Below are 226,828 nucleotides of genomic sequence, written 5' to 3' on the forward strand. Positions count from 1 at the left end.
GGAGACACTCGACAAGCTTGTCCGCTGCATTTCGGGTTCGGTAGCCCTCTCAGCGTACGAACTCGAATCGATCCCGCTCCCGGACGCACAGACACTCGCTCTATGGGAGAAACTCGACGCATCCACACTCAAGCAAGAAGTCGAACGAACGTATCTCCTGTCAGACTGACGCCATGAGACCAGTCATCTCGGCAACGGAAGCCGAACGCCGACTACTGATCATCTTTCCGCGCGGCGCCTTCGACACCGTTATGTCGAGTCGTCTGGCCGGCGCAGCGGTCGCTGCCCTCATCTACGTCGATGCCATCTGGACGGAAGACGCGGCGACAACATTCTGGGGACGCCCATCAATGGTGACTTGGATGTCTGAAGCTATGCGAGCACGTATGGACGATAGTTCTCGCGTCGCCTGGCGGACCGCTGCCGCGAAGAACAGCGAGAAGGTTGTAGCCCTGATGGAGTCGTGGAGCGTGTCTCCCACAACAAGCTACGCAGACAATTCTCGTGAGACGCTACGAGACGAGACTTTCCGTCGATGGCTAGAAATCGGCGCCGTTCGTCAGCGCTCGGGCGTTCCGAAGACCTCCAGCAAAGGGCGCTGGGCCCTAGAGCCGCACTTCGCGGACCTTTTTGATCCCGCGCTCAAAGATGTCGCTACTCGCGCCGCCGCATGGAGAGAATCCCATTTGTCTCCTTCCGCAAAGATCCGAGTTCAGTTCGCACTCGAAGGCGACGAGGCGAAACACGCTGTTACGGTCGCCTTGCCAAGCCGATCGGACACGCGTCGTCTCGAAGCAGGACGTGCGTCGCTCATCCTCAAGGGCGTCATGGAGGATTGGGCACCCTCGCGACTCCGTAAGCCATATGTCATCACGATCAGCGAGCCTGGAAACAAGGTCTTCATCCCGGATCAAGCACTTCTCGCGACGCTAGGGCTGTCGATTGACACCTCCGACCTTCTTCCCGATGCAATCATTGCCGACGTGGACGACGACGTCTTGTTCTGGTTCATCGAGGTTGCCAACTCTGACGGTGTAATCGATGAAGGTCGCCAAGCCAAGCTGCTCTCTTGGGCCCAGCAGCAGTCCATCGATCCCGCACAATGCCGGTTCTTGACGGCCTTTCTGTCCCGCGGCGACACAGCAGCACGCAAACGTTTGAAGGACTTGGCGCCCAACTCATTCGCGTTCTTCGCGGCGGAGCCAGGGCACGAGCTCGCCTGGTACCCGCTGTAGAAGGACTGGATGCTTTGACGTTCAGTAACTGAGTGAATCGGAGACAGAATGCCTTTCGTTCGGACAAACGCTGACAGCAGTGTTCCTGCAACCCCGGCCGACCTCTACCGCGATGACCTGAATCCTGGCCCGGGTGCCGTGCCGGGCCTATGGGCGCATCAGTCCGAAATGCTCAAGACCTTCGCAGACCACGATGGCAAGCCGGACGTGGCATTGGAACTTCCTACGGGCACGGGCAAGACGCTCACCGGCCTACTCATCGCCGAGTGGACGCGTCGCAAGCGTCGGGCCAGAGTGATCTATGCCGTCCCGACCAAGCAGCTCGCGCGTCAGGTCGTCGCAGCCGCCGGCCCAGAGGACATCGAAACGGCCCTCCTGATCGGGAGGAGCCGCGACTGGCCGAGCGGTGCGCAAGCAGCATACGAGTCGGCAAGCGCGATCGCTGTCACTACGTACAGCAGCATCTTCAACACGAACCCTCGGCTGGCGGACGCCGACCTGATCCTGTTCGACGACGCGCATGCCGGCGAACAGTACGTGGGTGAGGCGTACGGCGTCAGCATCAGCCGATGGGCGAAGCCAGCTGAGTACCACGCGGTTCTCGACGCGGTCGCGCCCGCCCTCGACGGCGTGTTTCTCGAGCGCCTGCGCGCCGCCGAACCCGACCCCAACATCGCTGCGGACGTGCGGATGGTTGTTCCGCTCCGGCAGCCTGGCATGGTTGCGGGCCTCGCGGACGCGCTTACCACGTGCACCGAATCTCAGAGTTACCAGTTCGCTATGGTCCGGGCCGGACTCAGCTCGTGCCTGGTGTACGTCGCTTATTCGGGCATCCTGGTGCGTCCGTATATTCCGCCGACACATCAGAACGCGTTGTTCTCCCGGGCAAGACAGCGGGTCTACCTGTCCGCGACGCTCGGCGAGGGCGGCGAACTCGAGCGAGCTTTCGGTCGCAGCGGTATTCATCGCCTCGGACAACCGACGACTCCGCCCCGGTACGGACGGCGCTTCTTCGTGTTCCCAGAGTTCGTCGAGGACTCTGATCCCGCTGATCTGGCCCGCGACATCGTAGGCAAGGCGGGCAAGGCGCTCGTCCTTGCACCAAAGAAGGACATCGCGATGCAGGATGCAGCGTCGCTGGCGCAGCCCGGCTGGCCCGTCATGGGAGTCGACGATGTGGCCGACGGAATGGGACCGTTCGCGGTACTCAAGAACGGCGTGTGTGGACTAGCCGCGCGGTACGACGGACTCGATCTTCCCGGCGACAGTTGCCGACTTGTCGCGCTTGACGGCGTACCGAACCAGGACAATCTTCAGGAGCGCTTTCTCCAAAACCGAGCTCGCGCCAGCGTGGCTCTCGCGTCCCGAGTGCGGACTCGTGTTATCCAGGGTGCCGGACGGTGCACGCGCGGCCCACGCGACACCGCAATCGTGCTGGTGCTCGGCGGCGAGTTGTCAAGGTATCTCACACGACCCGAAGTTACGCAGGCCCTGGACCCAGAGCTTCAAGCCGAGCTGCGGTTCGGGCGCGAGAACTCTCAGGCGCTTGGTGCGCCGGACGTCATGGAGAACGTCCGCGCATTCCTTGAGCAGGAAACGGACGACACGTGGCGATCAGGAGCCGAACCCGTCCTGACTGACTACCGCAAGGAAATGTCTCAGCATATGCCGGACGGCACCACCGCTCTCGCGGCGTGCAGTTCGCATGAGATTCAGGCCTGGGCGGCCGCGACTGCTGAGGGATGGGCGGATGCCGCGCTCCATGCCCACGAGGCTGCCCGCTTGGTGGGAGCTGGTGGCCGAGCAACCGCTGGCTACCGCGCCTTCTGGCTGTACCTCGAAGCAGTCTGGTCGGATCAAGCCGCGGATCAGTCGGGAGATCAAGCCGGACGAGCAGCGGCATTGGCACTCGTTCGTCAAGCTGAGCAGGTGCTCGGACTCGGTTCTTGGGTCCGGCAGATGGCGCCGTTCCCCGCGGCCGAGCGCTCACCCCTCGGCGCGGTGGACGCGTTGGCGGTGTCCGAGATCGCTGGCCGCCTCACGAGCGGAGTGAACCAGGCATCGGTTCTTCGGCGCCTTGGCGCTATCCACGCTGGGCTCGCCGAACGGGACCCCGGTAAGTACGAGCCCGCCCTCACGGACCTCGGAAAGATGCTCGGAGCTGCCGCGTTCAAGCCGAAGCCCAAGGGGCGCTGTGACTCGGTCTGGCCTTGGGGGAACGAACTTTGGCTTGCAGTCGAAGCGAAGAGCGACCACGAACCGACGGGTGTCGTGCCTCACAAGGACATTCGCCAGGCGAACGACCAGCTTCGCCTTCTTGCCGCAGATGCAGCCATCCCCGCGGCTCCGGTAGGGAGCGCGACCATCGTCGTCTCGCCGAAGCCGGGGATCCATGAGGACGGTATCGCGGGCGCGGAGAGCCATGTGCACTTTGCCGCACCGCAGACGATCGCAGAGCTCGCGCATGACGTCGACTCGGCGTGGAGCGAACTGCTTGCAAAGTCGTCGGGCCGGTCCGAGGCACAACACAGAGAACTAGTCGCCGACACATTCAACAGCCGCGGAATTCTTCCATCCCAGGTGCACGAGAGGCTGACGCGGGACCCAATAAACGCTTGGGCGGAATAGAAAGATGCTTGTGCTTGACACGGCGACGCTCCCTGTCATAATCAGGGGCACACAAGGGGACACCACGCATGCGCTTCTCAGAAGCATTCAACATCGAGCGAGCTGACGAGGACGACTGGTTCGACCCTCACCTGACCATCGACACGAAACTCTTCATTGATCCGCTGCTCTTGCTCGATATTGGCGGTGAGTGGGCAGGCGCTCACGATGAGCTCATCGCGCACTTCGTGCATTGCTATGGTCTTGTCGCGAAAGCGACGAGCTCGGGATCGCTCTCAGCCGTCGCCGCTCGTCGGCTTCTAACTTTCCCGGAACCCGCTGAGATCGGTCTGGGCTATACCGCCCAGGGCACTTCGGGCGCTGGCGCGGGGGCACAGTTCGCAAATCGGATGGCGGACGGGATTGCCGTTGCGATCCGAGCTGGCCTGGCCAATCCGGAACACATCGAAGAGATCGGCATCCTCAACGCGGGCATCGGCGCGGACCGGATCTCCGACGCCGTCGCGAACGTACTGAAACCGCGTTTGATCAGCTACACGCAGGAAGTCGCAGCAAGGCACGGCGTCCCACTCGAGGACCAGAAGGTCAGGCATGCGCGGGTGAATCTTGCTGCCGGTCGGTGGGTCGATGAGGTCGTCGCTCTCCCCAAGAACCCGTCCACGGGCAAACCCATCATCTTGGTGCCCCAGATGCTGCTCAACGAGCTACCTATTTTGAACGCTGACGACTGGTTCGACTCGGACCTGAACACGGACGTCCGCCTCCAGATGAACCTCACGGTCGGCGCCGCCGTCCGCAAGGCCGACATCGTCCGTTGGGCGCGCACCCATCCCGACCGCGTGCGCACCTGGGCACGAGAGCAAACGTCCCGCGAAGACCTCGCCGGATACGACTTCGAATCCGATCCGATCGGCGTCGTTCAGTGGGACCGGGAGCCCGCCCGTTGGGCGTCCGAACATCCCATCGAGGTTCCTCAAGTCGTCACGGTCGTAGACCTCGTGGCGCTTGTGGGGAAGACCATCGAGCAGTTCCAGCACTTCATCGAGGAACAGCGCGGCTGGAAGCTGCTCCACAACGACGATGGCAGCTACAAGCCTGAGGAAGCCGCACAGCTCGCCTACCTCGGCATGGCACAGTCGTATCTGCGGCTATACGGCGTCGAACTTGACCGGGAAGTGGAACTCGGCCGCGGGCCCGTCGACTTCAAAGCGACTTCGGGCGCGTCCGCGCGTCTGCTTGTCGAGATGAAGAAGGAGCACAACGGAAAGTTCTGGAATGGCATCGAAGCCCAACTCCCGAGCTACCTGCGGTCCGATGGATCGAAGTATGGCTGGTACGTCGCGCTCCGGTTCCGGAGCAACAGGCCCTCGGATATTCGCCTTAGGACACTGCCGGCCGTGGTCAGCCGTGTCGCCAGAGAAACCGGAACCAATCTTCGCTTCACAGTCGTCGACGCTCGCCCAAAGGAATCCGCTTCCAACATCGATCCGGCGGACATCGACAAGATGATCGAAGGTCTTGAGCCGTCGTGAATCTCTCGCATCCATCCAACCGAGACTTTATAGCTGTTAGACAGCTGCACTCCTCCTCCGTCCTGGCGGATGTAGATCCACACCCGCTTCGATGAGGGCTTCACGCACTCTGCCATAACTTGCTCCAAGTTGGACGGCAATGGTATCGATCGTTTCGCCGTCTTGATACAACCGGGCCGCGTTACGACGTTGGCTGGCAGTCAGTGGCTGCCGTCGCATCTTCACGCCCTGGCCGTGCAGCAACTTCAGGATGCTGTACTTCGACAGCTGGTAGTCGCGGCAGAGCTGAGGGGTACCAACGCCCGAGACGTACTTAGCAACGATCTCCGCAACGAGCTCAGGAGTGAGGCGACGTCGCACCGACCACGACTTTGGCGCTGGTTCTGACGGAAGGTCCTTCGCAGCAACCGCCAATGCCGCCAGGCTCTGCAGCTGTAACTGGGGTGGCGGAAGGCTTCTTGATTTATTTGAGTGGGTGTCCACACCGCCCACCATATCCGCAGCCCCGCGATCCCTACTCCCGACTGGGATCGCAGCGGTTCACGCCTCGTCGAAATGGCCGCGTGACAACAATTTGACAACACCTGAATTGCTCGCAGCCCCATCCAACGCCGACGAAACCGCGTCAAGGTCGTCGTCGAACAGATCGGCGTAGGTGTCCAGAGTCATCGCCGCGGACACGTGGCCGAGCATCCGCTGCACTGCCTGGACGTTCGCTCCGGCAGAGATCGCGAGGGATGCTGCCGTGTGCCGGAGATCATGAGGCGTGACGCGCGGGAACGCGCGCGGCGGCTCCGCTCCCGTCTCGATCGCCGCGGTGATGGATACCGCCGTCGAGGCCTGCGCGCGAGCCACGGCGCTGTTGAACCAGCCGGTGGTCGACTTGGGTCGACGAACGTGGGTCCTCCCGTCGCCGAAGACGAGCTGGTCGCGCGTCTTGCTGCTGACCATCCGCTACATGGCATCGGCGAAGAACGCCGGGTATGGAACCTGCCGCTTCTCGTGCGTCTTGGGTGTGCCGACCTCGATGAAGCTTCCGACCTCAACGGCATTCTCCTTCACGGACACACGCCGCCGCTTGAGATCGATGTGCTTGACCCGCAACCCCGTCGCCTCACCCCAGCGGAGCCCGGTGTACGCGAGGAACACGACCAACTCGGGATGGCTGGATGCTTCTGCCAACGTGGCGACCGGGGCGTGATCGAAATATGCGCGCGGCTTCGATGTTTCTCGCGGCAGTTTCACCCCTCGAGCGGGGTTCGTCGAGATGCGCCGATCGCGCATCGCGACGTCGAGGATTCCCGCGAGGACCTCGTGAACCCGCCTCACCGTTGTCGGGCTGTGCGTTGTCGAGAGGCCCGAGATCCACGCCTGGACCTCGGAGTGGCGGATCCGGCCGACCTGTCGAGACTTCCACTTCGGCTGAACGTGGATGCGCCGCGCGGAGTCAATGCTGCGGAACGTGGAGGGTTTGAGGTCAGCGAGACGCGACACGATCCACTCCTCCCCGAGGACCCCGATCGTGATGCGTGCGTCTGCCGGGTCGACGAACGTTCCACTGTTCTTCGAGATCTCGACTTCGAACAAACGCAGTTGCGCATCACGCTTCGTTCGGAACCCGCGCTGTGTGCCCTGACCTCCGTCGGGCTTGCGGTAGCTGATTCGATAGACCCGCTTGCCGGAGGCCGTCGAGTAGGGATGGACGCTGCCCATAGTCCCCTCGTCCTCTCCGCGACGACACCATCATCAGCGAACTCACTTTCGTTCACAAGACGACCGCGAGGGACTCGTTGAGACGCGGCCCGTGGGGTCGCACGATCGTCTCTTTCTTCTCCAAGGTTTTGGGGGCAAGCCGGAACACGAAGCGGCAAAATCGGTGGCGCGGGCGCAGTGCACGGAGGGAGCGGTCCCGGACTGAGCGCAGCGAAGGAGGATAAGGAGCGGACGCCGGGAACGGAGCCGGCGGAGCGGATTCAGACTCGAGGTGTCCGGCTCGCTCCAGGCGTCGGGGATGATGCGCGTTTGCTCATCGCTTGGCGCCTGAGGCCTGACCACGACGAGAGCATCGCCCAGGAGACGTCCGTCTTACGAAGGCGTCGATCAGCCCATCATGCTCGTCCAAGAGCGACCGCTCTGCGCGATGGAGTTTGTCGAGCTGCTTCGAGATGTCACGGAGACGTGTGAGCCCGTCGCGCTGAGTTCCCCACACCACCGCGAGCTCCTGCTGAGCGGCCGCCTCGTTTTGCAGTCGTCGGAGTTCCGCGGTACGTTCGCGGACCGCCGTGGCCGCCTTTTCGTTGGCTTCTCGTTGGCGGGCGTAGGCGGCGTTGCGGCGCGATTCTTCCTTCGAAAGCCTGCTCCGAGCCATGCAAGCAAGTTGCCGCGAGATCGTTTCTATAGCAACGATCGCGAGCGAGTCCACTTAAAGTACCTGCGTGCATTGCATTCGAGATCGTCTGCTCGTCGAGATGGAGCGTCGGTGGGTTGCGAAGTCTGGATTCCGCGTTCGTTGATGGGGCCCATCTGCGCGATCGTTGCGAGCGGGTATTCGGGCATGCACACACGACGCAGGGCTCGACCGCATCACGTGGACACACTGGCCCGCTACCGGATCGGTATCCGTGCCCTGATGGCAGGAACGTCCCGCCTAGATCGTGTCCGAGAACATGGCTGGATGACGCAGCCCGAGCACCATGGCGTTCTTTATAAAGACGGAAGCCTTCGCGGTCGTGGCCAGATGCACGATGACGAGATGTACGGCGACTGGGAGTGGTTCCGTTTGGACGGCACGATCATGCGCAGCGGTTCGTTCGATCGCGGCCGACAGATCGGAAACTGGACCACTTACGATGGCGCCGGCGCTCCGTATAGGAGACCCGTTCGGCGACTAGCCAGCTACCTCCGCCCGAAGGAGGACCGACTTGCGGGCAGCGTGCCCTGACAGGGGGCCCGCAATCGCAGCGCTCCTCGTCGAGTGGAGGACGCCGGATGGTGCGACGCGCCTGAGCAAATTCTTCATCTAGCGGCCACCCTCACTGAGTATCGCGAACGCGCGTGACATCCCCTCATCGCCCGTTGCCCGGAAGAGGACCCCGCTGGGCGACAACTTGCCTCAGGGTCCGTGCGCCGTTCGGGAATCGCCGATTGAGTCCCCAGCGGTTCGGAGGCGGGCGGGCTCGCTCTACTTGCTGTCGAGACGTCCGTCGGGTTCCAGACCCTTGAGCACGGCGTGCGTGCGGTACGCCTCGGGTTCGCTCATCCCGGAAATGAAGTCGAGGAGAGCGCGGTACGCGCGCTGTTTGCGGTCGTATGTGCCGCCCTGCCGCAGCGCAATTGTTAGATACTTCTGAAGCGCATAGGGAAGGCGCCGCATGTCACGGCTCGGGGGCGCGCCCCTCTTCCAATCCAAGGCGACTTGTTCCGTGGTCTCCTTGAACTCGTTGAAGATCTCGCGCAGGACGCGCCGCTGCCCCGTCTGAATGTTTGTCAGGCGCGGCTCATCGATGACGTGGTACCAGATCAGCTGCTTGAGTGCCTTGTTGACCTCGTTGGCGATATCGTCGCGTTTCAGAGCGTCGCCCTCAACGGTGGTCCGACCGATGAAAAGCTCCAGCAGGTACCCGCGCATGTTCGCCAGCGCTTTGAAGTCGCGGGTGGTTCCGGTGAAGCGAGTCGCTGGGAACTGCACGGTCGTTGCGAGCAGTTCTGCCTGCGCCTCCTCCGAGACAGGCCCCCGATGGTGCTCGACGTACCTGAGGAACTCGATGAATGCCTCGCGCGGCTCAAACTCAGGCTCGCCGTTCTCCTTCTCGATGAGGCCCGTCGCCATGTACTGGTCGAGCGGGATGTGCCCGGTCCGGTGGAAATCTTCGATGTCGTGGACGGCGTACGCGATGTCGTCTGCCCAGTCCATCGACTCTGCTTCGAAGGAGAGCTTCTGGCTGCCCCGGGTCACCACGCCGAACGCCTCGGCGTCGATGTCGTAGGCGCCCCACTTCTCCGACTTCTCCGGATTGTCGCCCCTTAGCCACGGGTACTTGGTGGCCGCCCGCAGACTCAGCACGGTCAGGTCAAGTCCCCGAGGCAGGTCATCGTCGGCTTCAGTGTGCCCCGTCTCGGCCAGCGCTGTGAGGATTCGGAACGACTGCGCGTTCCCCTCGAAGCCATCTTCGAGGTCGCACTCCCTGCATCGCGTCTTCTTGCGATCCTCGAGCGGTCTCGGGTTCGCCCGGTGCTTGTCGCACGTGACGAGTGCGTGGAGCTCTTCCTCTCCGGCGTGCCCGAACGGCGGATGACCGAGATCGTGAGCGAGGCACGCTGTCGATATCGCCCATTCGTCCGCTCCCGCGGGCATCAGGCCCTCGCTCTCGAGGAATCGGAAAATCGAGCGGCCGACTTGCTCAACCTTCAGACTGTGCGTCAGCCGGTTGTGCAGAAGCGTTTCCGGCGCACCAATAGCGACCTGGGTGACCGCGCCCAGGCGCCGAAACGACTCCGAGTAGAGAACCCTGTCGTGATCACGTTGCGTGGCGAGGCGTCCGGTACGGTCGGTCGCGTCGCGTCCGGAGAGCCGCTCATCGGCTCCGATTTCCTGCGCGGTCAAGCAACCACGATGCGGACGACCGAGAAGGTCGACCACACCGCGCGACCCATCTCAACGAGAATGTTGAGGAAGTCGCGCGCGCGCTCGAAGGTGTAATGCAGGTTGGCCTGGATATACCGGATCAGGCGGCTCGCGGCGACTTCATGCGTCGCCGGATTCCCCCCGACGGCCTCGAATGCGCCTTCGATGTTGAATTGCTTTGCCGCTTCAATCGTCGACCCTTGAGTTCCCAAGAACTGCTCCCTGTTTTGCGCCACACTTCAACAGCCCGCTTGCGCGGACGAGATGGTGCCCCTCGTGCTGACCGTTCGCCACTTTGCCCGTGTGACTGTTCACGCGATTGCTCGTATGAACGTTCGTCACACTATCTCACCCTACGGCGCACCTCGGACACCCCTCCATTTTGCGTCCGCGTGTCTACCGTCCTGGGCCGATGTGGGTGAGCGCACCCAGCGTCGGCGCCGGGCGTGGCGCGTGGCGAAGCAGGCGACGGTAGCCCTCGTCGCGAACTGCGGGGGGAAACAGCACGTAGTCCGTCACCATCGCACCCGTGCCCAGCCATTCGCGCGCGAGCGCCAGGTCGATCTGAATGGCGGCGCGAACGGTCCGTTCCACCGCCATCGGCGCCTCGCCGCCCAGACCACCACGCGGCGCAACGAGCAGGCCGTGCTGCGCGTGGGGCCGGACATAGATGCTCGGAACGGCATAACGCAGATCGATGAGCCGCACGGTATCGGCAAGCCAGTAGCCCGGGATCGCGGTGGGCTCAGTCGGGCCGATGTCGACAACCACGATGTAGGCGCTTGCCGCGGACGTAAGCAATCGAGGGCGCAGGTATGCGAAGTTGCCCCCGTCGGTCATCACGTACTCATGGCAAGCGAACCACAAGGCCACCCAGGCGTTGTCGACGAGGTCTACCCACCGCGTCCGGATACCGTAATGCTGCAGGAGCGGCTCCACGCTGGCTCGGCGAACACCACGGTAAAGAGCAGCGCTGGCGCCGCCGACGTGGCGCTCCTTGCACAGGTGACCTTCGCTGAACTTGTACCCCGACGGAGTACACGTGCACGGCCCTCCCCAGAGCTGATCGATGTAATCGCGCAACTGCCGGTCGTGAGTGGCAACGCCCTTTGGACCGACCACGTCCGTACGGTTGCGAAGCCCCGACGGGGCCAACCGCCCGCGGTAGAGGCCAGCTTGTCCCCGGAAGAACACTGTCGGGCTCGGGCTGGTGGACTTGAGCCATCCGATGACCTGTATCAGCGCAGTGGGGTCCGTGACCGAATACACCGGGAACGGGGCCTCGACGTCGGCATCCTCGACGTCTCGCATCGTCGGCCTCAAAGAGCATTCCCCCCAACAGTCGTGGATCTAATATTCAACTATGGGGGTGGAGCGGTACCGGTGCTACGTGCACATGCCGTGCGTGTCGCTCATGGAGCCCGCGGAAATAGCTTCTGGAACCATTCGCCATGTTGAGTTCGCGGAGTTCGCGCGACTAGATGAGGACTGGGCGCAGAAAAGAGATTATGAGCTTTCACCACGTACCTTTTGGGTGAAGGACCTTCTGCCGGAGGAGACCGAGCCAGGGCGTTGGGGCCCGTCGCCCACCGAGCCGGTGAGCTCGACCGCACGACTGATTCACTACGCTCTCCTCAGCGTCTCCCGCGTCCTGCTCCCCGTTCCCGACTTGTCCATGACCTACGTCGCCGGAGTTGACGACAAGCCCGAGTACCTTCGCCGTGCCGTCGGGCCGTATGGACGCACATGGCTCACTTCCCGCGCCGATTGGGCCCACATAAGCGGGCCTGACATCGCGCGTACGGTGCAGATCATCGATGCATGGCAGAAGTCAGGGGTGAACGCTGCCTCGCCGGAGCTCGCGACGTTGCGTGCAGTCTCAGCGGCATCGGCCGGGGGAATGGGCGAGGACGCAATGATGGGACTGCTCCTCATCGCGCTCGAAGGCGCCGTCGGCACGAGCCCAGCGAACGGGGGCTCCGTCGAGCAGTTCACCAGAGGACTGCGCCCATACGCGCAACCGGAAGAGGTGCCAGACTTCGAGTCCTACGTCGCCTCCCTCTACGCCCACCGCAGCGACCTCGTGCACGGGCGCGCACTCGCTGAGGTCCACTCCCCCGACCTTCGGTGGACAGTCGACGTGCTGGCCCGGATAGCCGAAGCGAAGACGCTTCCTCCCGAGCTGCGGATAGAAGGCACGGCGTGACCGACCTGCTGGCTCTGGACCTGCTGCGATGCGACGAGTTCGAGATCTTCTTGACCCCCGACATCACTGCAGAGGCGGACCGCTTCTACATCAGCGACGTGATGTTCACGCGCATCCCGTTCGCGGACTGGGCGATCCTGGAGAACTCGCGATACCTCGATCCGCTCGAAGGACTGTGGGCCGAGCGGACCCCTCCCCACTTCATCGTGTTCTCCGATCCTGCGGCGACACAGGATTCAGATTCCATCAGGAGACGCACCCGGGACCGCGAAGCGCAGATACGCACGCTCACGCTGGCCCTCCGCTTGTTGGCCCGTCTGGACCCTCCGGCGGCAGATCCGACGGATTACATCGCGTACCGTCGAAACGGTGAAGTGCTCACGATCACTACGTCCTTGGCTGGACGAGCCGGTTACGAGTGGCCGCCGAGACTCGTAGCTGACCACGTGCAGTGGCTCTGGACCAAGGCCTACGAAACCCTGCAGTTCCTGTACCGGTACCGTCGGTGCGAGGGGCTGGAACGCGCTCTTAACCTCTTCTACCGTGCTGGTGGCCTCGGCGTCAGGGACAGCGACAGGGAGATCTTGCTTCATGCAGCTCTCGAGGCAGTGTGCGGCACGAGCGTCCCTCGCCTGGCCGAGGTGAGGTGGAACGATCCTGAGGTAGCGGAGGCAGCCCGCACTCGTAGGGCGCGTCGAAACGCGCTTGCGCATGGTGAGCTCATCGGCTCGGCAGCCTCGCGCGGCCCCCTTCGCCGACTCACGAGTTGGGTCATCATCGAGAGCATCCACCAGGTCCTGAAAGATCCCAGCGGCAAGGGCGCGACGGGCGCCGCTCTCCTCGACAACCTCAAGACGTCGGACGTGTTCGGTGCGGAACGTCTCTACGAGATCTCTGTTGACAGGGCGGAGCTACTGTTCGGTGGGTTGAAAGGGGTTCCAATCAACTCAAATCACCCGACACCGATCTTCTTCGTGTGAAGTACGGGGAGGACGATGGTCGCGAGTGGGCAGAGCGAGCCGAGCAGCGACACCTCTTCGCGTGGGTGAACCACGACACGGAGTTCAGCATTGCGCGGCCCCTGTCCAGCAGCGACGCGCTGGGGCGAAGGACTGAGGGCCTGCCGACGGCAACGCCAGAACCGGGTCCCGCGATCACATACCTCTGGGTGATGCACGCGGGATCCGGGCGCGGCTGGCTCTGGGACGGCGAGGTCTGGCAAGACATCGAACACGCGACACGCGGAGCTGAATGAAGCGCTAATGCGCGAATCGTGTGCCATACTGAAGCAAGGCCCGCACGAGACGGGCGTGCTGACGTCGAGATGGGATACGCCATATGGTCCTGAGTTCACCCGCCGAGGCCCTCGGCGACCACGCGACCCTTGCCCGTGAGCTGATCGTTGAGCTGGTGCAGGATCGTCACGAGCGCAGCGCGGATGCCCACGACGCGGCGAACACGCGCTACGGGATCCTCTTCGGCAGTCAGTGGCGCGATCTTCTTCGCGATTCATATGACGCGTTCAAGGAGCGTGGGTTTGGCTCGTACAAGCTCACTCCCGGCGGATACTCGCTGCCGGTCGTGAACGACGCTCTGGTGTTCGTCACGCGGATGCCGGAGGATGCCGAAGCCATTGAGGGGTTCGCGTCGAGCAAGACGCGTGCGGGCAGCTTCTTCGTGCAGCCGACACTGGATCTGTTCGGGGACAGCTTCATCGAGGGCGGGGACGAGCCTCGCAACGCCGAAGAGCGCGAGCGGTTCGAGAAGCTAGCGAAAGCAGCCGGCGCGGTGATGCCGGTTGTGCTGGTGATGGTCCACTCCTCGCCACGGCAGCTGACCTCCATCGACTGGGCGATCGCGGAGTATCGAGCAGGTCTCGTGCACTTGCACGGCAAGGACACCATCTGGTCACACGAGTTCGCCGGCGAGGGTGTCGCGGTCGACGTCGAGTCGTTCGACAGTGGCGTGCCGGAAGCGCCCGTCGTCGCGCTTCAGGCTCGCGGAGCGACCTCAGATGAGTGAAGTTCCACCCACGCTGTTCGATCTACCGGGTGCGCGTACATCCGGACGGTTCGAGCCTGCGCGTCTGACTCAGGCGCGCGTTCGGCGCGGCCTCAGCAAGTCGGAGCTCGCGACCGCGGTGCAGGTCTCAGCGGCTGCAATCGGTCAGTACGAAGCAGACGTGAACGCACCGCGCCCGGAAGTGATCGATCGCCTCGCGCGCGTTCTCGAGGTCCAGTCCGAGTTCTTCAACGTGGGGCGCCCGATGGCCCGGATGGACACGCTGAACGCACACTTCCGAAGCCTCAGGTCGGCGAGGGTCAGTGACCGGCAGCGGGCGCTGGCCACCACGACGCTCGTCTGGGAGCTCACGTTTGCCCTCGAGCGCTACATCAAACTGCCCGATCCGGACCTGCCGAGACTGGCGGCAGGGACGTCGCCGGCCGACGCCGCGCAGGCCCTCCGCGCGCACTGGGATCTTCCCGACGGCCCGGTCAAGCATCTGGTGGCTACCGCTGAGGCCCATGGCGTCGTGGTGGTGGTTCGCCCTCTCAGCGAGGTGCAGTCGGTCGACGCGTTTTCCGCAGTCATCGTCGAGCGGCCCATCATCATTACGACGCCGCGGCGAACCGCGAACGTGTTCCGGCATCGGTTCTCAATCGCGCACGAGATCGGACATTTGCTCATGCATGCCGACTCTGCGGAGCAAAGCGCAGCGATCGAACGCGAAGCGAACGAGTTCGCCGCGGCGTTCCTAACGCCGGCTGCGGCGATGGACGCTGTGCTCCCGCAGCGCATAAACGTCGCGTCGCTTGACAGGATCGGCCGTACCTGGGGCGTGTCATCGAAGTCGCTCGTTCGTCGAATGGTCGAGCGTGGCCGCGTCACGGAATCCTCAGCACGGCGGGCGTATCAGCGTCTCGCGGTGGACTATGACCCGGAGGCCGACCCGACCAGTGCGTACCCAGGCGAAGTGCCGACGTTGCTCCAGAAAGCTGCGGAGCTGGCGACCGAACACGGCACGAACGCGCCTGCAATCGCCGAGCTGCTCAGACTGCCCGTCGCCCAAGTTCGAGACCTTCTCGGCGAACCGGACAGGAGACCTGTGCTCCGAGTCCTCGACGGGGGCCTGAGCCAGTCGGCCTAGCGTCGCAGTTGGACATCCGCCGCGCACACGTGGCATCTGAACTAGGGAGAGCGAAGAGTTCAGCGCCGGCGTCCGCGCGGCTTTGAGAGAACGAGGGCGGCTTCTTGAGGATCCCTGGACGGTCGCCGTGACAACAATCTGGCAACATGTGAACCGGAACCAACCGGATTGAACCAGAGTGAACCCGGTCAGAAACCGCGTAATCACGCGGATTTTCTTAGCGCGGGGTCACTCCGAAAGTGCCTTGCGTGGGTTCGAGCACCACGGGGCCACCAGAATCTGCATGCCGTGGTCTCTCTTCCCGAGCGCGATCGCGGTGCATTCGGGGTCATTGACGTTCCGGAGGCAGTTCCCGCGTTTGGAGGCCGGGGTCCCTAACCTTGGCCGGGTGCTCCGTACATTCCACCGCCAGGCAGAGGCGGGCAGGTCGCCGCACTCGTTTGCGCCGCGACCTCAGCCCGGACCGCGACATCGTCTCCCTTCTTCGCGACCGTGTAGACGATCCCTTCTTGCGAGCCGACAGCGGGAATGTAGCCCACGATCGCCGAATCGATCGACCCCGATTCCGTCACCGGGCTGAAGGACGTGGTGATCAGGTCAGCGGTGGGATTCTCGATCAGCCAGTTGGCGACATTGGCCACGTTTGTGGCAGGGACCACCCAGTAGCCTTTCAACTCCTCGTAGGGACCGCACGGCCACCCGGTGTACGAGCTGAAGCTGGCGGATGGGGTGTCTGTGCGAACGGCGCCTTCCGGGAGGTTGGCCGCGTCGAGCCACGCCTGCGCTTGAGTCAACGCCGCCCCATCCTCGGTCGTCGGTGCGGCGGGCTGCGATGATTCGGCGGGAGCCGGCGCCGCGTTGTTAGTTCCGTCCCCGGCTGCGTTCGCGCCAGAGGCACAACCGGCCAGCGCAAGAGTGGCGATCAGAACGGACCCGGAAACCACGAGAGATCGACGCTGCATAGCCAGCACCCTAGTGCCACGCAATGCGTCGAACCGCAGCGTGCGGCATCGTGATGCTCGACTCGGCGTCGACGCGCAGAGATGTCCCTGATGCCGCGATCTGTCGATCTCCGCGTTTCTGCGCCGCATCCGCGACATACGCTGAAGGTTCGTTCGCAACGAAGGAGCCGGGGTGTCGAAATCCGCTGCGTGGCGACCCATCATCGCCGCCCTCTCAAACGACCATGCTCGACGCGTGTTCGCCGAGCTGGCCTCGTCGGGAAGCGCCACGGACTCGCTTGCGGCTCTGTCGCCGTCTCGCGCGCGACACGTGGTGACGCTGTTGCAGACGGCGCGCATGGTGCACGTTTCCAGCGACGGTTCGCTCTCGCTGAACACGGAGATCTATCGCGAGCTGCTCAGCGCGTCGGCTCCGACGCCACGCCCGAAAGGCATCCAACGATTTCTAACGGACGACGGGCGTATCGATTCCTACCCGTCGAACCTGACCGGGCGAGGGCACCTGCTCGCACACATCGCCGAAGAAGTCTTCGGCCGGGACGAGGTCCTCACAGAACACGAGGTGAACGAACGACTATCGCGGTTCACCGACGACGTCGCGGTTTTGCGCCGGTATCTCGTCGACTACGGCGAACTCGAACGAACGCGGTCCGGCTCGGAGTACGCCCGACCCTCGGCATCCGAGCCGCCCTAGGCGTGTCGGTCACCCGATTCGATCGGGTCGTCTTCGCCCTCGCTTGCCCATTACATCGCGCCGAGTGTTACCGCCACCCGCCCCTGCTAGGCATCGAACCTAGCCCCGATCACCACCTCTCTGCGAACCACGCGAGGAGCTAACGGTACGATCCGTCATATCCCAGACGCGGCGAATGCGGGATTGCCGACTGCCGGACGTGCAACGTAAATCGCCGGCTTGCCGCCCTTCGGGAGGACTGTTGAGACTCCGTGCTTCATTTCTACGATGGGGCGTAGCCGCTTTCGGTTGCTTCGTCGCAGCGCGCCTGATCATCGCGGTCGTTGGGGCCAACGCCCTCAATGCGGGTGACGCAATTCTTGCCGGTCTTCTCCTGGGCGCTTTATCGATCGTGGGGACGCTCTGGTGGTTTGGGAGGCGCCGGCGCAGCGGCCTGCATGATCTCAGCGAGAAGTTTCCCGGCGCAGCGGTTGTACCGATTGAGATCAGGGTCGAGTTCGCACACCTCTTCCGAAGCGCAGGAGAAGTGACCCCTGCGTTTCACGCACCTCGGAACATGAAGGCCGTACTGCGTCCCGACCGTCTAGCGATCTGGACCGAGGCAAGGCGACCGCGCCTTGCCTTGTCGACGGAAGGGACAATCCGCTATGAGATCGGAGAGTTCTCCACCGTCCTGGTGCGCACGCGATGTATCTACGCCCACGTTCAGACGGCGGATGGCCGAACGGCCCGGCTGCCGCTCTTGGCAATGGACCCGACGAAGTTCTGGTGGCCCACGCTCCTATCCGAGGAGCAAATGACCTCCCTCTGCTCGGAATTGAATGACGGGCCCGTCCGGTAACACCGCGCGCACGCTGGGTCCGCCATCCCACCCGCGCCCTCCACAACCAGCCTTCGCCCACCTTCTCGAAATGGGGCCAGGCCTCGCCCCGGTTGCGGGCATGGGGCCAGTCACTGAGTTCAGATCCGATCGGGCGAATCACGACGAAAGAAACCTGGTCTTAGCACTCGACTTACTGTTTAAGTGCACGAGCCGCATCTTCAACGAACGACTTCGAAGTACCAATAGCGCTCTGCCACCCCGCGCGAACAAGCTCTGCCTCGAATCGTGCGCCATCACCGAGTTCGAGGCGCAGTAGAGGCGCGAGTACCGCAGACGGCGCGAGGCTAGCGCTCCAAGCATTCTTGATGCTTACCAGATCCCAAGACTCGGCTTTCGTCGATTTACCCCGGCGAATTTCCCAAACCTCGATGCTTTGCTGCCGCTTCACAATAGCTCCCCTCCCGATCTCCACGGGCGCCGAGTCTCGAAACGAAGGCAAAATCGCAGCCTTGCTGAACAACCACAGTGGATCCTCTTGCGACTCGGAACGCGCGATCTGATTTGCAGCACTCTTGAGTCCCGCGAAGCGCAGATTAGCTCCCACCAGAATCGCGATGGGGGATAACACTATCGTTGCGCCCCAGAAGATAAAATTTCCCATCCCTTCTGGTCCGAATAGAAGTGCACCTCCCGCAGTCACCCACATCAGGATCAGACATCCTCCCATCGCCCAAGGCAGTGCCCTCGTGGCTGGGACGACAATCATAAATTTGTCTTTAGACATTCAGTTACCTCGAATACGTGGTCGATTTGATATCGACATAAGAATGTCCGCTCCCACCATATATGCGTCTGCGTGGAGAACGATACGTTCGATCATCGCGGCGGCGACGGCTTGGTCGCCGAAGACCCCACCCCACCTGGAGAATGGCAGGTTGCTGGTGAGTATCAGCGAGGCGTGTTCATAGCGAGATGAAACTGCCATCATCCTTTGCACACCGCGCGAAGAATACGTAGCATTTCCCGTTCCCGTCATATACTGGCGAAGAAAATGGCAACGCTGGGGACGAGAAGAAGGAAACACCCGCAGCCGAAAACGATAAGGCCTTTTGAGCTCACGGCGGCTTTATCCCGACCTTCCTGATCAGCCCGGCGTTCGATTGCTGCCGCCCATTCGTTCCCTTTGAGAACGCTCAGGAGGCCTAGCGTGAGTTGGCTCGTCGCTAGCACAGCAGACCCAATAGCAATGGCGATGACCGGTTGAGTCGCGGCGTTTGGATCGGTGGGCGCGGCGTTGGCGGACCTCACAGCCGCTTGGAAGAAAAACACGCCCGCCATGAGCACAGCGACGACGCCAGCAGCACGAATTTGCCTCGAGCTCGAGTTTCGCGCTGCTCCCCGTCTGAAGGGGATTCCGGGTGCTCCATCTAAAAGTGTTCCGATCACGACTGCGATGCGGGCGGCGAAGGTGAATAGCAGGATTGCTGCGGTCAGAAGGACGGTCCCGATGAGCACATACGTGGTCGCGATCAGATCGTTGGCACCCATATCAGTCTCACCAGTTCCATTCGTAAGAAAGCCACGCGCTGCAACCAGCACGTGAGCCCGCCGACTCCGTCGAGTTCAGCTCGGGCATCCCACCGATTTCCTCCCGAGACGATCGTCGCCGCGGATCATGTGCGCGAAAACCGGGCCAGGCTTCATTCTTAAAGACGCGGAACCACGATTGCCGCGACTCCCAGACCTATTCCGATGACGAGAAGCGCAGCCGACGTGAGTATCGTTACCCGGCGAGCTGCCTCACCCGCGCCGTCTCTCAAGTAGACAGTGCCGCCGGATCTCGTTAATCGGCGTTCGAAAAACGCCTGAATTCCCCCTCGGAAGATGATCAACGCGACACTAGAAACAAGGGCGGTGGCGGAGGCAACAGAAGCGAGAAGCCAGAACACGCTCATCCCCCCGAAAGTTGGCTGAGGCCGACGACGCCATAGAAAAGCATCAGCGCACCAATCATCACACTTCCGAACCCAGCTAAACCCACCCAGTACGGCTTCTGCAGTCGAAGAAGACGCTCCGCTCCCCGTCGTCCGACGATCGCATGCTCAATTGCCGCTGTCGCCGCATGGAGACGCCGCCGGAACACCATCACAAGAATGCCCAACACGACGGCGATTGAGCCCACGACAAGGTTGGGGATGATGGTGCTCTCGTCAATGTGATTCATTCCCGTCACCCGTCCCTATCCCGAGCCTGCACCGCAACCCGTCCCCGCGCCGCACGAGAGTCCGCTCTCCCGTGCCTGAGTTCGCCCGCCGGTACGTAGGCAAGTTTCTCACCAAGAGTTCGGCGCGGGAACGCGACCTCACCAAGCGACGCCTGGCCGGCGTTCGGGGCGAGTCAGGATGGAACGTAGTCCTCACACGCCGGCCTTGTCTCGCGTCCCTCGCACTGCGACTCGATGAAACCCGCTTTGTCTATCTCGTGCGTGACATCATCCACGAGCATTGCAGCCCACCAAAGCTCTTCAGATCGATGGTTGAACGCTCCCGCGTAAAGATCTTCAACACCAGAACAGGCGTCATAGATCGGATCGACGATGCGGTCGTACTCCGCCTTCGCGTCCTCCACGAGTACCCGCTCCCGGTCTGATAACTCACCGTCTGCGTAAAGCGGGTCCTTCAGTTCCGTGTAGAGAGGATGCTCCTCTAAATGCGCGGCGTAGCTGAGCGATGCCTCCGCGAACGCCGCATCGCAGGACGGAGTGATGCTCAGCGGACGAGGATCCAGATCCGGAACCCGAAAGAACGAGCAGGAGGTCAGCACCGCACTCAAGATGACCAACGACATTCCGAGTGCCAGGGTTCGCCCTGAGGCGCCGAGCCTGCTTCGCATCACGCCGCGCCTCATTCCTCCGCCAATCGTTCGTTCTTGCTGGCTACCGACTTGCGCCGGATCGTGCGCGTTCCGAAGTTCGCAGATCTCTCCCCCGGCCGCAAGCACCGCCATCAGTAGCGACAGCCTGACCCGGCTGTCCGGACGCGTCTCCCGTGTCGATCATGCCGCCCGGTCAGAATTCGAGCGGCGCTAGCGCCCCCTTGGCATCAACAGTCAGCACCCACATATCTCCCCGGTCGGTCGAGTCACATCCACCGGCAGCATATGGCGGCGAGCGGTGCCCCTCGGCGAACGACCACGCGATGGTGCTCTGCGGGCGGGGATGCGGATCAGCGCGCGGCGCGCGGCGTCTCTGGCGGCACGGCATCCAACAACTGCACGGTGTACGGATCGCGGGGCGCGCGGAAGACGTCGGCGGCCGGCGCCGCCTCCACGATCCGACCCCCTCGCAGCACGACGACGTCGTGGCTCATCTGCTGCACGATCGCCAGGTCATGCGCGATGAACAGGTACGTGAGCTGCTGCTCGTCCTGCAGACGCCGCAGCAAACGCAGCACCCGCGCTTGCACCGAGACGTCGAGGGACGCCGTGGCCTCGTCGAGAATGATGAGTTCCGGCTCGAGAGCCAATGCCCGAGCGATCGATACCCGCTGGCGTTGGCCCCCGGAGAGTTCATGCGGGAATCGGCCGACGAAGTCGGCCGGCAGATCGACCAACTCCAGCAGTTCGCCGACGCGACGCCCGCGCGACGCGGCACTCGCTCCGCCGAGGCGATGCACGCGCAGAGGTTCGGCGATGGCGTCACCGACGCTCCGACGCGGGTCGAGTGACGCGAACGGGTCCTGAAAGACCATCGCGATCCGGCGGCGGTCGCGTCTGCGCGCGCGCAGCAGGTCGGACCCGCCGAGTGTCGCAGACCCACTGTGCGGCGGCACAAGCCCCGTCAACGCGTTGGCGATCGTGGATTTCCCCGAACCCGATTCACCCACCAACGCCAACGTCGTCCCCCGGCGGACGGTGAACGACACATCGTCGACCGCACGGACCGTGCGGCGCCCCGTGGGCGTGCTCGTCGTGAAGCGCACGTCGAGCGCATCCACTTCCAGCAACGGCGGAGCGTCATGCCGGGGTTCCGGACCGGCACCCGCGATGATCCGAGGCCGCGCTTCGAGAAGCTCGCGGGTGTACGCGTGATCCGGCGCGGCATAGAGAGCACCGATCGAGCGTTGCTCGACCGCCCGCCCGTCGCGCAGGACCAGCACGTCGTCGGCGACTTGGCCGATGACGCCGAGGTCGTGGCTGATCCACACGACCGCCGTGCCGCGGTCCCGCTGGAGATCTCGGACCAGGGAGAGGATCTGCGCCTGCGTCGTCACATCGAGAGCCGTCGTCGGTTCGTCCGCGACCAGCAGATCGGGGTCGCAGGAGAGCGCGATCGCGATCATCGCGCGCTGGCGCTGCCCGCCCGAGAGCTGGTGCGGGTACGAGTCCACCCGCTCGTCCGGGTTCGGGAGACCGACCGCCTCGAGCAATTCGACCGCGCGCATCCGCGCCGCATGCCGACCGAGGCGACGATGAGTCTCGAGCGACTCGGAGATCTGGCGCCCGATCGTCAGGTACGGGTTCAGCGACGTGGACGGGTCCTGGAAGACGAAGCCGACCCGGCCGCCGTGCACCCGGCGCAACTGTGTCGCCGACGCACTCACCAGATCCAGCGGCGCCGTCCCCGGGTCGTCGACGCCGGGGCCGAGAAGGCTGCTGCCGGTGGCACGCGCACCCGGAACGTCGAGAAGGCCCGTCGCGGCCAGCACCGTCATCGTCTTACCCGAACCGGACTCGCCGACAATACCCAGCGTCTGTTCGCGCTCGACGGCGAAATCCACGCCGTGCACGATCTCGCGCGGCCCGACGGCAACCTTCAGGTCCCGGATGCTGAGGAGAGTCATCTGGTCCTCTTCGCTTCGATGAGGGTCCGCTGACGCGGATCGAGCACGTCCCGCAACCCGTCGCCCACGAGATTGAACGCGAGAGCGGTGACGAAGATCGCCGCCCCGGGGAAGACGCTCATCCACCATGCCTGCGTCAGAAACCCCTGCGCGGTGAAGAGCATGCCACCCCACGACGGCGACGGCGGCTGGATACCGAGGCCGAGGAAGGACAACGCCGCCTCGGACAGGATCGCGAAAGCGAGCGACAGCGACGTCTGCACCACGATCGGGCCCGCGATGTTCGGCAGCACGTGACGGTAGAGGATCCACGCAGCGGGGGTCCCCATCGTCTGCGAGACCTGGACGAAGGGCGACGTGCGCACCGAGAGGGCGCTGGCGCGCGAGACGCGGGCGAAGATCGGCGTGTAGACCACTCCGATCGCGATCATGGTCGTCAGCTGACCGGGTCGGAAGATCGCGACGATCGCGAGCGCCAGCAGAAGCACCGGGAACGCGAACATGACATCGACGACGCGCATGATGGCGGCATCCGTCCATCCGCCGCGGTAGCCGGCAACAGCCCCCAACCCCACCCCCACGACGAGCGCGAAGAGCACCGCGACCGCCGCGATGGACAGCGACGTCGAGCCGGCGGCGAGCACGCGAGAGAAGACATCTCGCCCGAGTTCGTCGGTACCGAACCAGTGCGCGCCGCTGGGCGGTGCGAGAGCGCCCGCGACGTCGATCTCGTTGATCCCGTAGGGCGCGATCCACGGCGCGAGAACGGAAGCGACGACGATGAGTGCCAGCACCGAGCCGCTGACGACGGAGATCGGGTTGGACAGGAACAAGCGCCCGGTGGACATCCGGGAACGCGGGCGCTCCACGGTGGGGAGGGCGATCGGGTCGACGGTCATAGCTACCTCACGAAACCCGGATCCTCGGGTCGGCGACCGCGTAGAGCGCATCGACAATGAGGTTCACGACGATGAACATGACGGCGACCAGGAGGACCGCGCCCTGGATGAGCGGGTAGTCGCGCGCGGCGACCGCCTCGTAGACGAGGCGACCGAGCCCCGGCCAGGCGAAGACGACCTCGACCACGACCACGCCACCGAGGATCGTCGCCAGCTGAATACCCGCGATCGTGAGGACGGGAACCAGAGCCCCGCGAACGATGTGGCGGAACGTGACCACGCGGGGCGAAAGCCCTTTGGACACCGCGGTGCGCACGTATCCCGACGAGGCGACATCGATGACGGCTGCGCGAATGTAACGGGTCATGATCGCCCCGGCCACCAGTCCGACCGTCAGCCCCGGGAGCGTCACCTGTCGCAGCCATCGGGCGGGGTCCTCAGTGAGCGGCGCATAACCGCTGGCCGGAAGCCAGCCGAGGGTCACCGAGAACAGAGAGATCAGCAGCATCCCGAGCCAGAAGTCCGGGATGGAGACACCGAACTGACTGGTCAGCCGCACCACCAGGTCGCTCACGCGCCCCTCTCGCAACGCCGACCAGATCCCCGCGGGAATCGCGATCACCAGGGCGATCAGGAGTCCGACCACCGCGAGCGACACCGTCGCGGGAAGACGTTCGAGCAGGGTCGTGGTGACCGGCTGGCCGTTGCGGAAGCTGACGCCCAGATCTCCGGTGACGGCGCTCCCGAGATAACCGAAGAACTGCTCCCAGAGCGGACGGTCGAGTCCGGATGCTGCACGCAGCGCCTCGTACGCCTCCGGCGTGTAGCGGGTGCCCAATGCGAGCCGGACCGGATCACCCGGGACGAGCTGGATGAGGGCGAAGACGACCACCAGCACCCCCAACAGGACGATCGCCGACGAGAGCAGACGAACGCCGAGAAACCGCGCGATGCGTGCGGGCTGAATCCTCATGCGTGGTCTGCTCTCGTCAACGATGGTCAGTCGGCCAGGGTGGTCTCACGGAACCGGATCGCTCGGTCCGCGCGCGTCTCGTAGCCGGTCACGCTCGGGGACCAGGCCTGAATGACGGACGGGTTGTAGAGGTAGATGTAGCTGGCCTCGTCGGCGATGATCGTCGCCGCCTGCCCGTAGAGATCCTTGCGGGTGGCCTGATCGGTCTCCACGCGAGCGGAGTCCAGCAGCTCGTCCACCTCGGGGTTCGAGTACTTCTGCGCGTTGCTCGTTCCGTCGGTGTGGTGCTGCGAGTAGTAGAAGTCGTCGGGATCGATGTTGCCGAGCCATCCCATCATGAGCATGTCGAAATTGCCGCTGTTCTGCTCGTCGAGCCACGTCGAGAAATCGGGCTGGCGGATCTCGACCGAGATTCCCAGGGGCTCGAGGTTCGCGGCGATGATCTGCGCGGCCGTTACCGTCTCGGGGTAGTCGCTCGTGGCGAGCATGTCGAGGGTTCCCCCGGTGAAGCCGGCTTCGTCGAGGAGCGCCTTCGCCTTGTCGAGGTCGGTCGAGTACCCGTCGTAGGACGTGTACCAGACGCTCTGTTCGGGGATCGCCAGCTGGTTCTCCGCGGCGGTGCCGTAGCTGACGGCCTGAAGGATGGCATCCCGATCGATGGCGTAGGCGATCGCTTGACGCACTCGCACGTCGTTCCACGGCGCCTTCGCCTCGTTGAGCGCCAGGTACCAGTAGTCGCTGGATGGCGTCACCCCGAGGTTCAACGCATCGTCGCTCTCGAGGTCGGTGACCTGCTGTGCCGGCACGACATCGGTCCAGTCGATGTCGCCCGCTTTCAGCGCCGCGATCGCCGTCGCGGGCTCGGAGATGAAGCGGTACTCGACCCCGCCGAGTGCCGGCGCGCCACCCCAGTAGTCGGGATTCGCCGTCAACGTGATGTGATCGCCGGAGGTGTACTCCGACACGGAGAAGGGGCCGGTGCCGACGGGAGCTGTGGTGATGTCGCCGGACTCGACGTTGGCCTGCTCCACGATCGCCATCCCCTTGAACCCGCCGAGGTTCGACAGCAGGTTGGGCGTGGGCTGTGCGACGGTGATGACGACCGTGCTGTCGTCGGGCGCGGCCACGTCGGTGACGGAGCTGAACTTCCAGGCATTGGAGAGCTGCTCGTCGATGATGCGGTCGTAGGAGTAGACGACGTCCTCACTGGTGAAGGCGGATCCGTCGTGGAAGGTCACGCCGCTGCGGAGAGTGAAGGTCCAGGTGAGCTGATCGTCGCTCACCTCCCAACTCTCGGCGAGCGCGGGCTGCATCTCGAGGTTCTCGTCGGGCTCGACGAGCGTGTCGAAGACGTTCTCGAGCACCTCGAACGAGAAGTAGGAGCTGGTCTTCTGCGGGTCGAGCTGGTCGGGCTCCCCGCCGATGGCGGCCACGAGAGTCCGGTCGCCGGAGGCACCGGTCGAGTCGCCGATGTCGACACCCTCTCCCGCGGAGCAGCCGGCGAGGGCGAGGGAGACGACGAGAATCGCCGCTCCGAATGCGGTGCGCTGGGACATGGTGTGCCTCTCGTGGGGTGAACAGATCATCATTTAGATGATGATTCGATCAGTATGTGCGAGCATGGGAGGCGAGACAAGCCCACGGTCATCTCGAAACAGAATCTTCACAAACGCCCGCCGCGACTCCGGTGAGCTGCCGGGCGGCACCGCAGAGGAGCAGCATGACCTTCACCGTCCTGGCCCGCGACCGCAACTCCGGTCTTCTCGGGGCAGCCACCGCGAGTAGATCGCTCGCCGCCGGCAACGCCGTGCTCGCGATCCGCCCCGGAGTCGGAGCGGTGGCCAGCCAGGCGTGGACCAATCGCTCGCTCCGTGGTCTGCTGCTCGACGAACTCGCCGCCGGGACGAGCGCACCGGATGCCGTCGAACGCATCCCCGCGTGGGATGAGCGCGCCGAGCTCCGCCAGGTCGCGGCGCTTCCCGCGACCGGACCGGGAGCGGCGCGGTCGGGCCGAGACGTCACCGAATGGGCGGGCCACATCGTGGGCACCGACATCGTCGTGGCCGGAAACTTCCTGTCGGGGCCGGATGTGCTGCCGGCGATGATCGCCCGCCTGGCGCAGATTCCGGAGATCGACGCCGCCGATCCCGAGCGAGCAGTCCTGTTCGCCCGCGAACTCGTCGCGGCTCTCACATCCGGGGAACGCGCCGGCGGAGATGCCCGCGGACGACAGAGCGCCGCGGTGCTCGTGGCCGCCGTCGACCACACGGACGACCTGAGCGTCGATCTGCGCGTCGACGATCATCTCGACCCGCTGCCCGAGCTGACCCGACTGGTCGCCCTTCGCGGCCTCGATCTCTCGGAGCGGATCAGCGCTCGAACGGAGTGACGGCGCCCACCACGACCGTGACACCGTCGTAGCCGTTCGCCCACCAGTGGGCCTCCGAGCATCCGTACGTCACGGTGTCGCCCGCGTTCAGCTCCACACGCCGATCGCCCTGCGCAACGATCAGCACGCCGCTTTCCACCGTCACCGTCTCGGTGCCGATGTGACGGAACGGATGCGGCTCATTGCTGAAGCCCGGCGGAAGAGTGGAGCGGATGAGCTGCAGCATCGACTCACCCCGCGGGGTCAGCAGCTCTCGCGTCGCCTGGGCCGAGAGCGGGATGTCGGCGGCGGGCGGCATGACATGGCGTTTGGCTGCCGTCACGACCGCGAGCTCACCCACGGGTTCGTCCAGCAGCTGCCCGGCCGGAACGCCGAGGGCAGCAGCGAGCCGATGAATGGACTGCAGCGAGGGATTTCCCATGCCGCGCTCGAGCTGGCTCACGAGTCCGAAGCTCACGCCCGCCTTCTCCGAGAGCGCCTGCACGCTCAGACCGAGGCGACGGCGTGCCTCGCGGACCGCCGCGCCGAGGGTCTCGACGGCGCGCGCCTCGTCGGGGTCGGTGTGTCGGGCCATATCCGCAACGATATCCACGCCATCCGGGGATGCGTGGCAATTCGCGTGACATCACGACGGTCCGGCGCGGGTGCGCGCGAAGCCCACCGCATCCCTCCCCCGCGCGCTACTGCTTCGGGGCCGGGCCCGTCGTGCGGCGCACGATCAACTCGACCGGGAGCATCTCGATCGAGGCGGGCATCGGCTTCTCGGATGCGGAGCTCATCTCCTGAATCTTCTCGATCAGCAGCTCGCAGGCGCGCACACCCATGTCGACCGCGGGCTGGCGAACCGTGGTGAGGCCCACCGCATCCGCCACTGCTCCATCGTCGAATCCAGTTATCGACATGTCGCCCGGCACATCGATCCCCGCTTCCCGCAGGCGCCGCAGGGCTCCCAGGGCCTGGTCGTCGTTGGCCGCGGCGATGCACGTGAACCGCAGCCCGCTCGCGAGCGCTTCGTCGACGAGCCGGTAGCCGGCGTCAGCGGTGAATTCTCCCCGGAGAACGAGCGCCTTCGGCAGCTTCTCCCGCACGCCGACGACCCGCTGCGACGACGACACCAGCGATTCCGGCCCGGCGATGACGAGCGCCCTCCGGTGCCCCAGAGACGCGAGGTGCTCGCCGATGAGCCGCCCGCCGTGCAGGTTGTCGGCGGTGACCGTCGGGATGGTGGTCGTGTCGGGCAGCTCCTCGTCGGCGATGACGACCGGGTAGTCGGCCGAGAGCGCGACGATCTCGCGGTCGAGCTGCTGGTTGTAGGCGAGGTGCACGATGCCGTCGACCGTGCCCTCGCGCACGAGATCCAGGTGACGGCGCGGAGCGTTCAGCGACACGCTGCAGATGATGACGCCGAGCCCGGCCGCCTCGGCCGCCCGCTCGACCCCCTTCGCGACGTGCGCGAAGTAGGAGATCGTGAGGTCGGGAACGACGAGGGCGATGAGTCCGCCGCGACCGTTCTTCAGCCGCCGCGCGGCCGACACCGGAACGTAGTCGTAGCGCTGGATCACGGCGTTCACCCGCTCTGCCGTGCGCGGGCTGACGGGTCGGTTGCCGGACAGAACGTGAGACACCGTCGTCACACTCACCCCGGCGATGCGCGCGATCTGCTGCATCGTCGGTCGGCGTTTTCGTTGCGCGTCCATCTCGCCCCCACTGGCTGATCGTGCAATCCGTTTGCACACCGAGTCTATCCGGCGGGATCGACGATCCTCCGGCTCTTGCGGGCGCGTGGTGTTTCCCCCGCATTTCACCGGGTGGAAGTTACTGTTTCGCGGCGCATGCGCCCGCATCCCGGTCCATATGATCGGTCGCGTGACCCTCTTGTCATCAAGTGCAAATCGTTTGGCATACCGGGAAGTGCGATGAAAGATCTGGATTTGGCCCGCGCGGCACAGCGCGTATCGGTGCCGGTCGTTGCGGTGATCGTGGCCTTGATCATCGGTGCGGCGCTGATCGCCGTGTCCGGTGCCTCCCCCGTCGAGGCGATCGGCGCGATCGGGCAGGCGGCCTTCACCTGCGCGCCGCAGTTCTGCAACTTCGCGACCGTGCTGACCACGGCGGCGCCGCTGATCATGACCGCCCTCGGCGCCGTGATGGTGCTTCGCGCGGGGCTGTTCAGCATCGGCCAGGAGGGCCAGTACGCGATGGGCGGCCTCGTCGCCGTCGCGATCGGCTACATGGTTCCGCTGCCCGGCGTCATCCACCCCATCGTGGCGCTGCTCGGCGGCGCGATCGCCGGCGCTCTCGTGGGCATCGTTCCGGCACTGTTCCGGGTCTACCTCGGCGCGAACGAACTGATCGTCAGCATCATCGTCAACTCGATGATCGCGCTGCTGCTGTCGTTCCTCGTGAACTACCCGATGCGCGAGGCCGGAGCGAGCACCTCGTTCACCCCGCAGATCGATGAGACCGCACGACTCGCGATCTTCGACCCGGCCACGAAGCTGGGCATGAACATCGTCATCGCGCTCGTCTTCGTCGTGCTCACCTACATCTACATGAGCCGCACGACCTGGGGCTATGAACAGCGGATGGCGGGCGAGGCGCCCGTGTTCGCGAGGTACTCCGGGATGCGAACGCGCACGGCCGTGATCCGCGCCGCAGCGCTGGGCGGCGCGCTCGCCGGCATCGGCGGCGGCATCCAGGTGCTCGGCATGAACTACCGCGTCATCGACGGGTTCATGGACGGCACCGGCTTCAACGGCCTCACCGCGGCGATCCTCGGTGGAACGACCGTCATCGGGTCCGGCATCGCGGCGATCGTCTTCGCCTCGATCTCGATCGGCGCGATCAACGGCCTGCAGATCCTGATGGGCATCCCGCGCGAGATCGGTTCGGTGATCCTCGCCTTCATGATCGTGCTCGTCGCCGTGCAGACTCCACTCGCGCACCGGCTCGAGCTGTGGCTGAGCAAACGACGCGGCGCGAAGGAGATCGAGCGACGGGCGGCGGAGAAACCACCGATCGACGAGCCGGATGACGGCGCGGAGACACCGCCGGTGTCCGCATCCACCGCCCCCGAATCGACCTCGGATGGAGCTCGCTGATGGACTTCCTCTCCTCCTTCCTCACGCCCGAGATGTTCTCGAACGGCGTGCGCCTCACGACGCCGATCCTCTTCGGGGCGATCGCGTCCGCCCTCAGCTCGCGCGCGGGCGTGCTGAACCTCGCGATCGAGGCGAAGATGCTCGTCGGCGCCTTCGTCGGCCTGATCGCGCTATCGATGTCGGGATCGTCGATCGTCGCGGTGATCGCCGCAGCCTTCGCCGGCGGCCTTACCGGCGCCATGATGGCGGGCGCCCACCGCATCGGCGTAGACCTCATCATCTTCGCGATCGGGCTGAACATGCTCTTCCTCGAGCTGTCGGTGTTCCTCATGCGCGTGCTCTTCGGCGGCACCGGCGTATGGAAGCCCGACGTGTCCACGCTGCCGAACATCCAGATCCCGATCCTCTCCGACATCCCGGTCATCAGCACGATGTTCAGCGGCTACAACGGGCTGGTCTACCTCGCGTTCCTGCTCGCGATCGTCTACGGACTGCTCTTCAAGTTCCGCTCGGGCCGGCACCTGCTCGCCGTCGGCGAGTCGCCCGCGGCCGCCCTGAGCGCGGGCGTCTCGGTGACGAAGGTGCAGACCTGGAGCCTCGTCGGCGCGGGCGCGATCGCGGCGCTCGGCGGCGCGTTCCTGACGGTCGGCGAGCTCGGCCTGTTCGCCCGCGACATGACCGAAGGGGCGGGCTGGATCGCGATCACGGCCGCTCTGCTCGCCATGAATCGACCGATCTTCATCGTTCCTGCGGCTCTCCTCTTCGGATTCTCGGATGCGGTCGCCATCCGCCTGCAGAGCACGACCGACCTGCCCAACGCCGTGGTCCAAGGCATCCCGATGATCGCCACGCTCGCGGTGCTCGGCATCGTCGGCTACCGCGGGGTGCGTCGCGCGCAGAGCTACCGTGCCTCGCGCACCACCCGAAAGCTCCGCGTCAAGACGGCGTGAGCGCCCCGATCCTGTTCCATCCCCGCACGAGTCCATCCCGCACCACACCACCCGAGGAGTTCGGAATGAAGCACAGCAGAAAAATCGTCACGATCGCGGCAGGCGCCGCGGCACTCGCCCTCACCCTGACCGCGTGCAGCGGATCGTCCTCCGGCGGAGCCACGACCGACAGCGGATCGGGCGACTACCTCGCCACCCTCGTCGGCGGCGTCGCGGGAGACCTCTCGTACACCGACTCGGCGATCTCCGGCCTGCAGCTGGCGGCCGACGAGCTCGGCGTGAAGACGAACCACATCGAAGCCCCGGATCCCGCACAGGGCGAGACGCTGCTGCGCTCGGCGATCCAGACCTCCCCCGACCTGCTGCTGAGCATCACGCTGCCGCTCGACACGGTCATCTCCATCGCCGAGCAGTACCCCGACCAGCTGATCGGCATGCCCGACCAGTCGAACGAGGACAAGGACATCCCCGACAACCTCGAGCTCTACGCCATCAACACCCACGAGGGCAGCTTCCTCGCGGGTCTCGTTGCCGGCACGATGTCGACCTCGAAGAAGGTCGGTCAGGTCGTCGGCGGCGACTCGCCCGCGCTGAACCAGTTCGCTTACGCCTACGAGCAGGGCGTCAAGGCCGCGTGCGACGACTGCACCGTACAGACGAGCTACCTCAACTTCGTGTTCGACGACCCGGCGCTCGGCAAGGCGACCGCGCTCGACATGATCAGCGACGGCGTCGACGTCATCTACCAGGTCGCGGGCGGCACCGGCACCGGCGTCATCGAGGCCGCGGAAGAGCAGGGCGTCTACGCGATCGGCGTCGACAGCAACCAGGATGACGTCGCCCCCGGCACCGTCATCACGTCGATGATGAAGCACGTCGATGCGAGCGTGCTCGAGATGATCAAGGCCGCGCAGGCGGGCGAGTTCACCTCCGGCGTCAAGCTCGTGGGCCTCTCCGAGGGCGCGACCGGACTGTCGTGGGACGAGGGTTCCACCACCTTCGCCGACGCGCACCCCGAGCTGGCCGACCAGATCGCCGCGGCCGAAGCGATCGTCGCGGAGTACCGTGCGACGATCCTCGACGGTTCGTACGAGGTCTGCGACGCACTGAACGCGCCCGACTCCGAGGCGTGCGCCTCGATCAGCTGATCGCACACCGGGGTGGTCGGCGCCGCGCGTCGATCACCCCGGTGACCATGTCGAACCGAGGGAGAGAGTGCAGACATGAGTGAGTTCCTGAGACTCGAAGGATTGCGGAAGTACTTCGCATCGTCGGGGGTGCTGGCCGTCGCCGACGTCTCGCTGTCCGTCAACGCGGGCGAGGTCGTCGCGCTCGTCGGTGAGAACGGTACGGGCAAGACAACGCTCATGAACCTGCTCTTCGGAGCCTTCCCTCTGGATGCGGGCCGCATCCTCATCGACGGCGAGGAGGTGCAGATCCGCGGCGCGCAGGATGCGATCTCGCGCGGAATCGGCATGGTGCAGCAGCACTTCGCCCTCGTGCCGAGCTTCACCGTCGCCCAGAACGTGCTCCTCGGCCGGGAGCTCACGAAAGGCGGCCGCGTCGATGACAAGGCCGCCGAAGAGTCGGTGCGCGAACTCGGGCGGCGTCTCGGCTTCCCGATCGAACCGACCGACGTGGTCGCGACACTTCCGATCGGTCTGCAGCAGCGCGTCGAGATCCTGAAGGCTCTCGCGGGCGACACTCGTCTGCTGATCCTGGACGAACCGACCGCGGTACTCACTCCGGCAGAGGCGCAGGAGCTCATCGTCGCCGTCCGCCACCTCGCCCGCTCCGGCACCGCGGTCGTCTTCATCAGCCACAAGCTCCCCGAGGTCATGGCCGTCGCCGACCGGGTCGTCGTCATGCGCCGCGGTCACGTCGTCGGCGACATGGCCGTCGCCGATGCCACGCCCGCCAAGATCGCGCGGCTCATGGTGGGCCGCGAGGTTCTCCTGCGTGCCGAGATCGCCGAGGTGGTGGCCGGTGACGCCGTGCTGGTCGCCGACAGCCTCGTCGCCCACCAGGTGAGCGCCGGCGACTCCGGTCTCGCCGGGGTGAGTCTGGACGTACGCGAACGGGAGATCGTCGGCATCGCCGGCGTGAGCGGCAACGGGCAGGGAAACCTCGTCGACGCGATCGCCGGCCTTCGGAAGGTCGATTCCGGTGCCGTCACGATCGCCGGCAAAACGGTGACAAACCGCGGGCCGAGGTTCGCGCGCGCCGCGGGCCTCGCCCACATCGCCGAGGACCGCATGCACGTCGGACTCAACCGCGAGGCGACGCTGTCGGAGAACGCTGTCTCGGTGGCCTACCGCTCGGAACGCTTCTCGCGCTTCGGGTTTCTCCGCGGCCGGGCGATCTACGAGTTCGCCCGCGAGGTCATCGAGGACTACATCGTGCGAGGCGGCGCGCCACGGCGGGTGATCGGCAGCCTCTCCGGCGGCAATCTGCAGAAGATCGTGATCGGCCGCGAGCTCGACGGGAACCCGGCACTGATCATCGCGAATCAACCGACCCGCGGCTTGGACGTCGGAAGTATCGAGTTCGTGCACCAGGCGTTGCTGGATGCGCGACGGCGCGGCGCCGGAGTGCTGCTCGTGTCGGCCGAGCTCGACGAGATCATGACGCTCGCCGACCGGATCTTCGTCATCTACGACGGGGCGATCACCGGACCGTTCGCTCGCGGCGAGCTCAGCAACGTCGAGATCGGCGCGCTCATGGCCGGCCAGAGCACGGGAGACGCCCACGACGGCGGCGACCTGCTCGACGCCACCGAGGCGGTCGCCCCGTGACGACGACCATCGTCGCCGACCACGTGGTCGTCGGGGGCACGACAGCGGACGTTCTCGAGCCCGGAGTCGTCGTCGTCGACGCCGGCGTGATCGTTTCGGTCGAGCGCGTCACCGGTGCACGTCCCCGTGGACCCGAGGTCGTCGACCTCGGCGCGAGTGTTCTCCTGCCCGGGCTCGTGAACGCGCATGCCCACGCTCCGATGATGCTGTTGCGCGGGGTCTCGGAAGGGCACTCTCTGCTCACCTGGGAAGGATGGCTCGGCGCGATCCGCGCGAAGGAGCTGCATCTGACTCCCGACATGCTCACCGCATCCGCGCTCGTCGGCTGCGCCGAGATGATCGGCTCGGGAACGACGTCGTTCGCCGACCAGTACCTGTTCGCGGAGTCGTACGTCGAGGCGATCGAATCCACCGGAGTGCGCGCCACCGTGGCCTACGGCATCGTCGACATGGGCGACGATGAGCGCCGCGACCGGTCGCTCGTCGCGGCGGAGGCGTTCGTCGCCGAACCCGGCACCGACCTGGTCGACCGTTGGATCGGCCCGCACGCCTTCTTCGTCGACAACCGGATCGACACGGTACGCGCCGAGTTCGCGCTCGGGCGCCGGTACGGCGTCGGGCTGCACGCGCACTACGCGACCTCCACCGAGGAAGACGACGTCTGCGAGCAGCAGTTCGACCGTTCCGCGCTCGGGATGCTGCGGGAACTCGGCATCGCCGACGTGCCTGTGCTCCTCGCCCACGCGAACGACGTCCGGCGGGACGACCTCGATCTGCTCGCGGGCACGAAGGCGAGCCTCGTCATCGCCGCGAGCGTCGCCATGATCAGCGGGGCGCACGCCGCGCCGGTGCGGGCTGCGCTCGACGCGGGGGTGAACGTCGTGATCGGCACCGACAACGTCTGCGGAAACAACAACGCCGACATGTTCGAAGAGCTGCGCACGCTCGGCAAACTCGCCGCCTTCGCCGAACAGCGCCCTAACCCGATCACACCGATCGAACTGCTCGGGATGGCCACCTGGCGCGCGCGCGATGCGATGGGCGGAGCGGCCGGAGACGGCACGATCACCCCCGGCGCGATCGCCGACCTGATCGCGCTGCCCGTCGCGGCGCTGCATCGCGGACCCGTCGGCGCTCAATCCGTGCACTCGGCGCTCGTCTACGGCGCATCCGGCTTCGACACGACCCACGTCATGACGGCGGGGCGCTGGCTCAAGCGTGACGGCGAGCTGGTGACGATCGACCTGCCTGCGGCGCTCGCCCAGCGGCAGATCGACTTCGACACCCTCATGGCCCGCGTCGTCGCGGCGGCCTGACCCACCCCGAGCATCGCGTCGGGCGAGCCCCGGCGAATACCCCCAGAAGAGGAGCAACACCATGCCCGTTCCCCACGCACAGGACCCCTGGACCCGCGTCACCTCCGTTCGCGGCTACGCCGCCGACGAGCTCATCTCCACGCTGCAGAAGTCGATCCGTCGCGGCGACGCGCGCCTGGCGATGCTCGTCGGCCGCGAGATGTACGAGACGAGCGCCGAGCTCGAGGCCGTCATGTGGTCGCGCCTGTCGGTGATCTCCGCCGAAGACGTCGGCGACGGCAGCTACCAGGAACCGGTCGTCATCAACGCCCTGTTCCAGATGCACGAGCGCATGGAACGCGCCGCCGGCGACCGCTGGCTGTTCGCGGTGCACGCGATCCGTTTCCTCGCCGACCGGGTCAAGGACCGCACCTCCGACGAGTGGGCCAACCTCGTGCTGCACCTCATCGACGCCGAGGAGCACCCGTTCGAGATCCCCGAGTACGCGCTCGACGTGCACACGCGCCGCGGCCAGGAAGCGGGGCGCGACGTGGACGGATTCTGGGCCGACGGATCGAAGCTCGAGAACGAACGCGTCGGACGGGACACCCGCATCCGGGACGAGATCATCCGCATCCGCGCGGCCGGCACCTGGCGCGGCTGAACCACACCCCGGGTGGGCTGATGCCGACGAGCGTCAGTCCCACCCGGGGATGAGCGTCTCGACGCGAATCCGCTCCAGAAGCTCTCGGGGGCCGAAGGCGGCCTCGAGGGCGTTGATGGTCGACGCCCTCAGCTGCGCGTGCGTCCAGCCGAACTCCCGCACGACAGCGCGCATCTCCCCCGTCACGCTCGTCTCGCTGAGCATGCGGTTGTCGGGGTGCAACGACACCCGGATGCCCGCCGCCGCCAGCAGCGCCACGGGATGCTGCGCGAGGCTCGCCACCACCGACCCCTCGGAGTTCGAGGTCGGGCACACCTCCAGCACGATGCCCGCGTCGCGGATGCGCGTCGCGACCGGGCCGAGCGCGAGCGACGCGGGGTCTGCACCATCCGCCCGCCACGCGGCGACCGCGGTGTGCACGTCGCGTGCCTCGCCCGCGACGGCGATGTCTTCGACCAGCCGCGCGCCGTGCCCGATCCGCTCCGCCGCGCACGTCGCGATGGCGTCCGCGATACTCGCGGCGCCGTCTGCCTCGCCCGCATGAACGGTGCGCCGGATGCCGCGCGCCGCGGCGCGCTGGAACGCATCCGCGTGATCGCGGGCGGGGTGTCCTTCCTCGTGGCCGGCGAGATCGATGCCCACGACGCCGAGATCGGCGCCGGCTGCGGCCGCGTCGACCACCTCATCGCCGACCGCACCGGTGCGCATGATCGACAGGATCTGACGCACCTCGACGGAGTGGCCGAGCGCGCGCACGTCGCGCATTCCGAGTTCGAGGCCGTCCCAGACCGCCGCGACGGCCTCATCCATACGGAGGCCCGCCGCGCGGTGCTTTTCCGGCGCCCACCGGGTCTCGGCATAGACGACGCCATCGGCGGCGAGCGTGTGCACGTACTCGCGGGCGACGCGGCGCAGCTGCGCGCTCGTCTGCATGACCGACGTGCTGAGCCCGAACAGATCCTCCCAATCGCGACCCGGCTCGACCGTGCCGAAGTTGCGCAGCCAGAACTGGAGCTCGCCCGGCTCCGTGCGCGGCAGGGGCACGCCCGCGTCGGTCGCGAGCTCGATCAGGGTCTCCGGCCGCAGGGAGCCGTCGAGATGGTCGTGCAGGGCGATCTTCGGGAGCGTGACCAGCGGATCGTTCGCGTCGATCCAGGTCGTCGGGTGGCTCATCTGTGCTCCGATCCCGGGGATACCGGTCCGATATGCGAACGGCGGATCGCGTGGCCCGCGAGGTCTGCGGCGACCGCGGTGAGCGACTGACCGGCCACGGCGGGAAGGAGATGGCCCTGCACCGCGTCGAGGCCTGACCACCGGTCGATGGACGCCCCGCCGCCGAGGGCGCCGCAGAACGCGCCGACGAACGCCGGCAGAGAGTCGGCCTTGCGCGAGATCGTCAGCGACAGCGGAATGCCCTGCGCCGCCGCGCCGCCCGCGAGCATCGTGATCGCCACGGCGAGCGGAAGCGTCTCCGCGGCCGTTCCCGCGTGCGAGTAGAGCCTCGGACTCAACGCGTCGATGAGCGCGGGGATCGCATCGAACCCGCCCGTGACCTCGCGCGCGATCTCCTGCGCGGTCGCCAGCCCCGCCGCGAGCCAGCTTCCCGACGCGATCTGCCGCCGCGCGACATCCACCGCGGTCTCGAAGGCAGAACCCGTGACGGCCATCGCCACGACGACCGCCGCGAACGCCGCCGCATCCGCCCCGTCTCCTGCGTGCGTGATGCGGGCATAGCTCCGTGCCGCATCTGCCGCGGCCACCGCATCCCCCGCGTACGCGATCCCAAAGGATATTCCGGCCGGAACCGCCGCGTCATCGTCGGCCGCCGGGTTGTCGTTCCCGGTGCGCGGCGGGGTGAGGCCCCAGGCCGCGTTGCGCTCAGCGCTTCTCGCGGCCACCCCGAGCCACGCATCCTCGCCCGCGTGGAACGCGAGCCACTGCGCGAACAGCTCCGTGTCGCGACCGTCCGGGTCCGCATCCTGGACGGCGAGGAGACTCCGCGCCGCGGCCACCGCCTCTTCCGTGTCGTCGGTCGGCGAGACCCCGCGCGCGTTGTCGAGCGTCGGGGTGAACGGCAGCAGCGGCCGGCTCACCCGCTGCAGGTCGAGGTCGGCGCTGCCGGCCCACAGGCGGCCCCGCACCCACGGCGTGCGAACGCTCCGGTGCACGTCGGCGGGGGCGCCCAGCGCGTCGCCGATCGCGAGCCCGAACAGGGTGTCCGTGGCGCGCGCGTGGACCATCGCTTCATCGAGCATGCGCTGCCTCCGCGAGCCGGTCGGCCAGGTCGAACAGGTCGGCGCCGCGCGTCGCCGTGATGCACACGCCGGCGACGCGGCGGACTCGAGCGGGCCATTCCTCGGGAACCGCGGCCATGCCGTGGATCGCCCCGCAGATCGCTCCGGCCATCGCCGCGATCGTGTCGGAGTCGCGACCCATGTTCACGCCCGCGAGCACCGTGCGTCGCAGATGGCCCTCGTGGGCGGCGATCAGCCCGAAGGTGAACGCGACCGCTTCGGGCGCCGCATCCGCCCACGGGTAATGCCGGAGCGGCAAGGCCGCTGACAGAGCCTGCTCGGCGCGCTCCGCGTCCGGTGCCGCCGCTACCAGGTCGAGCGCACGCGCGATGGTCCTTGCCGTCCACGAGTCGGCGGGGATCGCCGCGACACCGGCAGCGAGCGCCGCGTCCCACGATGCGCCGCCCGCACCCGCGGCGACGGATGCGGCGACCGCCTGCGCGGCGAGCACCCCGTCACCCGAGTGGCTCACGGTGGCGTCGACCGCGGCGAGCCGCGCCGCTTCCGCCGGGTCACCGGGGCACAGCAGCCCGAGCGGGGCGATGCGCATCGCGGCGCCGTCGCTCCACCGCTCGTAGCTGCGTATCCCGCTGTCGGGCGGACGAAGACCCGCCGACAGACCCGCGAGCGCGACGATCTCCGAGAAGCCCGCACCAGAGAACCCGCCGTCCTGCACGGCGAGGGCATCGAGCCACAGGTCGGCGACATCACCGGAGGTCATCGAGCGTCCGTGCGCGAGCGCCGCCATCGCCGTCAGCACCGCGTACTCGGTGTCGTCGGTGCCCGCAGCGTCGGCCGTGAGGAACGTGTCGACGAAGCCGAAGGTCTCGGCGATCTGCTCCCGGCTCATCCCCTCGGTCGGCGCGCCCAGTGCATCGCCCGCGGCGAGCGCGAGCAGGCACGCGCGGGTGCGGTCGGCGTAGGTCATCGGGCGGGCTCCGAGATCGATCGGTCGTGACGTTGGTGCGAGCATACGACAAATCGTTTTGGGTCGACATAATGAACCATGCGAACTCGATCCGTGATCTTCGACACCGACCTCGGCACGGACGTGGACGACGCCCTCGCGCTGGCCGTGCTCTTCGGAGAACCGTCGGTCGACCTCCGCGCCGTGACCACCGTCTACGGCGACACCCTGCTGCGGGCCCGCCTCGCATCTCGCTACGCACGGCTGGCCGGTCGCGAGGTGCGGGCGTACGCCGGCACCGGCCCCACGCTCTCGGGACGAGAGGTGTGGTGGGCCGGTCACGAGGGCACGCTGCACGAGCGTCTCGAAGAAGAACCCGTAGCGCCGGGCGATGCCGTCGACGTTCTGATCGAGACCGTGCTCGCGAACCCCGGCGAGATCGACGTCGTCGCGGTCGGCCCCCTCACCAACATCGCCGCCGCGATCGAACGGCACGGCGACTTCGCCGGAGCGGTGCGGCACCTCTGGCTCATGGGCGGCGGATTCGCCAGCGATGAGCCGGAGCACAACTTCCGCAGCGACGTCACCGCCACGCAGCGGGTACTCGGCGCCCGCATCCCGACGACGATCGCGACGCTCGATGCCACCCGGCGGGTGCAGCTGCGCGCCGAACAGATAGACGAGATCGCCGGTAGCGGGCCGCTCGGCACCGCGCTGCAGCGCGACATCCACCAGTGGTGGGCGTTCTGGAACGAGACGTGGAACGTACCGCACGACCCGGTGACGGTGCTCGCGCTCACCCGGCCCGAGTTGTTCACGCTGTCCGCGCCGGGGAACGTGACGGTGTCCGCATCCGGCGTCTCGACCTTCGTCCCGGATGCGGCCGGCACCACCCGGTGGATCGTCGAGCTCGAGGAGGGCGCCGTGGCCCGCGCGATCGTTGACGGCGTGGTCGCGGCGCAGGGCTGAGCGGCGCGGGGCCCGGCGCCTACCGCTCCGCGGGCGCGGCGGGCAGAGCGTCGACCGCGGCGACGACCGCATCCGGTGTCGGCGGGGCGAGGGCGAGAATGCCCGCGAGGTAGGCGAAGAAGCGGTCGCCGTCGATGCGGGTCGGCGCGGTCGCGTTGGGGGTACTGGACCGCCAGTCGAAGACGGTGGCGCCACGCGTCGAGTGCCCGGCGGTCTCGACCGTGACCTCGAAGGGTGCCGACTCGAGCACGATGTCTTCGTCGAGCGAGAGGGCGACCGACAGCGAGTCGGGGTGCGTCGACCCGTTGATCCCCGCGCGGATGTCGAAGTCGAACGTCGCCTGATTGGCCCGCACGAAGAAGCGGGAAAGCGGCGTGCCGAGAGCGGCGATCTCGTCGACGCGCGCCTGGTCGAACACCGCATCGCGGAGGGTCACCGGATCCCAGGTGAGGAAACGAAGGTCACCGAACCCGGCACGCGCGGTGATCTCTGCCGCTTCCGGGTCGACGTAGATGTTGAACTCCGCAGCCGGGGTGATGTTGCCTCGGCCGTTGATCGATCCGCCCATGACGGTGAGCCGGTCGATGCGCGCGGCGAACCCGGAGTCCAGTCGCACCGCGAGCGCGATGTTCGTGAGAGGCCCGATCGCGACGATCCGCAGCCGGCCCTCGTACTCGTGGGAGAGGCGGATGAGCGCCTGCGCCGCGTGCTCGGACGACGTGGCCTGGCCGTCCTCCGGGCGACGGATGCCGCCGACACCATCGCCGTGCACGTCGACCGCGTCGACCCAGTCGCGAAGGAGCGGGCGGTCAGCGCCCAGATGCACGGGCACCTCTCCGGCACGCCCCGCGAGGGCGATCGTCAGGAGTGCGTTGTGCACCTGCTGGGCGAACCCGACGTTACCCGCGACCATGGTCACGGCCTTCAGATCGGCGCGCGGATCGAGCAGGGCGACCAGCAGAGCGAAGCAGTCGTCGGCGGCGGTGTCGGTGTCGACAACGAGAGGAATCATCGGGCGAGACTATCCGAGCGCGCCGTGGGGCGAAGGCGTTCGGCGCACCGTGGAGCGGCCCCGTGCGGCAGATTTTACGCGCACGTAACCGGAGAGGCTGGCGCGGATGTTGCAAATGCATTTGCATGGCATACATGTCACGCGTTCTGCTCGTCGGAGAGTCCTGGTTCGTGCACTCGATCCATCAGAAGGGCTTCGACACGTTCACGTCGTCCGAGTACGAAGAAGGCGGCGCTGAGTTCGTCGCGGCGCTCGAAGAGCGGGGCCACGACGTCACCCGCATCCCCTCGCACCGGATCGAGTTCGACCTGCCGGCGAGCGCCGCAGAGCTGGCCGCCCTCGCCGATGTCATCGTCATCTCCGACGTCGGGGCGAACACGTTCCAGTTGCCGCCCGCCGTCTTCTCACACTCTCGTCCCGTCGACGACGCCATCGGCGCGCTCGCGGAGTTCACCGCCGCGGGCGGCGGCCTCGTGATGATCGGCGGCTACCTGAGCTTCTCCGGGATCGACGCGAAGGCACGGTGGGGACGAACCGCGCTGGCCGACGTGCTGCCGGTTCGAATCCTCGACCGCGACGACCGGATCGAGCTTCCCTCGGGCGTCGACCCGCTCGTCTCGCAGCCGCATCCGATCGTCGATCCGCTGGACCCGTGCTGGCCGGCGCTCCTCGGGCTGAACGAACTCGTTGCGAAGCCGGATGCAGACGTGCTCGCGACCGTGGCGGAGCATCCGCTCCTCGTCGTCGGCACCCATGGGGCGGGCCGCACCGCGGCGTTCAGCTCCGACCTGGCCCCGCACTGGGCCACGCCCGCGTTTCTCGCCTGGCCCGGCTACGGCGAGTTGTTCGACCGGCTCGTCCGGTGGCTCTCACAGGAGGAACTCGCATGAGCACTGCACACATCGCCGCCCTGCCCGGGCAGATCGCCCCGAAAGTGATCATGCCCGGCGACCCCTATCGTGCGCGGCGCATCGCCGAAACGCGCCTAGACGACCCGACGCTCGTCACCGATGTTCGCGGCATTCTCGGGTACACGGGTACTTACCGCGGCGAGCCGCTCACGGTGATGGCGTCGGGCATGGGATCGCCGTCGATGACGATCTACGCGACCGAGCTCGCCCGGTTCTACGGCGTGCGCGACATCGTGCGCGTCGGCACGGCCGGCGGCATCCATCCCTCGGTCGAGGTGCGCGACATCGTCATCGCCACGGCCGCGCACACCGACTCGGCGATGAGCGCCTCCCGCATCCCGGGAATCGTGTTCAGCCACGTGCCCGACTTCACGCTCGCGAGCGCCGCGGTCGGTGCATCGGAGAGCGTCGAGGCGACCGTCCACACGGGGGCCGTGTTCACCTCCGATCACTTCTACGCCACCCCGGAAGGGATGTTCGACCGCCTGGCCGCCCACGGCGCTCTCGCGGTCGAGATGGAGGCCGCGGGACTCTACGCGGTCGGCGCCGCCGAGCACGTGCGAACCCTGACCGTACTGACGGTCACCGACGTGCCGGCGACCGGGGTCTCGCTCTCGTCGCACGAACGCGAGACGTCGTTCGATGCCGCGCTCGAGCTGGCGTTGGCGGCCCTGCGCTGATTCTCGCGGCGGGCGGCGGGGCATCGCCGGGTGTTGCGGCCGGCGGGCACGCCACCCGGTGTCGCGGCGCGGGGCTTCCCCCGTAGACGCACCGGTGTCGCGACGCTACGGTGAAGCCACTGCCGCCGCTCCCTCTTCCGGCGGTGAGGAGCGCTGTGCGATCCAGACACCCGGTCATTCTCGCCCTCGGCGCCGCGGCCGCCATCCTGGTCGTGCTGATTGCCGCTGACGCCATCCGCCGAGTGACCGAGGGCGAAGCCGAGAAGGCGACGGATGCAGCGTTCTACGCGCCGCCCTCGCCCATGCCGACGGCGGCCCCCGGCACGGTGATCCGCAGCGAGCCCATCGCGAGCGCACCCGCGGGGACCACCGCGTGGCGGCTGCTGTACCACTCGCAGGATCTCGCGGGCGCGGACATCCCCGTATCAGGCGTGCTGATCGTGCCCGACGGCGCGGCTCCCCCAGGCGGCCGGACGATCGTGTCGTGGGCGCATCCCACGACGGGAGCGGCACCGCCGTGCGCTCCCTCGCTCGCCGTCGACCCGTTCCAGCTGGTCGAGGGCCTGCACGAACTCCTCGCCGCCGGCTACGCGATCGTGGCGACCGACTACCCGGGGCTCGGTGTCGCGATCGACTCGTCGTACCTCCTCGGCGTCCCTGCTGCCCACAGCGTCCTCGACGCGGCGCGGGCCGCTCGCTCCATCGACGAGGCGCACGTCGGAGACCGGCTACTGCTGTGGGGGCATTCGCAGGGCGGCCAGGCAGCCCTCTTCGCGGCCGAGCGTGCGGCCGCGTACGCCCCCGAACTGACGCTCGAGGGTGTCGCCGTGGCTGCGCCGGCAGCAGACCTCGCCGCCCTCATGACCGATGACATCGTCAACCTGTCGGGAACCACGATCGCGTCTTTCGCCATCCCCGCGTACGAAGCGGCGTACGCCGACCGCTATCCGGGGGGCGAGATCACCGCCATCCTGACACCCGCCGGCGCGAAGGCGACCCCCGAGATGGCCGCCCTCTGCCTCACGCAGGCGAAGGAGATCCACGCCATCGCCGATCCGCTCGTGGGCGCCTACGTCTCATCGGACCCGGCGACGACCGAACCGTGGCAGACCCTGCTGCACGAGAACAGTGCCGGTGGGCAACCCCTTACGGTGCCCGTCTTCGTCGGGCAGGGACTCGCCGACACGCTCGTCATCCCGTCCGCGACCGAGGGGTACGTGCGACTGCTCTGCGCGCAGCAGACCGACGTGACCTTTCACACCTTCCCCGATGTCACGCACGCTCTGGCGGCCTACGCGTCGCTGCCCGCAGTTCTCGAGTGGTTCGCGGAGGTCGAGGCCGGGCAACGCCCGAACAACTGCTGACCCTGCGGCATGCACCATCCACCCGCATCCGAGCCTGGTGTCTGCACCCGTATCCGCGCGCATCGGTCCCGGGGTGTCCGCATCCGCATCTGTCCGTGGTGTCCGCATCCGCGCGTAGCGTCGTCGATCCGCCGAACGGGGATGGTCTACCCGGCCCGCCGAGACGAGGACCATCCGCCCAGACGAGGGGATCTGAAGCCGAATCATCCTCATCTGGGCTGAACACCCTCATCTCGGCAGGGCTCCCCCGCCGCCTCACACCATCCGAGGAGCGGATGCGGCCAAGCTCCGCTCCGCCCCACCGAAACGAGGACCATCTGCCGAGACGAGGGGATCTGAAACCAAATCACCCTCACCTGGGCTGAACACCCTCATCTCGGCAGGCTCCCCGCCGCCTCACACCTGCCACGCCACACCACCCGGGGGGGCGGATGCGGCACAAACCCCGCGCGATGCACCTTGCCGCTGGGCAGGTCTCACCCACCCCGCCCAGCTCCACCCCGTCGAGACGAGGATCATCCGCCGAGCCGAGGGGATTTGGAGCCGAATCATCCTCATCTGGGCTGATCGCCCTCACCTCGGCAGGCTCTACGCCGCCTCATACCCGCCACGTCACACCATCCGGGGGGGGGCGGATGCGGCACAACCCCGCACCCCACGCCCGGCCCGCACCCCCGAACCCCTACCCGATCAGGTCGCGCCAGTTCGCGGGCACGCGCCCGGCGGGCCCAGGGGTCGTCTGACCGCGCGGGTGGCTGCGCGGCGGAGCGAGCTCGGGGCCGTCTTCCACGTAGCTCGCGGCGGAGAAGCTCCAGAACCAGTCCTCCCCCGGCTCGTAACTCTGGATCACGTCGTGTCCGGTCGCCTGCGCGTGCGCGGTGGAGTGCTTGTCGACCGAGTCGTCGCAGCATCCGATGTGCCCGCAGAAGGCGCAACGCCGGAGGTGCAGCCACCAACTGCCCGTGGCGTCGCATTCGACGCATCCCGGACCGGACGGGGGAACATCGGGGCGGATGCTGTCAGCGATGGTGGTCATTTCTTCGCCTTTCGCGTCATGACGGTGCCGGCCAAGACGGTGCAGGTGAGCACGAATGCCACGAACACCACGAGCACGACGTTCTCGGAGATCACGGTGAGCGCAGCCCCGACCACAAGCACCGGGAGCGCCAGCCCGCAGTAGGCGATCAGGAAGATGAAGGCGAGGGTCTCGCCGCGCCGCGCGGGGTCCGACAGTCCTGCCGCGGTCGCGATCGATGATTTGAAGAGCACGCCGACGCCGAGGCCGGCGACGATTCCGCCGAGGATGAAGACGGCGAGCTGAGGGGCGAGCGCGCCGGTCGCGACGGCGACGAGTCCGATGCCGCAGCTGAGGGTCGCCACGATGAGCTGACGGCGCAGCGCCACTCTCGCGAGCAGCACCTGCCCGGCGGCCGCCGCCCCGAACACGCCGAACGTGGTCGCGCCGGCGACGAGGTGGTCGGTCACCCCGAACGTGGAGCCGAGGATGGTCGGTGCGAGCGAGGTGAACAATCCCAGTAGGGCGAACGCGGCGAAGGCCCCGAACCCGGCGGCGACGAATGCGCCCCGCGACGCGGGCGGCACGGCGAGTCGCTGCGGCCGGTAGTGCACCGTCGCGGGTGGTGTCACCGTCTCCGGCACGGCGGTCACCGCGATCCCCGCGATGACGAGAACGATCAGGAACACCACGTGCGGGAGCACGAGCGGATCGGGCAGGAACTCGGCGAACAGTCCGCCGGCCAGCGGACCGATCGCGAGCCCGCCGAGATTCGCGGCACCGGCGACGGATGCGGCCAGGATGGTGTTCTCGTCCGGGCGCGCCGCCGCCCGCAGCTCACCGAGGTGCGCCGTGGCCGTCGCGGTGAGGACACCCACGCTGACGCCGTTCACGAGACGCGCGACGATCAACCCCTCGGGCGTGCTCCACACCAGGAACAGGACAGCCGACAGAACGGAGATCAGCACCGCGATGAGCAGCATCCGTCTCCGCCCCGCCCAGTCGCTGATGTGCCCGACGAAGAACAGGCTGAACACGACGCCCACCGCGTAGGCCGCGAAGATGACGGTGATCATCCAGACGGGGAACCCGTCGCGCTCCTGATAGAGCGGATAGAGCGGCGTCGGCACCGTCGAGTAGGCCATGACCAGCAGGAAGGTCCCCGCGACCACCCAGAATCCGGCACCGTGCGAGATGCCCGAACGACCCACCGCCGAGGTCGCCGTCATCGATCGTCGCCGCCGAGGTCGGCGAGGCCGTCCAGGAACGGCGCCGCCGGCACGAAGTAGGTCGAGCCGGTGAGCGGGGTGGAGAAGTCGAGCAAACGATCATGAAGGCCCGGCGGGTCGCCGATGAACATGCGCTCGAGCATCTTCTCGATGACCCACAGGTGCCGCGAGTATCCGATGAAGTGCGTGCCGAACGTGCCGCTGCCGGGACTGCCGAAGGGCATGTTGTCGCGAAGGATGTCGTGCTCCACCCCGTCGACCACGATCGTCGACAGCGTCTTGTGCGATTTCTGTCCGGAGTCGGCATCATCGAGCTCGATATTGTCGGCCTTCGTGCGGCCCATGATCGCTTCCTGCTGCTCGGTTGTGAGCGCATGCCATTTGTCGATCGGATGCGTGTACTTCTGCACGACGACGTAGCTTCCGCCCGCGTAGGCCGGGTCCTCGTCGCCCACGAGCGTGTCGTCGGGGAGGGCCGGGCCGACCGGGTTCGCCGTGCCGTCGACGAATCCGAGCAGATCGCGGATGTCGAAGTAGCGGAACCCGACGGTCTCATCGACGACGTCGACGCTGCTGGCGAGGAGGTCGAGGAGTTGGCGTTCGAGTTCGAAGCAGAGGTCGCGTCGGTCCGATCGGATGTGGAACAGGAGGTCGCCGGGGGTCGAGATCGCCGTGTGATGAGCGCCGACGACGGGCGGGAACGGATGGAGCTCAGTGGGCAGCGGGCTCTCCGTCAGGGCGGGCCACACCGCGGCGCCGATGCCGACCGTGCACGCCAGAGCGGCGGTCAGATCGCGGAAGGCGACGTTCTTGACGACCTCGCCCAGCGCGCCGAGCGTCTGACGAACCGTATCGATCGCTTCGGCGCCCTCACGAACCGTGAGCACGAGGAAGACCGCCGAGCCGGTGAGCGGCGCATCCACGCTCTGCGGCTCGATGGGCACGCGTGCACCGGATGCGGAAGTCATGACGCCCCCGGAGCGAGCGCCGCAGCGGTTCGGGCGGGGCCGCTCCTCCCGAGAAGCGTCGGGCAGAGCGAACGCGAGCGCAACGTCATGGTGTCCTCCGATGTCTGGGAGCGTTCACAAATCTAGAGCGGCGGCCGGTCGGTGGGGTTCGACGGGTGTCGAGGATGGTGCGGGCGGGGCATGACGACGAGGTGATCGACGGTCGGCACACCCACGCTCAGCGCTCGTGCGCGGTCCAGCAAATCGCCGTCGTATTCGGTGGTGCGCGCCTCGTGCTGACTCAGGTGCTCGCGCCAGCTTCCCACCGTGAACGCCTCGACCAGTCGGTCGTCGCGCGCGGGGTCGCGGTAGAGCCGCCAGGCGCGCGCGCCGGTACGCAGGCGAGCCTGCTCGACCCACGCCATCGTCCGCACGAACTCCGCGCGGTCCGTCGGCGCCACCGTGTAGTGCACGAGCACCAGGACGGCGTCATCCTCGTCGCTGAGGTGCTCGATCGTCTCGCCGGGGATAGGGACGATCTCCCGACCGATGCCCTGCGTCTCGGGGAGCCGCCAGATCACCTGCGACACGGCGAGGAGCACGGTCAGGCCGCCGGCGACGACCATCACGGCCTCGCTCCCCCAGCGATCCGCGAGCACGCCCAACACGACGGCACTCACGGCGGTCGGTCCGTAGAAGGCGAGCTGGTAGATGGAGAGACCGCGAGTGCGCACCCACACCGGGAGGAACGCCTGGATCGTGCCGTTGACGGTCGCGACGACCGCGATCCAGGCAGCACCCGTCACGAGCAGAACGGGAATCGTGACCCAGAGCGTCGGCCAGACGACGACGAGGATGAGCCCCGCGCCGTATGCCGCACTCCCCCACATCACCGTTCCGTTGACGCCGAGCCGCGTGCGCGCCTTCCCGAGAACCGTCGCACCGAGCAGCGAACCGACGCCGAGCGCGCCCAGCAGCAGACCGTAGCCGGCGGCCGACAGCCCCAGGGTGCCGGCAGCGACGACGGGCAGCAGTGCCCAGAGCGCGTTCGCGGGGAGCAGGAACAAGCAGAACCGCACCAGGATCTTCCGGACGATCGCGGAATGACGAACGTAACGGAGTCCCGCGCGGCTCGCATCGAGGAACGGTTCGGCTCGCACCGGCGGCGGGCGGTAGCCGCGCCAGGCGACCAGCACGATCAGAAAGAACACGAACGACAGGGCGTTGAGTGCGAACACGGCCGCCAATCCGACCTGGGCAGCGACGAGACCGGCGAGTGCGGGACCCACGGCTCTAGCCAGGTTGATCCCGGTCGACGAGAGTGCCGCCGCATCCGCGATCATCGGCTTCGGCACGATGTCGGGAACGAGCGCCTCGTACGCCGGCAGTTGGATGGCCGACACCACCCCGAGCGCCAGTGTGGCGGCGAGCAGCGACCCGGGGGTGAGCGCGTCTTGCCAGGTGAGCACGACCAGCACCGCGACCACTCCCACCTGCACGAGCTGCGTCGCGATCAGCACCCGGCGCCGGTTCAACAGCTCACCGAGAACGCCCGCTGGGATCGCCAGCAGAATGACCGGGGCAGCTGCCGCCGTCTGGACCAGCGCGACCAGGGCCGGCGAGCTGTCACCCTCGATGAGGAACCACTGCGCACCGACGGACTGCATCCACCCGCCGATGTTGCTGACGAGAGATGCGAGCCACAGGATGCGGAAGATGCGCACCGTGAACGGCGCGAACGCGGTCGCCCGCGAACGCGTCACGCTCGAATCCTGCGCGGCCGGATCGTGCGTGGCCGGTACGGGGACGGTCATTGGCATCGCCTCCGCGCGCAACGTTAGTGCGGCAGGGGCGACCGCGGGACGGACGAACGTCGAGACCGGCACGTTGTGGCCCCGCGCCGGTTGTCTCGACTCGTGTCGGACACGGATCTCGCCGGACGCACCTAGTGTTCCCGGCACACCTCGGCACGGACGCGTGCCGCACGGTCGCCCTCGAAAGGACCCGCGATGACCGATTCGCCTTCCCCGACCCCCGACGACCTCGTCGGAACCGCGGACGAACGCCGCGCGCAGCTCGCCGCGCTCACCGTCCCTCTGCCGGCAGATTGGTTGCACCGGCAGCTCATCGCCGCGCTCAACGCGTGGGCCGGCGACGAGACGACGCTCGACATCGGCATCGAGGCCCGCACCGACTACTGATCCGTGATGCGAGGATGAGGCGTGCCTCACGTCGCCGCGCTCTTCCGCTACCCGATCAAGGGCTTCACGCCCGAGCCCCGTGACGAGCTCGTCGTGCAGGCCGACGGCCGGATCGAGGGCGACCGGGTGCTGGCGTTCCGATTCGCGGATGCGGCCGAGCCGCAGGAGCGCGACGGCGACGATTACTGGCCGAAGAGCCACGGGCTCTCGCTGATGGAGTTTCCGACGCTCGCGCGTCTCCGGATGGCATTCGACGACGCGACCGGCACGGTTCGCCTGTCGGATGGCGAGCGCACCCTGATCGAGGCGGGCCTGGATGATGCGGGCCGCCGCGCTCTCGAAGAGGTGACGGCCACGTTCCTCGCGGGCACGAGCGATTCGCGGCGGCTCGAAGGCTCCGGAAAGCTGCCGCTCCGACTCGTCGGCGATGGACGCACGTCGCGGTTCCAGGATCGGCCCCGAGGCTACGTCTCGTTGCACGGCGCCGCATCCGTCGCCGCGGTCGACGCGGCGGTCGACGCACCCGTCGATGACCGCCGCTTCCGCTCGAACATCGTCATCTCCGGAACGGAGGCCTGGGCGGAACTGCGCTGGGCCGGGCGCGTGCAGGTCGGCGATGTGGTGTTCGAGGTGCAGCGGCCGATCGGCCGGTGCGCCGCGATCATGGCGAACCCCGACTCGGGCGAACGCGACGCGCGGCTTCTGCGCGTGCTCACGAGCACGTTCGCGCAGGCGGAGCCGACTCTGGGCATTCTGCTGCTGCCCGCGGGCGGGTCGGCGGGCAGCATCCGGGTCGGCGACGAGGTCGCGATCGTCGCCTCCTGACGACACGGGCGTCCGCCCGCCCGATTTCCGGGCCAGGATGGACCCATGGGCACCCCTAAACGAGGACTCGCGGATCCCGACCGGCGCGCGGCGGCGCTCATGCTCGCCGCGACCGTGCTGGCGATCGTGTGGGCGAACTCTCCCTGGGGAGACGGCTACGAGCACCTGTGGTCCATGCCGGTCACGATCGGCATCGGCGACATGCAGCTGCACTCGACGCTGCATTCGCTGGTCAACGACGGCTTGATGACGCTCTTCTTCTTCCTGGTCGGACTCGAGGTGAAACGCGAGCTCACGATCGGGGAGCTCACCGACCGCACCCGCGCACTCGTGCCCATCACCGCGGCGATCGCCGGGCTCATCGTGCCCGCGGCGATCTTCGCGCTCATCACCGCTTCCTCCGGCAACGCCCAGGCGTGGGGTGTCGTGATCTCCACCGACACGGCGTTCCTCATCGGCGCGCTCGCCATCATTGGGCCGAAGTTCCCGGCGCGCCTTCGCACGTTCCTGCTGACCCTCGCGGTCGTCGATGACATCGGCGCGCTCCTCGCCATCGGCCTCTTCTACAGCAGCGGCATCGACCCGACGCCGTTCATCGTGGCGATCCTGCTCATGGCCGCGATCGCGGCCGTCCGCTTCCTGCCGTTCGGCCGAGGCTTCTCCTACGGCGTTCTCGGCATCGCGCTCTGGGTCGCGACCCTGCTGTCGGGAATCCACCCGACCCTCGCCGGCGTGGCGATCGCCCTCCTCATCCCCGTCTTCCCGCCGCGGCGCGCCGACGTCGAGCGCACCGCCGAGCTCTCCCGCGCCTTCCGCGAATCACCCAACACGGTCTACGCCGCGGCGGTGTCACGCAGCCTTCGCGAGTCGCTGTCCATCAACGAACGGATCGACGCCGCCTGGCGCCCCTACATCTCGTTCGGCGTGCTGCCGATCTTCGCGCTCGCGAATGCCGGCGTGCACCTCGACCCGGCGACACTCGCGACCGCGATCTCGAGCCCCGTCACCTGGGGCGTCATCATCGCCCTCGTCGCCGGCAAGTTCATCGGGATCACCGGCGCGACCTGGGCCCTCCGAGCGGCCGGCAAGGGCCAACTCGCCCCGGGGCTCGGGATGCAGCGGATCGCCGGCGGCGCCGCCCTCTCGGGCATCGGTTTCACGATCGCTCTCTTCCTCGTGCCCATCGCGATCCCGGATGAGGAGACTCAGGACCTGGCGCGTGTCGGCATCCTGGTCGCCTCGGTGCTCGCGTTCGGCCTGGGCTGGGCGATCATCGCCATCGGCGACCGCATCCGCCCCCCGATGGCCGTCGGGGCCACCCTGAATCGCCCGGTCGATCCGACCCGCGACCACATCAAGGGGCCCGTGGATGCGGAGTTCACGATCGTCGAGTACGGCGACTTCGAATGCCCGTACTGCGGGCGCGCGACAGGGTCGATCGACGAGGTCTTCGCGTACTTCGGCACGCGGCTGAGGTGGGTCTGGCGGCACCTTCCGCTCGATCAGCCGCACCCGCACGCCCAGCAGGCGGCGCAGGCCTACGAAGCCGCCTCCCGCCAGGGGCGCTTCATCGACATGTCGAGGAAGCTCTTCGCGCACCAGCTCGACCTGGAGACGGACGACCTGTTCCGTTACGCGGAGGAGATCGGACTCGACATGGACCGGTTCGCCGAGGACTTCCGCTCACCCCAGACGCTGCGCCGCATCCAGGATGACCGGCTGGACGCCGAACTGATGGATCTGCATTCGACGCCGACGTTCTTCATCGGCAGCCACCGTCACCGCGGGCCCTGGGACTCCGCGAACCTCATCCGCGCCCTGGAGGCGTCCGCCCCGTCGCCCTCCCCCGCGCCCCGCTGAGCGCGCGGCGTCAGAGGGTGGAGGGGCGCAACTCGGCGCCCGCGTGCGCGATCTCGGCGAGCGCTTTCTCGCTCGAGTCGGGATGCACGCCGGCGATGAGATCCGTGAAGACCCGCACGTGCCGGCCGGCGGCGATCGCATCGAGAGCCGACGCGCGAACGCAGTAGTCCGTGGCGATGCCGACCACGTCGATGTCGAGGATGCCGTGCTCGGCGAGGATCTGGGTCGCGGTCCGCCCGTCGTCCGATGTTCCCTCGAACAGCGAGTACGCGGGCTTGCCCTGCCCCTTCTTCAGGTGGTGCGTCACCCGCGAGGTGTCGAAGACCTCGTCGTACTCCGCGCCGAAGGTGCCCCCGACGCAGTGCACGGGCCAGGTGTCGACGAAGTCGGGTTCGGCCGCGAAGTGCCCGCCGTTGTCGTTCTCGCCGTCGTGCCAGTCGCGCGAGGCCACGATGATCGCGTAGTCGGCCGCGTGATCGCTCACGTACTGTGAGATGCGCTCGGCCACGGCGTCGCCACCGGTCACCCCGAGGGCTCCGCGTTCGGTGAAATCGTTCTGGACGTCGACGATGAACAGCGCTTTGCTCATGGTTCGAGCGTACGCCGGTACTCCGCCCGGGTCACCGTCGCCCCCGACGAATCGGCGTCCGCGTCAGCGCCCACGCTCTGCGGCCCGCCGGGACCGCGGTATCCGTCGACCTCGGGGCCCGCTCGCCACAGTTTCGAGGGCCACCAGATGGCACGACCGATGTCGTAGGCGAGCGCGGGTACGAGCAGCGAGCGCACGATGAACGTGTCGAGCAGCACACCGAACGCCACAATGAATGCGAGCTGCGCGAGGAACAGGATCGGGATGACGCCGAGCGCGGCGAACGTCGCCGCCAGCACGAGACCCGCCGACGTGATGACTCCGCCCGTCGAGACCAGACCGCGCCGGATGCCGATCCGCGTGCCGTGTCGCAGCGACTCCTCGCGCACCCGCGACATCAGGAAGATGTTGTAGTCGATGCCGAGCGCCACGAGGAACACGAAGCCGTAGAGCGGCACCGCAGGGTCAGCGCCGGGGAAACCGAACACGTTGTTGAAGACGAGCGCACTCACTCCCATCGCGGTACCGAAAGAGACCACGGTGCTGACGATGAGCAGCACCGGCGCCAGCACGGACCGCAGCAGCAGCATGAGAATGACCAGCACCACCGCGAGGATCGTCGGGATGATGACCGTGCGGTCACGGATCGACGTGTCGTTCGTGTCGAGGTCGATGGCAGTCTGCCCACCGACCAGCGCGGTGCCTGCGCCGAGGTCCGCGTCGAGCGTCGCCCGGAGGTCCCGGATGCTGTCTTCGGCCGCCAGCGAATCCGCGGCGTCCGTCAACGTCGCAGTCAGCAACACGTCGCCGTTCGAGACGGTCGGCGTCGGGGTGGGCGTTCCCGGCGGGCCCGCGGCGGCGAGCACGAGAGCACCATCCGTCACGGTCACGGCCGCTTGGCCGCTCGGCGCATCGACGGAAGCGACCGACACACTGTCGATGCCGTCCGCATCCGTCAGCACGGTCGCCGCATCGGCGACGTCCGCCTCCTTGACCAGCACGTAGACCGGGCTCCCGGACCCGGCGGGGAAGTGGGCAGCGAGCACGTCCTGTCCGTCACGCGCCTCCGACGCCCCGAGCACCAGGTCGCTCGAGGGAACGCCGTCGGCCTTGAGCTGCGTGATCCCGGCGGTGCCGACGAGCAGCACGATCGTGCTGATGATCCACACCGGTCGGGCGTGGCGCGCGACGAAGCGCGCCACGCGCGGCCAGAGTCCGCGCACGGGCCGGTCCGCATCATCGGAGACCTCCGCGGCCGGCGCCTTCGGGATGAAGGGCCAGAATGCCGCGCGCCCGACGAGGGCGAGAAGCGCCGGCAGGAATGTCAGCGCCGAGAGCATCGCGAAGGCGATGCCGATGGCGGCGATCGGGCCGAGCGCGCGGTTGCTCGCGAGGTCCGACAGGAGCAGGCAGAGCAGACCCGCGATCACGGTGCCACCGGAGGCGAGGATCGGCTCGAAAGCGCCGCGCCACGAGCGCACGGTCGCCTCCCATCGCCGCGCACCGGCCGCGATCGCCTCCCGATATCGGGCCACGTAGAGCAGCGCGTAGTCCGTCGCGGCACCGATCACGAGGATGAACAGGATGCCCTGCACCTGTCCGTTCAGCACGAAGATCTCGGCCTTCGCGAGCCACCACACCGTCAGAAGCGCGACGCAGAGCGCGAACAGCGAGGTCATCAGCACGAGCACCGGCAGAAGCGGCGACCGGTAGACGATGATCAGAATCACGAAGACCGCTCCGAGCGCCACCAGGAGCAGGAGCCCGTCGATCCCGAGGAACCCCTCGGTCAGGTCCGCGGTGAAGCCCGCGGGACCCGTCACCCACCCCTCGAGCCCGGCCGGCAGGTCGCTCCGCAGAATCTCCCGGATCGACTCCACGATCTCCCGTACTTCGCCGGAGCTGTCCACCGGCACGAAAATCTGCGCGGCGTTGCCGTCGTCGGAGGCGATCGGCGGGGACACACCATCGAGCACTCCGCCGAGGCTCGCGATGTCGTCGGCCACGGTCTGCAGGTCGGCGAGCTGCGCGTCATCGAGCGCCGCACCGCCCTCGATGACCACGACCGCCGGGATGCTGTCATCACCGAGGAAGTCGGTGAGCCGCTCGTTCACCTGCGTGGCCGCCGCGCTCTGCGGCAGGAACGAGGACTGGTCGTTCGTGGAGACCTCGTCGACCTTGCCGAAGTACGGGCCGCCGATCGAGCCGCCCGCGACCCAGATCAGCACGAGCAGCACCGGGATGCCGAGACGCAACCAGCGCGAGGGAGCGGAACCGCTCGGAGAAGACGAAGCCATGTAGCTAGATTATCTAGCTATCTCCGTTTCCGCATCCCGAAGTTGATCACCCGGGCGATTCCCCCGCCAGCATCATCACGAGCGGTACGACAAAAGACAGCACACCGAGCGCGAAGAAGCCGGCCGCGAGCCACCAGGCGAGTCTCGCGAGGGGCCAGTGCGCGGTGAGGCGAACGCGGTTCGATCCGCGGCGGTAGAACAGCTCGACGGTGTCGCCCGGTCCCACGTGCGCGTCGTCGTGGGGCGAGAGCACCGCCACGCCCACTCCCCCGTCGTGGGTGAACCAGCGCGCGATCCGACCGTGATCGGACGGTTCCAGCACCGCGGACGCCGAGAGCCACGTACCGTCGGCGAGAGTCAGGATGAGGGCGACGAGCGCGAGCAGAACGCCCGCGGCCAGGCCGATCCACGTGAACGTCTCGAACAGGATCTCGAGAGTGCTTCCCATTCGTCCGCCCCTCGCAGCCTCCCCTGCAGTATCCCTTACCGCTCCGGTCCGCCTCAAACTCCCGGGCACCGAGGCGCGTCGGGGAAAACAGAAGAGGCCCGGAAAACCGGGCCTCTTCGTGTGGAGCCACCTAAGGGAATCGAACCCTTGACCTATTCATTACGAGTGAATCGCTCTGCCGACTGAGCTAAGGTGGCGCGACGCGCGAGCGCGGCGCACGATGATCGATCCTACATGTTCACGAGCGTCCCAGCGAACCGGCGACCACCGCGCTCATTCGCAGCGCAGGCCGTCCGTCGGCACGGTGCCGTCGGTGAAGTACTTCTCCACCGCGTCGTCGACACACGCGTTGCCCTTGTTGTAGCCGGTGTGCCCCTCACCGACGCGGGTGATGAGCACGCCCGACGACAGCTGGTCGGCGAGTGCCACCGACCACTCGTAGGGCGTCGCCGGGTCGCCGGTCGTTCCGACCACCACGATCGGGGCCGCACCGTCGGCGGTCAGCGCGGTGCGCGTGCCGGTGGCTTCTGCCGGCCACGAGGCGCAGCCGTCGGTCGTGCCCCAGTACGGTGCGACCGTCGGCGCCTTCTCGGCGAGCAGCGCCTCCGCAGCCGCCTGGTGGTCGGCGTTGTCGGCCGGGTAGTCCATGCAGTTGTAGGCCGTGAACGCCTCGGTGGAGTTGTCGGAGTAGGTTCCCCCGGAGCGGGCGTAGTAGAAGTCGGCGAGCTGGAACGCCGGACCGGCCTGACCCTGCAGCGCGCTGCTGAGCGCCGTGGTCAAGTAGGGCCAGCTGTCCTGCGAGTAGAGGGCAGCGATGATCGCGGTGAGCAACGAGTCGGCACCGAGCTGGCGGCCGTCGTCGTTGGCGAGCGGAGTGCGATCCACGCTCGCGAGGAGCGTGCCGAGGTCGGCCATGGCGTCATCGACCGTTCCGGCGAACGGGCAGTCGCTGCCGCCCAGGCAGTCGGCCATGTAGCTGCGCAGCGCCGATTCGAACCCGACGCCCTGCGTGGTCGAGACCTCGAGCGAGCTGGCCTGCGGGTCGAGCGCACCGTCGAGCACGAGGCGGCCGACGCGGTCGGGGTACAGGTCGGCATAGGTCGCACCGAGGAACGTTCCGTACGAGTAGCCGAGGTAGTTGAGCTTCTCGTCGCCGAGCACCCCGCGCAGCAGGTCCATGTCGCGCGCCGACTGCACCGTCGTGATGAACGGGAGGATGCCATCGCTGTTCTCGTCGCACGCCGCCGCGAACTGGGCGCTGCGCTGGGTCAGCTCATCCGTCCACTGCGCGCTCCCCCGGGTTCCCGCGGGGATGTCGAAGAGGTACGCGTCCATGTCGCGCGCGTCGTAGCACTTCACCGCGGTCGACCGCCCGACCCCGCGCGGGTCGAACCCGATGATGTCGTAGTCGGCCTGCAGCGCCTCGCCGACGGCGAAGTCGATCGACCCCTGGATCAGGTCGACACCGCTCGCGCCCGGGCCGCCCGGGTTGGTGAGCAGGGATCCCTGGGGCTCGCCGTCCGTGGCCCGCTGGCGCACGACGGAGAGCTCGATGTCACCCGCGTCGGGCTCGTTCCAGTCGAGGGGTGCGCGCACCGTCGTGCAGTCGAAGGTGCCCCCGCAGTCCTCCCAGGCGAGATCCTGGCTGTAGAACGGGATCAGCGCTTCCTCGACGCCCGACACGTCGGGCTCCGCGCTCGTGCTCGGCCGCGTCGGGGAGTCCGGGATGAACGAGCACCCCGCGAGGGCGACGGATGCGGCGGCGACCACCGCGATGAACACACCGCGGATCGTGCGGGAGGTGCGGGTCATGAGGAGGTCCTTCCGGTGGCGACGGCGACGAGCAGGCTTTCGATGGCGAGGGCGGGCGCGGCGTTGCGTTCGACGTTGCGCCGAGTGAGGGCGATCTCATCGAGCACGAGCAGGGTGCGCGCGGGCGACCACGCGGCGGCGAGCGCGCGGAGGTCGTCGTCGAGCTCGGTGTTGATGAGGTCGTCCGCGCGGCCGTACTGGAGCATGATGACGTCGCGGAACATCGACTGCAGATCGGTGAGCACCCGGTCGATCCCGTCGCGGAGGCTGCGCGTCGCGCGGCGTTTCTGCTCATCGGCGAGGGCGTTCACTTGCGCACGGACCGCGGGGGGAACCGCGGCGCCCGGGGCGACCCCCACCATCCGGAGAAGATCGGAGCGCTCGGCTTCGTCGCGCAGGGCGGTGATGGCCTTGGCATCGTCGCCGGCGGCCTGCACGATCCGGGTCGCCGCCTCCACGGCGTCGCCGACGCCCCGGACGGCCAGCACGGCACGCAGCGTGTCGTCGCGCCGGGCGCGGGCGTCGGCATCCGTGGCCAGCCGCTGCGCCATCCCGATGTGGCGCTGCGCGTGCCGCGCGGACTGCGCAGCGATCGCCGGGTCGACTCCCGTCCGGGCAGCGATCAGGCGGGCGACGTCGTCGACCTCGGGCTCCTTCAGGCGCACGGTGCGCACGCGGGAACGGATCGTCGGCAGCAGGTCGGCGTCGCTCGGCGCGCAGAGCACCCACACGGTGCGCTCGGGAGGTTCTTCGAGCGCTTTCAGCAGCACGTTGGAGGTGCGTTCGGCCATACGATCGGCGTCTTCGACGACGATCACCCGGTAGCGCCCGAGCGACGGCGAGAAGTACGCCCGTTCGACGAGTTTGCGGGCCTCTTCGATGCGGATGATGACCTGCTCGGTGCGCAGAGCCGTCAGGTCGGGATGCGACCGGGCGAGCACCTGACGCATCGCCGGCTCGTCGCCGGGCTCCGCGATCAGCGACGCGGCGAACGCGTAGGCGAGCGTCGACCGACCCGACCCGGGCGGCCCCGTGATCAGCCAGGCGTGCGTCATCTGCGACGGATCATCGGCCGCGGCGCGCAGCATCCGCACGGCGTCGTCCTGCCCCCACACGTCTTCCCAGGGGAAGGTGGCGGGCGCAGTTTCCATACGGTTCACCCTAACGGCGACCCCCGACGGCGAACGCCGCTCAAGCGAGGTGTGGAGCGATCCGCTGACGGATGACGTCGGCGATCTCGGCCGGCGGGAGTGCCGCGTCGACGATCAGGAATCGATCGGGCTCCTCGGCGGCGAGCGCGAGAAAAGCCGCGCGCACGCGCTCGTGGAAGTCCGCCTTCTCCGCCTCGAGACGATCGAAGGGCTTGTCTGCCGCGTCGAGTCGGCGACGTGCCGCATCCGGGGCGAGATCGAGCAGGACGGTCAGTTCGGGCAGCGCATCTCCGGTCGCCCACAGCGACAACGAACGGATCTCGGCGGGGTCGAGCACGCGCCCGGCACCCTGGTACGCGACCGACGAGTCGAGATATCGGTCCTGGATGACGACCTCGCCGCGCGCGAGCGCCGGGCGCACCAGGGTCTCGATGTGGTGCGCGCGGTCGGCGGCGTAGAGCAGTGCTTCCGCGCGAGACGCGATCTCGCCCCGGTGGTGCAGGACGATGTCACGGATGAGGACGCCCACCTCGGTTCCGCCGGGTTCGCGGGTGCGGGTCACCGTGCGCCCCGCATCCGTGAGCCACTGCTCGAGGAGGGCGGCCTGGGTGGTCTTGCCCGAGCCGTCTCCGCCCTCGAACGTCACCCAGAGGCCGGGCGCGCTGCTCACTTCTTCGCGGCGGGCTTGCGGGTCGTGGTCTTCTTCGCCGCCGTGCGCTTGGGCGCCGGGCCCTTCGCACGCTTGTCGGCGAGCAACTGCTTCGCGCGCTCGAAGTCGACGTCCTCGACGGTCTCCCCGCGCGGGATCGTCGCGTTCGTCTCACCGTCGGTGACGTAGGCGCCGAACCGGCCGTCCTTGATCTTGATCGGCTTTCCGCTGACCGGATCGGCGTCGAACTCCTTGAGCGCACTCGATGCGCGCCGCGCGCCGTACTTGGGCTGCGCGTAGATCTCGAGCGCCTGCTCGAGGGTCACGTCGAAGATCTGCTGCTCGCTGTCGAGCGAGCGCGAGTCAGTGCCCTTCTTCAGGTACGGACCATACCGGCCGTTCTGCGCGGTGATCTCTTCTTCCGTCGCCGGGTCGACCCCGACCACGCGCGGCAGGTCGAGGAGCCGGAGCGCGGTTTCGAGGTCGACGGTGTCGACCGACATGCTCTTGAACAGCGACGCCGTACGGGGCTTCGGGGCGACTTCCTTCTTGGCACCGCGCTTCTTCGGGGCCTCGACGACCTCGCCGGTCGATTCGTCGACCGCATCCGGATCGGTCGGTTCGACCTCTTGGACGTACGGACCGAAGCGGCCGTCCTTGACGACGACGAGCTTGCCGTTGCCGGGGTTCTCCCCCAGCACGCGGTCACCCGCCACGGGAGCATCGATGAGCTCCTGCGCCTTCTCGGGCGTCAGTTCGTCGGGCGCCAGCTCTTCCGGCACGTTCACGATGCGCGGCTTCGCCTCGGGGTCATCGGATTCGGTGACCTCGAGGTACGGGCCGTACTTGCCGAACCGGAGCGTCGCCGTGTCGGTGATGCGCGTCGAGTTGAGCTCGCGCGCATCGATGTCGCCGAGGTTCTCGACGATGTGACGAAGACCGACGTGGTTCTCGGACCCGAAGTAGAAGTCGCGGAGCCACTGCTCCCGACGCTGCTCACCCCGGGCGATCGCGTCGAGGTCGTCTTCGAGCGCGGCCGTGAAGTCGTAGTCGACGAGGTCGGCGAAGTGCTCTTCGAGAAGACGCACCACGCTGAAGGCCAGCCAGCTCGGCACGAGCGCCTGGCCGCGCTTGCTCACGTAGCCGCGGTCGAGGATCACGTCGATGATGCTGGCGAACGTCGAGGGGCGGCCGATGCCGCGCTCTTCGAGCGCCTTCACGAGGCTCGCTTCGGTGTAGCGCGGCTTCGGGGAGGTGCTGTGGCCCTTCGGCTCGACGTCCTTCGCGGCGAGCGTGTCGCCGACCGCCATCGCGGGAAGCGACTGGTCGTCGGCCTTGTCGGCGTCGGCGCGCTTCTCGTCGCGACCCTCTTCGTACGCCTCGAGGAAGCCCTTGAAGGTGTACACGGTGCCGGATGCGGTGAACTCGACGGCCTTGCCGTCGGCGGTGAGCGCCAGGGTGACGGTCGTCGTCTCGTACTTGGCGTCCGACATCTGGCTGGCGACCGTGCGCTTCCAGATGAGGTCGTAGACGCGCTGCTCGTCGCGGTCGAGCTCGGACGAGATCGATGCCGGGGTGCGGAAGTGCTCTCCCGACGGACGAATCGCCTCGTGCGCTTCCTGCGCGTTCTTGCTCTTGCTGGCGTGCGTGCGGGGGTTCGCGGGCACGGCGCGGTCGCCGTACAGCGACACGGCCTGCTCGCGCGCCGCTGTGATGGCCTGCTTCGACAGCGACGTCGAGTCGGTGCGCATATAAGTGATGTACCCCTTCTCGTAGAGACGCTGGGCGACACTCATCGTGTGCTTGGCGCTCATCGAGAGCTTGCGCCCCGCCTCCTGCTGGAGGGTGGAGGTCGTGAAGGGGGCTTTGGGGCTGCGGGTACCGGGCTTGGATTCGACGCTGGCGACCGTGAACTCACCGGTCGTCTCGATCGCGGCGGCGAGAGCGCGCGCCTCGGTCTCGGACAGCACGATGACGGCCTTCTTCAGCGTGCCGCGGTCATCGAAGTCGGTGCCGCGGGCGAGCGGTGCGCCATCGATACGCGCCAGCCGCGCGGTGAACGCGGATTCGCCCTTGGCGGCGAGAGCCTCGATGTCCCAGTAACTGGCGGAGACGAACGCCATCCGCTCGCGTTCACGTTCGACGACCATGCGGGTCGCGGCGGACTGCACGCGGCCGGCACTCAGCGCCGTGCCTTCGCGACCGCTGCCGACCTTGCGCCACAGCACCGGCGAGACGTCCCACCCGTAGAGGCGGTCGAGCACGCGACGGGTCTCCTGCGCGTCGACGAGGGCGAGGTCGAGTTCGCGGGTGTTCTCGGCGGCGGCACGGATGGCATCCGCGGTGATCTCGTGGAAGACCATGCGCTTGACGGGGACCTTGGGCTTCAGGACCTCGAGCAGGTGCCACGCGATCGCTTCGCCTTCGCGGTCTTCATCGGTGGCGAGCAGGACCTCGTCGGCATCCTTGAGCGCCCGCTTGAGTTCGGTGACCGTCTTCGTCTTGCGGTCGTTGACCACGTAGAAGGGATCGAAGCCGTTGTCGACGTCGATCGAGTACTTGCCGTACGCGGTCTTCTTCTCCGCCGGGATGTCTTTCTTGCTCGCCAGATCACGGATGTGGCCGACAGAGCTCAACACCTCGTACGCATCACCCAGGTAGCCCTGGATGGAGGTCATCTTCGTCGGCGACTCGACGATCACGAGCTTCTTGCCCTGACCGGTCTTCGCCTTCGCGCCCTGTGCCAACAGTGGTCCTTTCGTCGATGCACACCATACACACCCGCAAGATCGGGGCGGCTGGGAGGCATCAGCGGCCGACGACGATCGTCTGGCCGGGTGGCGGCCCCGCTCGCGCGGCTGCCGAGGCGGGAAACGGCCCGAAAGCGGCCGAGACCCGGATGGTCGCGATGAGACCCACCACTTCGCAGGATACGACCTCTGCGGCGGCTCGGGTCGCGATCTCGTCGGCGCGGGCGCACGGAGATCCCGAAACAGCGCCGGATGCGGCGTCCGCCGCGGCGAGCGCCGCCGCATCCGCCGTGCCCGAAAGGCGCTGCGCATGAACCGCCGCCGCTCCCGCCGCGGCGAGGCCGAGCGTCAGCGTGACGATGACCGCGACGACCCCGGTCGACGCGGCGGATCCGGCCATCAGCCGCCGCCGCCCAGGGCGCACGAGGATGCGGTGAACCGCAGCTCGACGACCGGAATCCCGGCGGGCGCGGTCGCGGTCACGCACACCAGGTCGTCCGCGTACTCCACGACGCCCTGCGCCCCCGGAGCAGAGCCCGCGACGAGAGCGAGCGCACGGCCCTCGTCGTCGCCGCGGGCGATCAGGCGTGCCGCATCCGCCGTCGCGTCCTGCAGCCGAACCTGCCGCGACGCCGACGACAGCGCGCCGATGCACAGCACGAGCAGCAGCACGATCGCCGGCAGGGCGACCGCGAACTCGGCGCTCACCGAGCCGCGGTCGCCGAGCCGGCGGCTCATTCGACCGTGAGCGCGCGGCGGATTCATTCGACCGTGAGCGCGCGGCGGATGAGATCCTCCAGGATGCCGCGCACCTCGTCCGAGCGCATGATCACGACCAGCAAACCCGCGAACGCGACGGCCGCAAGTATTGCGCGATTGCGGCGTAATGCGTTTTGAGGTGCATGCATCCCAATAGGATCGAGCTTCATGTGGTGGAAACACGTCGTCTTCTGGGCGAAGGTCGCAGCCGCCATCTGGGTAGGCCTCGTGGGCCTGCTCGAGGTTCTCACCCGCTATGAGGTGGTCGAGCCAAACGACAACCTCCAGCCCACAGTCTGGGTGATCTCCCTCATCATCCTCGGCGTCGGCAGCGTCGGCGAGTTGATCGGGGAGGCCGTCAAGAATCGATTCGCGGAGAAGAAGGGCCGCTACGACGCCGCCTTGATGTCGATGGTCATCGAACTCTGCCGCGACGGAACGCTGCGCTTTGAGGACCTCGGAGGCTCGGTCTACCGCCGAGCACGCTGGCGGCGCACGGTGACGCACGAGGACGGGACGAAAAGTCAGCGTCTAAAGCGAGTTCACCGCTTCCGCCCTTCCGCCTACCCGCCGCCTTCGGGAATCACCTGGACGGCCCGCACCGGCGCTGTTGGCGAGTGCTGGGAGAAACATCGTCACATATATAAGGACTGGCACGCGGTTGCCTCCAAGTACCCCGACCCGCTCACAGCAACTGAGTATGCGCGGGTGTCCAAGTCCACGAAGAACGGCTTCACCCTTGAGGAGTTCAACTCGATCGCGCGGAAGTACTCAGAGCTCCTTGCGGTTCCCATCTACGACCCGTTGAACGACGAGAAGCAACTAGGCGTGCTGTCTGTTGACAGGCTCTTTGATTCGGAACAGAGCTTCGCGCCAGTCCTGGGCAAAGAACCAAAACAGCGCCTGGTCTTCGCCGCGTCGGCGACCATCGGTAGTATTCTCAAACCACAAGCGAAGAACGATTGAGGGTGGCAATAATGCACGAGCTCTCGCCAGAAGAACGATACTTCCGCACACTTCAGAAGCTTGATCCTAGCGACGAGATGAGTCGCATCGTCGAGCACGCCAAAGAGGATCTCCGCTCGCGCGACAACGTCGTGCGTGGCCTGACCCGCGTGAAGGGCTTCACGGCTGAATGAAGTCGTCGGCCGCGGCTGACGTTTTCCACAGAACGCCCCACCTCCGCATCGGAGGCGGGGCGTTCTGCATGATGGAGCGATGGACGACGACGTGTTGGCGGATGCGACGCCGAATTGCGTCGCCTGCCTCACACGCCTCGAGCCGGACGGCTACCTCGAAGTCTGGCGCTGTCCCTCGTGTGGCCTCACGCGGATCTAGTCAATGCCGGACGTCAGTCATCGAGCACCTGGCGGATCTGGCGCTCGGTCGCGGTGAGATCGCCGTCGTAGTCCAGCGACGTGCGGGTAGCCATGGCTGCCTGCTTCTGCGACGGTGTCATCCGACGCTCGATCTCGGCTTCGATCTGTTCGAGGCGGCGGCGGAGGTGGGCTTCTCGGTTGGTGGTCATGATGCTGCGTTCTCCTTCATCTGTTGCTTGCGGGCGCGCGCTGCCGCGCAACGCTCTAGGTACTCGGCGAGTAGCCGATCGCCCTCGTCCTGCTGGTCTTCGGTCCACACGTCGTCGATCGCGAGTAGGTCCCGGATACGGGCGGCGAGGGCTTCGAGCTCGGTCTCTTCGCGGAGGAGATCCCACTGTCGGATGCGCTCTCGCTGCTGCACCCGCTGCGGGTAGGTGTAATCCAGCCAGACGAGCGAGGCCACAAGGAACTCGGGTTCGGAGGCGAACTGCGCGCCCGAGGGCCGCTCGGGATGCTGCTCAACCCCGCACGACCAGCAATTGTTCGCGGTCACTTTTTTGTCGGTCACGGTCGGTGGCCTTTCTGTTGGGTTAGCGGTCGTCGTCGTCATAGATGGGGGCGACGCGAGTCCCGTCGGCGAGTTGCACGAACGCGACGCCGGCACGACGCCGCGTGCGGGTCTTCTTCGACTGCGGTGGCTCGTCACCCTCGGTCGGTGTGTCGGCCGCGAGGACGGGGCGCACAGCGCGTGGCGGCGCGGGTTCCCGCGTACGGCGTACGGGCGCTTCGCGCTGTGCTCGCTCAGCGGCACCCTTCGCCGCGCGCTTCGATCGCTTTCGAGCGATCCGCTCGGCCGCGACGCTCACGACGTACAGCACGCGGCGGTCCGCTTCGCGCCTGGGGAGCGTCGCCGATTCGGCGTACCGGCGACGCTCCTCGCGGAGATACTCGGCGCCCCACGTCTGCCGCTCGGTCGGCGTAATCGCGTCCCACGTGCGCTCTGCTTTCGCCGTCGCCTTGTCCCACGCCGGCCACGGCTGCGGGGGCGCATCCGTGTCGTGGCCGAGCGCGCGAAGCGCCTCCCGCATCTCATCGAGTACCGGGTCGAAGATCGGCTCGTCGTTCGTGCGACGTGCCCTAGGCATCGTCGCCGCCCTTGAGATTGAGGCCGAGGAGCCGAGCGCGCTGCGCCTCGACGGAGGCAAGGAACCGGTAGAGCGCCGTGCGCTCGCCCTGCGACTGAGCGAGCGACAGGTCGAGGTTCGCCTTCCGCACGAGCGCGTCGAGCCGGTCCTCGACCTCCGTCCGAAGATGCTCGGCTTCCTGCTCTCCAAGGCGGGCATATGCGACACGGGCGAGCTCCTCCGCTTCGATCTGGGACACGCTGAGCCGCTCGGCGATGTCACCCCACGACAAGCCCTCTCGGCGCATGACCACCGCGCGGAGGGCTCGTTCAACGGCGCGATCGGCCTCCACCTCTGCGGCGGCGGACGCCCTTTCGAGTTCCTTCGACTTCTTACCCACGGTGGTCGCTGCCCTCGGCGGCCTCGGCGGCCGCCTTCTCCTCGGCCGCGGCCTTCTCCTCGGCCTCGCGTGCGGCGGCGGCCTCGGCGGCGGCGGCCTTGCGGGCCTTCTCCGCAGCGTCGAGCGACTCGAGGGTGCGGACGGCCCACCCAACGCTCTTCACGAGTGCCTCCGCGCCCTCCTGGGCCCACACGATCGGCGACCCTCCATCGTCGAAGTCGTCGGCGGGGGTCTTCGGGGGCGACGGCATCGTCGGGATGAAGTCGCCGCCGGCTCGCACGGCGGGCAGCGCAGCGAGGACCGTCAACGATGCGTCGAGGCGCGGAGTTGCGCGCCGGGCGATGTTCAGCGCCGAAGCGAACTCGAGCACGGCAGCATCCGCCTCAGCGCGTGCTGCCGACTCGAGAGCGGGCGAGTGGTGGGCCAGGATCGCCAAGTAGTCGTAACGCGCTTGGTCGAGCCTGGCGACCGCAGTCTGCCGCTCGAGCTCGGTGTCCTCAGCGCGGTCGCGGGCGGCTTCCTTCTTCTTCCGGACCCCCTTCGCGTCGATCGGCTTGTTCATCGTGCCGGCATGCAGGGCCGCTGCGCGTGACTCGTCGTCGAGGCGATCCACGGCGGTGTTTGCCGCATCTCGCTCACGGGTCGCCTGCACGTAGCCGGCGTGGGCCTCGGCGAGCTCGACGGCGGCCTTATCGATCGCCTTTACGCCGGTATCGCTCAGGATCGAGAGTCGAACCGGGCGGCCGTGTGCGTCACTGTAGAAGATCTGCTGCATTTTCATGGTGGTCGTTCTCCCTATTCGGTGGTGGGGTCGGCGATCGACGCGACGTCGATCCCGTCGGCGACGGTGTATCGCCAGGTCGTCGTTTCCTTGAGGCTGAGGCCGACCGTCGCGACCTCCTCGTCGACCGTGAGCAGGCCGAGGAGGTGGAGCGCTTGCAACTGCCGGTCGACGGTGCTGCGCGGTTTGTCGACGCGCTTCACGACGTCGCGGAGCGGACTCCACGGGTTCGCCGCGACGTCCTCCAGCACCTCGAGTCGAAGGGGCGGCATCGAGTCGCGGGCGACGCGGATCGCGAGGGCGAGTGCGTCTTCGCGGGTGCGGCCAATTGCGACGGCACCGCGGAAGATCTGCGCGAGTTGCTTCGCGAAGCGGGTCGGCATCTCCGGTGCGTGCGAGTCGACGACGTTGCCCCGATAGTCGAGGTCGACTGCGGTGCGAGCAAGGGTAACGAGATCGGCCGCGGCGAGGATGCGCGCAGCTTCGTCGTCGTCAGGGCCGCTCGCATTGATATCAGCACCCTCGAGCACGCCGGCAACCACAGCGGAAAGCTCGGCACGCATCGCCTCTTCACTCCCCGTGTTGCCAATCGCCTTCCGTCCGGCGGCGATGCGACCGACCGAGGAGTCCATGCGGACGATGACGAACCGGTCACCGAATGCGGAGATCGTGTCGGCGTGCGCGCGGTCCCACGCGGTCGTGATGGCGCCGATTACGACAAGTCGGCCTTTCCACTCGAGCGAACGACCGCCGTCCGTGCCGACGTTGCGGACCCAATGCCCGTCGTGGACTTCGCGGAATGCCGCGAAGACTTGTCCGCGCGCAGTGCGATCACCGGACAGCATCGAGGTTCCGTCTTTGATCACGAGGATTCCGCTCTCGCCGATCTGCCGAAGGAGACCACCGGTTGCGTCAGTGCTGCGCTCGCCTTTCGAGGTTGCAGATAGGAGAGCCCCTTCAGAAGCGACGGACGAGAGCACGAGTGCTCCGGCTCCGGCCAGCGACTGCACCGTCTCCGTCTTCGCATTGCCTGACCCCGACACGAGCCAAAGCCACGCCGGGTCGCCGTCCATGCGCTCGATGACAGCCGTTGCGAGCACCGCGTCTAGCGCGCCGAGGTCATAGTCGATGCCGAGCCAACCGCGGAACGCATCATGACAGGCCGCGAGCGAGACCGGCTGAGGCCGCTCGGGTCCAACGAGTCGCGCGGCCTGTCGTTTGCGGAGCTCTCGGCGCTGCGCCTTCGATAGGGCGAAGGTGACCGGCGGAAGACCGAGACGACGGATCGAGCCCGCGAGCGCCTTGTCGAAGTGCGAGAGGTACTCGGAGCCCCATCCTTCCGCGTAGGTGGCGCGGGCGGTGTCGAGAGCCTTACCGACGCCGGGGTGCCCCTGCACTCCGAGGGTGACGAGGCGCGTCACCCCGGTGAGGAGATCGTCGTGCGACATGCCCTCGGAGCGGAAGTTCTTCGTCGCCTTCTTGACGGCCTTGGAGGCCTTGCCGCCACCGAGACGAGCACGGAACGCGCTCTCGTCGGCGTTAGAAGCGCGATCGGCGGGTGCGGGGCGGCGTGCGTCGCCCGAGGTGAGCCACTCGGGCGCGGGGGCGAGCTCCTCGACCGACGTCGGAGGGGCAGAGTAAAGCACGGCGTATGAGTTGCCCGTGCGGCGGTCAATGCCACTGTCCACCTCGAATAGATTCGCGGTGCCGTTGGGCAGGTCCACGCCCACGGGAGCGACGTAGAAGGCGTGCGAGCCGCCGCGGGGGGTGTCCTGCATCCACGTCGGCGGGAGCGGGTACCCGAGGCGCTGGAGCGCGGCGTGGCCGTCCTTCCCGGCATCGACGTCGAGGTCAGCGATCGCGAGGCCGGAGGGACCGGCCGCCACGGCGAAGAGGGCGTCGGGGTGGCGCTCGGCCCACCCGCGGATCGTCGCCTCGTCTGTCGTCGCCTTCGTCTCCCAGCTCTTCACGATCGCCCGCTTCTTGGCGTTCACGGGCAGAACGTGCCAGCCGAGGCGGGCCGCGGCGAGAGCGCGATCGAGGGCGGTCATGCAGTGCCGCCGCTGCGCTTCATGGCTTCGCTGACCATCTCGGCGACGGCCATGCGGGCGAGGATGATCGCCTGCCGACGGCGGCCTCCGCTCGGCCATTGCCGTTCCGGCCACCGGCGATCAACTTCGTCGAGCCACGGTTCGAGCTCGGCGGCCGACGGCTCAGGCGGGCGCTTCTTGCGAGGCGGGAGTCCGGCGGCTTCGCGCTCGGCGTCGCGCTTGGCGTGGACAGCGAGGGCGCCTTTCCGTGCGCGCTCGCTTCGTTCGGCAGGCGTCATATTGGCGGCGGCACGAAGGCCGCCGAGCGCGTTCGCGGCGCGCGACAGTCCGGAAGGATGCCGGTCCTCGGGTAGCGCCGCGTCGAGGTCGGCGCCCTCGTCGCCCGTCATCGCGCACTCGCGAAGAGTGAGGCGACGCGCGCGGCGCGCATCGGATCGGGCGCAGGCATGGCGTCGACGAGCGCGGCAATCGCGTTGTCAGGATCGGAGAAGACGTCGTCGAGCGAGTCGGTGGACATCGAGAGAGAAGTGGTGTGAGCCACGGGCGGGCCTATCGGGTCGAACCTCGAGCACCCCTTTCCCGATATCGGGCCGAGTGTCGGATCGACCGGCGATGACCTCCGCCCCGTTCGGGGTGGGCTGCTGCCGTCTCCCCGGAAGCCGGTTGAAGGGCTTCCGGTTTGTGAGGGAGTGGCGCCGGTCAAAGACCGATACGCGTCACCTCACGCTCCACGTCTACCATCACGATGCCGGCGCGTTCTGCTGAAGCATTCCGACACTGTCGCCGATCGCTCGACTGTAGATCTGACGAGCGTACCTCTTCTACTAAGCGGACCGCAAGCTGGATTCAGTACCTGACCAGGCGTTCTCACCTATTGGTCGATAGATCGCTCCGGCCCAGTGCATGAGGCTAACCAGATTTGTTGGAGGGGGTGTGCGTGGAGGACGGTTCGTGAACCTCTCTTCTAGGGGTAGGGGGGTTACCAACAAATCTGGTGAGCGTTTGAGCCGCTATCGTCCGATTCGCGGGGACTTAGCACCGGGGGGCGTGGCCTATCCCGTGAGCCGGGGCCGGATAGTGACCTCGAACGCGTACTCGAGCTACCCCGCCGCCTCGTCGCCAGGGCTGCCCGCCACTATCCGGGACACGCGGCACGAACAACAGCGCCCGCCGTCGCGCGCAGAGCGGACCCGGGGCCGAGAACTGTCGGCTGACGCGGCTATCTTGAGGGAATGGACGCGAATGAACTTGTGAAGCGCTGCGGAATCTGCGACTCGCCCGTGCACGAAAGGCTCGAGCGAGGGGAGAAGACGATCACGGACGCTCGCCCGCCGCTCGAAGTAGTGCGTGTCTGCCAGAACTTGGAATGCCCGAGCAACACGGGCGACGCCGCGCTCGTCGACGCGGTCTAAGCGCCGCCCGCCGACGTGATCGTGATCGTCTTCGCGAACTTTTCGGCGGGCATGTTGCGCCGGTTCCCCTGACCAACGCTGTGCACGCGGATCTCGAAGAGGTCGCCGAGCACGGTCCGCTTCTCGCCGAGGGTGAGCGCCTGCCACGCGGCGAGAACATCGCCGGAGCCGACGATCCCCTCGAGCGTCGAGCGGTCGGCGCCCGCGGCTAGCTCACGCCTCATTCCGTCCCGCTTCGACACGATGCGCCCGCGGCGCTGCATGTACTCCGCTCGGTCGATGACGCCCTCGTCCCGATCCTGGCCGAGCTCCGCGAGGGCCGCGTCGAGCTTCGCGAGTTCGACTATCAAGGCTCCGGCGTCCGCCCGCTCACGGGGCTCGAGAAGCGCGCCGCGGTGCTTCGCGATGTACTCCACCGCGTAGCGCTCGACGTAGGCGTCGAGCGGGTCGCCGCGTCGCATGAAGTGGGCCATGGAGCCGCACCGGTAGGAGTGCACGCCCTTCTCACCGCCGCCCGCGTGAATGGGGCGGTCGCAGACGCCGCACAGCGCGAGCCCGCTCAAGAGCCACCGCCGCGTCGGGCCGGGCGACGTGCGTCGGTCGGGGTGTGCGAGCTTCGCCTTCGCCGCCTCCCACTGCGCGACGGTAACGATCGCTGGCCACTTCCCGACCTCGCACGACTCACGGGTGATCGCGGCCTGATCGTAGGGTCGCTGCTCGCCGTCCTCCGGCGGGAGCGGCAACAGAGCGGCGTAGTAGGGCGAGAGGAGTATGCGGCGGAGCGTCGTCGCCGTGAACGGCACACCCGCTACCACGACGCCGCCGCGTTTGTAGGGCGCCGTCCGCTTCCCGGCCTCGTTCAGGTCGCGCGCGATCGAGCCGAGGGGCACGCCGGCGAGGAACATCTCGAAGATCCGCCGCACGTCGTCGGCGCGGTCCGGGTCGCGTTCGTACGCTTCGCCACTCTCGCCCGCCTTCACGCGATCGGCGCGGACCTTCGTCGGCACCCACATATAGCCGTACGGCACCCGCCCCGACGTCGGTACGCCGTCGCGCCGCCGTGCCTTGTTCGCGAACACGCGCCGCTCGGCCTTCGTCTCGCTCTCCGCGCGGGCGACGCTCGTGAGTACGTTCGCCATGAGTCGCCCGTTCACTGTCGTAAGGTCGACCTCGCCGTCGCTCGTGACCACGGCCACCTTCGCGGCGGTCAGCGCTTCCAGCGCGGAGAGCGATCGGGCGAGGCGGTCCAGCTTCCGCACCACGAGGACGTCGAAGCGGCCCGCGTGAGCATCGCTGAGCATCTGCGCGAACGCGGTCCCTTCGCCTCGGACCTTGTACCCGCTGACGTTGTTGTCGCGGTAGGTGTCTACGAGTTCGAAGCCACGCGCGGCGACGACGTGCTCGCACGCGATGATCTGCTCCGCGATGCGCTCGTCCTCTTGCACCGATTGGCGGGCGTAGATCGCCGCACGAACGGCCGCGGGCTTCGTCTTCGGGGTCATACGCTCAGTCTGCTCTAATCCGCCGACACTGGCCATCGTGGCGATCGCATACTCCGCGGTTGCGGCGCCGGTGTCGTCGGCGAAGAGGCGGCGGGCACAGAGCGACGTGAGAACCGGCGGATGCGGGCGACCGACCCCGGGGGACGCGGGCCGCTCGAGAGGCGCGCGGTGAGGGCGAAGCGTGGTGCGGTGACGGATGACGGACATGATGTCTCCTTCTATAGAGGGGCACGATGGTGGGCACGATGGTGGGCACGGTGGTGGGCACGGTCTGTGCGGGCGAGGGGTGGGCACGGTCTGTGTGGGCACGGTCGCTCACACCCCCAGCGAGGTCGACGACAGGATCGCCATGAGCATCGGCGCCACGCCGAGCACGATGAACGCCGGCAGGACGCAGACGCCGAGCGGCACGAGCAGGGCGGACGAGAGCCGGGCCGCCCGCATCCGCCCCTCGGTGCGGGCACGCTGACGCGCCATCGCCGCCGAGGCGCGGAGCAACTCCGCCGCCGGAACACCCGCCGACCGCGAGAGCTCGAGAATCCGATCGATCTCGGCATCGCCGTCCTCGTGCGAAGCGGATGTCGACGCGGGGGCGGCAGGCTCGGTGACCGTCGCGTTCCGGCGGCCCGGCGCGCTCCGGCGACTCGGCGCGTTGCGGCGGCTCGGCGCGTTCCGACGGCCGGGCGCGCTCCAGCGGCCAGGCGCGCCGCGGGCACCCGAGCTGGATGGAGGCTGCGAGGTTCCCTGGGGCTGCGCAGTCTTCGGAGTTCCTGGTGTCTTCGGGGTTTTCCGTGTCTTCGGGGTTCTCGGTGCGCCGAGGGGGTGGCCGCGCGCACCGATGCGGCCCGAAGCGAGGAGATCTGCCGAAGCGAGGACGGATGCGGGGTTTCCGGCCCTCGCCCGAGCAGATCTCCTCGCTTCGGGCGCCGCAGCGTCCGCCCCCGCTGCGTCCCGCCCACGCGCGTCGTCCGCGAGCCGACGCGCGCGCTCGATCGAGACGCCTCCGCTGAGGGCGATCGCGATCAGTTCTGCGCCGAGCCCCGCCACCTGCGGGGGCGGGCCCGCTCCTCGGACCAGCCGACGCGTCCACACGTGGGCGGCGCCCATGAGCAGGAGGCCCAGCGCGAGGCAGGCGATCCCGCCCGGGCTCGTCGTCAGCACCCCGAGCGTGTCGACCCCGAGCGCGACGCCCAGCACGACCGCGACGAGCGGCAGCCAGGTCATCAGCCGTGCGGTCGAGGCAGGTTCGGCGAGCGCGACCTGCACCTCGTCACGGCATTCATCGGCCTCTCGGAGCGCACGGGCGATGGCACGGAGCCCGGCGGCGAGCGGAGCGCCCACTTCCGTCGCGACCCGCCACGCAGCGGCGATCGGCGCCCAACGCTCGCCTTGCGCGGCGATCGCGCCGGCCAGGTCGGAACCGGAAGCGTGACGGGCGGAGATGGCCGCGGCATCCGCTTCGCCGGACTCGGCAAGGAAGCGCCATGCACCCGCGGGAGCGACGCCGGCCTGCAGCAGGACGGCAAGCCGCAACGCGATCTCCGGCGTGCGATCAGCCGGTGCGGGAGCACGGCGGAGAGTCAGACGGGCCACGGCGCCTCCTCGATGACCAGCCGCTCGTTCCGGATGCCGGGGCGCCCGACTCCGGCGACCCGGCGCACTCCGTCGGCGCCGCGCTCGAGATGCACGACCCACCCGATCGCGCTCGCCACCTGCCGCGCGAGCGCCCGGTCATCGAGTCCGGCGAGGGCGCCGAGCGCTTCCAGCCGCGCCGGCACGTCGCGGAGACCGTTGGCATGCAGCGTCCCCGCCCCGCCGTCGTGACCCGTATTGAGTGCGGAGAGGAGTTCGCGGACCTCCGCGCCCCGGCACTCCCCGACCACGAGCCGGTCGGGCCGCATCCGGAGCGCCTCGCGGACGAGCTGCGCGAGCCCGATCCCGCCCGCCCCCTCGAGGTTCGGCTGGCGCGCCTCGAGCCGGACGTGGTGCGGATGATCGATGCGGAGCTCGGCGACATCCTCGATCGTCACGATGCGCTCCCCCGCGGGCGCCGTTGCCAGGAGTGCGCCCAGCAGAGTCGTCTTGCCGGTTCCGGCCGCACCCGTCACCAGCAGGTTCTCGCGCGCGGCGACGAAGCCCTCGAGCATCGCGCGCCCGGCGTCCCCGAACACCCCGCGCGCTTCGAGCCCCGCGAGGTCGACGATGTCGGCACGCGGCACGCGGATGGAGATCGTCGTGCCGTCGGCGCACACGGGCGGCAGCACGGCATGCACGCGGATGCCGCCATCGAGGCGCACATCCACGCACGGCGTCGCGTCATCGATGTGCCGACCGCCGAGCGCGATGAGGGAAACCGCCAGTTCACGCACCTCCTCCTCGCCGGCCCGCCACTGTGCCACGCGCTCGGCGCCGGCGCCGCGGTCGACGAAGAGTCCGCGCGCCCCGTTGACGAAGATGTCGGTGACCGCCGGATCATCGGCGTGCGCGCGCAACGCCTCCGGCAGGCGTGCCCTCGCCGGCGGGATCCGCGGCGCGTGCGGCGCGGAAGCGTCCGCGCGAGCAACCGCCGAAGTCGCTGCTGCGCCCAACGCGGCCGCGGGGCGCACCACGAACGGCTCCGCACGCGGCATACCGAATGCATCCGCGCGCGGCGCCCCGAATGCATCCGCACGCGGCGCCCCGAATGCATCCGCACGCGACGCGCCCGCCGCATCCGATCGCACCCCGGCCGGCACACCGCGCGCCACCGCTCGAGACACCGAGGCGTCGGGCAGGCTTGGCGTCTCCGCGCGGGGACTCACGACGAACGGCGGGGGCATGGCACGACGCTAGGTCGCGAGCGACGGCGGCACCCCGCCCAGACCCCCGTCCGTGGACAGCTCGCCGAATATCGCCGCTGTGGAGATGCGGTCGGCCCCTCCGTCACGCGAGGGCGCACCCTCGCACAAAAAAGAAGGCGGCATCCTCATGGGGGGTGAGGATGCCGCCGTGCGCGACCCTCCGAATGGGGGGCACTGAGAGATCGCGCACACCCGAATAGATCGCGGGCGACCATGAGCATACGCGCGCCCGATGGGACGCGCCAACAGCAATCGGCGCGTGTCCCCTGCCGCATCCGTCACCAACTAACGGGGGTGGCGCGTCCCTCGCCGCGGGTCGCAGGATGGGACCCGGCGCGTAGGTCGCGCCACCCTCACGGCGCCCGGTGGCGCGGTACGCAAAGGAGCGCACATGAGTAGCCAGATCGACCACCTGTTCTCCGAGGACCGCCGGTTCGCTCCGGATGCGGCCTTCGCCGCCGATGCCGTCGGCACGGCCGCGCTCTACGCCGAGGCGGCCGCCGACCCGGAGGCGTTCTGGGCCGCGCGAGCGCGCGAGTACGTGCACTGGCACCGCCCGTTCACCGAGGTGCTGGACTGGTCGAATCCGCCGTTCGCGACCTGGTTCGCCGACGGCGAGCTTAACGTCGCGTACAACTGCCTCGACCGTCACGTCGAGGCAGGCCACGGCGACCGCGTTGCACTTCTCTGGGAGGGCGAGCCCGGCGATCAGCGACGGGTGACCTACGCGGAACTCACCGACGAGGTCAAGCGGCTCGCGAACCTGCTCACCGAACTCGGCATCGGACAGGGCGACCGCGTGGCGATCTACCTGCCGATGATTCCCGAGGCGGTGGCGTCGATGCTGGCCGTCGCCCGCGTCGGCGCGGTGCACTCGGTCGTCTTCGGCGGATTCTCGGCCGACAGCCTGCGCGCCCGCATCGACGATGCCGGAGCGAAGCTCGTGATCACGGCCGACGGCGGGTATCGGAAAGGCAAGGTCTCGGCGCTGAAGCCGGCCGTCGACCTCGCCCTCGCCGATCGGAACGGCGCCGGCCCCCAGGAGACGGTGGAGCACGTCCTCGTCGTCCGACGCGGCGGCAACGATGTCGACTGGGTCGACGGTCGCGACCTGTGGTGGCACGAGGCGGTGGCCACCGCATCCGCCGACCACGTCGCGCACGCGTTTCCGGCGGAGAACCCGCTGTTCATCCTCTACACCTCGGGCACGACCGGTAAGCCGAAGGGCATCCTGCACACGTCCGGCGGCTACCTCACCCAGGCGGCGTTCACGAACAGCGTGGTGCACGACATCCACCCCGAGTCGGACGTGTACTGGTGCACGGCGGACGTCGGATGGATCACGGGCCACACCTACGTGACGTACGGGCCGCTCGCGAACGGCGCGACGCAGGTGATCTACGAGGGAACGCCCGATTCACCGCATCCGGGACGCTGGTGGGAGATCGTGGAGAAGTACGGCGTGACGGTCCTCTATACGGCCCCCACCGCCATCCGCTCGTTCATGAAGATCGGGCGCCAGGTGCCGCAGGAGTTCGACCTATCGAGCCTGCGTCTGCTCGGGTCGGTCGGCGAGCCGATCAACCCCGAGGCCTGGGTCTGGTACCGGTCGGTCATCGGCGCGGGAACCGCACCGATCGTCGACACGTGGTGGCAGACCGAAACGGGCGCCATCATGATCTCGGCGCTGCCCGGCGTCACCGAGACGAAGCCCGGGTCGGCGCAGGTGCCGCTGCCCGGGATCTCGGTGGACGTCGTCGACGACACCGGCACGGAGGTCGGCAACGGCAACGGCGGTCTGCTCGTGGTGACGCGTCCGTGGCCGAGCATGCTGCGCGGGATCTGGGGCGACCCCGACCGGTTCGTCGAGACCTACTGGGAGAAGTTCGCGGCTCGCGGCTTCTACTTCGCGGGCGACGGTGCGCGCCTGGACGACGACGGCGACGTCTGGCTGCTCGGTCGCGTCGACGACGTGATGAACGTCTCGGGGCACCGACTCTCGACCGCCGAGATCGAATCGGCCCTCGTCGGGAACGAGGCCGTCGCCGAGGCGGCCGTCGTCGGCGCCTCGGATGAGACCACCGGCCAGGCGGTCGTCGCTTTTGTATGTATTAAGAACTCGCACGCTGTGAATCCCGATGAACTCGAGGCGTTGATAGTCGAATTACGCGCGTGGGTCGCGCAACAGATCGGCGCGATCGCTCGTCCTCGCGACATCTATATCGTGACCGAACTTCCGAAGACGCGATCCGGAAAGATCATGCGTCGCCTCCTTCGTGACGTTGCGGAGGGGCGCGAGGTCGGCGACACGACGACGTTGGCAGACACGATGGTCATGAGCACGATCAAGGGTCAAGTGAAGAGCAAGTAATCGCGGCGACGTGCGACACGCACTCCCCTCCGTGTCGCACGGCGAGTTCGTCATGGACGCCCTCGCGCAGATCGGTATGGTCCTCCCCGACGCCGACACCGGCAAGCTCGGCGACGCGGCCTCCGCGTGGTCGGAGTTCAGCTCGTCGATCACGAGCGCCAAGGGCGAGCTCAACGGCACCCTCACCAACCTGGCCGGCATGGACATCCCCCAGGCCGGACTGACGGGATGACGTCCCAGCAGCTCGCCGAGCACTTCCAGCCGAAGACACCGACCGACGAGATCCGCGACCTCGTTCAAGGGTCGTACGAGAGGGGCGAAGAGCGCCCCGACCCGGCGCAGCCCGACTACCGTCCCACGACGTTCCAAGCGGACCACATCATTCCTCTTCGAAGGATCGTCGACCTCCGGGGTTTCCGGGACCTCACCTACGAGCAGATGCTCGACATCGTGAACCTCTCCGCGAACTTCTGGGGCATGGGTCCGCGGACCAACGCGTCGACGGGCTCCAAGCCGCTCGAAGCATGGCCAGGGCACCCCGCCTTTGCTCCCATCACGCCGGAGACGCGCGCCATGCTGCGCAGGATCAGCAATGAGGCTCTCGACGCGGTGACCGATGCCATCGACGACTTCCTCGACGGTGCGTGATCGCTCATCGGGCGACGGTGAGCACCTAATGTGGAACGACGAGACGACAGGAGGTACGACGTGCTGGAGACCGTGACGACCGACATCGACGGAGCTCGCGTGAGCGGGAGCGCCATGGGCGAGTTGTCCGCACAAGTCGGCGGCATCATCGAAGCCCTCCGGCCATACCGCGCCGAGTTCCGCGATGGGCTGAGCGTGCAGCTCGGATGGGGGCCCTTCATCCTCCGCCAGGATTCAGAGGACGCCTACACGGTGGTCGCCCCACGATACGAGGATCATGCGGACGGGGAGATCACCGACGACCTGACGCTCGCGCTGTGGACGCTCGTGGGGCAGACTCTCGTCCTGTCGATGGCGGAGATCGATGAGCCGACCCCGACGAACTTCGACCAGGACGTGATCATCGCCAACCGGGCGATCGACGCCGAGCGCTGGACCCTGTCACGCAGCGCGCCTCGCCCGCACGACAGCGGGTGGTACATGGACGTCTACCCCACTCCGCCCGGCGAGGCACTGCCGCCCGGGGAGATGACCCGCTATCCCGCCGCGCAGCTCCTGCAGCTGAAGAAGCACGTGGTTCGCGCGCTCTTCCTCCCGCCCGGCGTCGCCGCCGTGGTCAATGACCAGGGCATGGAAGCGGTCTTCCGCGAGGCCGACTTCTCGATCCTGGCTCAGGGGCCGTTGTGAACGGCGACCACGGATGACGAGTGCGAATCGCGTCACGATCGACCATCGCGTGACCGGAGTGAACATCCGCGCGACCGTTCGTGACGACATGGTGGCGTCCGCCGTCGCTGCGCTCGACCTGTTCGAGCGCGACACGGTGATCGGTGGTGCGTCCATCGACCTGGGGTGGGCGCCCATCAGACTGCGCGAGGTCGAGGACGGTCTCATCGCCGTCGCACCGAACTTCCGGTCGATGTTCCCGCGCCGTCGCGTGAGCGAGGACCTCACGGACGCACTCTGGATTCGGGCGATGCAGGACGACTTCCACGAGCGCAGCGGTCTCCCGCTCGGGCCTCCGACGAACTTCGACAACTCGATCTACCAGATCGAGGGGGCATGGCAGGCCGACACCGTCTGTATCCGATGTGAGGAACTCGACGGCTCCCCCTTCTCGGGATGGCTCGTCGACGTAGCCGTCCCGCCGCAGCCGGCGTCGGACGTGGACGCGGGCGACATCGCGAAGGCGTACACCGTGTTCCTTGAGAGGCCGGCACTCCTCGCGACCCTCAACCTTCCGCCGGGATTCGTCGTCGTCGCTGACAAGAGCGTCGTCCTCGCCGTGCACGACGAGTCCGGTCGAGTCGCCTACGACGGCCTTTCGCCGATCCCACCCTTCCCTGACCGCCCGACGCGAGGATCTAACGTGACCGACCCACACCCGAACGACCGACTCTCCGCGGTAGCCGAGGAGCTCTTCGCTCAGCTCGCTCCCGACGCCGAGCTCCGCACCATCCCTCTCGAGGACGGCGCGGGCGTGTGCGTCGTCCACACCGTTCGCGGTGGCGGGAAGATCTACGTCGCGCCCGACGAGAGCGTGCTCTTCGTGGGCTCGGCGATGGACTTCGATGCCGGCCTCGCCGCATTCCGCGCCGGCACCCGCACCCCGCCGGAGAAGTCCCTCCGCCCGAAGTCCTGACACGTCACCCCTCTGCGTGCGGGATGGAAAGGCAATGAGCGATGCACAGACCTCTGGGAGCACCCGTCCATGACTGACGCGCAGCCCCGCTGGGCGACCGCGAAGGACCTCAGGGCGTTCTCCGATGAGACATCGCCGCGGATCGTCGAGCTGCTCGAGACACTGCAGCCTGTTCTTCCCGCACCTGAACGACGGGGTGCCAAGACAGCTGCGAGGTCGTTCTCGTTCACGAGGGAAGTCAAGCTCACCGAACTCACGTCGATCGTCGCCTATCTGGCTGCGTACGGTGAGTTCGACCACCTGAAAAGCATTGCGATGACGGTAGCGCCGACCCCTTTCACAGGCAACGAGACCGTGTACGAGCCGGTCAGGCGTATCGTTCACGCCGCCTACTACTTCGCAGCCCGACGCGCTGACTCCTCGACCACAGGGACTCTCCAGCCGTATCTCTTCGTCCCGGCGGACTTCACCCGATCCCCGACCTACCTCGCAGGATGGTCGCTACGGCGGTTGCTGGACATGCCCGTCGAAGAAGCAGCGACGTACAGCAAGCACCCGGTGCGCTACCACGCCGAAATGATCGTGCTGGATCTTCTCGACCTCGCCTCGATCTCGGTCTGCGGCGGGTCGTCCACATGGACACCGGAACGAATCGATGCACAGGTCGACAAGACCATCGCGGGCCTCTTCGCCGTTCGCGGGTACGCTCCCCCTGCACCCTGAGTCACCTCCGTCCGGTCGATCTCTGAAGGAGAAACCATGCCTCTCACCGTGGATCCCACCATCGACAACGCCGGCGGAGCATACGCCCCGCCGAACTTCCCGTCGGCTCTCGCGGATGCCGGATACTGCGGTCGGTCGTTCAACCAGGGGCTCATCCGCTTTCACGACGCGACGAGCGGCCCGGAGTTCACCGACATGGTCCGGGAGGCGTTCCCTGAGATCGTCGACCCCGACGCCGGCGTCGTCGCGTTCGACTGGATGGGACGCCAGCTGGTGAGCCTCCGCACCCGCGCCGAAGGCGGCACCTGGGGCGAACTGCTCATCCACATCGCCGACCTCGGCACCGGAACCCTCTACGAGGCCGCCACCCCGGCCGAGTTCGGCGCGGCGCTCCAGAACGGAGCGATCGAGGAAGCACTCGACGCGCAGACCTTCACCGAATGGCGCACGGCGAACGGAGTCCCCACGGCCACGCTGGGGTTCGACGAGTGCATCGAATACGACGTCCCCGTTTTCCTCGGCGGCGACGACACCACCCAGAACATGGGCGTCACCGACACGAGCGTCCTCTGGGCCGTCGTCGGCCAGGTGCGCGCGCAGTCACGGGACCTCCCCGAAGGCTCCCAGGTCGCGGTCACGCCTCCTTCGGAAGGGTAGGGGGATTCCGATGACCGACGACACATCGAAGACGATCCAGAGCGAGATCGCTCGCACCTTCATAGCCGCCATCGAGGGCGAATGGGAGCGTGGCGTCATCTCGTACGTCGAGGTCGGTGGGACTGGAACCGCCGAGAACTGGGTGTCTCGTTCGGGCGGATCAACTGAGCGGATCCGGCTTCTCAATTCGACACTTGATGCGTTCTCGAACCTTCGAGAGATCATGTACCAGCCGACACGCGGCGCCTGGTTCTCCGCCCGGGTCGAGGTCGCACCATCGGGTGGTTTCGAATTCACCTTCAACTACGACAACCGGGTCTTCATCCCGTTGGACGACGATGGGGACTTTCTCGAACCGGTCGCGCCCCAGGACGACCTCCTGAAGGACGACTCCTACGTCCGCGACCTCAAGCAGTTCCCTCGCGACGAGCAGTTCATCCCGGAGTGGTACCCGAGAGAGAACGCACCCGCACCGATCGCCGACCCCGTCGAGTACTTCGCCGACGCGCTCAACCGAACCGTCACCCCGTTGCGCCTCGAGAAGCGTCTTGCGGATGCCTCCCCGGTCTGGGCGTCGATGATCTCTGAGATTCACACCGCCGTTCCTCAGCAGATCGCGACACTCACCGACGAGTTCTCCGCGGAGCTCATCGACCCCGGCCTGTCCTGGGCGAAGGCGATCTGGATCCTGAATGGACCCCTGCAGACCATCACGGGCGAGCCGGTCGACCGGCACATGTGGCAGAAGTCCCTCCCGAACCTCCTAGACCTCTACCGAGCGGTCAAGTCACTCCCGATCGATGCTCGGGAAGGACTCGTCCTCGAACTCGAGACCTTCCCCGACTACACCACCGTGCCCGCCACCGCGCCCGACACAACCGTCCGGACGCTGTGGGACACCAACACCTTCGGAAAGACCGAACACACGGAGCTGCTCAGCATTCTCACCCAGGTGGTCAACGAGACCGCCAGCGCCGTGGCGACTAATGACGCCCTCAACCGCTTCGACGTCACGGTCCCGCCGCCCGGCGTCGTCGGAGACAGCCGTGGTTGGTGAGCCCGAAGCGTTACGCCGAATCTCCGACCTCGCACCCCAGCTTCGACTTCGTTCACGCCCCGGGCCACCAGTGGCGTGAATCCGTCGGATAACCGCAGCAACCGCAACAACCGACGCCCGTGAGAGCCCGAGGTCCCCGCCCATGACATCGACACCGACCCCATCGCGAGCGTTCAGCACCCCGGTGAAGCACGGCGATGTCGCGGCCATCCAAGCGCTCGCGTCCGAAGGCGTCCCACTCGACGACCTCGTCGACGCGCTCCCCCGTCATCAGTGCACCCCGCTCACCCTCGCCGCAGAGGTGAAGAAGATCGAGAGCGTCACGGCGCTTCTCGACGCCGGTGCCGGTATCGACGCGGCAGACCCGATGGGGCGCACTCCCCTCGAGGCTGCCCTGTTCGCGGGCGGTAACCGCGATCGCCCGCTCACCATCGCCATCGTCGAGGAACTCGTCGCGCGTGGGGCGACTGTGACAGATCGAGCGCTCGATCGTGTGCGGAACACCTACGACGCCTACGGCTCGCCGGCATACCCCGCGTCGCTGATCGAGAAGCTCGAGCAAGCGACCCAGAAAGGATCGGCACAATGACGGGCACACTCGAGCACGTTCGCTCGTTCTTCCCTGACGGAACCATCTCGCAGCCCATCGGGGAAGTCGACCGATGACCGACATCAAACCACCCAAGTGGGAGTCCGCAAAAGATCTCAAGGCGTTCTCCGACAAAACGTCCCCTCGCGTCGTCGAGCTCCTCGACACGTCAGACATCCCCGTTCCCCGACCCGTCCATCAACGGGCAAAGAGTACGGCGAAGTCCTTCTCCTTCACTCGTGAAGTGAAGCTCGGCGAACTCGTCGAGGTCGTGTCGTTCCTGGCAGCCTATGGTCGGTACCACCGCCTCGACGCGCTTGCCCGAACCGTCGCCCGCACGCCACACACCGGGAACTCGACGCTCTACGAGCCCATCCGGAACATCGTCCATACGGCGACCTACTTCGCGAAGCGGCGCCACGACGCTTCGACGATGGAGGCGCTCGATCCCCATCTGTTCGTTCCCGCCGACTTCACACGCCCTGCCGGATACCTCACCGGAGAACACCTGCAGAACTGGCTGGACCTGCCGGCCGAGAAGGCTGAGGAAGCCAGGGCACTCCCCGCTTCGTATCACGCGGGAATGATCGCCGACGACCTTCTGACCCTCGCCTCGATCTCGGTCTGCGGCGGCTCGTCCGTATGGACCCCCGATCGGATCGACGCGCAGGTCGACAGAATCATCGCGGGCGTCTTCGCCGTCCGCGGCTACGCTCCCCCGACATCCTGAGTCCCCGTTCGGTCCCGACAGCAAGAGAGAAGCGATGCTCGACGACAACCTCATGACACGTCAGTCCGATATCGCACGCCTCTTCTTCGGGAAGGCTGACGGCGATTGGGACCGGGCGATCGCTTGGTACTGCACAGTCGGCTCGACCGGCCGCACGCGGAATCTCGTCTATCGCAGCGACGGTTCCGTTGATCAGATCAGGCGTTTGGCTGGTGTTCTCAGTGGCCCGTTCACATCCCTTCGTGAGGCGATGTATCAACCCGGCCGAGGAACATGGCTCTCGGCGCATGTAGAAATCGCGCCGTCTGGCAGCTTCGAATTCGTCTTCAACTACGACGCTCGCGTCTACCTCAATGTGGGGGGCGGGGACTTCTTCACGCCGGTTCCGCCGAGCCATGACGCGCTCACCGACGACGAGTACGCGCTCGACCTCGAGCGCTTCCCTCGGGACGAAAAATTCATCCCCGACTGGTACCTGCGCCAGGTCACGCCTCCGCGGATAGGCAACTCGACCGGGTACTTCGCCAACGCCCTCAACCGGACCGTGACGCCAATGCCCTTCGAGGCCCATCTCTCCGAATCCTCCCCCGCGTGGGCGTCGCTCATCGCCGACATCCACGCCGCCGTACCCCAGCAGATCGCCACCCTCACCGACGAGTTCTCCGCCGAACTCGTCGACCCCGACCTCACCGAAGCAAAAGCACTCTGGATCCTCGACGGTCCCTTACAGACGATCACCAACGGGCCGCTCGACCGCCACGTCTTCAATCGGTCCCTCCCGAACCTCCTCCACCTCTACCAAACCCTCAAATCGCTCCCCATCGAGAAGCAACGAGAACTCGAGATCGACGAGCTCCCCGACTACTCGACGGTTCCCGACACCGCGCCCGGCGCCACCGTCCGCGACCTCTACAGCAGCAACAGCTTCGTCAAGACCGGTAACCCCGACGAGGATGACCAACTCGACCGGCTCCTCCAAGCGGTCAACGAAACCGTGGGAACCATCGCCACTCACGACGCTCTCCAGCGCTTCACCGTGACGCCTCCCCGGCCGTCGACGGAGCGGCCGACCGATGACCGGACACGACTCCACGATGTGGGCGACCAAGGCCGAGCTCAAGGCGTTCTCCGCCGAGGTCTCGCCCCGCATCACCGAGCTGCTGGAAACGTCGGCCCTTCCCCTGCCCGCCGCCGTTCACAAACGAGCCGTCAGAGCAGCGAAGTCGTTCTCATTCACCCGAGAGGTGAAACTCGCTGAACTCGATGAGGTCGTCGCGTTTCTCGCGACGTACGGCCAGTTCGATCGCCTCAACGAAATCGCGCTTGCGGTGGCCCCCACGCCCCACACCGGGAACGCGGCGATCTACGAACCCGTCCGGGAGATCATTCACACCGCCGCCTACTTTGCCGACCGACGTGTTGACGCGACGACGCTGCGAGCTCTGGATCCGTCCGTATTCGTCCCAGCCGACTTCACACGACCACCCGGCTATCTGCGCGGCGGCCAGCTCCGGGGCATGCTCGAAATGCCGGCAGATGAAGCCGTGAAGTACGACGTCCTTCCAGCCTCGTACCACGCCGGACGCATCGCCACTGACCTCCTCGTTCTTGCCTCGATCTCCGTCTGCGGCGGCTCCAGCACCTGGACACCGGAGCGCATCGACGCGCAGGTCAAGAAGAACATCGCCGGCGTTCACGCCGTCCCCGGCTACGCTCCCCCGACATCCTGAGCCCCCGTTCGATCCCGACAGCATGAGAGAAACGATGCTCAACGACAACCTCATGACACGTCAGTCCGAAATCACACGCCTCTCCGGTGGCGCGCGGACGATGGATATCTTCATGATGTCGTCCGCCCCTTCCTCGCGGACCTTTCCACCATCGTGCGGACTCTGGCCCTCGAGTGGGACGCCCTCAACAGCACCATCAGCAGCACGGCGATCGCCAAGGCGACCCGGAAGCTCATCCCTGTCTCCTGGCCGCGGCTGGGCGCGGTCACCTGGCTCCGCGACGGCACGCATTCCATCCCCGATACGGTGGCGGGTGCCTCGATCGATCGCGTGGACGGCGGCACTCTGCTGACGGTGAACGGGCCTCACGGTCCCTCGCTTCGCGTGGATGATGTACTGGCGGTGTACAAGAAGCTGATCGACGGCGGGCACATCCGCCCGCTCGTGACGGGCTGAGTGCAGGTGGACGACGAGGGGAACACAACGTGAGCGCGGATGACGAAGAACGACTGACAGCGGTCGGGCACCGCTACTTCGCGCAACTCGCGCCCGACGCAGAACTCCGCACGATCCCTCTGGACAACGACGCTGGCGTCTGCGTCGTACACGCCGTGCGGGGCGGCGGCAAGATCTACGTCGCGCCGGATGAGAGCGTTCTCTTCGTCGCCTCGACGATGGATTTCGAAACCGGTCTCGCCGCGTTCCTCGCCGGAACCCGCACCCCACCGGAGAAGTTCGTCCTCCGGACGCCCTGAACACCGAACCCCTCGACATCCCGAGAGAAGGACGTACCTGATGCGAGACACCTCGTCGCGACCGTTCCTCGGTCCCGTCTCCGTCGGCGATGTACAGGGAATCCGGGACGTCGCATCGCAGGGGGTCGAGATCAACGGCGCCATGAACATCGGCAAACCTCGACACGACTACTCCCCACTCACTCTCGCGATCGAACGTGGCGACCTCGAGAGTGTGCGGACTCTCATCGACGTCGGCGCCGACCCCAACGCCGTCGACCCCATGGGCCGCACCCCGCTCCGGGCCGCCCTGACGACGGTCAAGCTCGGCACCGGTCCCTCCGTCGAGGCGATCTGTCTCGCCCTGATCGACGGTGGAGCGCACGTGACCCCCGACGTCGTCGAACGCGCCCACGACTCCTTCAACTGGATGGGCGAATCGATGTACTCAGCGGCGTTCCTCGCCAGGCTCACGGAGCTCGGCGCGTCGGGCACCACCTCGGACAACGACGACGGATGACGCGGTGCCCGACACCGTGAAAATCCCCGAAACGATCGACCGCTCCTGCACGACGAAACCGGCCATTCCCTTACCGACTGAGAACTCATCGTGACCGACCCCCTCCCGAACGACCCTCTCAAGACGCTGCTGCCTGGAGAACCTGCACCGCCGGAGGTCATCGAGCGCTACAGGGGGGTCGTGCCCGAGGAGCTGGTCAATGTGTGGGAGACCCACGGGTTTGGCACCACAGTCGGCGGATTCGTGCGGTTCGTGGACCCCAGGTCCCTGACGGACATCGTCGAGGAGACGTTCGAGCGGAGTGCCGGAGCTGTGCCTCTCTTCTCGACCGCGCTCGGCGACATCGGCGTGCTCCGTGACGGCGCCGTCGAGTTGCTGAAGTACCGCCGCGGACGGGTAGACATCCTCACCGTCCGCCCGGCCCGGCTCCTCACGTATCTCGGCAGCCCGATGCGCCGAGAACACGCCGACTATCTCGACTGGAACCCGTACCCGCAGGCGGTCGAGAGACTCGGAATCCCATTGGCGGACGAGTGCTTCGGCTTCACCCCTCTGCTCGTCCTCGGAGGCCCGGAGGACGCCGACCATCTGACGACCGTGTCGTTGAGAGAGCACATCCTCTTCGTCACGCAGGTCGCCGGCCCGCTCTACTGACGGCGACCCCGCCTCGACGGGCCGCTGAGATTCTGGTCGATAGTATTGCGCCCATGCCAACGGGGGGATTCCGATGACGACGCCGACAGCCATCGCGCCGAACGGGAGGTACGGACCGCCGGCACCGCTGGCCGACAAGCCTCGACTCCTCGAGGAGCTTCGCGCCGCCCGGACTCCTCAGGAGTACCTCGCCGCTTCGCTCGAGTTGTTCAAGATCGGTGACTTCACATCGACGTCGATCCTCTTCGACCTGGTCGCCGAGGTGCGCGACCCCGGGTTCACCGCCTCGGCCCTGCGCGTCCTCCAGTCGGCCTGCACTCATGACGATCTTCGCCGCCCCGAAGACCGAGAGGAGCTCGACGGATCCCCGTTCTCGGGATGGCTCGTCGACGTGGCCGTCCCGCCACAGCCCGCGTCGGATGTGGACTCGGCACACATCGCCAAGGCCTACACGGTGTTCCTCGAGCGGCCGGCCCTCCTCGCGACCGTCAACCTGCCGCCGGGGTTCGTCGTCGTGGCGGACAGGAACACCGTGCTCGCCGTGCACGACGACTCCGGTCGAATCGTCTACGACGGCCCGTTCGCCGAATCCACCCTTCCCTGACCACGCCGAGGAGGGGATTCCTAGGCTGTCGACGACGCGACGTTTTCTACGGTCTCCGCGTCAGTGGGTTCGGGCGGGCTCCCGATGCTGATCCCGCGACCGTCTCGTGAGTGTTCGGCGGACGCGAGAGGATGAATCCTATGACGGTGGAAGCGACGAACCGGTGGGGGCTCCTCTTCCAGGCGTTCTGGGGAGCGCGCGAGGAAGACTCCGTCACGGTCGCTCGCCGGCTGATCGACACCCTCGCGGCTCTCGACGGGTTCCGAGACGCGATCGGTGGGCGCTGGGTCGACGCTTCCGGCCACGATGTGGAACGCACGACTCAGGCGGCCGAGGATCTCGTCGCCCGGAGCGTTCCGAGCTCGATCGACGGGAGGACCTTCGCAGAGCAGGGATTCAGTGTCGTACTCGTTCTCGTACCCGCCGGGGAATCGTCATTCGAGTCGCGTTCGACCCTCCGTCTCACGATCGCTGCGGGATCGGCCGTCACACCCCGGCGGAATTTTCACAACACGGTCTTCGTCGACGGCACATCGCTCTTTCCCGAACAGGAGACGTTCCCGCTCTGGCCCGCTGCCTTCGCCGGCCTCGTGGGGGCGTGGCAACCTGAGCACGCCGCGCTGCTGTCGAAGGAACAGCGCCGAGTGAACGACCAGCTCGTGCCCCACGTCGATGAGCCGTGGATCGGCGCGATCACCTACCTGAGCGATCGGGCGGGCTCGTTCCCGGTTCCGTCGGTCCCGGCCCGGGTGGACATCCTCCCGGACGGAGCAATGCTGTCGCTCGAACCCGACTCACCCGACGACGCGGTAGCGGGTTCTTCCGTTCTAGCAGTCCTGGAGGCGGCGTCGTCCGACGACTGGAAGGCGCGGATCCCCCTCGACTCCGGCGAAGCCGACCGATGACCGTGCACCACACACGGCCACGCTCCACCGGCGCCGTCATCCGCCTCTGTCGTCCGCCCTCAACCGTTCAGGCTGCGATGGAGCGGCCGGAGGAGGCTCCTGCGGGGGCCGGCTACACCGTGGGGAACTTCGGGTCGACCAGGCGGCCGAGCGTCTGGATGTAGTCGGCGGCCGACCGTGGGTGGTGCACGGGAACACCGTTCATGAGCGCGCCCACGACGATGGTCTCGAGGAGCTGACGAACACCGGTCTCATCGAGGAACGAATCGAGGATAATCGCGATGTCGCCGGGGCGGGCCGGCGACGACCTCGGCCCCCACAACCGCACGAAGCCGCGCTCGTTCTCGTCTCGGACTCGCGCCTGCACGGCCGAACCGTCGCGGAGGGCGAGGGTGAGACCGCGCGAGCCGTTGCCAGCCTTCTGCGAGAATCGAGCGCCCCAGCCGATGATCGGGATGCGTGCGCTGGCCCGCGCGCGAGCAGTGGAGTCGTACTCGATGACCCCGACCACCTCGTTCCAGGCGATCGGACCCACGAGGCTGAAGGACACGCCCTCACCCGACACCCGCGCGAGCAGACCCTCACCGACGGCCAGTCTGCGCATCCCCCGCCCCACATTCAGGATCGTTGGGAGCGTCACGAACACCATGACCAACCCGAAGACGCCGAGGAGGATGAGGAGCCGAGTGAACGCTCCTCCGAAGATCAGGAGTAGGAGGCAGAGCAGGAGGCTCACGCCGCCGACGATGGCGAGCACGGTCGCCATTCGACGGTTGCGCGCCAGCACGGCGTCGGCTGCGGCACGGTCGTAGACGGCGTCGTAGTGGTTCCCGCCCTCGAATACGCGAGCCCAGTGCTGAAGCTCGGCGGGGACTCCCGGGACGTTCACGACGTGGGTCCCGTCGGAGCAGACGTGCCGGGAGCCACGGGACCTGGACCGGGGGCGACGGGCGGGGCGGCTCGTTCATCGAATCCCTGCGCAATCGCGGCCTTCAGCGCGTCGTAGGAGGCACCCTCGAAGGCGATCGGCTCCGCGAAGGCGACATCCTGGTTGTTCGTCTCCTCAAGGAGCATGTCCTTGGCGAAGCCGACACGGTCGGCATCGGCGGTCCAGAACTCGAGGTCCACGTCGACGAAGCACGGCTGTGTCGGAAGAGGCGTGAAGGTGGAGGGGTCCCCGGTCTTCAACCGCAGGACCATGTCGTCGAAGAGTCGGCGTCCGCTAAACATCCCGCGGCGGTGACGTCGACGGAGTCGCGTTCCCGTGCCCACCATGCTCCACACCCGTCCCCACCGGATTGCCGCGAACACGCATGCCGCCGCCACGAGCACGAGGAGGATCGGGGAGACCAGGAGCCCGATGCGCTGGCCTGCGACAAAGCGGACCGATCCGGTCGCCTCGACGGCCTGATCCTGCAGCTCACCGAAGTTGATGGCCCGGTAGACGAAGGCGACCAACGCGGCAACGGCGATGACGATCATGATGATGGTGCGCGGCCAGGACCGCCCGTTCCGAAACCGATCGGGATGACGGGCGAACTCGGTATTGAATGCGGCCATGACACACGCTTTCCCTCGGCGGTCCGGGACCTGCTCATCCCGACGAATTCTACGGGAGCAGCGGGAGTTCACGCGGCAACGGGATCATGCGCCGGCTCCCGCGATGTGGCGGAAGGGCGTGAGGTCGGCGACACCGCCGTGATGTCGGTGATCTCCGCGCAGGTGAGGTAGCCGCCTCCGCGGGTCCGGCATCCGCGCGGCCGGTCCGGCATCTGCATCCCCCACGAAACCATGTCCCAGTTTTTGCCGCATTGACCTGCTCCAAGCGGCAAAAACTGGGACACGGTCGGCAAAAAGTGGGACATGCTGCTGACGGCGCTCAGGCGAAGGTGAAGACGACCTCGACCTCGACGGGGCTGTCGAGCGGCAGCACGGGAACACCGACGGCCGAGCGGGCGTGACGGCCCGATTCCCCGAAGACCTCGGCCAGAAGCTCGCTCGCGCCGTTGATGACGCCGGGCTGGCCGGTGAACGTGGGCACCGAGGCCACGAAGCCGGTCACTTTGAGAACGCCGGTCAGCCGTTCGACGCCTCCGACGGCGGATGCGGCGGCCGCGATCGCGTTCAGCGCGCTCTGCCGCGCGTAGCCATAGGCATCGGATGCGGCAACGAGCCCGTCGCCCTCGCCGACCTTGCCGGTCGCGGGGAGGGCGCCGGCGATGAACGGCAACTGGCCCGCCGTGTAGACGAGGTCGGCATGGACCTTCGCCGGCACGTAGGCGGCGACGGGCGGCACGACGCCCGGCAGCTCGAACCCGAGGGCGGCGAGGCGCTCGACGACGCCGCTCACGCGCCGGCTCCGTCGAAGCGACGGGATGCTTCTGCCGCGGCCGACAGTCCGGCGTTCGCCGACGAGTCCGCGCCGACGGGACGCTTGAGGTATGCGACAAGCCCGCCCTCGGGCCCGGTCACGATCTGCACGAGCTCCCAGCCCTGCTTGCCCCAGTTGTTGAGGATCGCGGCGGTGTTATGGATCAGAAGGGGCGTGGTGAGGTACTCCCACGTGGTCATCGCGACTCCCGGAATGTGCGCATCGGGGGCGGTGATCCGCCCGTTCGGATGCCAGGCGTACCGGGCGCCATCGGGTCATCCCTCAGCATCCTGGCTTACGATCACCCTATGCCCGATACCAAACGCACGGCCACCGGTGTGCTCGGCGGCCTCGCCGGACTCGTCGGATTGAGCGCGGTAGCCGCAGTTCTCATTACCGCGACGGTGACTCCCGCCATCGCCATCTCGGGCGCGGCGGCCTCGAGTGCCATCACGTTGTTCGACAACATGCCCGGCTACCTCGAGCTCACCGAGGGCATGGAGCCCTCCACGATTCTCTACAAGGACAACGAGGGCAACGACCAGGTTCTCGCCACCTTCTACGAGCAGAACCGTTCGCCGGTCACGTTCGACCAGGTCGCGCCGGTCATGTACGACGCGATCCTCTCCAGCGAAGACCCGCGCTACTACGAGCACGGCGGCGTCGACCTGATCGGCACGAGCCGCGCGCTCCTGTCCAACCTCGAGGGCGGCGGCAGCACCCAGGGCGGATCCTCGATCAGCCAGCAGTACGTGAAGAACATCCTGATCCAGAAGTGCGAATGGGATGCGGCAGACGACGCGGCGAAGCAGGCGTGCTTCACGGCGGCGACCAACTCGAGCGGAACCGAGGGCATCGAGCGCAAGCTCCAGGAGATGCGCTACGCGATCCAGCTGGAGCAGGAGTACTCGAAGAACGACATCCTGCTCGGGTACCTCAACATCGCGAACTTCGGTTCGGTCAACTACGGCGTCGACGCCGCAGCCCGGTACTACTTCAACGTGCCGGCCAGCCAGCTGAGCATCGGCCAGGCGGCGATCCTCGCGGGCGTCGTGCAGAACCCGAACACCTACCGCATCGACCAGCCGAACAATGAAGTCAACGGCGCTGCCGACGGGTACTCGCTCACGAAGAAGCGCCAGGAGTACGTGCTCGGCCGCATGCTCGAAGACGGCAAGATCACGCAGGAGCAGCACGACGCCGCGGTCGCGGAGCCGATCACACCGCAGATCACGAACCCGACCCAGGGATGCGGCGCGAGCGTTGCGCCGTACTTCTGCCAGTACGTCGTCTCCGTGGTGCGCAACGACCCCGCGTTCGGCGAAACGGCCGACGACCGCCAGGCGGCCCTCCGCCGCGGCGGACTCCGCGTGCACACCACGCTGAGCCTCGACCTGCAGAACGTCGCCACGACGGCGATGCGGGACCAGACGCCGACGTCGGTCGACGGCATGGACTTCGGCGCCGCCACGGTCAACGTCGAGACGAACTCCGGTCGCGTTCTCGCGATCGCCCAGAACACCGACTTCAACGAGTCCCCGAACCCCGGCCCCGGCCAGACCTCTCTCGTTTACGCCGGCGATAAGCAGTTCGGCGGCTCCAGTGGCTTCAACGCCGGCTCGACCTTCAAGCTCTTCACCCTGGTCGACTGGCTCGAGCAGGGCCACTCCGTCAACGAGGTACTGAACGGCCGCAACCGTGTCTTCCCCCGCATGACCAACTCGTGCGCGGGCGACTGGGTCAACGTCAGCAATACGAAGATCGGCAACTTCGGTGGCGTCGGCGGCTACACGGGAACACCGATGCAGTTCACCGCCGCCTCGCTGAACTCCGGCTTCCTCGCGATGGCCGAGAAACTCGACCTCTGCGATATCGGCAACGTCGCGACGAAGATGGGCGTAACGCTCGGCGACGGCACACCCGTACCGATGACACGGGCCGGTGAGGTCATCGGATCGGACAACGTCTCGCCTCTCGCCATCGCCGGCGCCTACGCGACGATCGCCAACAACGGCGTGTACTGCCAGCCCCAGGCGATCGACCTCGTCACCGACTCGAACGGCAACGAGCTGCCCAAGCCGCAGCGCACCTGCTCGCAGGTCATCGCCCCCGAGGTGGCGGCGACCGCGGCATACGCCCTCCGCGGTGTGATGAACGGCGGCACGGGCGGCGCTGCCAACACGAACGACGGCACGCAGCTCATCGGCAAGACCGGAACCCACGAGCAGCTGCAGACGTGGATGGTCGAGTCGAGCACCGCGGTGACGACCGCCGCGTGGGTCGGCACCGTGCAGGGCACCGCCAACATCCAGGCGCGCGGACTGCAGAACATCCGCTACTCGCTCGCCCGCACGATCCAGCGCACGGCGAACGACATCTACGGCGGCGGCGCGTTCCCGGCCCCCGCAGCGAACCTGACGAAGACCGTCACGACGCCGATTCCGAACGTCGTCGGCCAGACGATCGCGGCCGCGCAGGCTGCGCTCGAGGATGCCGGCTTCACGGTCTCGGTCGGCCCGGCGGTGGATTCCGATCAGGCCACCGACATCGTGGCCGCGCAGAACCCCAGCGGCTCGACCGCCGGCGGTTCGACGATCACGATCAACCCCAGCAACGGCCAGGGCGGAACGGTGCCGAGTGTCAGCGGTACCGTCCAGAACGCTCAGCAGCAGCTCACGTCGGCCGGATTCGGCAACGTCGCGCTCGGCACGTGCACCGTCGATCCGCAACTGACCGGTAACGACACCCGCGCGACGGCCACCAACCCCGCCGGGGGAACCGCGGCCAACCGCAACACGCAGATCGCTATCGAGTACGCCGCCGCACGGTGCTGACGACGACCGCTCCCCGCACTGCCCTCACTGCCATCACGGCGGTGGGGGCGGTCGGGCTCGGCGCCGCGATCTGGGGCGTCGGAGTGGAGCGCTACCTGTTCACGGTGCGCGAGCACGATCTGTTCGTTCTGCCGGCGGGCTCCCGCCCGCTGCGGGTGCTGCACATCTCGGACGCCCATATGGCCCCGTGGCAGCACCGCAAGCAGCGCTGGATCGCGTCGCTCGCCGCACTCGAGCCGGACCTCATCGTGAACACGGGCGACAACCTGGGTCACGCCGACGGGCTCGCGGGGCTTCGCCGCGCGTTCGACGGGTTCCGCGGCATCCCGGGCGTCTTCGTGCACGGCTCCAACGACGCGTATGCGCCCGCCCCTCGCAATCCGCTGCGGTACTTCACCGGCCCGTCGAAGAACAAGCCGGAAGCAGAGGCACTCGACGTCGACGCGCTCGATCGCTATCTGAGCGACGAACTCGGGTGGGTCGGCATCGACAACACCACGACGAGCCTCGACGTCGACGGCCTTCGTATCGACGCGTTCGGGGTCGATGACGCGCACCGCCACTGGGACGACATCGCCGGGCTCGCGCCGCAACGCGCGGCGCAGCAGCAGGTCGGGGGCGCAGCACTCACGATCGGGGTATCGCACGCGCCGTACCGACGGGTGCTCAACGCCTTCACCGATTTCGGGGCCGACCTGATCTTCGCGGGACACACGCACGGCGGCCAGGTCCGCATCCCGTTGTCGTCCAAGGCGCTCGTCGCGAACTGCGACATCCCGCTCGATCAGGCCCGGGGCTTCAGCACCTGGGCGCACGACGACCGCCGTGTGCCGCTGAACGTCAGCGCCGGAATCGGGCACTCGATCTTCGCCCCCGTGCGGTTCGCCTGCCGCCCCGAAGCGACGCTCCTCATCCTCCGCCCGATCGCCTGATCCGGGCGCACGACGGTCGTCGCGTCCTCTCCTCCACAGGTTGACGATCGGCCCTGATCGTCCACATCTGCCTCGATCCGCCGGCGAGGGATGGGGCTCTCCCCGCACGCTCGGAGCATGAAACGTGTGCTCACCACCCTCCTCGCCACCCTCGCCGTCGCCGCGGCGCTCATCGTCGCCGGCATCGTCTCCACCGCCCCCGCACGCGCCGCCTCTCCGGGCAGCGGCTTCGGCGAGTGGGCCTCGTCCACACGCTACGGCTGGCACGGTTCGATGCTGGTGGGCGGCGTGCACACGTACTGCATCTTCCCCGGTCGTCCACTGCCGACCGGAGCCACCGAGGACCGCGGCATCAGCGGCGACGCGGCCGGGCTCGATCCCCGCCGCCTCACGGCCATCAACATGCTCGTGTCCACCTACGGGCAGACCGACGATCCGGTGCAGGCGGCCAGCGTCGGGTGGGCGGTGAAGGCGATCGCGAACTGGAACGAGACACTGCACACGTTCGGGTACGCCGGCGAGAGCCTCGAGGGGGCCATCGACTGGGTGTTCCGCCACATCGCTCCGGAGCACAATGTCGCCGTGCAGAACCTCGCCGCGGCCTATTACGCCGAGGGGATGGCGATGGCCGCCGGTCCGGCGTCCGCATCCGGATCGCTGCAATTCGCCACCGACGCCGCTGACCCGCGGCACGGAACCGTCACGGTCATCGCCGATGTTCCCGACGCTCGCGGCACCCTGACGCTCGAGAACGCCGTGTTCACCGAGTCCGGCCAGCCCACGCTCGAGCGAGCGGCGGTCGGCGCGACGTACCCGATCACGGCCACGCCGCCGAACGGCGAGACGACGTTCACCGTGCGCGGCAGCGGCACCTTCCGCGCAGGGTTCGCCCCGCTCGTGCACCACTTCACGACAGCCGGCGGGCAAGACACCGCGGGTCCCGTCGGGCCGCTCGACTTTCCGGTCGCCGGTGAAGACTCCACCCCGCGCGTCACAACGTTCGCGCCCGTCATCTCGACGCAGGTCGCCTCGCGGTACGTGCCCGGCGGAACCTACATCGACGACGTCACGTTCGGTGTGGTCCGCGGCACCTGGGGACGCACGGGCGACGGAAACTACGTGCCGGTGCGCGCCACCGCGACGCTCTACCGCACGGAGGACGAGCCCGTACTCGCTCCCGAGGCGCCCGCCGACGCCGAGCCGGTCGCGACGCTCGAGCTGACGACCGACCCGGTCATCGGACCGACCGCGCCCTACCGCGTCGAGACCGCCGAGCCATTACCCGGCCCGGGCTTCTACACCGCGGTCTGGGAGATCGCGGCAGAGGGTCAGCATCCGGATGCGGTCGCCGCCCTCGAGGCGGACTACGCCTGGCGCGAGCAGTTCGGTGAGCAGAGCCAGATCACCATGGTGACCGCGGTCTCCTCGAAGGCCGATCCGATCGTCTCGGTCGGCGACATCATGGGCGACGAGGTGATCGTCGAGGGGGTCGTGCCCCGAGACGGCCTTGACCTGTCGGCCACCGTTTATCGCGTGCCGGACGGGGTCGACCCCGTCGACGCCTGCACTCCCGAGAACCTGCTCTGGGCGAACCCCGACGACCCCGTGCACGTGGCATCCGCCGGGAGCGTCCGCATCCCGGGGCCCGTCGTCCCCGACTTCGGCACCTACGTCTGGCGGGAACGAGCGACCGACGCGCAAGGACGGCTCGTGCACGAGGGCGCGTGCGGTGTGGAGAGCGAGACCACCCGGGCTCCGCTTCCAACCGTCACCACGCAGGCCACCGCGACCGTCGGGTGGGGCGGAGAGGCGACGGATGCCGCGACCGTGTCGGGCCCGGTGCCCCGCACGGGCGTGACGACGCTCACCTTCGAGGTGTTCCACGCGGCCGAGGGCGCGGCCCCCGCGGATGCCTGCACACCGGAACGACGCGTCGCCGACACCAGCGCGACGCCGGTCGCCGTGACGACGGAGGGCACCTTCTCGTCGCCGGTCGTGCGGCTGCAGAACGTCGGTACCCACTACTGGATCGAAACCCTCTGGCACACCCCCGAGGGCGGCGAGGCCCGGCAGATCGCACGAGGCGCCTGCGGCCTCGAGAACGAGACGACCGTCGTCGAGCAGCCCGCGCTCACCACGCGAGCGGTCGAGCGCGCAGCGACCGGCGAGCCGTTCTCCGATACCGCGACGGTCACGGGTCTCGGCGACGGAGTCGATGCCGAGCTGGTCTTCTCGATCTTCCACACCGCCGCCGGAGACGAGCCCGTCTGCACGCCCGAGACCCTCGAAGCCGTCACCGACGCCGTGCCCGTCACGGGCAGCGGCGAGTACACCTCGCCGACTCTCACCTCGTCGGAGGCGGGAGCGAAGCACTGGGTCGCCGAGCTGAGGACGCGACCCACCGACGGCAGCACCCCCGTCACACTCGCCGCCGGCGTGTGCGGCGAGGAGTTCGAAACGACCTACGTCGACGTGCTCGCCGCGACCGGAGCGGACGGAGGCAGCAGCTCGCCGATCCGCACGATCGGGGGCATCGGAGCCGTCGTCCTGGCCGCGGGCTGCGCCCTCGCGGCTCTCGCACGGCGACGGACGGTGACCGCGCGACGGTGACCGGGCCGATTCGGCCCTGCGGCTCCGCTGGGGTAGACTCGAACGGTTGCCACGGGGTGTGGCGCAGCTTGGTAGCGCGCTTCGTTCGGGACGAAGAGGCCGCAGGTTCAAATCCTGTCACCCCGACGCGAGGAGGCTCCGCCGCAAGGCGGAGCCTTTCGTATCATCTGGTCCTGTCCGGCATCGCCGACCCTCCTGGAGCCTCCCATGCCCGCGACCCCGAGGCTCATCGCCTTCGATCTCGACGACACGCTCGCTCCCTCCAAGAGCGCCGTAGACCCGCGGATCGCCCGCATCCTCCTCGACCTCGCCGAGCGCGTCGAGGTCGCGATCATCTCCGGCGGCCAGCTCTCCCAGTTTCGCGCCCAGGTCGTCGAACAACTCCCCGAGACCACCCCCGAGGTCCTCTCTCACCTGCACCTCCTGCCCACCTGCGGCACCCAGTACTACCGCATCGACGCCGACGGCATCCAGACCATCTACGCCCACGCCCTCACCGACGACGAGAAGACCCGCGCCCTCACCGCCGTCGAAGAAGAAGCCCGCCGTCTCGGGCTCTGGGCCGATGAAACCTGGGGCGACATCCTCGAAGACCGCGGATCGCAGATCACCTTCTCCGCCCTCGGACAAACCGCACCCCTCGACGCGAAAACCGCCTGGGACCCCACCGGCGAGAAGAAGAACACCCTCCGCGAAGCCGTCGCCGCCCGCATCCCCGACCTCGAAGTCCGCTCCGGCGGATCCACCTCCGTCGACATCACCCACCGCGGCATCGACAAGGCCTACGGCATGCGCCAACTCGCCGAACAAACCGGCATCCCCCTCGACGACATGCTCTTCGTCGGCGACCGCCTCGACCCCGACGGCAACGACTACCCCGTCCTCGCCATGGGCGTCACCTGCCACGCCGTCGACGGATGGCACGACACCGCCAAATACCTCGAACAACTCCTCCCCACACTCCCCCACCGCTAACCCCCGGCGTGCCGCGGACCCCAGGCCCTCGTGCCTCCACCGCAGGCCTTCGTCCCTCCACCGCAGGCTTCGCCGCTGACCCGGGGGCCTTCGCCGCTGACCCGGGCTCACCCTTTTCGCTCACGTGTCGCATTCGGTCGGTCCCGACCACGGATTGCGTCACGTGAACATCCTGGGGATGGGTTCACATGGCGCAATCAGTCGGCGAAGAGCGCCAATTGCGACACGTGAGCCGCGGTTCGACGCACGGGCGCGGGCGGGCGCAGGCGCGACAAGCGGGGGCGGGGCGGGCGCGCACAGGCGGGGCGGGGCGGGGCGGGGCGGGGGCGCAGGCGCAGGCGCGACGAGCGGGGGCGGAAGCACAGGCGCCACGCGCGGACACGCACGCGCGGCGCGCGCGGGGCGAACGGGGCGATCAGCCCAGGCGGCCGCCGGACTCCGTCAGGTAGCACTGAGCGCACATCGACTCGTACGTGACCCGCTCCGCGGTCAACTCGTCGATCGCGACCTGGTCGCCGTCGAACACGAAGCGCCCGCCGACGAGCCGAGCGTTGAAGATCGCCTTGCGTCCGCAGCGGCAGATCGTCTTCAGCTCCTCCAGGCTGTGCGCGAGTTCCATGAGCCGCCGAGAGCCGGGAAAGGCCTGCGTCAGGAAGTCGGTGCGGATGCCGTAGGCGAGCACCGGGACGCCATCCATCACCGCGATGCGCAGCAGGTCATCGGCCTGTTCGCGCGTGAGGAACTGTGCCTCGTCGATCAGCAGGCACGAGACGTCCGTCGAGAGGCCATCATCGGATGCCGACCCGCGCACCCGGGTGCGATGTTCGCCGAACAGGGCTCTGAGGTCCGCATCCGGGCCGATCAGGAAGTCGACCTCGCGCGTCACCCCGAGGCGGCTCGAGATGTGGTCGGCTTCTTTCGTATCGATCTCCGGCTTCGCCAGCAGCACGCGCTGCCCGCGCTCCTCGTAGTTGTACGCCGCCTGCAGAAGAGCGGTCGACTTGCCGGAGTTCATCGCTCCGTACCGGAAATACAGCTTCGCCACCTGTGGATTCTACGGGGGCGCCTGTTCCCGTAGACGCCGATCCCCGCGATAGTGGGAGGGAAGCCCGCATCCCGCCCCCTCAAGGAGAAGACCTCGTGTCGAAGTACATGCTCATCATGCGCAACAGCGGTTCGATCGAGAACCCCGAAGACGTCGACTTCGAAGCGGTCATCAACGCGATGGGCGCCTACAACGAAGCGATGATCACGGCCGGAATCCTGGTCGGCGGAGACGGATTGACGGATGCGGCGCAGGGCTCCGTCGTCGAATTCACCGACGGTGCGCCCCGCGTCACCGACGGCCCGTACGGCGACGCCCCGGCACTCTTCAACGGGTTCTGGACCATCGAGGTCGCCTCCCGTGAAGACGCCGTCGCATGGGCCGTGCGCGCGCCGCTCGGAGCCGGCAACAAGATCGAGATCCGCCGCCTCACCGACGAAACGGACTTCGCGGACTACTCCGACAACGAGTTCGTGCAGAAGGAGAAGGAGTGGCGCGGAGAGCAGACCGACCACACCTCCCCCGAATAGGCGCGACCCGCCCCGACCGGGCGGCCGTCAGGGGTTGATCTGGAGCGCCTCTGCGGTCCGAGCCGTGGATGCGGCGGCCGCGGCGGGATCGGGATTCAGCGTCGCACCGTAGCTCGGGATCAGGTCGGCGAGGGCCGGCTCCCACGCCGCGATGCGGTCGGGGAAGCAGTCCTTGAGCAGACCGAGCATGATCGAGACAGCCGTCGACGCACCCGGCGATGCGCCGAGAAGGCCTGCGATCGAGCCGTCGGCGCTGGAGACGACCTCGGTGCCGAACTGCAGCTTGCCACCCTTCATCACCTGCGCGCGCTGTCCGGCGTCGAGCAACTCCCAGTCCTCCGCCGTGGCGGTCGGCATGAACTGGCGAAGGCTGTCGACCTTCTTCGCGTGCGTCTTGATGAGCTCGCTGACAAGGTATTTGACGAGATCGAGGTTCGTCGCACCGACCTTCAGCATGCTGCCGAGGTTCGAGGGCCGCACCTGCGTGATGATGTCCCACCACTTGCCGGTCTTCAAGAACTTCGGGCTGAACGTCGCGAACGGACCGAACAGCAGCGAGGTCTCACCGTCGACGACACGGGTGTCGAGGTGCGGCACCGACATCGGCGGGGCACCGACCGATGCCTGCGAGTACACCTTCGCCTTGTGCTGAGCGACGATCTTCGGGTCGCTGGTCTTCAGCCACTGCCCCCCGATGGGGAAGACGCCGTATCCCTTGATCTCCGGGATTCCCGACTTCTGCAGGAGCTTGATCGCCCAGCCGCCGGCGCCGATGAAGACGAAGCGCGCGTTGATCTGACCGGGGGTGCCACCGACGACGTTGCGGAAGTCGACCCGCCAGGTGCCGTCCTTCATCTGCTTCAGGTTCTTCACCTCGCGGTTGGTCACGACATCCGCGCCGTTCTCGCGCAGCGTGTCGATGAGCTGGTGCGTCAGCGCACCGAAGTCGACGTCCGTGCCGCTCGGCACGCGCGTCGCCGCGAACGGCTCGCCCTTCCGTCGCTTCTGCATGAGCAGCGGCGCCCACTGGTTGATCACCCGCGAGTCTTCGCTGTACTCGATTCCCGCGAACAGCGGCTGCACACGGAGCGCCTCGTAGCGACGCTTCAGGTACGCGACATCCTTCTCGCCCTGCACGAACGTCATGTGGGGAGTGGCGTTGATGAAGGTCTTCGGGCCATCCAGCACGCCGCGCTCGATGAGGCTCGTCCAGAACTGCCGGCTCTGCTGGAACTGCTCGTTGATCGTGACGGCCTTCGCCGCATCCACCGACCCGTCGGGCCCCGCGGGCATGTAGTTCAGCTCGCACAGCGCCGCGTGGCCGGTGCCCGCGTTGTTCCACGCGTTCGAGCTCTCTTCGGCCACACCGCCGAGTCGCTCGTAGACGGCGATCTTCCAGTCGGGCTGGAGCTGCTGGAGAAATGTCCCGAGGGTGGCGCTCATGATGCCACCACCGATCAGGAGGACGTCGACGGTTCCTGTCACCCGTCAAGTGTAGTTCGCGCGCCGGTGACCTCGGCACGCCGAACGACCCCCTCCCCGGCAAGGAAGGCGGTTCTTACTGAGCGCGAAACCCGGCGGCTCTGCCCGCGGGTCAGACCTCGGCGCCGATGCGAGCGGCGACCAGTTCCGCGATCTGCACGGCGTTCAACGCGGCACCCTTACGCAGGTTGTCGTTGCTGATGAAGAGGGCGAGCCCACGCCCCTCGGGTGCGGACTGATCGGCACGGATGCGGCCCACGAAGCTCGGGTCCTTGCCCGCGGCCTGCAGCGGCGTCGGTACTTCTTCGAGCGCGACGCCGGGTGCGTGAGCGAGGATCTCGCGGGCACGCTCCGGCGAAAGCGGGGCAGCGAACTCGGCGTTGATGCTCAGCGAGTGACCCGTGAACACCGGCACCCGCACGCAGGTGCCCGCCACGCGGAGATCGGGGAGCTCGAGGATCTTGCGGCTCTCGTTGCGAAGCTTCTTCTCCTCGTCGGTCTCGTTGTCACCGTCGTCGACGAGGTTGCCGGCGAACGGGATGACGTCGAAGGCGATCGGCGCGATGTACTTCTCCGGCTGCGGGAAGTCGATTGCCGAACCGTCGCGCACGAGACGCAGCGTGTCGCCCTGGGCGAGCACACCCTCGACCTGGCCGAGAAGCTCCTGCGCCCCCGCCAGACCGGAGCCCGAAACGGCCTGGTACGTGCTGACGATGAGACGCTCGAGCCCCGCTTCGGCGTGCAGCGCCTTGAGGACGGGCATCGCCGCCATGGTCGTGCAGTTCGGGTTCGCGATGATGCCCTTGTGCGCGTCGGCGATCGCGTGCGGGTTGACTTCGCTGACGACGAGCGGCACGTCCGGATCCATCCGCCATGCACTCGAGTTGTCGATCACGACCGCACCGGCCGCGGCGAAGCGGGGGGCGTGCGCGCGGGAACCCGTCGCTCCCGCCGAGAAGAGCGCGATGTCGATGCCGGCCGGGTCGGCCGTCGCGACGTCTTCGGCGATGACCGTGACGCCCGCGAACTCGAGCGCGGTACCTGCGGAACGCGCGGTCGAGAACAGCCGCAGTTCGCGGATCGGGAATGCCCGCTCGGTGAGAATCTCGAGCATGACCGTGCCGACCTGGCCAGTGGCGCCCACGACGGCGACGGAGAGTCCGGAATCAGAGATGCGGGTCATGAGTGTCCTCGATGCTGTAGTGCGCAGGGTTGCCAAATTCTAACGTGTCCCGCGGCGCGGGTGCCGGCCCACCCCCTTATGCCCGAGCCACCCCTCTAAGACCCGCACAGAAGCGGGTGGGTCGGGAAGAAGGGGGTGGGTCGGCGAAGAGGGCGTGGACGGTCAGCGACCGGTGCCGGCGTGGACGACGGCGTCGGAATCGCCGTCGAGACCGTAGGCCGTGTGCACGATCCGGGCGGCTTCGGCGATGTCGTCGGCACGAAGCACGACCGAGATGCGGATCTCGGAGGTCGAGATCATCTCGATGTTGATGCCGGCCGTGCTGAGCGCCTCGAACAGCGTCGCCGACACTCCGGAGTGCGTGCGCATGCCCGCGCCCACGACCGACAGCTTGCCGATCTGGTCGTCGTGCACGAGAGCCGCGAAGCCCACCTCGGCCTGCTCGGCGGCGAGGGCCTTCAGCGCCGTCCCGGAATCGGAGGTCGGCAGGGTGAACGAGATGTCGGTACGGCCGGTCGTGGCCGCCGAGACGTTCTGCACGATCATGTCGACGTTCGCGCCGGACTTCGCCACGATCTTGAAGATCTCCGCGGCTTTCCCGGGAACGTCCGGCACACCGGTGACGGTGATCTTCGCCTGGCTGAGGTCGGTCGCGACTCCCGCGACGATCGGCTCTTCCACTGGGTCTCCCTCGGGGTTCTGCGCGGCAAGCTTTACCTGGTCGAGCACGTAGGTGCCCTCGCTCGAACTGAACGTCGAGCGCGCGTGGATCGTGACACCGTGACGCCGCGCGTACTCGACCGCGCGGATGTAGAGCACCTTCGCGCCGTTCGCGGCGAGCTCGAGCATCTCCTCGGTCGAGACGACGCTGAGTTTGCGGGCCTTGGGCACGACGCGCGGGTCGGCGGTGAAGATGCCGTCGACGTCGCTGTAGATCTCGCAGACGTCGGCGTTCAGCGCGGCGGCGAGGGCGACGGCGGTCGTGTCGGATCCGCCGCGGCCGAGAGTCGTAATGTCGCGAGTGTCGCGATTGAATCCCTGGAACCCGGCGACGATCACGATCGCGCCTTCGTCGAGCGCTTCGCGCAGTCGCACGGGGGTGACGTCGACGATCCGCGCGGCGCCGTGCGTGGCATCCGTGATCATTCCGGCCTGGCTACCGGTGAACGAGCGCGCCTCGAAACCCATGGAGTGGATGGCCATCGCGAGCAGCGCCATCGAGATGCGCTCCCCCGACGACAGCAGCATGTCGAGCTCTCGGGGCGCGGGGATCGGCGCCACCTGGTTCGCGAGGTCGAGCAGCTCGTCGGTCGTGTCGCCCATGGCGCTCACCGCGACAACGACGTCGTGCCCGGCACGCCGGGTGTCGACGATGCGCTTCGCGACTCGCTTGATGCTTTCCGCGTCGGCGACCGACGACCCGCCGTACTTCTGCACGATCAACGCCACGTGGAACTCCCGGGATCACGACGCTCGGATGCTGCGCCCAACGCCCCATCTTAGGCAAGCTCTCATTCCGAGCCGGCCATGTGTCAGACGGTGCGGCGGCCTTCGAACGCCCGGCCGAGCGTCACTTCGTCGGCGTACTCGAGGTCGCCGCCGACCGGCAACCCGGACGCGAGCCGCGTGACATGGATCTCGAGCGTGGTGAGGAGGCGGCTGAGGTAGGTCGCGGTCGCCTCTCCCTCGAGGTTCGGGTTCGTCGCGAGGATGACCTCTTGCACCGTGCCGTCGGCGAGGCGCTGCATGAGCTGGGCGATGCGGAGATCGTCAGGACCGACGCCGGCGATCGGGCTGATCGACCCGCCGAGCACGTGGTAGAGCCCCTTGAACTCGCGCGTGCGCTCGATCGCCGCGACGTCCTTCGCGTCTTCGACGACGCAGATCAGGGTCTCGTTGCGCCGCGGGTCGCGGCAGATGGAACAGCGGTCCTGCTCCGAGACGTTTCCGCACACTTCGCAGAAGCGCACCTTGTCGCGCACCTCGCCGAGCAGCTTCGACAGGTGCAGCACGTCGAAGTTCGGGGTCTGCAGGATGTGGAACGCGATGCGCTGCGCGGACTTCGGCCCGATGCCGGGCAGGCGCCCGAACTCGTCGATCAGATCCTGGACGATGCCGTCGTACATCAGGCGAACCTCGTCGGGCGTTCGTAGGTCTCTTCACGCACGAACCGCGCGCCCAGTACCTGCCGGACGACCGCTTCGCCGTAGCGCTGCACGCCGGTCGGTGCGGCGGCGCGCACCGGCGGCGCAATCACGGGCGGCACCGGTGCATCGATCGGGAAGGTCTCTTCGTCGGCCGGGTCATCGGGTTCGTCGGGTTCGATTGAGGGGGCGACCTCGGCCGGGGGCAGCACGACGCCGTCGCGGGCGGGCGTTACCGCGGCGCCCGCAGCGACGGATGCGGCATCTTCGGGCTCGTCGTCGACCGGGAACTGCGCCGGCGCCTCACGGATGACCTCGGGGCGGGGAGCGGCGATCGTCGTCCGCGGAGAGGACGCCGCGGCCCGCGATGCGGACCCGGCCGGCGCGGAAGGCTCGACGGGGGCATCCGTCGGGATGGAGGCGACTGCCCACTCGGTGACGGGGGCGGACGAGCGTGGCGCGGCCGCGGGCGATGTGCGCGGGGCGCTCGCCTGCGGCGCCGCATCCGCCGCACGGTTCGGCTCGCGCCCTCCGGTCGGCGGCACGTCGGGGGCCGCCGGGGGCGCACCCGGCCCGTCGCCGCCGGGCTCGTCGGAGTCGTGACGGGCGATGTACTTCACGCGGATACCGAGCACACCCTGGATGGCCTGACGAAGGTCTTCGCTCGGGCCGGACCCCGCGGTGCGCTTCTTGAACGCCGCCACGTCGCCCTGGCTCTGGAAAGTCAGCGTAAGGATGTCGCCGTCGAGAGCGGCCACCCGAGCCACCGTCGCGATGAGCCACGACGAACGGCTGATCGTCTCGAGGCGCGCGAGCACCTCGGGCCACGCGTCGCGCATCCGCTGCGTCGTGATCGGACCCGCGGGGATGTCGGCGGATGCGGGGGCCTCCGCCGGCGTCGCGGGCGCCTCGGCGGCGGCCGCGGGAGCGGTGGAATTCTCGGGCACGCGCTCCGCGGGAGCAGCCGCTGCGGGAGACGGAGGCGGAGCCGACGCGGCCGGAGGGGCAACCGAAGCCGGCGCAACCGCCGCCGGGGCAGCCGCAACAGGAGCGGCCGGAGCCGGAACCGCACGGGTCGGCACGGCGGGAGCCGCCACTGCCAGGGGTTCGGCGGCCGGCGCCGTGTGCGCGAGCACACGCGCGACCATGAGTTCGAGCTGCAATCGCGGCGACGTCGCCCCGGTCATCTCGTCGAGGGCAGCGATGACGATGTCGGCGGTGCGAGACAGCCGGATGGTACCGACCATCGTCGCCTGACGCGCCATGCGCTCGAGATCGTCGGCGGGGATGCCGCGCAGCACGGCCGACGCGCCCTGGCCGGTCGCGGCGATCACGATCAGATCGCGCAACCGTTCCAGGAGGTCTTCGACGAACCGACGCGGATCCTGCCCGGTCTGAACGACCCGGTCGACGGCGGCGAAGGCGGCTCCGGCGTCTTTCGCGCCGAACGCCTCGACGACCTCATCCAGGAGCTCGGCGTGGGTGTAGCCGAGGAGGGCGACCGCGCGTTCGTAGCTGACGGCAGAATTCTCCGACCCGGCGATCAGCTGGTCGAGCAGAGACAGGGTGTCGCGCGGCGACCCGCCGCCGGCACGCACGACGAGCGGGAGGACACCGGGCTCGACCGTGACGCCCTCGGTCTCGCACATCGTCTGGACGTACTCCAGCATCGCCGCGGGCGGCACGAGCCGGAACGGGTAATGGTGGGTGCGCGAGCGGATCGTGCCGATGACCTTCTCGGGCTCGGTCGTGGCGAAGATGAACTTCACGTGCGCGGGCGGCTCTTCGACGAGCTTGAGCAGGGCGTTGAACCCCTGCGGCGTCACCATGTGCGCCTCGTCGAGGATGAAGATCTTGAACCGGTCGCGGGCGGGAGCGAAGATCGCGCGTTCGCGCAGGTCGCGGGCGTCGTCGACACCGTTGTGGCTGGCGGCATCGATCTCGACCACGTCGAGCGAGCCCCCGCCGCCGCGACCGAGCTCGACGCAGCTGTCGCAGGTGCCGCACGGGGTGTCGGTCGGTCCGGCCGCGCAGTTGAGGCAGCGGGCGAGGATGCGGGCCGAGGTCGTCTTGCCGCATCCGCGCGGACCGGAGAACAGGTACGCGTGGCCGATGCGGTCACCGCGAAGGGCCGTCATGAGCGGATCGGTGACCTGCGTCTGACCGATCATCTCGCCGAAGGACTCGGGCCGGTAGCGGCGATAAAGGGCGGTGGTCACCCCCACAGCCTAAGCCGTGCCCCCGACATCGGGACGGCCCGATGGGCGGCGCTCCGCACGGGCGCCGCCCCCCGGATCACGCGTCGACCGAGGCTTCCGGATCGACGACGGCGTTCGGTGTGGTGATGATCGGCATCGACGAGGTGAGACTCGGCACGGAGGCAGACAGCAGCGTGCCGTCCTCGCGACGGACGTCCGCGAACATGCGGAGGGTCGGTCGTCCGGCCCGCACGGGCCCCTGCGTCGCGAGCGGCACGACGATCTCATCGCCGCCGTCGACCGTGTACGGCACGCCCCTCACCGAGAACGACACCGGTTCGCCGCCGGTGTCGGCGCGGACGATCATCTCGTCGCGGCGGAGCGTGATGTTCAGGCGGGTGTCGTGCCAGGCCAGCGGATACGACAGTTCCGGCCACGACTCGGGCAGGCGCGGGTCGAAGGTCAGCTCGCCGAAGTGGTCGCGCATGCCGCCGAACCCGCTGACGAGCGACGTCCAGACACCTCCGGCCGAGGCTACGTGCACGCCGTCGGCGGCGTTGTGGTGCAGGTCCGCGAGGTCGACGTAGATCGAGTCGAGGAAGTACTCCAACGCCAGATCCTGATACCCGACCTCGGCCGCGAGGATCGACTGCACGACGCCCGACAGGGTCGAATCTCCCGTCGTCAGCGGGTCGTAGTACTGGAAGTCGGCGAGTTTCTCCTCGTCGCTGAAGTGGTTTCCCTGCAGGAACAGCGCGAGCACCACGTCGGCCTGCTTGAGCACCTGGTAGCGGTAGATGACGAGGGGGTGGAAGTGCAGGAGCAGCGGACGCTGCGCAGCGGGGGTGTGCTCCAGGTCCCAGACCTCGCGCTCCAGGAATACCGCGTCCTGGGGATGGATGCCGAGCGCCGGGCTGAACGGGATGTGCATCGCGTCGGCGGCACGCTCCCAGACGTCCGGCTCGTCGGGGTCGAGCCCCAGCCGGTCGACCATGTGCCGGTACGCCTCGGGCGCGTCGAACTCCATCTCGCGCACCGTTCGCGCGGCGAAGCGCAGGTTGAACCGGGCCATGACGTTCGTGAACAGGTTGTCGTTGACGACCGTCGTGTACTCGTCGGGGCCCGTGACGCCGTGGATGTGGAACGAGTCCTCGCCATCCATCTCATCGCGCCAGAATCCGAGGGTCGTCCACAGCCGCGCCGTCTCGACCGCGATGTCCACGGCCTCGCGGTAGAGGAACTCGACGTCGCCCGTGGCGCGCACGTACTTCGCCAGCGCGAAGCTCACGTCGGCGTTGATGTGGTACTGCGCGGTGCCGGCCGCGTAGTACGCGGACGCCTCCTCGCCGTTGATCGTCCGCCACGGGAACAGTGCCCCGACCTCGTTGAGCTGGAAGGCGCGCTTGCGTGCCGCGGGCAGCATGTGCACCCGCATCCGGAGCGCGTTGCGAGCCCACTGCGGCGTCGTGTACGCGAGGAACGGGAGCACGTAGATCTCGGTGTCCCAGAAGTAGTGGCCGCTGTACCCCGAGCCCGACAGGCCCTTCGCCGGAACGCCCTGGCCGTCGGCGCGGGCCGTGGCCTGCGCGAGCTGGAACAGGCACCAGCGCGTCGCCTGCTGCAGGTCGTCGTGGCCGGCGATCCGCACGTCCGAGCGCTCCCAGAACCCGTCGAGCCAGAAGCGCTGCTTCTCGAACTGCACCGAGACACCCTCGCTGCGGGCGCGGTCGAGCGTGCGCCGGCAGCGGTCGACCAGCTCCTCCGCGGGCACGCCGCGCGAGGTGTGGTAGCTGACCAGCTTGGTGATGCGGATCGGGACACCGGCCTTGGCCTGCACCCGGAACACGTTCTTCGCGATGTCGGGCTGCACGAGAGTGCGCGCGGTGTACTCGTTGTCGGTGACGATGAGGTGATCGGCGGCGACGGCGAGCGTCATTCCGGATTCGGTCACCTCGTAGCTGAGCACCGACCGCTCGCCGTCCTGCCAGTGCTCGCGCGGCTGCAGCACGCGCTCGTTGAGCTTCTCAGTCTTGCGCGGGTCGAACCCGGCCTTCGTCGCCCCGCGGGGGCGACCGCCGTAGACGTCCTCGCCGTCCTGCCGGTTGATGAGCTGGCAGCTCACCGTGACGGGAGCGTCGGCGTTCTCGACCGTGACCTCGAGGTTCATGATCGCGAGGTGCTTCTCCTCGAACGACACCATCCGCTCGTAGTTGATCCGCACCTCTTTGCCCGACGGGGTGCGCCACAGCAGATCGCGGCGCAGCACTCCGTCGCGCATGTCGAGCGTGCGCTCGTACTGCAGGAGGTCGGCGACATCGAACGAGAGGGGCTCGTCATCGACGTAGACGCGCATGACCTTCGCGTCGGGTGCGTTGATGATGGTCTGGCCGACCTCCGCGAAGCCGTAGGCCTGCTCCGCGTGACGGATCGGGAACGTCTCGTGGAACCCGTTGATGAAGGTGCCCTGCTCGTGCGCGAACCGGCCCTCCGGGTGATTTCCGCGCAGACCCAGGTAGCCGTTCGCCACCGTGAAGAGGGTCTCGGTGACGCCCGTGTTGTCGACGTCGAACGATCGTTCGATGAGTCGCCAAGGGTCGACCGGGAAACGGTCTCGATCCATCATGGGGGCGCCTTCCGCAGGGATGTCGGGCGGGGAGTTCGGGGCGACGCTCGCGCGACGGTTCAGTCTACGAACGCGGACAGGTCGTCGACGACAACGTCGGCACCGGCGGCACGGAGCGCGTCCGCGCCGACGCCGCGGTCCACGCCCACGACGAGCGAGAAACCGCCCGCGGATGCGGAACGCGCACCGCTCGTGGCGTCTTCGACCGCGGCGCTCCGGGCCGGGTCGACGCCCAGCATCCGCGCGCCTTCGACGAACACGTCCGGGGCGGGCTTGGAGGCGAGGCCGTCGCGTTCGGCGATGACCCCGTCCATGACGACGTCGAATCGGTCGCGGATGCCGGCGGCGGTCAGCACTTCCTCGGCGTTCTTCGAACTCGACACCACCGCCACGGGCACGCCCTTCGCGATGAGGGCGTCGAGGAGCGCGAGCGAGCCGGGGTAGGGGGCGATCCCCTCCGCGCGAAGCACGCGAGCGAAGACCTCGTTCTTGCGGTTGCCGATGCCGCAGATCGTGTCGAGGGCGGGCGAGTCGGACGGGTCGCCCCACGGCACCTCGACATCGCGCGAGCGCAGCAGGCTCGCCACGCCGTCGTAGCGCTTCTTGCCGTCGAGGTACTCGAAGTAGTCGCTCTCGGAGTAGGGCGGGGTGATCTCCCACGCCGCGAACAGCTCTTCGAACATCGTCTGCCACGCGTGCATGTGCACCTCTGCCGTCGGCGTCAGTACGCCGTCGAGATCGAAGAGCACGCCGTCGAAGCGGGCGAGATCGGGCAGGTCTGTCACGACGTCTCCAAAGGATCGGGTGCCAGAAAGCGTACTGGCCGCAGGTTACGCGGCGGTATCGGGCCGCCACGCGATGGCGAGGCGGCCCGGAGACGCACCGTTATCGACCGTGTCGCCTCAAAGGGATTCGACCACGGCGAGCGTCTGCCGCGCGATCTCGAGCTCTTCGTTCGTCGGAACGATGAGCACCGTCACGGCAGAGTCGTCGGTGGAGATGACCCGGATGCCGCGGGCGCGGGTCTCGTTGCGTTCCGCGTCGATCTGCACGCCGAGGAAGCCGAGGGTCGCGAGCGCACCCGCGCGCACCAGCGGCGAGTTCTCGCCGACGCCCGCCGTGAAGGAGATGACATCGACACCGCCGAGCTGGGCGATGTAGGCGCCCGCATACGCGCGCAGCCGGTGCAGGTACACGTCGAACGCGGCGACCGCCTCCGGCTCGCCCGCCTCGACGCGATCCTCAACGTCGCGCATGTCGGCGGCACCCGTGAGCCCGAGGATGCCGCTCTTCTTGTTGAGTAGTTCGTCGAGCTCGTTGATGGAGAGTCCTCCGCGGCGGGCGAGATGGAAGATCACGGCCGGGTCGAGATCGCCCGATCGCGTTCCCATCACGAGTCCCTCGAGAGGGGTGAGCCCCATCGAGGTCTCGACCGAACGGCCGCCGTCGACGGCGGTGACGGATGCCCCGTTGCCGAGGTGGAAGATCAGCTGCTTCAGCTCGCCGAGCGGACGCTCGAGGAACGCGGCCGCGGCCTCGCTCACGAACTTGTGCGAGGTGCCGTGGAAGCCGTAGCGGCGGATGCGGTGCGCCTCGGCGAGTTCCTTGTCGATCGCGTAGGTGTAGGCCGCGGGCGAGAGGGACTGGTGGAATGCCGTGTCGAACACGGCGACGTGCGGCAGATCGCCGAACGCGTCCTTCGCGGCCCGGATCCCTTGGAGGGCGCCCGGGTTGTGGAGCGGAGCGAGGACGGCGAGCTCGTCGATGTTGATCTCGACGAGCGGGGTGACGAGCGTGGGTTCGAAGAATCGGGCGCCGCCGTGCACGACCCGGTGTCCCACCGCGATGGGGGCGTTCTCCTGCAGCGAGGGACCGTACTCCGCGAAAGCGGACAGCATCTCGCGGAACCCTGCGGTGTGATCCGGGATGGGCAGCTCACGCGTGTACTCGGCGTTGGTCGCCGTGCTCTCGGGGGCCGTGAGCGCGACCTTATGGATCACGCGGCCGTTCTCCTCGCCGATCCGCTCGACGAGCCCGCTCGCGAGCACGCGCTCGGTGTCGAGCTCCAGGAGCTGGTACTTGAACGAGGACGACCCGCTGTTGACGACCAGTACGACACTCACGCGAGAACTCCTTCGATGTCGGCGACGACGTCACCCTGAGCTTGGATCGCGGTGATCGTGATCGTGTTGACGATGTCGCCCACGAGAGCACCCCGCGAAAGGTCGTTGATGGGTTTGTTGAGGCCCTGCAGCACCGGGCCGATGGCGACCGCGCCGGCAGAGCGCTGCACAGCCTTATACGTGTTGTTGCCGGTGTTCAGATCGGGGAAGACGAACACCGTCGCGCGCCCGGCGACCGCGGAACCCGGCATCTTTTTCGAGGCGACCGCTGCATCCGTCGCCGCGTCGTACTGGATGGGCCCTTCGACCGGCAGCTCGGGAGCGCGCTCGCGCACGAGGCGGGTCGCTTCGCGCACCTTCTCGACGTCGGCACCCGATCCGGATTCGCCCGTCGAGTACGACAGCATCGCGACCCGCGGGTCGATGCCGAAGCGACCGGCGGTCGCCGCCGACGAGATCGCGATGTCGGCGAGCTGAGCCGACGTCGGGTCGGGGATCACGGCGCAGTCGCCGTAGACGAGCACCCGGTCGGCGAGCGCCATCAGGAACACGCTCGAGACGACGGAGACGCCGGGCTGCGTCTTGATGATCTCGAACGCGGGACGGATGGTGTGCGCCGTCGTGTTCGCAGCGCCCGAGACCATGCCGTCGGCGAGGCCCAGGTGCACCATCAGCGTGCCGAAGTAGGAAGGGTCGCTGATCGTGTCGGCGGCGCGCTCGAGCGTCATACCCTTGTGGGCGCGCAGACGCGTGTATTCCTCGGCGAACCGGGCACCGAGCACCGCGTCGAAGGGGCTGATGACCTCGGCACCCGAGAGGTCCAGGCCGAGCTCGAGCGCGCGGCCGCGCACCTCGATCTCCTCGCCCAGGATCACGAGGTCCGCGATGCCCCGGGCGAGCACGGTGGCCGCCGCGCGGAGGATCCGGTCGTCGTCGCCCTCGGGCAGCACGATGCGGCGGCGGTCGGAGCGCGCGCGCTCGACCAGGCCGTACTCGAACATCAGCGGCGTCACGACGGAGGGGCGCGCGAGCCCGAGGCGGCGGGTGAGCTCTGCGGCGTCCACGTGCTTCTCGAACAGCGTCAGCGCCGTGTCGTACCCGCGCGGCGAATCGGCCGCGAGCCGGCCGCGGGTGTTCATGATGCGGACGGCCGTGTCGTAGGTCGAGCGATCGGTGGTGATGATCGGCAGGTTCGAGCCGAGTCCGTCGATCAGCCGGTCGATGTCCTCGGGCAGCGGGAACGGCCCGTTCAGCACGACACCGGCAAGCGAGGGGAAGGTGCCCGACGAGTGGGCGAGCAGCGTCGCGAGCAGCACTTCGGTGCGGTCGGCCGGGATGATCACGACCGCGCTCTCATCCAGGCGCGGCAGGACGTTCACCATCGACATGCCGGCCACGACCACCCCGAGCACCTCGCGGGTGAGTAGCTCGGGATCGCCCTTCAGCAGGACCCCCTCGACCGAGAGCATGACGCTGCGGACCGACGGCGCCACGAGAAATCGGTCCTCCGGGAGCGCCCACACCGGCACATCGGTCGCGCCGCTGTGCGCGAGAGCGTCGCGGATGGCGGAGATGGCCCCCTCTGCGGAGTCCGGGTCCACACGGTTCGCGACGATCGCGAGGAGTTCGGCGCGCGCCGCGCGGAGTTCCGCGAGCGCGAGGGTCGCGATCTGGCCCATCTCTGCGGGCGTCCGCGGCTCGCTGGCCCCGAGCTGTTCGCTCTGGCCCTGCTGCGCGCGCCCACCGAGCACCAGCACGACCGGTGCGCCGAGGTTCGCCGCGACGCGAGCGTTGTAGCCGAGCTCGGCCGGGCTGCCGACATCCGTGTAGTCGCTGCCGAGGATCACCACGGCGTCGCACTTCGCCTCGACGGTCTTGAACCGTTCGACGATGCGGGCGAGCGCCGCATCCGGATCGGCGTGCATGTCGTCGTACGTGACGCCGATGCATTCGTCGTACGTGAGGTCGACACCGTCGTGGCCGAGAAGCATCTCGAGCACGTAGTCGGGCTCGTCGGTCGACCGCGCCACGGGGCGGAACACCCCGACCCGTGGGGTCGCTCGACTCATCTCCTCGAGAACGCCGAGAGCGATAGTGGATTTACCCGAATGACCTTCGGCGGACGTGATGAGGATGCTGTGCGCCACGCTTCCACCCTAGGTCGCCGTTGCTATGACCGACCAGGGAGCGCGGACGTGAATAACTGCCGCGCCCCCGGCACGGGCCGACCCGCGGCTCAGGTCTGGCGACGGATGACGCGCAGCAGCCAGGCGATGATCGCGATGATCACGATCACCAGGCCCACCCAGAGCAGGAACTTCACCGCTTCCACGAAGACTCCGAGGAGCAGGAGGACGATGCCGATGATGAGAAGGATGAGAGCGAGTGCAGGCATGTGACCATCGTCGCGAGCGACCGACACCGCCGTCGAGCGCTTGACACCGGACCGATTCGCTGGCACCCGGACCGCGGGGACGAGCGCTGCTCACTGTCCGGGAAAAGAAAAGACTCTCCGCGAACCCGGCAGAGCCCGGTTACCCTTGCTACGTTTCCGTCCTGGGGGATTTGGCCTGGATGCCGCCTCGCGGAGAGCTGATCCCAGTCTAAGCCCCGCCGCGGTTCTCGGCGAATCCTCGGGCCAGGCCCCCGTGGCCGGGGCTTACGATCGGAGGGTTCGCCGACCTGGAAGGCCTGGCATGACCGACACCCGCACGGTTCCGGACCCGCACGCTGACGTGACGGCCTCCGCGGAGTCCTTCGCTCGCATCACGAGAGCCATCGGCCGAAGCGTCGCAACCGTGATCGACGGCAAGCCCGCCGCGGTGCGCGCCGCTCTCGTCGCTCTTCTTGCGGAGGGGCATCTGCTGATCGAGGACGTACCGGGGGTCGGCAAGACGATGCTGGCCCGTGCGCTCGCGGCGACGATCGACGGCACCGTCCGCCGCATCCAGTTCACCCCCGATCTGCTGCCGGGAGACGTGACCGGCATCTCGGTGTTCGATCCGGTCGAGCGGGAGTTCGAGTTCAAAGCGGGCGCGGTGTTCGCGCACGTCGTGATCGCCGACGAGATCAATCGTTCCTCGCCGAAGACGCAGTCGGCGCTGCTCGAAGCGATGGAAGAGCGCCAGGTCACGGTCGATGGCCGCACGCACCACCTGCCCGACCCGTTCCTCGTCGTCGCGACGCAGAACCCGCTCGACATGGAGGGCACGTACGCCCTCCCCGAAGCGCAGCGGGACCGGTTCATGATGCGCATCTCCATGGGGTATCCGGATGCGGCCGCCGAGGTGCTGATGCTGCGCCAGCGCGAGCAGACCAACCCTCTCGAGGCCATCACCCCCGTCGTCACCGCCCGCGGGGTGCAGGATCTCATCGCCTGGGCGCGCCGCATCCACGTGTCGCCCGCGGTCGAGGAATACGCGGTCGCTCTCGCACACGCCACCCGTGTGCACCCCGACCTGCGATTGGGCGCGAGCCCGCGCGCGACGCTGCAGCTCGTGCGCGCCGCGAAGGTGTGGGCCGCGCTCGACGGCCGCGCGTTCGTCATCCCCGACGACGTCGCCGCGCTGATCGGCCCGGTGTTCGCGCACCGCCTGATCCCGCACCGGTCCAGCGGCGCCCGCGGCGACTCTCGGGGCGTGCCCGCGGTGCTCGATCAGATCGTCGGCTCGGTGCGGGTCCCGCTCGCCGCGCGGACCTGACCTCGATGTGGCGCAGCTGGCCCCTGACCCTGCGCGGGACGAGTGCGCTCGTACTGGCGCTCGCGTGCGGGTTGCTCGCCCCACAGCTCGGGCTCGTCGAACTCGTCTGGCTGGGCGTCCTGCTGGTCGCCCTCGTCGCCGGGTCGCTCGTCGCCGTCCTCGCATCGCGGAGCCGAGCCGATGTCGCCCGCACGTTCGACCCCGCATCGCCCGTCGTCGGCACGGAGGTCCGCGTGAGGGTGCAGGTGGCGCTGCGCGGCGGGGCGCCGTCGCTCGGCGGACGTTGGCGCGATGAGCTTCCGAGCGGCGTCGACGGCCCCGCGACCGGCGCCTTCCCCGCGTTGGCGTCGGGCCTCAGCCGCGGCGATCGATCCGCCGCGTTCGACTACACGGCCGTCGTGCAGCGCCGCGGGATCCACTGGCTCGGGCCGCTGTGGCTGTCGACGGCAGACCCGTTCGGCATCGCGCGCCGCACGGTGTCGCTCGGAGAACCGACCCGCCTGGTCGTGACGCCGGCCGTCATCGATCTGCCCACCCTGCCCGGGTTGGTGGGGCGCGCCGGCGGCGCCGTTGCCTCGCCCGTGAACCGCCTCGGACAGGGAGCCGACGATGTCGTCGCGCGGCCGTACGCCCCGGGCGACTCGATGCGTCGCATCCACTGGCGCGCCTCCGCACATCGTGACCAATTGATGGTGCGGCAGGAGGAGCAAGAGACCTCCCCGGAAGCGACCATCGTGCTGGACCGGGCGTCGTCGCGGTGGTCGCCGGTGGCGATGGAGCATCCGGGAACCGATCCGACCTTCGAGCGTGCCGTGACGCTCTGCGCCTCTGCCCTCGTGAGGCTCGTGCACGACGGCTACGCGGTCGATGTGATCGAGCCGGACGGAATGCCGCTCTGCCGGCGCGTCGAGTCCGCGGACTCGATCGCTCTCGACGACGCCCTGCTCGCACTCGCCACGGTGACGGCGCGCACCGACGACCGCCTGCCCGCCATCGTCGACCTGTTCGCGGGCGCGACGACCGGGCCGCTCGTGCTCGTGAGCGGAAGACTCATGGCGGCGGATGCGGCACCGCTCGCCGCCGTCGCGCACCACAGCTCGTTCCCGCTGCTGCTCGCCACCGCCCCTGAACCCGGCGCTTTCACGGCCGCGCACGGGTGGGCGGCCGCCGAGCTCGGCGAGGATCTCGCGCAGTCGTGGCGGGGCGCGGGCAGGGGCGGTCATGTCCCGGCCTGAGCGGGCGCGCCGGGGCGGCACCGTCACCCTCGCTCTGGGCGTCCTCGTGGCTCTCTTCGCGACCACCCTTCCGGTGCTTCGCGTCGTCTCCCCGGGAACCTGGACGGTGGGGGCCTTCGCGCTCGCGGCCGCGATCCTCGCGATCGGTGCGCTACTGCGCCGCATCCGCACCCCGGCGATCGGGGTGACGATCGTGCAGCTTGTTATCTGGGTCGTCGCCCTGACCGCCGGGTTCTTCCGGGCCGGCGCGTGGTTCTTCGTCGTGCCGTCGCCGAACACGATCCGTGCAGTCGGCGATGCGATCGCGGCCACCGGGCAGGAGATCTCGGTCGGGGTCGCCCCGCTCGTTCCCTCGCCGTCCATGGAGTTCTTCATGGTGGCGGCCGTGAGCCTTCTGGCCATCGTCCTCGATCACGTGGTCATCACGACCCGGATGCCGCTGCTCGCCGCCGTCGCCCTCGTCTCGGTCGCGCTCGTACCCGCGATCGCCGTGCCCGCTCCCATGGACGTCGGCGCCTTCGCCCTGCTCGGGCTCAGCATCCTGTTCCTCCTCCGCACCGAGACGCGCACCCGCGTGCCCGCGGCGACGCGCGCACCTCGGTCGCCGGGCGCCTCGGTCGCCGCGGCCGTGATCGGGGTGGCGGCGGTCATGGTCGCCGTCGTGGTCACCCCTCTGCTGCCCGCGCCAGCGGACCGCTCCGGCGTGTGGGGCTCGGGAGGGGCGTCGGGAATCGACCCGACCCTCAGCCTCGGCGAGGACCTCCGGCGGCCGAATCCCGTCGAGGTGCTGCGCGTGCGCACCTCTGACGCCGTTGCTCCGTACCTCCGCGCCGTGACCCTTTCGACGTTCGCCGGCGACGTGTGGGAGCCCGATGACCCCGCGTCCGAGCCCCTCGCCGGGGGCGACGGCTTCGGTCCGCTCGTCGCCGCGTCCGACATCCTCCGCGACGAGGACGAGGTCCGCGTCGACGTCTCGCAGTTGAACACGCCTTACCTGCCAGTGCCGTTCCCGGCGACCTCCATCGAGGGCCTCACCGGCGAGTGGGGTGTCGTGGCGGAGAACCGCACCGTCATCGGACTCGGAACAGACTCCTCCGGGCAGGACTACGCCGTCTCGACCGAGGCGCCGCGCCCCACGCTGCCGCAGATCCGCGCCGCGGCCTCGCGCGGGTCGGACGTCCCGGCCGCGTACTCCGACATCCCGACCGAGACGCCGTCACTCGTCACGGACCTTGCCCGGCAGGTGACGGAGGGGACCTCGACGGACTACGACGCGGTCGCCGCGCTGCAGACCTGGTTCCGTTCGTCGGAGTTCTCGTACTCGCTCGATGCTCCCGTCGAAGACGGTTTCGACGGGGAGGGCGTTGAAGCGCTCGAGCAGTTCCTGATCACCCGCGAGGGGTACTGCGTGCACTACGCATCGGCCTTCGCGGTGATGGCGCGTTCCCTCGGGATGCCGACCCGCATCGTGATCGGGTATCTGCCGGGGCGGGCGACTTCCGACACGGTCGACGACGAGACGGTCTACTCGGTCACGAGCGACCTGCTGCATGCCTGGCCGGAGGTGTACTTCGAGGGAATCGGGTGGGTCGCATTCGAGCCGACGAACAGCCTGGGAGCGCCACCGGTGTTCGCGAGCGGCGGCACCTCGTCGACCGATCCACTCAACACGCCCGCCCCGACGTCCGCGCCGTCGCCCACCGCATCCGCCGCGCCGACGACCCGACCCGACACCCCCGACACCCCCGCCGCGGGCGCCTCGGGCACCGGGTTCTCGCTCGGAGCACTCTGGCCGGGCACGGGCATCGTCGTTCTGGCGATCGCTCTCCTCCTTCTGCCGGCACTCGCGCGCGCGCTGCGCCGCACCCGTCAGCGTGTCGCCGCGCGCGCAGGCGACGCGGTGGCCGCGTGGAGCGCCGTGCAGAGCGCGGCCATCGACCTCGGGATCCCCGTGCCCCCGAGCGAATCGCCGCGCGCGTTCGGCGCACGCCTGGTCGGCAGTCATGGAGCGGATGCGGATGCGGTCCACACGCTCGTCGCTGCGGTCGAGCAGGCGAGCTACGCGCCCGCGGATGCGGTGCCCGCCGGCGGCGCCGACCGCCCACGTGGGGATGGCGCCGATGACCCGACCGGCGGGGGCGCCGACCGCTCACCCGCGGGTGGCGACAGGCTCCCGCCTGCCCGCCGCGGCGGGCTCCCTCCTGCCGGCCCACCCTCGCGCCGCGGCGGGCCGCTCGCCGCGGCCCTCGCCGCGGTCACGGCCGGTCTGCGCGCGCACGCGTCGCCGCTCCGGCGCGGCCTCGCGGTGATCGCGCCCCGTTCGCTCGTGGTCCGTCCCGGCAGCGCGTCCGCCGGTGGCGCGTCGCCGACGCCCACCCGCTAGGGAGCCGGCCTCGCCCTCTCGCTCACGTGTCGCGATCTGCCGCTCGCGGTGCCCGATTGCGACACTTGAGCGCAGATCGCGGCCGTTCACGTGTCGCGATCCGTCGCCGAGGGAGGCCGATTGCGACACGTGAGCGCCCGGGCCTCGCAGCGCGCGTGGCGAGGGCGCCGCGGGGCCCGGGCGCGGCGACGGCGCCGCGAGGAGCGGGGGCGGGGGCGGGGCAGACGAAAAGCCCCGGCCGGAACGGCCGAGGCTTTCGTGGGTGGCGGTGACGGAGGGATTCGAACCCTCGGTTGCTTGCACAACACACGCTTTCCAAGCGTGCCTCTTCGGCCACTTGAGTACGTCACCAGTGCGACCCATCCTACAGGGTGCTCCGGCGACCCGAATGCGCCGCCGCATCCGTCGCACGCGGCCGCTCGTCGGGCTTTCGTCAGCATCCGCTCGCCGGCCGTATGGGTTCCGTCAGCGCCGGCGACGACGTCGACACACCGGCGTAGGCCTGAGGACATGACCCTCACCTCGATCCTCCCGACGCTCCGCGATTCGATCCCCGCTCCCCTGGACGACAGCGTCTGGCCCGTGCACACCCGCGCGACCACCGACGATGTCGTGGTGGCGGGCGTGTCCGTTCGTCGCATCGCGGAGATCTGCGCGACCCCGTGCGTCTACACCGGCGCGGCCGTGCTCCCGCACAGCGGCGGCCACGCCTCGCCGACCGACTCGACGACCATCGTCATCGCGCGGGTGACGGGCGTGAGCGGTGCGGGCATCGTGCTCGACGCGACCTTCCACGGCCACGCACCGCTCTGGCGCGAAGCACGCCTTCTCGGCCGGGTGTCGCACGCGTACGAGCTGCGGATGCCGATCGCCGGGGCCGACAGCCCGTCACCCCTCGGGCTCGTGCGACTCCCCGACGATGTTCGCGCCGGGGACCTGCTCGCGGTTCCCTGCCCGGGCTGCTTCAGCGTCGGCGACGTGCGCCCGGCGCGGAACCGGTGACCGTGATGCTCTTCTTCACGATCGCACGCTCACGCCGCTGCGCGCTGATGACGGCAACCGCGGAGGGCTCACCGACGAACGCGGAGCGCGACCCGGCGCCCTTCCCGGCCAGCACGACGAGCGCGACCCCGGGCGAGTGAGACGACGAGCGAGACCTGAAGACCGCTGACCCAGCCGACGGCGGCAGCGAGCACGAACCGAGCCGCCACCCAGCGCGAACCGCCCGGCGGCCCCCGGTGAGCCGCGCGCCGACCGCTCAGCTATGCCGGTACGAACCGCCTCCGGCGCGCCCTCGCCCCGCAGGACGTACCGTAGACAGAGGGGTACTCCCCCGGAGTCCGGGACCCGACCCGAGCTCCACCCGCGCCCGCCGCGAGAACAGGACACCCGTGAAAATCGTCGCCTCCGCCGACTGGCGAGATGCCATCCCGTTCGAGACCCCTCTGGTCGCCGACACCGTTGCACCCGGAGAGGCCACCCGCTGCGCGACGTGCGGCGTCCTGTCCGAGCCGCTCCCCCGCGACGAGCTCTGGGCCGTGAAGCATCGCCATCCGAACAACCACGCCGGATTCGTTCGGTTCTACTGCGCCGAGCACGTCCCCGAGATCAGCCAGCCGGAGTCCGCGCCGGTCGCCGCGACCAAGCGGGCGAGCACCCCCCGCGCCCCGCGCAGTGCGAGCCCGCGTGCTGCGGCTGCGCGCCGCGTCGAGGCTGCACCGGAGCGCCCTCGCGCCGTCTGCCCCGACTGCTTCATGGAGGTCTCCGCGACGGGCCTGTGCGGCAACTGCGGCGCTCAGGTCACCTGAGGCTCACCAGCCCATCGACCCAGGGACACCCTTGAAGGGGCCGACGATGTCGGACGTGATCCAGCCGCCGTAGAAGCCGCCCGGCTGGGCCATCACGAGTTCGCCGTCGATCGTGCAGCTGTCCATCATCCCGGGATAGAGCGCGACGCGCTCGGCGAGCTCGGCGAATCCGGGCAACGGATGCGGATAGTTCCACGCCGCGCGCTGCCGCAGAGCGACCCCGCCGGCGACGTCGAGGTACCGAGCAGACCCCTTGAATTCGCAGAACGACGCTCCCACACCATCTCTCAGCGCTCCGTCCGCGAACGCGCTGACCGGAAGGTAGTACACCGGGGGATGACTCGTCTCGAGCACCCGCACGACGTCGGAGGTGTCGACGATCACCGCACCGCCGAGGCGGACGACGACGCGCCGGTCGACCGCTTCGAGGCGGGGCGGACGCGGATAGCTCCAGACGGATTCCTGGCCGGGCTGGACGGGATCTGGCTTCGGATGGCGCATACGCCGACCGTACGTCCGTTTTCCTCGCTCGGCACGGCGCCGGCGAAGGTTGCGGACCGCTCTAGCACTGACGGGCGATCCGGTGATACAGTAATGACGTCCCGCACGTAACGGACACACTGCTTCGAAGCTCGATCCTCGTTGTGGAGTCATCGATACGAACCATGCGCCACCTGTTCACATCGGTCGGCGCCCCAACTGTTTTAGCGCTTCTGGCGCGTCTTCCGACGTCACAACGTCTTCTCGAAAGCCTTTCTTCTTGCCGTTCAGTACCACCTCCCTCCTGATGACCTACTCGCTCGAGTGGCGCCAGGCGGACGACGATGTCTTCGTCGCCACTTCGCACGGCGAATACGCCGGTTTCGTCACCACGACCTCGCTCGGTTTCGTTGCGAGTGGCCCGCGTGGCGAAGACCTCGGTTCGCACTCCGGCGACGACGAAGCGCGCAGCGCCGTCGACGCCCACCACACTCGTGCCGCACACGTCCCCTCGGACATGCAGCACCTCGCCCGTCCGCACCGCACACGTCGGCGCGGCACCACCGGTCGCATTCGCGGCCCGAAAAGTAGAAGGAAAGACACGATGGCCACTGGCACCGTGAAATGGTTCAACTCCGAGAAGGGTTACGGCTTCATCGCCCCCGACGACGGCTCCGCCGACCTGTTCGCGCACTACAGCGCGATCACGGGCAACGGCTTCAAGGAGCTCCGCGAGGAGCAGAAGGTCGAATTCGACGCCGAGCGTGGCCCCAAGGGCATGCAGGCAGCGAACATCCGTCCGCTCTGAATTTTCCTCAGCCGGGGCGGGCAACCGCCCCGGCTGACGACTCCCTGAGAGATCGATCGTATTCCGTTTCACGGATGCGTATCCGCGTACGCTGAACCGCAAGCACGAGGCATCCGCCTCACACTTCACGGCTGTAGCGGTCGACGATCGACAAGGTGTCGTTATTTCCTCCACCACCCTCGAGCCGCGGCTCGGACCCGTTCGCCAGACCTATTCCGGAACAGCGGAATTCCCCCCGATCACCCGCGCGTACACGGACGTCTCGCAGGTCGTTCGAGAGAGTGGTCTTCTCAACCGCGCACGTGGCTTCTACGCCATCGTCGGTGCCGTCATCGCCGTCGGTTTCGGCGGCGCGATCACCGGTTTCATCCTGCTCGGCGACAGCTGGTTCCAGCTCCTCATCGCCGCAGCCCTCGGCATCCTCTTCACCCAGGTCGCCTTCCTCGGCCACGAAGCCGCGCACCGCCAGATCCTGGCGTCCGGCCCCGCCAACGACCGCCTCGCCCGCATCCTCGCGACCGGCGTCGTCGGCATGAGCTACTCGTGGTGGACCACGAAGCACACGCGTCACCACGCGAACCCGAACCGGGTCGACAAAGATCCCGACATCGAGATCGACACGATCTCATTCCTCGAAGAGGATGCAGCGAAGGCCCGCGGCATCCAGCGCCTCATCACCCGCAAGCAGGGCTGGTTCTTCTTCCCCTTGCTGCTTCTCGAAGGCGCGAACCTCCACTTCATCTCGGTGCGCCACCTGTTCGGCCGCGAGCCGGTCAAGGGACGATTCATCGAGATCGCTCTCCTGTTCACACGGTTCGCCGTCGTGCTGACGCCGATCTTCTTCTTCCTGCCGCTCGGCATGGCGTTCGCCTTCCTCGGCGTTCAACTGGCGGTGTTCGGCCTCTACATGGGCGCATCGTTCGCGCCGAACCACAAGGGCATGCCGGTCATCGCTCGCGATGCCAAGCTCGACTTCTTCAGCAAGCAGGTGCGCACCTCCCGCAACATCCGCGGCGGATGGTGGGCGACCTGGTTGATGGGTGGCCTCAACTACCAGATCGAGCACCACCTCTTCCCGAACATGCCGCGCCCGCACCTCGCCCGCGCCCGCGCGATTGTGATCGAGCACTGCGCCACGCTCAACGTGCCGTACGCCGAGACGTCGCTGTGGCGCTCGTACGCGATCGTCATCGACTATCTGAACCGCGTGGGACTGGCTGCCCGCGACCCGTTCGACTGCCCGATGGCTGCGAGCTACCGCCGCGTCTGACACGGCGAAGGCCCCGGTGCGAGCGTCTGGCGACGCGGGTGCACCGGGGCCTTTTCCTTTGCCCGAAACCCGGCAGGATTGCCGGACTTCGGGCATCGTCGCCGCGTCAGTAGACGCGCAGCGCGCCCGGATCGATGCGCGCGGTGAACCGCTGCACGTCGCCGACCTCTTCGCCGTCGATCTCGAATGAGTGGGGCTGAGGAAGCTCGACCTCGATACGGACGGCCTGCCCGTGACGGGCGGCTTCCGTGCTCGTCGCCGTCTTCTGCTTGTCGAAGAGCCGCATGATGCCGTTGTCCCACACCGCGGCACGAAGCGTGTCCATCCATTCGACGGCACCCTCGGCGCTCACGATCAGCACGTCGAGGACGCCGTCGTCGAGCTCCGCATCCGGGAACAGGGTGAGACCGCCCTGCAGCGTGCCGCAGTTGCCGATCAGCACCGTGTGCGCCTGCACTTCGCGGGGTTCGCGATCGTCGACGGTCACCTTCACCGACACCATCTCGGACGCCGTCAGGGCCTGGCCCATCGCGGCGACGTACGCGAGCCATCCGGCCTTCGCCTTCGCCTCGTCGTCGGTCGCGGCGAGCATCTGCGCGTCGAGCCCGAATCCGACCATGACGACGAATGCCTGGGGCTCGCCGCCGTCGAGTTCGATCCATCCCATGTCGAGCTTTTTCGGCTCGGACGTGAGGATGCGGCGCAGCGCCGTGCGTGGATTCCCGAGCGGCACGCCCAGGTTTCGGGCGAGAAGATTGCCGGTGCCCTGCGGCACGATGCCGAAGGCCGCATCCGACCCGCCGAGCGCCTCGGCGACGGCACGCACCGTTCCGTCACCGCCGGCCGCGATGACGACATCGCACCCCGCATCCAGCGCCGCGCGCGCCGGCCCCTGTCCGGGATCCTCGACGGTCGTCTCGAACCATTCCGCCGTGGCGCCGTCCGCCTCCGCGTCCCACGCTGCTTCGAGTTGCTCTCGCGAGATCTTGCTCGGGTTGAAGACGATGCCGGCGCGCAGAGGAGTCATGCGCTTACTCTCTCACCCGCGTGGCACCGGCGAACTCGGGCTTGCACCGCGGCACGCCGACCGGTATTCCGCGGCCTCGGCCAGCGACAATTCACCCGCTCGCGATCGCGGCGGACTCATGCTCGCTATCCGACCCGGTCAGGTACATACTTAGAGGTATGACCACTGCACCGTACAACGCGATCTCGAGCTACTCACGCGTGAAGATCCTCCAGTCGCTGCAGGTTCGCGGGCAACGAACGATCGCCGATCTGTGCGCGGCGACGGACCTGCACCCGAACACGGTGCGCGAACACCTGCAGCGTCTCATCAACGGCGGGTACGTCATCACCGAGACCGAGCACCGCACCACGCGTGGCCGGCCGCGCACGCTCTACAGCGCCGCCACCGGAGCCCACCGTGTCAGTCCCATCGCTCAGCGCAAGGCGCGCGAGGCCGCCCAGCGCGGAGACCTCATGCGGCGTGTGATGCCGTGGACCGATGACGCGGATGCGGACCTTCCGACCAGCGCCGTGCACCAGATCGACGCCCTCGTGGAGGACCTCGTTGAAGCAGGCTTCGACCCGGCCGTGGACGAACGCACCCTGACGGTCGACATCAGCCCCTGCCCCCACGCGAGCGCCGAGCCCACCCACCGCGAGACCCTGTGCGCCGTGCACCTCGGACTCATGAACTCGGTCCTCGCCCAGGCGGACGGCCCGCTCCGCGTCGACGCGATGGCCGCATCCTGCGACCCGAAGCAGTGCATCGTGCGCCTGATGCTCGCCGAGCGCGCCGCCACATCCACCCGCCTGCCCGTCGCCGTCTGACCCACCGCGCTCCGGATCCCCCGCAGGCTCAGGTCCGGATGCGGTCAGCCCGCGTGTAGACGTTCATCGACGGCGGTCGAAGGAATCCGACGAGCGTGAGACCGGACGCATCCGCGAGCTCGACCGCGAGCGAGGACGGCGCAGAGACGGCGGTGAGGATCGGGATCCCCGCCATGACCGCCTTCTGCACGAGCTCGAAGCTCGTGCGCCCCGACACCTGGAGCACGGCGCCCCGGAGCGGCAAGCGATCGTGAAGCGCCGCCCAGCCGATGACCTTGTCGACCGCGTTGTGGCGACCGACGTCTTCCCGAACCACGAGAAGCTCGCCCGTCGCCGCATCGAACAGCGCGGCGGCGTGGAGGCCGCCGGTCTTCGCGAACACCGCCTGCTCCGCGCGGAGCCGGTCGGGGAAGGTCGCGACCAGGGCCGCATCCACGGTGGAATCGTCGCCGGCGACGTCGTAGCGCGACACCGTCTCGATCGCCTCGATCGATGCCTTCCCGCACACACCGCACGAGCTGGTCGTGAAGAAGTTCCGCGTCGCTTCCGGGGCGGGAGGTGCGACGCCCGGGGCGAGTGTCACATCGAGCACGTTGTACGTGTTCTCGACGCCGCCCGTTCCCGGCCCGCCGCAGTGGATCGCGTTCGAGAACTCGTCACCGCGACCGATGATCGCCTCCGAGACGAGAAAGCCCGCGGCGAGCTCGACGTCGTGTCCGGGGGTGCGCATCGTCACAGCGAGCGGGCGACCGCCGACCCGGATCTCGAGGGGCTCTTCTGCCGCGAGCACGTCGGCTCGCTTGTGCGGTTCTTGCCCGAGGGTGATCCGAACCACGGGCCGCCGGGTCGTGATGCGCCCCACGTCAGCCGCCGATGGCGTTCATGCCGCGCGCGGGCTGCAGGAACGACGGGTCGTCGATCGCGTGGCCGGCGAGCTTGCCGTGCACGCAGGAGCGCAGCATCCGGTCGACGTCCGCATCCGTACCGTCCGCGCGAAGGATCGGCACGAGGTCGTACTCCGTCTCGGAGAAGAGGCAGTTGCGCAGCTGGCCGTCGGCGGTGAGGCGCAGTCGGTCGCAGTCACCGCAGAACGGCGCCGTCACCGAGGCGATCACACCGACGGTGTGGGGGCCCCCGTCGATCGTCCACCGTTCGGCGGGTGCGCCGCCGCGACCGGGCACGGGCGTGAGGGTCCAGCGCGCGGCGAGCGCGCCGACGATCTCTTCCCGCGTGACCATCGCGGAACGATCCCAGGTGTGTCCGGCGTCGAGGGGCATCTGTTCGATGAAACGCATCTGCGCCCCGTGCTCCATCGCGAAGGCCACGAGATCGGCGAGTTCGTCGTCGTTCACGCCGCGCATCGCGACGGCGTTCAGCTTGAGCGGGCGGAGACCGGATGCGGAAGCCGCCGCGATCGCTTCGAGCACGTCGTCGAGGCGGTCCCGGCGGGTGAGCGCTGCGAACTTCTCCCGGTCGAGGGTGTCGATCGAGATGTTCACCCGCTTCAGACCCGCGTCGATGAGCGCGGGCAGGACGTCGGGAAGACGGATGCCGTTGGTGGTCATCGCGATCTGCACCGGGCCGTCGGGGGATTCGATGGCGGCGAGCTCGCGGACGACATCGACGATGTCGCGGCGCAGGAGCGGCTCCCCGCCGGTCAGGCGGAACGTCGTGATCCCGGCGGCGGCGGCAACGCGGGCGACCCGGACGATCTCATCCAGCGTCAAAATGCTCTGACGCGCCAGCCATTCGTTGCCCTGCTCGGGCATGCAATAGGTGCAGCGCAGCGAGCAGCGGTCGGTCAAGGAGATGCGCAGGTCGCGGTGGACCCGGCCGAACGTGTCGGCGAGCGGACCGCCTTCGCCGGGAGCGGTCATCGTGCCCCGGGCGTCGAGCGCCGCGCTCGGACGACGGCGCGCGATCGCGACCGGAACGACGCTCACGCGCCCGCCCGCCCGATGATCTCCGTCGTCATGTCTCGAGGGTACGCGGCGCAGGACCCGACGTGGGTCGAGACGGCAGATCTCCGCTTCCAGTGGTCTTACCTCTGTGTCATACTGAGGGCGACCCGTACCGGCGGCGCCGCCTCGAGATCGGCTCCGCTCTCGTCGGCACGGCCGAGAAGGAGATGTCGATGGAATTTCTGGATCCGCTCGCGCTTGCGCGCTGGCAGTTCGGGCTCACCACGCTCTACCACTACCTGTTCGTTCCCCTCACTCTCGGCATGGGTCTGGTCGTCGCGATCTTCCAGTCGGCGTGGGTGCGCACGGGGCACACGAAGTGGCTGCAGCTGACGCGTCTGTTCGGCAAGATCTTCCTCATCAACTTCGCCATGGGTGTGGTGACGGGCATCGTGCAGGAGTTCCAGTTCGGCATGAACTGGTCGTCGTACTCGCGCTTCGTCGGTGACGTCTTCGGGGCTCCCCTCGCCTTCGAGGGACTCCTCGCCTTCTTCTTCGAGGCGACGTTCATCGGGTTGTGGATCTTCGGCTGGGATCGGCTCTCGAAACGGCTGCACCTCGCGACCATCTGGATGGCGTGGATCGGCGCCGTCATGTCGGCCTACTTCATCCTCGCCGCGAACTCGTTCATGCAGAACCCGGTCGGGTACCAGATGTCTGGCGACGGCCGCCGCGCCGAACTCATCGACATCGGCGCCGTGCTGACCAACCGCGTCGCTCTGGCGACCTTCCCGCACACCATGTTCGCCGCCTTCATGTTCGCCGCGGCGGTCGTTATCGCGGTCGCCGCCTGGCACCTCTCGCGTCACCGCAACCAGGAGACGATGCGTCCGGCGCTGCGGTTCGGCATGTGGATGATGCTCATCTCCTTCGCCGGTGTCGCGATCGCCGGAGACGCCCTCGGTCTCCAGATGGTGGCGACGCAGCCGATGAAGATGGCGGCGGCGGAAGCGTTGTACAACACCGCCTGCGGGCCGGATGCCTCGTTCTCCCTCTTCTCCCTCGGCACGCCCGACGGGACGAGCGAGATCTGGTCACTGCGCGTGCCTTATCTGCTCTCGTTCCTGTCGACCCACACGTTCGACGGATGCGTCGAGGGCATCAACAACCTGAACGCCGATTACACCCAGAACTGGCCGATGTTCGCCGACCAGCTTGGCGGCGAACTTCCGTTCGCGCCCGTCATCTGGGTCACGTACTGGTCGTTCCGCTGGATGATGGCGTTCGGCGCGGCCGCCGCGCTCGTCTCCGTGGTCGGCCTGTGGCTCACCCGCACGAAGGCGAAGCGCGCGGTGCCCCAGTGGGCATGGCGGGTCGCGATCTGGTCGGCGCCCCTCCCCATGCTCGGCAGCCTGGTCGGCTGGGTCTTCACCGAGATGGGCCGGCAGCCCTGGATCGTGTTCGGGCTCATGCTCACCGAGGACGGCGTCTCCCCCAGCGTCCCCGGATGGACGGTCCTGATATCGCTCGTCGCGTTCACGTTGACCTACGCCGTGCTCGCGGTCGTCGAGTTCGGCCTCATCCGCAAGGCCGCGCAGGCGGGGCCGGAGCCCATCCCCGAGCCGGGTGAGGGCGCGGATGCGGACTCCGACGGCCACTACACCCCGACCACGGTCTACTAGGAGCGCGGCATGGATCTCGCATACGTCTGGTTCTTCATCGTCGGCATCCTGTTCGTGGGGTACTTCGTGCTCGACGGGTTCGACTTCGGCGTCGGCATGTCGCTGCCCTTCCTCGGTAAGGACGACATCGGTCGCCGGCAGATCATCAACACGATCGGCCCGGTCTGGGACCTCAACGAGACCTGGGTCATCGTGGCCGGCGCATGCCTATTCGCGGCCTTCCCGGAGTGGTACGCCACGCTCTTCAGCGGGTTCTACCTCGCGCTCCTGCTGATCCTGCTCGCGCTCATCGTCCGCGGTGTCTCATTCGAGTACCGCCACCAGCGCGACAGCCTGAAGTGGAAGCGCGGCTTCGACACGATGATCGTGGTCGGCTCCGCGGTCCCCGCGTTCCTCTGGGGCGTCGCCGTGGCGAACATCGTGCAGGGCGTGCCGCTGGATGCCGCTCACGAGTTCACCGGCTCCCTGCTGACACTGCTGAACCCGTACGGCCTGCTCGGCGGCCTGACGACTCTGCTGCTCTTCTTCACCCACGGCGTGTATTTCGTCGCGCTGAAGACCGATGGCGCTGTGCGCTCGGACGCGCGTCGACTCGCGGGCCGGTCGGGGCTGCTCACGGTCGTCGTCGCCGCCGTGTTCCTGCTCTGGACCGTGCTGAACGCGACGAACGCGGGCGCACCGGCGCTCATGCTCGTGGTCGTCTGCGCGGGCCTCGCCGCCGTGCTGCTGATCGGCTCGCTGATCGCCAACCGGATCGACCGCGAGGGTTGGGCGTTCGCGTTCGGCGCCGCAACGGTGGCGTTCGCCGTGCTCACCCTGTGGTTCGCGCTCTTCCCGAACGTGATGCCCTCCACGGGAGACCCGGCGGGCACGCTCACGATCGAGAACGCGTCGAGCACCGACTACACGCTCACGATCATGACCTGGGCGGCGGTGATCTTCCTTCCGCTCGTGCTGCTGTACCAGGGCTGGACGTACTGGATCTTCCGCAAGCGCGTCACGCGGTCGCGCATCGAGAAGGCAGCAGCAGTCGCGCACTGATCGGGGTGCGGCGCCCGCCCGCGCCGCACCCCCGCAGTTCGTCCCCGCATGATGAGGCAGGATCGTAGAGTGACCACGGATGCTGCTCCCGCCGCCCCGCGCGTGAGCAATCGGCCGGTCGATCCGCGCCTGCTGCGGTACAGCACCGCGTCGCGCGGGTTCCTGCTGGTCACCGCGGCCATCGTTCTCGCCCAGACCGGCGTGATCCTCGGGTTCGCCTGGCTTCTGACCGTGGCCCTCGTCGGTGCGATCGCCGGCGAGCCGGTCGCGGATCTCATCCCCGCCCTCGCCGGCGCGGCCGCACTCGCCCTCCTCCGCGGCCTGCTCATCGCGGCGTCCGAACGCACGTCGGCGATCGGCGCGGCGCGGGCGTCGCTGCAGCTCCGCGACCGGTTGGTGCGGGCCGTCGAGGCCCTCGGCCCGGGATGGCTGGCGGCGCGCAACACTTCGTCGCTCGCCGTCACCGCCGGCCACGGCTTGGAAGCCCTCGACGCCTACTTCGGGCGGTACCTGCCGCAGCTGGTCGCCACCGCGATCACGATGCCGATCCTCATCCTCGCGATCCTGGTCGCCGACCCGATCTCGGGGATCACGGTGATCGTCACCGTCCCGCTCATCCCCGTCTTCATGGTGCTGATCGGTCTGGCGACGCGCGCGGTGCAGAACCGGCAGTATGCGACGCTCCATCGACTCGCGGCACGGTTCTCCGACACGGTCGCGGGCCTCGGCACGCTGAAGATCTTCGGCCGTCAGCACCGGGCCGCCGAGGGCATCGAGACCGTCACCCGCGACTACAAGCGCGAGACCATGTCGGTGCTGCGGGTGTCGTTCATGTCGGGCTTCGCGCTGGAGTTCCTCGCCTCGATCTCGGTGGCGATCCTCGCGGTGACGATCGGCTTCCGCCTCCTCGGCGGCGAGATGCCGCTGCTCGTCGGACTCTTCGTGCTCCTGCTCGCGCCCGAGGCGTATCTGCCGCTCCGTCAGGTCGGCGTGCAGTTCCACGCCGCGGCCGAGGGCGTGGCGGCGACCGACGAGATCTTCCAGGTGCTGGATACCGCGCAGGGCGTCCCGGCACCGACGGCCCCGGAAGCGCGGGCCGACGCCGTGCCGGCCGGGCCGCTGGTGTCGGCGCGTGGCCTGGTCGTGCGCCGCGGCCAGCGCGTCATCGGACCGCTCGACCTCGACGTCTCCGCGGGCGAGATCGTGCTGCTCGAGGGGCCGAGCGGCGCGGGCAAGTCCAGCATCCTGTCCGCACTCCTCGGATTCGTGCCCGCCGAGGGAATCATCCACGCCGGCGCGACGTCGGCGCGTGAGGTGCTGGCGTGGGCGGGCCAGCGCCCGGGCCTGCTCTCCGGCACGATCGCGGAGAACGTCGCGCTCGGCGATCCGGCACCGGATGCGGAGCGCGTCGCCCGATGCCTCGCAGACGCGGGCGTCGATGTGCCCGCATCCGTCGTTCTGGGCGCCGCCGGGGCGGGAATCTCGGGCGGGCAGGCGCAGCGGGTCGCGATCGCGCGCGCGCTGTACCGCCTGCGGAGCGGACGTGCACGGGTTCTCGCTCTCGATGAGCCGTCGAGTGCCCTCGACGGCGCGACCGAGGCTCGGCTGTGGCAGACGCTTCGACGGGTGGCCGATACCGAGCAGGCGGGCGTGCTGCTGATCTCGCACCGCCGGTCCGCCCGCGACATCGCCGACCGCATCACCTCCTTGCCCGCGCTCGAGGGTGCGAGCGGAGGACGCGCATGAGAACCGCCGAGGTGCTGCGCTCCGCCCAACCCCCGATCCGTCGTTTCTGGGGGCCGCTGGCCGCCGGTTTCGGCACCGCGGTCAGCGCGATCGCCCTGTTGGCCGCGAGCGCCTGGCTGATCACACGATCGGCCGAACAGCCCGCGGTCATGTACATCACGGCCGTCGTCGTCGCGGTACGCGCGTTTGCGCTCGGTCGCGGCGTCTTCCGCTACCTCGAACGTCTCACCGGGCATGACGCGACGCTCGGTCAGCTCGCCGGGGTGCGCGCGGCGCTGGTGCGCCGGATCGTGCCGCTCGCCCCGGACGGCCTGGGCGGTGCGCGGCGCGGTGCGTTGCTCTCGCGGCTGGTCGACGACGTCGACGAGCTGCAGAACCTGCCGCTGCGCGTGGTCATGCCACTCGCAGTGGCCGGAACGGCGTCGCTCGCGAGCGTCGTCTTCGTCGCATTCCTCTCGCCCCTGGCCGCCGTCACCCTCGCCGCCTGCCTCGTCGTCGCCTTCGCTCTCGCGGTCTGGCTCGGCTGGCTCCTCGGCGCCCGCGCCGAGCGTCAGATCGCTCCGCTGCGCTCACGTCTGGCCGACGCGCTCGTCGACGAGCTGACGTCACTCGACGTGCTGACCGCGTTCGATGCAACGGATGCGGCGCATGCCCGGGTTCGTGCCGCGGACGAGGCGCTGCGCCGAGCGATCGTCCGCCGCGCCGGAGCGCAGGGTTTCACCTCCGGCGCCGTGTCACTGCTCGCGGGTGTCGCCTCGGTCGCTGCCCTGCTCGTCGCCCTACCCGGGCTGAGCGCGGGCGCGATGGCCGGCCCGGCGTTCGCCGTGGTCGTGCTGTTGCCGATGGCCGTCTTCGAGATCTTCGGCCCCGTTCCGCTCGCGCTCGCGTCATGGCGCCAGGTGCGGTCTGCGGCCGAACGCGTCGCACGGACCGTTCCGGATGCGGTGCCCGCCGGCATTCCGCAGAACGAACCGGCCGCGACCGGATCGGCGCCTGCCCTCGGCACCGGTATCTCGCTGCGGGGCCTCAGCGCACGCTGGCCCGACCGCGGCGGGAACGTCGATGGAGACGCCGTCGCGCCCACCGCGGCGACGCCCGCACCGCCGGTGGATGCATCCGACTCCGATTCGGGCCGACTCATCGCGGTCGATCTCGACGTCGCGCCGGGCGAGCGCGTGCTGATCACCGGGCCGAGCGGCGCGGGAAAAACGACGCTCGCGCACGTCCTGGTGCGCTTCCTGGACTACGGCGGGTCGTATCGGATCGGCGATGTCGAGGCCCGCACGGTGAACGGCGATGATCTGCGGCGCACCGTGGGGCTATGCGAGCAGTCGCCGTACCTGTTCGACGAGTCCCTGCGGCAGAACCTGCTGTTCGCCCGGGACTCGGCCACCGACGACGACCTGTGGGCGGCGCTCGAACGGGTCGGTCTCGCGGGGTGGACCGCAGAGCGCGGGGGGCTCGACGCGAGCCTCGGCGAACGCGGCGCGCTCGTCTCGGGCGGCCAGGCCCAGCGCATCGCCCTCGCGCGGGCCCTCCTCGCCGACTTCCCGGTGCTCGTGCTCGACGAACCGACGGCGGGGGTCGACCCCGCCGCCTCCGATGCGCTGCTCGGCGACCTGCTCGGCGCAGTCGGCACCGAACGCGCCGTCATCCTCATCTCGCACGTCGACGTGCCGGCCGGACTCGTCGACCGCGAGGTGCGCCTGGAAGCCGGGCGCCTGGCCTGACCGCAGCCTCCGTCACGGGCTAGAGGATGAGCCCGAAGGCCTGCTCCCCCGCGGCCGACGGCAGTCGCGTGAAGCCGAGCCGGTCGTAGAACCCGACGGCGGCGGTGTTCTCGGCGGACGCGACCAGGTGGACGCCGGTGACACCCCGCGAACGGAGCGTCTCACCGAGCCGCTCGATCAGGGCGCGCCCGAACCCCTGCCCCTGCAGGTCCGGAAGCAGATCGATGTGCAGATGGGCGGGATACTTCGCCGCGCGCGGATCGACGCGACTGCCCCGCGCGTCGGCGTACGCGAGCAGCCCGGCCTCGCGCGGGTCGGCGCCCTCGCGGGCGAAGCGGGCGGCGCGCACCGGCCACCACTCCGACCGGAACCACTCTTCGAAAGCGACCGTGTCGGGAGCGGCCACGGCGTAGCCGAGCACCCGCCCCTCTCCCTCCACCACGAACGCGGTGTCGGGGTGTCGCGCCACATAGGGCAGCACGAAGATCTCAGCCCAGATGCCGTCGTCGGACAGCGCGCCCGTCGCATCCGCACCCGCGGCAGCCGTCCGCACGCAGATGTCGGCGAGGTCGGCCTCATCGCCGACGCGGAAAGGGCGGATGCGGCTCATTCGCCGAGCCTACGACGCGGCCGCGACTCTCCCGAGCCCGTCCTCTCAGACCGGCAGCAGCCGCACGGTCGTCGCCGGCACCTGCACCACGATCTCGACGCCGGGAACCAGGCCCGCATCCGCCAGCTCGTCGGTCGCGACGTCGACCGCCACCTGGATGCTGCCGCCCGCGGCCACGGTGTGCACGCGCACCCCGCCGACGGTCTGCTCGAGTCGTGCGACCACGGCGTGCCAGGTGGTCGTCCTACTGGTGCCGCTCCCGTGCACGTTCCCGGGCACGATGCGCGCGTCGGCGGGCCGGAAGACGGCGGCGACCGACTGGCCGTCCGGCACGCGGGCCCCGCGGTCCCCCGCGAACGCCACGTCGCCGACGCGGCACGCGCCACCGGCTGAGACGCCGACGACCCGGTTGAGGCCGGCGAGCGAGGCGACGAAGGCCGTCGAGGGCGCACGCAGCACGTCACGGACGCGCCCGGACTGGGTGATCCGCCCGTCCTCAACGACGGCGACCCGGTCGGCGAGCGCCACCGCATCGACGGCGTCGTGCGTGACGATGATGCACGTGCGGTCGGCGAGCTGGGCACTGAGCATCGTCCGGATGCCGCTCGCGGTCACCGGATCCAGCGAGGTGAACGGCTCGTCGAGAAGGATGAGGCCGGGCGATGCGGCGAGCGCCCGCGCGACCGCGACGCGCTGCTGCTGACCCCCTGAAAGGGCTGCGGGGCGACGGTCGCCCGCCTCGGCGAGACCGACGCGCGCGAGCAGCTCGTCGGCCGTCCGGCGCGCCTCGGCCACCGCGACACCGGCGGCGCGCGGACCGAAGGCGACGTTCTCACGCGCGGAGAGGTGCGGGAAGAGCCGCGGGTCCTGCCCGAGCAGCACCGTGCCGCGACGCGCGGCGGCGATCCGCATCCGCCCGTCCGACAGGGTGCGCTCGCCGAGCCTGACGTGTCCGGCGTCCAGCGCCACCAATCCGGCGATCGCGGCGAGCAGGGTCGACTTGCCGGCGCCGCTCGGACCCATGACGGCCACAGTGGTGCCGGATGCGGCCACGAGCCGCGCCGACAGCGTGAACCCGCTGGGGTAGTCGACCGTGACGTCGGCATCGAGCGTCTCGCTCATCGCACCGCCTCCGGTCGCCAGGCCCGCACGAGCACGAGCACGAGCACGGCGGTCACGAGCAGCAGGAGCGCGAGCGCGACGGCGGTGCCCTGCGACACCCCGGCGCCATTGAACGCGGTGTAGATCGCGAGCGGCATGGTCTGGGTCACGCCCGGCGCGTTCCCCGCGAACAGCGCGGTGGCGCCGAACTCGCCGATCGCCCGCGCGAAGCACAGAACCGTTCCGGTCACGAGCCCCGGGGCGGCCAACGGCAGGGTCACCCGACGGAGCACTGTCCAGCGCCCGGCACCGAGGGCGGCCGCCGCCTGCTCGTACCCGGTGCCCGTTGCCCGGAGCGCCCCCTCGAGGGCCAGCACGAGGAACGGCAGCGCGACGAAGGCCTGCGCGAGCACCACCGCCGCCGTCGTGAACGGCAACCGGACGCCCACGAGATCCAGGGCGCCGCCGAGCCACCCGTTGCGGCCGAAGAGAAACAGGAGCGCGATTCCACCCACCATGGGCGGCAGCACGAGCGGCACCGTCACGGCCGCACGGAGGATCGCGGCGGCCCTCGCCCCGGAACGGGCGATCAGGAGCGCGAGCGGAACACCCACGAGCAGGCACAGGACGGTCGCCACGAGCCCGGTGCCGAGCGAGAGGCCGAGGGCCGAGAGCGCGGCCGGAGAGGTGACGTCCTGCCACAGCGTCGACCACTGCACGCGCGCGACGAGCGCGACCAGGGGAACGACGAGGAACGCCAGACCGAGTGCCGCGGGCGCGACAAGCGCACGCGGCACGAACGCCGGAGTCCGACGACTCACGCCGGTCCGAAGCCGAGGCGGGCGAGGATCGCGCGGCCTTCGTCTCCCGCGACGAACGCGACGAAGGCGGCGGCGGCGTCGGCATCCGGTGCGTCCGTGAGAGCCACGATCGGGTAGCGGTTGACGACGTCGGCGGCGCCGTCCGGAACGATCGATTCGACGTCGGCGTTGCCGAGCGCGTCGGTCGCGTAGACGAGCCCCGCGTCGGCCTCGCCCTCGGCGACCTTCGTCAGCACCGCCGTCACATTCTGCTCGGCGCTGGCGGGCGTCACCGTGACCCCCGCGTTCGCGAGCAGGGTCTGGGAGGCCGCGCCGCACGGCACCTCGGGCGCACAGAGCACGACGGTCGCACCCGGTGCCGCGAGATCGGCCAGCGACGAGATGCCGGCCGGGTTGCCGGCGGGCACCACGATGACGAGCGTGTTGGAGGCGAAGAGCGTGGGGTCTGCGGCGAGACCCGCGTCGACGACCTTCGCCATGTTCTTCTCGTCCGCCGAGGCGAACACGTCGACCGGCGCGCCCTCGATGATCTGGTTGGCGAGCGTCGACGATCCGTCGTATGAGATCGGGCGCACATCGACTCCCGGATGCTGCGCTTCGAAGGCCGCGGCGATCTCGTCGAACGCGGTGCCGAGCGAGGCGGCGGCCGAGATCGTGAGCGATCCGGTGAGCTCGTCGCTCGCGGCCGTCGATGCGGCCGGGGCGGTGCTGCCCGCGCAGCCCGCGGCGAGGAAGGCAGTCGTGGCGAGGAGGGCGGCGAGGGCGGCTCGGCGGCGCATGTCAGTCCTTCGGGGTTTCGACGATGACGGTGGTGGCTTTGACGACGGCGACCGCGAGCGACCCGGGCTCGAGCGCGAGTTCGCGTGCCGACTCGGCCGACATGAGCGACACCACCCGGTGCGGGCCCGCCTGGATATCGACCTGGGCCATCACCCCGTCGATCTGCACGCGCGTCACGAGGCCGGTGAACCGGTTGCGGGCGCTCGAGAGCACATCGCCGGGGAGGGATGCGGATGCCGCGAGCGCGACGGCCCGCTCGGCCAGGGCGGCGCCCGGAATCTCCGCCGGGGTCGCGTCGGTCACGGGGAGCAGCCCCTGATCGATCCACCGGCGCACCGTGTCGTCGCTCACCCCGAGCAACCGGGCGGCCTGGGCGACCTTGTAGCTGTGCATCCCGCCACTCTAGTGCCGCACATACGGGTTAAGGCGCGAGATATCTCCGCATCTGCGTGCAGACCGGAGCTCGTGAAGGCGCGATCCTTCGCTCACGTGACGCGATCCGCGATCCCGGGCGACGGATTGCGACATGCGAGCGCTCCCGATCCGGGCGGATGCGGCGGGCCTACGCTGGATCCATGCCGTTCCCGCCGCTGGTCGAGCCCACCGATACTCTGAGCGACGCCGAGCGGGTGCGCACCGCCCGGCACGCGGCGCTGGCCGGCTTCGGCGAACTCTCGCAGCGACGGCTCGCCGCATCCCGCGTCGCCGTGATCGGCGCGGGCGGCCTCGGCTCTCCCGTCGTGCTCGCCCTCGCTGCGGCCGGCGTCGGCGAACTCGTCGTGATCGACGACGACGTGGTCGATCAATCGAACCTGCACCGGCAGATCCTGCATCGGCACGCCGATCTCGGCGCCCCCAAGGTCGACAGCGCGGTGCGCGCCGCGGCCGACCTCTCCCCCACCACGACCGTCCGCGCGGTACGACGGCGGCTCACCGCCGACAACGCGGCGGAGCTGCTCGCCGGCGCACACCTCGTCATCGACGGTTCCGACACCTTCGAGACCCGCGGGGCGGTCGCCGCGGCGACCGAGGCATCCGGCATCCCGCTCGTCTGGGGCACCCTGCAGGAGTTCGACGCGCAGGTGACGGTCTTCTGGTCGAGCCCACCGCCCGGACACGACGCCGTCGTGCTGCACGATCTCTATCCCCCCGAAAGCGTCGGCGAGGTTCCGACGTGCGCGCAGGTCGGAGTGCTGGGCGCACTCTGCGTGCAGGTGGGCGGCCTGCTGGCGATCGAGGCCATCAAGCTCCTCACGGGCATCGGCGAACCGCTACTCGGACGCGTGCTGCTGATCGACTCGCTCCGGGCCCGGCAGCGCGAGATCCCGCTGCGGTCATCGCGCACCCCCGCCCCAGCGACGGACGCCGCCTTTCCGAGCGGCAAGACGGGCCTGATGGGCGAGACGGGCCTGAGCGGCGAGGCGGATTCGGCATCACCCGCCCGCGTGCCGGATGCGCCGGTGCCGGTGCACGTTTCCCCGACCCTCCTCGATGACAGCCGGGCCGCCGGCGCCACGGTGCTCGATGTGCGCGAGCCGCGCGAGACGGCGACGGGCACGATCGAGGGCGCGCGCCTGGTTCCCCTCGGCGAGGTGCTCGCCGACCCGTCGGCGCTCGGCACCGGCCCCTTCGTGGTCGTCTGCCAGGCGGGCGTGCGGGCGGAGCGAGCCGCGGTGGCGCTCCTTCGGGCCGGGGCATCCGCATCCGTCCTCTCCGGCGGAATGGATGCCTGGCAGGGCACCGGACACCGGGCGACCGCATGAGCGACGAGCTGCGTACCGTCGAAGAACAGGTGGCGCGCGTCCTCGCGGAGGTCGCCCCGACCGCCGCCGAGTCGGTGCCGCTCGCGCAGGCGCAGGGTCGCACGCTGCAGAGCGAGGTGCGCGCGGCCGTCGATATTCCGGTGTTCGACAACTCCGCGATGGACGGCTTCGCGGTGCGCTACGCCGATGTCGCGGCGGCAGACCCGCAGCATCCGGTGACCCTGCGCGTCGTCGCCGACCTGCCCGCGGGCACCGCGCTCGACCCCGTCCTGCAGGCGGGCGAGGCCGCGCGGATCATGACGGGCTCTCCGGTACCGACGTCGGCCGACACGATCGTGCCGTTCGAAGACACCGTCGGCGGGCTCGCTGATTCGCTCACCGATGTCATCGTGCGGCACGCCCCGCAGGCGACCGGGGTGCACCTTCGTCGGCGGGCGGCGGATGCGTCGGTCGGCGATGTCATCGTCGCCGCCGGAACCGCGCTCGGCCCGTTGCAGCTCTCTGCCGCCGCCGCGTCGGGCGTTGCCGTCGTCTCGGTGCACGCGAGGCCCCGTGTGGCCGTCATCTCCACCGGGAGCGAGCTCGTCGCCGCCGGCGAACCGCTGGGTCGGGGCCAGATCCCCGAGTCGAACGGCCTTCTGCTCGCGGCGCTCGCGACCGATGCCGGCGCGGAGATCGCCTGGCGCACGAGCGTCGACGACACCGACGCGGCGTTCCTCGAGGCGCTGCGGCGTGCCGCCGAGGCCCGCGCCGACATCGTGATCACGAGCGGCGGGGTGAGCGCGGGAGCCTTCGAGGTCGTCAAGAACGTGCTGCAGGGCAGCGATGTCGCCTTCTCCAAGGTCGCCATGCAACCCGGAAAGCCCCAGGCGTTCGGCCGCCTCCCGACCGGCGCGCTGCTCTTCGGGCTGCCCGGAAATCCGGTCAGCTCCGCGGTCTCGTTCGAGGTCTTCGTGCGCCCGGCGCTCCTTCGCATGCAGGGGCGCTCGGAGATTTACCGACCGATCCTGCGGTTGCCCGCCGCATCCGGATGGCGCACGCCGCCGTCCCGCCGGCAGTACCTGCCCGCGGCGATCGACCGATCCGACCCGGCACGGTGGACCGTGCGGCCGGCGACCGGCGGGGGGTCGGGTTCGCACCTGGCCGGCGGTTTGGCCCGCGCCGAGGCGTATGCCATCGTCGCTGCCGAGATCGACGCCGTGGCCGAGGGCGATCTCGTCGATGTCATGCTGATGGCATGAGTTTCACGCACCTGGATGCGGCCGGCCACGCGCGCATGGTCGATGTCACCGCGAAGCAGCCCACGGTTCGCGCGGCGACCGCGCGCGGGTTCGTCCACTGTGGACCGGGCGTCGTCGCGGCGCTCCGCGACGGCAGCGTTCCGAAGGGCGACGTGCTCGCCGTGGCGCGCATCGCCGGCATCCAGGCCGCCAAGCACACCCCGGATCTCCTCCCGCTCGCGCACGTCATCGGCGTGCACGGCGCCACCGTCGACCTGGTCATCGTCGATGCGGGGATCGAGATCGAAGCGACTGTCCGGACCGCTGACCGCACCGGAGTCGAGATGGAGGCGATGACCGCCGTGTCCGTCGCGGCGCTGACCGTCGTCGACATGGTCAAGGCGCTCGACAAGGGCACCTCGATCGACAACGTCCGCATCGTGCGCAAAGAGGGCGGCAAGTCCGGCACCTGGACCCGCCCCGGCGAGGAATGAGCGCGACTCTCGGCGCGATCGTGCTGGCCGGGGGCCGGGCGACGCGTCTGGACGGCGTCGACAAGCCGGCGCTCGAGGTCGGCGGCATCTCGCTGCTGGAACGCGCCGTGGCCGCGGCGCAGGCGGCGGGCGCAGCATCCGTCGTCATCGTCGGACCGCCCGGCGCAGAACTGCCGCACACGGTGCGCGTGCAGGAGCAGCCGGCGTTCGCCGGGCCGGCCGCCGCGATCGTCGCGGGGCTCGGCGCGCTGGAGACCGCGGCAGGGCGGGCGGCGGACGCTGCGATCGATCCGGCGTGGTTCGCTGCGGTCGATGCGGCAAACGATCCGGAGTGGATGCTCGTGCTGGCGGCCGATCTGGCGCGACCGGATGCGGCGGTCGCCCGACTCGTCGCCGACCTGGCTCTTCTGCCGGCCGATACCGACGGCGTGTGCCTCGCCGACGGCTCGTCGCGCCCGCAGTGGCTGACGGGGGCGTATCGCACCGCATCCCTCCGACGCGCCGCGAAGGCGCTACCGGATGCGGGCCGCGATGCTCCCGTGCGGGCACTGCTGGACGACCTGTCGATCGCCGTCTTCCGCGTCCCCGACGACATCGTCCACGACGTCGACACGTGGCAGGATCTGGAGCAGGCGCGGCGGCTCTACGACGACACCGCGAACGCACAGGCGGTGGGCGGCCCGAGCCGCCTCGAGGAGGAGACCCCATGACTGAGCATCTGCCCCCCGAGGCGCTGGACGACTGGGCCGACGCCATCCGCGAGCGCCTGGGCCTCGGCGCTGACGACCTTCCGATCTCGCTCATCCTGGATCTCGCCGGCGACGTGGCCCGAGGGGTGGCTCGCCCCGCCGCACCGCTCAGCGCGTTCGCCGCCGGGCTCGCCGCCGGCCGCGCCGGAGGATCCCCCGACCAGGTGCGCGAGGCGGCCGCGGCCATCTCGGCTCTCGCCGCCGAGTGGCCCCGCTGATGGCCCGCATCCGCTACTTCGCCGCCGCCGAAGAGCTCGCCGGTCGCGCCGAGGAGACCCGCACCGAGCAGACCCTCGGTGAGCTCCGCCGGGCACTCACAGCGGAGCGGCCCGGACTCGGCGGCATCCTTCCCCGCTGCGCCGTGCTCGTCGCGGGTGCGCGGACCGACGACGACACCCCGCTCGACACTGACACCGTCGTCGACGTTCTGCCCCCCTTCGCCGGCGGCTGAGCGCGGCGCGCCGCATCCCTCACTCGGGGGATACTCACGGCCCGATCCAGCCCGATCTACCCCGATCCGCCCGGCCCGATCTGCCTCGCCGAATCTGCCTCGCCCGATCTGCCCTGCCCGATCTGCCCTGCCCGATCTCCCCTGCCCGATCTGCCCTGCCCGATCTGCCCAACCCGATCTGCCCAAGCGAGGAGATCTGCCGAAGCGAGGACCACAACCCCCACATCCGCCCTCGCTACGGCAGATCACCTCGCTACGGCAGCTGCCACACCCGGGCGACGGTCCCAGTCCGGGCCCCCACCTCACCCCGGCCGGTCGAATCCCGGCCCCAAGCGAGGAGATCTGCCGAAGCGAGGACCAAAACCCCCGCATCCGCCCTCGCTACGGCAGATCACCTCGCCACGGGCGCGCGCGAGCGCCACGGGCGCGGCCGAAGCGCGCCGCGGGCCGCGGGTCAGCCGCCGAGGCCCTTCCAGGCGGTGGTGCCGTCGGACTCGACCTGACGCTTCCACACCGGCAGCTCGTGCTTGATCTGCTCGATGACCTCGCGGCACACGGTGAAGGCGACGTCCCGGTGCCCGGATGCGACGGCGATCACCACAGCGGCATCGCCGACGGCGAGGCGCCCGATGCGGTGACTCACGGCGACGAGCGCGCCGGTGTCGCCGATCGCCCGCTCCGCGATGCCGCGGAGGATCTGCTCCGCATCCGGGTGCGAGGAGTATTCGAGCGCGACCACGGCGGTGGCGGCATCCGGATCGTTGTCGCGAACCCGACCCACGAACGTCGTCATAGCACCGGATGCGGCGTCGTCGACCGCGCGGAGATGGGCATCGATGTCGAGGGCATCGGTCGAGATGGCCGCGTGCACGACAGGCATCAGTGGTCTCCTCCGGCGAGTTGGTCGCCGACATGCCCGGCAACGGACAACACGATCGGGATGCCGGACGACACGGCAGCGGGCTTTCCGGGCAGATTGACGATCAGGGTCTGCCCGACGACGCCCGCGACGCCGCGGGTGAGCATGCCGGCCGGTTTCTCCGCCGCTCCCCGGCGCCGGAGTTCCTCGGCCAGGCCGGGAAGTTCCCGCTCGATGACGCGCGCGGTGCCCTCGGGGGTCTCGTCTCTCGGTGACACGCCTGTTCCGCCCGTCGTCACGACGAGCTCGACACCGGATGCGACCGCGGCGCGCAGCGCGCGCTCGACGGAATCGGCGCCATCGGGAATGACGACCGCATCCGGGCAGTCCCATCCCGCTTCGCGGAGAAGGTCGACTCCCACCGGCCCGGACGCGTCTTCGCGGAGCCCCGCGGCCGACCGGTCCGACACCGTGATCACTGTGGCACGCCGCATCTCTTCACCCTAGCTCCGCCCCGCGGTGCCGGCGCGGCGGCCATCGTCGCACCCCCGCACAGCACCGCTGCGCCGGCGCGGCCACGACCCCCATCATCCCGCGCAGCGTCAGTCGGCGACGCTCTCCTGCGCAGTCGCGGTGATGCGCGCGGCCATGCCCGGAAAGATCAGCGCGTGGAACGGGAGAACGAGCAGCCAGTACGCCCGGCCCGCCAATCCTCGGGGGAAGAAAACGGCCCGCTGCTCGTACCGCGTACCGTCCCCGTCGGGGACGACGCGCAGTTCCAGCCAGGCCAGACCCGGCACTTTCATCTCGGCGCGAAGGCGCAGCATGCGTCCCGGCTCGATCGCTTCGACGCGCCAGAAGTCGATCGCGTCGCCGACGACCGCCGAGGTGCGGCTGCGGCGTCCACGGCGGAGCCCCACTCCCCCGACGATCCGGTCCATGAATCCGCGGAGAGCCCACAGTCCCGGGGTCGAGTACCAGCCGTTCTCGCCGCCGATCCCGATGATCACGCGCCACAGGGCCGCGGGAGTCGCGGTCGAGGTCACCGTCCGCTGATCGACGAACACCGTGCGGCCAGCCCACTCCGGGTCGCTCGGAAGCGGATCGCTCGGCAGGCCCGACACCTCCGCATCCTGCCAACTGGTCTCGACGGCATCCGCGTCGACGCGGCCGATCGCGAGCTGCACCGACCGTCGGTACGACGTGAGCCCGCCCTCGGGCCGCGGAATCAGCGTGTCGATGTCGTGATCCTTCATCACGCATTCGTTCTGAAGCGACGCGATGAGCGGGCGGGCGATGGAGCGCGGCACCGGCGTGACGACGTTCACCCAGTGCGACGCGAGGCCGGGAGTAAGCACCGGCAGAGGAGCGATCGGCCGCTGCGGCAGCCCCGCCTCGACCGCGTAGCCGTTCATCATCTGGCCGTACCGCGGCGCATCCGGACCGCCGATGTCGACCGCGCGGTGCACCGACGGGTCGAGCCTGGCCGCGCCGAGGAGGTAGTGCATGACGTCGCGCACGGCGATCGGCTGCACCCGGTTGCGCACCCACTTCGGCGCCGGCATGTACGGCAGCACTTCGGTCAGGTGCCGGATCATCTCGAACGACGCCGACCCCGACCCGATCACGATTCCGGCCTGCAGCACGAGCGTCGGAACCGGGCCGGCGAGGAAGACGTCGCCGACCTCGACCCGCGATCGCAGGTGCGGCGAGAGCGGCACGTGGTCCGGATGCAGCGCCCCGAGGTACACGATCCGGCCGACGGATGCGGCATCCGCTGCCGCGACGACCGTCCGCGCGGCGACCAGATCGGTCTCCTCGAAGCCCTTGCCGCCGCCCATCCCGTGCACGAGGTAGAACAGGACGTCCACGTCTTCGGTCGCGCGCGCCACCGACGCGTCGTCGGTCGCCGATCCCTCGACGACCTCGACCTCCGCACCCCAGGGGAATGCGGCGACCCGCCCGGCGTCGCGCGCCAGCACGCGCACGCGGTACCCGGCCGCGAGCAGGCGCGGCGTGAGCCGGCCGCCGATGTAGCCGGTCGCCCCGAGGACGAGGGCCCGCGGGGCTGTTCCATCCGCGCGGGGCACCGCGCGAAGCGCCGGCTCGCGCCCGGTGGGGGTCGTCAGTTCCATCATGCGAGCGACGTTACGCCGACCTCATCCGCGAACCCGGGGGCTTGCGGATGGCGCATCCGACGCTCGCCGGCATCCAGCCGGATGGCGCATCCGACGCTCGCCGCACCACGCTCCGGCAGCTGCTAGGCCGCGCGCGCCTCGAGCCGCACGACGACCGACTTCGAGGTCGGCGTACCGCTCACGTCGGCGACGGAGTCGAGCGGTACCAGGACGTTGGTCTCGGGGTAATAGGCCGCGGCGTTCCGACGCGGTGTGGCGTAGGACACGATGCGGAACGCTTCGGCCCGGCGCTCCTGCAGAACACCGTCGACCCCCGTCCACTCCGAGACCAGGTCGACGATCGTTCCGTCGGTGAAACCGAACTCGGCGATGTCGTCGGCGTGCACGAACACCACCCGGCGCCCGTCGTGAATGCCCCGGTAACGGTCGTCTTTGCCGTAGATCGTGGTGTTGTACTGGTCGTGCGAACGGAGGGTCTGCAGCAGCAGCCGGCCCGCCGGGATCCGCGGGTACTCCAACGGGTTCACCGTGAAATGCGCGAAGCCGTCACTGGTGGCGAACCGTCGCGCGTCTCGGGGGCCGTTCGGGAGGAAGAACGTACGGCCCTTGTCGATGCGCGCGTTGTAATCCTCGAAACCGGGGATCACGTTCTGGATGTGTCTGCGGATCAGCGCGTAGTCCGCCTCCATCGCCCGCCAGTCGGCCTGAGGCGTGTTCGCGGGGCGGGCGCCACCCGCCGCATCCCCCCTGACGGGGTGCTCGGCGGGAAGACGCTCGACCTGATCATGGTCGACATCGCCCGAGTGCGAGGGGGTGCGTCCCGGCCGGGCGCCCCGCCCGAACAGTGCGTCGCAGAGGCGCGAGATGATGGCGACCTCGCTCAGCAGGTCGTCGGCGGGCGGCGAGAGCCGGCCGCGCGAGGAGTGCACGGCGCCCATGGAGTCTTCGACGGAGACGCGCTGCTCCCGCCCGCCGCGACGGTCGCGATCGGTGCGGCCGAGGGTCGGCAGGATGATCGCGCGTCGTCCCGTCATCACATGGGACCGGTTGAGTTTCGTCGACACGTGCACGGTCAGATCGAGCCGTGCCATGGCCCGCTCGACGACCTCGGTGTCGGGGGTTGCGCTGACGAAGTTGCCGCCCATTCCCATGAAGAAGCGCACCCGCCCCGCATCCATCGCGCGGATGGCGGCGACCGTGTCGAATCCGTGTGCGCGCGGGGCGGCGAAGGAGAACTCCTCGTCGAGGGCGTCGAGGAACGCCTCCGACGGCTTCTCGTAGATCCCCATCGTGCGATCGCCTTGCACGTTCGAGTGGCCGCGCACGGGACAGACGCCGGCGCCCTCGCGCCCGATGTTGCCCTGGAGGAGCAGCACGTTGACGACCTCGCGCAGTGTCGGCACCGAGTTCTTGTGCTGGGTGAGCCCCATCGCCCAGCAGACGATCGTCGACGGCGAGAGCCGGACGGCCTCGGCGATGTCGCGGAGTTCGAGCTCGTCGAGTCCGGTCGCGGCCTCGAGCTCGGGCCACTCCGCATCCGCCATCGCCCGCGCGTACGCATCGAGGCCGGTCGTGTGCGTGTCGATGAAGCCGTGATCGAGCACACCGCCCATGTGCGCGTCTGCCTCGAGCAAGTGCTTGCCGATCGCTTGGAAGAGCGCCTGATCTCCGCCCAGCCGGATCTGCACGAACCGATCCGCGATCGGCGTGCCGCCCAGCAGCACACCCTTGACCGTCTGCGGGTTCTCGAACCGCAGCAGACCCGCCTCGGGCAGCGGGTTCACCGCGATGATCTTCGCGCCGTTCTGCTTCGCCTTCTCGAGCGCGCTGAGCATGCGCGGGTGGTTGGTGCCAGGATTCTGGCCCGCGACGATGATGAGCCGTGCGGCGTAGATGTCTTCCAGCGAGACGGTTCCCTTACCGATGCCGATCGTCTCGGTGAGCGCCGATCCCGACGACTCGTGGCACATGTTGGAGCAGTCCGGCAGATTGTTCGTGCCGACACCGCGCACAAGCAGCTGGTAGAGGAACGCCGCTTCGTTGGACGTGCGCCCGGAGGTGTAGAACACGGCCTCATCGGGGTCGGCGAGCGCGCGGAGCTGGTCGGCGATCTCGCCGAGCGCGTCGTCCCAGCTCACCGGCCGATAGTGCGTCGCGCCCTCATCGAGGACCATCGGATGCGTCAGCCGCCCCTGCTGGCCCAGCCAGAAGTCGTCGTGCCCGCGGAGCTCGTCGATCGAGTGCTCGGCGAAGAAGGCCGGACCGACCGTGCGCACAGTCGCCTCCTCGGCGACAGCCTTGGCGCCGTTCTCGCAGAACTCGGCCACGTGGCGGTGGGCCGGATCGGGCCAGGCGCACCCGGGGCAGTCGTAGCCGTCCTTCTGATTGACGCGCAGCAAGGCCCTCGCCGAGCGGACCGCACCCATCTGCTCGATGGACATCTCGAGCGCGTGAACGACCGCGGGAACACCCACCGCGACCTTCTTCGCCTTCGATACGCGCAGCGCGGTCTCGTCGATGTCGTTCTGCGGAGGCTTCGTCACCATGGTCCGATGCTAACCCCGCGGTCCGACACCCGGGCAGGGGATCCGCGCCGGGTTCATCCCGCGGGGACCGCTCGTCCCGGACGCCGTTCGCCGCGCAGCCGCTCCGCCATGAACGCGGCGCACGCCAGCGCGATCCCGACCCCGACGAGAGCGCCTCCGAGAGTGTCGCTGAGCCAGTGGGCGTGCAGGTAGGTGCGGCTGAGCGCCATGATCACGACCCAGACGGAAGCGGCGATCGCCGTCCAGATGCGCGGATGCAGAACCACCAGGATCGCCGCGAGGGTCGCCGCGTTGGCCACGTGACCCGACGGATACGACCCGTAATCGCTCACGACCAGGATGTCTTCCGGGCGCGCGCGCCCGAAGAGGTGTTTGAGGGCCTGCACGAACAGCGCCGAAAGCACGAGGGTGGCGACCAGGTAGCCGACCGACCAGGGGCGCCGCTGGTACAGCAGGATCGCGATGGCGACGCCGGGGACGATGAGCGAGCTGGCGAGCACTCCGCCCGCGACGTTCAGGAACATCGCGAGGATGTCGAACACCGCCCCGTCGACGTCGATCATGCCGCGGTTCCAGGCTTCGTCGACGGCGAAGGGCTCGGGTCCGCGGTTCAAGATCCAAACGCCCAGCAACACCGCGCACAGGAGCAGCGCTCCCCCGACCGCGCCGACGGTGACGGCGCGGTCCCGCGAAGTGCGGTGCGCGGCGGGAGTGGAGTCGGTCATCGCCACATTCTGGCCCCTCCGGGGTCGCCGGAGCGGCCCCTTTCCTCAGGGCGTCAGCTGTGCCACCGACCGCGGGCGCACGATGAACCACAGGGCGAGAACTGCGATCGCGCCGCATCCGGCCATCACCGTCGCCATCGTCGTCGCGGTGATCCCCGAGTCGTGCGAGATCAGCCCGACGAGCGGGGAGACGATCCCCGCCACACCGAAGTTCGTCGCTCCGAGGATGGACTGCGCCGTGCCGGCCGCGTTGCCGTGCCGGTCGAGAGCGAGCACCTGGGCGCACGGGAACGTGAAACCGCACGCGGTCATGAAGACGAACAGCGGCACGACGATGCCCCACAGCCCGAGACCGGCCTGGTCGGCCACGATGATCGCGACGGCGGAGATGACGAGCGCGGCGGTCGAGAACGCCATGACCCACTGCGGGCCGAACCGGGCGGCGAGACGCGAGGCGGTCTGAACGCCGACCACGACGCCCACCGAGTTGATGGCGAAGAGCAGCCCGTACTGCTGCGCATCGAAACCGAAGCTCTGCTGGAACAGGAACGAGGATGCGGACAGGTAGGAGAACAGACCGCTGAAGGTCATGCCGCCGATCACGAGCACGCCGAGGAAGACGCGGTCGCTGAACACGCTGCGGTAGCGCTGCCAGACGGTCAGACCACGCTCGCGGCGACGCGCGGGGGGCAGCGTCTCGGGCACGAAGATGACCGCCGCGATCAGCATCACGACACCGTAGATCGCGAGCACGACGAACAGTCCGCGCCAGGGCATGACGCCGAGCAGCCACGATCCGACCAGGGGGGCGAGCACGGGCGCGACGCCCGACACGAGGGCGAGTCGCGACAGCATCACGACGAGGCGACGACCGCCGAAGAGGTCGCGGACGATCGCCGCAGCCACCACGCCACCGGCCGCCGCGCCGGCGCCCATGAGTACGCGGGTCGCGCCGAGGAGCAGCAGGTCGGGGGCGAACGCGGCAGCGGCGCTGGCGACGACGTGGAGTGCGGTGACCGCGAGCAGCGGCACGCGGCGGCCCACCTTGTCGCTCAGCGGGCCGACCACGAGCTGTCCGAGCGCGAACCCGATCATCGTGCCGGTCAACGTCAGCTGGATCGCTGCGGCGGTCGTGTTGAAGTCGGCCTCGAGCACCGGGAAGGCGGGAAGGTACAGGTCGATCGTGAACGGGCCGAGCGCCGTGAGCGCGCCGAGCAGGATGATGTAGACCACCCGTCGCCAGGTGGGCATCGCATCCCCCGGATGCAGCACGATGGGCGCGGTGCGCGGATTGGACCCGAGCGTACGGATCGCGCCGGTCGAGGACCGCGGGGTCCGCACCGAGCCGGTCGCCGTACGCTCGGCGGCGGAGTCGGGCACGACAGGGATGGACGAGGTGTCGGTCACAGGGGGAACCACTTCACTGAAGGACGAACGGGGTGGGGACGCTCTCGCCGGCCAGGGCGGGGTCACGCTGCGCGGGAACCTCGAAACGATTCGACGCGTGTTCTCCCATGCTAGCGGACGACCCGGCCGCAGCAACCCCGCCGCGGTGATCCGCCCCGAGGACGCCGGATGGACGCCGCCGCCGTCCGGGCGCTCTCCCAGCCCCGGGCGTATGCGTTCACATAGGCTCGACAGGCGCCATCCGCTCCACGGCGCACGCCCGCACGGCCCCGCGGCTCGACCGCGCTGATCTGAGGACCTCCCGACATGAGCACGACGCCCGACAAGCGCCGGAGCGGAAACCCCGCCGAACAAGCCAAGATCGCCCTGACTGCAAAGCAGGAGCGTGAACAACGTCGGCAGGAGAAGCTCGCCGAGTACCAGCGCCAGGTCGCGCGCCGCAAGCGCGGAAAGCTTGTCTGGTGGATCGTCGGCTCCACGGCCGCGCTGCTGGTCGTCGCGGTCGTCGTCGCCTCGATCGTGTTCACCCCGCGGCCCGTCACGTACGGAGCACAGGACTCCACCGGTGCCGTCATCGACGGCGTCGAGACGTTCGAGAACGTCACCACGCACGTCGAGGGCACGGTCGATTACGACCAATCGCCTCCCGCCGGCGGCCCGCACGCGCCCATCTGGCTGAACTGCGGTGTCTACAACCAGCCCGTTCCCAACGAGAACGCCGTGCACTCGATGGAGCACGGCGCCGTCTGGGTGACGTACGACGCATCGCGCGTGGGCGCAGACGAGGTCGCCGCGCTCCGCGCCCAGCTCCCCTCGAGCTACGCGCTGCTCACGCCCTACGAGGGCCTGGACTCCCCCATCGTCCTCAGCGCGTGGAACGCGCAGCTGAAGGTCGACTCCGCCGAAGACAGCCGCATCCCCGAGTTCTTCGAAGAGTACTGGCGCAGCCAGAACGCTCCCGAGCCGAACGCCGTCTGCAGCGGCGGCGTCGACGCAGAAGGACGGCAGTGACCCGATGACGACCGACGCCGTCCGCCCTCGACGCTGGCCGATCATCGTGCTGGCCGTCGTGGGCGTGGCGGCGCTCGCGTTCGCCATCGGACGGTTCTCGCTCTTCTCGAACGGTCCTGCCGTGCCGAACGCGGCCGACATCGGTTTCGCCCGCGACATGCAGGTGCACCACGATCAAGCCGTGCAGATGGCCATGTCGATCTACCGCGTGACCGAGGACGACGACATCCGCGCTCTGTCCTACGACATCGCGACCGGGCAGGCCGCTCAGCGCGGCGAGATGTTCGATTGGCTCGTGCAGTGGAACGTGCCGCAGTCCGGCGATCTGATGTCGTGGATGGCGGACTCCGACGAGCACGCCCACTCGGCCGGGTCCGCGGCGACCGAGGACGAGCTCCGTGCGCAGATGGGCATGGCGACGGATGCCGAACTCGCCGCGCTCGATTCCGCCACCGGCACCCCCGCCGACTGCATGTTCCTCGGCCTGATGATCCGCCACCACCAGGGCGCACTCGAGATGACGGATGCGGTCGCCGATCTCGGCAGCATCCCGCGGGTGCTACAGGTCGCCGAGACCATGGCCACGAACCAGGGCGCGGAGATCGGCGCGATGCAGTCCATCCAGAACCGATTGGGCTGCGCGGGCTGAGGCTAGGGTGGTCGCGTGGCCACCCAGATCGCTCGGCGTCCCCTGCTGGTGACGATCGTCGTCGTCCTGGTCACTCTCAGCGGACTCGCGAACACGGCGCTCGGCATCCTGATCCTGTTGAGCCGGTACGACGTGCCGGCCGATGACGTGTTGTCCGTCTCCCTCATCGGGATCGGCATCATCCTGTTCGGGCTCCTGACCCTCGCGGTCGCCTCGGGGATGGCGAGGGGCAGCCGATTGTCCCGCCTGCTGCTAACGCTGTACCTCGCAGCGGAGCTCGTTCTGCACGCCGTGGCGATCGCGACGAGCGACGCGTGGGACGCCGTATCGACCGCTCAGATCGTTGTCCAGGTGGCGTTGCTGGTCATCGTCTGGATTCCCCCGGCGTCCCGCTGGTTCGTCTCTCGAACGGTAGCGGCAGACCCCTACGCATGAGCCGTCGCCGTGCGCAGCGCGCGGCGGACGAAGCGGATGTGGAAGATCCGCACGATCTCGATCGCACCGATCGCGCCGATCGTGAACGCCGTCAGCGCGTACGCCGCCTCGCGTCCCGGGTCGACGAGGGCGAAGAACTGCACCGACAACGGCACGGTGAAGATCGCGGTCAACGCGATGAACATGCCCCCGACGACCAGCACCTTGTAGCGGTTGAGCGGGCGCGACAGGATCGCCAGCACCCAGATTCCGACGACGGCGAGGATGATGGTCGCACCGGTTCGCAACTCGTCGACGCCGACCCCGAGCGACTGCGCGACGAGCGTGTATCCCGTGAGCGTGAGCGCGACGACGATACCGCTCGGGATGGCGAACGACAGGGAACGGCGGAGGAACCCCGGAATGTAGCGGCGCGCGTTGGGCATCAGCGCGAGGAAGAACGCCGGGATGCCGATCGTGAGCCCGTCGGTGATCGACAGCTGCCGCGGCAGGAACGGGAACTCCAGCACGAGCAGTCCGAACAGCAGCGCGAGCCCCGTCGCGTACACGGTCTTGGTCAGGAACAGCATCGACACGCGCTCGATGTTGGCGATGACCTGGCGACCCTCCGCGACGACGTCGGGAAGGTGCGAGAACCGCCCGTCGAGCAGCACGATACGGGCGACCGCCTTGGTGGCGGCGGCCCCCGAGTTCATCGCGATCCCCATGTCGGCCGTCTTGATGGCCAGTGCATCGTTCACACCGTCGCCCGTCATCGCCACGGTATGCCCGCGACTCTGCAGAGCGACCACCATGTCCTTCTTCTGCTCCGGGGTCACCCGACCGAAGACGGTGTGCGCCTCCAACACCGCCGCCATCGCCTCCTGATCGGTCGGCAGGGTGCGCGCGTCGTAGCCCTCGGCGACGTCGAGCCCGACCTCCCGCGCGATCGCAGCGACCGTGCGCGGATTGTCCCCGGAGATGATCCGCACACCGACGCCCTGGGCGCGGAAGTACGCGAGCGTCTGCGCGGCGTCGTCGCGGACCTGCTCGCGGAAGGTCACGACCGCGATCGGGCGGAGGCGGGCGGGCAGGTGCTCCGCATCCGCGTCCTCCTCCGACAACACCGTCGGCGCGTGTCCGAGGACGAGGGTCCGGAGGCCCCGGGACGCCAGCGTCACCACCTGGGCGCCGAGGTCGGATGCCGCATCCGTCGCGTCGTCGCCGAAGACCATCTCGGGCGCCCCGAGCACCCAGGTGCCGTCGCCGTCGAACGAGACGGCACTCCATTTGCGGGCAGAGGAGAACGGGATCGTGCGCACCGCAGCGCGGGTCTCATGCACGGGGTAGGCCTCGCGAAGGCTCCGCGCCGTCGCGTTCGCGTCGGGAGCCGCCGCGTACCACGCGAGCGCGTCACGCCATCCGCCCACCTCACCCGGCAGTGCGTGCACATCGTCGTAGGCGATCTCGCCCACGGTGAGGGTCCCGGTCTTATCGAGGCAGATCACATCGACGCGGGCCAAGCCCTCGACGGCGGGAAGCTCGTTGACGAGCACCTGCTTCGCGGCGAGCTCGCCGCACCGACCGCGAAGGCGATCGACGTCATCAGCACGAGTCCGAGCGGGATCATCGCGGTCAGCGAGGCGATCGTATTGACGACCGCCTGCACCCAGCGTCCTTCACCGAAGATCGTCGCCCAGCCTCCCGTCACCATGACCTGGGCGTTGAGCACGAGCAGGCCGATCGGCCCGATGCCCCAGCTCACCCATTTCAGGACCCGATTGAGACTCGAACGCAGCTCGCTCGACACCAGCGAGAACCGCTTCGCCTCCCCCTGGAACCGGTTGGCGTACGAATCCGCCCCCACTCGGGTGACAATGGCGTCCCCTTCGCCACCGACCACGACCGAGCCCGAGAGCGCCTCATCGGACGGCTTCTTGTCGACCGCATCTGCCTCGCCCGTCAGCATCGACTCGTCGATCTGCAGTCCGCGGGAGGTGACGACGACCGCGTCGGCGGCGACCTGGTCTCCGGCGCGCAGCACCAGGACGTCATCCTGCACCACCTCCACCGGAGCGATCTCGACCTCGATGCCGTCCCGGCGGACCCGTGCCTGCGCGGCGTTCAGAAGCGCGAGCTTGTCGAGTGCCGACTTCGCCCGGAACTCTTGGACGGTGCCGATGATCGCGTTGGCGAAGGCCGCGAGGCCGAACAGCGCATCCTGCCAGCGCCCGACGAGCAGCAGGATGAGAAAGCACCCGCCGACGATGCCGTTGAAGAGCGTGAACACGTTCGCCCGCACGATGCTGCCGACGCTGCGGCTCGTGTCGGCGACGTAGGCATTGTCGCGGTCGTCGGTCTTGCGTTCCGCGACCTGCGCGGCGGTGAGACCGATTGCCGGGTCGACCTTCGGGGATCGATCGGTCGCGTCCGCCACTGCATCCCCCGCGTTCATAGGCTCACTGTAACGATGGCCGCATACGCGCGTCGCGCGGGCAAACAGTTCCGTCCGACCTGCTCGGTCAGAGCGACCGGATCTCTCCGCGCTTCATCTCCCACGACTGTGGGGCGAGCCAGGCGCGCGCGGCGACCACCAGGGCATCGACGCCGCGGGCGAGCGTCGGTTCGATGATGGGCGCGAAGTGCGGCGAGTGGTTAGATGGCACGTCGCTGTCGAGCGTGCCCGCGGCGGCCGCAGCCATGTACAACGCGGCGTCCGCTCCACCGAGGATCCAGTAGACGAGGGGCGCCTGCGCCGCCGCGGCCAGGATGCCGACGTCCTCGCTGCCGCTGACCGCCCCCGGTGCCAGTACGCTGGCGTCGCCGAACGCCGCGCGGAATGCCGCGTTCGTGCGCGCCGTCCCGTCGGGGTCGTTGACCATCACGGGAAACGACTGTGCGTAGTGGATGCGCGGCTCGGGCGCACCGGAAACGGCGGCTTCGCCGCGCACGATGCGCTCGATCGCCTCGATGATGCGGATACGCACCGGCTCGCTGAAGGCGCGCACGGTGAGACCGAGACTCGCCGTGTCGGGGATGATGTTGTTCTTCGTGCCCGCGGAGATACGCCCCACAGTGACCACCGCTGTCTCCTGCGGCGCTACCTCACGAGCGACGATGGTCTGCAGGCGGAGCACGATGGACGCGGCGAGCACGATCGGATCGATGGTCGTCTCCGGGCGGGATCCATGCCCGCCGCGCCCGTAGACCGTGATGTCGATGCTGTTCGCCCCCGCGAAGGCCGGACCCGAATGGGCGCCGACCACACCGGCGGGGGCCGGACCCACGTGCTGACCGAGGACCACGTCCGGTAGGGGCACCTTCTCGTAGAGGCCGTCATCGATCATCGCCTGCGCGCCGTCGCCGCTCTCTTCGGCGGGCTGGAACAGGGCGATCACCGTCCCTGACCACTCGTGTCGGGTCTGTGCGAGTCGATCGGCCGCACCGATCAGAGCCGCGACGTGCACGTCGTGGCCGCACGCGTGCATCATGCCCTCGACCGTGCTGGCGTAATCCAGGCCGGTGTCCTCGTGCACCGGAAGCGCATCCATGTCCGCGCGAATCAGAACGGTCGGGCCTTCGCCATTGCGAAGCACTCCCACGACGCCCGTCCGGCCGACTCTCTCGATGACCTCGTAGCCGGAGTATCGGAGACAGGCCGCCGCGACGCCCGCCGTGCGCGTCTCTTCGAACGCCGGTTCCGGATGGCGATGCAGATCGCGGTAGAGGTCGGCCAGGGGCGCGGCGAAGTCGGTCATCTGCTCAGTCTCCCGCACAGTCGTCCTGATGCTCGGGAGCGGAACGACGACCGCGGGACGAGCGCTTCGGGACATCCACTCACGCTGTCACGTTCATCGCCTGCGTTCGATCGCCGCGAGACGTCGTCTCGACGCGCCGCCACATACGCGTCGCGCGGGAGGCACCGGATGGTGCACTCCCGCGCGACGAGTACTGCGGATGCGGCGGATCAGCCCTTCGTCGCCCCAGCCAGAAGGCCCCGGACGAAGAACCTCTGCAGCGCGAAGAAGACGATCAACGGCACGATGATCGAGATGAACGCGCCCGCGGACTGCAGGTACCAGCGGTCGCCCCACGAGCCCGACAGCGAGTTCAACGTCTGCGTCAGCGGCAACGACGACGATGGCGCGAAGATCGTCGCCACGAGCAGGTCGTTCCACACCCAGAGGAACTGGAAGATCGCGAACGAAGCGATTGCCGGCATGGCCAGCGGCAGGATCATCCGGAAGAAGATCTGTCCGTGCCCGGCACCGTCGACCCGCGCGGCTTCGATGACCTCGCTCGGGATCTCCGCGATGAAGTTGTGCAGCAGGAAGATCGCGAGCGGCAGCGCGAAGATCGCGTGTGCGATCCAGACGGTCGCGAACGAGTGGTCCACATCGCGCAGCTCGAAGCCCGGGAAGACCCCGACGCCGTTGATCTCGAGTCCGCGCGAGAACAGCGTCAGCAGCGGCACGAGAGCCATCTGGATCGGAACGATCTGCAGCGCGAAGACGAAGACGAAGAGCAGATTCTTGCCCTTGAAGTCGATCCACGCGAACGCGTAAGCGGCCAGGGACGCGAGCGCGATCGGGATGATCGTGGCCGGAATAGCGATGGCCAGCGAGTTGATGAACGACTGACCGAGGGTCAGCGCCGTTCCCCCGGAGGTCAACGCGTCCGCGTAGTTCTGCAGGGTGAAGCTCGGGTTGGTGAAGACCGTCCACCAGCCCGAGGTCTGCGAGTCGGAGCCGGGTCGGAACGACGTCACGAACAACCCGAAGGTCGGGATGGTCCAGAAGATCGCGATGATGACCGCGATGATCGTGGCGGTCTTGGACGTGAGCTTCTTCTGGGCGATGTTCTCGCTGCGACGCGTGTCTCGCGCCGTCTTGCGGGTGGCTCGACGATCGAATGCCGGGGGCGTCTCGGCCGGAGCGATGGCGCTCATCGGATCTCCCTTTGCTGGCGCAGCTGACGCGCGTTGTAGATGATCAGCGGCAGAACGAACAGGAACAGCACGACGGCGAGCGCGGACGAGTGCCCGTAGCTCTGGAACCGCTGCTGCTGGTTGACCATCTCGAAACCGAGGACGGAGGTGTTCGAGCGACCACCGGTCATCACGGCGACGATGTCGTAGACCTTCAGCGAAGCGATGGTGATCGTGGTCAGCACGACGATCAACGAGGCGCGGATGCCGGGAACGGTGACGTTGCGGAACCGCTGCCAGGGGCTCGCGCCGTCGAGCTGCGCCGCCTCGAGCTGTTCGGTGGGAACAGCCTTGATCGCGGCCGACAGGATGACCATCGCGAACCCGGTCTGGGTCCAGATGAACACCGCGAGCAGGGCGAACGTGTTCAGCAGCGGCTGCGCGTCCAGCCAGCCGACCGGCTGCCCGCCGAACATCGTGACGATCGCGTTCAGCAGACCAATCTGCTCGCCCTGACGGTAGTCGTAGACGAACTTCCAGATGATGCCGGCGCCGACGAACGAGATCGCGACGGGCATGAACACGAGCACCTTCAGGATCTTCTCGCCGCGGGCGCGGTCGATGAAGGCCGCGTAGGCGAGGCCGATGACGGTCGAGAGCGTCGGGGCGAACAGCGCCCAGATGATCGTGTTGACGACCGACCAGAAGCCCTCGGGGTTCGTGAAGGTCCAGATGTAGTTGTCGAGGCCGACGAACGTGTCACCCGTCTTGTCGAAGAACGACGAGAAGATGGTCGAGATCGCCGGGTACACGAGCCCGAGGAGCAGCATCAGCAGCGCGGGTGCCAGGAACACGACGAGCTGGAACACGTAGCCCGAGCCCTCGCGCGAGCGGTAGTCCGCGAAGAACAGCAGCGCGCCGACGCCGAGCGCGATCGCCACGACGTAGAGCAGCGCGTTTTGGTACGGCCGCAGCAGCATGAACGCCAGCACCGGGATGACGAAGCAGGCGGCCAGACGCAGCCACATGTAGCCCTTGCCGCGGCGCGGTGCGAACTCGATGAGAAGCAGCACCACACCGACGACGATGCCGAACACCACGACGATGATCGGGATCTGCACCAGCGGGTTCAGGTTGCCGATCCAGGTGAAGAAGCTGTTGAGCGAGAATCCCAGCGAGGTCGGCCGGGCGTCGTCCACGGGCGTGCTCATCAAGAGCAGGACGAGGGCGATGAGCGCGATCGCTGCGGCGGCGAGGGCGACGATGCCCGTCGTGCGGCGCGAACGCGCGGAAGCGGGGGGTGCGAGCGCGTCGTCGGGAACGACGTGCGGCTCCTTCGTGGTGGTCTGCGACATCACTGTCCTATCTCTCCGGCTGAGGGGTGCAGGCACGGGGGCCGCTCGTATCGAGCGACCCCCGTGCGGCGCAGCCCGGGTGGGCTAGTTCTCGTATCCCGCCTGGATGTCACTCAGGACCTGGTCGGTCGGGCGACCGTCGATCCAGTTGACCATGCCCTTCCAGAACGAACCGTTACCGACCGTGGCCGGCATCAGGTCCGAGGCGTCGAAGCGAACGACGGTGCTCGGGTCCTGGAGGATCGTCATGGCGTCGGTCAGGAACTCGCTCGATGCGAGCGACGGGTCGGCGCCCTTGTTGGCCGAGATGACCCCGCCGAGCTCGACACGAGCGTCAGCGAACTCCGGCGTCGACATGAACTCGAGCACCTTCTGCACGGCCTCCGAGTCGGAGAACGCGGTGACGAACTCGCCACCGGCTTCGACGTAGGTCTCGCCATCGGCCGTGATGCCCGGGAGCAGGAAGGCGTAGACGTCGCCGTCGGGGGCAATCGTCGGGGCCTCACCGGATGCGGTCTTCGCCTCGAGGAAGTTCGCCGAGAGGAAGGACGCCTGGTGCGTCAGAGCGCAGCGACCGTCCGCGACGGCGGCGGCGACGTCACCGAACGCGGTCGAGTTGATGCTCTTCACATCGCCGTAGCCCGCGTTCACGAAGTCCGGGTTAAGGAGGATGTCGCCGACCGAGTCGAAGGCATCCTTGATCTTCGAGTCGGTGAACGGCACGTCGCCGGCTACCCAGTCGTCGTACACGTCGGCGCCGGACTGACGCAGCACGAGGTCTTCGATCCAGTCCGTGCCCGGCCAGCCGGACGCGGCGTCGGACGAGAAGCCGGCGCACCACGGGGCGGCGCCGGTCGTGTCGCGGATGGTCTGCGTGAGCGTCAGCAGGTCGTCCCAGGTCTTCGGAACTTCGACACCCCACTCGGCGAAGCTCTTCGGGGAGTACCAGACGTATCCCTTGACGTTGGCGAGCATCGGCGCGGCGTAGAACGTGTCGTCGACGGTGCCGTAGCTCTTCCAGTCGGCCGACCAGTTCGCGTCGACGTTCGACTCGACAGCCTCGGGCGCGGCCTGGACCTCGCCCGTGTCGACGAGCGCCTTCAGCAGACCCGGCTGCGGAACGATGGCGATGTCGGGAGCAGAACCACCGGTCACCTTGGTGACGATGTTGCCCTCGAAGCTCTTGTCACCGGTGTATTCGACCTTGATACCGGTGTCTTCGGTGAACTGCGTGAACGAGGCGTTCAGGTCGTCTGCCTCGACACCCGTGATCCCTCCGGAGATCTGGACGGTCTGCCCCTCGACCGATCCACTGTCGCTGGAGCCGCCCTCCGCACAACCGGCGAGTGCGAGTCCCGCAACCCCCAGCAGCGCGATCGGTGCGACCAGGCGGCGTCGCTGCGATCTGATCATGTGATTCCTCCTCTTCGAGTACGCGCATGCTCCTTGCACCCACGCATCCGGCTCCTCAGGAACCGATTCCAGGCAAACGTAAACCAATCTGACAGACAACACAATGTCGCCGCATCACAACTCGGTAAAGCTGCGATGGGAGCGCTCCCTCGCCTCCGACCTGGGAATGGGAGCGCTCCCTCAATGCATTTCGTATGTGGAACCGGTTTCATCTTTTTCGGCCGACTCGTACTACGATGACTGCGGACCCGAGCCCATCAAGGAAGAGGGGTGGTGATGATGAGCGGGATCTCCGATGTGGCGCACCTCGCGGGTGTGTCGAAGTCGACCGCGAGTCGGGCGCTCAGCGGCGCCGGTTACGTCTCGGCCGCCACGAAAGAACGAGTCGCCGCTGCCGCCGCATCCCTCGGCTACGTCCCCTCGACGAACGCGCAGAGTCTGTCGACCGGCCGGACGCAGAACATCGGCGTCGTGATGCCGTATATCAACCGGTGGTTCTTCGCGGAGGTGCTCGAGGGGATCCAGCAGGAGCTCCTGGAGCGCGGCCTCGACCTGATGCTCTACGACGCGAAGCCCGGAACCGAGAGCCGACGGCGGATCTTCGAGGATTTCCTCGCCCGCAAGCGGTTCGACGGCCTCATCGCGGTCGGTCTGGAACCCGCCGAGAACGAACTCGAGAGCATGCTGTCGCTCGGCAAGCCGGTCGTGAGCGTCATCGGCGATCACCCGAGGACGAGCGCCGTCTCGCTCGACGAAGGCAACACGGCGCACCGGGCGACCGAGCATCTGATCGCCCTCGGCCACCGCGACATCGCCTTCCTCGGTGCGGGCGCGGATCCGCACCGCCCGCACGTGGAGTCGGCGCGCGTCAGCGGTTACCACGCAGCAATGCGTCGTGCGGGGCTCGACGAGACGATCGCCCACGTGCCGTGCGCGCTCACCATGCCCTCCGGCTACGCGGCCGCGGTCGACCTGCTCAGTGACTCGCGTGCTCGGCCGACCGCCATCGTCGCGGCGTGCGACGAGGTCGCGATCGGCGCCATCATCGCGGCGCGACGCCTCGGCATCCAGGTGCCGGCGGCCCTCAGCGTCGTGGGCATCGACGACCACGAACACGCCGAGATGTTCGCACTCACGACCCTTCACCAGGACCCGCGCGAGCAGGGCCGCACCGCCGTCGACCTGCTCATGCGGCAGATCGAGGACCCGGATGCGGAGCCCGTCGTGGTGCGCGTGAAACCCCGGCTCGTGGTGCGCAACTCGACCGCGCCCGTGAACCCGTCCACATCCGTCGTCGTCGCCGACAACGGAATCCTGCCGGTCGGCTGACCGCTCCCGCGCGGCGCGGAGGTCGCAGATCTGCGGCGGCGGGCGCACGAGAGCGGGGCCCCGGCTCTCGCCGAGGCCCCGCTCTGTGTCTTCCCGATCAGCTGTGCCGGCGGCGACCCGTCGTGCGGGCGATGATGCCGAAGCCGATCAGCAGGGCGCCGAGGAGCGCCGCTCCACCGACCCAGCCGTAGTCGCCGCCCGTCGCCGGGAGCGCTCCGGAACGTGCCGCGATGGTGACCGGCTGCCATCCGATCACGTCACCGGCCGCGTCGAGCACCACGAGACGGTGCGAGCCCGACACGCCATCCGGCAGAGTGACGGTGACCGTACCGGCCGCACTCACCTGCTGCCACCCGCCGAGCTGCTGCGGGGTGGAGTACAGCCAGATCGAGACCCACGCGCCGGCGTACTTGGTACCGACGTAGATCGTGATCTCTCCCCCGGCGACGAGGTTTCCGATCGTGACCTGGATCACGTTCTTCAGCGCCTCGATGAGCTCAGAGACGGACACCGGCTGCGGCGTGGTCGTCGGGGGCGTGCTGCCTCCGCCGGTCTCGGGCAGGGGCGGCGTCGTGGGCGTCGGCGTACCGGTGCCCGGTTCGCCGGTCGGCGGCTCCTCGACGGACGTCACCGCGATCGGAACACGCACCTCGGTGCCGCTCTGCGGGGCCTGCAGCACGATCGTGCTGGAGGCGGCAGCATCCGCCGGCACCTTCAGCGTGACCGTCGCCGAACCGCCGCTGACGGCGATCGGGTCGAACACCGTCGTGCTGCCCGCGAAGCTCGCGAGGAGCGTCGTGGTGGCCGGGCTGCCGACCGACGTGAGGTCGAGGCCCGACACCTGGAACGTGACGGTGTCGCCCTCGGCGGCGGATGCGGGCACGCCCGTCACCTGCGCGCTGCGGCTCGCGAAGTTCGGGGTGAGCGTTCCCGCTGCCTTGATGTAGCTGATCCACGCGTCGCGGTCGATGAGGCCCGAGTCGCGCGTGTTCGTGCCCTGGGTGAAGGTGCGGAAGTTATCGCCACCCTGCACGAGGAAGCTGAACGAACCGACCCGGTACTGCTGGGCGGGGTCGATCGGCTCTCCGTCGATCCAGATTCCGGTGATGTGCGAGCCACGGGCCGCCGACTCGTCGAACGTGTACTGCACGTTCTCGGAGAGGCCGAGCGCGAGGTAGGAACGCGACGGGATGGTGCCGTCCGCGTTGGTCTGCCACTGCTCTTCGAGCAGGCTCTTGAACTGCGCGCCGGTCAGGCTTGTCGTGAACAGGTTGTTCGCGAAGGGAAGGACGGCGTTCGCGTCGGCGACCGTGATGCCGTCGGCATCCTTCAGCAGCTCCGCGCGGAGTCCGCCCGGGTTGACCACGCCGATCTCGGCGCCGCCGAGGCGTTCCTCGGAGAGGGTCGCGACCAGCGAGTCGGCGACGAGATTGCCCAGCGCCGACTGCTTCGCACGGTTGTCACGCGTGCCGCCGGTGTAGACACCGTTGACGTACGTGCCTCCGGTGAAGGCCGTCGTGATGTCTGCCGACACGTCGCCGACCTTCACGCTGCCGACGACCTTCGCTTCCGCGATCGCCTTGTCGACGATCGTCTTCACCGCGGCGACCCGAGGGTATTTGGCGACGAGCTGCGCATCGAGATCAGCGTTCTGCTGAGCGTCATTGGCAGAATTCTTGTCGTCCACGATCGCGACGCGGGCCACGTTCTTCGCGGTGTAGGACTGCACGTCGCCGGTTTCGGCATCGACCGTCAACACGACCTGGCCGATGTTCTCGCCGTAGTTACCGGTCTGCACGATCGGGCGCGTCTTGTCGGTGCCCGGGATCGGCACGTTCCACGAGTACAGCTTGTGCGTGTGGCCGGTGAAGATCGCGTCGACGGCAGGAGAGGTCTTCGTCGCGATGTCGGCGAACGCCTTGCCGTCGGCGATCTCGTCTTCCAGTGTGGCCTTCTCGACCTCGCCGGCAGCAGCACCCTCGTGGTATTCGGCCACGATCACATCCGCTTCGCCGTTGGCGGGATCGCCGTCGGTCAGTTGGGCCGCGACGCGGTTGACGGCCTCGACCGGGTCACCGAACGTGACATCGGCGATTCCGCCGGGCGACACGAGCGTCGGCGTCTCCTCGGTGACGGCGCCGATCACGCCGACCTTGAGCCCGTCGACCTCGATGATCGTGTACTCGTCGAGCACCGGAGTGGTCGTGCCCTTCTCGTACACGTTGGCGCCCAGGTAGGGGAACGCGGCCACGTCGGACACGCGGCCCTTCAGATCCGCAAGCCCCTGATCAAACTCGTGGTTGCCGACGGCCGACGCCTGCAGCCCGAGCGCGTTCAGCACGTCGAGCGTCGGCTTGTCGCCCTGGAACGCCGAGGCGTAGAGCGACGCACCGATGTTGTCACCATCCGAAAGGAACAGCGTGTTGTCCTCGCCGTACTGCGCGCGGAGCTGCTCGATCGTTCCGGCGAACTTCAGCGTGGTGCCATCGATCCGACCGTGGAAGTCGTTGATGTTGAGCAGGTTGAGTTCAACCGTCGGGTCGAGGTCGAGGCCTACGACCAGGGGGTCGTGGTCGCTCGAGCGGAACGGCGAATCGTCGTAGAAGTTCGTCGCGTTGTAGTTGTAGCGGCTGTACTCCAGAGCGATCGACTCGACGGAGTTGATGTTCCAGACATCCGAACCCGTGACGAGCTTCTGCGCCTCGGTGGACGCGAGGATGTGGTCGAGCGAACCGACCTGGCCGCCGAACGAGTAGGTGTACTCATCCGTGGGGGCGAGGTTCGCGTAGCCGGCCTCGTAGAGAACCTGCATCGGGTCCTCCTGCGTGTACGAGTTGAAGTCGCCGAGCAGGAACACGTCATCCGTGCCCACCGAGGCCTTCAGCCCGTCGGCGAAAGCGACGAGCGCCTGCGCCTGACGCGTGCGGTCGCCGTTGAAGGCGCCCTGCACGCCGTTGGCGTTGTCGCCGGTTGCCGGCGGCTCGCTGTCGCCCTTCGACTTGAAGTGGTTGACGATCGCGATGAACGCGTCGTCGTCGCTCCCGCCCGTGGGCGTGAACGCCTGCGCGAGCGGCGGCCGCGCGTTGTCGAACGCGGCGTTGTCGAGAATCACCGATGCGCCGAGCGGCTCGACCGCGGCCTTCTTGTAGATGAAGGCGGTGCGGATGACGTCTTCGCCCGCGGGCACGGCCGCGGGCGACGGAGCGTAGGCCCACTCGTCCGAGCCGAGCGCCGCATTGAGTGCGGCCACGAGCGTCTTCACGGCCTCGTCGCGGTTCTCGCCCGCGATGGTGGAGTTCTCGATCTCTTCGAGCGAGACGACCTCGGCACCGAGTCCATTGATCGCCGCGACGATCTTGGCCTGCTGGCGGGCGAGATCGTCGTCCTCTGCCGCGCCACGGGGCCCGGCGCCGCAGTTGTTCGCGGTGACGCGGTTGCCCTCGCGGTCGGTGTAGTAGGTGCAGCTTCCACCGGCGGCCACCCAGTCCTGCGCGGTCGTGGTGAAGTAGTTGAGCACGTTGAAGCTCGCGATCTGCAGGTCGCCGCCGACATCCTTCGGGGCGGGTTCGCGCGTGTTCGCGAACGTGGCCGGCTGCACCGTGGCGGCGTTGTCCACCGTTAGGTGCTGCGTCGGCTGGAAGTTCCACATGTCGTTGCGGTACTCCGCGATGACCGGGGCCGCGAACGTGACGGGCGCGCCCACACGAACCGGCGACGTCGTCGACAGGTACGGCAGCGGGATGCCCTTGTTCGCCGTGGAGTTGAAGTTGATCGACGCGCCATCGTCGAGCGTGACCGCACGTGCGGCGTTGTCGGCGACGACCGTGTCGTACTCGGGCGTGCCGGGACGAGCCACGTCGGTCGGGTTCTCCAACGGGGTCGTGCCCGCGGCGAGACCGACGGATGCGTAGTAGTTGGTGTCGTACGTGTTCGTCACCGTGAAGTCACCTTCGGGGGCGACGAGCATGCCCTCGAGCACCTCACGCGCCTCGTCGGTGGTCGGCCAGGCGGCGGGCACCGGAGTGACGGGAGCCGCCTGCTCCGTGAGCACGGTGATGCCGGTCGCGGCCGGGGTGAGCTGCGTCATCGTGCGGAATTCGGCAACCGGACCGGTCACCTCGACGTACTCGCCGACCTTCACGAGGCCCGCGACAGCGGCACCGGTCGCACCGGAGCCGCCGTAGACGAAGACGGCGTCGGATGCGGTGTGCGATGCATCCAGCGTTCCGCCCGTGCCGGGGGTCTGGATGTAGAAGCCGTTGAGCCCGCCGGTGGGGTAGGCCGCCGTGACGACGCCGCGCGTCGTGACGGTCTGGCCGACGAGCGGGCTCGTCGCACCCGTGCCCTGAATGGCGTCGATCGTCACGGTCGACGGCTCGGTCGGAGGCGTGGTCGGCTCGGGCGTGGGTGTGGGTGTGGGAGACGCCGTCGGGGTGGGCGTCGGAGTCGGCGTGGGCGTCGTGGCGCCGCCGGAGTTCTGCGGGGTGACCGCGGTCGAGACGGTGAAGTCGGCCGCGTTGTTGTCGGTGTCGACGAAGTTCGTGCGCACGAGCGAGTTCGGTTGGGCGGGCGTTGCGGCGGCCGCGCCCTCGAAGGTGTTGCTCGTTCCGTACCCGAGGAGGTCGACCACGTTCGCCGTGCCGATGACGGAGCCGACTGCGGGAGTCAGGTTCTGCGTGGTGTCAGCGAGGACGATCGTCCCCGAGGCACCGGCGGGGCCGAAGCTGGTGCCGGTCAGGTCGGGCTGGACCGGCAGGTCGGCGAGACCGTCTGCGCTGCCCGGGAGAGAGACGAGGAAGTAGCCACCCGGCGCGATGTCACCGCTGAGGTTCTGCACCTGTGTCTGTCCCGTGCCCGTTGCCGAGCGGTACTGCAGCGACCATCCTTGGAGGGACTCGGCCGCGGTACCGGGGTTGTACAGCTCGACGAACCGGTTCTTGTACAGCGCGCCCTTGCTGCCGTTGACGTACGCCTCGTTGATGATGACGCCCGAGCCGTCCGGCGCCGCCATGGCCGCCGTCGGAACGAGCATTCCACCGATCAGCGCTGTTCCGACTCCGAAGGCGAGCGCCGCTGTTCGACGCTGCCGCTGTGAAAAGGACATGGGTCTCCTGAGTTCTGACTGAGGGTTCCTCAGGAGGTTAGGCAGAAGTCATGAACGAAATGCGTACGAGCAGATGACGTTCCGGTGAGATTCCTCTCATCGAATCGTCATAGCTTTCTCATTCCGCGAGGTCCTTCGCCGAAAACGAGAAGGACCCCGGATGCCGCAGCATCCGGGGTCCTTCGCACAGAACGTGATTACTTGAGGGTAACCGTCGCGCCGGCAGCCTCGAGGGCTTCCTTCGCCTTGTCTGCAGTCTCCTTGTTGGCGCCTTCGAGGACGGCCTTGGGAGCGCCGTCGACGACAGCCTTGGCCTCGCCGAGGCCGAGCGAGGTGAGCTCGCGGACCGTCTTGATGACCTGGATCTTCTTGTCGCCAGCGGCCTCGAGGATGACGTCGAAGGAATCCTTCTCCTCAACCTCTTCTGCAGCGCCTGCGCCAGCGGCACCGGCAACGGCGACGGGCGCGGCAGCGGTGACGTCGAACTTCTCCTCGAACGCCTTCACGAACTCGCTGAGCTCGACGAGGGTCAGGCCGGCGAACTGCTCGAGCAGCTCCTCAGTGGTGAGCTTAGCCATGGTGTATCTCCTAGATTGATGGGGTTTGTGAGAACGAGATCGCCGGACGCTTACGCGGCCTCAGCGGTCTCCAGCTTTTCGCGAAGCGCGTCGATGGTCGCGGCAGCCTTGCCCATCGTCGCCTTCATCATGCCCGCAGCCTTCGCCAGCAGAACCTCACGGCTCTCGAGCGCGGCGTACTTGTTGACCTCGTCGGCGGTGAGGGAGTTGCCCTCGAACACGCCGCCCTTGATCACGAGAAGCGGGTTGGCCTTGGCGAAGTCACGCAGAGCCTTGGCAGTGGCGACGAAGTCACCGTGCACGAAAGCGACGGCCGACGGACCCTTGAGGTCGTCATCCAGCGCAGTGATCCCCGCGTTGTTCGCGGCGATCTTGGTCAGCGTGTTCTTCACCACGGCGTACTCAGCGTCCTGACGGATGCTGTTGCGCAGCTGCTTCAGCTGGGCAACCGTCAGACCGCGGTACTCGGTCAGCAGGACGGCGTTCGAGCTCTCGAATGACTTCGTGAGTTCGGAGACCGTTGCATCCTTCTGCGCCATGGTCACTCCTTGGTGGGTACGAGACACCTCACGGTGGTGAGGCGCCGACCGGAGACCAGGCCCGCAAAAACAAGAAAGCTCCGGCGCAAGCGCACGGAGCTCGGTTCTCAGGAGAATCGTTCGTACACCTGCGCGGGCCCCTGCTTTCGCAGTGCTTCGGTCATCATGCGCTTGCACGCACGACGATGACCAGCGGTCTTCGGCTTCCCCCACCATACGCCACCCCTCCCCCCACGCCAAATCCCCTGCCCCTCCCTCTCCCTACTTGCCGTCCCGCCCCCAGCCGCGGGACGGTCCGCCGGCGGGGATGGGCGTCGCCGCGCGTCGCGGGCGGGGCGCGTCCGGAGGGACGCGTACGCTCGAACGGTGACCCCCGAACTCGCCGCCCGCATCGTCGCGGACTCCCGCGACCGGGTGGCCTGGCTGCGGGCGCGCTCCCGGGGGATCACGGCGACGGATGTGGCCACCCTCACGAGCGACCGTGCCATCGCGAAGGCCGCGGACCAGAAGCTGGGCGGATCGCGCTTCTCCGGCAACGCGTACACCGACCACGGGCGACGCCGTGAGCCCGAGATCGCCGCCTGGGTCGCCGCAACCCACGGCATCCTGCCCTCGAGCGCGCTCTTCCACGCCGTCGTCGAGAAGCGCCATTTGGCCACCCCCGACGGCATCGGCGTCGACGCCGACGGACGGATCTCGCTGGCCGAGATCAAGACCACCAACAAGTCGTGGCGATCCATTCCGCGCGGCTACCTCCGCCAGGTGTGGTGGCAGCAGCACGTCCTGGGCGCAGAGCGGACCCTTGTTGCCTGGGAGCAGCACGACGGCTTCGTGCCTGTCGACGACGAACCGCGCTGCGCGTGGGTCGACCGCGACGATGCCGAGATCGCCAAACTCGTGCGGCTGGCAACCTCACTGATCGACGAGTTGTACTTCCGCACGACCGGCGTCCGCCCCCAGGGTGCCAGTGCTCCGCGCGAAGAATCCCAGGCCACGGATGCGGCACTTCTCGCGGCCGCCGAAGCCGCCGCCCGCCCGACCCGGTCGCGAGCGCTCGACTCCGCTTATCGCGCCCTCGCCCTCGCGGACTGATCGCCCGCATTCCTCCGCGCCGCCCTTCGAGTCGCTAGCCCCCGCCCCGCGGTGACCCGGCACGCCGGTACGCCGCTCTCGCCGCTCTGTCTACCGGGGCCCGGTCACCCACGACCCGGCGACGACGACCCGCCGCCCGCGGCCCCTCCTGAGCCCACCCGCTCGAGGCAGCGACACGCCGCGCCCGACCGACACACTCCCCATGCCCCGCGAGTCGTCGGACCGGACGCGGCCGAGACGCCTCATCAGCCCCAGGACACCACTTCAGCCCCACCGGTCCGACGACTGCGGAGCCGACATGGACAAATCGACGGCGGCGGAGCCCACGGGCGAGACCGCACGACTGCCACGCCCACCCGCGGGAAGTCACGCCCACCCGTGGGAATAGTTGACGCGCCTCAACCATTAGACCTATAGTTGACCCAGTTCAACGGTTGACTCCGGTCAACTTCCGCGCGCCGATGCTGCCGCCTCCCCCACTCCACGCGAAGGATTCTCATGACTGCGATCGCGCCCGCCGATACGGCCGCTCCCGCTCCGATGAGTCGACGCCGAGTACTCGAAGCCCTCTCCGGCCTTCTGCTCGGCATGTTCGTCTCGATGCTCGCCTCGACCGTCGTGTCGACCTCACTCCCGGTGATCATCCACGATCTCTCCGGCGACCAGAGCTCGTTCACCTGGGTGGTCACGGCGACCCTCCTCACCACAGCGATCTCGACCCCCATCTGGGGCAAACTCGCCGACCTCTTCAACCGCAAGCTGCTGTTCCAGCTCGCCATCGGCATCTTCGTGCTCGCCACGGCCGCCGCCGGGTTCTCGCAGGACCCGTCGATGCTCATCGCCTTCCGCGCGGTGCAGGGCCTCGGCGCGGGTGGCCTCGCCGCCCTCAGCCAGGTCATCATGGCCGACATCATCAGCCCGCGTGAGCGCGGCCGTTACATGGGACTGTTCGGCGCCGTCATGGCCGTCGCCACGGTCGGCGGTCCGCTGCTCGGCGGTGTCATCACGGATGCGTGGGGATGGCGCTGGAACTTCTTCGTCGCTCTGCCGTTCGCGGTTGCGGCCCTGATCCTCGTGCAGCGCACGCTGCACCTGCCGGCGCGCACCAAGCGCACCGTGTCGATCGACTACGTCGGCATCGTGCTGCTCTCGGCCGCCGTCTCGCTGCTGCTCATCTGGATCACGCTCGCGGGTGACTCGTTCGAGTGGATGAGCGTGCAGACGCTGCTCATGGTCGGCGGCGCCGTGCTCGCCACCGCGCTGTTCATCATCGTCGAGCTGCGTTCCAAGGAGCCGCTCGTTCCCCTCACCCTGTTCCGCAACCGCACGTTCTCGCTGGCCGTCATCGCGTCGATCGCGACCGGTATCGCGATGTTCGGCGCGTCGGTCTACCTCGGTCAATACATGCAGCTCGCTCGGGGCGCGACCCCGACCGAGGCGGGCGTCATGACGATCCCGATGATCGCCGGCCTGCTGCTCTCGTCGATCGGCGTCGGCGCGCTCATCACCCGCTTCGGTCGCTGGAAGCCGTACCTCATCGTGGGCGCCGTCTTCCTGATCGCCGGATCGTTCCTGCTCTCGACCATCCACTACGACACGAACTTCGCGCTCGTCTCGCTGTACATGTTCCTGCTCGGCGCCGGCGTCGGCATGACCATGCAGAACCTGGTGCTCGTGGTGCAGAACACGTCCAAGCCGAGCGAGATCGGCGTCGCCAGCTCGGGCGTCACCTTCTTCCGCAGCCTCGGTGGCACCATCGGCGTCTCGATCATGGGCGCGGCGCTGTCGACGCGGGTCGTCGACCTCGTCGCCGAGCGCCAGGGCGACATCACGACGGCACTCGCCACCCTCGGTGACCAGGCGCAGACCTGGGCGGCGCAGCTGCAGAGCGGCACCCTCCCGCAGGTGTCGGCGATGCCGGAGGCCCTGCGCGTGGTGTTCGAGGACATCTACGCGAACGGCATCTCGCACTCGTTCCTCATCGCGGTTCCGTTCGCGGTGCTGAGCCTGCTCGCGATCGTGTTCCTGCCGAACAAGTCGCTGACCATCATGACCACGAGCGAGCGCATCGCGGCGAGCGAGGCCGACCTCGCCACCGTGTCGGTGCCCGAGGCCATGGCGACGCTCACCGGTTCGGTACGGACCACGGATGCGGCATCCGACGCTCACGGCTCGCGCCGCTAGGGTGAAAACGATGACCACCGATCGGACTCGAGAGGCGCGCACCGAGGCGGTGCGCGCCCTCGAGGGCGAGTTCAGCGAGCTCATCAACCGATTCCGGCGCGTCATCACCGAGAACGCGAACCGGGTGAGCCCGGGGATGCTGCCGGGCGCCTACAAGGTGTTCACCACGATCGCCCGCCGTGAGAGCGTGACCCAGTCCGCTCTCGCGGAGGCCCTCATGGTCGACAAGGGCCAGCTGAGCCGCACGGTGCGCGAGCTCGAACAGCTCGGGCTCGTCGAGCGCACTCCCGATCCGAACGATGGCCGCTCGAGCCTTCTCGCCCCCACCGCCTTCGGCATCGAGCGCCTCACGGCGGCCCGGTTGCCGCAGGAGAACGCGCTGCTCGAGAACCTCGTCGACTGGCCGATCGAAGACATCCACAATCTCAGTCGCCTGCTGCACGCGCTGACGTCGGGTATCAATCCTTGACGAGATCGTTCCGAGCGGTATCACCGGCGTAACACGGTTGAGACAATCTCGGGTTTGACTGGTGTCGTTCCAACGGCACGCGTTGCCGACGTCGACACGCACGGGAAAGGGCGACCGATGAACCACCGGCCGCTGAAACCGACCACCGCCACCGACCACTCCGCCGAGCCGGTCCCCGACCGGATGCGGGCGTCCGTCATCGATGCCACTGGCGGCACCGATGCTCTCCACATCCTCGACGTCCCGGTGCCGTCGCCGGTGTTGAGCGAACTCCTCATCCGGGTCGTCGCCGCGGGCGTCAACCCGATCGACACGAAGACCCGAGCCGGATCGGGACTGTCCGCAGCCATCGCGGCGTACCCGGCGACCCTGGGTTTCGACTTCAGCGGGGTTGTCGTCTCCGCACCGTACGAGGCGCACCCGCTCTCTCCGGGCACTGAGGTGTACGGCCTGGCGTCGTTCCCGCGGACGGGTGGCTCGTACGCCGAGTACGTCGTCGCCCCGTCGCAGTCGCTGGCGCGCAAACCCACGAGCCTGTCGCACGTCGAGGCCGCGGGTGTTCCGCTCGCCGCGCTCACCGCGTGGGGCGTCGTCGTGGAGACGGCGCGCGCACACGAGGGGCAGCGGATGCTGATCCACGCCGGCAGCGGCGGCGTCGGCCATTTCGCGGTGCAACTCGCGGCGTACTTCGGCGCACGGGTGACGGTGACCGCATCCGGCCGCAACGCGGCATGGCTCCGCGAGCTGGGCGCCGCCGAGGTGATCGATTACGCGACGACCCGGTTCGAAGACGTCGTCGCGGATGTCGACGTCGTGATCGACCTCGTCGGCAACACCGCCGATGAGGTGGGTACGCGGTCGCTGCAGGTGCTGCGGCCGGGCGGGCTGTACGTGCTCGTGCCGACCGGCGCGTGGCCCGGGTACGCCGAGGCCGCTGAGGCGGCGGGTCTGCGTGCGACGAGCTACAAGGTGACCCCGGATGGCGACGTCCTCGCCACCCTCGGCCGCCTACTCGATTCGCGCGCGATCCAGGTCTACATCGATTCGGTGTTCGATCTCGGCGACGCGTCCGCCGCGCACGAGGCCGTCGAAAGCGGCCACACCCGCGGGAAGACGGTGCTGCGCGTCAGCGACGACTGACCGGGCGGAGCGCACGGCGCGCGCCGGCGGCGACAGCGTCTGCCGTCGCGCGCAGGAGCGGCGAGTCGATGTTCCACTGCTGCCAGTAGAGCGGCACGTCGATCGGGGCGCCGCCGAGCCGCACGATCCGCCCCGCCGCAAGGGCGTCCTCCGATTGCACCTCCGGCAGCATCCCCCAGCCGAGGCCCGCGCGAACGGCGATCGCGAAGTCGTTCGAGCCGGGCACGTAATGCCGGGGCGGGGTCGCCGGATCGATCCCCTGCTCGCGCAACCAGCGCGACTGAAGGTCGTCGCGGCGGTCGAAGTCGACGAGGGGAACGGATGCCGCATCCGCCCTCATGCGCTCGGCGACGGCGGGCGTGGCGACCGCCTCGTACCGCATGGTGCCGAGCGCGCTGACCCGGCAGCCGGCGACCGGCTCGGCCCGCGAGGTGACGGCCGCGACGACCTCCCCCGATTCCAGAAGAGCGGCCGTGAAGTCCTGGTCATCGCGGTGCAGGTCGAACACGACGCGATGCTCCGTCGCGACGTCCGCGAGCGGGGCGAGGAACCAGGTCGCCATCGAATCGGCGTTGACAGCGAGCGGGATGCTGACGGCACGGTCGCCGGCCACGCCCGCGCCGTCGAGGCCGAGCTCGACGAGCGTGTCGTGGGCGAGCAGCGCGTACTGCCGGGCGAGGCGCACCACCCGCGCGCCCGCCTCGGTCGCCCGGGCCGGCTTCGCGCGAACGAGGAGCACCTGCCCGACCCGCTCTTCCAGCGCGCGGATCCGCTGGCTGACCGCGGACGGGGTGATGTGCAGCCGGCGGGCAGCCGCATCCATCGTTCCGGTGTCGACCACGGCGGCCAACGTCTCGGCGAGGTCGATCGGGATTGTCATAAGCAGAGCTTACGACGCAATAGTAATCCGAACTGGTCTTCATCCTGCGCGACGCTTACCGTCAAGAGGTGACCACTGCTCTGCTCCCCGGATTCCTGCTCGGGCTCTCACTCATCGTCGCCATCGGCGCGCAGAATCTCTTCGTGCTGCGGCAGGGCATTCGCCGCGAGCACGTGCTGGCCGTGGCGGTGATCTGCGCGCTCTCGGATGCCGCACTCATCGTCGTCGGCGTTTCGGGCATCGGGTTCGCGCTGCAGTCCGTCCCGTGGGTCATCGAGGTGGTGCGGTGGGCGGGAGCACTCTTCCTGCTCTCCTACGCCTTCCTCGCCGCGCGGCGGGCCTGGCGCCCGAGCGGCGAGGCACTGACCGTCGCCGGCCCTGCGAACGCGCCGGATGCCGGACAACGCGCGCCGACGGATGCTGGCGGACGCGCGGCGACGGATGCTCGGCCCCGCGCCGCGGCGACAGACGCCGCGCCGAGCCCGATCACGACCGCCGCGCGCGTGCGCACACCGCTTCTTCCCGTCATCCTCACCTGCCTCGCGCTGACCTGGCTGAATCCGCACGTCTACCTCGACACCGTCTTCCTGCTGGGCTCGGTCGCGGCGACCCAGGGCGACGGGCGGTGGTGGTTCGCGGCCGGGGCGGCGACCGCCAGCGTGGTCTGGTTCTTCGGACTCGCCTACGGCGCGCGCCACCTCGGGCGCTGGCTTGCGACACCGCGGGCGTGGCGCATCCTCGATGCCCTCATCGCCGTCGTGATGGTCGCCATCGCCGTCGGTCTTCTGCTCGGCTGACGTTCGACACCGGCTCCACTCCACAGAGAAGTCGTGCACCGCGCGTCAGCGCCGGATGGGGTGCAGGATGGGGCGATGGTCCGCCGCATCCACGTCATCGTCCACGGTCACGTGCAGGGAGTCGGTTTCCGCTGGGCCACACGCAACGAAGCCCAGCGACTCGGGCTCTCCGGCTGGGTGCGCAATCTCGACGACGGCACCGTCGAGGCCGAGGCGCAAGGACCCGAGGGAGACGTCGAACGGATGCGGACCTGGCTCGCCGCCGGCCCGCGAGGTGCCCGTGTCGCGCGCCTCGACGTCTCCGAAGCCGACCCGGATGCCCGGAGCACGGCGTTCACCCTGCGCGACACTCCCTGAACGCACCGCAGCACACCCGCATCCCGTCCGCCCGCACCGACCGTCAGGTCAGGATGCGTTGGGCTCCTGGGCACGGCCCTCATCGAGTTCGCGCAGACGGCGGAACTTCGACCAGGGCACGAAGGCGATCCAGGCGATGGATGCGATGGAGGCTCCCATGATCATCGAGGCGATATCCATGCGTCCACCGTACGCACGGCGCCCGGACGCCACCTCCCCCTTGCGGGGGAACCGTTTCGCGCACGAAGAAGGGGCCCCGTCCGAAGACGAGACCCCTTCTGGAACGCCTGAATCAGGCGAGGATGTTGACGTCCAGCGGGATGCCGGGGCCGAACGTGGTCGACACCGCACCCTTCTGGATGTAGCGACCTTTGGAGCTCGACGGCTTCAGGCGGACGACCTCGTCGATCGCTGCCTTGATGTTCTCGTCGAGCTGGTCAGCCGTGAACGATGCCTTGCCGACGACGAAGTGCACGTTGGCGTGCTTGTCGACGCGGAACTCGATCTTTCCGCCCTTGATCTCCTCGACGGCCTTCGCCGCGTTCGGGGTCACGGTGCCGGTCTTCGGGTTCGGCATCAGGCCGCGGGGGCCCAGCACCTTTCCGAGGCGACCGACCTGGCCCATGAGCTCGGGCGTCGAGACGGCCGCGTCGAACGCGGTCCAGCCAGCGGCGACCTTCTCGATGAGTTCGGCGCCGCCGACCTCATCTGCTCCGGCGGCGATAGCCGCCTCGGCCGCGGGGCCCGTCGCGAAGACGATGACACGGGCGGTCTTGCCGGTGCCGTGGGGCAGGATGACGGTGCCGCGCACCATCTGGTCTGCCTTGCGGGGGTCGACAGCGAGCTTGAGTGCGACCTCGACGGTCGAGTCGAACTTCTTCGACCCGGTCTCTTTCGCGAGCGCGACCGCTTCGGTCGGCGTGTAGAACTTGCCGGCGTCGATCTTCTCGGCGGCGGCGATGTATGCCTTGGACTTAGCCATGTTCGTTATCCCCTCAGCCCTCGACCGTGATGCCCATGGAACGGGCGGTGCCGGCGATGATCTTCGAGGCAGCCTCGATGTCGTTCGCGTTCAGGTCGGGCTGCTTCGCCTCAGCGATCTCGCGCACCTGAGCCTGGGTGAGCTTGGCCACCTTGGTCGTGTGCGGGGTCGGCGAGCCCTTGGCGACGCCGGCAGCCTTCTTGATGAGCTCCGCCGCGGGCGGGGTCTTCAGGATGAAGGTGAAGCTGCGGTCCTCGTAGACGGTGATCTCGACGGGGATGACGTTGCCGCGCTGCGACTCGGTCTGGGCGTTGTACGCCTTGCAGAACTCCATGATGTTGACGCCATGCTGACCGAGCGCGGGCCCGATCGGCGGCGCCGGGTTTGCGGCACCAGCCTTGATCTGAAGCTTGATCAGGCCGGTCACCTTCTTCTTCGGTGCCATTCCTCTTCCTTTCATCGAGCGGATGCGGAAGCCGCATCCCTCTCCCGCATGCCCGGCGTTTCCGAGCCGCGGTCCGGTCCGTACCGCGACGAGCGCAGACGGACAACTTCCCCATCATACGCGACGGGGCTGCATCCGGTCCACCGTCCGATGGGCCCGACGGCCGGGCCGAAAAAGGAAGACGCCCCGACCGAAGTCGGGGCGTCTTCCGAGACGAGTGGGTCAGACCATCTTGGAGACCTGGTCGAACGACAGCTCGACCGGGGTCTCGCGCTCGAAGAGGGAGACGAGCACGGTGAGCTTGCCGCTCTCCGGCTTGATCTCGCTGATCGAACCGGGAAGACCCGCGAACGAGCCCTCCTTGATGGTGATCGTCTCGCCGATCTCGTAGTCGACCTCGGCGATGACGCGGGCCGCAGCCGGCGCTCCCTTGGCGCTGCCGCCCTTGGCGGGCGCGACGTCCTCGACGACGACGAGGCTCTTCAGCATGTTGAAGGCCTCCTCGAAGCGGAGCGGCGTCGGGTTGTGGGCGTTGCCCACGAAGCCGGTGACGCCGGGCGTGTGCCGGACGACCGACCAGGTGTCTTCGTTGAGCTCCATGCGCACGAGCACGTAGCCGGGGATCCGGACGCGCGTGACCATCTTGCGCTGACCGTTCTTGATCTCGACGACGTCCTCCATCGGGACCTCGACCTGGTAGATGTCTTCCTCGACCTCGAGCGTGGACTTCCGCTGCTCGATGTTGGCCTTCACCTTGCGCTCGAATCCGGCGTAGGAGTGGATGACGTACCACTTGCCCTCGAGGGCGCGGAGCTCGGCGCGGAACGCCTCGTACGGGTCTGCGTCCTCGTCGTCGGCATCCGCGTCACCCTCGAGCGGGATGTCGCCCGCTTCTTCGACCGACTCGGCGTCGTCGACGACGGATGCGGCGGCGTCGATCTCGGAGACCAGCTCCTCGTCGAGGACGGGAGCGTCGGGTTCGCCGTTGATGTCGGGACCGTCGTAGGGAGTCACTTCGTCCGCCTCCTCGGCTTCACGTTCTGCCTCTTCGTCGGCGAGCGACTCGGTGAGCACCTCGGCGGCGGCTTCGGCCTCGGCGGCCTGATCGATCTCGAGCGCGTCGTTCACGATGGCATCCGCCTCGGGGTCGTTGACGTCGACGATGTCGATCTGGTCGGCGTCGGAGTCGGTGTCCTCATCGTCGCCATCGACATCTTCGATGTGCAGGGCGGCGTGCTCAGCGGACTCGACAGAACGCTCCTCTGCGGCGAGGACGTTGCCCTCCTGGGCTTCGTCGTCTTCGCTCGACTGCTCGGCAGCGGTCGCCCAGTCGGCGTCGTCGGTGTATTTCTCAGACACTTACGTACTCTCTCGTTCGTGGCGGGGGCGAACCGCCCGCGTGCGCGATCTCAGACGGCGGGAACGCCGAAGACGACGGTCGTCAGCCAGACGAAGAGCACGTCGAGGCCGTACACCACCGCCATCATCACGATGACGAAACCGAGGACCACGCCGGTGAACTTCAGCAGTTCCTTGCGGGTCGGGGTGACGACCTTCCGGAGTTCCGCGAAGACCTGACGGATGAAGATGACGAACCGCGCGAAGACATTCGGCTTCTTCTCGCGCGCGCCGCCGCCCGTGGCGACGACCTCGCCCTTCGTTTCGTCCTGGACCATGCACCCACCTGAATCACTTAAGGGCTGCCAGCATGCGCTGGCGCGCAGGGCGGACAGGAATCGAACCTGCAACCTGCGGTTTTGGAGACCGCTGCTCTGCCAATTGAGCTACCGCCCTAGAGACCGAATGGTCTCGCGCCCGCACTCATGCCGTGTCCGTTGTCTGGGGCTACCCGTAGCCGGGCACGGCGAAAGAATGCAGACTTCAACTGCATGCTCCAGTGTACGGCATGCCCAGGGGCCTCGCGAATGCGGTCCGGCTCACTCGGTCAGGCACGGCGTGAACACGGCGACCACGAAGGCGGGCCCTTCGGGGGTCAGGGTGACCACGACGTCGTGCTCTGAGATCCACGCCGACTGCTCGGATGCGGCGGGCCGGATCGGCGTCCACTCCTCCGGATCGAGCGTGTCGCCGAGCGCATCGAGGATGCCGGCGGCCTCGGCCTCGTGCGCCGTGATCGACAGCGTGCCGGTCGCCGTGTACGACGTCACGGTGCCCTCGTCGTCTCCCGTGCACGCCTGATCCGCAGGAGGGGAGGTCTCCAGACTCCGGAGGATCGCCGCATCCGTCTCCCCCGCGTGCGACACCAGGTCTTCGAACACCGCCTCCGCCTCGCTCTTCACGAGCGCGGGGTCGGGGACGGCACAGCCCGCCAGAGCGATGAGAGCGGCGAGCGCGAGCGGCGCGGCGAGCACCCGCTGACGCGTCACGGGCGCACCACCGGACTGACCTCGTAGGCCTCCGCGACGGGTTCGGTCACCGGCACCCCGAGGGAGGCCAGGTGGTCGAGGAACCAGCCGTCGTACCATCCGTCCACATCGCACGGCGCCGAGCTGTTGGCGTACTGCCAGGCGGGGATGCCGTGCTGGTAGACCGCCCGGCAACTGGCGTCGGATTCGAGCTGAGCACCGTACGCGTCACCGTCGACGCCCACGCGTTGCGCGGCGAGGAACGCCGGGTAGAAGGTCTGGTACTGGTACCAGTGCATGACCTCGTGCACGAAGATCGCCCAGACGCGTCCCTCGGTGCCGGGCTCCCAGGCGAGCATCACGGAGTTCGGGAACCGCGTATCGAAGCAGCCGCCGAGCACGAGCGTGTACGGCCCGCTTCCGCCCGCCTCGTAGCCGCAGTTGTCGGCGCCAGCGTCGAACACGAGCTGCACCTGCGGTGCCCCGATCGAGTCCAGGAATGCGCGACCGGTCGGGTCGCCGCCGGGCATCGCGGTTCCGCCCGGGTTCGGCACCGGATCGGGCGGCGCGGTCGTTCCCGTGCGCCACTGCGCGGCCTGTTCCTGCTCGGCATCCCACGATGCGCGGGCGTCGCGGTAGGCGGTCGCCTGCTCGCCGATACGGGCGGTCGTTTCGGAGATCCGCGCGAACTCCGCATCCACCACGCTCTGCTGCGCCGCCGAGACCGTGCGGGCGGCGAGCGCCTCGGCGCGCGCGTCGAGCAGCAGGCGCGCGGTGAACGCGCCGGCGGCCCCGAGGACGAGGACGATGGCCAGGATCGTGAGGGAGACCCACACCCAGCGGCGGCGACGCGGCGGGGGCGGACCCCACACCGCGACCGGAGCGACGCCAGCCTCCGCATCCCCCGTCGGCGCCACTCCCGCGGCGACGTCGGGGGCACCCGCGCCCGGGCCCGGAGCGGAGAAGAACTCCGGCCCGGGTCCGTCGCCCGAGGGGCGCTGGTCGCTCATGGGTTCATCCTGCCCTGCCCGGGCGCGCCGCGCCGCCACCGTGCGCGCGTCGGCGCCGGCAGCGGCGCTCAGCCGGCGACGCGGACGAGCTTCTTGTTGACGAACTCGTCGGCCGCCAGCAGACCCATCTCGCGAGAGGTGCCCGAGCGCTTGACCCCACCGAAGGGCAGTTCGGGCGAATCGGCCAGCACGCAGTTCACGTAGACCATGCCCGCATCGATCGCGTCCGCGACGCGGTCGGCCTGCTCCGGGTCGGTCGTGAACACGTACGAGCCGAGCCCGAAGCTCGTGTCGTTCGCGAGGTGCACGGCCTCTTCCTCCCCCGCGACGCGGTAGACGACGCCGGCCGGGCCGAAGAGTTCTTCGCGATAGACGTCCATCTCCGGCGTGACGTCGGTGAGGACGGTCGGGGCGAAGAACGCGCCATCGCGCGTTCCGCCGGCGACGAGCCGCGCTCCCTGCGCGACGGCCGTGTCGATCTGCTCCTGCAGGCGCTCCGCCGCCGCCACCGACGACAGCGGGCCGAGGATCGTGTCCTCCGCGAACGGGTCGCCCACCTTCGACGACGACATCGCGCGGGTGAACTTCTCGAGGAAGTCGTCGTACAGCTCGTCGGCGACGATGAATCGCTTGGGCGCGTTGCAGGACTGCCCGTTGTTGTCGAGGCGCCCGTCGACCGCGGCGGTCACCGTCGCGTCGAGGTCGGTCGTGGAGAGCACGATGAACGGATCCGATCCGCCGAGCTCGAGCGCGACCTTCTTCAGGTGCCGTCCGGCGAGTTCGGCGACGGCCGCTCCCGCACGCTCCGACCCCGTCACCGAAACCCCCTGCACGCGGCGATCGGCGATCACCGTGGCGGCCTGGTCGTTCGTCGCGTAGAGGTTCACATACGAACCCTCGGGCGGACCTGCATCCGCGTACATCTGCTCGATCGCGGCCGAGGACTCCGGGCACTGCGGCGCGTGCTTCAGCAGGATCGTGTTGCCGATCGCGAGGTTCGGCGCGGAGAACCGGGCGACCTGGTAGTACGGGAAGTTCCACGGCATGATCCCGAGCAGCACGCCGATCGGGGCCTTCCGCACGACCGCGGTTCCGTCGCCGAGGATGTCGAGCGGCTGATCGGCCGTGATGCGCTCGGCGTTGTCGGCGTAGAACTCGGTGATGTCGGCGGCGAAGTCGACCTCGCCGAGCGCCGCCTCCGTCGTCTTGCCGACCTCCCGCACGATGATCCGCGCGAGTTCATCGCGCCGCTCGCGGTGGAGCTCCGCGACGCGGCGCAGCAGCGCTGCTCGCTCCGCCACAGGGGTGTCGCGCCAGACGCGGAACGCCGCATCCGCCGCGCCGATCTTCTCCTGCAGCTCCTCGTCGGTGAGGGTCGGGTAGGTGGCCAGCGTCTCGCCCGTCGCCGGGTTCACGACCGCGTATTCGCTCATGGGGGTACTCCTCGTGGGTGGGGGTCGAGTGGATGCGTCAGCGACGCGCGCGTCGGAGGCTCGACGGAGCATCCAACGAGAGGGTCTTGCCGCGGAAGAAGTCGGGGCGCACGACGGACTGCCAGATCATGATGGCGACGCCGAGCAGGATCACGGTGACCCCGAGGATGAACACGAGGCCGAGGTCGCCGATGCGGGAGCCGCTGCCGTAGTCGGGGTCCATGCTGTCGATCAGCGTGCGCACGAACAGCACCGCGAGGATGACGCCGCCGATCAGCGGGAAGAGGAACGTGAAGAAGACGTTCCGCACGGAGTCGAACCATTGCTTGCGGAAGTACCAGACGCAGGCGAAGGCCGTGATCCCGTAGTAGAAGCAGATCATCATGCCGAGGGCGGTGATGGTGTCCCAGAGCACGTTCTCGCTGACGAAGCGCATGACGGCGTAGAACGCGGATGCCACGACGGCCGAGACGATCGTCGCGTACCCGGGCGTGAAGAACCGCGGGTTGACCTTCGCGAACGCCGGCGGAAGTGCTCCGTAGTGGCCCATGGCGAGGAGCGTCCGCGCGGGCGAGACGAAGGTCGACTGCAACGATGACGCCGAACTCGTCAGCACCGCGAGCGAGACGAGGAACGCGAGTGGTCCGAGGATCGGGCCGGACAGCGCGAAGAAGACGTTGCTCTGGATGTCTTCGTTGCCGAGCCCGAACTCCCCGTCACCCACTCCCGCGTACATGATCAGCGCGACCGCCAGCAGCAGGTAAAGCGCGACGATGATGACCACGGTGAGGGTGGCGGCGCGCCCCGGCGTCTTGTCGGGGTCCTTCGTCTCCTCGTTCATCGTGAGGGTGACGTCCCACCCCCAGAAGATGAAGATCGACAGGGAGAGGCCCGCGACGAGCGCCGTCACCGACGACACCGCGAACGGGTCGAACCAGGCGATGTCGAACGGGGTCGCATCGAACGCGGAGCCGTTCAGGGTGGCGACGATCGCGGCACCCGCGAAGAACACCAGCACGATCACCTGGAACCCGACCAGGAAGTACTGCAGCTTCTGCGTGGTCTGCATGTCGCGGTACGACACCAGCGTCGCCGCCAGCATGAACAGGAGACAGACCGCCACGTTGATGAACGGGTTGAACGCCAGGTCGGCGATCGAGGGGTTGTTCGTGATCTGCGCGATCAGGAGGAACAGGAACTCCACGGCGATGCCGGCCAGGTTCGAGAGCACCAGGATGGTGGCGGCGATGAGGCCCCAGCCCGCCATCCAGCCGATCCAGGGGCCGAAGGCGCGCGTCGCCCACGTGAACGAGGTACCCGAGTCGGGCATCCGGTTGTTCAGCTCGCGATAGCCGAACGCGACCAGCAGCATCGGGATGAAGCCGACGAGCATGATCGCCGGCACCTGCACGCCGACCTCGGACACGGTCGGGCCGAGCGCCGCGGTCAGCGTGTAGGCGGGGGCGATACAGGAGATGCCGATGACGATGGCGCCGATGAGGCCCACCGTTCCGGCACTCAGTCCCTTGCTGGAGAGCCCGCCGGTCTCGTCGGACACGGGAACCTGTCGTTCGGGTGCACTCATGATCGGGCTCCTTCTCCGCCGCGCGTACGCGGAACGACCACCATCGGAACGGGCAGAACGTGCAGCATCTTGGCCGCCGTCGACCCGAGGAACAGGCGTCGGGGCTGGGCGAGTCGGCTCGAACCGACCATCGCGATCTCGCCGGGCAGCCAGTCGATGCGCTGCACGGCCTCCTCGATGCTGTCGCCGGTCGCGGTGACGACATCGGCCGCGACATCGGCGGGAAGCGCGGCGCGCGCCTGGGCGAGCACAGCGTCGGCGTGGGTTTCGCCGGTCAGACGGATGACGCCGGTGTCGACGCCCGCGGGCAGATCGACGGTGGCGAGCGACAGGAGCCGGAGCGTTGCGCCGGTCGCTGCAGCGAGGGCGACCGCCTCCGCGAGCAGCACGTCGCCTCCCGGGCGGGTGCCGACCGCGGCCGTGACGCGGGACACACCCTCGGCGACGTCGACCTCACGCGCCCCCTCGGGGGCGAGGACGACGGGCACATCGGAGTAGTGCATGAGTTCGCTGGCGACCGTGCCCAAGCGGTGGCGGCCGCGGAGTCCGCCGTTGGCCGCTCCCACGACGATGTACGAGGCGTCGAACTCGCCCGCCGCCGCCACGAGTCCCTCGGCGAACGACTCGGCGTGCCGAACGTGCCCGTCGTGGCGCACCGCATCCGACACCGTCTCGCGCGCCCGCTGCAACCACTCCGCCGCGGTATCGCGAAGGTGCCGGTTGTAGCTGGCGGCGGGTGGGGTGATCACAGAACGGTCCTCGTTCGGCAGCACCATGACGACATCGAGGACGGATGCGGAGGCCGCCGCCATCCGGACGCCGAGGGCCAGCGCATCGGCGCCGGCGTCGGTCGCGGTGTAGCCGACGACGATGCGGCCGCTCACGCGCGCAGCTCCCCGACGATGTTCTCGGCGGCCAGGCGCCCCATCCGGATCGCGCCGTCGACGTGCTGGTAGCCGGCGCCGGCGAGGTCGCTGCACGCGAAGTGCATCGGTCCGACGGGCGTGCGGAGGTCGGCGCCGTAGCGGTGCAGTCCGCCGAGGTCGAAGCTCGCCGCGTACGCACCGCGGGTCCATTCCTCGCTCCCCCAGTCGCTCTCGTAGTAGACGACCGTGTTCTTCGCTTCGGGCCCGTAGTAGTGCGAGAGCGATTCGAGGATGCGGTCTTTGCGCTCCTCCGCGCTCAGCCGGAAGACGTCGTCGGCGTGCTGGTCCGAGACGAAGCCGACCAGCGTGCCGCGTTCGTCCTCGTGGTTGGTGTTGTCGTAGGCCTCGTGCACGAGTTCGTATGGGCTGAAGGCCGTCGCCGACAGGCCCTGCTCACGCCAGAACGGGCGGTCGTACACGGCGTGCACCTTGATGACGAAGCCCATCGACAGGTGCTGGTGCATCTGGTGCTGCAGCCGGGGCAGGGCGGGAACGAACGAGATCCGGTCGTAGAGCACCGGTGCGAGGGCGAGGATCACGCGGCGACCGCGCACCGTCATGCCGTCGGCGACGACGGTCGCGCCCTCGTCGCTCCACTCGATCGTGCGCACCGGCTGATTCAGGTAGACGTCATCACCCAGCCGCTCGGCGAGCAGCTGCGGCACCTGCTGCAGGCCGCCGACCACGCGCTTGTCGAGGATGAAGTCCGCGTCGACGAGGTGGGAGAAGCTGCCGGCGCTCGCCGCCATGAGGAGCGCCTGCAGCGTGGAGAACGTGTGCGCGGGCTTCGTGAGCATGGCGCCGGCGATGAACAGTGCGATGTTCTGCACGGCTTCGGCGTCGTCGGTCTGCTCTTCGAGCCAGGACTGGAATGAGACGCGGTCGAGGGCCTCGGCGTCGGGCGTCTCCCAGGGGCGGTCGGGGTCGACCTGGGCGACCAGCGCATCGAGTCGGTCGATGAGGTCGACCATGATCTTCTCGGTCTCGGGGGCGACCGGGAAGATATCGCCGGTGAAGCGGGTCAGGGCGCCGTTCGGTCCGATGTAGACGCTCTCGCCGTCGCGGTACCGGCTGTAGGTCTCCAGGCCCAGGTCGGCGACGGTGTCGATCAGCGCGTGCTGGTCGGGTGAGACCCACTGTCCGCCGATCTCGAGCATTGCACCGTCGATGACGTCGGTCCACAGGCGCCCGCCGACGCGGTCGCGCGCCTCGAGCACCGCGACCGAGAGGCCGGCCTTCCGCAACTCGTTGGCGGCGGTGAGGCCCGCGGCCCCCGCGCCGACGATGACGACATCTCTTGTGATCTCACTCATACTGACTCCTTCGTCTCGGGTGCCCCGTCGCGGACGGGGCAGGGTGTTCGTCAGTTGTCGGCCAGGGCCGCGGCGACGACATCGAGACCGTCGTTCAAGAGGTCGTCGCCGATCGACAGCGGCGGCAGGAAACGGATGACGTTACCGTACGTGCCGCACGTCAGCACGATGACGCCCTGCGCGATCGAGGCCTTGGCGACGGATGCGGCGAGCGCCGCATCCGGTTCTCCGGTCTCGGCGTCGATGAACTCAGCCGCGACCATCGCGCCTTTGCCGCGCACGTCGCCGATCCGCGGGTCGCTCGCCTGCAGCTCCCGGAGGCGCCCCGTGAGGATCTCACCGACCTCGCGCGCGCGTTCCAGCATCCCGTCGTTCTCGAAGACGTCGATCGCGGCGAGCGCCGCGGCGCAGGCGATGGGGTTACCGCCGTACGTGCCGCCCAGGCCGCCGGCGTGGGACGCGTCCATGATCTCGGCGCGCCCCGTGACGGCGGCGAGCGGGAGTCCGGCGGCGATGCCCTTCGCGGTCGTCACGAGGTCCGGCACGATGCCGAACCCGTCGCTCGCGAACATCTCGCCCGTGCGGGCGAACCCGGTCTGCACCTCGTCGGCGATGAAGACGACGTTGTTCGCCCGGCACCACTCGACGAGCGCCTCGAGGAATCCCTCGGCGGGCACGATGAAGCCGCCCTCGCCCTGGATCGGCTCGATGACGATCGCCGCCAGGTTGTCGGCGCCGACCTGCTTCTCCATCATCGTGATCGCGCGGCGTGCCGCATCCGGGCCGCTGAGCCCATCGCGGAAGGGGTACGACAGCGGGGCGCGGTAGATCTCACCGGCGAAGGGACCGAAGCCGCTCTTGTACGGCATGGCCTTCGCGGTGAGCGCCATCGTGAGGTTGGTGCGACCGTGGTAGCCGTGGTCGAAGGCGACGACCGCGGGCTTACCGGTGTACTTGCGGGCGATCTTGACGGCGTTCTCGACCGCTTCGGCACCGGAGTTGAACAGCGCGGTCTTCTTGACGTGATCGCCGGGGGTCAGGCGGTTGAGGGCCTCCGCGACAGCGACATACGACTCGTACGGCGAGATCATGAAGCACGTGTGGGTGAACTGCGCGGCCTGCGCCTGCACGGCGGCGACGACCTTCGGATGCGCGTTTCCGACCGTCGTCACGGCGATTCCAGACCCCAGGTCGATGAGCGAGTTGCCGTCGGCGTCGACGACGATGCCGCCGCCCGCGGCGACCGCCTGGATCGGAACGGTGTGCCCGACGCCCGCGGGGACCGCATCCGCCTTGCGAGCGAGGAGTTCCTGCGACCGCGGACCGGGGATGGCGGTGACGAGACGGCGCTCCTGAACGAGCGAGGGTCCGCCGAGCGGCACGGCGGTGGCGTCGATGAGGGTCATGGCCGCGAGCGTATGGCCGGCGCCGAGCGCGACGCACTCGCCCGTTCGTATACGCTGCGTTGCGGATGCGCCACGATGTACACCGCCGTGTGTCGTACGCGCGCCTCCGACCGAGGGGAACACCCATGACCGCACCGCCGGTGGAGAAGCCGACACTCGACACTCTGCTCGCCCGCACCGATCTGCACCTTCGACTCGAGTACGAGGGGGCGGACGGATCGCTCGAGCGTCGCATCCGCGGCGTGCACAGTTCAGATCTTCCCGACCCGACACCGTTCCTCTCGCAGGATCTCGCCCTGCTGACCACAGGCACGCAGTTCGTCACCGTCGACGACCCGGGTCTCTACGACGAGTACGTCCAACGGCTGCGGACGCGCGGCGTCGCGGCGCTCGGCTTCGGCACCGAGGTCGTGCGGGACGGCATCCCCGCGCCGCTCGCCGACGCGTGCCGTGCGCACGGCCTGGCCCTGTTCGAAGTGCCGTACCGGACGCCGTTCATCGCGGTCGCCCGCGCGAACAGCGAGACGATCGCCGCCGAGCAGTACGCGCGTCGCAGCTGGGCGCTCGCGGCGGGCCGCGCTCTGTCGCTCGCGGCGCTCCGGGCAGACGGACTGTCGGCCACCCTCGACGAGCTCTCCCGCCAGCTGGACTGCTGGGTGGGGCTGTTCAACGCGACGGGAACGCTCGCGCACGAGCGCCCCGAGGGGGGTCTCGCCGCATCCGTCGCCGCGCAGTTGCGCACCGAAGTGGGAACGGTGCTGCGGCGCGGGGCGCGGGCAGGTTCCGCCCTCCGGATCGACGACGTGCCGTTCACGCTGCAGACGCTCGGGCGCGGCGGCCACCTCCGGGGGGCGATCGCCATCGCCTCGGGCGACCTCGACCAGGAGGCCCGCGGCGTCGTCACGACGGTCGTCGCGATGGCCGGACTCGCGCTCGAGCAGCAGCGGAGCCTCGTCGACGCGCACACCGCGCTGCGGGCGGGACTCGCCGCATCCGTCGCCGTCGATGAGTCGACCCTTCCGCGCCGCGTCGCGCGCGCCGTCTGGGGCGGCTTTCCCGCCGCACCGGTCGTCGTCGGGTTGGCCGGACCGGAGGTGCTGCGCCGCGACGACGCGCTCGCGTGGTTGGAAACCATGGCAGCGGAGACCGGCGGCGGGTTGTTCTTCGGCGGAGCGGCCGGTGGGATGCTGCTGCTCGTGGGCGCGGACCGCCACCACCTGCTCGGCGAGTTCGCCGAGCGCTTCGAGATCTCGGTCGGGGCGTCCGAGCCGACGACGCTCGACGCCGTCTCTGCGGGGATCGCTCAAGCCCGGGTGGCACGCGAGCGCGGCGGCAGCGGGCTGAGCGATTTCGCGGCCGTGCGCGGCAGCATCCTGAGCGTGATCGCCGAGGAGCGCACCCGGGTGCTCGCCGCCGCCGAGCTCGCACCGTTAGTGGCCCACGACGACGCGGAGGGCACGCGCCTGGTTGCCACGCTCCGCGCCTGGCTCGACAACGACGCGTCGCACGAGTCCGCCGCCCGGGCACTGGGCGTCCACCGCCACACGGTGCGGGCGCGCCTGACGCTCGTGGAACAGGTGCTCGGCCGTGACCTCGCCTCGTTCGCCGCCCGCGCCGAGCTGTGGTTGGCCCTGCAGTCGTTGGGATGACGCGGGGCGCGGGTGGCGCCGATGGCGCTGCGGCGCTGCGGCACTGAGGCGCTGATGGCGCTGCGGCGCTGAGGCGCTGCCCGCATCCTGAGCTCATGTCCCGATATTTGCGGAGCGTGTCCCACTTTTTGTCGCTATGAGTCCGGGATAGCGGCAAAAACTGGGACATGCCGGGAGGTGCTGGGACACGGAGTATCGTTCGCTCATGCTTCCGATCGAAAACCTCCTGGCGTTCATCCTCGCGTCGGTGGTCATCATCGTGATTCCCGGCCCGAGCGTGCTGTTCGTGATCGGGAGGTCGATCGCTCTCGGCCGCCGCGCCGGCGTGCTCAGCGTCGTCGGCAATGCGCTGGGCACGATCCCCGCGGTGCTCGCGGTCGCCTTCGGTGTCGGCGCGATCGTCGCGTCTTCCGTGGCGGCGTTCACCGTGATCAAGATCGCGGGTGCGGCATACCTCGTCTACCTCGGCATCCACGCCATCCGCCATCGGAACGCGCACGTGCCGGGAGCAGAAATCGCCCCCCGTTCCGCCCGCACACTCCTCGCGCAGGGCTTCATCGTCGGGCTGACCAACCCCAAGACGATCGCCTTCTTCGTCGCCGTGCTGCCGCAGTTCGTCTCCCCCGCGGCGGGTGCCGTGTGGGCGCAGCTTCTGCTGCTGGGCATCACCTTCCAGCTCCTCGCCCTCGCGTGCGACAGCGTGTGGGCCGTCGCCGCCGGCACCGCCCGCACCTGGTTCGCGCGGTCGCCGCGACGCATCTCGACGCTGTCCGGCGCCGGCGGGGTCATGATGATCGGGCTCGGCGGCACCCTCGCCCTGACCGGGGCGAAGAGCTGACCCCGCCGCGCTGAGTCGGGCCCCGCTCAGACCGGCGCGTGCGCGGCGAGGAACTCGTACACCTCGGTCGTATCGACGCCGGGGAACGCGCCGGTCGGCAAGGTCGCCAGCAGCGTTCGCGGCGTCCGCACGTTCGGCCACGAGTTCTCTCGCCACGCCGCCTCGAGATCGGCCGGCGCGCGACGGCAGCAGACCTCGACCGAGTGCTTCGAGACGCCGCGGTTCGGGGTGTCTCGACCGAGGAACCACTTGGTGTCGTCGAAGCGCACGCCGACGCTCACCGAATGCTGGCCCTCGCTCGAGTTCTCCACACGCGCCGTGCACCAGTACGTGCCGTTGCCGGTGTCGGTGTACTGGTAGTACGGATTGAACCGGTCATCGACGTCGAACACGACCCGGCTCGTCCAGCGGCGGCAGCACAACTGCCCCTCGATCGCTCCCAGCCGGTCGGCGGGGAAGTTCACGTCGTCGTTCTCGTAAGCCTTCGTGATCGTGCCCGACTCGTGCACCTTCAAGAAGTGCACCGGGATGCCGAGGTGCACGCTCGCGAGATTCGTGAAGCGGTGGGCGGCGGTCTCGTACGACACCGAATACAGGTCGCGGAGATCCTCGATCGAGATCGCCCGGTCGGCTTTCGCTTCGGCGAGGAACGGCACAACATGGGCCTCGGGGATCAGCATCGCGCCGGTGAGGTAGTTCGTTTCGACGCGCTGCCGCAAGAACTCGGCGTAGCTCGTCGGCTCCCGATGCCCCAGGATGCGGCTCGCGAGCGCCTGCAGCACGGCCGTGCGCGAGTCGCCCTTCTGCGTGACCTTGCTCGAGAGATAGAGCCGGCCGTGGGCGAGGTCGGCAACGCTCCGGGTGGTCTGCGGCAGATCGGCGACGTAGTGCAGTGTGAACCCGAGATGCGCCGCGATGTCGCTCGCGGAGCGCTGCGTGAGCGGCCCGCCGGGATGGCCGACCGCATCCAGGATGCGGCGTGCCTGCTCCTCGAGGTCGGGGAAGTAGTTGTTCTGCTGCCGCATGAGGTGACGGAGGTCGACGTTCGCGCGCCGCGCCTCCTCGGGCGTCGCGGCGCGTTCGTCGCGGAGGCGTTCGATCTCGCCCTGCAACGCCAGCATGGCGCGAAGCGCGTCATCCGGCACCGACTTGCCGACCCGGAACGGCGCGATCCCGAGGGCCTGGAAGGTCTGCCCGCGCATCGCCCGCTCCAGCGAGATCTCCAGGGACGCGCGCTCGTCCAACGGTTCGGCCTCGAGCAGCGCATCGATCGTCGATCCGAGCGCCTTCGCGATCGACCGGAGAAGAGTGAGCTTGGGCTCCCGCTTGCCGTTCTCGATCATCGACAGCTGGCTCGGGGCACGGTCGACCGCGGCCGAGAGCTCGTCGAGGGTCATCCCTCGCTGCGCACGCAACTGCCGGATGCGGCGTCCGATGGTCAGCGCGTCGGCTTCGGCATCCTCGCCATGCAGATCTTCTGTGATCGTCATGGACCGGATTGTGCCACGAGAACAGAAGAACGAGCAATCTTCTCCTCACGAATGCCGGTTTCGGGGGCTGTTCTTCACTCAGAGTGGAGCCACGAACCCGCCGGGACAACGATCGTCCCCGCATCCGATCACAGGAGACCGACATGACCATCCACGCGACCCCCGGCCAGCCGCCCCTCCGTGCGGGCGACCAGACGCAGACGGCGACGGAGCTTCAGGAGATCTGGGACACCGACCCGCGCTGGGATGGCGTCTCGCGCACCTACACCGCCGACGACGTCGTCCGGTTGCGCGGGTCGGTCCGTGAGGAGAGCACGCTCGCGCGCCGCGGCGCCGAGAACCTCTGGAACCTGCTGCACACCGAGGACTACATCCGGGCGCTCGGCGCCTACACCGGCGGCCAGGCCGTGCAGCAGGTGCGCGCGGGCCTGAAGGCGATCTACCTCTCCGGCTGGCAGGTCGCGGCCGACGGCAACCTCGCCGGGCAGACCTACCCCGACCAGAGCCTCTACCCCGCGAACTCCGTGCCGTCGGTCGTGCGTCGCATCAACAATGCGCTGATCCGTCAGGACCAGATCGAGCACGCCGAAGGAGAGATCACCCGCGACTGGATCGCCCCCATCGTCGCCGACGCCGAGGCCGGATTCGGCGGACCGCTGAACGCCTACGAACTCGCCCACTCGCTCATCCAGGCCGGAGCCGCCGGCATCCACTGGGAAGACCAGCTCGCGAGCGAGAAGAAGTGCGGCCACCTCGGCGGCAAGGTGCTCGTGCCGACGCAGCAGCACATCCGCACGCTCAACGCGGCGCGTCTCGCGGCGGATGTCGCCGACGTCCCCACCGTCATCATCGCGCGCACCGATGCGCTCGCGGCCGACCTGCTCACGAGCGACGTCGACCCGCGCGACCGCGAGTTCACGACCGGCGAGCGCACCGAGGAAGGGTTCTACCGGGTGCGCCCAGGACTGGATGCGGTCATCAGCCGCGGCCTCGCGTTCGCGCCCTACGCCGACCTGCTCTGGGTCGAAACCGGCGAACCCGACATAGAGCTCGCCCGCGCATTCGCCCACGCGGTGCACGCCGAGTTCCCCGGCAAGATGCTCGCGTACAACTGCTCGCCGAGCTTCAACTGGAAGCGTCACCTCGACGATGCGCAGATCGCGACGTTCCAGGCGGAGCTCGCGGAACTCGGCTACGCGTTCCAATTCATCACGCTCGCCGGATTCCACGCCGTGAACTACTCCATGTTCGATCTCGCCTCCGGTTACGCCGACCGCGCCATGAGCGCCTACGTCGAACTGCAAGAGGCCGAGTTCGCGGCCGAGTCCCGCGGCTACACCGCGACTCGGCACCAGCGCGAAGCCGGGACGGGCTACTTCGACCACGTCTCGACCGCGCTCAACCCCACCAGCGCCACCCTCGCGCTGCACGGCTCGACCGAGACCGCCCAGTTCCACTGAGCGCGCCGCGGGCTCGGGCTCGGGCTCGCTGCTCGGGCTCGGGCTCGGGCTCGGGCTCGGGCCTCGCTCCCACATCCCGCTCACGTGTCGCAATCCGCCGCCACCCCGACAGATCGCGCCACCCGAAACACCTCCTCCTCCCCCGCTCACGTGTCGCAATCCGTCACCACCCACGACAGATCGCGCCACCCGAAACACCTCCTCCCCCGCTCACGTGACGCAATCCGTGCTCGGACGGGCGGATTGCGACACGTGAGCCCGCCCTCGGGCGTCGAACAGAAAGCCAGATCATGACCCTCACGGACACGGGCTCACCGCCCCGCACCTCTGCACCGACACCCGCCTCCCGGCCCACGATCGAGATCCTGGGCCGACCCGGCGACCGCTACGACGAGATCCTGACGCCCGACGCTCTGGTGTTCCTCGCCGAGCTGCACCACCGTTTCTCCGGACGACGCCACGACCGGCTCGCCGAGCGGATGCGGCGCCGCTACGAGATCGGCAACGGACACGATCCGTCATTCCGCGCCGACACCGCCTGCATCCGGAACGACACGACCTGGCGGGTCGCGGGCGCCGGTCCCGGTCTCGAGGACCGTCGCGTCGAGATCACGGGGCCGACCGACCCGAAGATGACGATCAACGCACTGAACTCGGGCGCCAAGGTCTGGCTCGCCGACCAGGAGGATGCCACGAGCCCCACCTGGAAGAACGTCATCGAGGGCCAGCTATCACTCCGCGACGCGATCCGCGGCGAGCTGTCGTTCACGAACGCCGACGGCAAGCGATACGAGGTCACCGCTCCCGAGACGCCGACCATCGTGATGCGTCCGCGCGGGTGGCACCTGGTCGAGAGCCACCTCCGGTTCACGGATCGCCGCGGCCGCGCGATGGCCGCATCCGGTTCGCTCGTCGACTTCGGCCTGTACTTCTGGCACAACGCCGCACGACTCATCGCGAGCGGCCGGGGTCCGTACTTCTACCTCGCCAAGATCGAATCGAGCGAAGAGGCGGCACTCTGGGACGACGTCTTCACGTTCAGCGAGCAGCAGCTCGGCATCCCGCACGGCACGATCCGCGCGACCGTTCTGATCGAGACGCTGCCGGCGGCGTTCGAGATGGACGAGATCCTGTACGAGCTGCGCGATCACTGCGCCGGGCTCAACGCCGGACGCTGGGACTACATCTTCTCGATGATCAAGAACTACCGCGGCCGGGGCGCACGGTTCGTGCTGCCCGACCGCAGCCAGGTCACCATGACGGTGCCGTTCATGCGGGCGTACACCGACCTGCTCGTGCAGACGTGCCACAAGCGCGGCGCGTTCGCGATCGGCGGCATGAGCGCCTTCATCCCGAACCGCCGTGATCCCGAGGTCACGCGGCAGGCGTTCGAGAAGGTGGCGGCCGACAAGAAGCGCGAGGCCGGCGACGGGTTCGACGGCACCTGGGTTGCTCACCCCGACCTCATCCCGGTCGCGCGTGCCGAGTTCGACGCCGTGCTCGGCGAGCGTCCGAACCAGCTCGACCGGCAGCGCGACGACGTGCAGGTGAACCCGGCCGACCTGCTGGACGTGCACATCGGCCTGCCGATCACCGAGGCGGGAGTGCACGGAAACGTGTCAGTCGCGGTGCGCTACATCGAGGCGTGGCTGCGCGGCCTCGGCGCCGTCGCGATCGACAACCTGATGGAGGATGCGGCGACCGCCGAGATCAGCCGCTCGCAGGTGTGGCAGTGGATCCACCAGGACCGCGCCACCGAGAACGGTACGCGCATCACCCGCGAGTACATCGAGGGACTCATCACGCAGGTGCTCGGCGAGGTCCCCCGCCACGACGGCGATCGGTTCGAGGATGCCGCCGACGTGTTCCGCGAGGTCGCGCTGGGCGCCGAGTTCCCCACCTTCCTGACGCTGGTGGCCTACTCCCGCTACCTCGTGGAGGTGTGACCGCACCCGTCACACCGCGAGACGGGATCTTCGGGCCGAGACCGTGGGGTTGCCCCGCAGTCTCGGCGCCCGGATCCCGTCTCGCGGTTAAGAGCCTGCGCCGGTCGGGTCAGGGCTGGAGCAGTGCGAGCATCTCGGGCGGGGCAGCGCGGGCAGCCAGGTCGGGGCCGACGACCCGCTGGCATCCGTCGAGCTCGACCGTGAAACCCGCCGCGGCGTGCCCGGTCGGATGCGCGACGACGAGGACGGATGCGGTCGCCACGCAATGGCCCGCGGACGGCGCCCCGGCGAACGACGCGAAGGCCTCCCCCGCGGCGACGGCATCGAGCTCCTCGGCGTAGGTGAACGTCCCGAGATCATTCGACGTCAGCGACCCGCCGTCTGTCGACGGAACCCCGACTGCATACCGGCACAGCTGCATCCCCTGCACTTCGGCGGCATCCGGCAGGGCCGGCGGCTCCCAGGGAATCACCTCGACCGGGTCGCCGCCGAGCTCGGACGCTTCCGCCACGACCCCCGCGCCGGGTGCGACGCCGGCCAACGCCACGAGCATCCCGGCCGTGGTGGCGCAGCCGGCCGCTGTCGCTGCATCCGATTCCACCAGCGCACGCTGCACGAACGTCGCCTCCGTCACCGTCAGCGCGGCCAGCGCGGCCTCGATCCGCTCGAGCACGTCCGGCCGGGGCTCAGGGCACGCTCCCATCGGGTAGGGCACGCGGATGTAGCGGCCCTCGGCATCCGCCAACCAGAGTTCGGGCCCCATCCACATGACCGCCGAGCACGCACCCATGGTCGGTGCCTCGTCCGGCTCCGTCAGGGCCGCGAGCAGGTCGGTCAGGTCTCCCTCGAGCCGCTCATTGAGAGGGCCGGCCCACGTTCCGATTTCATCCCGCTGAGACGCCGACAGGGTGCAGCGCTGCACGGCCACCGGCGTGAACCCTTCCGGCACGTTTCCGGCCACGACGCCCTCCGCGGGGCCGAATTCGTCAGCGCAGACCACGGCGTCGACGGGCACGGCATCGGGCCGAGGTGCGCCCGTGAGGAAAGGGATCGTTCCGGCGGCACACGCGGTTAGCACACCGACGAGGGCGAGAACCGCGACAGCGTGGATTCTCCGCATGCCTCCACGGTAGGCACTGGCTAGTCCGTGATCGACAACGAGTGGCTAACGATCGGGCACGCCCGGCGGCGTGCCCGGTACCCGCTCCCAGCGCCTGTGCGCTCAGTCGCGCCCGCCCGCTCAGTCGCGGGCCGCGCGGCCGGCGGCGAAGCCCTCCGCGTAACCTTCGGCGAGCGCCTCGTCGGTGCCGAGGCGGAACATGTCGGCCGGGCCGGTGCGAACCAGGGTCCGCGCCCCGGGGGTATCGACCTCGGGGGTCACGTACTCCGCCATCCCGCGGACGACCGCGACGGGACGACCCGTCGCCTTGCCCTTCACGAGATCGGATGCCGCGGCCATCTCATCTGCCACCACCGGCACCGTGACGAGCAACGGACGCCCTTGCGCGTCGGTCTCGCCGCGCAGATCGTCAACGACCTGGACCCCGGCCGCGCCGATCGCGATGTCGGTCTGCCCGAGCCGCCACGCGCGACCGAGCGTGTCGCTCACGATGACGCCGAGCGGCACGCCGAACCGTTCGCGGAGCGCCGCACAGAGCGCGCGGGCCGACGCATCCGGATCCACCGGCAGCAGCAGCACCGTGCCCTCGGGAGTGTTCGACGCGTCGACGCCGGCGGCCGCGCCCACGATGCCGAGCCTGCTCTCGACGATCCGCGTCGTGCCACGGGTCGCGACGACCCGCACGGTCTCCGCCGTGATGGCGTCTTCGCGGTCGGATGCGGGCAGCATCCGCCCCTCCGCCTTCGACACGATCTTGCTCGTCACGACGAGAATGTCGCCGTCGCGGATGCCATCCGCATCCGCCGCCCACGCGTCGCCGATCAGCTGAGCGAGGTCGTCGTCGCCGGTCACCTCGGGGATGCCGTCCAGCGCCCAGACCTGCATGCGGCGTGCACTCATCCGTTCATCGTTCCACACCGCGGACGCCGAGCGCGGCGCGCGCCCTGCGCCACGGCCCGCCCGGAAGATACGCTTCAGGCGTGACCGAACGCGCTCCCCTCTCCCGCAAGTTGTCCGCCATCGCCGAGTCCGCGACCCTCAAGGTCGACGCGAAGGCCAAAGCCCTGCAGGCGGCGGGACGCCCCGTCATCTCCTACGCGGCCGGCGAACCCGACTTCGCCACCCCGCAGTTCGTGGTGGATGCGGCAGCGGAAGCACTGACCAACCCGGCCAACTTCCGGTACACCCCCGCCGCCGGGCTGCCCGTGCTGCGCGAGGCCATCGCCGCGAAGACGCACCGCGACTCGGGTCTCGACGTCGAGCCCAGCCAGATCATCGTCACGAACGGTGGCAAGCAGGCGGTGTACCAGGCGTTCCAGGCGGTCGTGAATCCGGGCGACGAGGTGCTGCTGCCGGCCCCGTACTGGACGACCTACCCGGAGGCGATCCGCCTCGCCGACGGTACGCCGGTCGAGGTCTTCGCGGGCGCGGACCAGGACTACAAGGTCACCGTCGACCAGCTCGAAGCGGCCCGCACCCCCCGCACGACCGTGCTCGTGTTCGTGTCTCCTTCGAACCCGACCGGCGCCGTGTACACGCCCGAAGAGACCCGCGCGATCGGCGAGTGGGCACTGCAGCACGGCATCTGGGTCATCACCGACGAGATCTACCAGAACCTGGTCTACGAGGGTGCGCGAGCGGTCTCGATCGTCGAGGCCGTGCCCGAACTGGCGGGCCAGACCCTGCTCGTCAACGGCGTCGCGAAGACGTACGCCATGACCGGATGGCGCGTCGGCTGGATGATCGGCCCGAAGGACGCCATCAAGGTCGCCGCCAACCTGCAGTCCCACCTGTCGAGCAACGTCAACAACATCGCCCAGCGCGCGGCGCTCGCCGCGCTCACCGGGCCGCAGACGGAGGCGGAAGAGATGCGGGTCGCCTTCGACCGCCGCCGCCGCCTGATCGTGTCGGAACTCGCCAAGATCGAGGGCGTTGCTGTGCCGAACCCGCTCGGCGCGTTCTACGTCTACCCCGACGTGCGCGGACTCCTCGGCCGCGAGTGGGCGGGCAGCACTCCGACCACGAGCCTCGAACTCGCCGACCTCATCCTGGAAAAGGCCGAGGTCGCGGTCGTGCCCGGCGAAGCCTTCGGCCCGTCCGGCTACCTGCGGCTGTCGTACGCGCTCGGCGACGACGCACTGCTCGAGGGCGTGCAGCGCCTGCAGACGCTCTTCGCCTGAGACGCTCTTCGGCTGGGCGGCTCCTCGCCTGGGGGCGCTCCTCGCCTGGGGGGCGCTCCTCGCCTGGGGGCGCTCCTCGCCTGGGGGCGCTCTTCGCCTGGGGGGGCTCCTCGCCTGGGCGGCTACATCCGCATCCACTCCAGTCGTCGGATCGGACGCGGACTCACCGCCTCAACCGTCACAAACCGTGTACACCAGCCCCACCGATCCGACGACTGCGGAACCACTACGGCCGCGCGGGCACTGTCGTGCCGCGTCGAGCGGCGGTCGCCCTCGTCCGGCGTCGCTGACGCGTCGCCGGCGCCTACCGGCAGCACCCGCCCCAGTCGTCGGATCAGACGCGGACTCACCGCCTCAACCGTCACAACCGTGCACACCAGCCCCACCGATCCGACGACTGCGGAACCACGCGGGCCGCTCGGGCACTGTCGGGGCTCACGGGCCGCCCTCGACGTCGCGGCGGGCACACCGCACACCGCACCCGGCGCGCCCCGCCGGGGCCTAAAGCTCGACGCCGACCAGCACGGGTTCGGGCTGCAGGATGAGTCCGAACTCCTGCTGCACCCGCTGCTGGATGAACCGGGCGAGCTCGGCGAGCTCCTCGGCCCTCGCCCCGCCGCGGTTCGTCAACGCGAGCGCGTGCTTCGACGAAACCGCCGCACGCGAGCGCGGCAGGTGGAATCCCTTGCCGATCCCCGCGTGTTCAATGAGCCACGCGGCGCTCACCTTCACCTGCACGGGCTGATCGACAGCAGGGGGCACGTAGCCGTCGAAGCTGTCGAGCGGAATGATCCGCATCGGCTCGATCACGGCCTGCATCGGCCAGCGCGGGCACGCGTCCGGAAGCGTGCGGGCGAACCGCTCCGACACGATCGCGTTCTGGAAAAACGAGCCGGCGGATGCGGTGTCGGCGTCCGTGGCATCGAGCACCATGCCCTTGCGGCGACGCGTCGCGAGCACGTGATCGCGCACCCAGGCGAGCGTCACGGTCGCACCGGGTGCGAGCCCGAGCGCCTGCCGCAGCTGTTCGCCGCGGATGGGGAACTCGCCGTGTCCGACCTCGACGAGTTGCAGCGTCACCGAAAGGATCACCGCACGGCGCGCGGGCACCGAACCGTAATGGTGCTTGAGTACCGAGGTGCGGAATCCGAGCTCGAGGTCGGCCGCCGGTACGACCGAGATCTCACCGGTTGCCTCGTCGATGAGTTCGACCTCGACGAGCGTCTCGGAGATGTCTTGCCCGTACGCGCCGACGTTTTGCACGGGAGCGGCGCCCACGGTGCCCGGAATGCCCGACATCGCCGCGATGCCCGACAGCCCCTCGGCCACGGTGTACGCGACGAGCTCATCCCAGTCGTGTCCCGCCTGAACGCGCAGGCGCACGGTCCCCTCGGGGCCGCCGCCGACTCGTTCGATGCCGCGCGTGAGCATGCGGACGACGGTGCCGTCGAAGGGCTCATCGCCGACCAGCAGGTTCGATCCGCCACCGATCACGAACCACTCGTCACCCGCGGCCCAGATCGACCGCAGCGCCTCCACGAGCTCGTCGCGCGTGCGCGCTTCGGCCATGCTCGTGGGCGCCGCGCCGGTCTGCAGCGTCGTGAGCCGCGAAAGCGGGAGGGGGTCGATCTCGGTCATCTCAGACCAGCCGGATCCGCACCTGCGCCTTGCCGAGCACGGTCGTGTCGGCGTGCGTCACGGTGAGGTCGATGCGGGCGGACTCGTCGTCGAGCGCGCCGACGGTCGCGACGACGCGCACATCGGCGCCGTCCTCCGGGTGCACGACCACGGGCCGGGTGAACCGCACGCCGTACTCCGTGATGCGTCCGGAGTCCTCGAGCCAGGGCACGAGCGTCTCGATCGAAAGGCCCATCGTCAGCATCCCGTGGGCGAGCACACCCGGCAGTCCGACGCGGGCCGCCACGTCGTCGCGGTAGTGGATGGGGTTGAAGTCTCCGGATGCGCCGGCGTACCGCACGAGCGATTCACGCGTCAGGTGCACGTCGCGTTCTGCGACGACCTGTCCGATCTCGAGCACGTCGCTCACTCTTCTCCCCCGATCAGCAGGACCGAGGTCGTGGTGACGACGTGGGCGCCGTCCGCATCCGTCACGTCGGCCTCGCTCGTGACCATCGCGCCCTTGCCGATGGCGCGGACGCCGGTGACCCGCAGCCGGGCGACCAGTTCGTCGCCGGCGACGATCGGACGCGAGTAGCGGAACCGCTGCTCGGCGTGGATGGCGCGCTCGAGCACGATGCCGGAGTCGGGCTCGGCGAGCAGCTGCTGCATCGTGAGATCTTGGATGACCATCGCGAACGTCGGCGGAGCGACCACGTCGGCGTACCCGAGGGCGGCGGCGGCGCTCACATCGGTGTGCTGAGGATCCGTGGCGAAGACGGCGCGAGCGAACTCGCGCACCTTCTCACGGCCGACGAGGTACGGCGGCGTCGGCGCGAAGGCGCGACCGAGCAGCTCGGGATTCACGGGCATACCATCATCCTACCGAGCGGTTCCGACGGCGCTCCGGCCCGGCGCCGGACGAAACCGCTGACGCCCGACCACGGCGGATCACCGCTGACGCCCGAGCACGGCGGATCAGCGCCGACGCCCGAGCGCGGCGGATCAGCGCTGACGGCCTCGGATCGCCTTGATCGACATCTGCGTGCCGATGAACACGAGGAACGCCGCGAACAGGATGTTGGCGACCGCGGGGTCGAGGAGGGTCGCGATCCAGGCGCCGAGCGCCGTCGTCGTACACGCCGCGATGCCGACGGTCGCGGCGGCCACGAGGTCCACGTTCTTCCGCCGCAGGTTGCCGATCGTGCCCGACACCGCGGTCGGAATCATGAAGAGCAGCGACGTGCCCTTGGCCTGCAGGTCGCTCGCACCGAACAGCAGCATCAGGATCGGCACGACGATGACGCCGCCGCCGACACCGATGAGTCCAGCCATGATGCCGGTGAACACGCCGACGACCACGAGCGCGACGCCCGACCAGATCGTCAGTTCGATCTCGGAGTCACGCGAAGGAACCACGATGAACAGACTCACGATGACGACGACGATGAACGCGACGAAGCCCCAACGCAGCGCCGTCTGCGAGATGCGCGGCAGCAGCCAGGTACCGATCTGCGCCCCGACGACCGCGCCGACGGCGAGCAGGATGGCGGGAACCCACGCGACCGAGCCGTGCACCGCGTAGGAGATGACGCCCACGGTCGCGGTCGGCACGATCGCGGCGAGCGACGTGCCGGCGGCGAGCCGCTGATCGAACTTCAGGAACATCACCAGCAGCGGCACGATGACCGTTCCGCCGCCGACGCCGAAGAGTCCGGAGAGGAGGCCGGCCAGCAGGCCGGTGCCGATGCAGGCCGCGAAGAATGCGGGGGTACGCGCGGCGAACACGCGTGCGGGGGCGTCTGTCACGGAGGCGAGCCTACCGCCGTCGCCGACCTCGGTCGGTCCGCCGTCGCTGCGTTTCGCGCCGAAAGGCGCTCACGGGCTGCGATGACGGACCGACCGGGCTCACGCGTTACTGGACGGACCAGCCGCCGTCGGAGGCGAGGATCGCACCGTTGATGTTCACACCGTCATCCGACAGCAGGAACGTGATGGATGCGGCGAGCTGCTCCGCGGTCGCGATCGTCGGGATCGCGGACTGGAACGGCTGCAGCCGCGCCTGACCGGCTGCCGACACGTTCGGGGGGAACGGGATGCCGGTCGCGACGCCGCCGGGGGCGACCGCGTTGACCCGGATGCCGGCCGGGCCGTACATGAAGGCCGCCGACTTCGTCATCCCGACGACGCCGTGCTTGGAGACGGTATAGGCGTTGCCCGACGCGTTGCCGCGGAGCCCGGCTTCGGAGGCGACGTTCACGATCGAGCCGCGACCGGCGTCGACCATCGCGGGCAGCACCGCACGGCTGAGCTTGAAGGAGCCGGTCAGGTTGACCCCGATCACCCGGTCCCACATCGCGTCGGTCGTCTCGTGCAGCGGCGAGAAGTCGTCGTTGATGCCGGCGATGTTCGCGAGCGCGTCGATGCGCCCGCCGGCGGCCGCGACGATCTCGTCGACCGATTCCTGCCGGGTGATGTCTCCGGCGACGGTCACGATGTCCGCATCCGGCAGTTCCGCCGAGAACTCCGCGAGACGCTCCGCCGAGATGTCGACGGCGACGACCTTGCCGCCCTCGCGCGCGACGCGCGACGCCGTGGCCCGCCCGATTCCGGATGCCGCGCCGGTCACGATGACGGTCTTTCCGGCGAAGCGGCCGGAGGACAGGCGCTCGACCCAGCCCGCCGCCTCCGATTCTTCGGGGATGACTCCGCCGTTCACGGCGCGGACGAGGTCGTCGATCACCGATTGCGGCAGCTGACCCTGGCTGAGCGCGACGAGTTGCTGCAGCGGCAGTCCCTTGACGGGCGCGAAGCTCTCCTCGGTGCCGCCGGACTGCGCGAGCAGCCCGCGGACCAGGTCGCCGCCGACCGGGTGCTCGAGCCAGGCTCCGATGGTGCTGTTCGCGGTGAGGACGGTGTTGTCTCTCATGATTGTTCCTTTCGTAGTGGTGCTGCCTGCTCACGCGGACACCCACGGCATGAGGGTTTAATCCCGCGCGGGAAATACTACGCTGGGGCGAGTGGGAACTCCAAGTGAATCCGAGAGCGCTGTGCCGCAGCGGCGCGGCCGCGGCGAACGTGCCGGCCTCGACCGCGCCACGATCCTCGCCGCCGCACGCACGGTCGATGCCGCCAAGCTCACGATGCAGGGCCTGGCCGACCTCCTCGGCGTCGACCGCAAGGCGCTGCACCATCACGTGAGCGGGCGCGAAGCCCTCCTCGAATTGCTCGCCGAAGACACCTTCCTCGCCAGGATGAGCGCGGTCGGCATCCCGGACGACGCCTCCTGGAAAGACGCCTGCCGCATCTTCGCCGACGCGATGCGGCGCGCGCTCGTCGACTCTGGCCCGCTCATGTCGCACTTCCGGGTCTCATCGCAGGTGACCCTCGCGTCGGTGCGCCCGGCCGAGATCGTGCTGGAACGGATGCTGGCCGCGGGCTTCGACGACGATACTGCGGGCCGCGGGCTGCTCCTCCTGACCACCGTCAGCGTCGGTTTCGCGCGCGAGCAGCTCTCCGCATCCGGCGCCGACGGGCATCCGCACGTCCGGAACTTCCGCGACATGCTCGCGCACGCCGACGCGGACGACCTGGGCGCGCTGCGCCGACTCGACCGCCGGGACTTCGACGCCTACGGCGACGAGCAGTTCCGCTTCGACATCGACGCGTTCCTCACGGCGATGTCGACGTACATCCCCTGACACCTCACATCACGACACCCGCCGACGGGCTGGCGCGGAGGATCAGCGGAGCGTGCGCCGGGCGCTGATCTGACCCGTGTCGAAGCCCATCAGGTGCAGGCCGCCGTGGAAGCGCGCGTGCTCGATCTTGATGCAGCGATCCATGACAACCGTGAGGCCCTTCGCCTCGCCGTCGCGGGCCGCATCCTCGTTCCAGATACCGAGCTGCGCCCACACCGTCGGCGCGCCCACGGCGAGCGCATCGTCGATCACCGAGGGCAGGTCGGACGCCTTGCGGAACACGTCGACGATGTCGGGCACCTCCGGGAGGGACGCGAGATCGGGGTACGCCTTCTGCCCGAGGATCACGTCGGCGTTCGGGTTCACGAAGTACACGCGGTAGTCCGAGGACTGCTGCAGGTAGGTCCCCACGAAGTAGCTGGATCGCGCGGGATTCGCGGACGCCCCGACGATCGCGACGCTCTTCGCCGCCCGCAGGATGCGGAGCCGCTCCTTCGCGGAGGGGCCCTCCCAGGTGCGCTGCGACTTCAGCAGCTTCGCGAGCGGCGAGTTCGCCGGCAGCGCGCACGTGAGACCGTTCGGGAGCCGCGTCGAAATCGTCTCCGCCTCGGTGGCGTGTCCCGGGGCGATCGAATCGGCCATCATGCCTCCTGTACGGCGGCGAGCGCCTGATCGAGGTCGTAGAGGATGTCGTCGACATCTTCGATGCCGACGCTGATGCGAACGAGCCCGGGAAGCACTCCTCCGTCGAGCAGCTGCTGCTCGGTGAGCTGCGCGTGGGTCGTGGAGGCCGGATGCAGCACCAGGGTCTTCGCGTCGCCGATGTTGGCCAGGTGGCTGGCGAGGTCGAGCGACTCGATGAACGTCTTACCCGCCGCGCGTCCGCCCTTGACGCCGAACCCGAAGACGGCGCCCGGCCCCTCCGGCAGATATTTCTTCGCGCGCTCGTGATGCGGATGCTGCGGCAGCCCCGCCCAGTTGACGTACTCCACGCGCGGGTCGGCGTCGAGCCACTCCGCGACGATGCGGGCGTTCTCGACGTGCGCCTTCATGCGGAAGGGCAGCGTCTCGACCCCTTGGGCGAGCAGGAATGCGGAGTGCGGCGCGAGCGCCGGTCCGATGTCACGCAGCTGTTCGGCGCGCAGGCGCGTGAGGAAGGCGTACTCGCCGAAGTTTCCCGACCACTCGAGCCCGCCGTAGCTCGGCACGGGCTCGGTGTACAGCGGGAACCGGTCGTTCTGCCAGTCGAATCGGCCGGACTCGACCACCACTCCGCCGAGGGTCGTGCCGTGCCCGCCGAGGAACTTCGTCGCGGAGTGCACGACGATGTCGGCGCCCCATTCGATCGGACGACACAAATACGGGGTCGCGACCGTCGAGTCGATGATGAGCGGCACGCCCGCATCGCGGGCGACGGCGGCGAGACCCTCGATGTCGGCGATCTCACCGGACGGGTTGGCCACCGTCTCGGCGAAGATCGCCTTGGTCTGCGGCGTCACGGCGGCGGCGTACGCGGCAGGGTCGGAGGAGGCGACGAACGTCGTCTGCACACCGAAGCGGCGAAGCGTGACGTCGAGCTGGGTGATCGACCCGCCGTACAGGTTCGCGCTCGCGACGATGTGGTCGCCGGCACCGGCGAGCGAGGCGAACGTGATGAACTGCGCCGACAGTCCGCTCGAGGTGGCGACGGCACCGAGGCCCTGCTCGAGTGACGCGATCCGCTCCTCGAAGGAGGCGGTCGTCGGGTTCGCGAGCCGGCTGTAGATGTTGCCGTACTTCTGCAGCGCGAAACGGGCGGCGGCATCATCCGTGTCGTCGAAGACGAAGGATCCCGACTGGTAGATCGGCAGCGCGCGGGCGCCCGTCACCGGGTCGGGGATGTTGCCGGCGTGGATGGCACGCGTGCGGAAGCCGTATTCGCGGTCTGCCATGGTGCGGACCCTTCGGGTCGGAGTCTGGGGGCCTCCCGAGCCTAGCCGCGCCGCGGATGCTGCCGGCCGATCGGCGACCCCCACCGTAATAGTGCGGCGGGGGTCAGTCCGCCGCGGCCGACTCCTCCGCGAGCGTCAGCACACGAGCGGCGGAGGCCGTCACGTGCGAGGTCGTGCGCGGATCGAGGAGGAGTGCGGATTGTCGCGCTGCCTCGACGCCGTCGACCCGGAGCTCGCCCTGGAGCAGCAGCACGAGCGATATGCCGACGAGGTCGGTCGGATCGTCGAGGGTTCGGAACGACAGGCGGGGCGGGGGCCCGGATGCGGCTGCGGTCAGCACGACCACGACGCTGGCGCCCGCGACCCGCAGCCGCGGACGCTGGAACACGATCGTGGGCGACCGCACCGACAGCGCGCGGTCGCGCCCGAGGGCCGCGACGCGATCGACCGCGTCGCCGACGCTCACCTGCGGCCCGGACAGTCCGACGATGCGTTGGTGGGTACCGGCCGGGGCGAGGAGCGTGGCCCGCGGGCCCTTCAGCTCGACGAGCTGCAATTGCCAGCGCAGGTCGAGCCCGGGTGCGGTCTCGACGTGGATCTCGCGGACGGTCCCCCGCCCGTCCTGCAGCGGCTGTCGCGGGAGCCCCCGGAAGGGGACGAGCCGCGGGAGGTCGTGAGAGCCCGCCGGGGAGCGGAGTTCAATGCCGTTCTCGGTCATCGGAAGAGCGGGTTCCCTGTCGGAAGACAGAAGTGCGGGGCGGCGAATGGACGCCGCCCCGCACTTCGTGGTGTGGGATCAGGCCTTGCTGTCGGCGAGGACGTAGCCCTCTTCGCCGTGCACGACCGTGTCGATGCCCGCGATCTCGTCTTCGTTCTTGACGCGGAAGCCGATGGTCTTCTCGATCGCGAAGCCGATGATGAAGGCGAGCACGAAGGAGTAGATCATCACGGAGAAGGCGGCGATCGCCTGCACCAGCAGCTGGGTGCCGTCACCACCGACGAAGAGGCCGGTGCCGTTGGCGAAGAAGCCGAGGTACAGCGTTCCGATCAGACCACCGACGAGGTGGATGCCGACGACGTCGAGCGAGTCGTCGAAGCCGATCTTGAACTTGAGCTCGATCGCCAGGGCGCAGACCGCACCGGCGATGAGGCCGAGCAGGATCGCCCAGATCGGGTGCAGCGAACCGCAGGCCGGGGTGATCGCGACGAGACCCGCAACGGCACCGGATGCTGCGCCGACCGAGGTGGGCTTGCCGTCCTTGATCTTCTCGACGACGAGCCACGCCAGCAGAGCGGCCGCGGGAGCGGCGATCGTGTTGACGAACGCGAGTGCCGCGATGCCGTCGGCGGCGAGCTCGGAGCCCGCGTTGAAGCCGAACCAGCCGAACCACAGGAGGCCGGCGCCGAGGAGAACGAACGGCGGGTTGTGAGGGACGTGGACGCCCTTCTGGAAGCCGACGCGCTTGCCGAGGACGAGCGCGAGAGCCAGAGCTGCCGCACCGGCGTTGATGTGCACCGCGGTACCACCGGCGAAGTCGATCGCGCCGAGGCCGAACGCTTCCTGCAGACCGTGGGTGATCCAGCCGCCGTAGGCGAAGCTGCCGTCATCGGCGAGGCCGAAGTTGAAGACCCAGCTGGCGACCGGGAAGTACACGATCGTCGCCCAGAGCGCGGCGAAGATCATCCAGGAGCCGAACTTGGCACGGTCGGCGATGGCACCCGAGACCAGCGCGACGGTGATGATGGCGAACGTGGCCTGGAAGGCGACGAAGGCGAGCGGCGGGTAGGCAGAACCCTCCGGAGCCTCGAGCAGGCTGTTCAGGCCGAGGGCCGACCAGTCGATCTGCCAGGGGGCGATGGTGCCCTCTGCGCCGGGGAAGGCGATGGCGTAGCCGTAGAGAACCCACAGCACGCCGATGAGGCCCAGCGCGCCGAAGCTCATCATCATCATGCTGATGACGCTCTTGGCCTTGACGAGGCCTCCGTAGAAGAAGGCGAGTCCGGGGGTCATCAGCAGCACGAGGGCTGCACAAATGAGTATGAAGGCGGTGTTTCCTTGGTCCATCTCGAAGAGACCTCTCTGCAGGGACGCAGGGCGTAGCGTCGGGTAGCCCACAGCTTGTCGCGCGTTCGTTTCACCGCGCGGGTCGTTGTGTTACCTGCAGGTTTCGAGAGGCCCCCTTCGTGTAAACAACAGATTGCGGGGCCCGTGGAAGGTGCCGGGCGTCTCCGGTGAGGGTGCCCGGTCGGGCCCCGATCGCCCGCGGCGACGGCAAGGCACCCGCATACCACTGCGCCCGCCCCGGGGTGTGCGGCAGGGCGGGCTCGCGCGGGCAGGATACGGTCGGCTCATCGCGAGGGCGCGGTCGGAATCCTCCGGCCGCGACTCCCCGATCGAGGGGGGCAGGCTCATGCCGTTGTTCGAACTGGAGGCCAGTCGCAGCGGGCGGCGGCGTGTGTTCTTACGCGCGCAGCTGCCGTTCCTCCTCGGCGCCCTCTTCCTCGCGCTCGTCACGTGGTTCGCGCTCCCGGATGACGCTCTGTCGCCGCTCATGGTCGGCGGCTACGTCCTCGCGTTCGCCGCGTCGGTCGCAGCGCTCTGGGTGCCGTGGGAGCAGTTCGCCCGGCCGTGGATGATGTCGGTCGCCGTCATCGACATGGCCGCCGTCGCCCTCATCCGCGCAGAGCTCCTCCCCGACCTCCCCGCGGTGACGATGCTCGCCGTCTTCCCGATCTTCTGGCTCGCCTACGGATTCCCCTGGTACGGGATCGTTGTCGCGGTGCTGGGCGCCGTGTTCATGACCTCGTTCGGCTTCTTCGTGGGCAACACCTGGCCGACGACCCCGATCGAGTGGGCACGCCTGATCACCCTTCCGGTCCTCATCGTCGGGGTCGCGGTCGTGGTGTACATCGCGGCACGGCATCTGCGGCGAAACTCCGCGCGGGTCAGAGCAGCCCAGCACGATCAGGAGATCGCCCTGCGGGCCGCGCAGGATGCCGAAGCCCTCGCACTCAGCATTCTGAACACGGTGTCCGCCGGCGTCGCGTTCTACGACGCCGACGGGCGGCTCGATGTCGCCAACGAACTCGCGCACCGGATGGTGGGGATGGTCGGGTTCCGACTCGACGAACCGCCGTATGCCGGAGACAACGTGCTCGCCGCCGACCGGCGGAGCGAGATTCCCTACGCGGACCAGATCATTCCGCGTGCGCTCCGGGGTGAGACGATCGAGGACCACGTCGAGTGGCTCGGCCCACCCGATGCGCAGGTCGCCATCATGGCGTCGGCCAGACGGGTGTACCGCGACGATGGCGAAGTGCTCGGAACGGTCGTCGTCGCCTACGACGTCACCGAACTGGCCGATGCGATCGAGGTACGCGAACAGTTCCTGCGTACGGTGTCGCACGAGCTGCGCACCCCGATGACGTCGATCACCGGGTTCCTCGACCTCATCGATGAAGCCGTGAGCCCCGAGAACGAGCGGCTGCACGGGTACATCCAGATCGTGACGCGCAAGACCGACGACCTCGTCGACCGGATCGGCGAGCTGCTGGCGGCGAACGACGACGAACGCCCGCTGGCGCGGAGCGACGTCGACCTCGTGCCGGCGATCCTTCGAGCGGTTGACGACACCCGCACGGCGGCGTCGCGGCGCGGGATGACCGTCGCGCTGGATGCTCCGGCCACGCTCGCCGCGCGGGTCGATCTCCCCCGCCTGACCGACGCGGTCACGGAGCTGCTGACGAACGCGGTGAAGTTCGGCGACGACGGCACGGCGATCACGGTCCGCGTCGGGCGCGTCGACGACCGCATCACCGTCGCGGTGACCAACCGCGGAGTCGGCATCACGCACGCCGAGCAGCGCAGGATCTTCGACCGCTTCTACCGCACCGCATCTGCGCGCTCGCGTGCCGTGCAGGGATTCGGGCTGGGACTCACCAACGCTCGCGAGGTGGTCGCGGCGCACGGCGGGCACATCCTGATCGACAGCGTTCCGGATGCGGCAACCACGTTCACGATCGACATCCCGACGGGCTGAGCGCGGAGCCGACGCGCGTGAGGCGCGAGCCCCGCGTCAGGGCTGGAGGCGCTCCGCGTCCCAACCGCCCGCGGCGGAGCGCCGGTACGACAGGCGCCGATGCATCCGGTCACGGCTGCCGTGCCAGAACTCGACGGTCTCGGGAACCAGGCGGTAGGCGACCCAGCTGGCGGGGCGCGGGACCGCGTCGCCGTAGCGATCGAGGAGGTCGTTCGCCGACTCGATCAGTCCCGCGAGGGTGGACTCCGGGCCGGCCGGGAAGGGCGCCGACTGGTGAGCGACCGCGGTGGCCGCGCGGGACTTCGGCGAACGGTCGGCGAAGAGCGCGTCGGATTCCGCATCCGTCATCCGTTCGACCGCGCCCTCGAACCGCAGCTGTTGCATCGTCTCGCGCCAGTACGCCTGCAGCGCCGCACGCGGATTCTCGGCGAGGTGGGCACCCTTGCGGCTCTCGGTCGAGGAGCCGAACACGACGCCCCGCTCGTCGAGCCGTTTGACGTCGACCGTGCGCGCCGACACGCTCCCTTCGGCGGATGCGGTCGCGAGCGTCATCGACAACGGCTCGCTCACCGCACGTTCATCGGCGAGCCGCAGCCACTCCTTCGCGAGCACCAGGGGGTCGGCGGGAGGGCGATCGAACTCCGGGAGCACGAGGCCGGCGTCGCCGGAGAGCGGAATGCGTGCGGGGTTCGGCGCGGGATCGGTCACGTCGCGACCCTACCCGCGCGCGTCACGACGCGTCGGCCGGGGCGCTCGCGTCGGTGCCCGGCAGGCGCTCGTCGGTGCCGACCGTGTCGGGGATGCCGGGAATGTCGGCCTCGGAGTGCTCCGCCTCATCCGTCGCCGCGGCCGCATCCTTCGCCGCCTCGACATCGGCCGCGCCGGGTGAGACGGCACTGCCGTCGCCGTCGGCAGCAGCGGTCTTCACCTCGTCGCTGACCGCGTCGGTGGGCGGGGCGTCGTCGTGCGTCGCGTCGTCGGCGTCGCGCGTGCGGGGCAGGTTGTCGCTCATGGGAAGCTCCTTCGTCGTGCGTCGGATGCGGCGGCCCGCGCCAGTCAGCGCCAGGGCAGGTTGAGGTCGCCGGGGTCGACATCGACGTCGCCGACGTCATCGGGTCCGCCCGTTCCGGGCTCGACCTTCACATCGTCCTCGTCGATGTCGGGATCGTTCTGCGCGGCGGGGCTGCCCTCGGCCTGCTTCTGCGCGGTCTCGGATTCGCTGGCCGGGCTGTATGCCATGTCTTTCCGGAGCGACTCCTCCTCCGAGAGCCCTTGCGCCGGGGGCGCGGGCGGCAGCTCGTCGTTCTCTCCGGCGGCGATGCGGGTGCGATCTTCAGCGTTCATGCGCCCGACGCTAGGCCGTGCCGGACGCGCGAAGGCACCCTTGACAGCGCCCGCATCCGCGCCGTCGACTCAGGCGGACGCGCGCAGCCGCTCGCGCACCTCGCGGCGCTGCACCTTGCCGATGAGCGAACGCGGAAGGTCGTCCATCGCCTCGATGCGCCGCGGCACCTTGTAGGCGGCGAGGCGGGTGCGGCAGTAGTCGCGGAGCGCATCCGCATCCAGGTCCACCCCGTCCCGCAGCACGACGGCCGCCGCGACCTGCTCGGCACCGTCGGGTCGGGAGACGGCCACCACGGCCGCCGCGGTCACGTCCGGATGCGACTCGAGCACGCTCTCCACCTCCGAGGGCGCGACGTTGAAGCCGCCCGTGATGATGAGCTCCTTCAACCGGTCGACGATCGTGACGAATCCATCGGTGGAGACCGACGCGATGTCGCCCGTGCGCAGCCATCCGTCGGGGAGGAGAGTCGCCGACGTCTCCGCCGGCCGCCGCCAGTACCCCTGGAACACCTGCGGACCGCGGATGAGGAGTTCCCCGGCCTCCCCCGGCGCCCGATCGACCGTGGGGTCATCGGGGTCGACGACGCGGATCTCGGTGCTCGGGAACGGCACCCCGACGGTGCCGGGGCGGCGCGAGGGTCCGATCGGGTTGCCGAGGGCGACCGGGGACGTCTCCGTCATGCCGTAGCCCTCGACGAGCAGCCCGCCGCTGGCGTGCTCCCACTTGGCCACCGTCGCGATCGGGAGGCTCATCGCCCCGGAGATCGCGAAGCGCACGGTCGACAGGTCGATGGTGTTGCGGGATGCCGCACGGGCGAGCTGGTCGTAGATCGGCGGCACGGCGGGGAGGAAGGTCGGCGGGCTGTGGCGCGCCGCATCCGCCACCAGGCCGACATCGAACTTCGGGAACAGCACGAGTCGCGCACCGATGCTCATGGCGAACGTCAGGCAGAGCGTCATTCCGTAGGCGTGGAAGAGCGGGAGCACGCCGTAGAAGACCTCGTCGCCCTCGCGCAGCCCCGGCACCCACGCGCGGCCCTGCTCGGCGTTCGCGCGCAGGTTGCCGTGGGTGAGGATCGCGCCCTTCGGGGATCCCGTGGTGCCGCTCGTGTACTGCAGCAGCGCGATGTCGCGGACGGCCGGACGCGGATGCCGGCGCGACAACCGTCGGGACTGCACGAGCCGAGCCCACTCGAGCGGACGGCGGGCGGTCGGCTTCTGCGTGAGCTGCGCCCGAGCCGTGCGCGCCTTCGGAATCGGGAGGCGGAGTGCGAGGCGCTTGCCGAGCGGCAGCTCGGTGGTCAAGTCGACGCTGATCGTCTTCTCGAGCTGCAGGTCGGCCGGGAAAGCAGCCACGGTGTCGTAAATCTTGTCCCACACGATCGCGAAGCGCGCCTCGTGGTCCTCGAACTGGTGGCGCAGCTCGCGGGCGGTGTACAGCGGGTTGTGTTCGACGACGATCGCCCCGAGGCGCAGGATCGCGTAGAAGGCGACGACGTGCTGCGGGCAGTTCGGCAGCACGAGGGCGACGCGGTCACCGGCCGTGACGCCGAGACGCCGAAGCCCCTCCGCGGCGCGGTCGATCTGCTCGCCGAGCTCCCGATACGTCGTCACCGCGCCGAAGAACTCGAGCGCGGGCTTGCGCCCGTAGAGCCGGACGCTGGCGTCGATCATGTCGACCAGCGACTCGGTCGGATCCTCGATCGTTTCCGGGACGCCGGGCGCGTAGGCCTTCAGCCACGGCTTGGATGCGTAGGGGTTCGACTCGGAGTTCATGCCCCCATCCTCGCCGTCGACAGATGCATGCTCGGGCATATTGACAGATCGCGGGTCATCCCGAAGAGGGCGCCGCGATGGCAAGCCCCGGGACGGATCGCCGTGCGCATGCGAGGGTGGGTCCATGCGACGCATCGGTGCGATCTTCACCCCGTACTTTCCACCCGAGGCCCTGCGCGATGCCGCCGAAGCCGCCGACCAGGCCGGGGTTCCCGAGCTCTGGTTGTGGGAGGACTGCTTCCGAGAGTCGGCGTTCGCGGCCGCATCCGCGGTCCTCGCGTGGACGACGAGCCTACGGGTCGGCATCGGAGTCGCCCCGATGCCGCTGCGAAACGTCGCACTCACCGCCATGGAGATCGCCACCGTCGAGCGGCTCTTCCCGGGGCGGATCATTCCGGGCGTCGGGCACGGCGTGCTTCCGTGGATGGCGCAGGTCGGCGCCCGCGCGGCGTCGCCGCTCACGCTCATGCGCGAGTACGTGCCCGCGCTCCGGTCGCTGCTCGCCGGCGAAAAGGTGCAGACGGCGGGCCGATACGTCACTCTCGACGACGTGCGGCTGGACTGGCCGCCGCGGGTCGCCCCCCGCGTGCTGGTCGCCGGCGAAGGCCCGAAGACCGTGCGTCTCACCGGCGAGGTCGGCGACGGCACGATCCTCCCGGGCGGCAGCACCCCCGAACGGGTGACGCGCACGCTCGCCCTCGCGCAGGAGGGCCGCGCGTCCGCCGGGCGGGATGCCGCGCACGAGCTCGTCGTCTTCGTCCGCGCCGCGTTCGGCGGTGACGATGCGCGCGAGGCGCTCCGCACCGAGATCGCCGCGGAAGCCGGCGAGGTCGATGACGCCCTGATGATCAGCGGAGACGCGGATGCGGTCGCCGCGGGCATCGAACCCTTCTACGCGGCCGGCGCGACATCGGTCATCCTGCAGCCGATCTTCGCCGAGACAGACCTTCCCGGGTTCATGACGAACGCAGGGTCGGTGGCACGCCTCCTCGGGAGTTCGTGAGTCGCCGCCGCCGGAGCTGACCGCGGCGACCGGCCGTCGCGGAGACGCCGCCATCCGTCCGTCTGACCCGTAGTGCATGATGGGGTCAGCGTGACGGACGGGGGCCCGGGGATGACCACGCAAGACCGTACGTCGGACGGCTTCTCCGACCTGGCGCAGTGGATGGACGCGGAGGCGGATCCCGCCGCCGAATCGCCGGAAGACGCACGGCGGCGACGCCGTCGGCGGCGAACGGTGTGGATCGTCGCACTCGTTCTCGTCGCTATCGTGGTCGGGGTTCCCGGCGGCTACGTCGCGTGGGCGCTGAATGCTCCGCTGCCCCCGCCCACCGGGTCCGCGCAGGCACCGGCGGTGCCGGTCGGCGGGGCCGTGACCCTCGCCCTCCCGTCCGACGGGGCATCGGCGATCAGTGTCTCCGGCGCGGAGGCTTATCTCGGACCGGACGCGAGCGGCATCTGGGCGACGAGCGGCACGGATGAGGCCCGCCCGATCGGCAGCATCAGCAAGCTCATCACGGCGCTCGTCGTTCTCGACGCGAAGCCGCTGGCGAGCGCGGAAGACCCCGGACCCACGCTGACGTTCGACGAGGCCGACAACGATCTGTACGACAAGTACTACGTCATGGGCGCCACGATCGCCGCGATGCCGACCGGCAGCGCGATGTCGCAGCACGACGCCCTCGCGACCATGCTGCTGCCGTCGGCCAGCAACTACGCCGAGGCGGTGTCGACCTGGGCCTTCGGTTCGCAGGGCGCGTTCGTGAGCGCGACGAGGCGATGGCTCGCCGAGAACGGCATGACCGGCACGACGATCGTCGAACCCACCGGCATCAATCCGCGCAACAGCAGCACCAAGACCGATCTGCTCACGCTCGGCCGGCTCGCCGCCGCGCAGCCGGTGATCGCCCAGCTGGCGGCGACGAACTCGCTGACCGTTCCGGGCGCGGGGGTTCTGCACAACACGAATGACCTGCTGGGCGAGTCCGGAATCACCGGCTTGAAGACGGGGAACCTCGGCGAGAACAGCTACAACCTGCTCTACACCGCAACGCTCGATGCCGGGCCGGCAGGGCCACTCAGCGTCACGGGCGTGTCGCTCGGCGGGTTCTCGCACGACTCGGTGAACGCCGGCGTGCTCGCGCTGCTCGCCAGCATCCGCGGAGGATTCCACGATGTGACGGTGGCGACGGCCGGGCAGCGGATCGGTACGGTGCGCACCGAGTGGGGCGCGACGGCGGCGATCGTGATCGACGAAGACCGCTCGCTCTACACGTGGTCCGATACCCCCATCACCGTCTCGCTCCGCATCCCGGCCCTCGACGCACCGGGAGCCGCGGGGCCCGTGCTCATCGCCCCCGAGGACGGCGCCGTGATCGGAACGATCACGTGGACGGCCGGGCCGAACACGGTCGAGTCGGATGTGCGAATCGAGGGCACGATCGAGCAGCCGTCGGAGTGGTGGCGGCTCACTCACCCCGGCCAGCTCGGCAACGGGTAACGCCCGCGCGTCAGCCCTGCCGCCCCTTGAACCGGGGGTTGAGCTTGTTGATGACGAAGACTCGTCCGCGCCGACGCACCACCTGCGCGCCGGGCTGGTTCTTCAACGATTTGAGTGACGACCGAACTTTCACAGCGACTCCTTATTGATAATAGTTCTCAAGAAGAGACTATGCTGATCACTCGGCGGATGCGACGTCCGCCGCGAAGTGAGCCGTCAAGAGGAAGAGGTGCCGACATGGAGTCCGGCCCCATCGTGATCGTCGGCGTCTGCACGCCGGAACGTCGTCGATACGTGTCGCGCGCGGCTGCCGCGCTCAGCCTGCGGGTCGCGCACGCCGCCGGAGGGCGCGGGAGGACGGCGTCGCTGCCGACGAATCCGCACACCGTCAGCGCGGACGCGCAGCGCGGGATGCTGATCGACGCCGCGACCGACATCGAACTCGAGCACTTCCTCGTCTCGCCACGAGAACTCGTCGACGTCGTGTGCGTGGTCGATGCGGTGCACATGCTCGGCGACTTGCGCGACGACGTGCCCCTGATGGAGCACGCCCCGGCCGGCGATGACCGCGGCGACCACGGTTCACGCGCACGGCAGGCCGCATCCTTCATCGAAGCCGCGTCGCTCGTCGCCTTCGTGAACTGGGAAGAGGTCGAGACCGCCCGACTCGCGGTGCTCATGGCGCTCGCGTCACACCTGAACCCGACTGCCCGCATCCGGCTCAGCCGTCACCCCGCGGACGACGTGCGGTCGATTGCCGCCGCAGCGCCGACCGAGACCCCCTGGCAAATGCGCGCGGGGTGGGTGCAGGCGCTCAACAGCGAGCACGAACCGTTCATGACCGACCGGCGGGTGCAGACCTTCCGCTACGAACAGCTCCGCGCCTTCCACCCCGGCCGGCTTCGCGAGGTGCTCGACGACGACATCGACTCCGGCCGGATGGGGCGGGTGCTGCGTTCGGTCGGGTTCTGCCGACTCGCCACGCGACCGAACATCCTGGGGCGCTGGGAGCAGGTCGGATCCGCGATGTGGATCGATCCACTCGCCGAAGACGACGGCCTGCACACGGTCGGGCAGGAGATCGTCTTCACCGGACTCGACATGCATCCGCGCCGACTGCACGACGCCCTGGACCGCGCCGCGTTGACCGATGCCGAACTCGCGGGCGGTCCGGCGGTGTGGCGCCGCTTCGCCGATCCACTTCCACCGTGGCCGGTCGACACCTCGCGCACCGATCACTGACCGCGCGATCTGGAATCAACGGGCCCCGCGCTCCCACGCCTGGGTCGCGACCTGCACCGCATCCCACGGAGATCCGAGCGGTGGCGTGTACGAGAGATCGAGATCGCTCATCCCCGCGACGGTCATGCCGTGGTGGAGCGCGGTCGCGTAGGTGTCGACGCGTTTGGAGATCTCCGCCCCGCGGGCGCCGACGAGCTGCGCCCCGAGCAGACGACCATCGTCGGCATTGCCGGTGATCCGGATGCTGATGCGCGTCGCGCCCGGGTAGTAGCGCTTGTGGTCGTCGGCGATCGCCGTGTGGCTGCGCGGCGCGAAGCCGGCGTCTGCAGCGTCGTGGTCGCGGAGGCCGGTGCGGGCTGCCACGACGTCGAAGACCTTGACCACCTGGGTCCCGAGGCTCCCCACGAAGCGCGCGTCGCCCCCGATCGCGTTCTCACCGGCGACGCGACCCTGCTTGTGCGCCGTCGTGCCGAGCGGAAGATAGGTCGTCCCGAGCAGGCGGTGATGCGTGACGACACCGTCGCCGGCCGCCCACACGTGCGGCAGCCCGGTGCGCATCTGCGCGTCCACGACGACCGCGCCACCGGCGCCCGTTGTCGCCCCGGCGGCCGTCAGAAGGCGCGTGTTCGGGCGCACACCGACGACGACGAGAACGAGATCGGCGCTCCGGGCGAACGGCGCACCATCGCGGTCGCCAGCAACGGTGAGGCGCCCCGCCTCGCGGCCGACACGATCGATTCGCGTGCCGGTGATCACCTCGACACCGTGGCGGGTCAGTTCGTCGCGAACGAGCAGGCCGAGTTCGGGATCGAGTGTCGACAGCACTTCGGGTCCGCGCTGCACCTGGGTCACGCGGATGCCGCGCACCGTCAGGGCCTCTGCCATTTCGAGGCCCACGTAGCCGGCGCCGACGATGATCGCGGTCTCCGGCTGTCGTTCCTCGAGCGAGCGCTCCAGTGCGAACGTGTCGCCCATCGAGTGCAGCAGGTGCACGCCGTCGTCGGCGCCGAGCTCGTCGAGGCCCGCGATCCCGGCCGTCGACGGCCCGGCTCCGGTGCCGACCATGAGCGCGTCGTAGGCGATCGTCGACTCGGTCCCGGCCGCACCGCGCACCGTCAACGCCTGCCCGACGACATCGATGCCGGTGGCGAGGGTGTCGAGTCGCAGCCGCATCCCCGTCGCTTCGAGGTCGGCGTGCGTGCGATGCGCGAGCGATTGCCACGGCTGCACGTCCCGCGAGAAGTAGTACGGGATGCCGCAGATGGAGAAGTTCGGATACGCGTCCGCGACGACCACGGTCACATCGACCGACGGGTCGAGTTCTCGGGCGCGGAGAGCGGCGGAGATACCGGCGTCACTTCCGCCGATGGCGACGAGATGCATGGGAGGCCTTTCAGGACGGAGAGATGCGAGGGGCGACAGGGGCGCCCACCGCGCGTGCGGACGGCGGATAGAGCGCGCAGAAGAGGGCGAAGCCGATGGCGCCGCCAACGAGCTGTGCGAAGACGAAGGGAACGACGGATGCCGGGGCGATGCCGCTGAAGGTGTCGGTGAACATCCGCGCGACGGTGACGGCCGGATTCGCGAAAGAGGTCGAACTCGTGAACCAGTACGCCGCGCCGATGTAGGCACCGACCGCGGCAGCCGTCGCCGCCCCGCGCCCCGTGCAGGCGAGAGAGAAGATCAGCAGCACGAGCGCGGCCGTCGCGACGACCTCGGCGACGAAAGTCCCGCCCGTCGCCCGCGCGTTCGTCGAGAACGCCATCGGCGCGTCGAACATCACGCTGGCGAGAGCCGTACCGGCGATTCCGCCGCACATCTGCGCGAGCACGTACGGCGCGACCTCACGAAGCGGGAGGCCGTCGCGCGTCGCCCGACCACGCACCCAGTCGGCGATCGTGACGACGGGATTCAGATGCGCACCGGAGATCGGGCCGAACATGAGGATCAGGACGCCGAGCCCGAGCGCGGTGGCGAAACTGGTCTGCAGGAGCTGGAGCCCGACATCTCCCGGTGACAGCCGCTCTGCCGCGATGCCCGAGCCGACGACGACGGTCACCAACAGCCCGGTACCCAGAAACTCCGCCAGCACACGGCGCGCAAGGAGCGGTCGAGGGCGAGCAGCTGAGGGCGCGGTAGAGATCATGTCGCTGTCATCTTGACCCGGTAGACATCACTCAGTCAAGATTGAGTCAATGACTGCTGAGCAAACAGATTCCGTCGTCGAACGCGCTGCCACACACGCGGCGCTGGGAGACGCTTCGCGCCTGCGGGTCGTCGATCTGCTGACACTCGGCGATCTGTCCCCGACGGAGATCGGGACGACGCTCGAACTCCCGTCGAATCTCATCGCCCATCACCTCAACGTGCTCGAGTCCGCGGGGGTCATCACCCGAGGGCAATCCGAGGCCGACGGACGGCGAAGCTACGTGCGCCTCGCCGAGGGCGCGCTGCGCGACCTCGTTCCCGGGCGGGTGGCACGAGCGAGCCGTGTCGTGTTCATCTGCACCGCGAACTCCGCACGGTCGCAGCTCGCGGCAGCGCTGTGGGCGACGCACAGCAGCATCCCGGCGGTGTCCGGAGGCACGCACCCCGCGGAGCACATAGACCCGGGCGCACTCGCTGCGGCCCGCCGTCACGACCTCGCCCTGCCGCCGGGCGCTCCTCGGTCACTGAGTGCTGTCATCAGCGACGCCGACTTCGTGGTGACGGTGTGCGACAGAGCTCACGAAGAGCTCCGCACGCGCGACGAGGGAGAGGCCGGAGGCCGCCTGCACTGGTCGATCCCCGACCCCGTACGTGTCGGCAGCGAGGACGCATTCGACAGCGCCTTCGCCGAACTCGAGCGCCGCATCACGCACCTGGCGTCCGCGCTCAGCCCACGCTGAACGCGGACGCGGCGGGCCTTACCGTCAACGGATGCGGCTCTCGGAGGCGGATTCCGCCTTGCCGCGGATGAAGAACAGCACGATCAGCGCGGCGACGACGAAGACGATATTGAACGGTGCGGCCAGATCCAGAGCCGGGCTGTGCGCCGCACCCGTGCTCACATCGATGCCTCCGGTCGACAGGAACGTCGTCGGGTCGGTCAGGCCGTGGATCAGCATCGCCCACACGATGTTTCCCGTCGCCCGCATGACGAGGTACATCATCATGCCGAAGCCGAACGTGAAGACGACCGTGAGGGCGACGGTGAGCAGCGGCTGTCCGCTGAGCAGGTTGACGGTGTGCGACAGCGCGAAGAACAGCGACGACAGCGCGGCGACCGAGAGTTCACGGTGGCCGGCATCCCGCAGGATCTTGACGACGATGCCGCGGTAGAGGAACTCCTCGACGAACCCGATGACCAGGCCGACGAGAAGAGACGTGACGACCACACCGCCCGCGTAGGACGCGTAGTCGATCCCCACGAACCTCAACCCGATCGGGATGATCGCCAACACGACGAAGATCCACATCCACCACCGACCGCGCACCGGCTGCCGCGAGAACAGCGGTCGCAACCAGCCGACCGACGCAGCGAAGATGATGAGGATGATGGCCCCGACGATCAGGCTGGCACCGAGACCGAAGAACACGCTGGCCGGCGTCGCGAAGATGTTGGTCCGGTCGATCTGATCGCCCGCCACCGTCACCACGCCGAGGGCGGCGAGCTGGTAAAGCGCGAGGTAGACGACGATCAGAAGGACGGCCTTCCACCAGGTGCCCCTGGCCCAGAATCCCGCCCACGTCGACGTGTGTTCCCGCGCCATCAGGTCTCCCTCAGCCCTTATCGCCGGCACTCGCAGGCGCGCCCAACGTTAGCGGTACCCGTTCGCGTCTTGAACGGGCTCGACCGCATATGCCGAGCCCCCGTTAGCGTCCGTTCCGCCTGAAGAAGAAGAACGCCGCGAACCCGATGAGAGTGAACATCCCGCCGCCCGTCATCTCGAGCACACTCACGCGCACCGTCTCGGCGTTCGCGGAGGACAGTCCGACGACGAGCGTGACGACACCGACCAGCAGAAGGACCACACCGACGATGCCGAGGAGTGCGAATCTGCCGGGACTCATGGACGGAAGTGCCGCATGAGTTCGCAGACGAGAGTGGCACGCGGGAGCCTCTCCGCTCGTCGCGCGGGGGCGGCTGACAGGCTTGCATCGGGCACGCGCTCAGCGTATCTACCGATCGACCCTGACGACCTTGCTCATGCCCCGCCGCTGAGACGAGGATGAGGTGATGGGGGCATTCCACGACGATGGTGACGACGATCCCTGGCGCATGGAACACGCCATCGCACCTCGAGCAGCGGCGAAGGAAGCCGATTCGCCGATCACTGTCGCGACGACGATCGGACTCTGGTGCGTCCAACTGCTTCTCACGTTTCTGACGCTCGGGTGGATGTTCTTGTCCCAGCTCTCCATCGACAGCTGCACCCCGGCGGTGTGCGATTACGCGGCCTTCCTCGCCGCGGTCAATGTCTTCTACGCATCCGCAATCGTGCTGCTCGTGGCGACAACCATCGCCATATCCATGCGGAAGAGAATGGGGTGGGCGACTGTATGGATGGCGGCCGGCGGCATCCTTGTTCTCGTCGTGGCGCTGTGCTGGACGTACGCCATCAGCCGCGCGGCGTTAGATCTCCCGCTTTTCGGCCCCAGATCGTGAGTCGATGTTCCGGCTAGGGCAGAGGATTCCCTGTCAGGCGCTCGGCACAGCGTAACGCGAGAGAGAATTCCTGCCCACGGCGACTCCGTAAATGGCACCCCCGAGCAGCACACCGGCGGCGAGCGGCGCGTACATGTCGTCGGAAGCGTCAACACCACCCATGACCATCACGTACGTCGATCCGGCCGAACCGGCTGCGATGGCGGCAAGCACGGCAGCGGCGAGATACTCCGAACGGACGGCCAGGATCATGGCGCTCACCGTAAAGGACAAGGTTGCCATGAGCGTCCAGAACACGAGCGGGATGGGCGACAGGAACAAGAAGAGAATCAACCAGGTGCGGCTACCGAGCCACAACACCGCACCGAGCAGAAACGCGAGCCATTCCGAGACGTGGGTGAACAATGGCCGTGACAGAGCTGCCGCAGTCACGATGAGCACCAACCCCGCCACCTGCCAGGCGGTGTACACCCAAAGGCCCTGCGTCGTCATGTAGTCGATGCCGAGCGCGCCAATCAGCGCGCCACCTCCGAGAACAAGCAGCAATGCTGCGCTCGCTTCCCGCACCACGGATGTTCGTCTCATCAAAAGCCCACGCTAGTCCTTGTCCGCTCTCCGCTGGGCCCCCCTGTCGCGGAGACCGGAGCCGCGACAGGGGGCGCCCCGGCGCGGAGTGTGGGTTCGAAGAGATGAGTCGCTAATGCCCGCGCCGGGATGCGAGCAGGGTGACCGTGTCGTCCCACAGCTTGCGTTGCATCGACCGATCGTTGCCCGGCGTCGCGGGTGTGATCTCTTTGCGGCCGCGCAGGGTGACATACGCGGCCGTCTTCTGGGCGTACTCGGGCGCGGTCGCGAGCGCGACGATAAGATCGGCGCCGCGCGCGGGGTCGCCGATGCGGAGCGTCTTTAGGGCACGTTCGAGAGCGCCGGCGAAGCGCAGCTCTCGTCCAAGCCCGGTCACGTTGAATCCGGGGTCGAGGCAGTTGACTGTGATTTTGCTGTCCGCGAGCCGTCGCGCGAGTTCCATCGTGAACATGATGTTCATGAGCTTCGTTTTCCCGTAGATCGGCGAGGATCCGCGGGCGCTGAACTCCGTGGCGTCGGTGAGGTCGCCCGGGAGGCGAAGCGTGCCGTGCTTGCGGGATGCTTCGGATGCGACGTTCACGATGCGCGCGGAGGGTGCAGCCCGCAGGGCGGGAAGCAACGTGTCCGTAAGCACGAACGGTGCGAGATAGTTCACGGCCACCATCTCCGGGTATCCGTCTGAGGTGAACCTCGGCGCGAATGCATGGAGACCGGCGTTGTTGATCAGCGCATCGAGACGGCCATACCGCTCGCCGATCGATTCCCCGATCCGGCGTACGTCGTAGATTCGAGAAAGGTCTCCCAGGAAGATGTCGACCTGGGCTCCGGGCACAGCCTCCTGGATCTCCAGACGTGTCTCGGCGCCCTTCTGGTCGCTGCGGGCCGTCAGCGCCAACCGGAATCCGCGTCGAGCAAGATCTACGGCGGCAAGCCTTCCTAGGCCGCTCGTGGCTCCGGTGAGGGCGATTGTTCGTGTGTCAGTCATCAGTCGATTCCATTTCCGTGCGCGATTCGCGCTTACTCTGTGACGTAGGGGGGTTCGGCCTCGACAAGGTCAGCGTCTTCCTGATGTGCCGCACGGCTTCGGACGATGAGGGCGACGACTGCTCCTGCGGCAGCGATGGCCGCGGCGATGAGCATGGTGGTCTGCATCCCGGTGAGGAATGCCGCGTGAGTGAAGTCGCTGATGACGGACGCCAGTTCTGCATCAGCTCCTTCGGGAACAGGCACCACTCCGCCGGCCACAGCCGAGCCGCCGAACTGGTCGAGTGATGCGACGAGATCGGTGGGGAGCTCCGAATTGCGCAACAGTCCAGAGAACGCGCTGCTTGTGGCGGCGGCCATGACGCCGCCAAGGACCGCGACGCCGAGCGTTGCGCCGAGACGTCCCGCGGTCTGCTGAACACCAGCCGCAGCACCGGCCAGCGCGACGGGAGCGTTGCCCACTGTTGCGTTGACGGTCGCGGTCACCAGGAGCCCCAGCCCGAAGCCGATCAGTGCCAGGCCGATACCCACCTGGGCATATCCACCCTCGATCTGGGCGAACGACGTGGACACAAGGCCACCAGCAACAAGAAGGGAGCCGCCGAAGAGCGCCCAACGGTCACCGATGCGGGTAATTACCCGGCCGGAGAGGATCGCCCCGAAGAGCATGCCACCGCCGAGCGGGAGCAGCCACAGTCCGACGGTCGTTGGGGCGACGTGCTGAATCTGCAGCCAGAACAGCGAGACGACAAACAGCCCGCCGTTAAGTGCGAAGAATGCGAGCACACTCAAGATCGAACCCGCGGAGAACGAGCGGTCGCGGAACAGCGACAGGGGCACGAGAGGGTCTGCGGCGCGGGCCTCCACGATGACGAATGCGATCGCTGCACCCGATGCCACGGTGAGAAGCGTGACCGTCGACGGCGCGCTCCACCCGGTGGTCGGTGCATCGATGAGCGCGTACACAATGGCGCTGAGGGACACGATGAGGAGGATCGTCCCGGCAATGTCGAAACGAGCGGCCGTGCGGATACGTACTTCTCTCAGCGCCACTGACCCGACGATGAGACAGACGACGGCAACAGGCACGTTGAGGAACATCGTCCACCGCCATCCGCCAGCCTGCACGATGGCGCCGCCGACGATTGGTCCGGCGGCGATGGAGAGCCCCTGAACCGAGTTGAACAGGCCGATGGCTCCTGGCAGGCGCGGCTCGGGAACGTTCGCCCGGAGCAGGGACAGCGCGTTGGTCGTCAAGAATCCGCCGAACACGCCCTGCGCGACGCGCAGCCCGACGATAAGGGCAATCGGCGAAGACAGTCCGATGAGCAGTGACGTGAGCCCGAATCCTGCGATTCCGATGAGGAATATCCGGCGCCGACCGAACCGGTCACCGAGCTTTCCCGCCAGGACGAGAGATCCCGTGAGCCCGAGGAGGTAGGCCGTGGTCACCCACTGCAGATCTGACAACCCGACGCCGAGGTCCGAGGCGATATCACCGTTCGCCACAGCAAGGATCGTCGTTGCCAAGCCGGGCATCAGCGCACCCAGGGTGACGGCAAGGAGCTGAGCGCGGCCACCCCGCGTTGGTTGCGCAGCATCGATCATGGAGGAGCCTCTCGAGTAGTTTGCAAATCCCCATCACTGTAAGTGTTATTGTTTGTAAATGCAAACCACCTCCGATCCGCAGCCGCAGGACCGTCACCGCTTGGAACTCGCGCTCGGCGAGGAGATCAACGCCCTCCTGAGTGCTACCCGGGCGTTGAGCGAGCGCAGTGCAGCGCATTTTCATGAAGGGCTCCAGCCCGCCGCCTTCCACATCGCTCGTTGGCTGCATGCATTCGGACCGGCGAAGCCCAGCGTCATCGCAGACGCAGTGGGGATGGACCGGAGTTCGACGAGCACCCTGATCAGCAAGATGCGAGCCCTCGGCCTCCTCACGAGCTCCCCAGACCCTGCCGACCGTCGCGGGGTGATTGTCACCCTCACCGCGACCGGCGAGGCTCGGGTAGCGGAGACATTGGAGGAACGCGGCGCGGAGTTCTCCGGGAGGACCCGGGACTGGTCCACAGATGAACTGTCGCAACTGGTGGCACTGCTCCACCGGCTTATCGCCGGTGACGAGTGAGGAGGAGAACTACGTCCCCGCCGTCTGCGAAGGACGTCCCGACAGGGCTCGAATAGGAAACGCAAAAACCCCCGGAATCACCGGGGGTTTTCATCTGTAGCAGGAGCGGGGCTTGAACCCGCGACCTCACGATTATGAGTCGTGCGCTCTCACCAACTGAGCTACCCTGCCGCATGGCATTCGATGTACGGATGTTGCGAGCCCCGAGACAGGATTGAACTGTCGACCCCTTCCTTACCATGGAAGTGCTCTACCACTGAGCTATCGGGGCGATCCCCGGACCTGAATCCGGGCAACCAGAAAAGTTTATCAGAGCCAACGCCCGGCGCCGAACCGGATCGGACTCAGCCGCCGGCGTGCTCGCGCAGCCAGGGCTCGGGGTCGATCGCGGTCGTGCCGTTCTGCAGCACCTCGAAGTGCAGGTGCGCCCCGAACGAGTGGCCCGTGTTGCCGACGAGGCCGATGATCTGCCCCACCTTGACGGTCTCGCCGGTCTTCACGCGGAGCGAGCCGTACTGCATGTGCCCGTAACGGGTGGAGACCAGCTGACCATCGATCACGTGGTCGATGATCACCATCACGCCGTACCCGCCGCCGCTCTCGGTGGCGATGCGCACGGTTCCGTCAGCGACGGCCTGGATCTGTGCCCCCGCGCCGGGCGTGAAGTCCATGCCCTCGTGCATCGTGCCGCTACGCATTCCGAAGCCGTAGCTGATCGACACACCCACCGGGAACGGCCACTGGATGGCCGACTTCGGGTCGTTGGTGAAGTAGTCCGAGAAGTGGCTGATGCCGGATGCGGCAGCGATCTCCGCGTTCAGCTGAGCGGTCGACGCCGTCGAATACTGGTCGCTGCGGTCGAGCGCGGTCGTCTGTGCGTCTGCCGGTGCCACGTACGCCTGGATCTCATCATCCGAGATCGACGACGCGGTGCCCGAGGCGATCGACATCGACGACGCGGCCACATCATTGCCCGCCGCGGCGACGGCCTCGGCGGGGGTCGTGAGCCCGACGGCGAGAAGACCGACGATGCCCATGACGCCGACGGATGCGGATGCAGCGGTGGCGCGCTTGAACGACGCGCCACTGAACCGGCGGCGACGGGGAGCGGCGGTCTCGGCCGGCTCGATAGCGGGCTCGTCAGCGATTGCGGCCGCGGCAACCTGGATCGGGGTCTCCCCCGTGAAGGCGAAGAGCCGCGCGGCGGCCTCGAACTCGTCGACGATCGCGTGCGCCTCGGCGTCGTCCACCAGAACGGCCTCGGTGAACGCGGCCTCCTCGGCTTCTGCGGCAGTGACCTCGGGAACGAGAATCTCGGCGGACGGCGACGCAGCGGTCAGGTCGGCAGGGGCGGCGACGGCGACCATCGGCGGCGCGCTCTCGGCGGCCGGCGCGTCATCGATCGCGTCCCGCGCCACCTCGACGGGCACAGCTTCTGCATCGGCGGCGAGCACCGCGGGGTTCTCGTCCGCGATCGCCGCTGCCGCCGCGGCCCGCAGGGCGCGCTCGCGCAGCTGCTTCCGGGTCGGGGCACCGGAGACGGTCGGACGCACGTCGTCTGCGACGGCGGAAGCGGAAACGGCGAAGTCGGCCGCGGGCGGCTGCGGCGCGTCGGCCGGCGAGGCCCCGGCGGAGCGGGGCTGCGCCCAGAACGTCGCGGGACGGGATGCGGCCGTGCGCGTACGGCGGGCGTTCGTCGCATCCGGGGTCTCCGAGACGATCGCAGGCGCTGCCTGCTGCCGGCTGGAGCGCCGGGTGGGCGCGGCGTCAGCCTGGTGGTTCTCGGTTGTCAACGCGTGTATAGCCTCGGTCGGGTCGCATCGGGACGCGACGAACTCGTCAAAATGAAGGAGGTGCTCATCCTCGGCTTTCGGGTGCCGAAGATAACGAATAGGTAAACACTAACGCGGGCAGGCTGAGAATGCCATCCGGGCCGGTCACGCCGAGACGACGTCGGTGAGCCGTTCGAAGAACTCCGGTGCTGCCGCGATGGTCATCGTGCGGCTCGGCCGCTCCCCCGCGTACCCACCGACGCGACCGCCTGATTCTTCGACGATGAGCGCGCCCGCGGCATGATCCCACGGGTGCAGCCCGCGCTCGTAGTACGCGTCGATGCGCCCGGCGGCGACGCCGGTGAGGTCGAGGGATGCCGCCCCGATCCGCCGGATGTCGCGGGCGAGCGGCATGACGGTCTGCAGGCGAGCGAGGTCTCCGGCGTGCGTTGCCGGGTCGTATCCGAAGCCCGTGGCGATCAGCGCGCCGGCCGCAGACGGCTCGGCGACCTGCAGACGACGGTCACCTTCGATGGCCGAACGGAGCTCGGCGCCCTCGCCGCGCGCGGCCGTGAACAGCTCATCGACGGCGGGGTTGAAGACGGCACCGGCGAGCGCCGACCACTCCGCGGGCGTCGCCGGGCCGCTGACGGCCGCGATGCTCACCGCATACGCGGGAATGCCGTAGGCGTAGTTCACGGTGCCGTCGATCGGGTCGACGACCCACGTGATGCCGCTCCCGGACGCACTCGCATCGGACTCCTCGCCGAGGAACCCGTCGCCGGGGCGCTCGGTGGCCAGGCGCGCGCGGATCAGGTTCTCGACCTCGCGGTCCGCATCCGTCACGATGTCAGCCAGCGCCGACTTCGTCGCGGCGATCCTCACACCCTCACGACGACGGCGAGCGGCGAGCGCGCCGGCTTCGCGGGCGATGTCGATGGCCAGGGACTGGAGCTCGAGCGGAGTCGTCATGCCCCCACGCTACCGGCGCTCCACCCCGGGTCAGCGCGGCGGCAGCGGGGGCGGCGGCGGGACGTCGGAGTAGCCGGCCGGCGGCTGGGCCGGCGCAGGTGCGGCCGGCGCGGGAGCCTCCGCGGGGGCCGGGGCGTGAGCCTCCGCGGGGGCCGGGGCGTACGCATCCGGAGCGGGAGTCTCGGCGGGGGCGGCGAGCGGCGCCGCGGGGTGCACGTAGCCCGTCGGGTAGCCGGTGTAGTAGGCCTGCCAGTCGGGCGAACCGTCGGGCAGGACGGGCAACGGCGTCACGCCGTCGACGAAGGTGGGCCAGGTCTGGCCGCCGCTCGCTCCCGCGGTGCGCGGACGCTTCGGGGCGAACAGAACGTTCACGAGCGGAACGAGCGCCGTACCGACCGCCGCAAGGATCGACACCGCGACCACGATGCGCCAGTAGAGATCGTCGAACTCGAAGTACTCGCGCACGGTGAGCGGGACGATCAGCAGAAGCGTCAGGATCGTCACGAGCGCGATCGTGGTGTACCCCGCCGCCAGGTTGAAGGTCGTCGGCGCCCGGAAGATCGCCCGAGTGTAGAGGCGCACGTGCAGCACGGCGAGCTGCACGATGAGCGCGACCAGCAGGAACGACAGGAATCGCGTGAGCCCGATGGGCTCGTACGACATGAACGAACGGTCGGGCATCCAGATGAGGACGGCACCGACCAGCAGGATGAGCACCCACGCTGCCATGCTCACGAGCGCAAACCACGCCGGCCGGTTCGGGGCGAGGTGCGCGTCGAGGATCGCCGCGCCGGCGAAAGCCGCGAGCAGCAGGATCGTCAGGAACGCCCGCCCGACGATGCCGTTCTGCGTGCCGACGAGCACCCAGACCACACTGACGAGCGCCGCAGCGATGAGCGCACCGATCGCGACCCAGATCGCGATCCGCACGAGGCGGGAACTGCGGTCATCGGTCGGTGGCGCGGTGGGCGTGGGGTTCGGCACGGTCATGTCGCAGATGCTCCCTCTGCAGGCTGGCGCCCGCCCTGTCATCCTGGCATGCCGGGTCGGAAGCCGCCGACGGCTTGTGGATCACGCGCTAATCCGCCTCGCGACCGCATCCGGTGAGCGTCGCGACCGCATCCGGGTCAGCGTTGCGACCGCATCCGGGTCAGCGCCGCGAGAGGCGACGGGCGAGCAGAACGCCGACCGTGCCCAGCACCGCGGCGACGAGCATGGCGGATGCCGACACCGCGGTCGTGTGCGCGGGACTCGTCGCACCGCCGCTCACGGCGCCGAGCCAGGGCCCGGTGGCGATGCCGATATTGAAGAAGACGACCACGCCGGCGCTCGCGAGCGGCCGGGTGCGCTCGGTCGACGTGCGCATCAGGATCGCATTAAGAAGCGGGAAGACCGCGCCGAACATGAGACCCCACACGATGAACCCGACGATCACCGCGGGCAGGGAGCCGGCCGCAACCGTGAGCAACACGAACGCCGCGGTGAACACCACCAGGACGATGCTGAGCGAGCTCCGCGGGAACCGGTCGGCGAGATAGCCGGCGAGCACGACGCCGAGCAGTCCGGCGGCACCGTAGATGAGGAGCAGTCCGGCCGCCCACTCCGGCTCGATCGACGCGGCGATCGACAGGTAGGGCCGCACGTAGGTGAACGACGCGAACTGGGCCATCGCGATGAGCACGGCGGCGAGGCTGAAGACGAGAATCGCGGGGGTCGACGGATCACGCCAGAACCCGCCGCGATTCGCCTGTCGCACGGTCTCGGCCGACGTCGCGCGCGCCGGAAGCGAACGGATGATGACGACCGCCAGCACCGCGGCGACGAGCGAGAGCAGCACGAACGCGGGCCGCCACCCGACCGCCTGCGCCAGCAGTGTCGCCGCCGGAAGGGTGAGGGCCGTGGCGAGCGTGCCGCCCGCCGTGACGATGGCGAGGCCGCGCCCGAGATAGGTGGGAGAGAGCAGCGAGGTCGCGTAGACGACGACGACCGACCAGAAGACCCCGTGCGCGACCGCCGCGACGACGCGGGTCGCGATCACGAGGCCGTAGTCGGGGGCGAACGAGGTGGCGAGGTTTGCGACCGCGAAGACGGCGAGCGCGATCCCGAGCACGAGTCGACGGTCACGAGCGGCGAGAAGGCGCGCCAGCGGCAGACTCGTGACGATCACCGTCAGCGCCCACACCGAGATGAGCGAGCCGATCTGTTCGGGGCTCACGCGAAGGTCGTCGGCCATCTCCGGCAGAAGCCCGGCGGGCAGCGATTCCGCGGTCACCGTCACGAGCACCGCGGCCGACAGCACCAGCAGCGCGCGCAGCGGCATCCGCGGTGTCGTCGACACGGTCGGCACCGAGGCCGTGGAAGAAGTCATGTGTCGAGCGTAAACTTTGACATCAGTGTCAATGTCAACTCGCGAGGCGGTGGCGATGAAAATCGGTCAGGTCGCAGAGCTCACCGGTATCCCGACGCGGATGCTGCGTTACTACGAACAGCAGGGGCTGCTCGCCTCCGAGCGCAGCCTCAACGGCTACCGCACCTACACCGAGACGGACGTGGAGCGGGCGACGCGCGTGCGCGCGCTCATCCAGTCGGGCCTGTCGACGCGGATGGCGAAGATCGTGCTCGACCTCGAGGATCAGAACGAGCGTGCCGTTCCGCCCGAATGCTCGGTGCCGCTGGCGCAAGAGCTCGCCGCCGAACTCGACGCACTCGACAGCCGGCTCAGCTGCCTCACGCGCAGCCGCGACGCTCTCGCGCGCTACCTGCAGCGCGCAGCGCCCGACGGCGTCGCTACCTCGTGAGTGTCGGGCCGTTCACCACGGCACTCACGGCATGAAGAAAGGCCCCCGCGATGCGAGGGCCTTTCTTCGTTTGGTGGCAGGTGAGGGATTCGAACCCCCGAATGCTGAGCAGTCTGATTTACAGTCAGATCCCTTTGGCCGCTTGGGTAACCTGCCAGGTGCGCACCCGCCCGGCTTATGCAGTCGACCAGAGGCGCGATTGACAATCCTACCTGCAACCTGGCGCGCATCGAAATCCGATCCGCGCACACCGGGCTCGCGGGCGATCAGCTGCCCGGACGCTCCGGATCCAGGCCCGTGAGAGCCGACGGGAGCCGCAGAAGCGCACCCTCGAAACGGCACGTTGCGGCGGCGACATCCATGGCTCGTTCGAGGAGCGCCGCCCATTCCGCAGCGGATGCGGGGTGCTCGGCCAGCAGCGTCGCCACCGCCGACGACAGCACCGCATCCCCCGCGCCCATCGTGTCGACGATCGGGCCCGGCGCGGCGGCGATCGGGCGGGTGACATCGACACCCGCGGCGACCACGCCGGCACCGCCCGCGCCCCGAGTGGTGAGCACCGCGACGGCGCCGTCGGCACGCAGACGGTCGCGGAGCGCGTCGAGATCGCCGCCGTAAAGCAGGTCGGCGTCGTCCTCGCCGACCTT

At 68.7% G+C, this 226,828-nt stretch carries 215 protein-coding genes, 7 tRNA genes, 1 other RNA gene and 3 pseudogenes (2 of these 226 running past the window's edge); 92 read left to right on the forward strand and 134 right to left on the reverse strand.

Going from position 1 to position 226,828, the window contains the following annotated elements:
- The 4 genes from LQ938_RS11585 to LQ938_RS11600 all read left to right on the forward strand — a co-directional run.
- Positions 1–169, forward strand: partial view of a hypothetical protein gene (locus LQ938_RS11585; protein WP_223723036.1) — the 3' portion only. 302 nt of this gene lie to the left of the window's left edge; the window shows 169 of its 471 coding nt (coding positions 303–471); the start codon falls outside the window, past its left edge; the stop codon is at positions 167–169.
- Positions 170–173: 4 nt separating this feature from the next.
- Complete coding sequence (locus tag LQ938_RS11590) at positions 174–1,235, forward strand: BsuBI/PstI family type II restriction endonuclease (protein WP_223722912.1); 1,062 nt, start codon at positions 174–176, stop codon at positions 1,233–1,235.
- Positions 1,236–1,283: 48 nt separating this feature from the next.
- Positions 1,284–3,863, forward strand: a complete 2,580-nt coding sequence (locus LQ938_RS11595; protein ID WP_223722911.1) for a DEAD/DEAH box helicase — start codon at positions 1,284–1,286, stop codon at positions 3,861–3,863.
- Positions 3,864–3,931: 68 nt separating this feature from the next.
- Positions 3,932–5,395: a hypothetical protein gene (locus tag LQ938_RS11600; protein WP_223722910.1), complete on the forward strand. Its 1,464-nt coding sequence runs from the start codon at positions 3,932–3,934 to the stop codon at positions 5,393–5,395.
- 36 nt (positions 5,396–5,431) lie between these two features.
- Here the strand turns inward: LQ938_RS11600 and LQ938_RS15555 are convergent, their stop codons facing one another.
- The 3 genes from LQ938_RS15555 to LQ938_RS11610 are packed head-to-tail and all read right to left on the reverse strand — an operon-like array spanning position 5,432 to position 7,108.
- Positions 5,432–5,890, reverse strand: a complete 459-nt coding sequence (locus LQ938_RS15555; protein ID WP_442922912.1) for a helix-turn-helix domain-containing protein — start codon at positions 5,888–5,890, stop codon at positions 5,432–5,434.
- A gap of 45 nt (positions 5,891–5,935) precedes the next feature.
- Positions 5,936–6,346 carry a tyrosine-type recombinase/integrase gene (locus LQ938_RS11605; protein ID WP_223722909.1) on the reverse strand — a complete coding sequence of 137 codons (411 nt, stop codon included), beginning with the start codon at positions 6,344–6,346 and terminating at the stop codon, positions 5,936–5,938.
- A 3-nt stretch (positions 6,347–6,349) separates the two neighbouring features.
- A complete protein-coding gene (locus LQ938_RS11610) occupies positions 6,350–7,108 on the reverse strand; it encodes a phage integrase central domain-containing protein (RefSeq protein ID WP_223722908.1) in 759 nt (252 codons plus the stop codon).
- Between the two features lie 961 nt (positions 7,109–8,069).
- Here LQ938_RS11610 and LQ938_RS11615 point away from each other — a divergent pair.
- Positions 8,070–8,336: a toxin-antitoxin system YwqK family antitoxin gene (locus tag LQ938_RS11615; protein WP_223722907.1), complete on the forward strand. Its 267-nt coding sequence runs from the start codon at positions 8,070–8,072 to the stop codon at positions 8,334–8,336.
- 240 nt (positions 8,337–8,576) lie between these two features.
- On the opposite strand, the gene LQ938_RS11620 is transcribed toward LQ938_RS11615, so the two are convergent.
- The 3 genes from LQ938_RS11620 to LQ938_RS11630 form a co-directional block, all read right to left on the reverse strand.
- Positions 8,577–9,998 carry a deoxyguanosinetriphosphate triphosphohydrolase family protein gene (locus LQ938_RS11620; RefSeq protein ID WP_223722906.1) on the reverse strand — a complete coding sequence of 474 codons (1,422 nt, stop codon included), beginning with the start codon at positions 9,996–9,998 and terminating at the stop codon, positions 8,577–8,579.
- A complete protein-coding gene (locus LQ938_RS11625; RefSeq protein ID WP_223722905.1) occupies positions 9,995–10,231 on the reverse strand; it encodes a hypothetical protein in 237 nt (78 codons plus the stop codon). Before LQ938_RS11625 ends, LQ938_RS11620 begins: the two co-directional genes overlap by 4 nt.
- Positions 10,232–10,415: 184 nt before the next feature.
- Positions 10,416–11,330, reverse strand: coding sequence for an FRG domain-containing protein (locus LQ938_RS11630; protein WP_223722904.1), 915 nt, complete (start codon positions 11,328–11,330; stop codon positions 10,416–10,418).
- Positions 11,331–11,694: 364 nt separating this feature from the next.
- Here LQ938_RS11630 and LQ938_RS11635 point away from each other — a divergent pair, with 364 nt between their 5' ends.
- From LQ938_RS11635 to LQ938_RS11650, 4 genes are all read left to right on the forward strand, one after another.
- Positions 11,695–12,225, forward strand: a complete 531-nt coding sequence (locus tag LQ938_RS11635) for a hypothetical protein (RefSeq protein WP_231341327.1) — start codon at positions 11,695–11,697, stop codon at positions 12,223–12,225.
- Positions 12,222–13,205 carry a hypothetical protein gene (locus tag LQ938_RS11640; protein ID WP_223722902.1) on the forward strand — a complete coding sequence of 328 codons (984 nt, stop codon included), beginning with the start codon at positions 12,222–12,224 and terminating at the stop codon, positions 13,203–13,205. Before LQ938_RS11635 ends, LQ938_RS11640 begins: the two co-directional genes overlap by 4 nt.
- A 358-nt stretch (positions 13,206–13,563) precedes the next feature.
- Positions 13,564–14,247 carry a hypothetical protein gene (locus LQ938_RS11645; protein ID WP_223722901.1) on the forward strand — a complete coding sequence of 228 codons (684 nt, stop codon included), beginning with the start codon at positions 13,564–13,566 and terminating at the stop codon, positions 14,245–14,247.
- Entirely contained in the window at positions 14,240–15,373 is a 1,134-nt protein-coding gene (locus tag LQ938_RS11650; protein ID WP_223722900.1) for an ImmA/IrrE family metallo-endopeptidase, read from the forward strand. Before LQ938_RS11645 ends, LQ938_RS11650 begins: the two co-directional genes overlap by 8 nt.
- A 374-nt stretch (positions 15,374–15,747) precedes the next feature.
- Here the strand turns inward: LQ938_RS11650 and LQ938_RS11655 are convergent, their stop codons facing one another.
- A complete protein-coding gene (locus LQ938_RS11655) occupies positions 15,748–16,335 on the reverse strand; it encodes a hypothetical protein (protein ID WP_223722899.1) in 588 nt (195 codons plus the stop codon).
- 172 nt (positions 16,336–16,507) lie between these two features.
- On the opposite strand from LQ938_RS11655, the gene LQ938_RS11660 reads away from it, so the two are divergent.
- Positions 16,508–17,029: a DUF2087 domain-containing protein gene (locus tag LQ938_RS11660; protein ID WP_223722898.1), complete on the forward strand. Its 522-nt coding sequence runs from the start codon at positions 16,508–16,510 to the stop codon at positions 17,027–17,029.
- Positions 17,030–18,042: 1,013 nt separating this feature from the next.
- Here the strand turns inward: LQ938_RS11660 and LQ938_RS11665 are convergent.
- From LQ938_RS11665 to LQ938_RS11705, 9 genes and pseudogenes are all read right to left on the reverse strand, one after another.
- The gene (locus LQ938_RS11665) at positions 18,043–18,636 is read right to left on the reverse strand and encodes a hypothetical protein (protein ID WP_223722897.1); all 594 of its coding nucleotides are present in this window, start codon (positions 18,634–18,636) and stop codon (positions 18,043–18,045) included.
- Positions 18,637–18,831, reverse strand: a pseudogene (locus LQ938_RS11670) (ATP-binding protein); the annotation flags it as partial. It abuts the gene before it with no gap.
- 53 nt (positions 18,832–18,884) lie between these two features.
- Positions 18,885–19,400: a hypothetical protein gene (locus LQ938_RS11675; protein ID WP_223722896.1), complete on the reverse strand. Its 516-nt coding sequence runs from the start codon at positions 19,398–19,400 to the stop codon at positions 18,885–18,887.
- Positions 19,401–19,803: 403 nt separating this feature from the next.
- Entirely contained in the window at positions 19,804–20,076 is a 273-nt protein-coding gene (locus tag LQ938_RS11680) for a hypothetical protein (protein WP_223722895.1), read from the reverse strand.
- A 173-nt stretch (positions 20,077–20,249) separates the two neighbouring features.
- Positions 20,250–20,858 (reverse strand): hypothetical protein, encoded by a 609-nt coding sequence (locus LQ938_RS11685; RefSeq protein WP_223722894.1) that lies wholly within the window; start codon positions 20,856–20,858, stop codon positions 20,250–20,252.
- Between the two features lie 218 nt (positions 20,859–21,076).
- Positions 21,077–22,693, reverse strand: a complete 1,617-nt coding sequence (locus LQ938_RS11690) for a dipeptide ABC transporter ATP-binding protein (RefSeq protein ID WP_223722893.1) — start codon at positions 22,691–22,693, stop codon at positions 21,077–21,079.
- Positions 22,690–23,592: an ABC transporter permease gene (locus LQ938_RS11695; protein WP_223722892.1), complete on the reverse strand. Its 903-nt coding sequence runs from the start codon at positions 23,590–23,592 to the stop codon at positions 22,690–22,692. The genes LQ938_RS11690 and LQ938_RS11695 overlap by 4 nt, the downstream gene beginning before the upstream one ends.
- 7 nt (positions 23,593–23,599) lie before the next feature.
- On the reverse strand, positions 23,600–24,565 hold the full coding sequence (locus LQ938_RS11700) for an ABC transporter permease (RefSeq protein WP_223722891.1): 966 nt from the start codon (positions 24,563–24,565) through the stop codon (positions 23,600–23,602).
- Positions 24,566–24,591: 26 nt separating this feature from the next.
- On the reverse strand, positions 24,592–26,121 hold the full coding sequence (locus LQ938_RS11705; protein WP_223722890.1) for an ABC transporter substrate-binding protein: 1,530 nt from the start codon (positions 26,119–26,121) through the stop codon (positions 24,592–24,594).
- A gap of 164 nt (positions 26,122–26,285) precedes the next feature.
- Here LQ938_RS11705 and LQ938_RS11710 point away from each other — a divergent pair, with 164 nt between their 5' ends.
- Entirely contained in the window at positions 26,286–26,954 is a 669-nt protein-coding gene (locus LQ938_RS11710) for a DUF1028 domain-containing protein (protein ID WP_223722889.1), read from the forward strand.
- Here LQ938_RS11710 and LQ938_RS11715 read toward each other — a convergent pair.
- A complete protein-coding gene (locus tag LQ938_RS11715) occupies positions 26,935–27,528 on the reverse strand; it encodes a helix-turn-helix domain-containing protein (protein WP_223722888.1) in 594 nt (197 codons plus the stop codon). The two genes, LQ938_RS11710 and LQ938_RS11715, sit on opposite strands and share 20 nt — an antisense overlap.
- Positions 27,529–27,634: 106 nt before the next feature.
- Positions 27,635–28,798, reverse strand: coding sequence for a LacI family DNA-binding transcriptional regulator (locus LQ938_RS11720; RefSeq protein ID WP_331275719.1), 1,164 nt, complete (start codon positions 28,796–28,798; stop codon positions 27,635–27,637).
- 72 nt (positions 28,799–28,870) lie between these two features.
- Between LQ938_RS11720 and LQ938_RS11725 the strand changes: the two genes are divergently transcribed.
- From LQ938_RS11725 to LQ938_RS11750, 6 genes are all read left to right on the forward strand, one after another.
- Positions 28,871–30,055, forward strand: coding sequence for an ABC transporter permease (locus LQ938_RS11725; protein ID WP_223722887.1), 1,185 nt, complete (start codon positions 28,871–28,873; stop codon positions 30,053–30,055).
- Positions 30,055–31,005, forward strand: a complete 951-nt coding sequence (locus tag LQ938_RS11730) for an ABC transporter permease (protein WP_223722886.1) — start codon at positions 30,055–30,057, stop codon at positions 31,003–31,005. Before LQ938_RS11725 ends, LQ938_RS11730 begins: the two co-directional genes overlap by 1 nt.
- Before the next feature lie 65 nt (positions 31,006–31,070).
- On the forward strand, positions 31,071–32,153 hold the full coding sequence (locus tag LQ938_RS11735) for a BMP family ABC transporter substrate-binding protein (RefSeq protein WP_223722885.1): 1,083 nt from the start codon (positions 31,071–31,073) through the stop codon (positions 32,151–32,153).
- 75 nt (positions 32,154–32,228) lie between these two features.
- Complete coding sequence (locus LQ938_RS11740; protein WP_223722884.1) at positions 32,229–33,800, forward strand: ABC transporter ATP-binding protein; 1,572 nt, start codon at positions 32,229–32,231, stop codon at positions 33,798–33,800.
- Positions 33,797–35,116 (forward strand): amidohydrolase family protein, encoded by a 1,320-nt coding sequence (locus LQ938_RS11745; RefSeq protein ID WP_223722883.1) that lies wholly within the window; start codon positions 33,797–33,799, stop codon positions 35,114–35,116. Before LQ938_RS11740 ends, LQ938_RS11745 begins: the two co-directional genes overlap by 4 nt.
- A gap of 61 nt (positions 35,117–35,177) precedes the next feature.
- A complete protein-coding gene (locus LQ938_RS11750; protein WP_223722882.1) occupies positions 35,178–35,759 on the forward strand; it encodes a hypothetical protein in 582 nt (193 codons plus the stop codon).
- A 33-nt stretch (positions 35,760–35,792) separates the two neighbouring features.
- Here the strand turns inward: LQ938_RS11750 and LQ938_RS11755 are convergent, their stop codons facing one another.
- Genes LQ938_RS11755 through LQ938_RS11765 form a run of 3 tightly spaced genes read right to left on the reverse strand, consistent with a single transcriptional unit; the run spans position 35,793 to position 39,026 of the window.
- Positions 35,793–36,932, reverse strand: a complete 1,140-nt coding sequence (locus LQ938_RS11755) for an adenosine deaminase family protein (protein ID WP_223722881.1) — start codon at positions 36,930–36,932, stop codon at positions 35,793–35,795.
- Positions 36,929–38,014: an ADP-ribosylglycohydrolase family protein gene (locus LQ938_RS11760; RefSeq protein ID WP_223722880.1), complete on the reverse strand. Its 1,086-nt coding sequence runs from the start codon at positions 38,012–38,014 to the stop codon at positions 36,929–36,931. The genes LQ938_RS11755 and LQ938_RS11760 overlap by 4 nt, the downstream gene beginning before the upstream one ends.
- Positions 38,004–39,026 carry an ADP-ribosylglycohydrolase family protein gene (locus tag LQ938_RS11765; protein WP_223722879.1) on the reverse strand — a complete coding sequence of 341 codons (1,023 nt, stop codon included), beginning with the start codon at positions 39,024–39,026 and terminating at the stop codon, positions 38,004–38,006. The genes LQ938_RS11760 and LQ938_RS11765 overlap by 11 nt, the downstream gene beginning before the upstream one ends.
- Before the next feature lie 33 nt (positions 39,027–39,059).
- Here LQ938_RS11765 and LQ938_RS11770 point away from each other — a divergent pair, with 33 nt between their 5' ends.
- A complete protein-coding gene (locus LQ938_RS11770) occupies positions 39,060–39,929 on the forward strand; it encodes a nucleoside hydrolase (protein WP_223722878.1) in 870 nt (289 codons plus the stop codon).
- Positions 39,930–39,948: 19 nt separating this feature from the next.
- Here LQ938_RS11770 and LQ938_RS11775 read toward each other — a convergent pair whose 3' ends face one another.
- The gene (locus tag LQ938_RS11775) at positions 39,949–40,941 is read right to left on the reverse strand and encodes a nucleoside hydrolase (RefSeq protein WP_223722877.1); all 993 of its coding nucleotides are present in this window, start codon (positions 40,939–40,941) and stop codon (positions 39,949–39,951) included.
- 134 nt (positions 40,942–41,075) lie between these two features.
- On the opposite strand from LQ938_RS11775, the gene LQ938_RS11780 reads away from it, so the two are divergent.
- The 3 genes from LQ938_RS11780 (at position 41,076) to LQ938_RS11790 (ending at position 43,896) form a co-directional block, all read left to right on the forward strand.
- The gene (locus LQ938_RS11780; RefSeq protein WP_223722876.1) at positions 41,076–41,831 is read left to right on the forward strand and encodes a glutamine amidotransferase; all 756 of its coding nucleotides are present in this window, start codon (positions 41,076–41,078) and stop codon (positions 41,829–41,831) included.
- Entirely contained in the window at positions 41,828–42,532 is a 705-nt protein-coding gene (gene deoD, locus LQ938_RS11785) for a purine-nucleoside phosphorylase (protein WP_223722875.1), read from the forward strand. The genes LQ938_RS11780 and deoD overlap by 4 nt, the downstream gene beginning before the upstream one ends.
- A gap of 155 nt (positions 42,533–42,687) precedes the next feature.
- The gene (locus LQ938_RS11790) at positions 42,688–43,896 is read left to right on the forward strand and encodes an alpha/beta fold hydrolase (protein WP_223722874.1); all 1,209 of its coding nucleotides are present in this window, start codon (positions 42,688–42,690) and stop codon (positions 43,894–43,896) included.
- Between the two features lie 682 nt (positions 43,897–44,578).
- Here the strand turns inward: LQ938_RS11790 and LQ938_RS11795 are convergent.
- The 4 genes from LQ938_RS11795 to LQ938_RS11810 all read right to left on the reverse strand — a co-directional run bounded on the left by LQ938_RS11795 (position 44,579) and on the right by LQ938_RS11810 (position 48,901).
- Positions 44,579–44,932, reverse strand: coding sequence for a UBP-type zinc finger domain-containing protein (locus tag LQ938_RS11795; protein WP_223722873.1), 354 nt, complete (start codon positions 44,930–44,932; stop codon positions 44,579–44,581).
- The gene (locus tag LQ938_RS11800) at positions 44,929–46,140 is read right to left on the reverse strand and encodes an MFS transporter (RefSeq protein ID WP_223722872.1); all 1,212 of its coding nucleotides are present in this window, start codon (positions 46,138–46,140) and stop codon (positions 44,929–44,931) included. Before LQ938_RS11800 ends, LQ938_RS11795 begins: the two co-directional genes overlap by 4 nt.
- Entirely contained in the window at positions 46,137–47,108 is a 972-nt protein-coding gene (locus tag LQ938_RS11805) for a Dyp-type peroxidase (protein ID WP_223722871.1), read from the reverse strand. The genes LQ938_RS11800 and LQ938_RS11805 overlap by 4 nt, the downstream gene beginning before the upstream one ends.
- Before the next feature lie 122 nt (positions 47,109–47,230).
- Entirely contained in the window at positions 47,231–48,901 is a 1,671-nt protein-coding gene (locus tag LQ938_RS11810) for an MFS transporter (protein ID WP_223722870.1), read from the reverse strand.
- 195 nt (positions 48,902–49,096) lie between these two features.
- Here LQ938_RS11810 and LQ938_RS11815 point away from each other — a divergent pair, with 195 nt between their 5' ends.
- The 3 genes from LQ938_RS11815 to nhaA are packed head-to-tail and all read left to right on the forward strand — an operon-like array spanning position 49,097 to position 51,973.
- Positions 49,097–49,288: a hypothetical protein gene (locus LQ938_RS11815; protein ID WP_223722869.1), complete on the forward strand. Its 192-nt coding sequence runs from the start codon at positions 49,097–49,099 to the stop codon at positions 49,286–49,288.
- Between the two features lie 21 nt (positions 49,289–49,309).
- Positions 49,310–50,113: an MOSC domain-containing protein gene (locus LQ938_RS11820; RefSeq protein WP_223722868.1), complete on the forward strand. Its 804-nt coding sequence runs from the start codon at positions 49,310–49,312 to the stop codon at positions 50,111–50,113.
- Between the two features lie 45 nt (positions 50,114–50,158).
- Positions 50,159–51,973: a Na+/H+ antiporter NhaA gene (nhaA, locus tag LQ938_RS11825; RefSeq protein WP_223722867.1), complete on the forward strand. Its 1,815-nt coding sequence runs from the start codon at positions 50,159–50,161 to the stop codon at positions 51,971–51,973.
- 10 nt (positions 51,974–51,983) lie between these two features.
- On the opposite strand, the gene LQ938_RS11830 is transcribed toward nhaA, so the two are convergent.
- The 11 genes and pseudogenes from LQ938_RS11830 to LQ938_RS11880 form a co-directional block, all read right to left on the reverse strand.
- On the reverse strand, positions 51,984–52,562 hold the full coding sequence (locus tag LQ938_RS11830) for an isochorismatase family protein (RefSeq protein WP_223722866.1): 579 nt from the start codon (positions 52,560–52,562) through the stop codon (positions 51,984–51,986).
- The gene (locus LQ938_RS11835; protein WP_223722865.1) at positions 52,559–54,859 is read right to left on the reverse strand and encodes an MMPL family transporter; all 2,301 of its coding nucleotides are present in this window, start codon (positions 54,857–54,859) and stop codon (positions 52,559–52,561) included. Before LQ938_RS11835 ends, LQ938_RS11830 begins: the two co-directional genes overlap by 4 nt.
- A gap of 46 nt (positions 54,860–54,905) precedes the next feature.
- Positions 54,906–55,307 carry a hypothetical protein gene (locus tag LQ938_RS11840; protein ID WP_223722864.1) on the reverse strand — a complete coding sequence of 134 codons (402 nt, stop codon included), beginning with the start codon at positions 55,305–55,307 and terminating at the stop codon, positions 54,906–54,908.
- 121 nt (positions 55,308–55,428) lie between these two features.
- A tRNA-Thr gene (locus tag LQ938_RS11845) sits at positions 55,429–55,504 on the reverse strand.
- Between the two features lie 76 nt (positions 55,505–55,580).
- The gene (locus LQ938_RS11850; RefSeq protein WP_223722863.1) at positions 55,581–57,119 is read right to left on the reverse strand and encodes an alpha/beta hydrolase; all 1,539 of its coding nucleotides are present in this window, start codon (positions 57,117–57,119) and stop codon (positions 55,581–55,583) included.
- Complete coding sequence (locus tag LQ938_RS11855; protein ID WP_223722862.1) at positions 57,116–58,270, reverse strand: DNA polymerase III subunit delta'; 1,155 nt, start codon at positions 58,268–58,270, stop codon at positions 57,116–57,118. The genes LQ938_RS11850 and LQ938_RS11855 overlap by 4 nt, the downstream gene beginning before the upstream one ends.
- Before the next feature lie 40 nt (positions 58,271–58,310).
- Complete coding sequence (gene tmk, locus LQ938_RS11860; RefSeq protein ID WP_223722861.1) at positions 58,311–58,940, reverse strand: dTMP kinase; 630 nt, start codon at positions 58,938–58,940, stop codon at positions 58,311–58,313.
- Positions 58,937–61,666, reverse strand: coding sequence for a type I DNA topoisomerase (gene topA, locus LQ938_RS11865; protein ID WP_223722860.1), 2,730 nt, complete (start codon positions 61,664–61,666; stop codon positions 58,937–58,939). Before topA ends, tmk begins: the two co-directional genes overlap by 4 nt.
- Positions 61,667–61,727: 61 nt before the next feature.
- Positions 61,728–62,069, reverse strand: a complete 342-nt coding sequence (locus LQ938_RS11870; RefSeq protein WP_223722859.1) for a helicase — start codon at positions 62,067–62,069, stop codon at positions 61,728–61,730.
- On the reverse strand, positions 62,069–62,407 hold the full coding sequence (locus LQ938_RS11875; protein ID WP_223722858.1) for a TadE family type IV pilus minor pilin: 339 nt from the start codon (positions 62,405–62,407) through the stop codon (positions 62,069–62,071). The genes LQ938_RS11870 and LQ938_RS11875 overlap by 1 nt, the downstream gene beginning before the upstream one ends.
- Positions 62,408–62,430: 23 nt before the next feature.
- A pseudogene (locus tag LQ938_RS11880) lies at positions 62,431–62,541 on the reverse strand (DUF4244 domain-containing protein); the annotation flags it as partial.
- Positions 62,542–62,596: 55 nt separating this feature from the next.
- Between LQ938_RS11880 and LQ938_RS11885 the strand changes: the two are divergent.
- A complete protein-coding gene (locus LQ938_RS11885) occupies positions 62,597–63,394 on the forward strand; it encodes a hypothetical protein (RefSeq protein ID WP_223722857.1) in 798 nt (265 codons plus the stop codon).
- An 11-nt stretch (positions 63,395–63,405) separates the two neighbouring features.
- Positions 63,406–63,567 carry a hypothetical protein gene (locus LQ938_RS11890; RefSeq protein WP_223722856.1) on the forward strand — a complete coding sequence of 54 codons (162 nt, stop codon included), beginning with the start codon at positions 63,406–63,408 and terminating at the stop codon, positions 63,565–63,567.
- A 212-nt stretch (positions 63,568–63,779) separates the two neighbouring features.
- On the opposite strand, the gene LQ938_RS11895 is transcribed toward LQ938_RS11890, so the two are convergent.
- The 11 genes from LQ938_RS11895 to LQ938_RS11945 form a co-directional block, all read right to left on the reverse strand.
- The gene (locus tag LQ938_RS11895; protein WP_223722855.1) at positions 63,780–63,956 is read right to left on the reverse strand and encodes a hypothetical protein; all 177 of its coding nucleotides are present in this window, start codon (positions 63,954–63,956) and stop codon (positions 63,780–63,782) included.
- The gene (locus tag LQ938_RS11900; protein ID WP_223722854.1) at positions 63,953–64,315 is read right to left on the reverse strand and encodes a hypothetical protein; all 363 of its coding nucleotides are present in this window, start codon (positions 64,313–64,315) and stop codon (positions 63,953–63,955) included. Before LQ938_RS11900 ends, LQ938_RS11895 begins: the two co-directional genes overlap by 4 nt.
- 22 nt (positions 64,316–64,337) lie before the next feature.
- Positions 64,338–64,892 carry a hypothetical protein gene (locus tag LQ938_RS11905; RefSeq protein ID WP_223722853.1) on the reverse strand — a complete coding sequence of 185 codons (555 nt, stop codon included), beginning with the start codon at positions 64,890–64,892 and terminating at the stop codon, positions 64,338–64,340.
- Positions 64,885–65,271, reverse strand: coding sequence for a hypothetical protein (locus LQ938_RS11910; RefSeq protein ID WP_223722852.1), 387 nt, complete (start codon positions 65,269–65,271; stop codon positions 64,885–64,887). The genes LQ938_RS11905 and LQ938_RS11910 overlap by 8 nt, the downstream gene beginning before the upstream one ends.
- Positions 65,264–66,052, reverse strand: a complete 789-nt coding sequence (locus LQ938_RS11915; RefSeq protein WP_223722851.1) for a hypothetical protein — start codon at positions 66,050–66,052, stop codon at positions 65,264–65,266. The genes LQ938_RS11910 and LQ938_RS11915 overlap by 8 nt, the downstream gene beginning before the upstream one ends.
- A gap of 14 nt (positions 66,053–66,066) precedes the next feature.
- Positions 66,067–68,103, reverse strand: coding sequence for a bifunctional DNA primase/polymerase (locus tag LQ938_RS11920; protein WP_223722850.1), 2,037 nt, complete (start codon positions 68,101–68,103; stop codon positions 66,067–66,069).
- A complete protein-coding gene (locus LQ938_RS11925; RefSeq protein ID WP_223722849.1) occupies positions 68,100–68,492 on the reverse strand; it encodes a hypothetical protein in 393 nt (130 codons plus the stop codon). The genes LQ938_RS11920 and LQ938_RS11925 overlap by 4 nt, the downstream gene beginning before the upstream one ends.
- Positions 68,489–68,644 (reverse strand): hypothetical protein, encoded by a 156-nt coding sequence (locus tag LQ938_RS11930; protein WP_223722848.1) that lies wholly within the window; start codon positions 68,642–68,644, stop codon positions 68,489–68,491. Before LQ938_RS11930 ends, LQ938_RS11925 begins: the two co-directional genes overlap by 4 nt.
- An 867-nt stretch (positions 68,645–69,511) precedes the next feature.
- Positions 69,512–71,017: a recombinase family protein gene (locus LQ938_RS11935; protein ID WP_223722847.1), complete on the reverse strand. Its 1,506-nt coding sequence runs from the start codon at positions 71,015–71,017 to the stop codon at positions 69,512–69,514.
- A 315-nt stretch (positions 71,018–71,332) separates the two neighbouring features.
- Complete coding sequence (locus LQ938_RS11940) at positions 71,333–72,610, reverse strand: type II secretion system F family protein (RefSeq protein ID WP_223722846.1); 1,278 nt, start codon at positions 72,608–72,610, stop codon at positions 71,333–71,335.
- On the reverse strand, positions 72,598–73,647 hold the full coding sequence (locus LQ938_RS11945; protein ID WP_374197484.1) for a TadA family conjugal transfer-associated ATPase: 1,050 nt from the start codon (positions 73,645–73,647) through the stop codon (positions 72,598–72,600). The genes LQ938_RS11940 and LQ938_RS11945 overlap by 13 nt, the downstream gene beginning before the upstream one ends.
- Positions 73,648–74,248: 601 nt before the next feature.
- Here LQ938_RS11945 and acs point away from each other — a divergent pair.
- The 18 genes from acs (at position 74,249) to LQ938_RS12035 (ending at position 87,421) form a co-directional block, all read left to right on the forward strand.
- Positions 74,249–76,228: an acetate--CoA ligase gene (gene acs, locus LQ938_RS11950; RefSeq protein WP_223722845.1), complete on the forward strand. Its 1,980-nt coding sequence runs from the start codon at positions 74,249–74,251 to the stop codon at positions 76,226–76,228.
- Positions 76,229–76,238: 10 nt separating this feature from the next.
- Positions 76,239–76,460, forward strand: a complete 222-nt coding sequence (locus LQ938_RS11955; protein ID WP_223722844.1) for a hypothetical protein — start codon at positions 76,239–76,241, stop codon at positions 76,458–76,460.
- Positions 76,457–76,876, forward strand: coding sequence for a hypothetical protein (locus tag LQ938_RS11960; RefSeq protein WP_223722843.1), 420 nt, complete (start codon positions 76,457–76,459; stop codon positions 76,874–76,876). The genes LQ938_RS11955 and LQ938_RS11960 overlap by 4 nt, the downstream gene beginning before the upstream one ends.
- Positions 76,877–76,936: 60 nt before the next feature.
- Positions 76,937–77,563 (forward strand): immunity protein Imm33 domain-containing protein, encoded by a 627-nt coding sequence (locus LQ938_RS11965; protein WP_223722842.1) that lies wholly within the window; start codon positions 76,937–76,939, stop codon positions 77,561–77,563.
- Positions 77,564–77,576: 13 nt separating this feature from the next.
- The gene (locus LQ938_RS11970; protein ID WP_223722841.1) at positions 77,577–78,518 is read left to right on the forward strand and encodes a hypothetical protein; all 942 of its coding nucleotides are present in this window, start codon (positions 77,577–77,579) and stop codon (positions 78,516–78,518) included.
- 69 nt (positions 78,519–78,587) lie between these two features.
- Positions 78,588–79,241: a hypothetical protein gene (locus LQ938_RS11975; protein ID WP_223722840.1), complete on the forward strand. Its 654-nt coding sequence runs from the start codon at positions 78,588–78,590 to the stop codon at positions 79,239–79,241.
- A 36-nt stretch (positions 79,242–79,277) separates the two neighbouring features.
- On the forward strand, positions 79,278–79,898 hold the full coding sequence (locus tag LQ938_RS11980; protein WP_223722839.1) for a DUF1851 domain-containing protein: 621 nt from the start codon (positions 79,278–79,280) through the stop codon (positions 79,896–79,898).
- Positions 79,899–79,908: 10 nt separating this feature from the next.
- The gene (locus LQ938_RS11985) at positions 79,909–80,955 is read left to right on the forward strand and encodes a hypothetical protein (RefSeq protein ID WP_223722838.1); all 1,047 of its coding nucleotides are present in this window, start codon (positions 79,909–79,911) and stop codon (positions 80,953–80,955) included.
- A gap of 142 nt (positions 80,956–81,097) precedes the next feature.
- The gene (locus tag LQ938_RS11990; protein ID WP_223722837.1) at positions 81,098–81,544 is read left to right on the forward strand and encodes an ankyrin repeat domain-containing protein; all 447 of its coding nucleotides are present in this window, start codon (positions 81,098–81,100) and stop codon (positions 81,542–81,544) included.
- Positions 81,545–81,617: 73 nt separating this feature from the next.
- Positions 81,618–82,274, forward strand: a complete 657-nt coding sequence (locus tag LQ938_RS11995) for a hypothetical protein (protein ID WP_223722836.1) — start codon at positions 81,618–81,620, stop codon at positions 82,272–82,274.
- A 34-nt stretch (positions 82,275–82,308) separates the two neighbouring features.
- Positions 82,309–83,532 carry a hypothetical protein gene (locus tag LQ938_RS12000; protein WP_223722835.1) on the forward strand — a complete coding sequence of 408 codons (1,224 nt, stop codon included), beginning with the start codon at positions 82,309–82,311 and terminating at the stop codon, positions 83,530–83,532.
- On the forward strand, positions 83,519–84,004 hold the full coding sequence (locus tag LQ938_RS12005; RefSeq protein WP_223722834.1) for a hypothetical protein: 486 nt from the start codon (positions 83,519–83,521) through the stop codon (positions 84,002–84,004). Before LQ938_RS12000 ends, LQ938_RS12005 begins: the two co-directional genes overlap by 14 nt.
- A gap of 153 nt (positions 84,005–84,157) precedes the next feature.
- Complete coding sequence (locus tag LQ938_RS12010) at positions 84,158–84,460, forward strand: hypothetical protein (protein WP_223722833.1); 303 nt, start codon at positions 84,158–84,160, stop codon at positions 84,458–84,460.
- 29 nt (positions 84,461–84,489) lie between these two features.
- Positions 84,490–84,759, forward strand: coding sequence for a hypothetical protein (locus LQ938_RS12015; RefSeq protein ID WP_223722832.1), 270 nt, complete (start codon positions 84,490–84,492; stop codon positions 84,757–84,759).
- A 40-nt stretch (positions 84,760–84,799) separates the two neighbouring features.
- The gene (locus LQ938_RS12020; RefSeq protein ID WP_223722831.1) at positions 84,800–85,258 is read left to right on the forward strand and encodes an ankyrin repeat domain-containing protein; all 459 of its coding nucleotides are present in this window, start codon (positions 84,800–84,802) and stop codon (positions 85,256–85,258) included.
- A gap of 90 nt (positions 85,259–85,348) precedes the next feature.
- Positions 85,349–85,912 carry a T6SS immunity protein Tdi1 domain-containing protein gene (locus LQ938_RS12025; RefSeq protein WP_223722830.1) on the forward strand — a complete coding sequence of 188 codons (564 nt, stop codon included), beginning with the start codon at positions 85,349–85,351 and terminating at the stop codon, positions 85,910–85,912.
- A 73-nt stretch (positions 85,913–85,985) separates the two neighbouring features.
- A complete protein-coding gene (gene imm47, locus LQ938_RS12030; protein ID WP_223722829.1) occupies positions 85,986–86,516 on the forward strand; it encodes an Imm47 family immunity protein in 531 nt (176 codons plus the stop codon).
- Between the two features lie 140 nt (positions 86,517–86,656).
- Positions 86,657–87,421 carry an immunity 52 family protein gene (locus LQ938_RS12035; protein ID WP_223722828.1) on the forward strand — a complete coding sequence of 255 codons (765 nt, stop codon included), beginning with the start codon at positions 86,657–86,659 and terminating at the stop codon, positions 87,419–87,421.
- Positions 87,422–87,533: 112 nt separating this feature from the next.
- Here LQ938_RS12035 and LQ938_RS12040 read toward each other — a convergent pair whose 3' ends face one another.
- The 4 genes from LQ938_RS12040 to LQ938_RS12055 all read right to left on the reverse strand — a co-directional run bounded on the left by LQ938_RS12040 (position 87,534) and on the right by LQ938_RS12055 (position 89,992).
- Positions 87,534–88,310, reverse strand: a complete 777-nt coding sequence (locus tag LQ938_RS12040; RefSeq protein WP_223722827.1) for a hypothetical protein — start codon at positions 88,308–88,310, stop codon at positions 87,534–87,536.
- Positions 88,307–88,981 carry a hypothetical protein gene (locus tag LQ938_RS12045; protein ID WP_223722826.1) on the reverse strand — a complete coding sequence of 225 codons (675 nt, stop codon included), beginning with the start codon at positions 88,979–88,981 and terminating at the stop codon, positions 88,307–88,309. The genes LQ938_RS12040 and LQ938_RS12045 overlap by 4 nt, the downstream gene beginning before the upstream one ends.
- A gap of 319 nt (positions 88,982–89,300) precedes the next feature.
- Positions 89,301–89,771: a RidA family protein gene (locus tag LQ938_RS12050; protein WP_223722825.1), complete on the reverse strand. Its 471-nt coding sequence runs from the start codon at positions 89,769–89,771 to the stop codon at positions 89,301–89,303.
- On the reverse strand, positions 89,768–89,992 hold the full coding sequence (locus LQ938_RS12055) for a DUF4177 domain-containing protein (protein ID WP_223722824.1): 225 nt from the start codon (positions 89,990–89,992) through the stop codon (positions 89,768–89,770). Before LQ938_RS12055 ends, LQ938_RS12050 begins: the two co-directional genes overlap by 4 nt.
- Positions 89,993–90,100: 108 nt before the next feature.
- Here LQ938_RS12055 and LQ938_RS12060 point away from each other — a divergent pair, with 108 nt between their 5' ends.
- The 5 genes from LQ938_RS12060 to LQ938_RS12080 all read left to right on the forward strand — a co-directional run bounded on the left by LQ938_RS12060 (position 90,101) and on the right by LQ938_RS12080 (position 97,143).
- Positions 90,101–92,626 carry a transglycosylase domain-containing protein gene (locus tag LQ938_RS12060; RefSeq protein WP_223722823.1) on the forward strand — a complete coding sequence of 842 codons (2,526 nt, stop codon included), beginning with the start codon at positions 90,101–90,103 and terminating at the stop codon, positions 92,624–92,626.
- Positions 92,623–93,558, forward strand: a complete 936-nt coding sequence (locus LQ938_RS12065; RefSeq protein WP_223723030.1) for a metallophosphoesterase — start codon at positions 92,623–92,625, stop codon at positions 93,556–93,558. The genes LQ938_RS12060 and LQ938_RS12065 overlap by 4 nt, the downstream gene beginning before the upstream one ends.
- Before the next feature lie 117 nt (positions 93,559–93,675).
- Positions 93,676–96,168 (forward strand): hypothetical protein, encoded by a 2,493-nt coding sequence (locus LQ938_RS12070; protein ID WP_223722822.1) that lies wholly within the window; start codon positions 93,676–93,678, stop codon positions 96,166–96,168.
- 52 nt (positions 96,169–96,220) lie between these two features.
- Positions 96,221–96,294, forward strand: a tRNA-Pro gene (locus LQ938_RS12075).
- An 81-nt stretch (positions 96,295–96,375) separates the two neighbouring features.
- Positions 96,376–97,143 carry an HAD-IIB family hydrolase gene (locus tag LQ938_RS12080; protein ID WP_223722821.1) on the forward strand — a complete coding sequence of 256 codons (768 nt, stop codon included), beginning with the start codon at positions 96,376–96,378 and terminating at the stop codon, positions 97,141–97,143.
- Positions 97,144–97,558: 415 nt separating this feature from the next.
- Here the strand turns inward: LQ938_RS12080 and LQ938_RS12085 are convergent, their stop codons facing one another.
- Positions 97,559–98,188 (reverse strand): thymidine kinase, encoded by a 630-nt coding sequence (locus tag LQ938_RS12085; RefSeq protein WP_223722820.1) that lies wholly within the window; start codon positions 98,186–98,188, stop codon positions 97,559–97,561.
- Positions 98,189–98,283: 95 nt separating this feature from the next.
- On the opposite strand from LQ938_RS12085, the gene LQ938_RS12090 reads away from it, so the two are divergent.
- Entirely contained in the window at positions 98,284–98,718 is a 435-nt protein-coding gene (locus LQ938_RS12090) for a YciI family protein (RefSeq protein ID WP_223722819.1), read from the forward strand.
- Between the two features lie 27 nt (positions 98,719–98,745).
- Here the strand turns inward: LQ938_RS12090 and mqo are convergent, their stop codons facing one another.
- The 11 genes from mqo to ffs all read right to left on the reverse strand — a co-directional run bounded on the left by mqo (position 98,746) and on the right by ffs (position 113,068).
- Complete coding sequence (mqo, locus tag LQ938_RS12095) at positions 98,746–100,203, reverse strand: malate dehydrogenase (quinone) (protein ID WP_223722818.1); 1,458 nt, start codon at positions 100,201–100,203, stop codon at positions 98,746–98,748.
- 109 nt (positions 100,204–100,312) lie between these two features.
- On the reverse strand, positions 100,313–101,383 hold the full coding sequence (locus tag LQ938_RS12100; RefSeq protein ID WP_223722817.1) for an aspartate-semialdehyde dehydrogenase: 1,071 nt from the start codon (positions 101,381–101,383) through the stop codon (positions 100,313–100,315).
- Positions 101,384–101,545: 162 nt separating this feature from the next.
- Positions 101,546–102,832 carry an aspartate kinase gene (locus LQ938_RS12105; protein ID WP_223722816.1) on the reverse strand — a complete coding sequence of 429 codons (1,287 nt, stop codon included), beginning with the start codon at positions 102,830–102,832 and terminating at the stop codon, positions 101,546–101,548.
- Between the two features lie 83 nt (positions 102,833–102,915).
- The gene (gene recR / locus LQ938_RS12110) at positions 102,916–103,509 is read right to left on the reverse strand and encodes a recombination mediator RecR (RefSeq protein ID WP_223722815.1); all 594 of its coding nucleotides are present in this window, start codon (positions 103,507–103,509) and stop codon (positions 102,916–102,918) included.
- Positions 103,509–105,746, reverse strand: coding sequence for a DNA polymerase III subunit gamma and tau (locus tag LQ938_RS12115; protein ID WP_223722814.1), 2,238 nt, complete (start codon positions 105,744–105,746; stop codon positions 103,509–103,511). Before LQ938_RS12115 ends, recR begins: the two co-directional genes overlap by 1 nt.
- Positions 105,747–105,822: 76 nt before the next feature.
- Entirely contained in the window at positions 105,823–108,348 is a 2,526-nt protein-coding gene (locus LQ938_RS12120; RefSeq protein ID WP_223722813.1) for a glycoside hydrolase family 65 protein, read from the reverse strand.
- A gap of 59 nt (positions 108,349–108,407) precedes the next feature.
- The gene (locus LQ938_RS12125) at positions 108,408–109,133 is read right to left on the reverse strand and encodes an HAD family hydrolase (RefSeq protein ID WP_223722812.1); all 726 of its coding nucleotides are present in this window, start codon (positions 109,131–109,133) and stop codon (positions 108,408–108,410) included.
- Between the two features lie 117 nt (positions 109,134–109,250).
- Positions 109,251–110,471 (reverse strand): acetate/propionate family kinase, encoded by a 1,221-nt coding sequence (locus tag LQ938_RS12130; RefSeq protein WP_223722811.1) that lies wholly within the window; start codon positions 110,469–110,471, stop codon positions 109,251–109,253.
- A complete protein-coding gene (gene pta, locus LQ938_RS12135) occupies positions 110,468–112,618 on the reverse strand; it encodes a phosphate acetyltransferase (protein ID WP_223722810.1) in 2,151 nt (716 codons plus the stop codon). Before pta ends, LQ938_RS12130 begins: the two co-directional genes overlap by 4 nt.
- Before the next feature lie 89 nt (positions 112,619–112,707).
- Positions 112,708–112,866, reverse strand: coding sequence for a hypothetical protein (locus LQ938_RS12140; RefSeq protein ID WP_223722809.1), 159 nt, complete (start codon positions 112,864–112,866; stop codon positions 112,708–112,710).
- Positions 112,867–112,971: 105 nt separating this feature from the next.
- Positions 112,972–113,068: signal recognition particle sRNA small type (gene ffs / locus LQ938_RS12145), an RNA gene on the reverse strand.
- Positions 113,069–113,167: 99 nt separating this feature from the next.
- Here ffs and LQ938_RS12150 point away from each other — a divergent pair.
- From LQ938_RS12150 to LQ938_RS12160, 3 genes are read left to right on the forward strand one after another with little or no spacing between them, the layout of a single operon-like run.
- Positions 113,168–114,172 carry an AAA family ATPase gene (locus tag LQ938_RS12150; protein WP_223722808.1) on the forward strand — a complete coding sequence of 335 codons (1,005 nt, stop codon included), beginning with the start codon at positions 113,168–113,170 and terminating at the stop codon, positions 114,170–114,172.
- 5 nt (positions 114,173–114,177) lie between these two features.
- Positions 114,178–115,407, forward strand: a complete 1,230-nt coding sequence (locus tag LQ938_RS12155) for a DUF58 domain-containing protein (protein WP_223722807.1) — start codon at positions 114,178–114,180, stop codon at positions 115,405–115,407.
- Positions 115,394–117,790 carry a transglutaminase TgpA family protein gene (locus LQ938_RS12160; protein ID WP_223722806.1) on the forward strand — a complete coding sequence of 799 codons (2,397 nt, stop codon included), beginning with the start codon at positions 115,394–115,396 and terminating at the stop codon, positions 117,788–117,790. The genes LQ938_RS12155 and LQ938_RS12160 overlap by 14 nt, the downstream gene beginning before the upstream one ends.
- Positions 117,791–118,053: 263 nt before the next feature.
- Here LQ938_RS12160 and LQ938_RS12165 read toward each other — a convergent pair.
- Positions 118,054–118,141, reverse strand: a tRNA-Ser gene (locus LQ938_RS12165).
- Between the two features lie 159 nt (positions 118,142–118,300).
- Between LQ938_RS12165 and LQ938_RS12170 the strand changes: the two genes are divergently transcribed.
- Positions 118,301–118,792, forward strand: coding sequence for a hypothetical protein (locus tag LQ938_RS12170; protein ID WP_223722805.1), 492 nt, complete (start codon positions 118,301–118,303; stop codon positions 118,790–118,792).
- Positions 118,793–119,181: 389 nt separating this feature from the next.
- Positions 119,182–119,598 (forward strand): glucose-6-phosphate dehydrogenase, encoded by a 417-nt coding sequence (locus LQ938_RS12175; protein WP_223722804.1) that lies wholly within the window; start codon positions 119,182–119,184, stop codon positions 119,596–119,598.
- 3 nt (positions 119,599–119,601) lie between these two features.
- Here the strand turns inward: LQ938_RS12175 and LQ938_RS12180 are convergent, their stop codons facing one another.
- Positions 119,602–120,099, reverse strand: a complete 498-nt coding sequence (locus tag LQ938_RS12180; RefSeq protein ID WP_223722803.1) for a DUF427 domain-containing protein — start codon at positions 120,097–120,099, stop codon at positions 119,602–119,604.
- Between the two features lie 583 nt (positions 120,100–120,682).
- On the opposite strand from LQ938_RS12180, the gene LQ938_RS12185 reads away from it, so the two are divergent.
- Complete coding sequence (locus tag LQ938_RS12185) at positions 120,683–120,886, forward strand: cold-shock protein (RefSeq protein WP_047547396.1); 204 nt, start codon at positions 120,683–120,685, stop codon at positions 120,884–120,886.
- 163 nt (positions 120,887–121,049) lie between these two features.
- Complete coding sequence (locus LQ938_RS12190; RefSeq protein ID WP_223723029.1) at positions 121,050–122,156, forward strand: fatty acid desaturase family protein; 1,107 nt, start codon at positions 121,050–121,052, stop codon at positions 122,154–122,156.
- Positions 122,157–122,262: 106 nt separating this feature from the next.
- On the opposite strand, the gene LQ938_RS12195 is transcribed toward LQ938_RS12190, so the two are convergent.
- Positions 122,263–123,183 carry a diacylglycerol/lipid kinase family protein gene (locus tag LQ938_RS12195; RefSeq protein WP_223722802.1) on the reverse strand — a complete coding sequence of 307 codons (921 nt, stop codon included), beginning with the start codon at positions 123,181–123,183 and terminating at the stop codon, positions 122,263–122,265.
- 158 nt (positions 123,184–123,341) lie between these two features.
- On the opposite strand from LQ938_RS12195, the gene LQ938_RS12200 reads away from it, so the two are divergent.
- Positions 123,342–123,992, forward strand: a complete 651-nt coding sequence (locus LQ938_RS12200; protein ID WP_223722801.1) for a helix-turn-helix transcriptional regulator — start codon at positions 123,342–123,344, stop codon at positions 123,990–123,992.
- Between the two features lie 28 nt (positions 123,993–124,020).
- Here the strand turns inward: LQ938_RS12200 and fdhD are convergent, their stop codons facing one another.
- Together fdhD and moaA are read right to left on the reverse strand one after the other, a co-directional pair.
- Positions 124,021–124,854: a formate dehydrogenase accessory sulfurtransferase FdhD gene (fdhD, locus tag LQ938_RS12205; protein WP_223722800.1), complete on the reverse strand. Its 834-nt coding sequence runs from the start codon at positions 124,852–124,854 to the stop codon at positions 124,021–124,023.
- 1 nt (position 124,855) lies between these two features.
- Positions 124,856–125,869, reverse strand: a complete 1,014-nt coding sequence (gene moaA, locus LQ938_RS12210) for a GTP 3',8-cyclase MoaA (RefSeq protein WP_263317706.1) — start codon at positions 125,867–125,869, stop codon at positions 124,856–124,858.
- A gap of 257 nt (positions 125,870–126,126) precedes the next feature.
- Between moaA and LQ938_RS12215 the strand changes: the two genes are divergently transcribed.
- From LQ938_RS12215 to LQ938_RS12230, 4 genes are all read left to right on the forward strand, one after another.
- A complete protein-coding gene (locus LQ938_RS12215) occupies positions 126,127–127,575 on the forward strand; it encodes a cytochrome ubiquinol oxidase subunit I (protein WP_223722798.1) in 1,449 nt (482 codons plus the stop codon).
- Between the two features lie 9 nt (positions 127,576–127,584).
- Entirely contained in the window at positions 127,585–128,616 is a 1,032-nt protein-coding gene (gene cydB, locus LQ938_RS12220; RefSeq protein ID WP_223722797.1) for a cytochrome d ubiquinol oxidase subunit II, read from the forward strand.
- Between the two features lie 69 nt (positions 128,617–128,685).
- Positions 128,686–130,362, forward strand: a complete 1,677-nt coding sequence (gene cydD / locus LQ938_RS12225; protein WP_223722796.1) for a thiol reductant ABC exporter subunit CydD — start codon at positions 128,686–128,688, stop codon at positions 130,360–130,362.
- Positions 130,359–132,092, forward strand: a complete 1,734-nt coding sequence (locus LQ938_RS12230; RefSeq protein ID WP_223722795.1) for an amino acid ABC transporter ATP-binding/permease protein — start codon at positions 130,359–130,361, stop codon at positions 132,090–132,092. The genes cydD and LQ938_RS12230 overlap by 4 nt, the downstream gene beginning before the upstream one ends.
- Before the next feature lie 19 nt (positions 132,093–132,111).
- Here LQ938_RS12230 and LQ938_RS12235 read toward each other — a convergent pair whose 3' ends face one another.
- From LQ938_RS12235 to LQ938_RS12255, 5 genes are read right to left on the reverse strand one after another with little or no spacing between them, the layout of a single operon-like run.
- Positions 132,112–132,702, reverse strand: coding sequence for a GNAT family N-acetyltransferase (locus tag LQ938_RS12235; protein ID WP_223722794.1), 591 nt, complete (start codon positions 132,700–132,702; stop codon positions 132,112–132,114).
- Between the two features lie 45 nt (positions 132,703–132,747).
- Positions 132,748–133,824, reverse strand: a complete 1,077-nt coding sequence (locus tag LQ938_RS12240; protein ID WP_223722793.1) for a sulfate/molybdate ABC transporter ATP-binding protein — start codon at positions 133,822–133,824, stop codon at positions 132,748–132,750.
- The gene (locus LQ938_RS12245) at positions 133,821–134,624 is read right to left on the reverse strand and encodes an ABC transporter permease (RefSeq protein ID WP_223722792.1); all 804 of its coding nucleotides are present in this window, start codon (positions 134,622–134,624) and stop codon (positions 133,821–133,823) included. Before LQ938_RS12245 ends, LQ938_RS12240 begins: the two co-directional genes overlap by 4 nt.
- Positions 134,621–135,403: a molybdate ABC transporter substrate-binding protein gene (modA, locus tag LQ938_RS12250; RefSeq protein WP_223722791.1), complete on the reverse strand. Its 783-nt coding sequence runs from the start codon at positions 135,401–135,403 to the stop codon at positions 134,621–134,623. The genes LQ938_RS12245 and modA overlap by 4 nt, the downstream gene beginning before the upstream one ends.
- Position 135,404: 1 nt before the next feature.
- Positions 135,405–135,797, reverse strand: a complete 393-nt coding sequence (locus LQ938_RS12255; RefSeq protein WP_223722790.1) for a TOBE domain-containing protein — start codon at positions 135,795–135,797, stop codon at positions 135,405–135,407.
- A 182-nt stretch (positions 135,798–135,979) separates the two neighbouring features.
- Between LQ938_RS12255 and LQ938_RS12260 the strand changes: the two genes are divergently transcribed.
- From LQ938_RS12260 to LQ938_RS12285, 6 genes are read left to right on the forward strand one after another with little or no spacing between them, the layout of a single operon-like run.
- Positions 135,980–137,167, forward strand: a complete 1,188-nt coding sequence (locus tag LQ938_RS12260; RefSeq protein WP_223722789.1) for a ThiF family adenylyltransferase — start codon at positions 135,980–135,982, stop codon at positions 137,165–137,167.
- Positions 137,164–138,408, forward strand: coding sequence for a molybdopterin molybdotransferase MoeA (locus tag LQ938_RS12265; RefSeq protein WP_223722788.1), 1,245 nt, complete (start codon positions 137,164–137,166; stop codon positions 138,406–138,408). Before LQ938_RS12260 ends, LQ938_RS12265 begins: the two co-directional genes overlap by 4 nt.
- Positions 138,405–138,881 carry a cyclic pyranopterin monophosphate synthase MoaC gene (moaC, locus tag LQ938_RS12270; RefSeq protein WP_223722787.1) on the forward strand — a complete coding sequence of 159 codons (477 nt, stop codon included), beginning with the start codon at positions 138,405–138,407 and terminating at the stop codon, positions 138,879–138,881. Before LQ938_RS12265 ends, moaC begins: the two co-directional genes overlap by 4 nt.
- The gene (gene mobA / locus LQ938_RS12275) at positions 138,878–139,591 is read left to right on the forward strand and encodes a molybdenum cofactor guanylyltransferase (protein ID WP_223722786.1); all 714 of its coding nucleotides are present in this window, start codon (positions 138,878–138,880) and stop codon (positions 139,589–139,591) included. Before moaC ends, mobA begins: the two co-directional genes overlap by 4 nt.
- Positions 139,588–139,848 (forward strand): DUF6457 domain-containing protein, encoded by a 261-nt coding sequence (locus tag LQ938_RS12280; RefSeq protein WP_223722785.1) that lies wholly within the window; start codon positions 139,588–139,590, stop codon positions 139,846–139,848. The genes mobA and LQ938_RS12280 overlap by 4 nt, the downstream gene beginning before the upstream one ends.
- On the forward strand, positions 139,848–140,081 hold the full coding sequence (locus tag LQ938_RS12285) for a MoaD/ThiS family protein (RefSeq protein ID WP_223722784.1): 234 nt from the start codon (positions 139,848–139,850) through the stop codon (positions 140,079–140,081). Before LQ938_RS12280 ends, LQ938_RS12285 begins: the two co-directional genes overlap by 1 nt.
- 454 nt (positions 140,082–140,535) lie before the next feature.
- Here LQ938_RS12285 and LQ938_RS12290 read toward each other — a convergent pair whose 3' ends face one another.
- From LQ938_RS12290 to LQ938_RS12315, 6 genes are all read right to left on the reverse strand, one after another.
- A complete protein-coding gene (locus tag LQ938_RS12290; protein WP_223722783.1) occupies positions 140,536–140,961 on the reverse strand; it encodes a molybdenum cofactor biosynthesis protein MoaE in 426 nt (141 codons plus the stop codon).
- A complete protein-coding gene (locus tag LQ938_RS12295) occupies positions 140,961–141,434 on the reverse strand; it encodes a MogA/MoaB family molybdenum cofactor biosynthesis protein (RefSeq protein ID WP_223722782.1) in 474 nt (157 codons plus the stop codon). The genes LQ938_RS12290 and LQ938_RS12295 overlap by 1 nt, the downstream gene beginning before the upstream one ends.
- A 108-nt stretch (positions 141,435–141,542) precedes the next feature.
- Positions 141,543–143,078, reverse strand: a complete 1,536-nt coding sequence (locus LQ938_RS12300) for an SDR family oxidoreductase (RefSeq protein ID WP_223722781.1) — start codon at positions 143,076–143,078, stop codon at positions 141,543–141,545.
- A 122-nt stretch (positions 143,079–143,200) separates the two neighbouring features.
- Positions 143,201–145,624 (reverse strand): FdhF/YdeP family oxidoreductase, encoded by a 2,424-nt coding sequence (locus LQ938_RS12305; protein WP_223722780.1) that lies wholly within the window; start codon positions 145,622–145,624, stop codon positions 143,201–143,203.
- 53 nt (positions 145,625–145,677) lie between these two features.
- The gene (locus LQ938_RS12310) at positions 145,678–146,349 is read right to left on the reverse strand and encodes a phosphatase PAP2 family protein (protein WP_223722779.1); all 672 of its coding nucleotides are present in this window, start codon (positions 146,347–146,349) and stop codon (positions 145,678–145,680) included.
- Positions 146,350–146,394: 45 nt separating this feature from the next.
- A complete protein-coding gene (locus LQ938_RS12315) occupies positions 146,395–147,756 on the reverse strand; it encodes a multidrug effflux MFS transporter (protein WP_223722778.1) in 1,362 nt (453 codons plus the stop codon).
- A 306-nt stretch (positions 147,757–148,062) separates the two neighbouring features.
- On the opposite strand from LQ938_RS12315, the gene LQ938_RS12320 reads away from it, so the two are divergent.
- From LQ938_RS12320 to LQ938_RS12330, 3 genes are read left to right on the forward strand one after another with little or no spacing between them, the layout of a single operon-like run.
- A complete protein-coding gene (locus LQ938_RS12320; RefSeq protein WP_223722777.1) occupies positions 148,063–148,767 on the forward strand; it encodes a DUF3105 domain-containing protein in 705 nt (234 codons plus the stop codon).
- 4 nt (positions 148,768–148,771) lie between these two features.
- On the forward strand, positions 148,772–149,416 hold the full coding sequence (locus tag LQ938_RS12325; RefSeq protein ID WP_223722776.1) for a DUF305 domain-containing protein: 645 nt from the start codon (positions 148,772–148,774) through the stop codon (positions 149,414–149,416).
- A gap of 15 nt (positions 149,417–149,431) precedes the next feature.
- Complete coding sequence (locus LQ938_RS12330) at positions 149,432–149,851, forward strand: hypothetical protein (protein WP_223722775.1); 420 nt, start codon at positions 149,432–149,434, stop codon at positions 149,849–149,851.
- On the opposite strand, the pseudogene LQ938_RS12335 reads toward LQ938_RS12330, so the two are convergent.
- The 5 genes and pseudogenes from LQ938_RS12335 to LQ938_RS12355 form a co-directional block, all read right to left on the reverse strand.
- Positions 149,842–152,285, reverse strand: a pseudogene (locus LQ938_RS12335) (HAD-IC family P-type ATPase). The gene LQ938_RS12330 and the pseudogene LQ938_RS12335 overlap by 10 nt on opposite strands.
- A gap of 67 nt (positions 152,286–152,352) precedes the next feature.
- Positions 152,353–153,588: an amidohydrolase gene (locus tag LQ938_RS12340; protein WP_223722774.1), complete on the reverse strand. Its 1,236-nt coding sequence runs from the start codon at positions 153,586–153,588 to the stop codon at positions 152,353–152,355.
- Positions 153,589–153,797: 209 nt separating this feature from the next.
- On the reverse strand, positions 153,798–154,778 hold the full coding sequence (locus LQ938_RS12345; protein WP_223722773.1) for a carbohydrate ABC transporter permease: 981 nt from the start codon (positions 154,776–154,778) through the stop codon (positions 153,798–153,800).
- Positions 154,775–156,112, reverse strand: a complete 1,338-nt coding sequence (locus tag LQ938_RS12350) for a carbohydrate ABC transporter permease (RefSeq protein ID WP_223722772.1) — start codon at positions 156,110–156,112, stop codon at positions 154,775–154,777. The genes LQ938_RS12345 and LQ938_RS12350 overlap by 4 nt, the downstream gene beginning before the upstream one ends.
- 84 nt (positions 156,113–156,196) lie before the next feature.
- Complete coding sequence (locus LQ938_RS12355; RefSeq protein ID WP_223722771.1) at positions 156,197–157,525, reverse strand: ABC transporter substrate-binding protein; 1,329 nt, start codon at positions 157,523–157,525, stop codon at positions 156,197–156,199.
- Between the two features lie 279 nt (positions 157,526–157,804).
- Here LQ938_RS12355 and LQ938_RS12360 point away from each other — a divergent pair, with 279 nt between their 5' ends.
- Positions 157,805–158,854 carry a LacI family DNA-binding transcriptional regulator gene (locus LQ938_RS12360; protein WP_223722770.1) on the forward strand — a complete coding sequence of 350 codons (1,050 nt, stop codon included), beginning with the start codon at positions 157,805–157,807 and terminating at the stop codon, positions 158,852–158,854.
- Between the two features lie 97 nt (positions 158,855–158,951).
- Here LQ938_RS12360 and LQ938_RS12365 read toward each other — a convergent pair whose 3' ends face one another.
- From LQ938_RS12365 to rplJ, 3 genes are all read right to left on the reverse strand, one after another.
- On the reverse strand, positions 158,952–163,958 hold the full coding sequence (locus tag LQ938_RS12365; protein ID WP_223722769.1) for an ExeM/NucH family extracellular endonuclease: 5,007 nt from the start codon (positions 163,956–163,958) through the stop codon (positions 158,952–158,954).
- Positions 163,959–164,155: 197 nt separating this feature from the next.
- Positions 164,156–164,536 carry a 50S ribosomal protein L7/L12 gene (gene rplL, locus LQ938_RS12370; RefSeq protein ID WP_223722768.1) on the reverse strand — a complete coding sequence of 127 codons (381 nt, stop codon included), beginning with the start codon at positions 164,534–164,536 and terminating at the stop codon, positions 164,156–164,158.
- Between the two features lie 50 nt (positions 164,537–164,586).
- The gene (rplJ, locus tag LQ938_RS12375) at positions 164,587–165,075 is read right to left on the reverse strand and encodes a 50S ribosomal protein L10 (protein WP_223722767.1); all 489 of its coding nucleotides are present in this window, start codon (positions 165,073–165,075) and stop codon (positions 164,587–164,589) included.
- Positions 165,076–165,441: 366 nt separating this feature from the next.
- On the opposite strand from rplJ, the gene LQ938_RS12380 reads away from it, so the two are divergent.
- The 4 genes from LQ938_RS12380 (at position 165,442) to LQ938_RS12395 (ending at position 169,960) form a co-directional block, all read left to right on the forward strand.
- A complete protein-coding gene (locus LQ938_RS12380; protein ID WP_223722766.1) occupies positions 165,442–166,167 on the forward strand; it encodes a YqaJ viral recombinase family protein in 726 nt (241 codons plus the stop codon).
- Positions 166,168–166,665: 498 nt separating this feature from the next.
- Complete coding sequence (locus LQ938_RS12385) at positions 166,666–168,351, forward strand: MDR family MFS transporter (protein WP_223722765.1); 1,686 nt, start codon at positions 166,666–166,668, stop codon at positions 168,349–168,351.
- A gap of 10 nt (positions 168,352–168,361) precedes the next feature.
- Positions 168,362–168,820 (forward strand): MarR family winged helix-turn-helix transcriptional regulator, encoded by a 459-nt coding sequence (locus LQ938_RS12390; RefSeq protein ID WP_223722764.1) that lies wholly within the window; start codon positions 168,362–168,364, stop codon positions 168,818–168,820.
- A 117-nt stretch (positions 168,821–168,937) separates the two neighbouring features.
- On the forward strand, positions 168,938–169,960 hold the full coding sequence (locus tag LQ938_RS12395; RefSeq protein WP_374197480.1) for an NADP-dependent oxidoreductase: 1,023 nt from the start codon (positions 168,938–168,940) through the stop codon (positions 169,958–169,960).
- Here the strand turns inward: LQ938_RS12395 and LQ938_RS12400 are convergent.
- The gene (locus tag LQ938_RS12400) at positions 169,947–170,840 is read right to left on the reverse strand and encodes a LysR family transcriptional regulator ArgP (RefSeq protein WP_223722763.1); all 894 of its coding nucleotides are present in this window, start codon (positions 170,838–170,840) and stop codon (positions 169,947–169,949) included. The genes LQ938_RS12395 and LQ938_RS12400 overlap by 14 nt on opposite strands.
- Before the next feature lie 68 nt (positions 170,841–170,908).
- Here LQ938_RS12400 and LQ938_RS12405 point away from each other — a divergent pair, with 68 nt between their 5' ends.
- The gene (locus tag LQ938_RS12405) at positions 170,909–171,637 is read left to right on the forward strand and encodes a LysE/ArgO family amino acid transporter (RefSeq protein ID WP_223722762.1); all 729 of its coding nucleotides are present in this window, start codon (positions 170,909–170,911) and stop codon (positions 171,635–171,637) included.
- Between the two features lie 75 nt (positions 171,638–171,712).
- Complete coding sequence (locus LQ938_RS12410; RefSeq protein WP_223722761.1) at positions 171,713–171,994, forward strand: acylphosphatase; 282 nt, start codon at positions 171,713–171,715, stop codon at positions 171,992–171,994.
- 48 nt (positions 171,995–172,042) lie between these two features.
- Here the strand turns inward: LQ938_RS12410 and LQ938_RS15490 are convergent, their stop codons facing one another.
- From LQ938_RS15490 to gabT, 13 genes are all read right to left on the reverse strand, one after another.
- On the reverse strand, positions 172,043–172,174 hold the full coding sequence (locus LQ938_RS15490; RefSeq protein ID WP_263317691.1) for a hypothetical protein: 132 nt from the start codon (positions 172,172–172,174) through the stop codon (positions 172,043–172,045).
- Between the two features lie 112 nt (positions 172,175–172,286).
- Positions 172,287–172,976 carry a 50S ribosomal protein L1 gene (gene rplA, locus LQ938_RS12415; protein WP_223722760.1) on the reverse strand — a complete coding sequence of 230 codons (690 nt, stop codon included), beginning with the start codon at positions 172,974–172,976 and terminating at the stop codon, positions 172,287–172,289.
- A 13-nt stretch (positions 172,977–172,989) separates the two neighbouring features.
- Positions 172,990–173,421 (reverse strand): 50S ribosomal protein L11, encoded by a 432-nt coding sequence (gene rplK, locus LQ938_RS12420; RefSeq protein WP_223722759.1) that lies wholly within the window; start codon positions 173,419–173,421, stop codon positions 172,990–172,992.
- 222 nt (positions 173,422–173,643) lie between these two features.
- On the reverse strand, positions 173,644–174,780 hold the full coding sequence (gene nusG, locus LQ938_RS12425) for a transcription termination/antitermination protein NusG (protein WP_223722758.1): 1,137 nt from the start codon (positions 174,778–174,780) through the stop codon (positions 173,644–173,646).
- Between the two features lie 50 nt (positions 174,781–174,830).
- Positions 174,831–175,097: a preprotein translocase subunit SecE gene (gene secE, locus LQ938_RS12430; RefSeq protein ID WP_223722757.1), complete on the reverse strand. Its 267-nt coding sequence runs from the start codon at positions 175,095–175,097 to the stop codon at positions 174,831–174,833.
- A 45-nt stretch (positions 175,098–175,142) separates the two neighbouring features.
- Positions 175,143–175,215: transfer RNA gene (locus LQ938_RS12435), tRNA-Trp, on the reverse strand.
- A 143-nt stretch (positions 175,216–175,358) separates the two neighbouring features.
- Positions 175,359–175,808 (reverse strand): hypothetical protein, encoded by a 450-nt coding sequence (locus LQ938_RS12440; protein ID WP_223722756.1) that lies wholly within the window; start codon positions 175,806–175,808, stop codon positions 175,359–175,361.
- Positions 175,805–176,797 (reverse strand): hypothetical protein, encoded by a 993-nt coding sequence (locus LQ938_RS12445; protein ID WP_223722755.1) that lies wholly within the window; start codon positions 176,795–176,797, stop codon positions 175,805–175,807. Before LQ938_RS12445 ends, LQ938_RS12440 begins: the two co-directional genes overlap by 4 nt.
- Positions 176,798–176,865: 68 nt before the next feature.
- Positions 176,866–178,230 carry an NAD-dependent succinate-semialdehyde dehydrogenase gene (locus LQ938_RS12450; protein ID WP_223722754.1) on the reverse strand — a complete coding sequence of 455 codons (1,365 nt, stop codon included), beginning with the start codon at positions 178,228–178,230 and terminating at the stop codon, positions 176,866–176,868.
- Positions 178,231–178,267: 37 nt separating this feature from the next.
- Positions 178,268–179,815 (reverse strand): APC family permease, encoded by a 1,548-nt coding sequence (locus tag LQ938_RS12455; RefSeq protein WP_223722753.1) that lies wholly within the window; start codon positions 179,813–179,815, stop codon positions 178,268–178,270.
- Complete coding sequence (locus LQ938_RS12460; RefSeq protein WP_223722752.1) at positions 179,812–180,699, reverse strand: universal stress protein; 888 nt, start codon at positions 180,697–180,699, stop codon at positions 179,812–179,814. Before LQ938_RS12460 ends, LQ938_RS12455 begins: the two co-directional genes overlap by 4 nt.
- Complete coding sequence (locus LQ938_RS12465) at positions 180,696–182,054, reverse strand: flavin monoamine oxidase family protein (RefSeq protein ID WP_223722751.1); 1,359 nt, start codon at positions 182,052–182,054, stop codon at positions 180,696–180,698. Before LQ938_RS12465 ends, LQ938_RS12460 begins: the two co-directional genes overlap by 4 nt.
- 50 nt (positions 182,055–182,104) lie before the next feature.
- Positions 182,105–183,460, reverse strand: coding sequence for a 4-aminobutyrate--2-oxoglutarate transaminase (gene gabT / locus LQ938_RS12470; RefSeq protein WP_223722750.1), 1,356 nt, complete (start codon positions 183,458–183,460; stop codon positions 182,105–182,107).
- 125 nt (positions 183,461–183,585) lie between these two features.
- Here gabT and LQ938_RS12475 point away from each other — a divergent pair, with 125 nt between their 5' ends.
- Entirely contained in the window at positions 183,586–185,109 is a 1,524-nt protein-coding gene (locus LQ938_RS12475; protein WP_223722749.1) for a PucR family transcriptional regulator, read from the forward strand.
- A 205-nt stretch (positions 185,110–185,314) separates the two neighbouring features.
- Positions 185,315–185,947, forward strand: coding sequence for a LysE family translocator (locus tag LQ938_RS12480; protein ID WP_223722748.1), 633 nt, complete (start codon positions 185,315–185,317; stop codon positions 185,945–185,947).
- A 26-nt stretch (positions 185,948–185,973) separates the two neighbouring features.
- Here the strand turns inward: LQ938_RS12480 and LQ938_RS12485 are convergent, their stop codons facing one another.
- Positions 185,974–187,437, reverse strand: coding sequence for a helix-turn-helix transcriptional regulator (locus LQ938_RS12485; protein WP_223722747.1), 1,464 nt, complete (start codon positions 187,435–187,437; stop codon positions 185,974–185,976).
- Between the two features lie 143 nt (positions 187,438–187,580).
- Here LQ938_RS12485 and aceA point away from each other — a divergent pair, with 143 nt between their 5' ends.
- Complete coding sequence (aceA, locus tag LQ938_RS12490; RefSeq protein ID WP_223722746.1) at positions 187,581–188,897, forward strand: isocitrate lyase; 1,317 nt, start codon at positions 187,581–187,583, stop codon at positions 188,895–188,897.
- Between the two features lie 290 nt (positions 188,898–189,187).
- Complete coding sequence (aceB, locus tag LQ938_RS12495; RefSeq protein ID WP_223722745.1) at positions 189,188–190,843, forward strand: malate synthase A; 1,656 nt, start codon at positions 189,188–189,190, stop codon at positions 190,841–190,843.
- A gap of 109 nt (positions 190,844–190,952) precedes the next feature.
- Here the strand turns inward: aceB and LQ938_RS12500 are convergent, their stop codons facing one another.
- Together LQ938_RS12500 and LQ938_RS12505 are read right to left on the reverse strand one after the other, a co-directional pair.
- Positions 190,953–191,963 carry a hypothetical protein gene (locus LQ938_RS12500; RefSeq protein WP_223722744.1) on the reverse strand — a complete coding sequence of 337 codons (1,011 nt, stop codon included), beginning with the start codon at positions 191,961–191,963 and terminating at the stop codon, positions 190,953–190,955.
- A 120-nt stretch (positions 191,964–192,083) separates the two neighbouring features.
- Entirely contained in the window at positions 192,084–192,863 is a 780-nt protein-coding gene (locus LQ938_RS12505; protein ID WP_223722743.1) for a coenzyme F420-0:L-glutamate ligase, read from the reverse strand.
- Between the two features lie 80 nt (positions 192,864–192,943).
- Here LQ938_RS12505 and LQ938_RS12510 point away from each other — a divergent pair, with 80 nt between their 5' ends.
- The gene (locus LQ938_RS12510; RefSeq protein WP_223722742.1) at positions 192,944–194,143 is read left to right on the forward strand and encodes a pyridoxal phosphate-dependent aminotransferase; all 1,200 of its coding nucleotides are present in this window, start codon (positions 192,944–192,946) and stop codon (positions 194,141–194,143) included.
- Between the two features lie 501 nt (positions 194,144–194,644).
- On the opposite strand, the gene LQ938_RS12515 is transcribed toward LQ938_RS12510, so the two are convergent.
- The 5 genes from LQ938_RS12515 to LQ938_RS12535 form a co-directional block, all read right to left on the reverse strand.
- Positions 194,645–195,781, reverse strand: coding sequence for a UDP-N-acetylmuramate dehydrogenase (locus LQ938_RS12515; RefSeq protein WP_223722741.1), 1,137 nt, complete (start codon positions 195,779–195,781; stop codon positions 194,645–194,647).
- 1 nt (position 195,782) lies between these two features.
- Complete coding sequence (locus LQ938_RS12520) at positions 195,783–196,190, reverse strand: MaoC/PaaZ C-terminal domain-containing protein (RefSeq protein ID WP_223722740.1); 408 nt, start codon at positions 196,188–196,190, stop codon at positions 195,783–195,785.
- Positions 196,187–196,633, reverse strand: coding sequence for an FAS1-like dehydratase domain-containing protein (locus tag LQ938_RS12525; RefSeq protein WP_223722739.1), 447 nt, complete (start codon positions 196,631–196,633; stop codon positions 196,187–196,189). Before LQ938_RS12525 ends, LQ938_RS12520 begins: the two co-directional genes overlap by 4 nt.
- Positions 196,634–196,765: 132 nt before the next feature.
- The gene (locus LQ938_RS12530) at positions 196,766–197,569 is read right to left on the reverse strand and encodes a sulfite exporter TauE/SafE family protein (protein WP_223722738.1); all 804 of its coding nucleotides are present in this window, start codon (positions 197,567–197,569) and stop codon (positions 196,766–196,768) included.
- A 106-nt stretch (positions 197,570–197,675) separates the two neighbouring features.
- On the reverse strand, positions 197,676–198,689 hold the full coding sequence (locus tag LQ938_RS12535) for an SDR family NAD(P)-dependent oxidoreductase (RefSeq protein ID WP_223722737.1): 1,014 nt from the start codon (positions 198,687–198,689) through the stop codon (positions 197,676–197,678).
- 91 nt (positions 198,690–198,780) lie between these two features.
- Here LQ938_RS12535 and LQ938_RS12540 point away from each other — a divergent pair, with 91 nt between their 5' ends.
- Positions 198,781–199,461: a hypothetical protein gene (locus tag LQ938_RS12540; protein WP_223722736.1), complete on the forward strand. Its 681-nt coding sequence runs from the start codon at positions 198,781–198,783 to the stop codon at positions 199,459–199,461.
- Positions 199,462–199,503: 42 nt separating this feature from the next.
- Here LQ938_RS12540 and LQ938_RS12545 read toward each other — a convergent pair whose 3' ends face one another.
- The 4 genes from LQ938_RS12545 to LQ938_RS12560 form a co-directional block, all read right to left on the reverse strand.
- Positions 199,504–200,103: a CoA-binding protein gene (locus LQ938_RS12545; protein WP_223722735.1), complete on the reverse strand. Its 600-nt coding sequence runs from the start codon at positions 200,101–200,103 to the stop codon at positions 199,504–199,506.
- Positions 200,103–201,392 (reverse strand): O-acetylhomoserine aminocarboxypropyltransferase/cysteine synthase family protein, encoded by a 1,290-nt coding sequence (locus LQ938_RS12550; RefSeq protein ID WP_223722734.1) that lies wholly within the window; start codon positions 201,390–201,392, stop codon positions 200,103–200,105. Before LQ938_RS12550 ends, LQ938_RS12545 begins: the two co-directional genes overlap by 1 nt.
- A gap of 103 nt (positions 201,393–201,495) precedes the next feature.
- Positions 201,496–202,110 (reverse strand): hypothetical protein, encoded by a 615-nt coding sequence (locus tag LQ938_RS12555; protein WP_223722733.1) that lies wholly within the window; start codon positions 202,108–202,110, stop codon positions 201,496–201,498.
- A gap of 78 nt (positions 202,111–202,188) precedes the next feature.
- A complete protein-coding gene (locus tag LQ938_RS12560; protein ID WP_223722728.1) occupies positions 202,189–203,457 on the reverse strand; it encodes an ammonium transporter in 1,269 nt (422 codons plus the stop codon).
- A 346-nt stretch (positions 203,458–203,803) separates the two neighbouring features.
- On the opposite strand from LQ938_RS12560, the gene LQ938_RS12565 reads away from it, so the two are divergent.
- Entirely contained in the window at positions 203,804–205,432 is a 1,629-nt protein-coding gene (locus LQ938_RS12565; protein WP_223722727.1) for a sensor histidine kinase, read from the forward strand.
- 36 nt (positions 205,433–205,468) lie between these two features.
- Here LQ938_RS12565 and LQ938_RS12570 read toward each other — a convergent pair whose 3' ends face one another.
- From LQ938_RS12570 to LQ938_RS12585, 4 genes are all read right to left on the reverse strand, one after another.
- Positions 205,469–206,140: a pyridoxal 5'-phosphate synthase gene (locus LQ938_RS12570; protein ID WP_223722726.1), complete on the reverse strand. Its 672-nt coding sequence runs from the start codon at positions 206,138–206,140 to the stop codon at positions 205,469–205,471.
- A gap of 22 nt (positions 206,141–206,162) precedes the next feature.
- Entirely contained in the window at positions 206,163–206,444 is a 282-nt protein-coding gene (locus LQ938_RS12575; RefSeq protein ID WP_223722725.1) for a hypothetical protein, read from the reverse strand.
- 44 nt (positions 206,445–206,488) lie between these two features.
- Positions 206,489–206,776, reverse strand: a complete 288-nt coding sequence (locus tag LQ938_RS12580) for a hypothetical protein (protein WP_223722724.1) — start codon at positions 206,774–206,776, stop codon at positions 206,489–206,491.
- A gap of 69 nt (positions 206,777–206,845) precedes the next feature.
- A complete protein-coding gene (locus LQ938_RS12585) occupies positions 206,846–208,552 on the reverse strand; it encodes a long-chain-fatty-acid--CoA ligase (protein WP_223722723.1) in 1,707 nt (568 codons plus the stop codon).
- A 124-nt stretch (positions 208,553–208,676) separates the two neighbouring features.
- On the opposite strand from LQ938_RS12585, the gene LQ938_RS12590 reads away from it, so the two are divergent.
- Both LQ938_RS12590 and LQ938_RS12595 read left to right on the forward strand, forming a co-directional pair.
- The gene (locus tag LQ938_RS12590) at positions 208,677–209,555 is read left to right on the forward strand and encodes an LLM class flavin-dependent oxidoreductase (protein WP_223722722.1); all 879 of its coding nucleotides are present in this window, start codon (positions 208,677–208,679) and stop codon (positions 209,553–209,555) included.
- Positions 209,556–209,666: 111 nt separating this feature from the next.
- On the forward strand, positions 209,667–211,052 hold the full coding sequence (locus tag LQ938_RS12595) for a D-alanyl-D-alanine carboxypeptidase family protein (protein ID WP_223722721.1): 1,386 nt from the start codon (positions 209,667–209,669) through the stop codon (positions 211,050–211,052).
- 10 nt (positions 211,053–211,062) lie between these two features.
- Here LQ938_RS12595 and ykgO read toward each other — a convergent pair whose 3' ends face one another.
- Entirely contained in the window at positions 211,063–211,185 is a 123-nt protein-coding gene (ykgO, locus tag LQ938_RS12600) for a type B 50S ribosomal protein L36 (protein ID WP_223722720.1), read from the reverse strand.
- Positions 211,186–211,289: 104 nt separating this feature from the next.
- Between ykgO and LQ938_RS12605 the strand changes: the two genes are divergently transcribed.
- Positions 211,290–212,294 (forward strand): GTP-binding protein, encoded by a 1,005-nt coding sequence (locus LQ938_RS12605; RefSeq protein ID WP_223722719.1) that lies wholly within the window; start codon positions 211,290–211,292, stop codon positions 212,292–212,294.
- Between the two features lie 15 nt (positions 212,295–212,309).
- Here LQ938_RS12605 and LQ938_RS12610 read toward each other — a convergent pair whose 3' ends face one another.
- Both LQ938_RS12610 and LQ938_RS12615 read right to left on the reverse strand, forming a co-directional pair.
- Entirely contained in the window at positions 212,310–213,677 is a 1,368-nt protein-coding gene (locus LQ938_RS12610; RefSeq protein ID WP_223722718.1) for an FAD-dependent oxidoreductase, read from the reverse strand.
- Positions 213,678–213,687: 10 nt separating this feature from the next.
- Positions 213,688–214,440, reverse strand: a complete 753-nt coding sequence (locus LQ938_RS12615; protein ID WP_223722717.1) for an MIP/aquaporin family protein — start codon at positions 214,438–214,440, stop codon at positions 213,688–213,690.
- A 49-nt stretch (positions 214,441–214,489) separates the two neighbouring features.
- Here LQ938_RS12615 and LQ938_RS12620 point away from each other — a divergent pair, with 49 nt between their 5' ends.
- Positions 214,490–215,182: an arsenate reductase/protein-tyrosine-phosphatase family protein gene (locus LQ938_RS12620; protein WP_223722716.1), complete on the forward strand. Its 693-nt coding sequence runs from the start codon at positions 214,490–214,492 to the stop codon at positions 215,180–215,182.
- A 24-nt stretch (positions 215,183–215,206) separates the two neighbouring features.
- Here the strand turns inward: LQ938_RS12620 and LQ938_RS12625 are convergent, their stop codons facing one another.
- A complete protein-coding gene (locus LQ938_RS12625) occupies positions 215,207–216,046 on the reverse strand; it encodes a CPBP family intramembrane glutamic endopeptidase (protein ID WP_223722715.1) in 840 nt (279 codons plus the stop codon).
- 103 nt (positions 216,047–216,149) lie between these two features.
- On the reverse strand, positions 216,150–216,347 hold the full coding sequence (locus LQ938_RS12630; protein WP_223722714.1) for a hypothetical protein: 198 nt from the start codon (positions 216,345–216,347) through the stop codon (positions 216,150–216,152).
- Between the two features lie 166 nt (positions 216,348–216,513).
- Between LQ938_RS12630 and LQ938_RS12635 the strand changes: the two genes are divergently transcribed.
- Positions 216,514–216,942: a hypothetical protein gene (locus LQ938_RS12635; protein ID WP_223722713.1), complete on the forward strand. Its 429-nt coding sequence runs from the start codon at positions 216,514–216,516 to the stop codon at positions 216,940–216,942.
- 33 nt (positions 216,943–216,975) lie between these two features.
- Here the strand turns inward: LQ938_RS12635 and LQ938_RS12640 are convergent, their stop codons facing one another.
- From LQ938_RS12640 to LQ938_RS12650, 3 genes are all read right to left on the reverse strand, one after another.
- Complete coding sequence (locus LQ938_RS12640; protein WP_223722712.1) at positions 216,976–217,527, reverse strand: hypothetical protein; 552 nt, start codon at positions 217,525–217,527, stop codon at positions 216,976–216,978.
- A 112-nt stretch (positions 217,528–217,639) separates the two neighbouring features.
- Positions 217,640–218,512 (reverse strand): SDR family NAD(P)-dependent oxidoreductase, encoded by an 873-nt coding sequence (locus LQ938_RS12645; RefSeq protein ID WP_223722711.1) that lies wholly within the window; start codon positions 218,510–218,512, stop codon positions 217,640–217,642.
- A gap of 32 nt (positions 218,513–218,544) precedes the next feature.
- The gene (locus LQ938_RS12650) at positions 218,545–220,119 is read right to left on the reverse strand and encodes an MFS transporter (protein WP_223722710.1); all 1,575 of its coding nucleotides are present in this window, start codon (positions 220,117–220,119) and stop codon (positions 218,545–218,547) included.
- Positions 220,120–220,177: 58 nt separating this feature from the next.
- Here LQ938_RS12650 and LQ938_RS12655 point away from each other — a divergent pair, with 58 nt between their 5' ends.
- Positions 220,178–220,639 (forward strand): MarR family winged helix-turn-helix transcriptional regulator, encoded by a 462-nt coding sequence (locus tag LQ938_RS12655; protein WP_223722709.1) that lies wholly within the window; start codon positions 220,178–220,180, stop codon positions 220,637–220,639.
- A 97-nt stretch (positions 220,640–220,736) separates the two neighbouring features.
- On the opposite strand, the gene LQ938_RS12660 is transcribed toward LQ938_RS12655, so the two are convergent.
- The 6 genes from LQ938_RS12660 to LQ938_RS12685 all read right to left on the reverse strand — a co-directional run bounded on the left by LQ938_RS12660 (position 220,737) and on the right by LQ938_RS12685 (position 225,751).
- Positions 220,737–220,810, reverse strand: a tRNA-Met gene (locus LQ938_RS12660).
- Positions 220,811–220,838: 28 nt separating this feature from the next.
- A tRNA-Thr gene (locus LQ938_RS12665) sits at positions 220,839–220,910 on the reverse strand.
- Between the two features lie 73 nt (positions 220,911–220,983).
- The gene (locus LQ938_RS12670; RefSeq protein WP_223722708.1) at positions 220,984–222,432 is read right to left on the reverse strand and encodes a M23 family metallopeptidase; all 1,449 of its coding nucleotides are present in this window, start codon (positions 222,430–222,432) and stop codon (positions 220,984–220,986) included.
- A gap of 144 nt (positions 222,433–222,576) precedes the next feature.
- Entirely contained in the window at positions 222,577–223,383 is an 807-nt protein-coding gene (locus LQ938_RS12675; protein WP_223722707.1) for an inositol monophosphatase family protein, read from the reverse strand.
- Between the two features lie 30 nt (positions 223,384–223,413).
- Positions 223,414–224,373, reverse strand: coding sequence for a hypothetical protein (locus LQ938_RS12680; RefSeq protein ID WP_223722706.1), 960 nt, complete (start codon positions 224,371–224,373; stop codon positions 223,414–223,416).
- Between the two features lie 160 nt (positions 224,374–224,533).
- Positions 224,534–225,751 (reverse strand): MFS transporter, encoded by a 1,218-nt coding sequence (locus LQ938_RS12685; RefSeq protein ID WP_223722705.1) that lies wholly within the window; start codon positions 225,749–225,751, stop codon positions 224,534–224,536.
- 55 nt (positions 225,752–225,806) lie between these two features.
- On the opposite strand from LQ938_RS12685, the gene LQ938_RS12690 reads away from it, so the two are divergent.
- Complete coding sequence (locus LQ938_RS12690; RefSeq protein WP_223722704.1) at positions 225,807–226,181, forward strand: MerR family transcriptional regulator; 375 nt, start codon at positions 225,807–225,809, stop codon at positions 226,179–226,181.
- Between the two features lie 71 nt (positions 226,182–226,252).
- Here the strand turns inward: LQ938_RS12690 and LQ938_RS12695 are convergent.
- Both LQ938_RS12695 and LQ938_RS12700 read right to left on the reverse strand, forming a co-directional pair.
- Positions 226,253–226,337 (reverse strand) — tRNA-Tyr (locus LQ938_RS12695).
- 110 nt (positions 226,338–226,447) lie between these two features.
- Positions 226,448–226,828, reverse strand: partial view of a PfkB family carbohydrate kinase gene (locus LQ938_RS12700; RefSeq protein ID WP_223722703.1) — the 3' portion only. Its footprint extends 543 nt past the window's final position; the window shows 381 of its 924 coding nt (coding positions 544–924); its start codon lies beyond the right edge, outside the window; it ends in the stop codon at positions 226,448–226,450.

The organism is Microbacterium sp. cx-55 (genome assembly GCF_021117345.1).
Lineage (GTDB): Bacteria > Actinomycetota > Actinomycetes > Actinomycetales > Microbacteriaceae > Microbacterium.

Excerpts from the sequence above, each read along its gene's own strand:
- LQ938_RS11590 (WP_223722912.1), top strand. The coding sequence starts at position 174 with ATGAGACCAGTCATCTCGGCAACGGAAGCCGAACGCCGACTACTGATC.
- LQ938_RS11595 (WP_223722911.1), top strand. The coding sequence starts at position 1,284 with ATGCCTTTCGTTCGGACAAACGCTGACAGCAGTGTTCCTGCAACCCCG.
- LQ938_RS11600 (WP_223722910.1), top strand. The coding sequence starts at position 3,932 with ATGCGCTTCTCAGAAGCATTCAACATCGAGCGAGCTGACGAGGACGAC.
- LQ938_RS15555 (WP_442922912.1), bottom strand. The coding sequence starts at position 5,890 with ATGGTGGGCGGTGTGGACACCCACTCAAATAAATCAAGAAGCCTTCCG.
- LQ938_RS11605 (WP_223722909.1), bottom strand. The coding sequence starts at position 6,346 with ATGGTCAGCAGCAAGACGCGCGACCAGCTCGTCTTCGGCGACGGGAGG.
- LQ938_RS11610 (WP_223722908.1), bottom strand. The coding sequence starts at position 7,108 with ATGGGCAGCGTCCATCCCTACTCGACGGCCTCCGGCAAGCGGGTCTAT.
- LQ938_RS11615 (WP_223722907.1), top strand. The coding sequence starts at position 8,070 with ATGACGCAGCCCGAGCACCATGGCGTTCTTTATAAAGACGGAAGCCTT.
- LQ938_RS11630 (WP_223722904.1), bottom strand. The coding sequence starts at position 11,330 with ATGCGAGACGTCGAGGATGCCGACGTCGAGGCCCCGTTCCCGGTGTAT.
- LQ938_RS11635 (WP_231341327.1), top strand. The coding sequence starts at position 11,695 with ATGACCTACGTCGCCGGAGTTGACGACAAGCCCGAGTACCTTCGCCGT.
- LQ938_RS11645 (WP_223722901.1), top strand. The coding sequence starts at position 13,564 with ATGGTCCTGAGTTCACCCGCCGAGGCCCTCGGCGACCACGCGACCCTT.
- LQ938_RS11650 (WP_223722900.1), top strand. The coding sequence starts at position 14,240 with ATGAGTGAAGTTCCACCCACGCTGTTCGATCTACCGGGTGCGCGTACA.
- LQ938_RS11655 (WP_223722899.1), bottom strand. The coding sequence starts at position 16,335 with ATGCAGCGTCGATCTCTCGTGGTTTCCGGGTCCGTTCTGATCGCCACT.
- LQ938_RS11665 (WP_223722897.1), bottom strand. The coding sequence starts at position 18,636 with ATGTCTAAAGACAAATTTATGATTGTCGTCCCAGCCACGAGGGCACTG.
- LQ938_RS11675 (WP_223722896.1), bottom strand. The coding sequence starts at position 19,400 with ATGGGTGCCAACGATCTGATCGCGACCACGTATGTGCTCATCGGGACC.
- LQ938_RS11680 (WP_223722895.1), bottom strand. The coding sequence starts at position 20,076 with ATGAATCACATTGACGAGAGCACCATCATCCCCAACCTTGTCGTGGGC.
- LQ938_RS11685 (WP_223722894.1), bottom strand. The coding sequence starts at position 20,858 with ATGGCGGTGCTTGCGGCCGGGGGAGAGATCTGCGAACTTCGGAACGCG.
- LQ938_RS11690 (WP_223722893.1), bottom strand. The coding sequence starts at position 22,693 with ATGACTCTCCTCAGCATCCGGGACCTGAAGGTTGCCGTCGGGCCGCGC.
- LQ938_RS11695 (WP_223722892.1), bottom strand. The coding sequence starts at position 23,592 with ATGACCGTCGACCCGATCGCCCTCCCCACCGTGGAGCGCCCGCGTTCC.
- LQ938_RS11700 (WP_223722891.1), bottom strand. The coding sequence starts at position 24,565 with ATGAGGATTCAGCCCGCACGCATCGCGCGGTTTCTCGGCGTTCGTCTG.
- LQ938_RS11705 (WP_223722890.1), bottom strand. The coding sequence starts at position 26,121 with ATGTCCCAGCGCACCGCATTCGGAGCGGCGATTCTCGTCGTCTCCCTC.
- LQ938_RS11710 (WP_223722889.1), top strand. The coding sequence starts at position 26,286 with ATGACCTTCACCGTCCTGGCCCGCGACCGCAACTCCGGTCTTCTCGGG.
- LQ938_RS11715 (WP_223722888.1), bottom strand. The coding sequence starts at position 27,528 with ATGGCCCGACACACCGACCCCGACGAGGCGCGCGCCGTCGAGACCCTC.
- LQ938_RS11720 (WP_331275719.1), bottom strand. The coding sequence starts at position 28,798 with ATGCGGGCGCATGCGCCGCGAAACAGTAACTTCCACCCGGTGAAATGC.
- LQ938_RS11725 (WP_223722887.1), top strand. The coding sequence starts at position 28,871 with ATGAAAGATCTGGATTTGGCCCGCGCGGCACAGCGCGTATCGGTGCCG.
- LQ938_RS11730 (WP_223722886.1), top strand. The coding sequence starts at position 30,055 with ATGGACTTCCTCTCCTCCTTCCTCACGCCCGAGATGTTCTCGAACGGC.
- LQ938_RS11735 (WP_223722885.1), top strand. The coding sequence starts at position 31,071 with ATGAAGCACAGCAGAAAAATCGTCACGATCGCGGCAGGCGCCGCGGCA.
- LQ938_RS11740 (WP_223722884.1), top strand. The coding sequence starts at position 32,229 with ATGAGTGAGTTCCTGAGACTCGAAGGATTGCGGAAGTACTTCGCATCG.
- LQ938_RS11750 (WP_223722882.1), top strand. The coding sequence starts at position 35,178 with ATGCCCGTTCCCCACGCACAGGACCCCTGGACCCGCGTCACCTCCGTT.
- LQ938_RS11755 (WP_223722881.1), bottom strand. The coding sequence starts at position 36,932 with ATGAGCCACCCGACGACCTGGATCGACGCGAACGATCCGCTGGTCACG.
- LQ938_RS11760 (WP_223722880.1), bottom strand. The coding sequence starts at position 38,014 with ATGCTCGATGAAGCGATGGTCCACGCGCGCGCCACGGACACCCTGTTC.
- LQ938_RS11765 (WP_223722879.1), bottom strand. The coding sequence starts at position 39,026 with ATGCTCGCACCAACGTCACGACCGATCGATCTCGGAGCCCGCCCGATG.
- LQ938_RS11770 (WP_223722878.1), top strand. The coding sequence starts at position 39,060 with ATGCGAACTCGATCCGTGATCTTCGACACCGACCTCGGCACGGACGTG.
- LQ938_RS11775 (WP_223722877.1), bottom strand. The coding sequence starts at position 40,941 with ATGATTCCTCTCGTTGTCGACACCGACACCGCCGCCGACGACTGCTTC.
- LQ938_RS11780 (WP_223722876.1), top strand. The coding sequence starts at position 41,076 with ATGTCACGCGTTCTGCTCGTCGGAGAGTCCTGGTTCGTGCACTCGATC.
- deoD (WP_223722875.1), top strand. The coding sequence starts at position 41,828 with ATGAGCACTGCACACATCGCCGCCCTGCCCGGGCAGATCGCCCCGAAA.
- LQ938_RS11795 (WP_223722873.1), bottom strand. The coding sequence starts at position 44,932 with ATGACCACCATCGCTGACAGCATCCGCCCCGATGTTCCCCCGTCCGGT.
- LQ938_RS11800 (WP_223722872.1), bottom strand. The coding sequence starts at position 46,140 with ATGACGGCGACCTCGGCGGTGGGTCGTTCGGGCATCTCGCACGGTGCC.
- LQ938_RS11805 (WP_223722871.1), bottom strand. The coding sequence starts at position 47,108 with ATGACTTCCGCATCCGGTGCACGCGTGCCCATCGAGCCGCAGAGCGTG.
- LQ938_RS11810 (WP_223722870.1), bottom strand. The coding sequence starts at position 48,901 with ATGACCGTCCCCGTACCGGCCACGCACGATCCGGCCGCGCAGGATTCG.
- LQ938_RS11815 (WP_223722869.1), top strand. The coding sequence starts at position 49,097 with ATGACCGATTCGCCTTCCCCGACCCCCGACGACCTCGTCGGAACCGCG.
- nhaA (WP_223722867.1), top strand. The coding sequence starts at position 50,159 with ATGGGCACCCCTAAACGAGGACTCGCGGATCCCGACCGGCGCGCGGCG.
- LQ938_RS11830 (WP_223722866.1), bottom strand. The coding sequence starts at position 52,562 with ATGAGCAAAGCGCTGTTCATCGTCGACGTCCAGAACGATTTCACCGAA.
- LQ938_RS11835 (WP_223722865.1), bottom strand. The coding sequence starts at position 54,859 with ATGGCTTCGTCTTCTCCGAGCGGTTCCGCTCCCTCGCGCTGGTTGCGT.
- LQ938_RS11840 (WP_223722864.1), bottom strand. The coding sequence starts at position 55,307 with ATGGGAAGCACTCTCGAGATCCTGTTCGAGACGTTCACGTGGATCGGC.
- LQ938_RS11850 (WP_223722863.1), bottom strand. The coding sequence starts at position 57,119 with ATGACCCGCACCTCCCGCACGATCCGCGGTGTGTTCATCGCGGTGGTC.
- LQ938_RS11855 (WP_223722862.1), bottom strand. The coding sequence starts at position 58,270 with ATGGAAACTGCGCCCGCCACCTTCCCCTGGGAAGACGTGTGGGGGCAG.
- LQ938_RS11870 (WP_223722859.1), bottom strand. The coding sequence starts at position 62,069 with ATGGCCGGATCCGCCGCGTCGACCGGGGTCGTCGCGGTCATCGTCACG.
- LQ938_RS11875 (WP_223722858.1), bottom strand. The coding sequence starts at position 62,407 with ATGAGCCGCCGGCTCGGCGACCGCGGCTCGGTGAGCGCCGAGTTCGCG.
- LQ938_RS11885 (WP_223722857.1), top strand. The coding sequence starts at position 62,597 with ATGTGGTGGAAACACGTCGTCTTCTGGGCGAAGGTCGCAGCCGCCATC.
- LQ938_RS11890 (WP_223722856.1), top strand. The coding sequence starts at position 63,406 with ATGCACGAGCTCTCGCCAGAAGAACGATACTTCCGCACACTTCAGAAG.
- LQ938_RS11895 (WP_223722855.1), bottom strand. The coding sequence starts at position 63,956 with ATGACCACCAACCGAGAAGCCCACCTCCGCCGCCGCCTCGAACAGATC.
- LQ938_RS11905 (WP_223722853.1), bottom strand. The coding sequence starts at position 64,892 with ATGCCTAGGGCACGTCGCACGAACGACGAGCCGATCTTCGACCCGGTA.
- LQ938_RS11915 (WP_223722851.1), bottom strand. The coding sequence starts at position 66,052 with ATGAAAATGCAGCAGATCTTCTACAGTGACGCACACGGCCGCCCGGTT.
- LQ938_RS11920 (WP_223722850.1), bottom strand. The coding sequence starts at position 68,103 with ATGACCGCCCTCGATCGCGCTCTCGCCGCGGCCCGCCTCGGCTGGCAC.
- LQ938_RS11925 (WP_223722849.1), bottom strand. The coding sequence starts at position 68,492 with ATGACGGGCGACGAGGGCGCCGACCTCGACGCGGCGCTACCCGAGGAC.
- LQ938_RS11935 (WP_223722847.1), bottom strand. The coding sequence starts at position 71,017 with ATGACCCCGAAGACGAAGCCCGCGGCCGTTCGTGCGGCGATCTACGCC.
- LQ938_RS11945 (WP_374197484.1), bottom strand. The coding sequence starts at position 73,647 with ATGCCGCGTGCGGAGCCGTTCGTGGTGCGCCCCGCGGCCGCGTTGGGC.
- acs (WP_223722845.1), top strand. The coding sequence starts at position 74,249 with ATGAGTAGCCAGATCGACCACCTGTTCTCCGAGGACCGCCGGTTCGCT.
- LQ938_RS11960 (WP_223722843.1), top strand. The coding sequence starts at position 76,457 with ATGACGTCCCAGCAGCTCGCCGAGCACTTCCAGCCGAAGACACCGACC.
- LQ938_RS11970 (WP_223722841.1), top strand. The coding sequence starts at position 77,577 with ATGACGAGTGCGAATCGCGTCACGATCGACCATCGCGTGACCGGAGTG.
- LQ938_RS11975 (WP_223722840.1), top strand. The coding sequence starts at position 78,588 with ATGACTGACGCGCAGCCCCGCTGGGCGACCGCGAAGGACCTCAGGGCG.
- LQ938_RS11980 (WP_223722839.1), top strand. The coding sequence starts at position 79,278 with ATGCCTCTCACCGTGGATCCCACCATCGACAACGCCGGCGGAGCATAC.
- LQ938_RS11985 (WP_223722838.1), top strand. The coding sequence starts at position 79,909 with ATGACCGACGACACATCGAAGACGATCCAGAGCGAGATCGCTCGCACC.
- LQ938_RS11990 (WP_223722837.1), top strand. The coding sequence starts at position 81,098 with ATGACATCGACACCGACCCCATCGCGAGCGTTCAGCACCCCGGTGAAG.
- LQ938_RS11995 (WP_223722836.1), top strand. The coding sequence starts at position 81,618 with ATGACCGACATCAAACCACCCAAGTGGGAGTCCGCAAAAGATCTCAAG.
- LQ938_RS12000 (WP_223722835.1), top strand. The coding sequence starts at position 82,309 with ATGCTCGACGACAACCTCATGACACGTCAGTCCGATATCGCACGCCTC.
- LQ938_RS12020 (WP_223722831.1), top strand. The coding sequence starts at position 84,800 with ATGCGAGACACCTCGTCGCGACCGTTCCTCGGTCCCGTCTCCGTCGGC.
- imm47 (WP_223722829.1), top strand. The coding sequence starts at position 85,986 with ATGACGACGCCGACAGCCATCGCGCCGAACGGGAGGTACGGACCGCCG.
- LQ938_RS12035 (WP_223722828.1), top strand. The coding sequence starts at position 86,657 with ATGACGGTGGAAGCGACGAACCGGTGGGGGCTCCTCTTCCAGGCGTTC.
- LQ938_RS12045 (WP_223722826.1), bottom strand. The coding sequence starts at position 88,981 with ATGGCCGCATTCAATACCGAGTTCGCCCGTCATCCCGATCGGTTTCGG.
- LQ938_RS12055 (WP_223722824.1), bottom strand. The coding sequence starts at position 89,992 with ATGACCACGTGGGAGTACCTCACCACGCCCCTTCTGATCCATAACACC.
- LQ938_RS12060 (WP_223722823.1), top strand. The coding sequence starts at position 90,101 with ATGCCCGATACCAAACGCACGGCCACCGGTGTGCTCGGCGGCCTCGCC.
- LQ938_RS12070 (WP_223722822.1), top strand. The coding sequence starts at position 93,676 with ATGAAACGTGTGCTCACCACCCTCCTCGCCACCCTCGCCGTCGCCGCG.
- LQ938_RS12080 (WP_223722821.1), top strand. The coding sequence starts at position 96,376 with ATGCCCGCGACCCCGAGGCTCATCGCCTTCGATCTCGACGACACGCTC.
- LQ938_RS12100 (WP_223722817.1), bottom strand. The coding sequence starts at position 101,383 with ATGACCCGCATCTCTGATTCCGGACTCTCCGTCGCCGTCGTGGGCGCC.
- recR (WP_223722815.1), bottom strand. The coding sequence starts at position 103,509 with ATGTACGACGGCATCGTCCAGGATCTGATCGACGAGTTCGGGCGCCTG.
- LQ938_RS12120 (WP_223722813.1), bottom strand. The coding sequence starts at position 108,348 with ATGATGGATCGAGACCGTTTCCCGGTCGACCCTTGGCGACTCATCGAA.
- LQ938_RS12140 (WP_223722809.1), bottom strand. The coding sequence starts at position 112,866 with ATGCCTGCACTCGCTCTCATCCTTCTCATCATCGGCATCGTCCTCCTG.
- LQ938_RS12150 (WP_223722808.1), top strand. The coding sequence starts at position 113,168 with ATGACCGACACCCGCACGGTTCCGGACCCGCACGCTGACGTGACGGCC.
- LQ938_RS12155 (WP_223722807.1), top strand. The coding sequence starts at position 114,178 with ATGTGGCGCAGCTGGCCCCTGACCCTGCGCGGGACGAGTGCGCTCGTA.
- LQ938_RS12160 (WP_223722806.1), top strand. The coding sequence starts at position 115,394 with ATGTCCCGGCCTGAGCGGGCGCGCCGGGGCGGCACCGTCACCCTCGCT.
- LQ938_RS12170 (WP_223722805.1), top strand. The coding sequence starts at position 118,301 with ATGACCCTCACCTCGATCCTCCCGACGCTCCGCGATTCGATCCCCGCT.
- LQ938_RS12180 (WP_223722803.1), bottom strand. The coding sequence starts at position 120,099 with ATGCGCCATCCGAAGCCAGATCCCGTCCAGCCCGGCCAGGAATCCGTC.
- LQ938_RS12185 (WP_047547396.1), top strand. The coding sequence starts at position 120,683 with ATGGCCACTGGCACCGTGAAATGGTTCAACTCCGAGAAGGGTTACGGC.
- LQ938_RS12195 (WP_223722802.1), bottom strand. The coding sequence starts at position 123,183 with ATGACTCCTCTGCGCGCCGGCATCGTCTTCAACCCGAGCAAGATCTCG.
- LQ938_RS12200 (WP_223722801.1), top strand. The coding sequence starts at position 123,342 with ATGACCACTGCACCGTACAACGCGATCTCGAGCTACTCACGCGTGAAG.
- moaA (WP_263317706.1), bottom strand. The coding sequence starts at position 125,869 with ATGACCGCTCCCGGCGAAGGCGGTCCGCTCGCCGACACGTTCGGCCGG.
- LQ938_RS12215 (WP_223722798.1), top strand. The coding sequence starts at position 126,127 with ATGGAATTTCTGGATCCGCTCGCGCTTGCGCGCTGGCAGTTCGGGCTC.
- cydB (WP_223722797.1), top strand. The coding sequence starts at position 127,585 with ATGGATCTCGCATACGTCTGGTTCTTCATCGTCGGCATCCTGTTCGTG.
- LQ938_RS12230 (WP_223722795.1), top strand. The coding sequence starts at position 130,359 with ATGAGAACCGCCGAGGTGCTGCGCTCCGCCCAACCCCCGATCCGTCGT.
- LQ938_RS12235 (WP_223722794.1), bottom strand. The coding sequence starts at position 132,702 with ATGAGCCGCATCCGCCCTTTCCGCGTCGGCGATGAGGCCGACCTCGCC.
- LQ938_RS12240 (WP_223722793.1), bottom strand. The coding sequence starts at position 133,824 with ATGAGCGAGACGCTCGATGCCGACGTCACGGTCGACTACCCCAGCGGG.
- modA (WP_223722791.1), bottom strand. The coding sequence starts at position 135,403 with ATGCGCCGCCGAGCCGCCCTCGCCGCCCTCCTCGCCACGACTGCCTTC.
- LQ938_RS12255 (WP_223722790.1), bottom strand. The coding sequence starts at position 135,797 with ATGCACAGCTACAAGGTCGCCCAGGCCGCCCGGTTGCTCGGGGTGAGC.
- LQ938_RS12260 (WP_223722789.1), top strand. The coding sequence starts at position 135,980 with ATGCCGTTCCCGCCGCTGGTCGAGCCCACCGATACTCTGAGCGACGCC.
- LQ938_RS12265 (WP_223722788.1), top strand. The coding sequence starts at position 137,164 with ATGAGCGACGAGCTGCGTACCGTCGAAGAACAGGTGGCGCGCGTCCTC.
- moaC (WP_223722787.1), top strand. The coding sequence starts at position 138,405 with ATGAGTTTCACGCACCTGGATGCGGCCGGCCACGCGCGCATGGTCGAT.
- mobA (WP_223722786.1), top strand. The coding sequence starts at position 138,878 with ATGAGCGCGACTCTCGGCGCGATCGTGCTGGCCGGGGGCCGGGCGACG.
- LQ938_RS12280 (WP_223722785.1), top strand. The coding sequence starts at position 139,588 with ATGACTGAGCATCTGCCCCCCGAGGCGCTGGACGACTGGGCCGACGCC.
- LQ938_RS12285 (WP_223722784.1), top strand. The coding sequence starts at position 139,848 with ATGGCCCGCATCCGCTACTTCGCCGCCGCCGAAGAGCTCGCCGGTCGC.
- LQ938_RS12290 (WP_223722783.1), bottom strand. The coding sequence starts at position 140,961 with ATGCCTGTCGTGCACGCGGCCATCTCGACCGATGCCCTCGACATCGAT.
- LQ938_RS12295 (WP_223722782.1), bottom strand. The coding sequence starts at position 141,434 with ATGCGGCGTGCCACAGTGATCACGGTGTCGGACCGGTCGGCCGCGGGG.
- LQ938_RS12300 (WP_223722781.1), bottom strand. The coding sequence starts at position 143,078 with ATGATGGAACTGACGACCCCCACCGGGCGCGAGCCGGCGCTTCGCGCG.
- LQ938_RS12305 (WP_223722780.1), bottom strand. The coding sequence starts at position 145,624 with ATGGTGACGAAGCCTCCGCAGAACGACATCGACGAGACCGCGCTGCGC.
- LQ938_RS12310 (WP_223722779.1), bottom strand. The coding sequence starts at position 146,349 with ATGACCGACTCCACTCCCGCCGCGCACCGCACTTCGCGGGACCGCGCC.
- LQ938_RS12320 (WP_223722777.1), top strand. The coding sequence starts at position 148,063 with ATGAGCACGACGCCCGACAAGCGCCGGAGCGGAAACCCCGCCGAACAA.
- LQ938_RS12325 (WP_223722776.1), top strand. The coding sequence starts at position 148,772 with ATGACGACCGACGCCGTCCGCCCTCGACGCTGGCCGATCATCGTGCTG.
- LQ938_RS12340 (WP_223722774.1), bottom strand. The coding sequence starts at position 153,588 with ATGACCGACTTCGCCGCGCCCCTGGCCGACCTCTACCGCGATCTGCAT.
- LQ938_RS12345 (WP_223722773.1), bottom strand. The coding sequence starts at position 154,778 with ATGAGCGCCATCGCTCCGGCCGAGACGCCCCCGGCATTCGATCGTCGA.
- LQ938_RS12350 (WP_223722772.1), bottom strand. The coding sequence starts at position 156,112 with ATGTCGCAGACCACCACGAAGGAGCCGCACGTCGTTCCCGACGACGCG.
- LQ938_RS12355 (WP_223722771.1), bottom strand. The coding sequence starts at position 157,525 with ATGATCAGATCGCAGCGACGCCGCCTGGTCGCACCGATCGCGCTGCTG.
- LQ938_RS12360 (WP_223722770.1), top strand. The coding sequence starts at position 157,805 with ATGAGCGGGATCTCCGATGTGGCGCACCTCGCGGGTGTGTCGAAGTCG.
- LQ938_RS12365 (WP_223722769.1), bottom strand. The coding sequence starts at position 163,958 with ATGTCCTTTTCACAGCGGCAGCGTCGAACAGCGGCGCTCGCCTTCGGA.
- rplL (WP_223722768.1), bottom strand. The coding sequence starts at position 164,536 with ATGGCTAAGCTCACCACTGAGGAGCTGCTCGAGCAGTTCGCCGGCCTG.
- rplJ (WP_223722767.1), bottom strand. The coding sequence starts at position 165,075 with ATGGCGCAGAAGGATGCAACGGTCTCCGAACTCACGAAGTCATTCGAG.
- LQ938_RS12385 (WP_223722765.1), top strand. The coding sequence starts at position 166,666 with ATGACTGCGATCGCGCCCGCCGATACGGCCGCTCCCGCTCCGATGAGT.
- LQ938_RS12390 (WP_223722764.1), top strand. The coding sequence starts at position 168,362 with ATGACCACCGATCGGACTCGAGAGGCGCGCACCGAGGCGGTGCGCGCC.
- LQ938_RS12395 (WP_374197480.1), top strand. The coding sequence starts at position 168,938 with ATGAACCACCGGCCGCTGAAACCGACCACCGCCACCGACCACTCCGCC.
- LQ938_RS12400 (WP_223722763.1), bottom strand. The coding sequence starts at position 170,840 with ATGACAATCCCGATCGACCTCGCCGAGACGTTGGCCGCCGTGGTCGAC.
- LQ938_RS12410 (WP_223722761.1), top strand. The coding sequence starts at position 171,713 with ATGGTCCGCCGCATCCACGTCATCGTCCACGGTCACGTGCAGGGAGTC.
- LQ938_RS15490 (WP_263317691.1), bottom strand. The coding sequence starts at position 172,174 with ATGGATATCGCCTCGATGATCATGGGAGCCTCCATCGCATCCATCGCC.
- rplA (WP_223722760.1), bottom strand. The coding sequence starts at position 172,976 with ATGGCTAAGTCCAAGGCATACATCGCCGCCGCCGAGAAGATCGACGCC.
- rplK (WP_223722759.1), bottom strand. The coding sequence starts at position 173,421 with ATGGCACCGAAGAAGAAGGTGACCGGCCTGATCAAGCTTCAGATCAAG.
- secE (WP_223722757.1), bottom strand. The coding sequence starts at position 175,097 with ATGGTCCAGGACGAAACGAAGGGCGAGGTCGTCGCCACGGGCGGCGGC.
- LQ938_RS12445 (WP_223722755.1), bottom strand. The coding sequence starts at position 176,797 with ATGAGCGACCAGCGCCCCTCGGGCGACGGACCCGGGCCGGAGTTCTTC.
- LQ938_RS12450 (WP_223722754.1), bottom strand. The coding sequence starts at position 178,230 with ATGAGCGAATACGCGGTCGTGAACCCGGCGACGGGCGAGACGCTGGCC.
- LQ938_RS12455 (WP_223722753.1), bottom strand. The coding sequence starts at position 179,815 with ATGAGTGCACCCGAACGACAGGTTCCCGTGTCCGACGAGACCGGCGGG.
- LQ938_RS12465 (WP_223722751.1), bottom strand. The coding sequence starts at position 182,054 with ATGAGTGAGATCACAAGAGATGTCGTCATCGTCGGCGCGGGGGCCGCG.
- gabT (WP_223722750.1), bottom strand. The coding sequence starts at position 183,460 with ATGACCCTCATCGACGCCACCGCCGTGCCGCTCGGCGGACCCTCGCTC.
- LQ938_RS12475 (WP_223722749.1), top strand. The coding sequence starts at position 183,586 with ATGACCGCACCGCCGGTGGAGAAGCCGACACTCGACACTCTGCTCGCC.
- LQ938_RS12480 (WP_223722748.1), top strand. The coding sequence starts at position 185,315 with ATGCTTCCGATCGAAAACCTCCTGGCGTTCATCCTCGCGTCGGTGGTC.
- LQ938_RS12485 (WP_223722747.1), bottom strand. The coding sequence starts at position 187,437 with ATGACGATCACAGAAGATCTGCATGGCGAGGATGCCGAAGCCGACGCG.
- aceA (WP_223722746.1), top strand. The coding sequence starts at position 187,581 with ATGACCATCCACGCGACCCCCGGCCAGCCGCCCCTCCGTGCGGGCGAC.
- aceB (WP_223722745.1), top strand. The coding sequence starts at position 189,188 with ATGACCCTCACGGACACGGGCTCACCGCCCCGCACCTCTGCACCGACA.
- LQ938_RS12500 (WP_223722744.1), bottom strand. The coding sequence starts at position 191,963 with ATGCGGAGAATCCACGCTGTCGCGGTTCTCGCCCTCGTCGGTGTGCTA.
- LQ938_RS12505 (WP_223722743.1), bottom strand. The coding sequence starts at position 192,863 with ATGAGTGCACGCCGCATGCAGGTCTGGGCGCTGGACGGCATCCCCGAG.
- LQ938_RS12515 (WP_223722741.1), bottom strand. The coding sequence starts at position 195,781 with ATGACCGAGATCGACCCCCTCCCGCTTTCGCGGCTCACGACGCTGCAG.
- LQ938_RS12525 (WP_223722739.1), bottom strand. The coding sequence starts at position 196,633 with ATGCCCGTGAATCCCGAGCTGCTCGGTCGCGCCTTCGCGCCGACGCCG.
- LQ938_RS12535 (WP_223722737.1), bottom strand. The coding sequence starts at position 198,689 with ATGAGAGACAACACCGTCCTCACCGCGAACAGCACCATCGGAGCCTGG.
- LQ938_RS12545 (WP_223722735.1), bottom strand. The coding sequence starts at position 200,103 with ATGGCCGATTCGATCGCCCCGGGACACGCCACCGAGGCGGAGACGATT.
- LQ938_RS12550 (WP_223722734.1), bottom strand. The coding sequence starts at position 201,392 with ATGGCAGACCGCGAATACGGCTTCCGCACGCGTGCCATCCACGCCGGC.
- LQ938_RS12555 (WP_223722733.1), bottom strand. The coding sequence starts at position 202,110 with ATGACCGAGAACGGCATTGAACTCCGCTCCCCGGCGGGCTCTCACGAC.
- LQ938_RS12560 (WP_223722728.1), bottom strand. The coding sequence starts at position 203,457 with ATGGACCAAGGAAACACCGCCTTCATACTCATTTGTGCAGCCCTCGTG.
- LQ938_RS12565 (WP_223722727.1), top strand. The coding sequence starts at position 203,804 with ATGCCGTTGTTCGAACTGGAGGCCAGTCGCAGCGGGCGGCGGCGTGTG.
- LQ938_RS12575 (WP_223722725.1), bottom strand. The coding sequence starts at position 206,444 with ATGAGCGACAACCTGCCCCGCACGCGCGACGCCGACGACGCGACGCAC.
- LQ938_RS12580 (WP_223722724.1), bottom strand. The coding sequence starts at position 206,776 with ATGAACGCTGAAGATCGCACCCGCATCGCCGCCGGAGAGAACGACGAG.
- LQ938_RS12585 (WP_223722723.1), bottom strand. The coding sequence starts at position 208,552 with ATGAACTCCGAGTCGAACCCCTACGCATCCAAGCCGTGGCTGAAGGCC.
- LQ938_RS12590 (WP_223722722.1), top strand. The coding sequence starts at position 208,677 with ATGCGACGCATCGGTGCGATCTTCACCCCGTACTTTCCACCCGAGGCC.
- LQ938_RS12595 (WP_223722721.1), top strand. The coding sequence starts at position 209,667 with ATGACCACGCAAGACCGTACGTCGGACGGCTTCTCCGACCTGGCGCAG.
- LQ938_RS12605 (WP_223722719.1), top strand. The coding sequence starts at position 211,290 with ATGGAGTCCGGCCCCATCGTGATCGTCGGCGTCTGCACGCCGGAACGT.
- LQ938_RS12610 (WP_223722718.1), bottom strand. The coding sequence starts at position 213,677 with ATGCATCTCGTCGCCATCGGCGGAAGTGACGCCGGTATCTCCGCCGCT.
- LQ938_RS12615 (WP_223722717.1), bottom strand. The coding sequence starts at position 214,440 with ATGATCTCTACCGCGCCCTCAGCTGCTCGCCCTCGACCGCTCCTTGCG.
- LQ938_RS12620 (WP_223722716.1), top strand. The coding sequence starts at position 214,490 with ATGACTGCTGAGCAAACAGATTCCGTCGTCGAACGCGCTGCCACACAC.
- LQ938_RS12625 (WP_223722715.1), bottom strand. The coding sequence starts at position 216,046 with ATGGCGCGGGAACACACGTCGACGTGGGCGGGATTCTGGGCCAGGGGC.
- LQ938_RS12630 (WP_223722714.1), bottom strand. The coding sequence starts at position 216,347 with ATGAGTCCCGGCAGATTCGCACTCCTCGGCATCGTCGGTGTGGTCCTT.
- LQ938_RS12635 (WP_223722713.1), top strand. The coding sequence starts at position 216,514 with ATGGGGGCATTCCACGACGATGGTGACGACGATCCCTGGCGCATGGAA.
- LQ938_RS12640 (WP_223722712.1), bottom strand. The coding sequence starts at position 217,527 with ATGAGACGAACATCCGTGGTGCGGGAAGCGAGCGCAGCATTGCTGCTT.
- LQ938_RS12645 (WP_223722711.1), bottom strand. The coding sequence starts at position 218,512 with ATGACTGACACACGAACAATCGCCCTCACCGGAGCCACGAGCGGCCTA.
- LQ938_RS12650 (WP_223722710.1), bottom strand. The coding sequence starts at position 220,119 with ATGATCGATGCTGCGCAACCAACGCGGGGTGGCCGCGCTCAGCTCCTT.
- LQ938_RS12655 (WP_223722709.1), top strand. The coding sequence starts at position 220,178 with ATGCAAACCACCTCCGATCCGCAGCCGCAGGACCGTCACCGCTTGGAA.
- LQ938_RS12675 (WP_223722707.1), bottom strand. The coding sequence starts at position 223,383 with ATGACGACTCCGCTCGAGCTCCAGTCCCTGGCCATCGACATCGCCCGC.
- LQ938_RS12680 (WP_223722706.1), bottom strand. The coding sequence starts at position 224,373 with ATGACCGTGCCGAACCCCACGCCCACCGCGCCACCGACCGATGACCGC.
- LQ938_RS12685 (WP_223722705.1), bottom strand. The coding sequence starts at position 225,751 with ATGACTTCTTCCACGGCCTCGGTGCCGACCGTGTCGACGACACCGCGG.
- LQ938_RS12690 (WP_223722704.1), top strand. The coding sequence starts at position 225,807 with ATGAAAATCGGTCAGGTCGCAGAGCTCACCGGTATCCCGACGCGGATG.